170 protein-coding genes and 5 pseudogenes (2 of these 175 only partly in view) are annotated in these 230,686 nt (G+C 71.3%); 90 read left to right on the forward strand and 85 right to left on the reverse strand.

The window, feature by feature from the left end:
- The 4 genes in view from OG406_RS00185 to OG406_RS00200 are tightly spaced (at most 53 nt apart) and all read right to left on the reverse strand, a layout consistent with a single transcriptional unit that may run on beyond the window.
- A protein-coding gene (locus OG406_RS00185; RefSeq protein WP_329183061.1) for a type I polyketide synthase crosses the window boundary here: on the reverse strand, window positions 1–1,870 show its 5' portion. Its footprint begins 1,283 nt before the window's first position; 1,870 of the gene's 3,153 nt are visible here — the first part of the coding sequence; the start codon lies at window positions 1,868–1,870; the stop codon falls past the left edge of the window.
- Between the two features lie 53 nt (window positions 1,871–1,923).
- Window positions 1,924–2,673 (reverse strand): thioesterase II family protein, encoded by a 750-nt coding sequence (locus OG406_RS00190; RefSeq protein ID WP_266621092.1) that lies wholly within the window; start codon window positions 2,671–2,673, stop codon window positions 1,924–1,926.
- The gene (locus tag OG406_RS00195) at window positions 2,670–3,920 is read right to left on the reverse strand and encodes a cytochrome P450 (protein WP_329183063.1); all 1,251 of its coding nucleotides are present in this window, start codon (window positions 3,918–3,920) and stop codon (window positions 2,670–2,672) included. Before OG406_RS00195 ends, OG406_RS00190 begins: the two co-directional genes overlap by 4 nt.
- Window positions 3,917–4,231, reverse strand: coding sequence for a phosphopantetheine-binding protein (locus OG406_RS00200; RefSeq protein WP_164370958.1), 315 nt, complete (start codon window positions 4,229–4,231; stop codon window positions 3,917–3,919). The genes OG406_RS00195 and OG406_RS00200 overlap by 4 nt, the downstream gene beginning before the upstream one ends.
- Before the next feature lie 434 nt (window positions 4,232–4,665).
- Here OG406_RS00200 and OG406_RS00205 point away from each other — a divergent pair, with 434 nt between their 5' ends.
- Window positions 4,666–6,183, forward strand: coding sequence for an FAD-dependent monooxygenase (locus OG406_RS00205; RefSeq protein WP_329183066.1), 1,518 nt, complete (start codon window positions 4,666–4,668; stop codon window positions 6,181–6,183).
- Between the two features lie 304 nt (window positions 6,184–6,487).
- Here OG406_RS00205 and OG406_RS00210 read toward each other — a convergent pair whose 3' ends face one another.
- Window positions 6,488–7,234: a thioesterase II family protein gene (locus OG406_RS00210; protein WP_329183067.1), complete on the reverse strand. Its 747-nt coding sequence runs from the start codon at window positions 7,232–7,234 to the stop codon at window positions 6,488–6,490.
- A gap of 70 nt (window positions 7,235–7,304) precedes the next feature.
- The gene (locus tag OG406_RS00215; protein WP_329183069.1) at window positions 7,305–11,195 is read right to left on the reverse strand and encodes a non-ribosomal peptide synthetase; all 3,891 of its coding nucleotides are present in this window, start codon (window positions 11,193–11,195) and stop codon (window positions 7,305–7,307) included.
- 152 nt (window positions 11,196–11,347) lie between these two features.
- Between OG406_RS00215 and OG406_RS00220 the strand changes: the two genes are divergently transcribed.
- Window positions 11,348–12,541: an RNA-guided endonuclease InsQ/TnpB family protein gene (locus OG406_RS00220; RefSeq protein WP_329183071.1), complete on the forward strand. Its 1,194-nt coding sequence runs from the start codon at window positions 11,348–11,350 to the stop codon at window positions 12,539–12,541.
- A gap of 36 nt (window positions 12,542–12,577) precedes the next feature.
- Here OG406_RS00220 and OG406_RS00225 read toward each other — a convergent pair whose 3' ends face one another.
- The 9 genes and pseudogenes from OG406_RS00225 to OG406_RS00265 all read right to left on the reverse strand — a co-directional run bounded on the left by OG406_RS00225 (window position 12,578) and on the right by OG406_RS00265 (window position 34,295).
- The gene (locus OG406_RS00225; protein WP_443067034.1) at window positions 12,578–19,024 is read right to left on the reverse strand and encodes an amino acid adenylation domain-containing protein; all 6,447 of its coding nucleotides are present in this window, start codon (window positions 19,022–19,024) and stop codon (window positions 12,578–12,580) included.
- Between the two features lie 74 nt (window positions 19,025–19,098).
- Window positions 19,099–20,331: pseudogene (locus OG406_RS00230) on the reverse strand (condensation domain-containing protein); the annotation flags it as partial.
- A 3-nt stretch (window positions 20,332–20,334) separates the two neighbouring features.
- Window positions 20,335–28,149: a non-ribosomal peptide synthetase gene (locus OG406_RS00235; RefSeq protein WP_329183075.1), complete on the reverse strand. Its 7,815-nt coding sequence runs from the start codon at window positions 28,147–28,149 to the stop codon at window positions 20,335–20,337.
- Between the two features lie 42 nt (window positions 28,150–28,191).
- Window positions 28,192–29,379: an NAD(P)/FAD-dependent oxidoreductase gene (locus tag OG406_RS00240; RefSeq protein WP_164370954.1), complete on the reverse strand. Its 1,188-nt coding sequence runs from the start codon at window positions 29,377–29,379 to the stop codon at window positions 28,192–28,194.
- A 288-nt stretch (window positions 29,380–29,667) separates the two neighbouring features.
- Window positions 29,668–29,922 carry an acyl carrier protein gene (locus OG406_RS00245; RefSeq protein WP_267052119.1) on the reverse strand — a complete coding sequence of 85 codons (255 nt, stop codon included), beginning with the start codon at window positions 29,920–29,922 and terminating at the stop codon, window positions 29,668–29,670.
- Window positions 29,923–29,936: 14 nt separating this feature from the next.
- Window positions 29,937–31,523, reverse strand: coding sequence for an amino acid adenylation domain-containing protein (locus OG406_RS00250; protein ID WP_329183080.1), 1,587 nt, complete (start codon window positions 31,521–31,523; stop codon window positions 29,937–29,939).
- A gap of 94 nt (window positions 31,524–31,617) precedes the next feature.
- Window positions 31,618–32,229, reverse strand: coding sequence for an LmbU family transcriptional regulator (locus OG406_RS00255; protein WP_329183082.1), 612 nt, complete (start codon window positions 32,227–32,229; stop codon window positions 31,618–31,620).
- A gap of 325 nt (window positions 32,230–32,554) precedes the next feature.
- A complete protein-coding gene (locus tag OG406_RS00260; RefSeq protein WP_081222070.1) occupies window positions 32,555–32,770 on the reverse strand; it encodes an MbtH family protein in 216 nt (71 codons plus the stop codon).
- 1,363 nt (window positions 32,771–34,133) lie between these two features.
- Window positions 34,134–34,295, reverse strand: a complete 162-nt coding sequence (locus OG406_RS00265) for a hypothetical protein (protein ID WP_164370950.1) — start codon at window positions 34,293–34,295, stop codon at window positions 34,134–34,136.
- An 855-nt stretch (window positions 34,296–35,150) separates the two neighbouring features.
- Between OG406_RS00265 and OG406_RS00270 the strand changes: the two genes are divergently transcribed.
- The 3 genes from OG406_RS00270 to OG406_RS00280 all read left to right on the forward strand — a co-directional run bounded on the left by OG406_RS00270 (window position 35,151) and on the right by OG406_RS00280 (window position 38,400).
- The gene (locus OG406_RS00270) at window positions 35,151–35,897 is read left to right on the forward strand and encodes a thioesterase II family protein (protein ID WP_267052116.1); all 747 of its coding nucleotides are present in this window, start codon (window positions 35,151–35,153) and stop codon (window positions 35,895–35,897) included.
- A 128-nt stretch (window positions 35,898–36,025) separates the two neighbouring features.
- Window positions 36,026–37,207: a serine hydrolase domain-containing protein gene (locus OG406_RS00275; protein WP_329183086.1), complete on the forward strand. Its 1,182-nt coding sequence runs from the start codon at window positions 36,026–36,028 to the stop codon at window positions 37,205–37,207.
- A gap of 245 nt (window positions 37,208–37,452) precedes the next feature.
- On the forward strand, window positions 37,453–38,400 hold the full coding sequence (locus tag OG406_RS00280; RefSeq protein ID WP_329183088.1) for an LmbU family transcriptional regulator: 948 nt from the start codon (window positions 37,453–37,455) through the stop codon (window positions 38,398–38,400).
- A 39-nt stretch (window positions 38,401–38,439) separates the two neighbouring features.
- Here the strand turns inward: OG406_RS00280 and OG406_RS00285 are convergent, their stop codons facing one another.
- Window positions 38,440–39,084 carry an FMN-binding negative transcriptional regulator gene (locus OG406_RS00285; RefSeq protein ID WP_081222077.1) on the reverse strand — a complete coding sequence of 215 codons (645 nt, stop codon included), beginning with the start codon at window positions 39,082–39,084 and terminating at the stop codon, window positions 38,440–38,442.
- A 344-nt stretch (window positions 39,085–39,428) separates the two neighbouring features.
- Between OG406_RS00285 and OG406_RS00290 the strand changes: the two genes are divergently transcribed.
- The 3 genes from OG406_RS00290 (at window position 39,429) to OG406_RS00300 (ending at window position 43,408) form a co-directional block, all read left to right on the forward strand.
- Complete coding sequence (locus tag OG406_RS00290) at window positions 39,429–40,781, forward strand: lysine N(6)-hydroxylase/L-ornithine N(5)-oxygenase family protein (RefSeq protein ID WP_267052111.1); 1,353 nt, start codon at window positions 39,429–39,431, stop codon at window positions 40,779–40,781.
- 828 nt (window positions 40,782–41,609) lie between these two features.
- Window positions 41,610–42,488 carry an acetylglutamate kinase gene (gene argB, locus OG406_RS00295; RefSeq protein ID WP_326843928.1) on the forward strand — a complete coding sequence of 293 codons (879 nt, stop codon included), beginning with the start codon at window positions 41,610–41,612 and terminating at the stop codon, window positions 42,486–42,488.
- A 107-nt stretch (window positions 42,489–42,595) separates the two neighbouring features.
- Window positions 42,596–43,408 carry a hypothetical protein gene (locus tag OG406_RS00300; protein WP_329183092.1) on the forward strand — a complete coding sequence of 271 codons (813 nt, stop codon included), beginning with the start codon at window positions 42,596–42,598 and terminating at the stop codon, window positions 43,406–43,408.
- A 188-nt stretch (window positions 43,409–43,596) separates the two neighbouring features.
- Here the strand turns inward: OG406_RS00300 and ddaH are convergent, their stop codons facing one another.
- From ddaH to OG406_RS00340, 8 genes are all read right to left on the reverse strand, one after another.
- On the reverse strand, window positions 43,597–44,445 hold the full coding sequence (gene ddaH / locus OG406_RS00305; RefSeq protein WP_329183094.1) for a dimethylargininase: 849 nt from the start codon (window positions 44,443–44,445) through the stop codon (window positions 43,597–43,599).
- Window positions 44,446–44,800: 355 nt separating this feature from the next.
- The gene (locus OG406_RS00310) at window positions 44,801–45,646 is read right to left on the reverse strand and encodes a 4'-phosphopantetheinyl transferase family protein (RefSeq protein WP_267052109.1); all 846 of its coding nucleotides are present in this window, start codon (window positions 45,644–45,646) and stop codon (window positions 44,801–44,803) included.
- Window positions 45,646–47,997 carry a polyketide synthase gene (locus tag OG406_RS00315; RefSeq protein WP_329183097.1) on the reverse strand — a complete coding sequence of 784 codons (2,352 nt, stop codon included), beginning with the start codon at window positions 47,995–47,997 and terminating at the stop codon, window positions 45,646–45,648. The genes OG406_RS00310 and OG406_RS00315 overlap by 1 nt, the downstream gene beginning before the upstream one ends.
- A gap of 12 nt (window positions 47,998–48,009) precedes the next feature.
- Window positions 48,010–48,759, reverse strand: coding sequence for an acyl carrier protein (locus tag OG406_RS00320; protein ID WP_164370942.1), 750 nt, complete (start codon window positions 48,757–48,759; stop codon window positions 48,010–48,012).
- 602 nt (window positions 48,760–49,361) lie between these two features.
- On the reverse strand, window positions 49,362–49,592 hold the full coding sequence (locus OG406_RS00325; RefSeq protein ID WP_329183099.1) for a helix-turn-helix domain-containing protein: 231 nt from the start codon (window positions 49,590–49,592) through the stop codon (window positions 49,362–49,364).
- Entirely contained in the window at window positions 49,579–50,169 is a 591-nt protein-coding gene (locus OG406_RS00330; RefSeq protein WP_329183101.1) for a Uma2 family endonuclease, read from the reverse strand. Before OG406_RS00330 ends, OG406_RS00325 begins: the two co-directional genes overlap by 14 nt.
- A 116-nt stretch (window positions 50,170–50,285) precedes the next feature.
- Window positions 50,286–52,868, reverse strand: coding sequence for a condensation domain-containing protein (locus OG406_RS00335; protein WP_329183103.1), 2,583 nt, complete (start codon window positions 52,866–52,868; stop codon window positions 50,286–50,288).
- 449 nt (window positions 52,869–53,317) lie between these two features.
- Window positions 53,318–53,824, reverse strand: coding sequence for a nuclear transport factor 2 family protein (locus tag OG406_RS00340; protein WP_329183105.1), 507 nt, complete (start codon window positions 53,822–53,824; stop codon window positions 53,318–53,320).
- Between the two features lie 172 nt (window positions 53,825–53,996).
- Between OG406_RS00340 and OG406_RS00345 the strand changes: the two genes are divergently transcribed.
- Entirely contained in the window at window positions 53,997–55,358 is a 1,362-nt protein-coding gene (locus OG406_RS00345) for an SRPBCC family protein (protein WP_329183106.1), read from the forward strand.
- 317 nt (window positions 55,359–55,675) lie between these two features.
- Here the strand turns inward: OG406_RS00345 and OG406_RS00350 are convergent, their stop codons facing one another.
- Together OG406_RS00350 and OG406_RS00355 are read right to left on the reverse strand one after the other, a co-directional pair.
- Window positions 55,676–56,557 (reverse strand): LLM class F420-dependent oxidoreductase, encoded by an 882-nt coding sequence (locus OG406_RS00350; RefSeq protein WP_329183108.1) that lies wholly within the window; start codon window positions 56,555–56,557, stop codon window positions 55,676–55,678.
- 287 nt (window positions 56,558–56,844) lie between these two features.
- Complete coding sequence (locus OG406_RS00355) at window positions 56,845–57,666, reverse strand: AfsR/SARP family transcriptional regulator (RefSeq protein WP_164369922.1); 822 nt, start codon at window positions 57,664–57,666, stop codon at window positions 56,845–56,847.
- A gap of 766 nt (window positions 57,667–58,432) precedes the next feature.
- Between OG406_RS00355 and OG406_RS00360 the strand changes: the two genes are divergently transcribed.
- On the forward strand, window positions 58,433–59,575 hold the full coding sequence (locus tag OG406_RS00360) for a thioesterase II family protein (protein WP_329183111.1): 1,143 nt from the start codon (window positions 58,433–58,435) through the stop codon (window positions 59,573–59,575).
- 428 nt (window positions 59,576–60,003) lie between these two features.
- The gene (locus OG406_RS00365; protein WP_329183113.1) at window positions 60,004–61,350 is read left to right on the forward strand and encodes an AfsR/SARP family transcriptional regulator; all 1,347 of its coding nucleotides are present in this window, start codon (window positions 60,004–60,006) and stop codon (window positions 61,348–61,350) included.
- Window positions 61,351–62,120: 770 nt separating this feature from the next.
- Here the strand turns inward: OG406_RS00365 and OG406_RS00370 are convergent.
- Complete coding sequence (locus tag OG406_RS00370; protein WP_329183115.1) at window positions 62,121–63,011, reverse strand: AfsR/SARP family transcriptional regulator; 891 nt, start codon at window positions 63,009–63,011, stop codon at window positions 62,121–62,123.
- Between the two features lie 1,485 nt (window positions 63,012–64,496).
- On the opposite strand from OG406_RS00370, the gene OG406_RS00375 reads away from it, so the two are divergent.
- A complete protein-coding gene (locus tag OG406_RS00375; RefSeq protein WP_329183117.1) occupies window positions 64,497–65,117 on the forward strand; it encodes a ScbR family autoregulator-binding transcription factor in 621 nt (206 codons plus the stop codon).
- An 864-nt stretch (window positions 65,118–65,981) separates the two neighbouring features.
- Here OG406_RS00375 and OG406_RS00380 read toward each other — a convergent pair.
- Complete coding sequence (locus tag OG406_RS00380) at window positions 65,982–66,908, reverse strand: TetR/AcrR family transcriptional regulator (RefSeq protein WP_329183119.1); 927 nt, start codon at window positions 66,906–66,908, stop codon at window positions 65,982–65,984.
- A gap of 490 nt (window positions 66,909–67,398) precedes the next feature.
- On the opposite strand from OG406_RS00380, the gene OG406_RS00385 reads away from it, so the two are divergent.
- Window positions 67,399–68,379 carry a ScbA/BarX family gamma-butyrolactone biosynthesis protein gene (locus OG406_RS00385; RefSeq protein WP_266621050.1) on the forward strand — a complete coding sequence of 327 codons (981 nt, stop codon included), beginning with the start codon at window positions 67,399–67,401 and terminating at the stop codon, window positions 68,377–68,379.
- 1,559 nt (window positions 68,380–69,938) lie between these two features.
- Complete coding sequence (locus OG406_RS00390) at window positions 69,939–70,685, forward strand: ScbR family autoregulator-binding transcription factor (RefSeq protein ID WP_329183123.1); 747 nt, start codon at window positions 69,939–69,941, stop codon at window positions 70,683–70,685.
- Between the two features lie 140 nt (window positions 70,686–70,825).
- Here OG406_RS00390 and OG406_RS00395 read toward each other — a convergent pair.
- The 3 genes and pseudogenes from OG406_RS00395 to OG406_RS00405 all read right to left on the reverse strand — a co-directional run bounded on the left by OG406_RS00395 (window position 70,826) and on the right by OG406_RS00405 (window position 75,171).
- A pseudogene (locus tag OG406_RS00395) lies at window positions 70,826–72,809 on the reverse strand (discoidin domain-containing protein).
- A gap of 391 nt (window positions 72,810–73,200) precedes the next feature.
- Window positions 73,201–73,575: a hypothetical protein gene (locus OG406_RS00400; protein WP_164369928.1), complete on the reverse strand. Its 375-nt coding sequence runs from the start codon at window positions 73,573–73,575 to the stop codon at window positions 73,201–73,203.
- Window positions 73,576–74,052: 477 nt separating this feature from the next.
- Window positions 74,053–75,171: an FAD-dependent oxidoreductase gene (locus OG406_RS00405; RefSeq protein ID WP_329183126.1), complete on the reverse strand. Its 1,119-nt coding sequence runs from the start codon at window positions 75,169–75,171 to the stop codon at window positions 74,053–74,055.
- Between the two features lie 900 nt (window positions 75,172–76,071).
- On the opposite strand from OG406_RS00405, the pseudogene OG406_RS00410 reads away from it, so the two are divergent.
- The 6 genes and pseudogenes from OG406_RS00410 to OG406_RS00435 all read left to right on the forward strand — a co-directional run.
- Window positions 76,072–76,656 (forward strand): annotated as a pseudogene (locus OG406_RS00410) (replication-relaxation family protein); the annotation flags it as partial.
- Window positions 76,657–76,683: 27 nt separating this feature from the next.
- Entirely contained in the window at window positions 76,684–77,298 is a 615-nt protein-coding gene (locus OG406_RS00415; protein ID WP_326841136.1) for a winged helix-turn-helix domain-containing protein, read from the forward strand.
- A 4-nt stretch (window positions 77,299–77,302) separates the two neighbouring features.
- The gene (locus OG406_RS00420) at window positions 77,303–78,739 is read left to right on the forward strand and encodes an MFS transporter (protein ID WP_329183130.1); all 1,437 of its coding nucleotides are present in this window, start codon (window positions 77,303–77,305) and stop codon (window positions 78,737–78,739) included.
- A 196-nt stretch (window positions 78,740–78,935) separates the two neighbouring features.
- Window positions 78,936–85,685: a non-ribosomal peptide synthetase gene (locus tag OG406_RS00425; RefSeq protein WP_329183132.1), complete on the forward strand. Its 6,750-nt coding sequence runs from the start codon at window positions 78,936–78,938 to the stop codon at window positions 85,683–85,685.
- Between the two features lie 51 nt (window positions 85,686–85,736).
- The gene (locus tag OG406_RS00430) at window positions 85,737–93,632 is read left to right on the forward strand and encodes a non-ribosomal peptide synthetase (RefSeq protein WP_329183134.1); all 7,896 of its coding nucleotides are present in this window, start codon (window positions 85,737–85,739) and stop codon (window positions 93,630–93,632) included.
- Entirely contained in the window at window positions 93,629–97,618 is a 3,990-nt protein-coding gene (locus OG406_RS00435; protein WP_329183135.1) for an amino acid adenylation domain-containing protein, read from the forward strand. Before OG406_RS00430 ends, OG406_RS00435 begins: the two co-directional genes overlap by 4 nt.
- Window positions 97,619–98,152: 534 nt before the next feature.
- On the opposite strand, the gene sbnB is transcribed toward OG406_RS00435, so the two are convergent.
- From sbnB to OG406_RS00465, 6 genes are all read right to left on the reverse strand, one after another.
- A complete protein-coding gene (gene sbnB / locus OG406_RS00440) occupies window positions 98,153–99,160 on the reverse strand; it encodes a 2,3-diaminopropionate biosynthesis protein SbnB (RefSeq protein WP_164374358.1) in 1,008 nt (335 codons plus the stop codon).
- A 42-nt stretch (window positions 99,161–99,202) separates the two neighbouring features.
- A complete protein-coding gene (gene sbnA / locus OG406_RS00445) occupies window positions 99,203–100,150 on the reverse strand; it encodes a 2,3-diaminopropionate biosynthesis protein SbnA (protein WP_164374359.1) in 948 nt (315 codons plus the stop codon).
- Window positions 100,147–101,370 carry a glutamate synthase-related protein gene (locus tag OG406_RS00450; RefSeq protein WP_164374360.1) on the reverse strand — a complete coding sequence of 408 codons (1,224 nt, stop codon included), beginning with the start codon at window positions 101,368–101,370 and terminating at the stop codon, window positions 100,147–100,149. Before OG406_RS00450 ends, sbnA begins: the two co-directional genes overlap by 4 nt.
- Window positions 101,367–102,383: an asparagine synthetase A gene (locus tag OG406_RS00455; protein WP_203661260.1), complete on the reverse strand. Its 1,017-nt coding sequence runs from the start codon at window positions 102,381–102,383 to the stop codon at window positions 101,367–101,369. The genes OG406_RS00450 and OG406_RS00455 overlap by 4 nt, the downstream gene beginning before the upstream one ends.
- Window positions 102,384–102,455: 72 nt before the next feature.
- A complete protein-coding gene (locus OG406_RS00460) occupies window positions 102,456–103,760 on the reverse strand; it encodes a methylaspartate mutase (protein ID WP_203661263.1) in 1,305 nt (434 codons plus the stop codon).
- Window positions 103,747–104,322, reverse strand: coding sequence for a cobalamin B12-binding domain-containing protein (locus OG406_RS00465; protein ID WP_266619710.1), 576 nt, complete (start codon window positions 104,320–104,322; stop codon window positions 103,747–103,749). The genes OG406_RS00460 and OG406_RS00465 overlap by 14 nt, the downstream gene beginning before the upstream one ends.
- A gap of 262 nt (window positions 104,323–104,584) precedes the next feature.
- Here OG406_RS00465 and OG406_RS00470 point away from each other — a divergent pair, with 262 nt between their 5' ends.
- A complete protein-coding gene (locus OG406_RS00470; RefSeq protein WP_329183144.1) occupies window positions 104,585–113,413 on the forward strand; it encodes a non-ribosomal peptide synthetase in 8,829 nt (2,942 codons plus the stop codon).
- 59 nt (window positions 113,414–113,472) lie between these two features.
- Here the strand turns inward: OG406_RS00470 and OG406_RS00475 are convergent, their stop codons facing one another.
- Window positions 113,473–114,468, reverse strand: coding sequence for a helix-turn-helix domain-containing protein (locus tag OG406_RS00475; protein WP_267049978.1), 996 nt, complete (start codon window positions 114,466–114,468; stop codon window positions 113,473–113,475).
- Between the two features lie 583 nt (window positions 114,469–115,051).
- Between OG406_RS00475 and OG406_RS00480 the strand changes: the two genes are divergently transcribed.
- The 5 genes from OG406_RS00480 to OG406_RS00500 all read left to right on the forward strand — a co-directional run bounded on the left by OG406_RS00480 (window position 115,052) and on the right by OG406_RS00500 (window position 123,560).
- Entirely contained in the window at window positions 115,052–118,162 is a 3,111-nt protein-coding gene (locus OG406_RS00480) for a type 2 lanthipeptide synthetase LanM family protein (RefSeq protein ID WP_329183149.1), read from the forward strand.
- 104 nt (window positions 118,163–118,266) lie between these two features.
- The gene (locus tag OG406_RS00485; protein ID WP_266619704.1) at window positions 118,267–118,488 is read left to right on the forward strand and encodes a hypothetical protein; all 222 of its coding nucleotides are present in this window, start codon (window positions 118,267–118,269) and stop codon (window positions 118,486–118,488) included.
- A gap of 117 nt (window positions 118,489–118,605) precedes the next feature.
- A complete protein-coding gene (locus OG406_RS00490) occupies window positions 118,606–121,518 on the forward strand; it encodes a helix-turn-helix transcriptional regulator (RefSeq protein WP_329183151.1) in 2,913 nt (970 codons plus the stop codon).
- Between the two features lie 336 nt (window positions 121,519–121,854).
- Window positions 121,855–122,373: a cupin domain-containing protein gene (locus OG406_RS00495; RefSeq protein ID WP_164374366.1), complete on the forward strand. Its 519-nt coding sequence runs from the start codon at window positions 121,855–121,857 to the stop codon at window positions 122,371–122,373.
- Window positions 122,374–122,468: 95 nt separating this feature from the next.
- Window positions 122,469–123,560 (forward strand): AI-2E family transporter, encoded by a 1,092-nt coding sequence (locus OG406_RS00500; protein WP_329183153.1) that lies wholly within the window; start codon window positions 122,469–122,471, stop codon window positions 123,558–123,560.
- 88 nt (window positions 123,561–123,648) lie between these two features.
- On the opposite strand, the gene OG406_RS00505 is transcribed toward OG406_RS00500, so the two are convergent.
- Both OG406_RS00505 and OG406_RS00510 read right to left on the reverse strand, forming a co-directional pair.
- On the reverse strand, window positions 123,649–124,719 hold the full coding sequence (locus OG406_RS00505; RefSeq protein WP_329183155.1) for a lipoate--protein ligase family protein: 1,071 nt from the start codon (window positions 124,717–124,719) through the stop codon (window positions 123,649–123,651).
- A 119-nt stretch (window positions 124,720–124,838) separates the two neighbouring features.
- Window positions 124,839–125,501 carry a lysophospholipid acyltransferase family protein gene (locus tag OG406_RS00510; protein WP_267050110.1) on the reverse strand — a complete coding sequence of 221 codons (663 nt, stop codon included), beginning with the start codon at window positions 125,499–125,501 and terminating at the stop codon, window positions 124,839–124,841.
- A 221-nt stretch (window positions 125,502–125,722) separates the two neighbouring features.
- Between OG406_RS00510 and OG406_RS00515 the strand changes: the two genes are divergently transcribed.
- Entirely contained in the window at window positions 125,723–125,941 is a 219-nt protein-coding gene (locus tag OG406_RS00515) for a hypothetical protein (RefSeq protein WP_267049974.1), read from the forward strand.
- Between the two features lie 171 nt (window positions 125,942–126,112).
- On the opposite strand, the gene OG406_RS00520 is transcribed toward OG406_RS00515, so the two are convergent.
- Entirely contained in the window at window positions 126,113–127,063 is a 951-nt protein-coding gene (locus tag OG406_RS00520) for a pyridoxamine 5'-phosphate oxidase family protein (protein WP_329183157.1), read from the reverse strand.
- 231 nt (window positions 127,064–127,294) lie between these two features.
- Here OG406_RS00520 and OG406_RS00525 point away from each other — a divergent pair, with 231 nt between their 5' ends.
- Window positions 127,295–127,915: a CGNR zinc finger domain-containing protein gene (locus OG406_RS00525; RefSeq protein WP_267049972.1), complete on the forward strand. Its 621-nt coding sequence runs from the start codon at window positions 127,295–127,297 to the stop codon at window positions 127,913–127,915.
- A 104-nt stretch (window positions 127,916–128,019) separates the two neighbouring features.
- Entirely contained in the window at window positions 128,020–128,649 is a 630-nt protein-coding gene (locus OG406_RS00530; RefSeq protein WP_267049971.1) for a TMEM175 family protein, read from the forward strand.
- 80 nt (window positions 128,650–128,729) lie between these two features.
- Here OG406_RS00530 and OG406_RS00535 read toward each other — a convergent pair whose 3' ends face one another.
- A complete protein-coding gene (locus tag OG406_RS00535; protein ID WP_164374373.1) occupies window positions 128,730–129,221 on the reverse strand; it encodes a hemerythrin domain-containing protein in 492 nt (163 codons plus the stop codon).
- 326 nt (window positions 129,222–129,547) lie between these two features.
- Window positions 129,548–130,369 (reverse strand): helix-turn-helix domain-containing protein, encoded by an 822-nt coding sequence (locus OG406_RS00540; RefSeq protein WP_267049970.1) that lies wholly within the window; start codon window positions 130,367–130,369, stop codon window positions 129,548–129,550.
- Between the two features lie 80 nt (window positions 130,370–130,449).
- Here OG406_RS00540 and OG406_RS00545 point away from each other — a divergent pair, with 80 nt between their 5' ends.
- Window positions 130,450–131,058: a TIGR03086 family metal-binding protein gene (locus tag OG406_RS00545; protein ID WP_203661266.1), complete on the forward strand. Its 609-nt coding sequence runs from the start codon at window positions 130,450–130,452 to the stop codon at window positions 131,056–131,058.
- 158 nt (window positions 131,059–131,216) lie between these two features.
- Window positions 131,217–131,627: a ribosomal maturation YjgA family protein gene (locus OG406_RS00550; protein ID WP_329183164.1), complete on the forward strand. Its 411-nt coding sequence runs from the start codon at window positions 131,217–131,219 to the stop codon at window positions 131,625–131,627.
- A 125-nt stretch (window positions 131,628–131,752) separates the two neighbouring features.
- Here the strand turns inward: OG406_RS00550 and OG406_RS00555 are convergent, their stop codons facing one another.
- Window positions 131,753–132,058, reverse strand: coding sequence for a putative quinol monooxygenase (locus OG406_RS00555; protein ID WP_267049967.1), 306 nt, complete (start codon window positions 132,056–132,058; stop codon window positions 131,753–131,755).
- A gap of 107 nt (window positions 132,059–132,165) precedes the next feature.
- On the opposite strand from OG406_RS00555, the gene OG406_RS00560 reads away from it, so the two are divergent.
- The 5 genes from OG406_RS00560 to OG406_RS00580 all read left to right on the forward strand — a co-directional run bounded on the left by OG406_RS00560 (window position 132,166) and on the right by OG406_RS00580 (window position 137,081).
- Window positions 132,166–132,696, forward strand: a complete 531-nt coding sequence (locus tag OG406_RS00560) for a winged helix-turn-helix transcriptional regulator (protein WP_267049966.1) — start codon at window positions 132,166–132,168, stop codon at window positions 132,694–132,696.
- A 527-nt stretch (window positions 132,697–133,223) separates the two neighbouring features.
- Window positions 133,224–134,324 (forward strand): LLM class flavin-dependent oxidoreductase, encoded by a 1,101-nt coding sequence (locus tag OG406_RS00565; protein WP_329183165.1) that lies wholly within the window; start codon window positions 133,224–133,226, stop codon window positions 134,322–134,324.
- The gene (locus OG406_RS00570; RefSeq protein ID WP_267049964.1) at window positions 134,321–135,721 is read left to right on the forward strand and encodes an NtaA/DmoA family FMN-dependent monooxygenase; all 1,401 of its coding nucleotides are present in this window, start codon (window positions 134,321–134,323) and stop codon (window positions 135,719–135,721) included. The genes OG406_RS00565 and OG406_RS00570 overlap by 4 nt, the downstream gene beginning before the upstream one ends.
- Before the next feature lie 195 nt (window positions 135,722–135,916).
- Window positions 135,917–136,594, forward strand: a complete 678-nt coding sequence (locus tag OG406_RS00575; protein WP_267049963.1) for an HAD family hydrolase — start codon at window positions 135,917–135,919, stop codon at window positions 136,592–136,594.
- Window positions 136,595–136,622: 28 nt separating this feature from the next.
- Window positions 136,623–137,081, forward strand: coding sequence for a PPOX class F420-dependent oxidoreductase (locus tag OG406_RS00580; RefSeq protein ID WP_329183168.1), 459 nt, complete (start codon window positions 136,623–136,625; stop codon window positions 137,079–137,081).
- 136 nt (window positions 137,082–137,217) lie between these two features.
- Here OG406_RS00580 and OG406_RS00585 read toward each other — a convergent pair whose 3' ends face one another.
- Complete coding sequence (locus OG406_RS00585) at window positions 137,218–138,036, reverse strand: SAM-dependent methyltransferase (protein ID WP_266849841.1); 819 nt, start codon at window positions 138,034–138,036, stop codon at window positions 137,218–137,220.
- A gap of 184 nt (window positions 138,037–138,220) precedes the next feature.
- Window positions 138,221–138,961 (reverse strand): metallophosphoesterase, encoded by a 741-nt coding sequence (locus tag OG406_RS00590; RefSeq protein WP_164374379.1) that lies wholly within the window; start codon window positions 138,959–138,961, stop codon window positions 138,221–138,223.
- Window positions 138,962–139,132: 171 nt separating this feature from the next.
- Here OG406_RS00590 and OG406_RS00595 point away from each other — a divergent pair, with 171 nt between their 5' ends.
- Entirely contained in the window at window positions 139,133–139,780 is a 648-nt protein-coding gene (locus OG406_RS00595; protein WP_329190589.1) for a CGNR zinc finger domain-containing protein, read from the forward strand.
- 100 nt (window positions 139,781–139,880) lie between these two features.
- Here the strand turns inward: OG406_RS00595 and OG406_RS00600 are convergent, their stop codons facing one another.
- From OG406_RS00600 to OG406_RS00615, 4 genes are all read right to left on the reverse strand, one after another.
- Window positions 139,881–141,095: a helix-turn-helix domain-containing protein gene (locus OG406_RS00600; RefSeq protein ID WP_327407531.1), complete on the reverse strand. Its 1,215-nt coding sequence runs from the start codon at window positions 141,093–141,095 to the stop codon at window positions 139,881–139,883.
- A 222-nt stretch (window positions 141,096–141,317) separates the two neighbouring features.
- On the reverse strand, window positions 141,318–142,268 hold the full coding sequence (locus OG406_RS00605; RefSeq protein WP_164374385.1) for a hypothetical protein: 951 nt from the start codon (window positions 142,266–142,268) through the stop codon (window positions 141,318–141,320).
- Between the two features lie 59 nt (window positions 142,269–142,327).
- Window positions 142,328–143,887, reverse strand: coding sequence for a DUF6801 domain-containing protein (locus tag OG406_RS00610; protein ID WP_329183178.1), 1,560 nt, complete (start codon window positions 143,885–143,887; stop codon window positions 142,328–142,330).
- A 115-nt stretch (window positions 143,888–144,002) separates the two neighbouring features.
- The gene (locus OG406_RS00615; protein WP_081224133.1) at window positions 144,003–144,635 is read right to left on the reverse strand and encodes a hypothetical protein; all 633 of its coding nucleotides are present in this window, start codon (window positions 144,633–144,635) and stop codon (window positions 144,003–144,005) included.
- A gap of 736 nt (window positions 144,636–145,371) precedes the next feature.
- On the opposite strand from OG406_RS00615, the gene OG406_RS00620 reads away from it, so the two are divergent.
- The 17 genes from OG406_RS00620 to OG406_RS00700 all read left to right on the forward strand — a co-directional run bounded on the left by OG406_RS00620 (window position 145,372) and on the right by OG406_RS00700 (window position 162,988).
- Window positions 145,372–146,382 (forward strand): ABC transporter ATP-binding protein, encoded by a 1,011-nt coding sequence (locus OG406_RS00620; RefSeq protein WP_164374387.1) that lies wholly within the window; start codon window positions 145,372–145,374, stop codon window positions 146,380–146,382.
- Window positions 146,383–146,408: 26 nt separating this feature from the next.
- Entirely contained in the window at window positions 146,409–147,140 is a 732-nt protein-coding gene (locus tag OG406_RS00625) for an MlaE family ABC transporter permease (protein WP_081224556.1), read from the forward strand.
- A 6-nt stretch (window positions 147,141–147,146) separates the two neighbouring features.
- The gene (locus tag OG406_RS00630; RefSeq protein ID WP_081224135.1) at window positions 147,147–147,953 is read left to right on the forward strand and encodes an MlaE family ABC transporter permease; all 807 of its coding nucleotides are present in this window, start codon (window positions 147,147–147,149) and stop codon (window positions 147,951–147,953) included.
- A 100-nt stretch (window positions 147,954–148,053) separates the two neighbouring features.
- Entirely contained in the window at window positions 148,054–149,262 is a 1,209-nt protein-coding gene (locus tag OG406_RS00635; RefSeq protein WP_266620479.1) for an MCE family protein, read from the forward strand.
- Complete coding sequence (locus tag OG406_RS00640; protein ID WP_164374389.1) at window positions 149,259–150,314, forward strand: MCE family protein; 1,056 nt, start codon at window positions 149,259–149,261, stop codon at window positions 150,312–150,314. Before OG406_RS00635 ends, OG406_RS00640 begins: the two co-directional genes overlap by 4 nt.
- Complete coding sequence (locus tag OG406_RS00645) at window positions 150,311–151,402, forward strand: MCE family protein (RefSeq protein ID WP_329183187.1); 1,092 nt, start codon at window positions 150,311–150,313, stop codon at window positions 151,400–151,402. Before OG406_RS00640 ends, OG406_RS00645 begins: the two co-directional genes overlap by 4 nt.
- A complete protein-coding gene (locus tag OG406_RS00650) occupies window positions 151,402–152,421 on the forward strand; it encodes an MCE family protein (RefSeq protein WP_329183189.1) in 1,020 nt (339 codons plus the stop codon). Before OG406_RS00645 ends, OG406_RS00650 begins: the two co-directional genes overlap by 1 nt.
- Window positions 152,421–153,671 carry an MCE family protein gene (locus OG406_RS00655; protein ID WP_267050108.1) on the forward strand — a complete coding sequence of 417 codons (1,251 nt, stop codon included), beginning with the start codon at window positions 152,421–152,423 and terminating at the stop codon, window positions 153,669–153,671. Before OG406_RS00650 ends, OG406_RS00655 begins: the two co-directional genes overlap by 1 nt.
- Complete coding sequence (locus OG406_RS00660) at window positions 153,668–154,966, forward strand: MCE family protein (RefSeq protein ID WP_267049955.1); 1,299 nt, start codon at window positions 153,668–153,670, stop codon at window positions 154,964–154,966. Before OG406_RS00655 ends, OG406_RS00660 begins: the two co-directional genes overlap by 4 nt.
- On the forward strand, window positions 154,963–155,502 hold the full coding sequence (locus tag OG406_RS00665) for a hypothetical protein (protein ID WP_267049954.1): 540 nt from the start codon (window positions 154,963–154,965) through the stop codon (window positions 155,500–155,502). The genes OG406_RS00660 and OG406_RS00665 overlap by 4 nt, the downstream gene beginning before the upstream one ends.
- Before the next feature lie 122 nt (window positions 155,503–155,624).
- Window positions 155,625–156,305 (forward strand): hypothetical protein, encoded by a 681-nt coding sequence (locus tag OG406_RS00670; RefSeq protein WP_443067136.1) that lies wholly within the window; start codon window positions 155,625–155,627, stop codon window positions 156,303–156,305.
- 26 nt (window positions 156,306–156,331) lie between these two features.
- Window positions 156,332–156,871: a hypothetical protein gene (locus tag OG406_RS00675; protein ID WP_266619660.1), complete on the forward strand. Its 540-nt coding sequence runs from the start codon at window positions 156,332–156,334 to the stop codon at window positions 156,869–156,871.
- Window positions 156,872–156,918: 47 nt separating this feature from the next.
- Window positions 156,919–157,722 (forward strand): hypothetical protein, encoded by an 804-nt coding sequence (locus OG406_RS00680; protein ID WP_327407537.1) that lies wholly within the window; start codon window positions 156,919–156,921, stop codon window positions 157,720–157,722.
- Window positions 157,723–157,765: 43 nt separating this feature from the next.
- On the forward strand, window positions 157,766–159,031 hold the full coding sequence (locus tag OG406_RS00685; RefSeq protein ID WP_327407538.1) for a lytic transglycosylase domain-containing protein: 1,266 nt from the start codon (window positions 157,766–157,768) through the stop codon (window positions 159,029–159,031).
- A 474-nt stretch (window positions 159,032–159,505) separates the two neighbouring features.
- Window positions 159,506–160,339: a PIG-L family deacetylase gene (locus OG406_RS00690; protein ID WP_164374398.1), complete on the forward strand. Its 834-nt coding sequence runs from the start codon at window positions 159,506–159,508 to the stop codon at window positions 160,337–160,339.
- A 219-nt stretch (window positions 160,340–160,558) separates the two neighbouring features.
- Window positions 160,559–161,173 (forward strand): PadR family transcriptional regulator, encoded by a 615-nt coding sequence (locus OG406_RS00695; protein WP_267049950.1) that lies wholly within the window; start codon window positions 160,559–160,561, stop codon window positions 161,171–161,173.
- A gap of 96 nt (window positions 161,174–161,269) precedes the next feature.
- Window positions 161,270–162,988 carry an acyl-CoA dehydrogenase family protein gene (locus tag OG406_RS00700; RefSeq protein WP_329183199.1) on the forward strand — a complete coding sequence of 573 codons (1,719 nt, stop codon included), beginning with the start codon at window positions 161,270–161,272 and terminating at the stop codon, window positions 162,986–162,988.
- 194 nt (window positions 162,989–163,182) lie between these two features.
- Here the strand turns inward: OG406_RS00700 and OG406_RS00705 are convergent, their stop codons facing one another.
- Complete coding sequence (locus tag OG406_RS00705) at window positions 163,183–163,503, reverse strand: Clp protease N-terminal domain-containing protein (protein ID WP_329183202.1); 321 nt, start codon at window positions 163,501–163,503, stop codon at window positions 163,183–163,185.
- Window positions 163,504–163,511: 8 nt separating this feature from the next.
- On the opposite strand from OG406_RS00705, the gene OG406_RS39370 reads away from it, so the two are divergent.
- Window positions 163,512–163,604 carry a hypothetical protein gene (locus OG406_RS39370; RefSeq protein WP_443067137.1) on the forward strand — a complete coding sequence of 31 codons (93 nt, stop codon included), beginning with the start codon at window positions 163,512–163,514 and terminating at the stop codon, window positions 163,602–163,604.
- A 76-nt stretch (window positions 163,605–163,680) separates the two neighbouring features.
- On the opposite strand, the gene OG406_RS00710 is transcribed toward OG406_RS39370, so the two are convergent.
- Window positions 163,681–164,688, reverse strand: a complete 1,008-nt coding sequence (locus tag OG406_RS00710) for a terpene synthase family protein (protein ID WP_329183204.1) — start codon at window positions 164,686–164,688, stop codon at window positions 163,681–163,683.
- A 210-nt stretch (window positions 164,689–164,898) separates the two neighbouring features.
- On the opposite strand from OG406_RS00710, the gene OG406_RS00715 reads away from it, so the two are divergent.
- Window positions 164,899–165,399 carry a GNAT family N-acetyltransferase gene (locus OG406_RS00715; protein WP_329183206.1) on the forward strand — a complete coding sequence of 167 codons (501 nt, stop codon included), beginning with the start codon at window positions 164,899–164,901 and terminating at the stop codon, window positions 165,397–165,399.
- A 202-nt stretch (window positions 165,400–165,601) separates the two neighbouring features.
- Here the strand turns inward: OG406_RS00715 and OG406_RS00720 are convergent, their stop codons facing one another.
- Window positions 165,602–166,069 carry a hypothetical protein gene (locus tag OG406_RS00720; protein WP_164374408.1) on the reverse strand — a complete coding sequence of 156 codons (468 nt, stop codon included), beginning with the start codon at window positions 166,067–166,069 and terminating at the stop codon, window positions 165,602–165,604.
- Between the two features lie 241 nt (window positions 166,070–166,310).
- Between OG406_RS00720 and OG406_RS00725 the strand changes: the two genes are divergently transcribed.
- Window positions 166,311–166,664 carry an antibiotic biosynthesis monooxygenase family protein gene (locus tag OG406_RS00725; protein WP_329183208.1) on the forward strand — a complete coding sequence of 118 codons (354 nt, stop codon included), beginning with the start codon at window positions 166,311–166,313 and terminating at the stop codon, window positions 166,662–166,664.
- A gap of 87 nt (window positions 166,665–166,751) precedes the next feature.
- Here OG406_RS00725 and OG406_RS00730 read toward each other — a convergent pair whose 3' ends face one another.
- Window positions 166,752–167,711 (reverse strand): DUF1152 domain-containing protein, encoded by a 960-nt coding sequence (locus tag OG406_RS00730; RefSeq protein WP_329183211.1) that lies wholly within the window; start codon window positions 167,709–167,711, stop codon window positions 166,752–166,754.
- Window positions 167,712–167,856: 145 nt separating this feature from the next.
- Here OG406_RS00730 and OG406_RS00735 point away from each other — a divergent pair, with 145 nt between their 5' ends.
- The 3 genes from OG406_RS00735 (at window position 167,857) to OG406_RS00745 (ending at window position 169,919) form a co-directional block, all read left to right on the forward strand.
- Window positions 167,857–168,666, forward strand: a complete 810-nt coding sequence (locus OG406_RS00735) for a class I SAM-dependent methyltransferase (protein WP_329183212.1) — start codon at window positions 167,857–167,859, stop codon at window positions 168,664–168,666.
- Between the two features lie 160 nt (window positions 168,667–168,826).
- The gene (locus OG406_RS00740) at window positions 168,827–169,144 is read left to right on the forward strand and encodes a hypothetical protein (protein WP_329183214.1); all 318 of its coding nucleotides are present in this window, start codon (window positions 168,827–168,829) and stop codon (window positions 169,142–169,144) included.
- Between the two features lie 196 nt (window positions 169,145–169,340).
- The gene (locus tag OG406_RS00745) at window positions 169,341–169,919 is read left to right on the forward strand and encodes a maltokinase N-terminal cap-like domain-containing protein (protein ID WP_329183215.1); all 579 of its coding nucleotides are present in this window, start codon (window positions 169,341–169,343) and stop codon (window positions 169,917–169,919) included.
- Between the two features lie 7 nt (window positions 169,920–169,926).
- Here the strand turns inward: OG406_RS00745 and OG406_RS00750 are convergent, their stop codons facing one another.
- The gene (locus tag OG406_RS00750) at window positions 169,927–172,059 is read right to left on the reverse strand and encodes a SpoIIE family protein phosphatase (RefSeq protein WP_329183216.1); all 2,133 of its coding nucleotides are present in this window, start codon (window positions 172,057–172,059) and stop codon (window positions 169,927–169,929) included.
- Window positions 172,060–172,372: 313 nt separating this feature from the next.
- On the opposite strand from OG406_RS00750, the gene OG406_RS00755 reads away from it, so the two are divergent.
- The 3 genes from OG406_RS00755 (at window position 172,373) to OG406_RS00765 (ending at window position 174,149) form a co-directional block, all read left to right on the forward strand.
- Window positions 172,373–172,777, forward strand: coding sequence for a nuclear transport factor 2 family protein (locus tag OG406_RS00755; RefSeq protein ID WP_329183217.1), 405 nt, complete (start codon window positions 172,373–172,375; stop codon window positions 172,775–172,777).
- Window positions 172,778–173,015: 238 nt separating this feature from the next.
- Window positions 173,016–173,594 carry a DUF2231 domain-containing protein gene (locus OG406_RS00760; RefSeq protein ID WP_329183218.1) on the forward strand — a complete coding sequence of 193 codons (579 nt, stop codon included), beginning with the start codon at window positions 173,016–173,018 and terminating at the stop codon, window positions 173,592–173,594.
- Window positions 173,595–173,711: 117 nt separating this feature from the next.
- Window positions 173,712–174,149 carry a BON domain-containing protein gene (locus OG406_RS00765; RefSeq protein ID WP_329183219.1) on the forward strand — a complete coding sequence of 146 codons (438 nt, stop codon included), beginning with the start codon at window positions 173,712–173,714 and terminating at the stop codon, window positions 174,147–174,149.
- Window positions 174,150–174,188: 39 nt separating this feature from the next.
- Here OG406_RS00765 and OG406_RS00770 read toward each other — a convergent pair.
- Both OG406_RS00770 and OG406_RS00775 read right to left on the reverse strand, forming a co-directional pair.
- Window positions 174,189–174,323 (reverse strand): annotated as a pseudogene (locus OG406_RS00770) (plasmid stabilization protein); the annotation flags it as partial.
- A gap of 126 nt (window positions 174,324–174,449) precedes the next feature.
- Window positions 174,450–175,268 (reverse strand): PRC and DUF2382 domain-containing protein, encoded by an 819-nt coding sequence (locus OG406_RS00775; protein ID WP_329183220.1) that lies wholly within the window; start codon window positions 175,266–175,268, stop codon window positions 174,450–174,452.
- An 859-nt stretch (window positions 175,269–176,127) separates the two neighbouring features.
- Here OG406_RS00775 and OG406_RS00780 point away from each other — a divergent pair.
- Entirely contained in the window at window positions 176,128–176,574 is a 447-nt protein-coding gene (locus OG406_RS00780; RefSeq protein WP_329183221.1) for an ATP-binding protein, read from the forward strand.
- Between the two features lie 104 nt (window positions 176,575–176,678).
- Here OG406_RS00780 and dacB read toward each other — a convergent pair whose 3' ends face one another.
- Window positions 176,679–178,244: a D-alanyl-D-alanine carboxypeptidase/D-alanyl-D-alanine endopeptidase gene (gene dacB, locus OG406_RS00785; protein ID WP_329183223.1), complete on the reverse strand. Its 1,566-nt coding sequence runs from the start codon at window positions 178,242–178,244 to the stop codon at window positions 176,679–176,681.
- A 389-nt stretch (window positions 178,245–178,633) separates the two neighbouring features.
- Here dacB and OG406_RS00790 point away from each other — a divergent pair, with 389 nt between their 5' ends.
- The gene (locus tag OG406_RS00790; RefSeq protein WP_326841176.1) at window positions 178,634–178,975 is read left to right on the forward strand and encodes an ANTAR domain-containing protein; all 342 of its coding nucleotides are present in this window, start codon (window positions 178,634–178,636) and stop codon (window positions 178,973–178,975) included.
- Between the two features lie 61 nt (window positions 178,976–179,036).
- On the opposite strand, the gene OG406_RS00795 is transcribed toward OG406_RS00790, so the two are convergent.
- Window positions 179,037–180,983: an amino acid transporter gene (locus OG406_RS00795; protein ID WP_329183226.1), complete on the reverse strand. Its 1,947-nt coding sequence runs from the start codon at window positions 180,981–180,983 to the stop codon at window positions 179,037–179,039.
- A gap of 558 nt (window positions 180,984–181,541) precedes the next feature.
- On the opposite strand from OG406_RS00795, the gene OG406_RS00800 reads away from it, so the two are divergent.
- Complete coding sequence (locus OG406_RS00800; RefSeq protein WP_329183227.1) at window positions 181,542–182,282, forward strand: alpha/beta hydrolase; 741 nt, start codon at window positions 181,542–181,544, stop codon at window positions 182,280–182,282.
- 189 nt (window positions 182,283–182,471) lie between these two features.
- On the opposite strand, the gene OG406_RS00805 is transcribed toward OG406_RS00800, so the two are convergent.
- Complete coding sequence (locus OG406_RS00805; RefSeq protein WP_266619637.1) at window positions 182,472–183,296, reverse strand: enoyl-CoA hydratase/isomerase family protein; 825 nt, start codon at window positions 183,294–183,296, stop codon at window positions 182,472–182,474.
- Window positions 183,297–183,450: 154 nt separating this feature from the next.
- Window positions 183,451–183,798: a DoxX family protein gene (locus tag OG406_RS00810; RefSeq protein WP_164374419.1), complete on the reverse strand. Its 348-nt coding sequence runs from the start codon at window positions 183,796–183,798 to the stop codon at window positions 183,451–183,453.
- 105 nt (window positions 183,799–183,903) lie between these two features.
- On the opposite strand from OG406_RS00810, the gene OG406_RS00815 reads away from it, so the two are divergent.
- Complete coding sequence (locus OG406_RS00815; protein WP_266849898.1) at window positions 183,904–184,377, forward strand: MarR family winged helix-turn-helix transcriptional regulator; 474 nt, start codon at window positions 183,904–183,906, stop codon at window positions 184,375–184,377.
- A gap of 137 nt (window positions 184,378–184,514) precedes the next feature.
- Window positions 184,515–184,949, forward strand: a complete 435-nt coding sequence (gene paaI / locus OG406_RS00820) for a hydroxyphenylacetyl-CoA thioesterase PaaI (RefSeq protein ID WP_329183234.1) — start codon at window positions 184,515–184,517, stop codon at window positions 184,947–184,949.
- 262 nt (window positions 184,950–185,211) lie between these two features.
- Here paaI and OG406_RS00825 read toward each other — a convergent pair whose 3' ends face one another.
- Entirely contained in the window at window positions 185,212–185,778 is a 567-nt protein-coding gene (locus OG406_RS00825; RefSeq protein ID WP_329183236.1) for a hypothetical protein, read from the reverse strand.
- A gap of 217 nt (window positions 185,779–185,995) precedes the next feature.
- Between OG406_RS00825 and OG406_RS00830 the strand changes: the two genes are divergently transcribed.
- On the forward strand, window positions 185,996–186,595 hold the full coding sequence (locus OG406_RS00830) for a TetR/AcrR family transcriptional regulator (RefSeq protein WP_329183237.1): 600 nt from the start codon (window positions 185,996–185,998) through the stop codon (window positions 186,593–186,595).
- Window positions 186,596–186,862: 267 nt separating this feature from the next.
- Here the strand turns inward: OG406_RS00830 and OG406_RS00835 are convergent, their stop codons facing one another.
- Window positions 186,863–187,435: a TetR/AcrR family transcriptional regulator gene (locus OG406_RS00835; protein WP_329183239.1), complete on the reverse strand. Its 573-nt coding sequence runs from the start codon at window positions 187,433–187,435 to the stop codon at window positions 186,863–186,865.
- 83 nt (window positions 187,436–187,518) lie between these two features.
- Between OG406_RS00835 and OG406_RS00840 the strand changes: the two genes are divergently transcribed.
- Window positions 187,519–188,400 carry an SDR family oxidoreductase gene (locus tag OG406_RS00840; RefSeq protein WP_329183240.1) on the forward strand — a complete coding sequence of 294 codons (882 nt, stop codon included), beginning with the start codon at window positions 187,519–187,521 and terminating at the stop codon, window positions 188,398–188,400.
- A gap of 347 nt (window positions 188,401–188,747) precedes the next feature.
- Window positions 188,748–189,791: a sodium:calcium antiporter gene (locus OG406_RS00845; protein WP_329183242.1), complete on the forward strand. Its 1,044-nt coding sequence runs from the start codon at window positions 188,748–188,750 to the stop codon at window positions 189,789–189,791.
- A 197-nt stretch (window positions 189,792–189,988) separates the two neighbouring features.
- Here the strand turns inward: OG406_RS00845 and OG406_RS00850 are convergent, their stop codons facing one another.
- Together OG406_RS00850 and OG406_RS00855 are read right to left on the reverse strand one after the other, a co-directional pair.
- Window positions 189,989–190,462 (reverse strand): hypothetical protein, encoded by a 474-nt coding sequence (locus tag OG406_RS00850; protein ID WP_329190594.1) that lies wholly within the window; start codon window positions 190,460–190,462, stop codon window positions 189,989–189,991.
- Between the two features lie 744 nt (window positions 190,463–191,206).
- Window positions 191,207–191,506, reverse strand: a complete 300-nt coding sequence (locus OG406_RS00855; RefSeq protein ID WP_329183243.1) for a hypothetical protein — start codon at window positions 191,504–191,506, stop codon at window positions 191,207–191,209.
- 234 nt (window positions 191,507–191,740) lie between these two features.
- Between OG406_RS00855 and OG406_RS00860 the strand changes: the two genes are divergently transcribed.
- The 3 genes from OG406_RS00860 to OG406_RS00870 all read left to right on the forward strand — a co-directional run bounded on the left by OG406_RS00860 (window position 191,741) and on the right by OG406_RS00870 (window position 193,283).
- Window positions 191,741–192,289 carry a pyridoxamine 5'-phosphate oxidase family protein gene (locus OG406_RS00860; RefSeq protein ID WP_267049930.1) on the forward strand — a complete coding sequence of 183 codons (549 nt, stop codon included), beginning with the start codon at window positions 191,741–191,743 and terminating at the stop codon, window positions 192,287–192,289.
- Window positions 192,290–192,411: 122 nt separating this feature from the next.
- Window positions 192,412–192,825 (forward strand): DUF3224 domain-containing protein, encoded by a 414-nt coding sequence (locus OG406_RS00865; protein WP_267049929.1) that lies wholly within the window; start codon window positions 192,412–192,414, stop codon window positions 192,823–192,825.
- Between the two features lie 110 nt (window positions 192,826–192,935).
- Complete coding sequence (locus OG406_RS00870) at window positions 192,936–193,283, forward strand: deoxyxylulose-5-phosphate synthase (protein ID WP_164374429.1); 348 nt, start codon at window positions 192,936–192,938, stop codon at window positions 193,281–193,283.
- 515 nt (window positions 193,284–193,798) lie between these two features.
- Here OG406_RS00870 and OG406_RS00880 read toward each other — a convergent pair.
- The gene (locus tag OG406_RS00880; protein ID WP_329183248.1) at window positions 193,799–194,350 is read right to left on the reverse strand and encodes a TetR/AcrR family transcriptional regulator; all 552 of its coding nucleotides are present in this window, start codon (window positions 194,348–194,350) and stop codon (window positions 193,799–193,801) included.
- A 303-nt stretch (window positions 194,351–194,653) separates the two neighbouring features.
- Between OG406_RS00880 and OG406_RS00885 the strand changes: the two genes are divergently transcribed.
- Window positions 194,654–195,517 carry an SGNH/GDSL hydrolase family protein gene (locus OG406_RS00885; protein ID WP_266849919.1) on the forward strand — a complete coding sequence of 288 codons (864 nt, stop codon included), beginning with the start codon at window positions 194,654–194,656 and terminating at the stop codon, window positions 195,515–195,517.
- Window positions 195,518–195,745: 228 nt separating this feature from the next.
- On the opposite strand, the gene OG406_RS00890 is transcribed toward OG406_RS00885, so the two are convergent.
- Window positions 195,746–196,852, reverse strand: a complete 1,107-nt coding sequence (locus OG406_RS00890; RefSeq protein WP_443067138.1) for a DUF6215 domain-containing protein — start codon at window positions 196,850–196,852, stop codon at window positions 195,746–195,748.
- A gap of 472 nt (window positions 196,853–197,324) precedes the next feature.
- Here OG406_RS00890 and OG406_RS00895 point away from each other — a divergent pair, with 472 nt between their 5' ends.
- Complete coding sequence (locus OG406_RS00895) at window positions 197,325–197,822, forward strand: hypothetical protein (protein ID WP_329183253.1); 498 nt, start codon at window positions 197,325–197,327, stop codon at window positions 197,820–197,822.
- Here the strand turns inward: OG406_RS00895 and OG406_RS00900 are convergent.
- On the reverse strand, window positions 197,812–198,036 hold the full coding sequence (locus OG406_RS00900) for a DUF7489 domain-containing protein (RefSeq protein ID WP_267049924.1): 225 nt from the start codon (window positions 198,034–198,036) through the stop codon (window positions 197,812–197,814). The two genes, OG406_RS00895 and OG406_RS00900, sit on opposite strands and share 11 nt — an antisense overlap.
- Before the next feature lie 280 nt (window positions 198,037–198,316).
- On the opposite strand from OG406_RS00900, the gene OG406_RS00905 reads away from it, so the two are divergent.
- Window positions 198,317–198,604 (forward strand): hypothetical protein, encoded by a 288-nt coding sequence (locus tag OG406_RS00905; RefSeq protein WP_267049923.1) that lies wholly within the window; start codon window positions 198,317–198,319, stop codon window positions 198,602–198,604.
- A gap of 222 nt (window positions 198,605–198,826) precedes the next feature.
- On the opposite strand, the gene OG406_RS00910 is transcribed toward OG406_RS00905, so the two are convergent.
- Window positions 198,827–199,330 carry an AAA family ATPase gene (locus OG406_RS00910; protein WP_329183256.1) on the reverse strand — a complete coding sequence of 168 codons (504 nt, stop codon included), beginning with the start codon at window positions 199,328–199,330 and terminating at the stop codon, window positions 198,827–198,829.
- Between the two features lie 259 nt (window positions 199,331–199,589).
- Between OG406_RS00910 and OG406_RS00915 the strand changes: the two genes are divergently transcribed.
- A complete protein-coding gene (locus OG406_RS00915) occupies window positions 199,590–200,273 on the forward strand; it encodes a DUF4328 domain-containing protein (protein WP_329183258.1) in 684 nt (227 codons plus the stop codon).
- 127 nt (window positions 200,274–200,400) lie between these two features.
- Here the strand turns inward: OG406_RS00915 and OG406_RS00920 are convergent, their stop codons facing one another.
- Both OG406_RS00920 and OG406_RS00925 read right to left on the reverse strand, forming a co-directional pair.
- A complete protein-coding gene (locus OG406_RS00920) occupies window positions 200,401–200,841 on the reverse strand; it encodes a DUF7878 domain-containing protein (protein ID WP_329183261.1) in 441 nt (146 codons plus the stop codon).
- Between the two features lie 262 nt (window positions 200,842–201,103).
- Window positions 201,104–202,003: a helix-turn-helix domain-containing protein gene (locus OG406_RS00925; RefSeq protein WP_329190598.1), complete on the reverse strand. Its 900-nt coding sequence runs from the start codon at window positions 202,001–202,003 to the stop codon at window positions 201,104–201,106.
- A gap of 117 nt (window positions 202,004–202,120) precedes the next feature.
- Here OG406_RS00925 and OG406_RS00930 point away from each other — a divergent pair, with 117 nt between their 5' ends.
- Entirely contained in the window at window positions 202,121–203,641 is a 1,521-nt protein-coding gene (locus OG406_RS00930) for an alpha/beta fold hydrolase (protein ID WP_329183263.1), read from the forward strand.
- A gap of 344 nt (window positions 203,642–203,985) precedes the next feature.
- On the opposite strand, the gene OG406_RS00935 is transcribed toward OG406_RS00930, so the two are convergent.
- Entirely contained in the window at window positions 203,986–204,237 is a 252-nt protein-coding gene (locus OG406_RS00935) for a hypothetical protein (RefSeq protein ID WP_266619603.1), read from the reverse strand.
- A 716-nt stretch (window positions 204,238–204,953) separates the two neighbouring features.
- On the opposite strand from OG406_RS00935, the gene OG406_RS00940 reads away from it, so the two are divergent.
- The 3 genes from OG406_RS00940 (at window position 204,954) to OG406_RS00950 (ending at window position 207,521) form a co-directional block, all read left to right on the forward strand.
- Window positions 204,954–205,550: a hypothetical protein gene (locus OG406_RS00940; RefSeq protein ID WP_267049918.1), complete on the forward strand. Its 597-nt coding sequence runs from the start codon at window positions 204,954–204,956 to the stop codon at window positions 205,548–205,550.
- A complete protein-coding gene (locus OG406_RS00945; RefSeq protein ID WP_267049917.1) occupies window positions 205,547–206,551 on the forward strand; it encodes a nucleotidyl transferase AbiEii/AbiGii toxin family protein in 1,005 nt (334 codons plus the stop codon). Before OG406_RS00940 ends, OG406_RS00945 begins: the two co-directional genes overlap by 4 nt.
- A 133-nt stretch (window positions 206,552–206,684) precedes the next feature.
- Window positions 206,685–207,521 (forward strand): class I SAM-dependent methyltransferase, encoded by an 837-nt coding sequence (locus OG406_RS00950; RefSeq protein WP_164374438.1) that lies wholly within the window; start codon window positions 206,685–206,687, stop codon window positions 207,519–207,521.
- 421 nt (window positions 207,522–207,942) lie between these two features.
- Here OG406_RS00950 and OG406_RS00960 read toward each other — a convergent pair whose 3' ends face one another.
- The 5 genes from OG406_RS00960 to OG406_RS00980 form a co-directional block, all read right to left on the reverse strand.
- A complete protein-coding gene (locus OG406_RS00960; RefSeq protein ID WP_329183268.1) occupies window positions 207,943–209,013 on the reverse strand; it encodes a peptidase C39 family protein in 1,071 nt (356 codons plus the stop codon).
- 281 nt (window positions 209,014–209,294) lie between these two features.
- The gene (locus tag OG406_RS00965) at window positions 209,295–211,397 is read right to left on the reverse strand and encodes an iron ABC transporter permease (RefSeq protein WP_329183269.1); all 2,103 of its coding nucleotides are present in this window, start codon (window positions 211,395–211,397) and stop codon (window positions 209,295–209,297) included.
- Between the two features lie 14 nt (window positions 211,398–211,411).
- Window positions 211,412–212,476 carry an iron-siderophore ABC transporter substrate-binding protein gene (locus OG406_RS00970; RefSeq protein WP_267049913.1) on the reverse strand — a complete coding sequence of 355 codons (1,065 nt, stop codon included), beginning with the start codon at window positions 212,474–212,476 and terminating at the stop codon, window positions 211,412–211,414.
- 289 nt (window positions 212,477–212,765) lie between these two features.
- On the reverse strand, window positions 212,766–213,629 hold the full coding sequence (locus OG406_RS00975) for an ABC transporter ATP-binding protein (RefSeq protein WP_267049912.1): 864 nt from the start codon (window positions 213,627–213,629) through the stop codon (window positions 212,766–212,768).
- A 154-nt stretch (window positions 213,630–213,783) separates the two neighbouring features.
- Entirely contained in the window at window positions 213,784–214,671 is an 888-nt protein-coding gene (locus OG406_RS00980) for a helix-turn-helix domain-containing protein (protein WP_443067035.1), read from the reverse strand.
- A 160-nt stretch (window positions 214,672–214,831) separates the two neighbouring features.
- Here OG406_RS00980 and OG406_RS00985 point away from each other — a divergent pair, with 160 nt between their 5' ends.
- On the forward strand, window positions 214,832–215,359 hold the full coding sequence (locus tag OG406_RS00985; protein ID WP_329183272.1) for a DUF6584 family protein: 528 nt from the start codon (window positions 214,832–214,834) through the stop codon (window positions 215,357–215,359).
- Window positions 215,360–215,490: 131 nt separating this feature from the next.
- On the opposite strand, the gene OG406_RS00990 is transcribed toward OG406_RS00985, so the two are convergent.
- Window positions 215,491–216,252, reverse strand: a complete 762-nt coding sequence (locus OG406_RS00990) for an isocitrate lyase/PEP mutase family protein (RefSeq protein ID WP_329183274.1) — start codon at window positions 216,250–216,252, stop codon at window positions 215,491–215,493.
- 275 nt (window positions 216,253–216,527) lie between these two features.
- Here OG406_RS00990 and OG406_RS00995 point away from each other — a divergent pair, with 275 nt between their 5' ends.
- Window positions 216,528–217,271, forward strand: a complete 744-nt coding sequence (locus OG406_RS00995) for a phosphotransferase family protein (protein ID WP_329183276.1) — start codon at window positions 216,528–216,530, stop codon at window positions 217,269–217,271.
- A gap of 276 nt (window positions 217,272–217,547) precedes the next feature.
- Here OG406_RS00995 and OG406_RS01000 read toward each other — a convergent pair whose 3' ends face one another.
- Entirely contained in the window at window positions 217,548–217,763 is a 216-nt protein-coding gene (locus OG406_RS01000; protein WP_164371247.1) for a DUF6243 family protein, read from the reverse strand.
- Between the two features lie 809 nt (window positions 217,764–218,572).
- On the opposite strand from OG406_RS01000, the gene OG406_RS01005 reads away from it, so the two are divergent.
- The gene (locus tag OG406_RS01005) at window positions 218,573–220,096 is read left to right on the forward strand and encodes a catalase (protein WP_267049910.1); all 1,524 of its coding nucleotides are present in this window, start codon (window positions 218,573–218,575) and stop codon (window positions 220,094–220,096) included.
- Between the two features lie 147 nt (window positions 220,097–220,243).
- Here OG406_RS01005 and OG406_RS01010 read toward each other — a convergent pair whose 3' ends face one another.
- On the reverse strand, window positions 220,244–220,666 hold the full coding sequence (locus OG406_RS01010) for a hypothetical protein (protein WP_267049909.1): 423 nt from the start codon (window positions 220,664–220,666) through the stop codon (window positions 220,244–220,246).
- 81 nt (window positions 220,667–220,747) lie between these two features.
- Window positions 220,748–221,833 (reverse strand): DUF5937 family protein, encoded by a 1,086-nt coding sequence (locus tag OG406_RS01015; protein ID WP_267049908.1) that lies wholly within the window; start codon window positions 221,831–221,833, stop codon window positions 220,748–220,750.
- Window positions 221,834–221,932: 99 nt separating this feature from the next.
- Between OG406_RS01015 and OG406_RS01020 the strand changes: the two are divergent.
- A pseudogene (locus OG406_RS01020) lies at window positions 221,933–223,138 on the forward strand (MFS transporter); the annotation flags it as partial.
- Window positions 223,139–223,146: 8 nt separating this feature from the next.
- Here OG406_RS01020 and OG406_RS01025 read toward each other — a convergent pair.
- Window positions 223,147–223,590, reverse strand: coding sequence for an SRPBCC family protein (locus OG406_RS01025; RefSeq protein WP_329183282.1), 444 nt, complete (start codon window positions 223,588–223,590; stop codon window positions 223,147–223,149).
- Between the two features lie 542 nt (window positions 223,591–224,132).
- Here OG406_RS01025 and OG406_RS01030 point away from each other — a divergent pair.
- The 3 genes from OG406_RS01030 to OG406_RS01040 all read left to right on the forward strand — a co-directional run bounded on the left by OG406_RS01030 (window position 224,133) and on the right by OG406_RS01040 (window position 226,745).
- Entirely contained in the window at window positions 224,133–224,876 is a 744-nt protein-coding gene (locus OG406_RS01030; protein ID WP_329183284.1) for an IPT/TIG domain-containing protein, read from the forward strand.
- Between the two features lie 163 nt (window positions 224,877–225,039).
- Window positions 225,040–226,044, forward strand: coding sequence for an IPT/TIG domain-containing protein (locus tag OG406_RS01035; RefSeq protein ID WP_267049905.1), 1,005 nt, complete (start codon window positions 225,040–225,042; stop codon window positions 226,042–226,044).
- 233 nt (window positions 226,045–226,277) lie between these two features.
- Complete coding sequence (locus OG406_RS01040) at window positions 226,278–226,745, forward strand: Ig-like domain-containing protein (RefSeq protein WP_164371253.1); 468 nt, start codon at window positions 226,278–226,280, stop codon at window positions 226,743–226,745.
- 148 nt (window positions 226,746–226,893) lie between these two features.
- Here the strand turns inward: OG406_RS01040 and OG406_RS01045 are convergent, their stop codons facing one another.
- Entirely contained in the window at window positions 226,894–228,633 is a 1,740-nt protein-coding gene (locus tag OG406_RS01045) for a serine/threonine-protein kinase (RefSeq protein WP_329183287.1), read from the reverse strand.
- Between the two features lie 162 nt (window positions 228,634–228,795).
- Here OG406_RS01045 and OG406_RS01050 point away from each other — a divergent pair, with 162 nt between their 5' ends.
- Window positions 228,796–229,326, forward strand: coding sequence for a DUF3761 domain-containing protein (locus tag OG406_RS01050; protein ID WP_329183289.1), 531 nt, complete (start codon window positions 228,796–228,798; stop codon window positions 229,324–229,326).
- A gap of 88 nt (window positions 229,327–229,414) precedes the next feature.
- Here the strand turns inward: OG406_RS01050 and OG406_RS01055 are convergent, their stop codons facing one another.
- The gene (locus tag OG406_RS01055) at window positions 229,415–230,419 is read right to left on the reverse strand and encodes a helix-turn-helix transcriptional regulator (RefSeq protein ID WP_164371255.1); all 1,005 of its coding nucleotides are present in this window, start codon (window positions 230,417–230,419) and stop codon (window positions 229,415–229,417) included.
- Window positions 230,420–230,530: 111 nt separating this feature from the next.
- Window positions 230,531–230,686, reverse strand: the 3' portion of a protein-coding gene (locus OG406_RS01060; RefSeq protein ID WP_329183291.1) for a S8 family peptidase. Its footprint extends 3,615 nt past the window's final position; only the last 156 of its 3,771 coding nucleotides appear in the window; the start codon falls outside the window, past its right edge; the stop codon is at window positions 230,531–230,533.

The raw sequence follows: 230,686 nt of genomic DNA on the forward strand, positions 1-230,686 counted from the left end.
CACCGAGGGAGCGCCACAGTTCGGCCAGCGACACCATCATCGCGAACAGGGCCGGCTGGACGACGTCCACCCGCTCCAGCGGGGCGGCCGACGGCGCGCCGGTCACGACGTCCACCAGCGACCAGTCCACGAACGGCTCAAGAGCCTTGGCGCAGGCGTCGATCGAGCGGGCGAAGACCTGTGACTGCGTGTAGAGCTGTCTGCCCATGGCGGGCCACTGGGATCCCTGGCCGGGGAAGACGAAGACGACCGGGCCCCTCGCGCCGCTCGCCGTGCCGCGGACCGTGCGGGCCGCGGCGGCGCCGGCGGCGAGCAGGGCCAGGCCCTCCAGTGCTTCCTGGCGGCTCTCGCCCAGGACCACGGCGCGGTGCTCGAACCGTGCCCGGGTGGCGAGCAGCGAGTGGCCCACGTCGGCGGCGCTGAGCGAGGGGTCGGCGGCCACGTGGTCGCGCAGGCGGGCCGCCTGTTCGGCGAGGGCCTGCGGCGTGCGGGCGGACAGCACCCACGGGAGTGTCCCCAAGCCGCCCGCCGGGCTCATGTCCTCCTCGTTGGCGGGGAGTTGGGGTGCGGGGGCCGGGGTGGGGGCCTGTTCGAGGATGACGTGGGCGTTGGTGCCGCCCATGCCGAACGCGGACACGCCGGCGCGGCGCGGCCGGCCGGGTGTGCCGGGCCAGGGCCGGGGGGCCGAGAGGACCTCGAAGTCGTCGAGGAAGTCGGGGATGGCGGGGTTGGGGGTGCGGAAGTTGAGGCTGGCCACCAGGTGGCCGCGCTCCACGCACAGTGCCGTCTTGACCAGGCCGGTGATGCCCGCGGCCGGCTCCAGGTGTCCGACGTTGGTCTTCACCGAGCCGACGACCAGGGGGCGGCTGCGGCCGCTGTGTTCGGACACCGCGCGCAGGCCGGCGATCTCGGCCGGGTCGCCGAGCCGGGTGCCGGTGCCGTGGGCCTCGACGTAGTCCACGCTGTCGAAGTCGATGTCCGCGCGCCGCAGGGCGGCGCGGATGGCGGCGGCCTGTCCTTCGGGGCTGGGGTCGGGCATCCGGGTCGAGGCTCCGCCGCTGCTCACGCCCCAGCCGCGGACCACGGCGTGGACGGGGTCGCCGTCGGCGACGGCGAGGTCGAGGCGTTTGAGGACGACGAACGCGCCGCCCTCGCCGCGGGCGAAGCCGCCGGCGCGTTCGTCGAAGGTGAAGCAGCGTCCCTCGGGTGACAGGGCGCCCAGGTTCGCCAGGCCGAGTCCCGCCTGCGGGTCGACGATCAGGTGCACGCCGCCGGCGATCGCCATGTCGACGGCGCCGGCGGCGATCCGGTCGCATGCCAGGGCCAGCGACACCAGGGAGGAGGACTGGCCGGAGTCCGCGCACACGCTCAGGCCGCGCACGTCGAACAGGGCGGAGATCCGGTTGGCGATCAGAGCACCGCTGGAGCCGAGCGCGGCGTAGTGGTCGTCACGGTCGGCGCCGGAGAGGGTGCGCAGCAGTTCGTAGCCGGAGGGTGCGCTGCCCACGACGACGTCGATGTCGCGGCCGGCGAGCGCGTGGGCGGGGATGCGGGCGTCCTCGACGGCCTCCCAGGCCAGTTCGAGTCCCAGCCGCTGGGCGGGGTCCATGGCCGCGGCCTCGGCCGCGCCGGTGGTGAAGAAGTCGGTGTCGAAGCCGTCGACGGCGTCGAAGAACGAGCCCGTGGTGAGGGTGTCGGCGTCCGGGTGGCCGGCAGGGAAGGGGCGGGCGTCGGCCGCCCGCTGCGGGGGGAACGTTCCCAGGGTCGACTCGCCCTCGGTCAGCAGGCGCCAGAAGGCGTCCAGGCCGTCGACGCCGGGGAAGCGGCACGACATCCCGATGACGGCGATGGCAGTGGCTGTGCCACTCATACGTATCCCTTCCGGTTGCCTCGGCGCACGGCCCGCGCCGGGCCGCGGCGCGTTCATCGTCCGCGGGCGAGTGTGGTGAGCAGGTCCTGCGGCGCGTCCATGAAGTCGTAGTGGCCGCCCTCGACGACCCGGATCTCGACCGAGTCGGCGTAGTGGCGCCAGCCCTGGAGGTCTTCGAGGCTGACGTCCTCGTCCTGGCTCCAGTGCAGGACGACGACGGGGCAGTCGACGCGGGCGGGTTCGGTGCGCCGGTAGGCGCCTGCGGCGGCGTGGTCGCGCAGCAGGACGAACATGCCCATGTCGATCATGTCGGGGCGGGGTTCGATGCCCCGGCCGCGCAGGAACGTCTCCAGTTCGGTGCGCAGTTCGTCGTCGGTCAGGGAGAGCATCCGGTCGCGGGCGGCCTCGTGGGGGGCGGGCTGGCCCGACACGAACAGGCACTGCGGGGTGGGCAGGCCGAGTTCGGCCAGCAGCAGGACGCTCTCGTAGGCGGGCAGGGCGCCCGCGCAGTGCCCGAAGAACGCGAACGGGGTGTCCAGCAGGGGGGTGAGGGCGTCGACGAGGGAGGCGGCGAGCTGCTCGTAGGTGCCGTAGTGGGGGTGGGCCAGGCGGTTCTCGCGGCCGGGGAACTGCACGGGGCAGACCTCGGCGTCGCCGACGGTGGCCGGCCAGGCGCTGAAGGCGGAGGCCCCGGAGCCGGAGAAGGGCAGGCAGAACAGGCGGGTGGCCGGCCCGCCGGGTACGGGGGGTGCGGGGGGCCGCACGAACCACGGTGAGGGGGCGGTGGCGGGGGCGGCGGTCATGGGGTGGGCCGTTTCTGGGCGGCGATGGGCAGGTGGGTCATGCCGGCGATGAAGTAGGAGCGCAGGTGTTCCGGTTCGCCGGCGAGGTCGAGGGAGGCGAACCGGTCGAGGAGTTCCTCGAAGAAGACGCGCAGGGTCAGGCGGGCCAGCGGTGCGCCGATGCAGAAGTGCGGGCCGAAGCCGAAGGCGACCTGGCGTTTGGCGTTGGGGCGGGTGATGTCGAAGGTGTGCGGGTCGGGGAACTGGGAGGCGTCCCGGTTGGCCGATCCGATCCAGGCGACGACCGCGGCGCCGGCGGGGATGATGCCGCCCGCTATGGGGACGTCGGTGACGGCGTAGCGCATGAAGTTGCAGGCGGCCGAGGTCCAGCGCAGCCCTTCCTCGACGAGGTTGGGGATCAGCGTCGGGTCGGCCTGGGCCTTGTCGAACTGTTCGGGCCGCTCGATGAGGGCCTGCACGGTGCCCGAGACGGTGTGCGGGGTCGTCACGTTGGCGCCCAGCAGGATGCTGTAGCCGTCGAGGGCGATCTCCTCGTCGCTCAGCGGTGCGCCGCCCGGGCGGACGCTCATCAGGTGGTGGAGCAGGCTGTCGTCCTGGTCGCCGGAGGCCCGGCGGCGTTTGACCCACTCGGTGACGTAGGTGACGAGTTCGTGGTGGGAGATGGCCAGGGTGGCGGCCTCGCTGCCCAGTTGGAAGTGCGGGTCCGAGGGGGCGGTGACCATCGCGGTCAGCTGGACGAGTTCGGCCCAGTCCTTGTCCGGGATGCCCAGCAGCGGTCCGGTGACGATCGCCGGGAGGAGCAGGGCGCGCTCGGCGAGGTCGAACACCTCGCCGTCCAGGGCCGGTTCGAGGAAGCGCACCACCGTCCGGCGGATGGAGTCCTCCCAGGAGCGGACGGCGCGGGCGGTGAGCTTGGAGCCCAGCGGCCTGCGGACCTCGGTGTGCCGGGGCGGGTCGGTGGAGGTCATCAGCACGCCGGCGGCGACGTCGTCCTGCCCGAGGTGGGTGGGGACGGTGCCGCGTTCGGAGGTGAACTCGCGGTGGTCGCCCAGGACACGGCACACGTCCTCGTAGCGGGTGACCGACCAGAACTCCCGTCCGTCGGGCAGCACCTGGTGGTGCAGGGGCGCCTTGGCGCGCATCAGGTCCCACACGGGGTGCGGGTCGCCGGACGTGTAGAGGTCCAGGTCGAACAGGTCGACGGCATCGAGGTCGATGTCGCGCGCGGGACCCGGCGTCAGTCTCATGTCCGGGCCCTTTCCCGCTCGATCAGTTCGGCGACGCGGGCCGGGGTCTGGGCCAGGTAGAAGTCGCGGACGGACAGCTGGACGCCGTAGTCCTGCGCCACCCGTTCGATGATCTTGATGCCGGTCAGTGAGTTGCCGCCGAGGGCGAAGAAGTCGTCGTCCCGCCCCACCTCGGGGCAGTTGAGGAGTTCCCCCCACAGCGCGGCGAGTTCGTCCACCAGCGGCACCGGGCCGCCCGAGGGCGCCTCCTGGCGTGGTGCGGTCTCGTCCTGTCCACCTCGCGGGTGGATCACCTGCGGCGCCGATTCCATGGCCGGTTCCTTCCTCCGCCGATCGAAAGTGCCCGCTCGCGTCCGGTGTTTACCTGTCGGGCCGTCACCGTCCGCGCGGCCACCGGGGTCGGGTGTGCTGTCCCGCCGGCGAGACACGTTCGCCGCATGGCCGACTGGAGTGTCACCCGCCGCCGGCCCCGCCCACACCGGGTCCGGCACCGCCCCGGTGGGGGCCGGCCGGTGGGGTTGAGGGTGGACGGGCCGGCCTGCACGCTGCCCGCCGCGCACCGTCCCCGGCCCCTTCCCCGCGCGGGATGCCGCGGGGCGGGGTGTCCCGCCGGCGGGACGGCGCAAGTGCGCCCTGCCGTGCCGCGTGCGGGCGCGGGACCGCGTTGACCGGCCGAGGGCGGGGGCGTGAACGTGAAGGCGACGCAACGACGTCGAAGGCCCAGCGGAATCGAAGGGGGAACGACGTGAGGGACACCGGCATGGACGCCGAGGTGGTGATCGCGGGTGCCGGGCCGACGGGCCTGATGCTCGCCTGCGAGCTGCGGCTGGCGGGCGTCGACGTGATGGTCCTCGAACGGCTCGCGGAGCGTACGGGCGAGTCACGGGCCGGCGGGATCCACTCGCGGACCCTGGAGGTGCTGGACCAGCGCGGTGTCCTGGACCGGTTCCTGGCGGCCGGTGAACTGCAGCCGGTGGGCCACTTCTCCGGCCTCTACCTGGACTTCGAGGAGTCGGAGTCCCGTCACCCCTATCCGCTGATGATCCTGCAGTCCACCATCGAGCGGCTGCTGGAGGAGTGGGCGGGCGAACTCGGCGTGCGGGTGCTGCGCTCCGCCGAGGTCGCCGGGATCCACCAGGACGGGAACGGCGTGAGCGTCCAGGTGGGTGCGGCCGGCCCCGGACAGCGGACGCTGCGCGCCCGCTACCTGGTGGGCTGCGACGGCGGACGCAGCACGGTGCGCAAAATGGCCGGCATCGGCTTCCCCGGCACCGAGGCGACGATGACGGCGCTGATCGGCGACGTCGAACTGCCCGGCCTGCCCGAGGACTACGTGTGGATCCGGCGCTGCGCGGGCGGCGACTTCTCGGCGATCGCCTTCGAGCCCGGCTGGTACCGGGTGATCACCTCCGAGTACGACCGGGTCGCCGACCGTGACGAGGCGCCCAGCTTCGAGCAGCTGCGGGACTCGCTGGTACGGCTCGCCGGCACCGACTACGGCATGCACAGCCCGCGCTGGATCTCCCGGTTCAACGACGCCGCCCGCCAGGCCGACCGCTACCGCCAGGGCCGGGTGCTGCTCGCCGGGGACGCCGCGCACATCCACTTCCCCGCCGGCGGCCAGGGTCTGAACATGGGCGTGCAGGACGCGGTCAACCTGGGGTGGAAGCTGGCCTCGGTGGTGCGCGGCCGGGCTCCGGAGAGCCTGCTGGACAGCTACCACGCCGAGCGTCATCCGGTCGCGGAGCGGGTGCTGAACAATACCCGGGCGCAGTCGGCGCTGGCCCGCCCCGGCCCGCAGTCGGACGCGCTGCGCGAGGTGTTCGGCTCGCTGATGGTCTTCGACGACGTCAACCGGCATCTGCGGCACATGCTCACCGCCCTGGACATCCGCTACCCGGCCGACGACGGGCACCTGCTGTCGGGCCGCCGGGTTCCCGACGCGGACCTCAAGACGGCGGGCGGCATCACCGGTGTCAGCGAACTGCTGCACGCGGGCCGGCCCGTGCTGCTCGATCTGGGCGCGGGCGCGGAGGTGACGGCGGCGGCCGCCGCCTGGGCCGATCGCGTCGACGTCGTCGAGGCGGTCAGCGAGGACGACCACTGGTTCGTGCCCGCCGCCGGTGAGATCCCCGCTCCCGCCGCCCTGCTGATCCGCCCCGACGGCCACGTCGCCTGGGCCACCACTGCGGGCGGCCCCGACCTCGCCGCCCTGCGCAGGGCGCTCACCACCTGGTTCGGGCCCGGCCTGCCGCCCTCCTGAGCGCCCCGCTCCCCCGTCGGGTGACGGCGGCCGTCACGACCCCGCTGAAGGGTCGTGACGGCCGCCGCCGTCGTCGTGCGCGGCCGGCGCGCCGGGGCGGGACCCGGCCCCGCCCCGGACCGACACTCCCCGCCCCCGGCCTCGCGGGCCTGCCGGCCTCCCCGGTCCCCCCGGCCCCGCGGGACTCCGGGTACGCAATCTCCCCTCCCCCCTTCACCTCCCCTCCCCTCCCCCGCTACCGACGACGCCCTCAACTGCCCTGTCTGGCAAGGGAGTTGAGGGCGTCACGGGGTACGGGGCGGGGCTAGTGGCCGTCCCGGGCGGACTGGGCGGACTGGGCGGTGATGGTGTCCAGGATGTCGCGGCCGTGGTCGACGAGGTACATGTGGTCGCCGGGGAACTCCGCGTAGGTGAAGCCGGCGGTGGTGGCGTCCTGCCACTGGCGGGCCTCGGCCGCGGTGACCAGCCCGTCCCAGGCGCCGCGCAGGGAGCAGACCGGCACCGCGAGGGGGGTGTCGGTGGAGGGGACGTAGTTCTCGTGCATCTCGCAGTCGGCCTGCAGGACCGGCAGGATCAGCTCCCGCATCTCCGGGTGGTCCAGGGCCTCGTGCCGAAAACCCGCGAACTCCTCGACGCGGGCGAGGAACTCCTCGTCGGGCAGGCCCGTCGCACGGCGTTCGCGCTGGGTCCAGGGGCCCGGTGAGCCGCTGACGACCAGGCGCTCGACGTGCACGCCGCGGTGGGTGAGCAGGTGGGCGAGTTCGTAGGCGAGGACCGCGCCCAGGCTGTGTCCGAACAGCACGGTGGAGGTGCCCTCGCCGAGGTCGGCGACGATGTCGTCGATGGAGCCCTTGGCCGCCTCGACGACGTTGCGGTACGGCGTGTCCAGGATCCGCCGCTCCCGGCCGGGCAGTTCGACCGAGGTGACGCGCCACCGGCCGGCGGACAGCTCCCGCCAGGGGTGGAAGAACGAGGGTCCTGCTCCCGCGAACGGCACGCACAGCAGCGTGGCCTGCTCCGGGTCTTCCTGCTGTGTCCGGGGTCCGCTCACCGCGGCCCACCCCCATCCGTTCGGTGTGATCGTGTGTCGGTCCGGTGCCGGGCACCGGGCGGCCGGCCGGTCATGCCAGCCGGTCGCGGGCGATCTCGAAGAACTCGGCGACCGGCGCCGGCATGTGCATCTCGTGGTGCGAGGCGTTCATGGTGTGCACGTCCAGGGCGCCCAGGACGTAGGGCCGCCACAGGTGGGCGTAGGAGGTGTCCTCCTGGGCCGCGTTGAAATACAGCACGTCGCCGCGGTAGGCGGGCGATTCGAAGTCCATCATCAGGGCGGCGTTGTTGGCGAGGACCTTCGCCATGGTGTCCAGGAAGCCCTGCCGGCCGCCCAGGCGGATGTACTGGCTGAAGTCGTCCTCGAGTTCGGCCCGGTAGTCGGCGGAGTCCTTGCCGGCGTGGACCTCGCGGAATCCGTGGCCGCCGGGCTGCGCGTCCAGGATCGCCACCAGGGCGACCTGGTGTCCGAGCCGGTCCAGGGCGTCGGCGACGGCCTGGACGACGGTGCCGCCGTAGGACCAGCCGATGAGGTTGTAGGGGCCCTCGGGCTGGGTGCGCAGGATCTGGGTGACGTAGTCGTCGATCATCTCCTTCGCACTGGAGGCGAGGGTGTCCGCGCCGTCGGAGCCGCGGGACTGCAGGGCGTAGGCGGGCCGGTCCTGCAGGTGCGTGACGAAGCTGTAGTAGGCCCAGCCCAGGCCGCCGCCGCCGTGGAAGAACCACACCGGCTTCTTCCCGGTGCCGGGGTCGCTGTTCAGGGGCAGTACGACCGCGAAGGAGTCGGCGTCGTCGGCGGGGACACCGCCGGCGAGCATCAGCGCGGCCAGTTCGGCGACCGTGGGGTACTTGATGATCGTCCTGATGGGGATGTCGATGCCGAACTCGCCGCGGACGCGGACGCTGAGGCGGGTGGCCAGCAGCGAGTGGCCGCCGAGCGCGAAGAACCCGTCGTCGACCCCGACCTGCTCCACGCCCAGCAGCTCGCCGAACAGGGCGCACAGCCGTTCCTCGTAGGAGTTGCGCGGTCCGCTGCCGGTCGCGGCGGCGGCCGTGTCCTCGGCGGGCAGGGCGCGCCGGTCGAGTTTGCCGTTGGAGGTGAGCGGGATGTGCTCCAGGGTGATCAGGGTGGCGGGGACCATGTAGTCGGGCAGGCGTTCGCGCAGGTGGGCGGTGAGCGCGGCGGTGTCCGGTGCGGTGCCGGGTTCGGGGACGACGTAGCCGATCAGGCGTTTGTCGCCGTCGCCGTTCTCGCGGACCAGGACGGCCGCCTCGGCGACGGCGGGGTGGCCGGCCAGGGCGTGTTCGATCTCGCCGAGCTCGATGCGGAAGCCGCGGATCTTCACCTGGGAGTCGGCGCGGCCGACGTACTCCAGCTGTCCGTGCCGGCTGAGGCGGACGAGGTCGCCGCTGCGGTACATGCGCTCGCCGGGCGCGCCGAAGGGGCAGGCGACGAAGCGGGAGGCGGTCAGGCCGGGGCGGCCGTGGTAGCCGCGGGCCAGGCCGTAGCCGGCGACGTACAGTTCGCCGGTCACGCCGGCGGGTACCGGCTTGAGGCCGGCGTCCAGGACGTGGGCGGCGAGGCCGGGGATCGCCGGGCCGATGACGCTGGCGCGGTAGCGGGCGGCGGCGTGCTCGTCGAGGTCGATGCGGGTGACGTGCACGGTGGTCTCGGTGATGCCGTACATGTTCACCAGGAGGGGCGCGTCGTCCGCGTGGCGTTCGTACCAGTCGCCGAGCCGGTTCAGGTCCAGGGCCTCGCCGCCGAACACCACGTAGCGCAGGGCCAGTTCGCGGCCCGGGTGCTGGGCGTCGGCCTGGATGAGCTGGTAGAAGGCGGAGGGGGTCTGGTTGAGGACGGTGACCTGTTCGCGGGCCAGGAGCTGCAGGAAGTCCTCCGGGGAGCGGGAGACGTCGTAGGGGACGACGACCAGGCGGCCGCCGTGCAGCAGCGGGCCCCACAGTTCCCACACGGAGAAGTCGAAGGCGTAGGAGTGGAAGAGGGTCCACACGTCGTCGGCGCCGAAGGCGAAGTCCTGGGCGGCGGTGAGGAGTCCGACGACGTTGCGGTGCGGGACGAGGACGCCCTTGGGGCGGCCGGTCGACCCGGAGGTGTAGATCACGTACGCGGGGTGGTCGGGGCGCAGCGGGCTGCGGCGTTCGGCGTCGGTGAGGTCACCGGCGTCGGCGGTTTCGGTGGGGGCGTCGGGTGTGTCGAGGTGCAGGCGCGGCAGGTGGGGGGCGAGGTCGCGGGCGGCGTGGGTGGTGCTGGTGGTGAGGAGGAGGACGGGGTCGGCGTCCTGGATCAGGTAGGCGATGCGGTCGGCCGGGGAGTCGGGGTCGATGGGCAGGTAGGCGCCGCCGGCCTTGAGGACGGCGAGGATCGCGACGACGAGGTCGGCGGAGCGTTCCAGGCAGATGCCGACCAGGGACTCGGGGCCCACGCCCCGGGTGACGAGGTGGCGGGCGAGGCGGTTGGCGCGGGCGTTGGCCTCGCCGTAGGTGAGGGTGGTGTCCTCGCAGACCACCGCGACGCTGTCGCCGTGCGCGGCCGCCTGGCGTTCGAAGAGGGCGGCCAGGGTGGTGTCCTCGATCGGGGCGCCCGCGGTGGTGGCGTCGGTGAGGCGCTGGTGTTCGCGGGCGTTGAGGACGTCGATGTCGCTGACGCGCAGGGAGGGGTCGGCGGCGAACTGTTCCAGGACGCGGGTGAGGCGGGCGGAGATCTCCTGGGCGGTCTCGCGGTCGAAGAGGTCGGTGGCGTACTGCAGGTCGCCGCGGAGTGCTCCGGCCTCGTCCGTGGTGAGGAAGAAGGTGAGGTCGACCATGGCGGTCTCGGGGATGGCCTGCTCGAAGCGGACGTCGAGGCCGTCGAGTTCGAAGCCGGGCTTCTCGTAGCTCTGCCAGGAGAAGATCACCTGGAAGAGCGGCTGGTAGGCGGCGGAGCGTTCGGGGTTGATGGCCTCGACGATCGCGTCGAAGGGCACGTCCTGGTGCTCGTAGGCGGCCAGCGCCTTGTCGCGTACCTGGGCCAGCAGGCTGGTGAAGGCGGGGTTGTCGGCCAGGTCGGCGCGCAGGACCTGGGTGTTGACGAAGCAGCCGATCAGGTCGGCCAGGGCTTCGTCGGTGCGGCCGGCGATCGGGGAGCCGATCGTCACGTCGTCGCCGCCGCCGAGTTTGCCGAGCAGGACGGCCAGGGCGGCCTGCAGGAGCATCGACATGCTGGTGCCGTGTTCCTTGGCGAGCCGGTGCAGGACGGTGGTCGTGGCGGTGTCGACGTGCAGGGGGACGGTGTCGCCGTGCGAGCCGGCCTCGGCGGGCCGGGGCCGGTCCAGCGGGAGGTTCAGCGGTTGCGGGACGCCGGCGAGTTCCTTGCGCCAGTACTCGACCTGGGCGGCGGCGAGGCTGCCCGCGTCCCTGGGGTCGCCCAGGACCTCGCGCTGCCACAGCGCGTAGTCCTTGTACTGCACGGGCAGCGGCTCCCAGTCGGGTGTGCCGCCCCGGGTGCGGGCGGTGTAGGCGGTGAACAGGTCGCGCATCATCGGGGCGCTGGAGCTGCCGTCGGAGGCGATGTGGTGGATGACCAGGACCAGGACGTGTTCGTTCGGGGAGCAGCGCAGGATGTCGGCGCGCCACGGGAGTTCGGCGGTCAGCTCGAAGCGGTGCGCGACGGCCTCGTCGATGAGGGCGGGCACGTCCGCGGGCGGCACGTCACGCACCCGGACCTGCTGTGCGGTGTCCGTCGCGGCGAGGAGCCGTGAGCAGGGTTCGCCGGCGTCGTCGAGGGCGTACAGGGTGCGCAGGATCTCGTGCCGTTCGGCCACGTCGCGCAGGGCGGCGGTGAGGGCGTCCTGGTCGAGGGGGCCGGTCAGCCGGAACGCCGCCGAGATGTTGTAGGTCGCCGCTCCGCCCTCCAGTTGGTGCAGGAGCCACATGCGGCGTTGGGCGTATGACAGCGGGATCATCGGAACTCCTCCATGGGCAGCCCGGCCATCAGACCGGGAAAAGAGCGGTCTCCTGCGGAGCAGGGTGTGGGCTGATGTGACGTCGAGGCGGAGTACAGCGCTCTGACCAGCGCGTCGGCTTTCCTACAAACGGTGGCGCTAGTTTGTGAGTTGTGACCACTGTCGTGAAGCGGGCGTTCAAGTACCGCTTCTGTCCCACTGATGCGCAGGCAGCCGAGCTGTCGCGCACGTTCGGGTGTGTGCGGAAGGTCTACAACCTGGCGCTGGCCGCGCGGACGCAGGCGTGGACGCGGCAGGAGCGGGTGAACTACAACCAGACCTCGGCGATGTTGACGGCCTGGAAGAGGACCGAGGAACTGGCCTACCTGAACGAGGTGTCGTCGGTTCCGCTGCAGCAGGCCCTGCGGCACCTGCAGGTGGCGTTCACCAACTTCTTCGCCCGCCGGGCGAAGTATCCGAGGTTCAAGTCCCGGAAGAGGTCGCGGAAGTCCGCCGAGTACACGACCAGCGCGTTCCGTTTCCGGGACGGCCGGCTGACGCTCGCGAAGATGCGTGAACCGCTGGACATCGTCTGGTCCAGGCCGCTGCCCGCCGGCGTGTCCCCTTCGACGGTGACGGTCTCCCAGGACTCGGCCGGACGCTGGTTCGTCTCGATGCTGTGCGACGATCCGTCCGTACAGCCCCTGCCCGCAACGGACACGGCCGTGGGTATCGATGTCGGCCTGAACCACCTGCTGACTCTGTCGACCGGCGAAAAGATCACCAATCCGAGGCACGAGCGCCGCGACCGCGCTGCCCTGGCCAGGGCACAGCGCCGACTGGCGAAGAAGGCCTCCGGTGGCGGCGCGAACCGGGCCAAAGCCCGCCGCAGAGTCGCGAAGATCCACGCCCGCATCACCGACCGCCGCCGTGACACCCTGCACAAGCTGACCACTCGACTCGTACGTGAGAACCAAACGCTCGTGATCGAGGACCTGACCGTACGCAACATGGTCAAAAACCGGAACCTGGCCCGAGCCATCTCGGACGCGGGATGGGCAGACTTCCGGAGCCTGCTGGAGTACAAAGCCCGGTGGTACGGGCGCGAGGTGATCGCCGTCGACCGGTGGTTCCCCTCCTCCAAACTGTGCTCCCGCTGCGGCACCCTCAAGAAGCAGATGCCGTTGCATGTCCGTACCTGGACCTGCGACTGCGGCGCGACCCACGACCGGGACGTGAACGCGGCGAAGAACCTGCTGGCCGCCGGACTGGCGGTGACAGCCTGTGGAGCTGGTGTAAGACCTCAACGGAGCACTCCGGGCGGGCAGTCGGCGACGAAGCAGGAAACCCCACGGCGCGAGCCATAGGAATCCCCCTCTTCTATGAGGGGGAGAAGTCAACGTTCACTCCTTTGCGAACATCTGGCGCAGGCTGGGGCGGCGGGGGGCGGCCGATTCCTGGGACCATGTGGCGAGTTCGGCCACGGTGGGCAGGTCGAAGATCGTGCGGATGGGTATTTCGATGCCCATGTCCGCGCGGGCGCGGGCGATGAGGCGGGTGGCGAGCAGGGAGTGTCCGCCGCGTTCGAAGAAGCCGTCGTCGATGCCGACCCGGTCCAGGCCGAGGACTTCGGCGAACAGGGCGGCCAGGGTTTCCTCGCGGGGGGTGCGCGGGGCGCGGTAGGGGGCGCCGGTGTACTCGGGTTCGGGCAGGGCGGCCCGGTCGAGTTTGCCGTTGGGCATCAGCGGCAGCCGCTCCAGCAGGACGACGGCGGAGGGCACCATGTAGTCGGGCAGGTGCTCGGCGGCGAAGCGGCGGATCTCCTGGGCGGTGGTCTCCCGGGCGGGTACGGCGTAGCCGATCAGGCGGGTGGCGGTGCCGGTGCCGCGGGTGATGACGGCGGCCTGGGCGAGGTGCGGGTGGGTGGTGAGGACGGCCTCGATCTCGCCGGGTTCGACGCGGAAGCCGCGCACCTTGACCTGGGCGTCGGAGCGGCCCGCGTACTCCAGCAGGCCCTCGGCGGTGAAGCGGGCGAGGTCGCCGGTGCGGTACATGCGGGCGCCGGGCGCGCCGTGGGGGTCGGGGACGAAGCGGGCGGCGGTCAGGGCGGGGCGGTCGTGGTAGCCGCGGCCGATGGCCCCGCCGACGTACAGTTCGCCGACCGCGCCGGGCGGGACCGGGGTGAGGCCGGGGCCCAGGACGTAGGCGCGCATGTTGGCGAGCGGGGTGCCCAGCGGGATGCTGCCGCCCGCCCCGGTGTCCTGGGGGGTGTCGGTGGCGGTGTGGGTGGTGGCGTAGAACGTCTCGCTCTGGCCGTAGGCGTTGAGGACGCGTATGCCGGGGAAGGCCTGGCGGGTGCGGTCGACGAGGGTGGTGGGCAGGGCTTCGCCGGCGAAGACGACGCTGTCCACCTGGGTGCGGCCGCTGATCCGGTCGAGGAGTTCGGCGAAGGCGGAGGGCACGGTGGAGATGACGCTGCCGCTCCAGTGCTCGCGCTCGGCCAGGACCAGGACGTCGCGGACCAGTTCGACGGTGCCGCCGGTGGCGAGAGTGGTGAAGATCTCGAACGCCGAGACGTCGAAGTTGACCGATGCTCCCGCGAGGAGCCGCTTGCCCGGTCCGAGGCCCAGCCGGTCGGCGAGGTGCAGTACGCCGTTGACGACGCCCGCGTGGGTGATGGCGACGCCCTTGGGCCGGCCGGTGGAGCCGGAGGTGTACATCACGTACGCCAACTGCTGAGTGTGCACGGCCTGTCGGGGTGCGGTGGCGGGCGGGTCGGGCAGGTCGAGGGTGTCGATCAGGACGGTGGGGGCCTCGTGGTCGGGCAGGAGGGCGGAGGTGGCGGTGTCGGTGAGGACGAGGGCGGGCCGGGCGTCGCTGAGGATGGCGGCGAGGCGCTGTCCGGGGTACTTGGGGTCGAGCGGCAGGTAGGCGCCGCCCGCCTTGAGGACGGCGATCAGGGCGATGACCAGGTCCGCGGTGCGGGGCAGCGACAGTGCGACGAGTGACTCCGCTCCCACGCCGTGCTCGGCCAGGTGGTGGGCGAGGCGGTCGGCCCGGCGGTTCAGTTCCTGGTAGGTGAGCGTGGTGTCGTCGGCGACGAGGGCACTCTGGTGGGGGGTGCGGGCCGCCTGCTGTTCGATCAGCGCACTGATGGTGGTGTCGGGGGTGGGGGCGGCGGTGTCGTTGAAGTCGAGAAGGAGCCGCTCGCGTTCGCCGTCGGTGAGGGTGTCGAGGCGGGCGGCGGGCAGGTCGGGGTTGTCCGCGAGCCGGGCCAGGACGCGCACCAGGCGGGCCGCGTAGTCCTCGACGGTGTCGCGGTCGAAGACGGAGCGCGCGTACTGCAGGGTGAGCGCGAGGCGGGGTTCGACCAGTGCCGTCAGGGTGAGCGGGTAGTTGGTGCCGGTGGCGTGGCGCAGGCCGGTGACGGTGAGGCCGCCGGTGGCGTCGCCGGCTGCTTGCAGGCCCTTCTGGTCGACGGGGTAGGACTCGAAGACGACGAGGGTGTCGAAGAGGGCGGGCAGGCCGGTGGGCTGCTGGATGTCGGTGAGGCCCACGTGGTGGTGGTCGGACAGGGCCGCCTGGCGGCTCTGCAGGCCGCTCAGGAGGCCGGCGAGGGTCTCGCCGGGGGCGGGCGCGACGCGGACCGGCAGGGTGTTGATGAACATGCCGACGATCGACTCGACGCCGGTGACCTGGGCCGGGCGGCCCGAGACGGTGGCGCCGAACACCACGTCCCGGCGTCCGGTGAGTTGGCCGATGAGCAGCGCCCAGGCGCCTTGGAGCAGGGTGTTGGCGGTGACGCCCAGGCGGGTGGCGCAGCGGCCCAGTTCGCTCGCCAGCTCGGGCGGGAGGGGGACGTCGACCTCGTCGAGGCCTTCGTCTCCCGTGTCGCCGGCGCCGGGGGCCAGCAGGGTGGGTTCGCTCAGGCCGTCGAGTTCGGCGGCCCAGGCGCGTGCCGAGTCCTGTTCGTCCCTGCGGGCGCGCCAGGTCAGGAAGTCGCCGAAGTCGCGGGGGGCGGGCAGGGCGGCCGCGTCGCCGTCGGACGCGTACAGGAGCAGGAGGTCCTGCAGGAGCAGGGGGGTGGACCAGCCGTCGAAGAGGGCGTGGTGGGCGGTCAGTACCAGTTCGGTGCGGCCGGGTTCCAGGTGGACGAGGGCGATCCGCAGCAGGGGCGGGGTGGTGATGTCGAAGGGGGCGGCCCGGTCCTGGCGGAGGAAGTCCTCGAACGCCGCGGTGCGTTCGGGCAGGGGGTGGGCGGTGAGGTCGAGGTGCTGCCAGGGAAGGGGCACCGTCGTGGGGATCACCTGGAGGGGTTCGCCGTCGGCGCGGTCGAGGAACGCGGCGCGCAGGCCCCTGTGGCGGTCCAGGAGGGCTTGTGCGGCCCGGCGCATGCGCCGGGGGTCGACGGTGCCGCTGAGGTGGAACACCAGTTGCATGCGGTAGGCGTCGAAGGTGGACGTCGCGGCGAGCAGGGTGTGGAAGAGCATTCCGGACTGGGCGGGGGTCACCGGCCACACCTGGTCCAGGGGGCCCAGGCGCTGCTCCCAGGTGTCGATCTGGGGCTGGGACACCTCGGCCAGGGGCACGTCGCTGGGGGTGAGGCCGCCGGCGCCGTCGGTGGTGGTGTGGTGGGCCAGGGCGGTCAGGGCCTTGACCCACAGGTCGGCGAGTTCGGCGACCTGCGGGCGGGTCAGGACGCCGGTGGCGAAGCCGAAGTAGGCGCTCAGTTCGTCGCCTTCGTCGGTGGGTGCGGCGACCGCGTTGATCTCCAGGGCGGACAGGACGGGCATGTCCGGGTCGTCGGCGGCGATCAGGTCCTGGTGGCCGGTGTCGGGGGTGAAGCCGGCGCCCCGCAGGTGTTCGGGCAGGTCGGCGGTGGAGGCGCGGCCCAGGTAGTTGAAGCCGATCTGCGGCTGGGGCAGGGCGGCGAGCACGGGGGCGGTGCGGGGGTTGAGGTGGCGCAGCAGGCCGTGGCCCAGGCCGTTGTCGGGGACTGCCCGCAGGTGTTCCTTGACGGCCTTGAGTGCTGCTCCGGCGGCGGGGCCGCCGGCGAAGGCGTCCGCGAGGTCGAGGCCCGCGAGGTCCAGGCGGACCGGGTACATGGCGGTGAACCAGCCGATGGTGGCGGTCAGGTCGGCGCCGGGGACGAGGTGTTCCTCGCGGCCGTGGCCCTCCAGGCGGACCAGTGTCGCGGGGGCGGGGGTGTCGTGGCGGGCGCGCCAGCGGGCGAGGGCGAGGGCGAGGCCGGTGAGCAGGGCGTCGTCGGCGCCGCCGCGGTACAGGGCGGGCAGGGTGGTCAGCAGGGTGTGGGTGGTGTCGGCGGGGATGCGGACGCGGACGGTGTCGGTGGTGGCGGCGGTGTCCTGGGCGGGGTCGGTGCGGCGGCTTCCCAGGGGTGGTTCGCCGTCGCGGAGGATCTCCTGCCAGTGGGGCAGTTCCGCTTCCCGCTGGGGGGTGTTGGCCGTCTCGGCCAGGGCGTGGGCCCAGCGGCGCAGGGAGGTGGAGGCGGGGGCGGGTGGGGGTTCGAGGCCGTCGCGGACGTGCTGCCAGGCGTCGGCCAGGTCGGGCAGCAGGATCCGCCAGGACACGCCGTCGACGACGAGGTGGTGCAGTACGAGGAGGAGCCGGCCGGGTCCGGTGTCGTCGGTGAGGTGGACGAACTGGGCCATCACGCCGGTGTCGGGGTCCAGTCGGGAGGCGGCGGCGTCGAGTTCGCCCTGCACGGTTGCCGGGTCGTAGGGCCTGCGGTGGAGCAGGGTGGCGGCGTCGACGGTGCCGGGGGGCTCCATGCGCAGGCCGGGCTGGAGGCGGACGAGGCGGGAGCGCAGCACGTCGTGCCGGTCCAGGAGGGTTTGCAGGGTGGCGGTGAGCTGTGCGGGGGTGATGCCGTCGGGCAGGGTCAGCAGGGCGGACATGGAGAACCGGCCGGTGCCCGCGCCGAGGGCCAGGACGTGGGCGGCGGTCGGGGTCAGCGGGGCCCAGCCGACGCCGGCGCCGGGCAGTTCGGCCAGGACCGGTTGCTGCTCGGCGCCGCGGGCCTCGGTCAGTTCGGCGAGCCGGGCGATGGTGCGGTGCTCGAAGATGTCGCGGGTGCTGATCCGCACGCCGCGTGCCGTGGCCCGGGCGACGACCTGGATGGAGCGGATGCTGTCGCCGCCGCTGGTGAAGAAGTCGTCGTCGATGCCGACCCGGGAGGCGGCCAGGACGTCGGCGTACACCTCGGCCAGGATCTGTTCGGTGGCCGTGCGCGGCGGGCGGTGTCCGGCGCTGGTGAACACCGGGGCGGGCAGCGCGGCCCGGTCGATTTTGCCGCTCGCGGTCAGCGGGAGGCGTTCCAGGGTGAGGAGGGCGGCGGGCACCATGTAGTCGGGCAGGTGCCGGGCGGCGAAGCGCCGCACGTCGCTCTCGTCGATGCCGGCCGGCGCGGCGGCCTCCTCGGCGGTGGCCGGGGGCGCCAGGTGGGCGACCAGGCGGGGTCCTGCGGCGGGGTCCTGGTGGACGGTGACGACGGCCTGGCCGACGGCGGGGTGGCGGGCCAGGACGGTCTCGATCTCGGTGGGTTCGATGCGGATGCCGTTGACCTTGACCTGGGTGTCGGCGCGTCCCGCGTAGACGAGGTGGCCGTCCGTGTCCCAGCGGGCCAGGTCGCCGGTGCGGTACATGCGTTCGCCGGGCGCGCCGAAGGGGTCGGGCAGGAAGCGCTGGGCGGTCGCGGCCGGGTTGTCGTGGTAGCCGCGGGCGAGGATTCCGGCGACGTGGAGTTCGCCGATCACGCCGGGCGGGACGGGGGTGAGGTCGGGGCCCAGGACGTGGGTGCGCAGGTTGGCCAGGGGCCTGCCGATGGGCAGCGCCCCGGTGGGGGCGGGCCCGGCCGGCAGGGTGTGGGTGGTGGCGTAGAAGCTTTCGGTCTGTCCGTAGGCGTTGACGATGCGTACGCCGGGCAGCACGGTGCGGGCCTTGTCCACCAGGTCGGCCGTCAGGGCCTCGCCGGCGAGGATCAGGGTGTCCACGGTCAGGCGCAGGCTGCCGGGATGCTGGGTGATGTGGTCCAGGAGGGCGGAGAACACGGCGGGTACGGCGCTGATGGTGGTGCCCGACCAGGCGTCGCGTTCGGCGAGTTCGAGGACGTCGCGGACGATCTCGACGCTCGCTCCGGTGGTGAGGGCGGTGAAGATCTCGAACACGGAGACGTCGAAGTTCACCGAGGTCGCGGCGAGCATCCGCTCCCCCGGTCCGGCGTGGACGGTGCGGCGCAGGTCCGTGATGCCGTTGACGACGCCGGCGTGGGTGACGGCGACGCCCTTGGGGGTGCCGGTCGAGCCGGAGGTGAACATCACGTAGGCGAGGTCGTCCGGCCGTACCCGCACCGCGGGCAGGTGGGGGGCGGGGCCCGTGAGATCGAGGTCGTCGAGGTGCAGGAGGGGCGCCGCGTCCGCGTCGAGGCCCGCTTGGGGGGCGGTGGCGCGGTCGGTGAGCAGCAGGGCGGGCCGGGCGGTGGTGAGCAGGAGGCGGGTGCGGGCGGCCGGGTGCCGGGGGTCGACGGGCAGGTAGGCGGCGCCGGCCTTGAGGACGGCCAGGAGGGCGACGACGAGGTCGGCGGTGCGGGGCAGGGCGACGGCGACCAGCACGTCGGGGCCGGCCCCGTGGGCGCGCAGGTGGGCGGCGAGGCGGCCGGCGCGCTCGTCGAGCTGCCGGTAGGTCAGGGTGGTGGCGGCGTGGATGACGGCGGGGGCGTCGGGGGTGCGGGTGCTCTGCGCGGCGAGGAGTTCGGGCAGCGTCGTGGCGGCGTGGGGGGTGGCGGTGTCGTTGCGGCGGGCCTGGTCCTCGCGTTCGGCGTCGGTGCGCACGTCGAGGGCGGTGAGGGGGCGTCGGGGGCGGTGACCACGTGGCGCAGGACGCGTACGAAGCGGTCGGCGATGGCGGCGGCCGTGCTCTGGTCGAAGAGTTCGCCGGCGTACTCCAGGCGTCCGTAGGCGCCGCCGTCGGCGTCGGGGACGATGTTGAAGAACAGGTCGAACTTCGCGGAGCGGGTGTCGGCGGCGAGCGGGGTGGCGTTCAGGCCCGGCAGGTGGATCTGCGGCCACACGAACTGCCAGGCCAGCATGGTCTGGAACAGCGGCTGGTAGGAGGTGGCGCGGTCCTGGCCGAGGAGTTCCACCAGGCGTTCGAAGGGCAGGTCCTGGTTGTCGTAGGCGGCGAGTGCCTTCTCCCGTACCTGTTCGAGGAGGTCGGCGAAGGTGGGGGCGGTGGCGAGGTCGGCGCGCAGGACCCAGGTGTTGACGAAGAAGCCGATGAGGTCGTCGAGCTGTTCGTCGGCGCGGCCCTCGATGGGGCTGCCGATCGTCACGTCGTGGCCGCCGCCGAGTTTGTGCAGGAGCAGGGCGAGGGCGGCCTGGGCGGCCATGGGGGCGGTGGCGCCGTGGTCGGCGGCCAGTTTCCCGATGCCGGTGAGGAGTTCGGGTTCCAGGGTGAAGGAGACGTGGCCGCCGTGGTGGCCGGGCAGGGTGGGGCGGGGCCGGTCCAGCGGTAGCTGGACCGGCTGCGGCACGCCGTCGAGTTCGGTGCGCCAGTAGTCGATCTGTGCGGCGGCGACCGACTCGGGGTCGTCCTCGTCGCCCAGGAGCTGGCGCTGCCACAGGGTGTAGTCCTTGTACTGGACGGGCAGCGGCGTCCAGTGCGGGGGCCGGCCCTGGCGGCGGGCGGTGTAGGCGGTGACCAGGTCGGTGAGGAAGGGGGCCATGGAGGCGCCGTCGACGGCGATGTGGTGGAAGACGAACGCGACGACGTGTTCCTGCGGGGCGAGCCGGAAGACGGTGGTGCGCAGCGGGAGTTGCGACTCCAGGTGGAAGCCGGCGCGCAGGACCGTGTCCAGGGCGGCGTCCAGTTCGCCGGGGGTGGTGTCGGTGACGGTGAAGGGCAGGACGGCTTCGTCGGGGGGCAGGATCTGCTGGCCCGGTGTGCCGTCGGCGTCCTCCACGATCAGGGTGCGCAGGGTTTCGTGGCGGGTGGCGACGTCGGTGACGGCGGCGGCCAGTGCGGCGGTGTCGAGGGGGCCCTCCAGGCGGAGCGCGAAGGGGATGTTGTAGGTCGCGGAGGGGCCCTCCAGGCGGTGGAGGAACCACAGCCGGCGTTGGGCGAACGACAGCGGGATCATCGGCTACTCCTGCACAGTCATCTGGCGCAGCTGGGGGCGGTTCGCCCGGCGGGGGCGGTTCTGGTCGGGGGCGGTCAGCTCCGCGATGCGCAGGGCCAGTTGGGCGACGGTCGGGTTGCGGAAGACCATCGTGACCTTGGAGTCGATGCCGAATTCCTTGCGGATGCGGCCGCTGAGGCGGGTGGCGAGCAGGGAGTGTCCGCCGCTGGCGAAGAAGTCGTCGTCGACGCCGATCTGTTCACGGCCCAGCAGGTCGGCGAAGAGCCGGCACAGGGTTTCCTCGCGTTCGTTGGCGGGTGCCCGTCCGCTCGCCGCTTCGCCGTGGTCGGGGGCGGGCAGGGCGGCGCGGTCGAGTTTTCCGCTCGGTGAGGTGGGCAGGGCGGCGAGCGGCACGATCGCGGCGGGGACCATGTACTCGGGCAGGCGTTCGCGCAGCAGAGCCATCAGGGCCGGGACGTCCAGGGTGGTGGGGTCGCTCTTGCCGGCGGGCACCGCGTAGGCGACGAGGCGCTGGTCGCCTACGCGGTCCTCACGGACGATCGCGACGGCCTGGGCGACGGCGGGGTGTTCGGCCAGGACGTGCTCGATCTCGCCGAGTTCGATGCGGAAGCCGCGGATCTTGACCTGGAAGTCGGTGCGGCCGATGTACTGCAGGCGGCCGTCCTCGCCCCAGCGGACGAGGTCGCCGGTGCGGTACATGCGCTCGCCGGGCGCACCGAAGGGGCAGGCCACGAAGCGGGAGGCGGTCAGGTCGGGGCGGCCCTGGTAGCCGCGGGCCAGGCCGTCGCCGGCGATGTACAGCTCGCCCTGCACGCCGCGCGGGGCGGCCTCCAGGCGTGCGGTCAGGACGTAGAGGCGGGTGTTGCCGATGGGGGTTCCGATGGGCGGGACGCCGGTGTCGGGGCCGATGTGGGTGCTGGTCGACCAGATCGTGGTCTCGGTGGGGCCGTAGACGTTGGCGACGTCGGCGGCCTGGGCGGCCAGGGTGCGGGCGAGTTGGGGCGGCAGGGCTTCGCCGCCGACCAGGATGCGCAGGCCGCGGGCGGCGTCGGGTTCCTCCATGAGGAGGATCTGCCAGAAGGCGGGGGTGGCCTGGACGACGGTGACGTGGTGCTCGCGCATCGTCTTCAGGACGGCGGCGGGCTGGGCGATCGTGTCCTTGTCCGCGAGGACGATTCCCGCGCCGCACAGGAGCGGGAGGTACAGCTCGAGGCCGGCGATGTCGAAGGAGACGGTGGTCACGGCGAGGAGCCGGTCGGCGGGGGTGAGCGGGAAGCGGCGGGCCATGGTGGCCAGGAAGTTCGCGAGTCCGCGGTGGGTGACGGTGACGCCCTTGGGCTTTCCGGTCGAGCCGGAGGTGTAGATGACGTAGGCGGCCTGGTCGGGGTGGACGACGGTGGCGAGGGGCGTCGCCGGCTGGGCGGTGAGGTCGTCGGCGGCCGCGGTGAGGGTGTCGGCGTCCAGGACGAGGGCGGGGCGGGAGTCGTCGAGGATGTGGGCGATGCGTGAGGCCGGGTGGTCGGGGTCGACGGGCACGTAGGTGGCGCCGGTCTTCAGGACGGCCAGCAGGGCGATGACGAGGCCGGCGGTGCGGGGCAGGCGGACGGCGACGAGGGATTCGGGTCCCACCCCGCGGCCGGTGAGCCAGTGGGCGAGGCGGTTGGTGTCCTCGTCGAGTTCGCGGTAGGTCAGCGACCGGTCCTCGGCGGTGACGGCGAGCGCGTCGGGGGTGGCCTTCGCGTGCCGGGCCAGGGTGTCCACCAGGCCGGTTTCCAGGGTGGGTTCGGCGGTGTCGTTGACCGTCTCGAGCAGCCAGTCGCGTTCGGTCTCGGCCAGGACGTCGACGGCGCCGAGGCGGGTGTGCGGGTCGGCCAGGAGCTGGTCCAGGACGCGGACGAGGCGGGCGGCGATCTCCTCGGCCGCGGGCCGGTCGTAGAGGTTGTTCTGGTAGTCCAGGGAGAGCCGCAGGTAGGGGTCGGCGGAGTTGAGGGTGAGCGGGTAGTGGGAGCCGGCGAACGGGCGGATCCTGTCGATGGTGAAGCCCGCGGAGGTGTTCGCGTCGACGATGCCCTCACGGTCGATGGGGTAGTTCTCGAAGACGATGAGGGTGTCGAACAGGGCGGGCAGGGCGATGTCGCGCTGGATGTCGGCGAGCCCGTAGTGGTGGTGGTCCAGCAGGGCGGTCTGGCGGTCCTGGAGGTCGGTGATGGCCTCGCCCATGCTGCGCTCGGGCAGGCAGCGCACCCGGGTGGGCAGGGTGTTGATGAACAGGCCGACCATCTCGTCGGAGCCGGGCAGGTCGGCGGGGCGGCCGTTGACGGCGGCGCCGAACACCACGTCCTGCTGTCCGGTCAGCTGGGAGAGCAGGATCGCCCACGCGCCCTGCAGGAGGGTGTTGAGGGTGACGCCGAGCTGGGCGGCGCGGCGGGCCAGTTCGCGTCCCTTGTCGATCGACAGGGGTACCTCGACGCGGCCCAGGGCCGAGGACGTGCCCTTGAGGGCGGCGTTGGGGGCGACCAGGGTCGGCTGGTCGAAGCCCTCCAGTTCGCTCTTCCAGCGTGCGGCGGAGGCCTGCTGGTCCTGCGCGGACAGCCAGGCCAGGTAGTCGCCGTAGCTGCGGGCCGCGGGGAGGTCCTCGGTGCTGGAGTACAGGCGGACCAGGTCGGTGATCACCATCGGTGAGGACCAGCCGTCGAAGAGGGTGTGGTGTGCGGTGACGATGAGTTTCGCCTGCCGGCCTCCGCAGGTGAGCAGGGCGAGGCGGATCAGTGGGGGCCGGGTGGGGTCGAGCTGGTCGGCGCGGTCGGCGGCCAGTGCCTGGTCCAGAGCGGTGTCCTGTGCGGCGGGGTCCTGTCCGCTCAGGTCGTGGTGGTGCCAGGGCAGGGTGACGTGGTCGGCGACGACCTGGACGGGCTCGCCGTTGTCGGTGGCCAGGAACGCGGAGCGCAGGTTGGGGTGGCGGTCCAGGAGGGCCTGGCCGGCGGCCCGCATGCGGGCCGGGTCGACGTGTCCGCTCAGGTGCAGCACGAACTGCATGTGGTAGACGTCGAAGGAGCCGTCGGCGAGGGCCGCCTGGTACTGGATGCCGGACTGTCCCGGGGCCTGCGGCCATACCTCGCTGAGCGGTCCGTAGGTCTGCTCCCAGGCCTCGATCTCGTCCTGGCGGACCGTGACGAGGGGGGCGTCGGAGGGGGTCAGTCCGCCGGCGTCGGGGCGTTGTGCGTGTGCGGCCATGCCGTGCAGCACCTGTACCCACAGGTTCGCGAGGTCGGTGGTCCGCTCGCGGGTGAGGAGTCCGGTGGGGAACATGAACGCGGCCTGCAGCCGGGTCCCCTGGGGGGTGTCGGTGACCAGGGAGTTGACTTCCAGGGCGGACAGGGCGGGCAGGTCCGGGTCGGGCTGCGGGATCAGGTCGGCGGACCAGGAGGCGGGGCCCCATCCGTCGGCGCGCAGGTGTTCGGGCACGTCGGAGGCGGAGATCCGGCCGAGGTAGTTGAACCCGATCTGCGGGGCCCGGTGTTCGGCGAGCTGGCCGGCGGTCTCCGGGTTGAGGTGGCGCAGCAGGCCGTAGCCCAGGCCCTTGTCGGGGACGGTGCGCAGTTGTTCCTTGACCCGCTTGATCGCCTGTCCGGCGGCCGGTCCGCCGGTCAGGGCGTCGGTGACGTCGAGGCCGGACACGTCGACGCGGGCCGGGTACATGCTGGTGAACCAGCCGATGGTGCGGGACAGGTCGGCGCCGGGCACGACGTGGTCCTCGCGGCCGTGGCCCTCCATGCGGACCAGGGTGGGGTGGCCGGTGCCGTTCCAGTGGCCGACGGCCAGGGCGAGGGCGGCGAGCAGGACGTCGGTGCCGGTGGAGTTGAACGCGGCGGGCAGGGTCGTCAGGACGGCTTCGGTGACGTCGGCGGGCAGGTCGATGCGGACGGTGTCCAGGGTGGACATGACGTCGAGGGCCGGGTCGAAGGGGCGGCTGCCCAGCGGGGGGTTGGGTGCTTCGAGCAGGTCGCGCCAGTAGTCGAGTTCGGCTTCGCGCCGCGGTGAGAGGGCCTCGTCCTGGAGGGCGGCGGCCCAGCGGCGGGCGGAGGTGCCCACGGCGGGCAGGTCGGGGGTGCTGCCGGAGCGGACCTGCTGCCAGGCCTCGGCGAGGTCGGACATGAGGATGCGCCAGGAGACGCCGTCGACGACCAGGTGGTGCAGGACCACCAGGAGACGGCCGGTGGTGCCGGGGGTGGGGGCGAACCACACGAAGTCGGCCATGCGGCCGGCCCGCGGGTTCAGGCGGCCGACGGCGTCGTGCAGTTCCTGCTGGGCCGCCTCGAGGAGGGCGGGCTCCTCCCAGCGGCCGTCGCAGTCGACGCGGTGGATCAGGTCGTGGGCGTGGACGCTGCCGGGCGGCGGCACGAGCAGGACCGGTTCGCCGGCGCCGGTGTCGGGCACGAGGCGGGCGCGCAGCAGGTCGTGGCGGTCCAGGACGGCGTCCAGGGTGGCGGCCAGGGTGTCCGCGTCGATGGTGTCGGGCAGGTCCAGGGCCATCGCCATGGCGAAGCGGTCGGTGCCGCCGCCGTGTTCGAAGACGTGCCGGGCGACCGGGGGCAGTGGGAGCTCCCCGACGCCGCCGCCGTCGAGTTCGGCCAGGACGGGTGCCTGATCGCGGTGGGCGCCGGCCGCTTCGGCGAGGCGGGCCGCGGTGCGGCACTCGAAGATCTCGCGGGTGGTCAGGTTCAGGCCGCGGGCGCGGGCGCGGGCCACCACCTGGATGGAGCGCAGGCTGTCGCCGCCGATGGCGAAGAAGTCGTCGTCGATGCCGACGCGTTCGACGCCCAGGACGTCGGCGTAGGCGGCGGCGATGACGGTTTCGGCCTCGGTGCGCGGCCGACGGTAGGTCTCGCCCTGGAACTCGGGTTCGGGCAGCGCGGCGCGGTCGAGTTTGCCGGTCGGTCCCAGCGGCAGGCGGCCCAGCGCGACGAACGCGGAGGGCACCATGTAGTCGGGCAGGCGGGCGGCGACGAACTTGCGCAGTTCGGCGGCCGAGGCGCCGGACTGCACGTCGACGTCGCCGATGCCGCCGGCGCCGTCGTCGCCGACGGCGCCTTCGCCGGTGTGCACCACGTAGGCGACGAGCCGGCGGCCCCCGGAGGGCACGGTGCGGCTGATGACGACAGCCTCACTGATGCCGGGGTGCTGGGTGATGGCGGCTTCGACCTCGGCGGTCTCGATGCGGAAGCCGCGTACCTTGACCTGGCCGTCGCCGCGGCCCACGCACTCCAGGTGGCCGTCGGTGTTCCAGCGGGCCAGGTCGCCGGTGCGGTACATGCGTTCGCCGGCGGGCCCGTAGGGGTCGGCGACATAGCGGTCGGCGGTCAGTGCGGGCCGGCCGTGGTAGCCGCGGCCCAGGCAGCTCCCGGCGACGTACAGCTCGCCGACCACTCCGTGCGGTACGGGGGCGAGGCCGGGGCCCAGGACGTAGGCGCGCATGGCGGGCAGCGGGCTGCCGATGGGGGTGACGTCGCCGTCGGGGAGGTCCTCGGTGGCGGTGAGGGTGAACGTGGTGGCGTAGAAACTCTCGCTCTGCCCGTAGGAGTTGACGATGTTCACGCCGGGCAGTGCCTCGCGGACCTGGCGGACCAGGCGGGCGGGCAGGACGTCGCCGGCGAGGACGACGGTGTCCACGTCGGGGGCCTTGTCGAGGTGGCCGACGAGTTCGCCCAGGACGGAGGGGACGGCGCTGATGATGTGGCCGTCCCAGTGGTCGCGTTCGGCCAGCGCCAGCGCGTTGGGGACGAGTTCGGCGGTGCCGCCGGTGCTCAGGGCGCTGAGGAGTTCGAAGACGGACACGTCGAAGTTGACGGAGGTGCCGGCGAGGATGCGCCGGCCGGGTCCGGCGCCGACGGTGCGGGCCAGGGCGCGGATGCCGTCGACGACGCCCCGGTGGGTGATCGCGGCGCCCTTGGGCGTGCCGGTGGAGCCGGAGGTGTACATGACGTAGGCGAGGTTGCCGGGGGCGGGCGCCGTGCCGTGGGCGGCCCGTTCCTGCGCCGTGCCGGGGGCGCTCCACAGGGCCCGGTCGTCGAGGTGGAGGGCCTCGACGGTGTTGGGCGGCATGTCCTGCCAGGTGGCGGTGTCGGTGACGGCGAAGCGCGGGGCTGCTTCGTCGAGGATGGTGCGGGCGCGGGCGCTGAGGTACTGCGGGTCCATCGGTACGTAGCCGGCGCCGGACTTGAGGATGCCGAGGAGGCCGGCGACGAGGTCCTCGGTGCGGGGCAGGGCGAGCAGGACGAGGTCCTCGGGGCCGGCGCCGCGGCGGGTGAGCTCGCGGGCGATGCGGGTGGCGCGTTCGTCGAGCGCGCGGTAGGTCAGGGTGCGGCCCTGGCACACGAGCGCGGGGGCGTCGGGGGTGCGCCGTACCTGGGCCTCGAACAGGTCGGGGACCGTCTGTCCGCTGCCGTGCGGTGCGGCGGTGGGGGTGGTGAAGGTCAGGAGCTGGTCGCGTTCGCTGTCGTCGAGGACGTCGATGCTGCTGACGCCGCGTGCGGTGTCGGCGGTGAGCCGTGCCAGGACGCGTACGAAGCGGGCGGCGAGGGCGCGGACGGTGTCCTGGTCGAAGAGGTCGGTGGCGTACTCCAGGCGTACCCCGGCGCCGCCGGAGCTGTCCGGGATCATGTTGAAGAACAGGTCGAACTTGGCGGTGCCGGTCTCCAGGGTCTGCGAGGTGACGTCCAGGCCGGCGAAGTGGAGTTCGCCCAGCGGCTCCTGCCAGGCGAGCATCACCTGGAAGAAGGGGTGGTAGGCGGTGGAGCGGTCGGGGTTGAGGCGCTCCACGAGCCGTTCGAAGGGCATGTCCTGGTTGTCGTAGGCGGCCAGTGCCCGTTCGCGGACGCGGTGCAGCAGCTGGAGGAAGGTGGGGTTGCCGGAGAGGTCGACGCGCAGCACCCAGGTGTTGACGAAGAAGCCGACGAGGTCGCGCAGGTCCTCGTCGGTGCGGCCGGCGATCGGTGCGCCCAGGGGGATGTCGTCGCCGCAGCCGAGGTGGTGCAGGAGGACGGCGAGGGCGGACTGCATGACCATGGAGACGGTGGTGTCCTGCTCGGCGGCGAGTTTCTCCACGGCGCGCAGCAGGCCGGGTTCGAGGGGGAACTCGACGAGGTCGCCGCGTGAGCTGACCGTCCGGCGGCGGGGGTGGTCGGTGGGCAGGGCCAGCGGCTGTGCGAGGTCGGCCAGCGCCTGGCGCCAGTAGTCGAGTTGGCGGGCGGCGAGGCTGTCGGGGTCGGACTCCTGGCCCAGCACGTCCTGCTGCCACAGGGTGTAGTCGGCGTACTGCACCGGCAGTGGCTGCCAGCGCGGGGCGTGGTGGTCGCGGCGGGCGGTGTAGGCGGTGGTGAGGTCGCGCAGCAGGGGGCCCAGCGACTCGCCGTCCAGGGCGATGTGGTGGACGACCAGGACCAGGGTGTGGTCGCGGGGTGCGCAGCGCAGCAGGACGGCCCGGATGGGGACGTCGGTGGCCAGGTCGAAGGTCTGCTTGGCCGCCCGGTCGACGGCCGCGTCCCGTGTGCGGGGGGTGACCTCGCTCAGGGGCAGGGTGACCTGCTCGTGTCCGTGGGCCAGGACCTGCTGGTGGGGGACGCCGTCGTCGTCCTCGACGATGACCGTGCGCAGCACCTCGTGCCGGTCGACGACGTCGTGGAGCGCCGCCCGCAGTGCGTCGACGTCCAGTTCGCCGGTCAGCCGCAGGGCGAACGCGCCGTTGTAGGTCGGCGAGGGGCCTTCGAAGCGGTCCACGAACCACAGCCGGCGCTGCGCGAACGACAACGGGATCATCATGTCTCCAAATTCGGCGTTACCAGGGAGCGGGTCGGCAGGTCGTCAGCTCTGGTCGAGCAGGGTCAGCAGTTCGTCGTTGTAGAAGTCGTCGATGGAGCACGCGCCCGACAGGGTGGAGAAGTAGCGGTCGATGTGCTGCTGGTGGCCGACCAGTTTGCGCAGCATGTCGGTGCGGCCCTCGGGCTTGAGTTCGGCGACGTTCAGGGCGCCCTGGTAGTGGTTGAGGGCCTCGTCGCCCAGGCTGTTCTCGTAGCGGCGCAGGGCCGGTTTGAGGGCGGTGTCCTCGTGGAGGTTCTGGCCGATGGCGTCGGTGAGGGTCTGGGCCTGGACGAAGGCTTCGGTGATGCCGCGGGCGGTGATGGAGTCCTTGTGGTTGACGGCGTCGCCGACCAGGACCCAGCCGGGGCCGTAGGCCTTGCGGAAGTAGTTGTCCTGGTGGCCGGTTCCGTAGAGCTGCTCGACGCGCTCGCCGGCCTGCATGCGTTCGTACAGTTCGGGGGCGGTGGTGCGGAAGGCGTCGAGGTAGGCGGGTTCGACGGCTTTGCGGACCTGGCCGAAGTCCTCCTGCGGGAAGTACGCCATGAGCAGGGTGAGGTCGTCGTTGGTGGGCAGGACGCCGATCCAGCGGCCGGTGCGCTCGTAGAGTTCGAAGTCGGAGGGGACGCCTGACCAGTAGCTGTAGTAGGTGCAGGTCATCCGCGGGTGTTCGATGACGTTGGGGGCGCCGGTCTTGCGGGCGACCAGGGAGCGCATGCCGTCCGCGCCGACGACCAGGCGGGCCTGTTCGGTGGTGACGGTGCCGGCGGGGGTGGTGTAGCGCACGCCGGTGACGCGGTCGCCGTCGAAGAGCAGGTCGTTGACCGCGCAGCCCTGCTGGAAGTCCACGCCGGCCGCGACGGCGCCGTCGGCGAGGATCGGGTCGAGGACGTAGCGGCGGGGCGCGTAGGTGGTGCGCAGGCCGTCGATGGGCAGGGAGAAGCCCTCGATGCGTACGCCGGGGCCTTCGTAGCGCTGGTGGGTGATCGGCTGGGCGCCCGAGTCGCGGATCCTGTCCAGCAGGCCCCACCGGTTGAGCAGGGCGATGCCCTGCTGGTGGATGTAGTGCGAGGAGAGGGTGTCCTGGGGGAAGCGCGCTTTCTCCAGGAGCAGGACGCGATAGCCCTGCTGTGCGAAAAGCATGGCCGTCGGCGAACCCGCACAACGGGCACCTATGACTATCACGTCGTACATGGCGCCTCTCTTACCGGATTGTTTTTGGGCACGGTTCGGCCGCGGCCGAACCGTGCCGGGGTGAAAGGGGTGCGCTGTTCGCTGCGGCCGGCCGCAAAAAGAAAAAGAAGGGGGCGGTGGCCGTGGACGCATTCGAGGCTATCCGGCCCGGGCGGGCGGGATGAAGAGATCCTGCGGGCCGTGAAAGGGCTTGGGCGGAGGGAGTTGAAAAGGGTGCGGGCATGCCGCGGGTGTCCCGCCGGCGGGACGGCCCCCCGTGTCTGCCCGGGGCGGGCGAGGGGGTGGTGGTTACGGGGCGAGGGCGGCCTGGGAGTCGATGTAGGCGGCGATCGACGCCACGGTCGGGTTGAGGAACATCTGGTCCATGGGGACCTCGGCGCCCAGTTCCTCGATGAATGCGCCCTGAATGCTGACCATGATCAGGGACTGGCCGCCCAGGGCGAAGAAGTCGTCGTCCGGCGTGATGTCGTCGCGCTGGAGTTCCCGGCACCAGATGGCGCGGACGCGGTCGGCGGTCATCGCGTTCCTCTCGGTTGTCGTCACGGCCAAGGGCCCTTTCATGCAATGGAGTTGCTGCCGGCGTACGGGGTGCGGCAGACGTCCGCCAGGGCGGCGCGGTCCACTTTTCCGTGCGGGCTCAGCGGAAGGCGCAGGATGTTCGTGAACCGGGACGGCACCATGTTCCGCGGCAGGGTCCACAGCAGGCGGGTGCGCAGATCGTCCTCGGCGAGGTCGTTGCCCAAGGGGACGACGAACGCGTTCAGTTCGGCTTCGCCGCCGTCGTTGTAGGTGACCACCACGGCCGCCTCGCGGACGCCGGTCAGCCGGCCCAGGGCGCGTTCGACGTCGGTGGGGTCGATGCGCATGCCCCGTACCTTGACCTGGGCGTCCATCCGTCCGGCGACGACGAGTTGGCCGCGGTCGTCGATGAGGCCACGGTCCCCCGTGCGGTACAGGCGCAGCGGTGTCCCCTCGACGTCGACGGTCGTGAACTTGGCGTTCTCGGGGCCGCTGCCGCCCAGGTAGCCCGCGCCGACGCCGGCTCCGGAGATGCAGATCTCGCCGTACTGGCCTGCCTGGACCTCGCGCAGGTCGGCGTCCAGGAGGTGGATGACGGTGTTGTGGGCGGGCCGGCCGACCGGGGCGATGTCGTGCTCGCCGGGCCGGTAGTGGGCCAGGTCGTAGGAGGTGGCGACATCGGTGCACTCGGCGACGCCGTACTGGTGCAGCAGGGTGACGGTGGTGCCGGGGCGGCGCGCGAAGCGGGTGAGGCGTTCGCTCTTGAGGGGTTCCCCGCCGAACAGGACGTAGTCGAGGCGGGCGAGTGCGTCGCCGCCACGCGCGTTCTCCCAGTCGACCAGCAGGTACAGGGTGCTGGAGGCGCAGTGCACGACGCGGATGTCGTACTGGGTGAGCATGCGGTGGGCGAGCATGGCGTCGAAGTTGCGGCTGGCCATCAGGTGCTGGGTGGCGCCGCAGAACAGGGGGGTCATCAGGGCGCGCTGGGAGAGATCGAAGCCGAAGGCGGAGACGACCAGGTTGTGGGAGCCGCGGTGCAGGCCGTATTCGAGCTGGAGCCAGTTCATCAGGTTGAACCAGCCCTCGTGGCGGACCGCGGCCAGCTTGGGGGTGCCGGTCGAGCCGGAGGTGAACACCGCGTAGCAGAGGTCGTCGCCGGTGACGTGGACGTCGGGGCCGGTCGCCGGGAGGGTCGCGAGGTGGCCGGCGAGCTGTTCGAGGTCGATGACCTCGGCGCCCGCGGACTCGACCATGGCGGCCGTGGCCGGGGAGGCCACGATCAGGGCGAGGTCGGGTACCTGGCCGAGCAGCAGGTGCAGGCGGGCCGCGGGGTAGGCGGGGTCGAAGGGCACGTAGGCCGCGCCGGCCTTCAGGGTGCCGAGGATGGCGACGATCATGTCGATCGAGTAGTCGAGGCAGATGCCGACCTTCGCGCCGCGGCCGTGGCCGTGTGCGGTGAGAAAGTGCGCGAACCGGTTGGCCCGGGCGTCGAGTTCCGCGTACGTCACCTGCCGGCCGGACCACACGACGGCGAGGGCGTCGGGGGTGGCCCTGGCGTGCTCCTCGAACCGCCGGTGGACGACGGGCGAGGGCGGCAGGGCCACCCGCTTTCCCTGAAGGATCATCAACTGACTCCGATGTGTGCGGTGTCCGGTCGGGCGGTGCGCCCGCGGCACCTGGGCAGGGGGTTCGCCCCGGGCACGCCGGGGCGGTGCGCTCTCAGGCGCTCTGGCGTTCGGCGCTCGCCAGCATCCGGGCCACCCACTTGTCGACGGGCAGTCCGTGGGCGGCGGCGGCCTTGGAGCAGTACTCCAGCTGGCCGACGGACAGCTCGATGGTCAGCGTGGTGACCTTGCTCCCGCCCTGCCCGGCCGTCCGCGGCGACCCGGTGGTGGCGTCCTGCCCGCCGTCGCCGGCGGACTCGGGGAGCTCGGCGTGCTCTCCGCTCTGCACGGCGAGGCTGGCGCGCACCGCGCGGCGCAGTTCGTTGCGCGACCACTTCTGCTGTTCCGCCTTGCGCAGCCAGTAGTCCTGCTCGGGCGGGGAGAGCCGGGTCACCTCGGCGTGGTGGGCGAAGCTGAGGCTGTCGCGCCGCCGGTCGTGCTCGAAACGGCGGGCCACCCAGGCGTAGTTGCGCAGGGTCTGGTAGTCGAGCCCGGTCCGCTCCACGGCCTCCTTGTAGCGCCGCCACCCGTAGGTGGCCTCTCCGTAGATCAGCCAGTCGGCGAGCCACCAGGCCGAGGAGTTCACCAGTTCCCGCAGGTTGGCCCCGATCTGTTCCCAGGACCGTTCGGAGAGATTCTGCGGGAAGACCATTCCCGACTTCTGCACCGTGGCGTGCGTCCCCACGAAGGACAGGACCACATCGCGCTGGGCCGGCTCTCCCGTGGTGTGCGGCCTCGGCTTGTACCTGCTCGCAGTTCTCGCAGCGCCCGTCACAACTTCATCTCCCAACTCGCAGTGTTCGCGCGGTCGTTGACCGCTCCCCCGGCCGTGCCGGGTGCCGGTCGCCGCCGTCGGTCCGGGTCGGCTCGCTCGGTTGCTCGCGTGGGCCGGGACGCGGCAGGCGCGCACCGGCGCCCCCGGGCACCGCGGGGCCCGTCGGCCGGGCCCCGCAATCTGACGCAGTGTCAGCCCAGTTCGGTGGGTGCGGTGTTCAGTCCGCGGCCATGGCTTCGCGCAGGCTCCGCGGGCGCAGGTCGGTCCAGTTCGACTCGACGTACTCCAGGCACTCGGCGCGGGCCGCCTCGCCGAAGACCACACGCCAGCCGGCGGGCACCTCGGCGAACGCCGGCCACAGGGAGTGCTGCTCCTCGTCGTTGACCACAACGTGGAAGCGGCCGTCCTCGTCATCGAAGGGGTTCGTGCTCAACTGGCACCGTCCTTAACCGTCATGAAGGTGACTCGGGATGGGCTGTCGCCGGGCCGGGTGCGAGAGCGCACCGGGCGGCTTCACCGGCCGGTGTTGTCCGGTCGACGGGACACCCGGGCGTCCGGTCGACAGGACACCCGGCGTCGGTGCGACCCCGGCGTTGCCACGACCGTAAGGAGCGGGCCGCCGGCACGACAAGGGCCGCCGCCACGCCGCCCGCCCCGCCCGGGAAAGGGCCCGCACCCGGCCGGGATCCTCTGTACCGGGCCGGGTTCCTGTGCCACGATGCGCGGCCGCCCGCACCCGGGGACGGGTGACCGGAGCGCGGCTGGAGGCCGGGTTCAGAGCGGCTTGACGCCGGGACCGGCATGACGTGGGCCGCGGGGAGTTCGGCAGCGCCGGCCATGGGTGTCCCAGGGGTTCCGGGGCCGCTGTCCCGGGTGTGTTCCATACGGGGGCCGAGGCGCGCGCGGGCGGGGTGCCGGAGGCCGGGAGGGTGCTGCGCGCCAGACGCGGGGCCGGGCGCGGGGCGGGACGCGCGGGAGCGCCGCGTCGCGCGGGAGCGCCGGGCCGGGCAGCGGTGTGGGACCACGGGGCGGGCTCCGGCTCCAGCTCCGGCTCTGGCTCCGGCTCCGGCTCTGGCTCTGGCTCCCGAGCCGGTTCGTCCGCGGGGAAGGTGACGTGCGCGGACGCAGCTGGGCTGAGCCCCTCCCCTGCCGGTGTGGCGCCGGTGCGCTCGGGCCGTGGGCGTCCCACAGGCACGCGGTGCGCCGGCTCGGGCGTGCCGTAAAAGGGTCTCGGCGCAGGGGAGTTCGGCGGGCCTGAGCCGCTCGCGGCCGACCGGGGGCGCGCCGTGCCCGCGCGTCTGCGGGGTGTCTGCCCACGCCGATCCGGGGGGTGTCGCGCCGGGCGGAGCCACGTCGTGGCCGCGGGCCCGGGCGGGGGGGTGCTCGGGGCGGCCGACGCATGTGCCACTGCGGGCCAGGCGGGGGGTTCTGGGGTGCGGCCGGCGCGTGTGCCGCTGCGGGCCGGGCGCGCTCGGGGTCCGCGCTGCGGGGGCCCGTCACGTCGTGTCGGCGGGGTGTCCCCCCACCGTGCGGGTGCTCCCCGCGCCGTGCGGGCGCTGCCCGGAGCACCGGCCCCGGCGGCAGGGACGTACGGCTCCCGACCGTACGAGGGGGTGCGGGGCGCGTTCGGCGCACGGCACCGCGGGCCGGGTGGCGGGCGGGGCCGTGACGCGGAGACCACCGGTGACGGCGCTCGCGGTGCCGCTCCGGGCAAGGACCTCGCACACCGCGCCACGAGAAGGAGGGGCGCAGGGAGGCAGGGGGGCAGGCCCGGTGGACGGGGAGCCCGGGCAGGGTCAGTCGATGCCGCGGACTATGTGCGGTTCGGCGGAGACCGCCGCCTCGTCGTCCGCGCCGGCGAGCCGCAGCGGCGGGGCACCGGCCTGTGCCGTGCCGACGTAGCTGTGGGTGTGGGCGTGGCGCAGTGGCTGGTCGAGTTCTTGCCAGTCGTCGTTCACCGGTTCGTCCCTTCGCCGGACTTCGCTGTCCTGGGCGCAGATTGGCCGATCGGACACCACGGCGTCGAAGGGCGCTCGCGTTCCCTCGGGAGCTGCCCGGGACCGGGACGGTGCAGCCGGTCCATGACGTACGGATGCGAGATCGTCTGCCTCGCGGTACTGGAGCTGGGCGGGAGCGTACGGCAGCCAGGCCCGTGTGGCGTCCGCTCCGGTTCGAGCGGTGGTGGGGACCCCTGGCCTTGTGGGCGGATCCGCAGGTGTCGTACGGGCCTGGCCGGCCGCGTCGCTGGTGCCAACGTCCATCAACCTAGCGATGGTTCGCGCGGCGCCGGTCGAGTCCTGGTCGAGACCCGGGGCGGGTCCTGCCCGGTCTGCGACGCCGGCGGCAGGCGGGCGCGGTGTGCCGGAGCCGGTCGGCTGCGGGGTGGGCGCGGTGTGCCGGAGCCGGTCGGCTGCGGACGCGGCTGCGGGGTGGGTGGGCGCGGTGTGGGTGTGGGTGGCGGAAAGAGGGGCGGGCGCACGGTTCGCGGGGACGGCGAGGCCGGCCGGAGTGCGGGGCCGGTGGCGGGGCGGCCGGGTTGCGGCGCGCCGGGGGCGGGGCGGCCGGTTCGGGGATGCCGGGGTGTCGGTCCGGAGTGGGGGCTGCCCGTCGGCGCCGGTGGCGGCCGAGGGCCAAGGGGGCGAGGGGCTGGTGTGCGGTGGAGGCGGGCGGTCCGGGGGCGGGGGGCGCGGTGTTGTGCCTGAGGCCCGCTCGAGAGCCGCCACAGCCGCGGCACAGGGCGCGCGGTGGCCGGAACACGACGGGCGGGCGCCGTTCTATGGTCCCCGGAACGCGGCCCGATCCGAGGGAGAGCGATGAACAGCACACGACCTGCCCTGCGCCTGTTCGTCCTGCACCATGCGGGCGGCTCGCACCTGCTCTACCGCACCTGGCCCGCCGCTCTGCCCCCGTCGTGGGATGTGCGGCTGCTCGACGCCCCGGGCCACGGGCTGCTCCTGGACAGGGCGCAGATCACCGACGCCGGCCGGCTCGCGGACCATCTGCTGGACGGTATCGAGGCGGAACTGGACGGCCCCTACGCCCTGTTCGGGCACAGCATGGGCGCCCTGCTGACGTACGAGATCACCCGGCGGGCTCTCGCGCGGGGCCTGCCGCTGCCGGTGTGGGCGGGGCTCTCGGCACGGACGGCACCGCAGCCGGGCGGACAGGGTCAGCGCTACCACCAGTTGTCCGACGCCGACCTGCGGGAGCGTCTGAAGCTGCTCGGCGGCACACCCGGTGACGTCTTCGAGGACCCTGATCTGTGGGCCCTGTTCGAGCCGGTCATCCGCGCAGACCTGCGGCTGGTGGAGACCTGGCGGCCCGATCCGGACGCCGTCGTACTGCCGGTGGCGCTGTCCGCGTACGCGGGGGGCGCGGACCGCTCCGCCCCGCCCGCCTCGATGACCGGCTGGGCCCGCCACTTCGAGCGCTTCCTGGGCCTGCGGGTCTTCGACGGCGGCCACTTCTACTTCGCCGGCGATCCCTCGCCGCTGCTGCGCCAGATCCGGCGGGACGCGACCGCCGCGCTCGACGCCGCGACCACGGCCCGCCCCCGCTGACCCCACCCCCCCCCGGCGGGCACAGCACGTGCCCCCGCACTGCGCAGGAACACGTACCCGCACGTCGTACGTCGCACGGACCCCCTGCGCCAGACACGTACCGACAGATGAATGTCAGGAGCCAGAACATGAGGACAGGCAAGAGATCCCGGGCCGGTGCGGTCGGTGTGGCGGCGCTCGCGCTGACGGCGGGTGTGTTCACCGCCCCGGCCCAGGCGGCGCACGACACCGCCCCCGCCCCGGCCGCCCACCAGGCGACCCGGCGGGCACTCGAGGCGGCCGTCGCGGCCGGTGTCCCCGGTGTCACCGCCGCGGCGCGCGACGCCGGCGGGGTGTGGAAGACCGCCGCGGGCGTGGGCAACCTGGCCACGGGTGCCGCGCGCGGCACCGACGACCGGTTCCGCACCGGGAACATCACCGACACCTTCGTCGCGACGGTCCTGCTCCAGATGGAGGCGGAGAAGAAGCTGCGCCTGGACGACAGCGTGGACCGCTACCTGCCGGGCCTGGTCAGCGGCAACGGCAACGACGGCCGTGCGATCACCGTGCGTCAGCTCCTCAACCACACCAGCGGCCTGTTCGACTACGTCTCGGACCCGGCGTACGGGCAGACGTATCTGGCGGGCGAGGGGTACCTGCGCCACCGCTACGACACGCTGACGCCCCTGCTGCGGGTGAAGGTGGCCCTCGCGCACCCGCCGGCGTTCGGACCGGGTGTGCGGCACTGGTTCTCCAACACCAACGATGTCCTGGCCGCCCTCGTGGTGGAGAAGGTCGCCGGCCGCTCCTACGAGGACGAGGTGCGCCGGCGGATCATCGAGCCGCTCCGGCTCACGGCGACGTCGAATCCCGGCGAGCGCACCGGCCTGCCCCGGCCCAGCAGCCGCGGCTACTCCCGGCTGTTCGCCGCGCAGCCGGACCGGGTCGACGACGTGACCGCGGTCAACGGCTCGCAGAACTGGGGCAACGGCGACATCATCTCCAGCGCCGCGGACCTGAACCGCTTCTTCGGGGCGCTGCTGGGCGGAAAGCTGCTGCCGGCGCAGCAGCTGAAGGAACTCAAGACGACCGTCGACAACCCCGACTTCCCCATCTCGTCCTACGGGCTGGGCATCGAGCGGCTCACGCTGGGCTGCGGCATCACCCTCTGGTATCACGACGGCGGCGCAGTGGGGTGGCTGTCGCTGTCCGCCCTGACCGAGGACGGCAGCCACCAGCTGACGTTCAACTACAACAGCAACTGGGGTGCGGAAACGGTCCTGCCCGTCCTGGACGCCGAGTTCTGCCCGGCGCCGTCCGCCGCGCACTGACCCGCCCGGCCGGCCGTGGGTGACGCCATGTCGTCCGGCGGCGGTGCATCGCCCCGCCGGCCGGTCCCGTCGGCGGGGCGATGCACCTCTCCCCCACTTCCCTGGAAGGGCGGGGCAGGGCCGGGGCGACGTCGTAGAGGTGTTCGCCGTGCGGTAGTTCGAGTTCGGCTCCGGTTCCGCTCCAGCCCGCGCTGGAAGAGTCCTCGCCGGTCGTGTGCCACAACCCCCGTTCTCTCACTGGAGGCATGATGGAGCATCAGGCCGGTCGGACCGCGGGGTCGCACGGCGGCCCGGCCACCGCTCTCGCACAGGGCGCGCCGCAGCAGCCGCGCACGGTGGCGACCGGGGCGCGCCGGGGTCAGGTGCTGACGACCCGGGTGGGTCTGCAGATGCCGGAGCTGATGGCGTACGACGAGTGGGAGCGGGCCGGGCGTCAGCTCGCCGATGTCCTCGACTCCTCGTCGTGGTGGCTGGGCGACTGGCTGGTCTACGGCAAGGACCACTACACCGACCGCTACCAGCGCGGGATACGCGCGGTGGGGCTCTCCTACCAGACGCTGCGCAACTACGCCTGGGTGTCGCGGCGTTTTCCGCTCGCGCGGCGCCGGGCCGGCCTGAGTTTCCAGCACCATGCCGAGCTGGCGTCGATGCCGGCCGAGGAGCAGGACCGGTGGCTGGAGCGGGCCGAGCGGCAGCGGTGGACGACCAAGCAGCTGCGCAGTGCGCTGCGTGCCGCGCGCCGCAGCGAGCAGCAGCAGCCGCCGGCCGCGGCGGCGGAGGAGGAGGAGGCCGCTCAGCGTCTGGATCTGCCCGGCAGCCGTCTGCAGTGGTGGCACCGGGCGGCGGAGCAGCTGGGTGTCGATTTCGAGCAGTGGGTGACGGCGACGCTGGACAGCGCGGCCGCGACCGCGCTGCGGGACCCGGACGCACCCGGCGACCACGCAGAGCACCCGCAGCACGGCCAGGACGCCCAGGACGCGCAGCACGCGCAGGACCCGCAGGACGCGTCGGAAGGACAGGACGGGCTTGTGGGGGGCCGGGAGGCGGTGGCCGGGGTCCGGGGTGTCGCGGCACGCGGCCCGGCGGCCGTCTCACCGGCTGTGGCGCCGGGTGGGGGCAGGGGTGAGGGCCGGGAGGGTGCGGCCGGTGGCGGCAGGGCGGTGCGGGTGCGGGCGGTGGCCGTCAGCGCCTGACATCCGGCGCCGCGGCCCCCGGCCGCCTCCTGGTGTTGTTCAGGGAAGCCTGCTCATCAGGCCGGCCGTCTCGCGCTTGTAGGTGCAGGCGCTCTGCCCGAACGACTCCCGGACCCGCTCGCGGACTTCGCCGGGCTGCTCCTGGCTGAGTTTGAACATGCCCTCGGCGCCGGTCACGGTGAAGCGGAACGCTCCCACGGCAGGCGCGATCTTGCGGAAGTAGCCGAGGGAGGCGGTCATGTCCCAGCCGTCGCCGAACCGTCCCTCGAAGGCGCGGACGGTGGACTCCACGACGCCCAGGGTCTCCTGCACCGAGTCGATCTTCTCCACCACGCCCCGCACGTGGACGGCGGTGAAGTTCCACGTCGGGGCGGCCGGGGTCACCTCGTAGACGGTGGGTGAGACGTAGGAGTGCGGGCCGGTGAACGTCAGCAGCAGGACGCTGCCCGACTCCAGTGCCGCCCAGTGCGGGTTCGCCCGGTTCATGTGTCCCAGGAGGGTGGCGCCGGGCAGTTCGCCCGTCCACTCCCCCGAGGTGTCGGGGTCGAAGATGACCGGCAGGTGGGTGGCGAACGGGCCGTCCTCGGGGCGGCCGTTGGCGGCCGCGAGGGCCAGGGGATTGGCGCGGATCAGGTCCACCATCCACGAACTGTCCGGTTCACGGTAGGAGCTGGGCACGAACATGCGGATTCACCCTTTCGGAAAATGGCTCGGAGCATGACGGTGGATCGAAGAGCGGTTTCGGTTCGGGGCGTGGCCGATCGGCGGATCGGATCGCACGCGGGTCCGGTATTGCTCCGGGCATCTCGCCGTCGGCGGTGCCGCGCGGAGTTCTGGAAATGTGCGCCGACCATATCGCCGTCCCGCCGGCAGGACAACGCTTTCCGGATGCCGGGCACTTCGAGAACTTCTCGAACGGTCTTCATGCCATCTTCAAGTTGCCTTTGAGAGGCTCTCCACAGCAACACTGCAGAACGGTCTCTCGGGCCACCGGCCGAGTTTTCCAGACGCAAGCGGGAGAGTTTTCTATGGGCATAACGGGCAGGCGCAGCCAGGAGATCTACGACGTGGTCGGTATCGGGTTCGGCCCGTCCAACCTGTCGCTCGCGATCGCCTTGGAGGAGCACGGGGCGAGCGCTCCGGAGCATCCGGTCACGTCCCATTTCTTCGAGCGGCAGCCTTCGTTCGGCTGGCACCGGAACATGCTGCTGCCGTCGACGACCATGCAGATCTCCTTCCTCAAGGACCTGGCGACCTTCAGGAATCCGATGTCCCGGTTCAGTTTCGTCTCGTATCTGCACGCGGCGAACCGGCTGGTGCAGTTCGTGAACAACCAGGACTTCTTCCCGACCCGCCAGGAGTTCCACCAGTACCTGGAGTGGGCGGCCGCGAGCCTGGGCGACCGGGTCACCTACGGTGCCGAGGTCACCGCGATCCGGCCCGGCACCGAGGGCGGGGTGGCCCGTCCCGACCTCGTCGAGGTCGAGGTCCGCGCGGGTGACGGCACCCTCAGCCGGGTGACCGCCCGCAACGTGGCCATCTCCACGGGCCTGGTGCCGCGGCTGCCGGAGGGGGTGAACGCGGACGAACGGGTGTGGCACAGCTCGCAGTTCCTGGGCCGCTTCCACGAACAGGACCCGGCCGGCCTGAAGAGCGTGGCGGTGGTCGGCGCCGGGCAGAGCGCGGCGGAGATCACCCGGTTCCTCCACGACACGCTGCCGGACGCCCAGGTCAGCGCGGTCATCCCCTCCTACGGCTACTCCGTCGCCGACGACACCCCCTTCGCCAACCAGGTCTTCGACCCCGGCGCGGTCGACGAGTACTACTTCGGCAACGAACAGGCCCAGGACGCGTTCTGGCGCTACCACCGCAACACCAACTACTCGGTGGTCGACGCCGACGTCATCCAGTCCCTCTTCCAGCGGCTGTACGACGAGCAGGTGCGCGGCAGCCGGCGGCTGCATTTCCGCAACCTGACCCGGGTCGCGGAGGTCAAGCGGGCCGGGAACGAGACGCGGGTGCTGTTGCGGTCGCTGCTGGACGACTCGACGGAGGAACTGGCCGTCGACGCCCTGGTGTTCGCCACCGGCTACGACGGCCTGGACCCGGCCCGGCTGCTCGGCGACTTCGACCGGCACTTCCAGCGGGACGCGGCGGGCCGCCACCGGGTGGAGCGCGACTACCGCCTGGTGCCCGCGTCGGATCTGACCTGCGGTGTCTATCTGCAGGGCGGCACCGAGCACAGTCACGGCCTGTCGTCGGCGCTGCTGTCGAACATCGCCGTGCGCAGCGGTGAGATCGCCGACTCGATCGTGCTGGGGCGCACCGAGCGGGAGTTGGAGCACGGCTGCCCGGTGCAGGCCGAACCCTCCACCGTCTGATCCGCGCCCTCCCCCGGGCGGGTGACGCCCGGTCCCCCGGTGCCGCATGCCCGGCACCGGGGACCACGAGCGGAACGCGAGCGGGCCACGAGCGGGCCGCTCGCGGTGTTCGGCTTGTGGTGTTCGGGCACGCCGGTTCGCCGTGCACGGCATCCGCGACCTCGCCGGAACGCCCGCGCGCTCGAACCGTTTCCCGAGCGAAAAAGCGAGCGAAAGACGAGCGAAAGGCGAGAGGAATTCAAGCGGAACGCGAGCGGCCCGCTAGGGACATGCGAGCGGGATCCGTTCCTCCGGTTCACACGACCGAAAAAGGGTGGGGAGAGTGCCCGCAGGAGGATCGGCGGCAGGTGGGGGAACGGCGGATCCGGTTGGCCGGGCGGCATGTCCGGTCACGGAATCGGCGCGGTCCTCGCCGTCCGTTGCGATGCTGCGGGAATTGTTCCGCCCGCGCTCGCGGCGGATACCGGATGCTGTCCTGTCGGCAGGACGTGAGCGCCCTGGGCGGCGGCATGCGGAAAAGAACGAAGAAGCCGCCCGTGTGCGTGTGCCGGCGGGAATCGGCTTCCGCCGGTCCGTGTGCGGCGCGATGATGGCGGCGCGTTCGGCGGGCGGGGCCTTTAGGTGTTCACCTTCCCAACGGGGCGCCGCACGGCCAAGTCCTTTCGTGCCGTCTTCAAGCGCATGTCCACCGGTCTGCGGGGCCCGCCCCCGCGGGCCGGGGCCCTTTACCGAAGGAGTCGTGCCTATGCGTGCCAACCGCCCCGCCGGCGGCCCCGCCTCCCGGCGTGCGAGGTTCTCGTGACCGTCAGCGTGCACCCCGCCCAGGCGATGGCCTCGGCGGTCGGGGAGGCCCTGCCGTGGCTGGCCCGCCACCAGGGCCGCACGATCGTCATCAAACTCGGCGGCCATGCCATGGTCGACGCCGGCCTCACGGCGGCCTTCGCCCGCGACGTCGTCTTCCTGCGCTATGCCGGGCTGCGGCCCGTGGTGGTGCACGGCGGAGGCCCCCAGATCGACGCCGAGCTCGCGCGGCGCGGCCTGCAGCGCGAGTTCAGGGCCGGTCTGCGGGTCACCTCGCCGCCCGCGATGGAGGTGGTGCGGATGGTCCTGGCCGGTCAGGTGCAGCGCGAACTGGTCGGTCTGATCAACCGGTTCGGGCCGCTGGCCGTCGGCATGACCGGCGAGGACGGCGACACCCTCACCTCGGTGCGGCACGTGCCGTGGATCGAGGGGGAACCGGTGGACATCGGCCGGGTCGGTGACATCACGGGGGTGAACACCGGCGTCGTCGAGGGCCTGTTGGCGGACGGCCGGATCCCGGTCGTCTCACCGCTGGCCCGCAGCACCGAGGACGGCCTGGTCCACAACGTCAACGCCGACACCGTCGCCGCCGCCCTGGCGCGGGCGCTTCGGGCGCACGCGCTCGTCATGCTGACGGACGTCGCGGGCCTGTACGCGGGCTGGCCGCACAGCGACGAGGTGATCGAGCAGCTGACGGCCGGCGAGCTGGAGAAGCTCCTGCCCGAACTGAGCGAGGGCATGGTGCCCAAGATGACCGGCTGTCTGCACGCCGTGCGCGGCGGGGTGGGCGCGGCCCGGGTGATCGACGGGCGGGTCCCGCATGCGGTGCTCCTGCAGATGTTCGCCGGACACCGGGCGGGCACGCTCATCGTGGCGGACCCGCACGAGAGTGAGCCCCGTCCGTGAACCACCGACCACGTGAGCCACACCAACAGCAGCGGTGCGGGCGGGTCGCCCGGGCCAGTGGGCCCGTCGGCGGCGCGGACGACACCACGCGAGCGAAGGCGAGGGCCGTGCCCGTGACCGACACCCCCTGGGCTCCCGGCCCGGCCGGCACTCCCCTGCACGCCCTGCCCTCCCCCGGGCCCGTATCCCGCCCGCCCGGCCTCCCGGCCCAGAGCCAGGAGTTGGGGCCGGGGCCGTCGGCGGATCTCACGCCGCAGGGGGCGGCCGAGCTGGCCGTCGCCGCCGAGACCGGCGGCGGCCAGGCCCGCGAACTGTCCCGCCGCCTGGCCCGCTCCCTGTCCCCCGAGGCCCGCCGGATCCTGCTGGACGCCCTGACCGAGGCCGCCCCCGACGACGGGTTCTCCGACGACGGGAACGACGCCGGGGACGGGGACCTGTACGACGCCGGCCGGTACGAGGACGACGAGCTCGGGATCGGGGACGAGGAGGGGGGCGGGGAGGCGTACGCGTACGGCGTGGGGGTGTACGGCAGCGGGGACGGGCTCCTTGGCGGGGTGCCGGGTGCGGCTGCCGTCCGTCGGGCCGGGCTGAGTCTCGTGCCGGGGCGTCCCGAGCCCGGGCCGGGCGCGGTGAGGGTCCGCGCCGGGTCCGGGCGGGGAGCGCCGCCGGGGGTGGTGCGGCTGCGGTTCGCCGACGAGGCGGCGCTCGAGCGTGCGGGGGCCGCCTTCGGCGCGGGCCCGGGCGGGGGTGCGTTCAGTGATCCCGAGACGCTGACCCTGCAGATTCCCGGGGAGGCGGGCACGGAGTCGCTGCGGGCGGTGCTCGGCGTGCTGGACGCGGCGGCGGTCACGGCCGAGTCGCTGACCGTGCACTCGCACGAACTCGACGACGTCTTCTCCGCGTTGACCGGCCTGTCCTGACCACCACGGCCGACTGCACCCCCGCCCCCGCCCCGTCCCGGCTGCCCTGTCCGGGGCGTGGGTGGGAGTGGGCGGGGGCGGGGTGTGCCGCTTCAGGACGGTGCCGCTTCAGGACGGTGCCGGTTCAGGGTGGTGCCGGTTCAGGGTGGTGCCGGTTCAGGGTGGTGCGGGCTCGGGGTGGTGCGGGGTCAGGAGAGGTCGAGGGTGCAGCACTTGACGCTGCCGCCGGCTTTGAGGAGCTCGCCGAGGCTGACGCCGATCGGGTTGAAGCCGCGTTCCTTGAGCCGGCCGATGAGGCCGGTGGCCGCCTGGGGCAGCAGGACGTTGAGGCCGTCGCTGAAGGCGTTGAGGCCGAAGACGGCGGCGTCCTGCGCGTCGGCGAGGACGGCGTCGGGGAACATTGCCCTGAGCACGGCCCGGCTGCCGGGGCTGAAGGCCTGCGGGTAGTACATGATCTCGTCCGCGGAGAGCACCGCGAGCGCGGTGTCCAGGTGGTAGAAGGCGGGGTCGACCAGGGTCAGGCCCGTCACGGGGAGGCCGAAGAACTCCTGGGCCTCGGCGTGGGAGCGGGCGTCGGTGCGAAAGCCGGTGCCGGCCAGCATCCGGCGTCCCACGCGCAGGTAGTCGCCCTCGCCCTCGTTGATGTGCTCGGGCCACAAAAGCTCGCGGTAGCCGTTGCGGGCGAACCAGTCGAGGTAGGCGGGGCCTTCCGCGGTGCGCTCACGGTGGCGGAAGCGGGCGCCGAGGACCTTGCCGTCCACCACGGTGGCGCCGTTGGCGGCGAACACCATGTCCGGGAGCCCGTCGACGGGCTCGACGACCTCGACGGTGTGTCCCAAGGACACGTACAGCTCGCGCAGTTGCTCCCACTGGAGCAGGGCGGTGGCGGTGTCGGTCGGCTTGTCGGGGTTCATCCACGGGTTGATGCTGTAGGTCACGCCGAAGTACTGCGGGCGGCACATGAGCAGACGGTGCGGGGTCGCGGTGCGCTGGGTGCGGGGTGTCTGTTCCTGGAGTGCGGTGCCGGTCGACGGCATGACGGGTCCTCCTGTGTTCTTCGTGGGAGAAGGGTGCGGGCGCGGCGTCGCGGGGTGTGCGGCGCCGGCCCGGCGTGGCCCGGTGGCGGGCCTTCGTACGAGGAAGGTGCGAGGCGGGTGCGGGGCCCGGCCGGTTCCCGGGGTGACCGGGGGGCTCGGGCCGGGGTGGCCGCGTGGCGCACCCGGCGGCCCGGCCGGCCGGTCGGGGACCCCGCCGGACACGGTCGGCGGACTTCGTCAACTCCCCTTCATACAGGGGTTGTTGATGTGCTTGTTCAGGCTAGCGGGGTGGGGCCGGCGGGGGCGCTGCGCTCGATCGGTGTTCAAGCGTTCCCCGGGTGGGGCGGGTCGGGTGTCAGGGCAGGATCGGTGCCGGGTCGGGCAGGGCGATCAGCTGGGGCACGCTGCGGCTCCAGGGGAAGCCGTGGTGGAGCTGGAGCACGGCGGGCGAGCCGGGGTCGACGATCACCGCGACGGCGGCCAGCACGTCGGGGGCCGGTTCCAGTTCCAGGAACCGCCAGCGCGGGGCGCCTTCGCTGTCGTCGTGGGGAGGGGTGAAGCCCAGGACGCCGTTGTCCTCGGCCAGTTCGAAGGCGAACGAGTCGAAGGGCAGGCCAAGGCCCAGGCCGCGGGCCTTGGAGTAGGCCTCCTTGAGTGTCCACAGGCGCAGCACGCGGCGGTCCTGGGGCCGGCCGGGGGGCGCCTTGGCCACCCACTGCTGTTCCGTGGGCGCGAAGGTGTCGACGACGGCGCTCAGGCCGCGGTCGCCGCGGTCCAGACGTTCGACGTCCACACCGATGCGGTGGCGGCGCACCATGCCGAGCAGGTTGTGCCCGTGGGTGTGGGAGAGGTTGAAGTCGAGTTTGCGGCCGCCGCGCAGCAGCCCTTCGGGGGGTTTGCGGAAGAAGGGGCGGCCGCGGGGCGAACGCCAGATCACGGCCTCCGACTCGGGCACGCCCGTCTCCAGGGCCAGCACGCGGCGCACCAGGACGTGCGCGATGAGGTACTGGTGACGGTCGCGTTCGAACAGGAAGCGTTCGGCGAGTTCGCGTTCGGGTGCGTCCAGCCAGGCCCCTGCCAGGATCTGGGCGAACTCGGCGGCGAGTTCCTCGTTGGTGCAGAACCAGAGTTTGACCGGCGGGGCCCGGTCGGGTTCCGCGGGTCCGGCCGGATGGCCGCGGTGCAGGGCGGTGGGCTGCATCAGCTCGACTCCCCCGCTGCACCGGCCCGACCGGCCTCGTCCGCCGGGGCGGCGGTGGGGTGGGTGTCGCCCAGCCACAGCGGACGGCGCAGGAGAGGCGACGGGGGCAGGGGCACCACCATGGCGCCGGCACCGGCGCGCCGCTCCAGGGCGGCCCAGTCGACGGGCAGGCCGGACAGCCACAGCCGCCTCAGCTGCTCCAGCCGCCCGGCGTGCCACAGCGCGGCCAGGTAGTCGCCGGTCTCGGGCACACCGGCGAGGGCGTAGGGGTCGTGCGGGGCCGAGCGCAGGTCGGCGCTGACGATCCCCTCACCCTGCACGTCCTGCACACTCTGCGTGCTGTGCGGTTGGGCCGCGAACCGGGTCAGTGCCGTGTGGAGTCGGGGCAGGTCGCGGACGGTCAGGGCGAGCCGGCAGGGCAGTGCGGCACGGCCCGTGCGCAGGGTCCGGGCCAGCGCGCCGAGTGAGGCCGGCGCGCCCACAGCGGGTGCGGGGGCCGGCTTCGGGCCGGGGGCGGATGCCGGGGTGGCGGGCGCGCCCCCGTCGGGGGTGGTGTCCGGGGCGGTGGGTGGGGTGGTGCGGTCGGCGGGTTCCGTGCCGGCCGGGGCGATCGGCTCGGCGGGTGGGGTGGTGGCGGGGGCGATCCAGTCGGCGAGGCGGGCGGCCAGCGCCGCGAGGTGGGCCGGGGTGGGCGCGGACAGCAGCACGAGTTCCTCACCTGCCGCCGCCTGCTCCGGACCGGACCCCGGCACCCGTGCCGGTACGTGTGCAGGTGTCGGTGCCTGTGCGGGTGCCGGCTGGGTGGTGGGGCCGGTCGGCGGGGGCGGGAACTCCTCGAGGAGGGCTGTGACGCGGGGGCCGTGGGCGGGGGCGAGTTCGACGAGGGCGGTGCGCGGCAGTTCCTGTCCGTGCGGGGTGCGCGGGCGGGGCCAGGCCTTGGCGGCGGGGCGGCCCGGTGCGGGTGCGAGGGTGGCGGTGCGCAGCTGGAGGACGGCGGAGGTCAGGGCCGCGATCCCGGTGGCCGCGCCGGCGTCGCCGATGCGGCGCGCGGTCGTCGCTTCGCTCTCGCGGACGCCGGGGCCGGGGGCGGGCGGGCCGGACTGCCGGGAGGGTGCGGGGGGTCGGGGGCTTGGGCAGGTGGTGTCGCTGAGTACGGCGTGGATGTGGTCGCCGTCGGCGAGGGCCCGGGCGAGGGGCTTGAGGACGAGGGCGCCGGCTCCCTCGCCGGCCGTGTCGCGGGCGCGTGAGGGGTGCAGCAGCAGTTCGACGCCGCCGGCGACGGCCGCGGCGCATTCTCCGCGCCGCAGGGCGCCGACGGCGAGGTGCACGGCGGCGAGTGCGGAGGTGGTGGCGCTGTCGACGGCGTGGGCGGGGCCGCTGAGTCGGAGGCGGGCGGCGAGGCCGGCGGCGAGGTCGCCGTGGCCGGCGGCGGGCATGGGCCGGCCACGGCTCCAGTCCTGGGCGGCGAGCAGGGCGTAGTCGGCGGAGCTCACGCCGGCGAACACGCCCACGGCGCGGGGGCTGCCGTCGGGTCCGGTCAGCCGGTCCAGGCGGGAGCCGGTGCAGCCGGCGTCCTCCAGGGCCTCCCAGACGATCTCCTGGAACAGGCGTGCCTGGGGGTCCATCAGGGCGGCTTCGGCGGGGTCCAGTCCGAAGAACTCCGCGTCGAACTCGGCTGCCCCGGCCAGGAAGTGGCCGCGCAGGCCGGGTTCGAGCAGGGGTCCGCCGGGCCGGTCCAGCGGCCCGGCGCAGGAGGTGTCCCGCCCCTCGCGCAGGTTGTGCCAGTGCAGGTGCAGGTCGGCCGCGCCGGGGTAGCGTCCGGCGATCCCCACCACCGCGTACCGGTCCAGGTCCGCTTCGGGTCCGTCGGCGCCGACGGCACCTGTTTCCCGGATGCGGGCCTCCCCCGCCGGCCGGCCCACCGGGTCGCAGGTGTCCTGTGCCATCGGGGTGGAGGGGTCCTGTGCCGGCCGTGCCGGGGCGGACGGCGTGGTGGGGGCGGGCGCGGGTGTGGTCCGTGCGGGCGCGTGCGGGGGCCGGGCCGGTGCGGCCGGGGCCGGGTGGTTCACCGGGGCAGGCGTCGCCGACCGCGCCTGCCCCGGCGTCGCCTCCCCCGCCGGTGCCGCGTTGCGGGCGAGGCCGGCCGGCGGGGACTGCGTGATGCCGGCCCCGGATCCGGTCGGCCGGTGTGCACCGTGGGCGGGCAACGGCTGCTGCGGGCCCGGGTGCCGGGCGGTGCCGGTGGACATCAGGGCCGTGAGGATGCGGACGGCCTGTGCCCGTTCCAGACGTCCCGCCTTGAAGCGGGTGAGGACTTCGCGTTCGTCCATGAGATCCGCTGTGACGTCCATGGGTTGGCTTCTTCAGTCCCGGTGCGAGAGCTGGCCCAGCGCGTCGTCGATGGACAGCCATCCGGCGCGCACCGCGTCCAGCAGGGCGCCGATGCCCAGCGGGGCGGCTCCCGGCACCGTCACGCCCAGCAGGGCGGGCAGGATCTCGGGGACCTGGTGCGGCGGAGCGGCCGCGACGATGTGCACCGCGAGGCTCACGAGGTCGGGGTGGTCGTAGAGGGTGCCGGCGGGTTCCTGCAGCCCGTAGATCCGGTTGACGGCGGCGACGAACTCCGAGGCGATGACGGAGTCGACACCGAGCAGGGCGAAGGCGGCCTCGGTGTGGATGTCCCAGGGGTCGCAGCACAGGATGCGGGCGAGTTCCTCGCGCAGCGTCTCCAGCACCGGCCCGACCGCGTCGTCGTGCGTCTCCGCCGGCAGGGCGGTGGACGCCATGGGGCGGGCGGGCACGGGATGTCCGCCCGCGGCGGCCGCGGCGTGCGGGAGCACGGTGCGCGCCAGGTGACGGGCCAGAGCGGCGGGCGTGGGGTGGTCGAGCAGGACGTCGGCGCGCACGTCGGTGCCGTAGTGGCCGTTGAGCGCGGCGACGAACTGGACGGACAGCAGCGAGCCGAGGCCCAGCAGCCGGAAGGTCTCCTCCGGGTCGATCCGCTCCGGCGTGATCCGCAGGACGTCGGCGAGGACCACGACGAGTGAGCCGAGCAGCTGCTCGTGCGCCCCATCGGAGGCAGCCGGGCGGGGGAACTGGCTTTCATCGTGCATGACTTGGCTCCAAGGGTTCCGTCCTGCAGGCCGATGGCGGGAACAGCAGCGGTACGTCCCCTCCGCGGACGCCCGCCCGGCCGGGACGGCCGGCCACACCGGCTCCGGATCAACGGTGCGAACCGGTAGTGCCGTCGGGCTTCCTCAAGACCAAACCATACCCGCTGTTTTGGAAGAGTTCCAGGGCTCACCTTGAGACCACCTCAAGGGATCCACCCCCGCAGGTCCGTCTCCAAGTCGCTTCAAATAGGCTTCAATTGGGGCAGCGCGCGTTCAAAAACCAGCAGACCGCGCGCCCTGTTTATGTCTCGCGGCGGGCGGCCGGTCCAGGCGTAACTCCCCGGGTGCCGGATCGAGCCTTACGGGAGGGGCGGTAAACAGGCATGGCGGTCTGTATTGGGATCGGGGGGCGGCCCGGAGGGAAGCCCGGTCGGGGACCCGTCGGGGTGAAGGGGGCCCGGGCCGGGCCTGCCTGAGCCCGCGTCACACCGGCCACGGCCCCGCGCACATCCCGCGCGGTCCCGGCGCACACGGATGCGCCCGCCCCGGTCGGCGGACGACGGGGACGGGCGCGGTGCGCGTCGGCGGAACGATCGCGCGCGTCAGCCGGGTGCGGGCGCCTCGATATCGAGCTCGACCCTGTTCCCGCCGAAATCGGCGATCAGGCGCAGGTCGGCGTTGACGGCCCCGAGGTAGCGCTGAATGGTGGCCAGTTCCAGTTGATGGACCGGGGACCGTTCGATCCGGGAGACGTTCGACTGCTGGATCTTCATCAGGTCCGCCACCTGGACCTGAGTGAGCCCCTGGGACCGGCGCAGTTCAGCGAGAGTCACGGCCCCTCCCGCTGTCGCCGTAGCGGGTGAACCGGCTGGTGTCGATGTGCCACGGGCCGATCTCGACGCTTTTGCCGAACGGGTATTGCCTGTGCGTGGCATAGCTGGGGCCTTCAGGGGCGGCGTAGGGCTCGGTGTGGGCATGGACAGTCCCTGTGCGAGGGTCGACGATCAGATAGTGCGGGATCCCCATGGCCGGGTAGTCGCGGAGCTTTCCCGCGTAGTCGTTCTCCGGGTTCGCCCGCGAGACGACCTCGCAGACCATGAGAACGTCGCCCGGCCGGGCCGGTTCGTCTCGCTCGAGAAGGTCCTCGTGGAACACCATCAGATCGGGGACCCGCCTCACACCCAGCGAAACGTCCTCCAGGTCGGTGTCGCCGTCGGCGAGATACCCCGGGTTCGTCCCGGGAAGCTGGGCCTCCAACTGCACACGCAGGGACCGTACGAGGCCCAGGTGCCGGCCGACGGGGCTCATCATCATGACGATCTGGTCGCCGCTGATCTCAAGCTTCCAGGGTTCACTCTGGGACGCGGCGAGCAGCTGGTCGGCGTACTCACGCATCCGCTGATAGTCCATGCATGAAATATATCCCGAACGGATACGGGGCAGCTCTACGGGCCGCAGCAGAACGGCACCGGTTCTCAGGAGTGTTCTCTCATGCCGGAGGGTCCGAGGCCGGGCTCCGTGGGATGTCAGACGGCATTGCCCGGGGTGCGCCTCTCGCGCGGGTGCTGCTGGGCGGCGTAGACCGCGACGAAGGCGGCCAGGGCGCGCGGGTCGCCGTGCGGGCCCAGCGCGGTGAGCGGCACGCCGGGGCCCGGTCCGCGGGTCAGTGTGCGGTGTGCCTGCAAGGCGGCGGCCATCAGTTCGCTGCGGGGGCGGCGGGCGTGGTCGGGGTGCGTACAGGCCATCGCCAGTGCCTCGGCCCAGGCCCGGGAGGCGTTCTCGTCCCTGCGTGTACGCGCGGCCGGGGCCGGGGCAACGGTCGGGACGGGGGTGGTGGTGGGGGGGTGGGGTCCGGCATGGCTGCCTCCTCGGCGTCCGGCTGCTCTCGGCCGGGCCGACTGCCCGGTGCCGTGCGGTGTGCGGTGCGCGGTGAAGTGCAGTGGTGCGGTGGTGCAGTGGTGCGGTGAAGTGCGGCGGCCCGGTGGGGTGCGGGTGTTGGGGAGTGTGGGCCGGGGTGGGGGGTGGTCAGGGGTGGGGGCGGGTGGTTGCGGCGAGGCGGTGGGCGAGGTCGTCGGGGTCGGTGGCGGTGGTGTCGAGGACGACGGCGCGGGGCTGGTGTCCGTCGGCGGCGGCGAGGCGGGCGAGGGTGCAGGCGGCGACGCCGTCTCCGCAGAAGGCGGCCAGGACCGGGCGGCCGGTGCCGGGGCGCAGGTGGGGGGCGAGTGCGTCGTAGGCGGCGCGGGCGGCCGTGGCGGCGTGGGCGCCGCCGGCGGGCAGGGGGCGAGCAGGAGGAGGTTCTCGGGGCCGGGGTAGGCGCGGGCGATCCGGTCGTAGAAGGCCCGGGTCCTGCCGGGTGCCTGGAGCAGGGCGAGGGTGGCGGCGCGGGGGTGGGCGGGCGGGCGCAGCACGGCGGGCGGGGGTGCGCTCTCCTGCTCCGTGGCGGGGACCGGGCCGGGGGCGGGGTCGGTGCCCAGGTGGGTGAGGAGGGCCAGGACGTCGCCGAGGGTGGTGTCCGGGCCGGCGCCGCGGGGGAGCTCGCGCAGCAGCAGGGCGGCGTGGGCGAGGAGTTCGGTGATCTCGCAGAAGCGTGCCTGGTCGTAGGAGGCGGTCAGCACGAGGCGGTCGCCGCTGTCGTGGTGGGCGGTCAGGGTCAGCGGGTAGGCGGTGTGGGCGCCGAGGGTCTGGGGCGGCTCCACCTCGATGCCGTGGGCGGCGAGTTCGGCGTCCAGTTCGCTCAGGGCGTGCGGCAGGGTCTCGAAGGTGAGCAGGGTGTCGGCGGGCGGGGCGGGGCGGCGTGTCCAGGCGTGGATCTGGCCGGCGGTCACCCATTCGTAGGCGGCCTGGTCCAGGCAGTGGTCGCGCAGGTGGGTCATCAGCTGGGGCACGGTGGCGTGCGGGTCGACCAGGACGGACTGCGGCAGGGGGCCGGCCAGCGCGCCGGGGGTGCGTTCGATGCCCTCGAAGAGGATGCCGCGGCCGGCGGTGGTGGTGGCGAAGCGGACGTGGCAGGGGCCCTCGGCGCGGCCGGCACGGTAGAGGAGCAGGGACCAGACGGCCTGCAGGGCGGTGGACTCGCCGCCGCCCCAGTGGGCGGCCCAGTCGGCGAGGCGGGCGGTCTCCTCCTGGGTCAGGCGCAGCCGGGAGCGGCCCTCGATGCGGTGGGCGGTGTCGGTGAACAGCGGTGGCACGCGCACCGCGTCGGTGTCGTCCGCGCCGGCGTCGGTGTGGGTGAAGAAGTCCTGGGCCGCGGTGGTGTCCTGGGTGGCGAGCCAGGCGGTGTAGTCGCTCATGTCGGGGCGGCGCTGTCCGCCGGGCAGTTCGCCGCCGGCGAGGTAGGCGCGGTAGAACTCGCGGACCAGCAGGCGTACCGACCAGCTGTCGAGCAGGGCGTGGTGGTAGGTGAGCAGGACGCGGGCGGGGCCGGTGCGGGCGAGGTCGGCGGCCTCGTCGCTCTCGCCGCCCAGGAGGGTGACGCGCAGCGGGGCGGGGCGGCGGGGGTCGATGCCGCGGCGCCGGTCGGAGGCGACGAGGGTGTGCCATTCGGCGCTGTCGTGCGGCAGGTGGACGACCTGCGGGTCGGGCCGGTCGTGGACGATCAGGGCGCCTTCGCTCTGGTCGTCGAAGGCGGTGCGCAGCACTGATTCGCGGGCGAACACGGAGTGCCAGGCGGTGGTGAAGCGCGGCACGTCCAGGGGGCCGTGCCAGTCGAAGGAGGCCTGTTCGACCTGGCGGCCGGGTCCGGGGTGGGCGTCGGCGGCGGCCAGGAGTTCGCGTTGCAGCAGGGTCGCGTTCTGGTGGCGGGTGGTGAAGGCGCCGCGGCCGGCGCGGGTGAGGAGGTCGGCCAGGGCGCCGAGGGGGAAGTCGGTCCGCTCGGGGCCGTCCGTGGTGGAGAACCGCACGGTGTGCCGGCCGGGTCCGGGCCGGTCCAGGTCGGTCTTCCAGGCGCGGGCGTCGGGGTGGCGGGCGGTGATGGTGTCGAGGGCGGCCTCGATGCGGGTGGCGGGCAGGGGGCCGCACAGTTCCAGGACGGGGGCGGCGCCGGGTCCCAGGTCCACGACGACGGTGATCGGCTCGCGCTGCGGCAGCCGGGCGAAACGGTTCGTGGTCATCGGCAGTCCGGAGGCACGCGCCGATGAAGCCCCCTCCCCCTCTCCTCACGAGGCGCTGCCCAAGCATGCGGCAGCCCCCCGACAAACCTCTGACACCGCCCTGACATCCCACTCGACCCGGCCCACGCACGATGCGCCCGGCCCACCGAGGGGAAAGCGGAAGGGTGTTGGGGCCCGGTACCGGGGGGCGTGGGCGTAGGGCGTGGGGGCTGGGCGTGGGGCCGGCCTGTACCGGGGCGTGGGCGTGGGGCCCGCCCGGGGGCTGGGGCGTGGGCGCGGGGCCGGATCGCGGGCGGCGCGGTGGGGGTGGCGGTCGCTGCGGTGCCGGCCGAGGTGCGGCGCGGGCGATGCGCTGCCCGCCGGGCCGGGTGCGGGGCCGGACGGTTGGCCGCCGCACGGGGCGGGCGGGTCGCCGGACGGGGCGGGGCAGGTCGCCGGGTGGGGTGGGGTCAGGCGAGGTCGTCGCGGGTGATCCGGCGGTGGGCGGTGCGCCAGGTGCCGTGGGTGCGGACCAGCACGTCCTCCATGACGCACACGTACAGGACCTTGGAGGTCGCGCCGGGGGGTGTGGCGTGGGCGAGGGCGGAGCAGCGGGTGTGCAGGGTGCCGTCGGGCCGGGGCCGGACGTCGAGCATGCCGACCCAGTGGTGCAGGCGGCTGCCGGCCCGTCGCCGGCGATCCGCGGCGGCGCGGGCGTAGTGGGTGAGGCCGGCGCGGGCCCGTAGCGGGGCGGGCAGCAGGGGGAGTTCGACGACGGCGTCCTCGGTGAAGGTGGCCGCCCAGCGTGCTTCGCCGCCGTCGGCGTCGGCGTCGGCGTCGGCGTCGGCGTCGGCGTCGGCGTCGGCGTCGAGGATGCGCATCTGGCGCGCGTAGAACTGCTGCACCTGTGCGTACAGGGCGGCGAACTCTTCTCTGTGCGGGGCGTGTTCGGCGGTCGCCATCAGTTCGACGGTCATGGTCCTCGGTCTCCTTCTGTCCGGTCCTGGACAGTCTTTGAGGCACGGCTCGAGCATCCTTCGAATACTCCTCGAGTGAGGGAGCCGACGGTGGGAGTCACCAGGGGGTGGTGGCGAGCGCTCCCTGCTTCTCGGGTGTGAAGAGCGGGACATGAGGGTGGAGGTGTCTTTGATGTCTGGTGAGCGTGTGCGGCGCCTGCGGCATTCGGCGGAGGTGGCCGCGCCGGCCGAGGTGGTCTACGCCCTGCTCGCGGACGCCGTGCGCAGGCCGCTGTACAGCGCGGGTGTCGTGCATGTGGAGCGCATGGACGCCGAGGGAGACCGGGAGCGGCTGCGGGTGTGGGAGCACGCGGGCGGCCGTGTGCGCTGCTCGCTGTGGGCGCGGGTGGCCCACCCGGGCGAGCGGCGCATCGAGTTCTGGCGGTTGCGCGGCGAGGCGCCGATCGCGTCGTTGGCCGGGCAGTGGAGCGTCTCGGAGGCGGCGGGCGGGCACGGGTGTGTGGTGAGCGTGGTGCACGAGTTCACCGTCGCCGCCGGTTCCCACGGGGCGGAGGCGGTCCGGGCCGCTCTGGCCGCCGGGGACAACGCCCGCAGCGCGCTGCGCAGTGTGCGCAGGATCGCGGAGGGCCGCGGCGGTTCGCGGCAACGGGTGCTGAGGTTCCAGGAGTCGTTGCGCATCGAGGGGCCGGGCGAGGTCGTCTACGACTTCCTCTACCGGGCCGGCGACTGGGCCGGCCGCGTACCGCAGGTGCGGCACGTCGAGCTGAGCGAGGTCTCCCCCGGGATCCAAGCCGTCGACTACCGTCTGCGGCTGCCGGACCACACGGTGCGCGCCACGCGTTCGCTGCGGCTGTGTTTCCCGCACGCCGGGCGCATCGTCTACAAGACGACCACGCCCTGGGCGCCCGTCGCCGCACACACCGGGGAGTGGTCGGTCCTGCCCGACGAACACGGGGTGCGTGTGATCGCCGAACACACGGTGCTCCTCGACGAACACGCCGCCCCGCCGGACGACGCATACGCGATCGACGGCCAGGAGAGCACGGAACCGCCCGGCACCGACACGGCACCGCCCCAGGAGAGCCCGTATGCGCCGCCCGGCCGCAGTGCGACGCATGTCCTCGCCGGGGTGGCGGACTTGAGCGGGCGTCAGGAGCCGGCGCCGGGGCTGATGCCGGGGTCAGGTCTGGGGTCGGGGTCAGATCTGGGGTCGGAGACGGGCCGGGGACAGGGGCGCAGCGCGGACTCGCCTGCTGGGCCGAGGTCGATGCCGAGGCCGGCGCCCAAGGACGGCCGGGGACGGACCGTGCGCGGATCTGCGGGGCAGGGGCAGGGGCCGGTGCCGGAGGGCGGCGGGGTGCGCGGCCCGGAGGACGGCGGGGTGGGCGGCCTGGAGGACGGCAGGTTGGGCGGCCTGGAGGACGGCGGGTTGGGCGAGCGGGTGCGGGATGCCATCGGGCAGACGTCTCGCGCGATCCTCGAACAGGCCGCCCGGCACGCCGAGTCGGCGGTGCAGGCACTGCCACGACGGTAGCGGGGACAGGCCTGTTGAGGCCTTCGGCTCGCGTGCGGCCGGTGTGTGGCGCCCTCCCGGGTGGCGGGTGTGCGGCGCCGTCCCGGGTGGCGGATGCGTGACCGTCCCGGGTGGCGGGTGCGCGCGGCGCCCTCCCGGGTGGCGGATGCGTGACCGTCCCGGGTGGCGGGTGTGCGGCGCCGTCCCGGGTGGCGGGTGCGTGACCGTCCCGGGTGGCGGGTGTGCGGCGCCGTTCCGGGTGGCGGGTGTGCGGCGCCGTTCCGGGTGGCGGGTGCGCGGCCGTCCGGGGGGCCGGTTTCGGCCGGTCCCGGGGTGGGTCAGGTGCCGGTGAGTTCTTCGATCACGGGGGCGAAGGTGTCCATGGCGTTGTCGAGGACCACGATGTAGGACAGGCCGAAGCGTTCGCGTTGTTCGCGCAGTTGCTCGGCGATCTGTTTGACGGTGCCGAAGAGCATCACCGGCAGGGTCAGGCGGTCTTCCTGCGACACCTCGGGGTGGATCTTGGGGAGCCGGTCCGCGGCAGCCCGCCGGTCGTCGGTGACCTCGACGTGGTGGATCAGCACGTTCCGTTCGGCGGGAACGGCGCGGTGGGCGGCGAAGCGTTCGTAGGCGGTGATGCGTTCGTCGAGCTGGGCGGGGGTCAGGGCGTTGAGGATGCCTTTGTCGTAGCCGGCGGTCGCGGTGAAGGCGGCGATGTCGGCGTGCTCGGCCATCAGGCGCAGCAGTCGGTCGCCGTTGCCGCCGATGAGCAGCGGGGGGCGGGGCTGCTGGACGGCGGGCGGGGTGTGTGCGGGATCGCTCAGCAGCCGGTCGAGTTCGCGGACGGTGTGCCGCAGGGCGTCGATGCGGCCGCCGGGCGATAGGAACGCGAGGCGGGCGCGTTCGTGTTCGGCCTGCGCGTAGCCGGCGCCGAGGCCGATCTCGAGCCGGCCGCCGGTCAGGGCGTCGGTGGTGGCCACGTCCCGGGCCAGCAGCGCGGGGTTCCAGAAGCCGGCGTTCAGGACGAAGGTGCCGATCCGGGGGCGTTCGGTGGCGTCCGCCGCGGCCGTCATGGCCGGGAACGGGGAGACCATGCCCAGATGGTCGGGGACCAGGATGACGTCGTAGCCGAGCAGTTCGGCGCGCCGGCACCGGTCCCGCCACTGCGCGCCCCCTGCCGGCTTCAACATGTTCACGCCGAAACGAAACGGCCTGGTCATGTCCCGCCCCCCAACTGTGTTGTTCCGCCTGCGTGTGCCTGGCGCCGGCCTGCTTGTGTGGCGGCTGTCCGCAGGCTTTTGGTGTGTCCGGCGGCGGGTGGCGTGTGCTGTGCCGGGTGCGCCGCCGCGGTGACCCTACCCCAGCGCCGGTGTCGTCAACGGGCCTTCCGGGAGGCTGCTTTGGCCTGTTCGCAGCGGTCGTGGAGGCGAGCCCCGCGCCGCTGAGGCTGATGCTGGTGCTGGTGCTGGTGCTGGTGCCGGTGCCGGTGCTGGTGCCGGTGGGGGTGTCAGGCGGCGTAGAGGTCGAAGGTGGAGGTGCGGCGCTCGCCTGCGGTCACGTCCAGGGCGGGGTCGACGGTGAGCATCATCTGGTGCAGGCGCTGCAGTTGCGGTGAGGGTTCCACACCGAGCTCGTCGATGAGCTGCTTGCGCAGTCTGCGGTACACGTCCAGGGCGGTGGCCTGGCGTCCGGAGCGGTAGAGGGCGACCATCGCCTGGGAGTGCAGGCCCTCGTGCTGGGGGTGACGGGCAATCAGGTCGGTGAGTTCGGCGATGAGTTCGCCGTGCCGGCCCAGGCGCAGGTCGGCGTCGATACGCCGCTCGATGGTGACCAGGCGGGACTCCTTGAGCCGCATGATCTCGATGGAGAGGATGGATCCGGCGCGCACATCGACCAGGGCGGGCCCGTCCCACATGTCCAGGGCGTCCCGCAGGAGGGCGGCGGCCTGGCCGTCCTCGCCCTGTTCGAAGGCGCGCTGTCCGCCGGCGACGAGCTGCTCGTAGCGGTGCAGGTCGACGGCGTCGGCGGGGATCTGCAGGACGTACCCGCCGTGCCGGGTGGCCAGGACCTCCTTGGCGTTGCCGGGGGCGTCGGGTCCCATGGCGGTGCCCAGGTGGCGGCGCAGCTGCAGGACGTAGGTCTGCAGGGTGGTCATGGCGCTCTGCGGCATGTCGGTGCCCCACAGCTCTTCCATGAGGGTGGCCACCGGCACGATCCGGCCGGGATAGAACGCGAACAGGGCAAGGAGCTGGCGCGGCTTGCTCGCGGTGGGCACGATCGAGACACCGTTGACGGTGGCGCTCAAGGGCCCCAGAACCTGGATCTCCACGGTTTCCTCCCCGTACTCCATCGAGTGGCGGCCGTGCCGGCACCCCGTCGTAGTCGCAGGGGGCGGCCTTGGCCTTCGGCACGCTAGACCCGTTTTCGGCCGCCGCCCGGATTGCTGGACCCGCCCTCAAGCAGCCCTCTACACACCCCGCAACCCGCCACCGCACCCACACGCCGCACAGGGACCGCAGGCCGGGTGCGGGCCGAGCCCAGGCCGAGTGCGGGCCGAGTGCGGGCCTGTATCCGGCAGGCCACGGACACGCCGGAGGCGCACCGTGGACGGGCACGGGCGAACCCTGTCGGTCGGGCAGCGGCAGAGCGCGGGCGGACCGTGGGCGACCGTGCGGGCGGACTGCGGGCGGACCGTGCGGGTGGGGGCGGCGGGTGGACCCGTGCGGGCAGAGCCCGGGTGGAGCCGTGCGGGGGGACGGTGGGTGGGTCAGGGGCCGGCCCGTGGGTGGATCAGGGGTCAGGCGCCGGCGGGTCAGGGGCCAAGCCCGGGCGGGTCGGGGGCAAGACGCCGGGGGCAAGGCGCGGGCGGGGCGGGGGCAGACCGCCCAGGTAGGGGCAAGGTGCGGGCGGGTCGGGGGACTTGAGAAGGCGTGCAGGCCGGTTCGAAAGCCGCTGGTGGTGGCGCCCGCCGTGGGCGGGGTGCGGCTATCGTCCGCATTCCCGGCCCGCCGCGACAGGGCACGGCCGGCGGGCGCCGGGGGCGGCTCCGGCCATCGGGCCGGGCCGTTGTGGAGTGACTCGTCGATGGAGTGGCCATGCACAGGACGCAGGAGCCGCGGCTGCGGCTGTTCGTGTTCCACCACGCCGGTGGCTCGCATCTGGCCTACCGCGACTGGCCGGCCCGTTTCCCGGCCGGCTGGCAGGTCCACCTCCCCGACGCGCCGGGCCGCGGCCCCCGGGACGAACGCCCCGCGCTGCACGACACGGACGCCCTCGTCGACCACTACCTGCACACCCTGGGCGACACGCTGACCGGGCCTTTCGCGTTCTTCGGACACAGTCTGGGCGCGGTCGTCGCCTACGAGCTGACCCGCCGCCTGGTCGACGAGGGCCGTACCCCGCCCCGGTGGCTCGGCCTCTCCGCCCGCGACCCCCTCCCCGCCCTCCCCCACCCCAACCCCCGTCCCCACCGAACGGCCAACCCGCCGAACGCCACCGCCACCGGTACCGGTACAACGGGCACAGCGCACCCGCCGTACACACCCGATGCACCCGCCGCGGCCGACACGCCCGACGCGGCCGATGCGACAGGCACGACGGCCTCCGCAGGCACGGCCGTCACGATCAACGCGACGGGGACGGCGTACGGGGCGGGGACGGCGTACGGGGCGGGGACGACGTACGCGACGTGCGCGGCGGGGGCGACGTTCGGGGCGGGCGCGGAGCCGATGCGGGACCCGCAGGGCGCCGCGAGCGCGGGCACCGTGCAGGGCTCCGAGGGCGCCGTGGGCATGGATGGCGTGGCGGGTGTGCCGGATGCCGTTGGTCCGGCGGGTGGGGGGCGGCATCTGCTGTCGGATGGGGAACTGCGCCGCGAGTTGGCGGCGATGGGCGGCACGCCGCCTGCGGTGCTGGATCATCCGCAGTTGTGGGAACTGTTCGCGCCGGTCATCCGCGCGGATCTGCGGATCAACGAGACCTGGCGCCCCCGGCCTGCCGCCGTCCCGCTGCCGGTGCCGCTGTCGGTGTTCGGCGGCCGCCACGACCAGGTCGCCCCGCCCCATCTGCTCGGCGGCTGGGCGCAGACCTGTGAACCCTTCCTGGGGATACGCCTGTTCGAGGGCGGCCACTTCTACTTCCAGGACCGCCTGCCCGAGGTCACCCGGCACATCCAGGAGGACGTACGGCGCGCCCTGCTGTACTCCCCCACCCCGTCCGCCTGTGCGGTGACGTCGTGAATGCCCCCGCCGGCCACGGCACCACCCTGGACACCCCGCCCGTACAGGGTGATCCGGCGGGCCCCCCGGCCGTGCACGGCGCCCCGGCAGACGGCCACGCGGAAACAGACCGCCACAGCCCCACAGGGACTCCGGCCGCTCACGGGCACACGTACGGCGGCCCTACCGGCCTCCCGGCCAGCCGTAGCGCCATGCCGGGCATCCAGGCCGGGCACAGCGCCATGCCGGGCCTCCCGGCCGGGCGCAGGACCGCGGCGGGCGTCCCGGCCGGGGGCAGGGACGCGCCGGGAGTCCGGGCCGGGGACGGCGGGGCGGCGGATGACCCGGCCGGGCCCGGTCACGGCATCCCGGCGGCGGGGCATGGCGTCCCGGCGGGGGTGCGGGCCGCCGGGCAGGGGGCCGGTCATGGGTATGGCGGACCAGGCCCGGTGGACGGTGGGGGCGGTGCGGGCGGGCGGCTCGTGGCGGGCGCCGGGCGGGTGACGGTGAGCGAGTTCCGGCTGCTGGGCCCGGTCACCGTGTGCGACACGGCGGGAGGGGTCATCGCGCCCAGCGGTCCCAAACAGCGGGCGCTGCTGGCCACGCTGGTCCTGCACGCGGGGCAACTGCTGTCCGTGGACCGCCTGGTGGAGGAGTTGTGGGGCAGTGCGCCGCCGGCGAACGCCTCCAACGCCCTGCAGGCCCACGTCGCCCGGCTGCGCCGTCTGCTGCCCGCGCCGGGACATGAGTGGATCAGTACCCTGCCCACCGGCTACCTGCTGGCCCCCGGCCGTGCCTCGACCGACGTGGCCCGCTTCACCCGCCTGTCCGGCCAGGGCCGCGCCGCCCTGCCCCACGACCCCGGCCAGGCGGCACAGCTCCTGCAGCGCGCCCTGTCACTGTGGCGGGGCCCGGCCCTGCAGGACAGCCGCCACGGCCCGCTGTGCACGGCGGAGGCCGACCGTCTCGAGGAACAGCGCCTGACCGCTCTGGAAGCCCTCTACGAGGCGAGCCTGCAGTGCGGGCGCTCCACCGGCATCACCGCCGGCCTGGAACGCCTGAGCGCGGATCATCCACTGCGCGAACGGTTCTACGACCTGCTCATGCTCGCCCTGTACCGGGGCGGCCGGCAGGCGGAGGCCCTGGGCGTCTACGAACGCGCGCGCCGCCACCTGATCACCACCCTGGGCATCGAGCCCGGCCCGGCTCTGCGCGCCCGCCTGGAAGCGATCCTCAACCACTGCCCCACCCTGACCCCACCCCCGCACCAGACCCCGCCCCCGTCCCCGTCCCTGCACCAACGCCCCTCCCCCACCGGCCGATCACACCCCTCAGGCCCTGGCCGTCCCCCGGGCCCGGCCAGGTCCAGGGGAGACCGGACGGACCCGATGGCGCTCCCGGCGCCGGCCTGCGCCGCGGATCCGCCGGCCCTGTCACCTCTGACGGGTCCTGCGGCTTCCGCAACTTCGGCGGGCATGACGGGTCCGGTGGCATCGGCGGGCCTGACGGGTCCGGGGGCTTCGGTAGGCGTTCCGGCGGGTTCTCCAGGCGGAGCCGGGCTGGTGGCGCCGGCGGCGGGAGCGGGTTGCTCGGACGTGACGGGCTCCGCGGGCCCGACGGGCTCTGTGGATCTGACGGACCTGGGAGGTTCGGCCGGGTTCGCAGATCCGGCCGGTGTAGCGGGTTCTGCCGATCTGGCGGGCGAGTTGGCGCACCTGCGGGCCCGGATCGAGGAACTGGCGCGCGATCAGCAGGACTTGCTCCGCAGGATCCAGCGGGAGCAGGCCGTCCACTAACCCGACGGCCGGTCACCACCCGGCCACGACAGGCCCGGTCGGACAGACGGCGCGCGCCTACGAGCGGCCCCGGCACCCGCACGGCGCACAGGGGACGGGCGCTCGACGGACCGTCAGGGGAATACCGGCGGGAGCGTGATGGGCTCGCCCCGGCCCCGGCCCCAGCCCCAGCCCTGGCCCCGGACAGGCGGAGCCGTTGCGCCGCAAGCACAGGACAGGACAGGACAGGACAGACAACAGAAGAGACAGGCGGCGGGCACCGGCAGGCCCCGACGGACATGCGCTCTGCACACACATCAGGGCTGAGGCCGGATCAGACGGGCAACGGGGTCTGCCGGTCCCCCGGGCCTGCCGGTTGGGGACCTGCGGAACGTGCCGGTCTGCAGGTCCGCGGGAGCTGCAGGTCTGCGGGAGATACAGGTCTGCGGGAGCTGCAGGCCTGCGGAGGCTGTTGGTCCGCCGGACCTACCGGTCCGCAAGTCAGTGGTCAGGGCCTGCTGGTCTGCTGGTCTGCTGGTCTGCGAGGGGCTGGCGGTCTGCCGGGTCTGCTGAACCTGCCTATCTGTGGGGGCTGTTGGTCTGGGGCTGGGCGGCTGGGCGGCTGGGCGGCTGGGCGCAGCGCGGCGCCCCGCCTGTCCGGGGCCGGTCTGCGGCGCCTGGGGAGGGGGCGGGGCGAGGGCTGTAGGCAGTGGTGGGGAGAGGTGGGGGCGGGTGGGCCGGATGGCCGGAGCCGGTGCACGGGCGGAGAAGCTGTCGGGGCGGCGGGTTTGTCAGTCGACGCGTACGAGGCGGTCGCGGGAGGCGCCGGCCAGGGCTTCGGGCCGCAGGACGCGGGCGGCGGGGGCGGGTGCCTCGGAGGTCTCCAGGATGGCCCGCTGCAGCCGGCGCAGTCCCGCGGAGGGCTCCAGGCCCAGATCGCGGACCAGTGCCTGACGCAGCCGCTGATACACGCTCAACGCCTCGCCGCGGCGCCCGGAACGGTGCAGGGCCAGCATGAACTGGCCGTGCAGGTTCTCGTGCGTGCGATAGCGGCTCACCAGCACCGTCAGCTCGCCCAGCAGTTCACGGTGGCGGCCCAGCCGAAGGTCCGCCTCGATGCGCTGGTACAGGGCGCACAGCCGGGTCTCCTCCAGGCGGCGGACCTCCATCTCCAGCTGTGCGCCGGTCTGCACGTCCGCGAGCGCCGATCCGCTCCACAGGGACAGTGCCTCACGCAGCAGCCGGGCCGCGCCCGCGAAGTCCTCCGCGTCCATGGCCCGATAGCCCATCCCCGCCAGGCGCTCGAACTTCTGCACGTCGCTCGAACCGCCGCCACCGCGCAGCAGATAGCCGCCCGGCGCCGTCACCAGCACATCCTTCGCCGACACCGACACCGACACCATGTCCTGCGAGGCGGGCTCGAGTTCCGCGGAACGGGCCGCGCCCGCCTGGAGAGCCGCTCCGATCAGTTCCCGCAACTGCAGAATGTAGGTCTGCAGCGTGGTCCGCGCCGAACGCGGCGGCCGCTGGCCCCACAACTCCTCGATCAACAGGTCGACCGGCAGCACCCGGTCCACATGCAAGGCCAGCAACGCGAGCACTTTGCGCGGCTTGGGCGCCGTCGGCATCACCGCGACCCCGTTCACCCGCACACCCAACGGACCCAGAACATCGATATCCACGCCGTATCCCCCTGCTCGTGTGTGGCCTGCATCTCCAGGCAACCCCAGTAAAAAACCAGCACTCCGGTTTGTCAATACCAGACCGGCCATGCTGTTTCTTTACCCTCCCATCCATTCCTCGAGCACCCCTAAAGCCGCAGGGGATCGACCCCCAAGCGCCACAAACCCCCTCACCACCAGCACGATTACCGCCATACGCGACGAAAGCCCCGCCGTCGTATGGCAGTTCTCGAGGGAACCCGGATCTCCAGGGCCTCAATAAACAGCCAACGCGGTCTGTTAGGGGGTCGGGCTCGACCTCACCCCCACACCCCATCGCACCAGCCCCCGGCCGACCGGAACGCGCCAATCCGCCCCCACCACCTGGCAGTCCGCCCTCCCCACGCCCCCGGCGCGCAGCCGCAACGCAGCACCGGCCGGCCCGCCAACCCGGCACGACCCACCACACACCGCCCCGACCGACCACCTGGCCGCCTGGCCGCCCGGCGCACGGTCCCCGGAGCCCAACGCCGCTCGCCGACGGCCTCTCGGCGGTTGCCGGTTGCCGGACAGGGGTCGCCGCGAACGGCGGTACGGGACACGGGAGACAGTGCCTGCCGGCGCCGTGTTCGCGTCTCACGCGCGGACACCCCTGCCGCCGAGCCGAACCGAACCGGACCGGCCCGGCGAGGACCACGGACAGGGAGCAAGCCACTCGCTCCCGTCGGCCGCCCCACCTTCCGCGCTTCGGGACCCGCCCCGCGCCCCGCGCCCGGACACGTCAACGCCGGACCCGGCGGGAGCGGGGCGAGGCAGACCGACCGGGCACCACCCGTTCCCCGCGCCGCTCTTGGCCAGTCGCCGCCCATCCTCACGGTGCAGTCGACGCTCAGGCCCGAACCGCCGCACCCGGGGCCCTCTGATCCGACCCGAGCACGCAGCCGCCGCAGTCAGGCTGTGGCGGCGGCCGCAGGGCAGGGCGCCACAGCTGCCAGTGGACGCGCCAGGCGGACGCGGCAGCGGACTGCGCGAGTGCGGCAGCGGGCTGCGTGGGTGCGGGGCTGCAAAGTACATGCTGCGCTTTTGCCGTAACTCGGGCGCGAAACCGGAGAGTTGGTCTTGACGCGTTCTTAACGGCGCCTCGGTGCGGTGGAGATGACGCCACAGCCGACCCGAGGACGCGGACAAGGGTGGCGGCCCCGGCGGGACCGGTTGCGCAGGGGGCGGCCGGGCGCCGGACGGTGTCCGCCCTTCGGCAGGAAAAGGGGAGGCCGCCCGGGCCGGCTCCCCGGCCGGCGGACCTCTCTTGCGGGGCCGTGCCACCCGCGCCGGTTCGGACTGCCGGGAGGTCTGGGATCATGGCCGGGCAGCACATTGGGGGATGTGGCTCCTGCGGGGGCGGTCCGGTGCGAACCGGCCGTCCTCTTCCCTTCCAGCAAAGAAACCGCCACGCTGGTTTTATAGTTACCTGCACCGTGCAGCAGCCTTCCCCGAGGAGTCCCCCGCATGAAGCAGCAACGTGCCGTCCGCACCCGTGACGCGCTCATCCGCTCCGCGGCCGAGACGTTCGAGAGCCGCGGCTACGTCCAGGCGAAGCTCGCGGAGATCAGCTCCCGTGCCGGGGTGAGCGCGGGCGCCCTGCACTTCCACTTCCCGAACAAGGCAGCGGTGGCCGCCACCGTCGAGTCCACCGCGGCCGCCACCCTGCGCCGCGCGGCCCGGGCGGCGCAGTTGCCGGGCATGAACCCCCTGCAGCGCCTCACCGCCGCCTCCCACGCGCTGGCCGCGGTCCTGCAGGCCGACGTCGTGGCGCGGGCGGGTTTCCATCTCAGCTGCCAGAGACGGCACCGCACGGGAACGGACCTGCGCGCCGAATGGCACACCTGGGTCGGCCGGCAACTGGCCGAGGCCGAATCACAGGGACTGCTCGCCGAGCACGTGCGGGCCCACGATGTCGCGGTCGCGGTCACCGCGGCGACCACCGGCATCGAAGCCATGGCCGGCAGCGACCCGCAATGGCTCTCCCCCGCCGCACTGAGCCGGTTCTGGCACTTCCTCCTGCCCTGCCTCACCCGGCCCGAAGCACTGGCCACACTCCACAACGATCCACAAACACGCACCGCCTGACACCCCACCACCCGGCACCCGGCACCCGGCACCCGGCACCTGGCACCTGGCACCTGGCACAACCCAGACTCGACGCGGCCCCCGCGCCACGGGTCGGCGGGTCGGCCGGTCGGCCGGTCGGCGGGTCGGCCGGTCGGCGGGTCGGCGGGTCGGCGGGTCGGCGGGTCGGCGGGTCGGCGGGGCAGGATCGGAGCGCCGGGCCGGCACGCTTTCGCCCACATCCCTTCGCGTGGCAGAGGCACACGCACCACCGCAGCAGACGGCCCCCGGGCGGCGTGTCCCTTGCCCCCGAACGCCTGGGGCAAGGCAGGGGAAGAGGCAGGAGCCGGGGCGGCACCCCGCCGCTGCCCTCACCGGGGGGAGCAGCGCACCGCCACCGGGCCGCCCCGGCGAGAGAGCGGTTGTCGGCGCGCACCATCACCGCCCGGCCCCGCGGGGGCCCGGCCCACCGCCACCGCCACGCCACCGCCACGCTGCGGCTGCCGCTGCCGCTGCCGGTGAGTCTCGGGGCGGTCGGCGTCACCGCCGCCGAACTGGCCCCGGTACAGGGATGGCCGGCGCGCGCCATGACGGCCCGGCTCCGCCGGGGGCAGAGTCCGGGCCGCTGCCGCACCAGCGGCCCGGCCCGGGGGACGGGGGGCAGCCCACCGCCGCCACTGCTCGTCCGGGACAGCCCACGGCCACCACCGCCCGCTCGCGGGAGGGGGCGGAAGCGTGTGACCGTGCAACCGCGCCCTCGGGGGCGGGAGTTGCCAGGCGCGGGCCCGCCTTCCGGCCGGTCCCGTCCCGGGGTGAGCGGGAGCGGGGCAGGCGGGCGCCACCGGTGTCACCGCCCACCCCTCGAACTCGCGCCGGGGGTGGGGGTCAGTGCGCTGCCGGTGATCCGTCCGGGTGCAGGGCTTCGCGGGCCGGGGGCGGGACGAGGGCGGGCAGGAGCAGTGTCCAGAAGCGGGTCAGGCGGTGCGGTGCCAGCCACAGCGGATCCTGCGCGCCCAGCACTTCGAAGCCGACCGTCGCCGCGACCACGACCGCCGCCGCATCTCCCGGCGACACCCCCGGCGCCAGGGCGCCCCGTGTCCCGGCCGCGGCCAGCGTCTCGTGCACCCAGCCGCTCCACACCCCCCGCAGACTCCCGCCCACTTCCGGCCACCGGCCCGGGCGTTCGCCCCCCGTGCCGCCTTTGCCGGCCACGCGCCCGGCCGGCCCTTCCCCCACAGGGCGTTCACGCGCCGGACGCTGCCCGCCCGCACGGTCCAGGGCGAATCCCGCGCGCAGCACCACATCGTCGGCAAGACCGCGGACGAGGACGTGCGTGGTGTCGATGAGCTGCTGCACTTCCCCCACCCGATCCCCCCGCGCCCCACCCGCCGCGGCGGCCGGGCCGCGGGCCGGGGGTGCGGCTGCGCGTTCGCCCCGCACGCCACGGGCCGCCTGCGTGCGCGCGTCCCCACCCCACCCGCTCCCGCCACCGCCCCCGTTCCGGCTCCCGTCGCCTCCCTCGTTCTCGTTTCCGCTCCCGCTCCCGTTCCCGGTCGCGTGTCCGTTCGTGTCGGCGGGGGTGGTCGCGGGTGCGCCGGTGATCTGCCGCAGCCGTGACAGGGCGGTGCGGGTGACGGCGTCCGCGAGGTCGGCTTTGGTGGCGAAGTGGAAGTAGAGGGCGCCGGCGCTGACCTGCGCCTTCGCGGTGACGGCCGCCAGGGATGTGACCTCCTGGCCGTCCCGGTCGAAGAGGTCCGCGGCCGCCTCGATGAGTGCCTCGCGGGTGCGCACGGCGCGTTCCTGTCGGGTCATCACGGCTCCGTCGATGCACTGGGAGGGGCCGCGCACACACGCGGTCCAAAGATCATCGGGCCTTGTCCTCGAGAACCGCTCGAGGCCGCCCGGCAACCCCCTACAGACCCCCTCCATCCCCCGCCCCGCACCGGCCGGGGCAGGAACCGGGCAAACACCCCCGCCCCCAGCCGGCCCGGACGACGCCGGCAGGCATCACCCGCAGCCCGCCCCGGCCGCCCCGGCCGGCCGGCGCGGACACGCCGGTCAGCAGGCAGCAGCCCATGAGACCGGAAAGGAACACGCGCCCGCCGCCCCGCCCGCGCTAGCGTGGAGCCCGCGCCCAGCACCCGTTCCGGCCCCACCGGCCGGAAGGACACGCTCCATTTCACGCCAGCCGGCAGTGCACCTTCAACGCTAGAAACTAAACCGGTTGGTCTGTATGTTGAGGCATCTGAGGCGCCCGGTCCGGTCCGGCGCATCATCTCGTTGCCACCCAGGGGGATCAGACATGTCCACGAACACGTTCCACCCCGCAACAGGCACCTCGCACCGCATAACCGCCGGCCGGCCGCCGGCCGACACCCGGGCCGCCGCACCCGCCCCGCAACGGCTGACCTGCACGGTGCCCAAGGAGTTCGTCCACCGGGCCGCCCTCGCCGAGGTCCTGCTCACCGGCCGCACCCGCCTCAGCGACAACCGCTTCCAGGTCACCGCCCAGTGGCCCCGCAGCCACAGCTTCTACACCCCCATCGACGGAACCCACCACGACCCCCTGCTCGCCGCAGAAACGATCAGGCAGGTCGGATTCCTCCTCCCCCACGCCGAGTTCGGCGTCCCCATCGGCCACCAGTTCGTCATGCGCACCTTCCACCTGCAGGTCGACCCCGCCCACCTGCACGTCGGCGCGACCCCCGCGGACCTCGACATCGACGTCACCTTCCACGACGTGCGCACCCGCGGCACCACCCACAGCGCCGCCCGCTACGAAGCCGTCATCCGCCGCGCCGGCCACATCGCCGCCACCGGCAGCTTCACCTACACCTGCATCACCCCCCAGGCCTACCGCCGCCTGCGCGGCAACCACGGCCACCTCCACACCCCCCTCACCGCCCCCCTGCCCCCGCAGAACGTGGGACGCCTCTCCCCCACCGACGTCGTCCTGTCCCCCACCACCACCCCCAACACCTGGCAACTACGCGTCGACACCCGCCACCCCGTCCTCTTCGACCACCCCGTCGACCACGCCCCCGGCATGCTCCTCGCCGAAGCCGCCCGCCAGGCAGCCATCGCCGCCACCGGCACCACCACCCCCCTCATCCCCACCGAAATCCACAGCACCTACGACCACTACGTCGAACTCGACACCCCCTGCCACATCCACGCCCGCCCCCTCCCCACCACCACCCCCCACCACCACGTCGACATCACCGCCACCCAGAACGGCAAAGAAATGTTCCACACCACCCTCACCACCACCCCCCTCCCCTAACCCCCACCCCAGGACCCGGCACACGCCCACACCCACGGCACCGCACGGCACCCCGCACCCTGCACCCCGCACCCGCCCACTCCGGCACCCCACCCGCACCCGCACCCAGCCCGGAACCCGGCCTCCCGAGCCCAGAGCCCGGAACGGGGCAACGCGAGGCAGGGCGAGGCAAGGCGAGGCGAGGCGAGGCAAGGCGGAACGGGGCGAGGCAGGGCGAGGCGAGGCGGAACGGGGCGAGGCAGGGCGGGGCGAGGCAGCGCGGGGTGACACAGCACACCAAGCCACCCCGAACACCCGGCACAACACCGCCGGCCCGCCCCACCCCGAAGACCACGAACCCGCAGCCACAAACCGCACCCCGCGCCCCGCGCAAGACCGCAGCACGACAGCCGGCACGAACACGCAGCCGGGGCCGGGGCCGGGGTCGGGGATCAGCACGGGCGCAGGCCAAGGGGCGGGCGCCGGTCCGGACACGAGCCGGGACGGGGACGGCAGTTCAACGCCGACACAAGGCCGAGGCAACCAGGGCAGGGCCCGAGGGCGAGGGCCGGGCACGGAGGGGGCCGGGGCCGGGGTCCGGGGCCGCAGTGCGGGCACGGGCCGGAGGGGGCAGGGGCCGGGGCCTGGGGCGCAGTGCGGGCACCGGACCGGCAGGCGGAGCCCCAGGGGGCGCCAAGAGGGGGGCGGCGGCCAGGCCCGACGCGAAGACGACGGCAGAGGCCAGCGCGCGCGGAGAAGCGAAGCCGCAGGCGGGGTCGAGACCCGGAGGTGAGCCACCGTGCGGACACAACACCAAAGACGGTGGCCAGGCCGGCCATAAAGCGGGGCAGGCACGGGGCCGGCGCGCGGACGTGAGACCGGAGGACCGAGCCAGGGCCGGGCGGGAGGCCGGAACTCCGGGAACACGGGCGGACAAGAAGACGACGCCCAGCACACAGGGAAAGCGACACCCCCTCGGACGCGAAGGCCAACGAACGGGCGCGCACGAACCAGAGCCGCCAAAAAAAGGGGCGGGGCCCAGAGGGCCGGGACGGACACGAAACCGCGGCCCGCCCCGCAACCCAGCACCAGCACCAGCACCAGCACCAGCAGCCGTGTTACCGCGTTGCGCCGCCATGCACACCGTGGGGCTGTCGTGCGGACGGCCGGGGTGGCCGCGGCGGGAGTCGCTCAGCCCGGGCCCGGCGGACGCCAGGCCCTTGGCACGGGAGTGAACTGCCCTTTCCCGTAACGGTGTTCAAGAACGGAGTCGCCCCGTCACACCAACAGACCCACCACCACAACAGGCGCCCCCACCCGGCCACGCCGAGAAGACGGGCGCCTTTTCCCCGTCAGGGTGATTCACGGACAGACCAACGTAGAACCGCCTATACCAACCCTGACACCCAACGAACAGACCCCCGAGCCCGCACCAACCGGCCCCACCCCCTACCCCGCACCACCCCGATCACACCCCCCGCGACCCCACGACACCCCCCACCGAAACCGCTAAGATACAAACCTGACGGTTTCTTTTAAGGGCGCCTCCCCAGGCACCACAACCCCGGAGGCGACACCCCATGGCCAAACAAGACCGCGCCATCCGCACCCGACACACCATCCTCGTCGCCGCAGCCTCCGTCTTCGAAGAACGCGGCTACCAAGCCGCCACCATCACCGACATCCTCACCACCGCCGGCGTCACCAAAGGCGCCCTCTACTTCCACTTCCAATCCAAAGAAGACCTCGCCTACGGCGTCATGGCCGCCCAAGGCCGCCACATGGGCACCGTCCCACCCCGCACCTGCAAAACCCAAGAAGTCGTCGACACCGTCCTCCTCCAAACCTACCGACTCCAAAAAGACCCCATGGTCCGCGCCGGCGTCCGCCTCGCCATGGACCAACAAGCAACCGAACTCGACCGCGGCACCAGCTTCCAAGAATGGAGCCACGGCATGACCACCCTCCTCACCCAAGCCAAACAACAAGGAGAACTCCTCCCCCACATCAACCCCACCGACACCGCCGACCTCCTCGTCGGCGCCTACGCCGGCATCCAAGCCATGTCCCAAGCCATCACCAACTACACCGACCTCGACCACCGCACCACCACCCTCCTCACCCACACCCTCCCCAACATCATCCACCCACCCATCCTCACCACCCTCAACCTCACACCCCAACGCGGAGCCACCACCTACCACGAAATCCAAAACAACCTGAACGAAAACAACAACAACAACGAAGGCAGCGCCGGCGAAGGCAGCAGGGGGAACGGCGTTGGCGACGGCAACGTTGGCGTTGGCCAACCCCAAACCGCCAACTGACCCACCCAGCACACCACCACAGCCGCCCACAAGCTCCCAGCAGCAGCACCTAAGCCCAGACGCACAGAACAGCCCCCGCCTCCGTGCGATCTCAACCCGACCGGCGCTCCCCCGCCACCACCTCGCCCACCACCAGGCAATCAGGCGGCCCCGAACACCCGGAACTCCGAAACCTGCCCCGCAGGCCACCCCGTATTCGCGGTGAAGACGAGCCGCACGTGACGCGTGGCCGTACCCGCAGGAAGAGAGTCAGAGCAGCCGTGTTCCCGGACAACGGGTCGAAGGCGCAGGCCACGGAACCGAGCAGTTGACCGAACGACGCACCGTCGCTACTCCCCTGCACGGACACCGTCCGAGAACGAGCGGCCCAAGCCACGGCCGGAGGCAACGTCAGGACAACACGCCCAACCCCCATCGCGGAACCCAGATCCACCTGCAACCACTGCGGAAACGCGCTGTTGGCACTCTCCCAATACGTGTTCGCGTTCCCGTCCACCGCGTTGCCCGGCACATACGACTGCGTATAACTGCTCGCCGTGACCGGCCGGTCCAGGGCAACGTTGACCGTCGAAGAGCCGCCGGCGCTGGTGGTCGTCGTGACCTGGCTGGACGGCATGGAGACACCACCGGCCGTATCCAAAGCCTGAACATCGAACGTGTAAGACGACGACGCAGCCAGACCCGTCACCGTAAAGGCGGCGACGTTCGCAGCCACGGCGCCGATCGGAGTAGCCGTGCCCCCCACGAATCGGCGAATACGATAACCCGCCACGCCGACGTTGTCCGTGGACGCGCCCCACGCCAGCGTCACGCTCGTATCACTCACCGCGGTGACACGCAGACTCCCCGGGGCGGCGGGAGGCACCGTATCGCCGCCGCCGATGACCGGAGCCGTCGGCCGAACCACAGTGACCGCGATCTGACCCTTGAGCAACCTGCCACCGTCACCCGTAAGCCTCAGGTAGTAGTCGGAGGAACACGCAGTTCCGTCCTCATCGAGGGCAAGGAGACCTGAACCGGTCGGCACCCACACCTGGGACTCGGCAGTCTTGGCGATCTGATTGCCCTCGTTGTACTCGTCGAACATCGAGATGTAGACGCTCGCCACACCGGCCCGACCCATGTTGTAGAACTGCCGCCACATGAAGTCCCGTGGACGCGCTGCCGATCACCCACACCACCAGGCAGAACACAGGGCTGATAATCAATCCCCCACGCCGCACATTCGGCAAGATCGGGCACCGTCGCGACGCTGTAGAAGTTGTCGGCGTCACCGACGCTACCGATCCGGCCCACCATCCACGGCGAGAGCATGTCGAACGCGTGATACACACCGGAAAACCCGGGCCGAGAATCACGATCACCAGTCCGCCACCAGGTCGGCACCCCACCGACCACGTAACAACCCTGCCGCTTGAACCAGTCGACCACATCCAGGCAGGCATCCGGAGTAAAGGGCCGCTGGCCATCGTTGAACCCGAACCCCCAGACACAGACGACCGGCATACCGTTCTGCCGCGCATACGCGAAAGAACCGGCATGCTGCCGCATCCTGTCCACCCAGTCGGCCTTGATCTCCGTCCCCATAGCCGCCCAATCGGAAACGTCATACATCACGTAGAACTTGACGCCCTGTGACTCGGCCGCGCTACGAACCTTGCCCGCCATCGCATCGCGCGTCGGACCTTCACCCCCAGTGGGGTTGAAACGCTGAAGCGCGGCCGTGTCGATGCCGTACCGCTTCATCCAGCGGAAGTGCACGTCGACGGTCGACTGGTCGTAGGACGAGAACAGTGCTGCCGGTTGCCCATTGCCGAGGTTCCCGAACGCGGTGCGGTAAGTGGTCGGATAGTCGCGGGAGTCCGGCCAGGCCACGATCGCCGAGTTCGACACCGACGGGGCCTGTCCCCAGTTCCGCGCCCAGTGCCACCAACCGTTGATCGGGGCGCCGTCACCGGCGCAGGCGAACCACCCCTGGTAGCCGACGGTCACCTTGCCCACCACGTCGCCCGGCGCGCTCGCCGCCGTGGCCGCCGCCGCGAGCGCCGTACGGCCGAGTCCGACGGAGCCGGCGACTCCAGTCACCGTTACGGCCTGCAGGACTGTTCGACGTGTGACACCCATCTGGATCGCCTCCGACTGGTCGTCAACTTCGCTGCCGATAGCACCGGTTGAGCCAGAGGCGGCAGCGCGGGCCTGTCGCGGGAGAGAGTATTGAAGCACACATGGGACTGCAAGAGATTGGCAGGATTACGCAAATCTCCAATTGCTAGCCGCAACAATCGGCCATCGCCGCCGGTTTCGCGCGGCAGGGACCACGGGGACGGTGCCAGGCGGTCTCGCAGGCGTCAGCCACGTCGGCTTCAACGTCGGGCGTGTCCTGTCCGGCAGGACCCGACCGCCCGGCCGTGCAGTGCGGCCGGGCGGTCCTCGGATCTGGGGAAATCGGCAACTGCCTTCACCGATCAACCCGCATCAACTCGCATCAACCGTCACACGCTGCGGGCGCGACGCATCAGCACTCGCCGCGCCACCTCACGGACTTGACGGTGATGTTGTTCCAGTGGTGTTCGTACTGGCCGCCACCCGGGGCGTAGTGGATGCAGATCGAGTAGCTGATGCCGCTCGCCTCGTAGCCGAGCTGGACGTGGTCGGCGCCAGGGTCGCGGTAGCCATTGTTGAAGGTGGACTGAACGTTGTAGATGGTGCCCGACCAGTTGCCCTGCGTCGCAAGGAGTACTCTGCCCGTCTCCCAGTCACCGGAGTACGCGCAGAAAGCACCCTTGGGACAGGTCCGATGGGCGACTTCGGCCGAAGCGGGCACGGATATCGCGACGGATGCGGCGAGCGCACCGGCGGCGGCAAGGATTCCGACACTACGACGAGACATGACTGTTCCCCCTGAGGCTGTGCCATGGCGGACGGAACACCGGGGCGAACGCGACCTTCGGTCCCTGACCGTTAACCCCGGCGGCCTCGCCCATCTTCGACGGTCGGTTCACCGAAACCCATCATTTCGATCCAGAGCGAAAGGCTGGCCAAGCGACCGCGCATGGCCAGGGCATCCCCAGCAAGGGATCCATCCCCCACGCCTGGGCTGGAGGTTCAAAGCACCGCAACCGGGAGAGGCGCACCACGCTGCGGAACGGGGGTGTCGGTCTATTGCTGGATGCGCTCTGGTCGGCGAGCTTCTCGATCGCGGAGGTCACCCGCGCTCCTCGGAACAGCACCGGGAGCCACAGGAGACGTGCCGGCAGCGGGATCGCGGCGTAGGTGGCCGTGCCCACACCCGAACCGAGTCCGAGGCAGGCCGCCGAGCCGATGCAGACGACTCCCCAGGAAACCTGCCGCAGCTGGTCTCCGCCGTTCAGGTACGGTCGAGTCTGAAACGGTCCAGGCCGGGGTGTCCGTGGGTGAGGTCGGCCGCCAACTCGCCGAGCACCGGGGCGAATTTGAAGGCGTGTCCCGAGCAGCCGCCCAGGACGGTGACGGGGCCCTGCCGGTCGGCGATGAAGTCGTGCTGCCTGGTGGTGGTGTAGAGGCATGTGAGGGGTTCGGGCGCAGTGTGCTCCACACCGGGCAACCAGCGTTCCGCGTAGGCGGCGAGGGCCCGCACCGTCTCGGGGTCGGGAGTACGGTCGCGGTGCTCGGGGTCGACGACCGGGCCGATGCCGTGGAATCCGGCCTTCACACCGTCGACGCTGCCGAGCCCGTAGACGCCGTCCACGGTCGGGCCGACGGCGGGCAGGGCGGCGCCGGGATGGTGGATGAAACTGGGCCAGGACAGCGGGTCGGCGGCGGGGAAGTGCGCGGGCTGCTCCTGAGTGACGCGCAGCGCCGGAAGGCTGCGGAGGGGGCCGTCGGACCCGTTGACCAGCAGATCGGCCGTCCAGCTCCCCACGGCCACGACCGCTGCGTCCGCACGGATGTCTTCCTGGCCCTCGACGCGTACCCGAACGCTGTCCCCCTGGACGGACACCCCACTGACGCGCACCCCGTGCCGGATGTCGGCGCCGTGATCGCGGGCCGCCTGCTGGAACGCGGCGACCGATTCGTCGGCGTGCAGCCGCCCCGCTTCGGGGTGGTAGAGGGCGCTGGTGTCGGCGCGCAGACCGGGCCAGCGCTCGGCGACCTGATCCGGGACGAGGCGTTCGGCCGGGCGTCCCACACGGGTCAGGCCTTCGTGCAACGCTTCGATGACGGCGGCCGGGCCGTGGTCGACGGCGCCGGTGAGCGTGAGGATCCGACGGCCGGTGGCCTCCTCCAGCCGCTGCCACAGTGGCAGCGCCCGCACGGTGAGGTCGACGTAGAAGGGATCGGCGTACGCGAGGCGGAAGATGCGCGAGGTGCCGTGGGAGCTGCCGCGGTCGTGACCGGGCCGGAAGCGCTCCAGCAAGGTCACGTCGTCGCCACGTGCGGCCAGCCGCCAGGCCGCCGCGGAGCCCATGGCGCCACCACCGACGACGACAACTCGACGAACAGACACAGCTGATGGCCTTTCGTAGTGGTTCCGCTCACCATCGGCAGTCAGCGTGCACGGGAGATGGGTCGCCTGGGCCGATTCTTGCAGGTGACGTCACCCTGGCTGCTCACCGGCCCGGTGACCTGGCACACGGGCGACAGGACGGGTGGGGGTGCCCGTCACGGCGCCCGTCATGCGCGTAACAGGAAGCGGCGGGAGGATGCCGGACGGAAGCATGGGTGCGTACGGTGAACCACATGGGCAGGGGTGGCGACATGAGTGATGCCGCCGGCGGTGGACGCGCAAGCGGATCCTCGAGCAGGCCGCCCGGCGCAAGCCCAGAAAGTAGGACCCGGCGGTGCGGCCCTGTCCCACCACCCCTTGAACGCGGCACCCGGTTACGGGTCGTTGACACCTTGCGGACCGGGTGCCGCAACGATGGCCGGCATGGCGTGGCTCGCCACCACGCCCCGCAGCAGCCACGGCTGCTGCGGACCGGCCATCGCCCTCGCCCCCATCTGCCAGGGTCTCCCCTCTCCGGCCGATCCGCTCTGAGGACACGTAGCCCCGCCGCCTCCCGGTGGTCGGGGCCGTGGTCGGAGTCCATCCCCGAGACCAGGGCCCGTTTCGCCTTCGTGACCGTGGTCGGGGGCCCATGGTCGGGAATCTGGTCGGGGATCACTGATTCCCTCGTCAGCACCTGGTCCCCACCCGTGGCTCACAGCCGGGCGGGACGTGCCTCAACAGGCCTCGGTAGCGCGCTCCCTCGCCGATTCCCTCCGCTGAGGCCGGAAGCGCCGGCAGTCCGGGAGCAAGACCCCGCGTCGAAGGGATGCTGCATGAACCGCCCCGAACAGAAAAGGCCCGCCCTGCGGACGAGTTCAGAGCCCTGCGCCGCCAGGCGCGGGCCCGCTCGCACAGCACCGCATCGCCACGTCCCACCACCTGCACCAGATGCTCTGCCCGCTGAGCACGCGTCAGGTCATGCCCCGGGTCCTGAGCAAGCTGCGCACCGACGGCTTCATCGACTGGACGACGCCGCCGAAGGCAGGCAGATCGCGTAACAAGGCCTGGTACCTCACCTCGCACGGTGCCCGCCTGACCCGCGACCTGCCCGTCCTCCGGGGCCGGCAGACCTACCCCATCACCTCGGACACCGCAGCCTCACTGAAGACCTCGCACACACGCGCCGTCGTACGCGCACACCTGGCCTTCGCCGCCGACGCCCGACAGCTGGGACACAAACACGGCCCGCCGCCAGACGGCCGACTCCCCCTCTCGGTGCCGATGCCGGCGCCCGTGCCGAGTGGCCGCCCCCTCCACCTCCACGTCAGGGGTGTGCACATCCCCTTCCCCGCGCGACCCTGGTGCCGAGCCCTGCTCAAGACCCGCCCGTCGGCGGCCCACAACGACGTCTCGGAGCGCAACTCCGGTCCGGGTCACGCGAGTTGCACTCCGACTTGCAAAGAAATTTTGCACGTACTTCTGTGCACGCACTCCTATGCATAGACTTCTGTGTGGTCTACCTTGAACCTCATGGAACAGCCGCAGCAGCCCTCCCAGGTACATCTGACCCCCCGTAACCTCCGCGGCATCGCTCACCCGCTGAGGGTGCAGATCCTCACCAGCCTGCGGACGGAGGGGCCGGCCACGGCCACCACGGTGGCCCGGCGGCTCAATCTGAACACCGGGGCGACCAGCTATCACCTGCGACAGCTCGCGGAATACGGCTTCATCACGGAGGCGCCGTCCCGTGGCGGACGGCGTGAGCGGTGGTGGCAGGCGGCGCACGCCAACACCGTCGTGCCCGACGACGAGGTGCTCGACGGCAGCGAGGGGCTCGGCAGCGCCTACCTCCAGGCGCTCGGCCAGGTCTGGTCCGGCGCCCTGGCGGCCGCGATCGAGGCGACCCCCGCGCTCACGCCCGAGTGGCGCGACGCGCAGGACTTCGGCGACTACGCGCTGACACTCACCCCGGCCGACGCCAAGGAGTTGACGGCGGAGATCCACGCCCTGCTCCGGCGGCGTACGTCCGCCGCGGCTGCCTCCGAAGCACAGCCGCCGGACGGCGCGGCGCGGGTCTCCTTCCAGTTCCAGTTGTTCCCGACCAGCGAGGACCGGCACGTCACCCAGCCCACGGACATGGAGTAGACCGATGGCCACTCAGCACACAGTCGCCAAGAAGGCGGCGGACGACGGCGCAAGGGCAGCGGCGCCGGACATGCATCCCAGGGTCCTGCGCGGTCTGGTCGGCATGCTGTCGGCCAACGCGGCCGCCCTGTCGGCCAACCGGGTGTTGTCCATCGCCCTGCCCTGGTTCGTCTTGACGACCACGGGCAGCGTCGGCAAGACCGGTCTGGTGGCCTTCTGCCAGATCGTCCCGTATGTGATCTCGCAGGCGCTGGCAGGCCCGATCATCGACCGTGTCGGACCCAAGCGGATCAGCGTGGCGGGCGACGTCCTGTCCACCGTCGCGATGGCCACCGCCCCACTGCTGTACCTGACCGGCGGTCTGCCCTTCGGCGTGCTGCTGGCGCTGCTCGCGGTCGTCGGAGCGGCCGACGGGCCGGCCAACGGCGCCAAGGGCCTCTTCGTACCGTCGGCCACCCGCGCCGCCCGCGTGCCCATCGAGCGGGGTACCGGTCTCTCCGCCGCCGTCGAGCGGACGGCCACCACCGTCGGGCCGGCCATCGCGGGCGTCGTCGTCACCGCGTTCGGCAGCCTGTACGCGCTGTGGATCACCGCCGCGCTGTTCGCGGTGTCGGCGCTGATCGTCTCGACCACCCTGACCGACCCGGTGCCCGAGCCGCACGAGATCCCGGTCGAGGACGGCGGCGGCTACTTCTCCCAGCTCCGCCAGGGTGCCGCCTTCCTGCGGGACGCGAAGCTGCTGCGATCCATCGTGGGCATGCTCGCGGTGACCAACCTCCTGGACCAGGCCTTCATGTCGGTGCTCCTGCCGGTGTGGGCGAAGGAGTCGGGGAACGGCGCGGAGGCCATCGGCCTCGTGGTGAGCGTCTTCGCCGCGACGTCGATCATCGCCGCTCTGGTCGCCGCCGGGGTGGCCGAGCGGCTGCCACGACGCACCGTCTACCTGATCGGCTTCTCCCTGGGCGGCCTGCCCCGGTTCGCCGCGATGGCGACGGGGGCACCGCTGTGGCTGGTGCTGACCGTGCTCGCGGTGGGCGGTCTGGGGTCCGGCTTCGTCAACCCGATCGTGGGCGCGGTGACCTACGAGCTGATCCCGACACCGCTGCTGGGCCGGGTCAAGACACTGGCGCAGGCGGTCACCTGGGCGGGCATCCCGTTCGGCGGTCTGCTGGGGGCGGGGCTGGTGACCCTGACCGGCACGTCGACGGCACTGTGGATCGTGGGCGGGCTGTACCTGGTGGCCATCGGCGTGCCGGCCATGAGCCGGGAGTGGTCCGGGATGCGCAAGCGGACGGTGTCCGAACACGCCGACGCGGACGCCGTGGACAGCGTGGCCGAGATGAGCGGGGCGGGTCCTGCGAGTGCTGCGGCCCAGACGCTGTCGCAGGAGAAACCCCCGGAGAAGTCGCAGGAGAAGTCCTCGGTTCCGGCCGCGGCCTGAGCCGGCCCGGGAACCGCGTGACACGCGTGCGGCGGCCGGGGCACCTGCCCCGGCCGCCGAGCGCACGGGCAGAAGTGTCCACGTCCCGCGGGCAGAAGTAACCAGTTATCTCGTCAAGATCGCTCTGCGAGCATCAATTCGGCTGAGCATCCGAGGGCCTTCCGTTACGGGTCGACGACGAGGAACTGGTGGACGCATGACTACGAATCCGATGGCGCCCCCGGCACCGGCACCCGGCCGGGAAGCAGGGCGTGAGCCGTTCTCACCGGCCGAGGGCCGAATAGCCGCCGTATGGGGGGCCGTTCTCGGCACCGAGGTGACGTCGGCGGATTCCGACTTCTTCGAACTGGGCGGCTCCGCCGAGCAGGCCGGGGAAATGGGCCGGCGGATCGCGGAGGAATTCGGCTCGGAATTCCGGTCCCCCTCCGCGCCGGGCCCGCTGACCGTTCGCACCGTCGCGTCGTTCCTCGCCGAGGAGGCCATGGAACGGGCCCGCCGTCTGTTCGAGGCCGTCGAGGAAGGCATGGACGACGGCTCCGACGCCCTGGCGGCGGCGTCCGCCTCCGACGACACCACCACGATCCCCCTCGCCGTCCGGGACGGGCGGCCGATGCCGCTGTCGTTCGCACAGCGGCGGCTCTGGTTCCTGGACCAGTTGGATCCCGGCCGCGCCGAATACCTGATCCCGATGGGGCTGCGCATCAGCGGTCCGCTGGACGTGGCGGCGCTCGAGGCGGCACTCACGGAACTGGTGGAGCGGCACGAGGTGCTGCGGACCCGTTTCGTCACCGACGAGGACGGCACGCCGGGCCAGATCGTCGACGAACCCCGGCCGCTGCCGTTGGCCCTGCACGACCTGCGGTACGTGACGGACGACGGCGCCCGTGAGAAGGCGGCCACCGCGCTCGTGGACACCGAGGGCTTCAAGCCGGTGGACCTCTCCACCGGGCCGATGGTCCGCGCCCTGCTGCTCCGGCTGGCCAACGAGGAGCACCTGCTGTCACTGACGGTTCATCACATCGCTTTCGACGGATGGTCGGTGGGCGTCCTCTCGCGCGAGCTCACCACGCTGTACACGGCGCGGGTGACGGGAGTCGCCGCCGGTCTGCCCGAACCACCGCTCCAGTACGCCGACTTCGCGGTCTGGCAGCGCTCGTGGTTCACCGGTGACGTGCTGTCGAACCAACTGGACTACTGGCGGGGGCGGCTGGCGGGTACCGAGGCACTGGAGCTGCCCACCGACCGCAGGCGTCCGGCACGGCGCAGCGGCAACGGAGCGATGCTCACCTTCGGTGTCCCCGCGGCGACCGCCGACGGCGCCCGCAGGCTGGCCCACGACACGGGCGCGAGCCTGTTCATGACGCTGCTCGCGGTGTTCCAGGCGGTGCTGTCCCGGTACAGCGGCCAGGAGGACATCGCGGTGGGCACCCCGATCGCGGGCCGCAACCGTGCCGAGATCGAGGACATGGTCGGCTTCTTCGTGAACACGCTGGTGATGCGGACCGACCTGTCCGGCGACCCGACGTTCACCGAACTCATCGACCGGGTGAAGGACACGGCCCTGGGCGCCTACGACCACCAGGACATGCCGTTCGAGCGGCTGGTGGAGGAGCTGGCACCGCAGCGGGACCTCTCCCGCAATCCGCTGTTCCAGACCATGTTCGTCCTGCAGAACACTCCCGACAGCCGTTCCTGGGAACTCCCCGGCCTCAGCGTCCGGCAGGTGGACGTGGCCGCGCAGGAGTCCAAGTTCGACTTCACGTTCTACGCCACGGAGGCCGCGCACGGCGGTCTGGACTGCACCATCGTCTACTCCACCGACCTCTTCGACGAGGCGACGATGGTTCGGCTCGGCGGGCACTTCGAGACCCTGCTCGGTGCGGCCGCCGACTCCCCCAGCGCCCCGCTCTCCGCCCTGGAGATGCTGACGGCGCGGGAGCGGCGGGAGATCCTCACCACGTGGAACGGGGCGGACACCGACGCCCCCGACTCCGTCACCGTTCACCGGCTGTTCGAGGACCGCGCGGCCGAGCGTCCGAACTCCCCCGCCGTCACGTGCGGCTCGGACCATCTGTCGTACCAGGAGCTGGACGCGCGGGCCGAGTGGATCGCCGCCCGGCTGCGCGAGCGTGGCGCCGGCCCCGGGACGCTGGTGGCCATCTGCCTGGACCGGGGCACCGACATGGTGAGCGCCCTGCTCGGCATCCTCAAGTCGGGTGCCGCGTATGTGCCGTTGGACCCGGCCTATCCGACGGACCGGCTCGCGTACATGATCGAGGACAGCGGGGCGCCGCTGATCGTCACCCGGCCCACGCACGTCGACCGGTTGCCCGCCGCGACGCCGCGCCTGCTGCTGGAGGACTGGCCCGAGGAGCTTCCCCCGCGTACCGGTGGCGCGTCCGCGCCGGCGGCAGGACCTGACGATCTGGCCTACGTGATCTACACGAGTGGATCGACGGGCCGTCCGAAGGGAGTGCAGATCACCCACGGCGCCCTGCGCGCACGGATGAGGGAGACGCGGCGGCAGCTCGACCTCACCTGCGAGGACCGGGTGTTGCAGTTCGCGTCGATCTCCTTCGACTCCTCGGTGGGGCAGTTGTTCGCGCCGCTCGTCTCGGGCGCGTCCCTCGTGCTGCGCGACGACGCCTGGGACCCGGGGATGCTGGCGGAGGCGCTGCGTACCAACGCGGTGACCGTGGCCTGGCTGACTCCTTCGGCGTTCGGCGCACTCGCCGCGCAGCTCGCCGGGCCGGACGACCTCGGTCCGGAACTGCGCCTGGTGCGGCTCGGCGGCGAGGCGCTCCAGCGGGAGCAGGTGCGCCAGTGGTTCCGCCACACCTCCGTTCCGTTGGTCAACGGCTACGGTCCGACGGAGGCGGCGCAGGAGGCGGCGACGGCGCGGATCACCGGCCCCGGCGACCACGTGCCGATCGGGCGCCCGGTCGCCAACGCGAAGGTGTTCCTGGTGGACCGGCACGGCCGGCCGGTTCCGGTGGGTGTCCCGGGCGAGATGTGGATCGGCTGCCCCGGTCTCGCGCGTGGATACCTGGGCAGGCCCGAGCTGACCGCCGAGAAGTTCACGGTCGTCACCGTGGACGGCGCTCCTCGGCGCGTGTACCGCACCGGCGACCTCGCGAAGTGGCACCCGGACGGGCACCTGGAGTTCGTGGGCCGGGGCGACAACCAGGTCAAGCTGCGCGGCTACCGCATCGAGCCCGGCGAGATCGAGGCGGCCCTGCTGACCCACCCCTCGGTCACCGGCGCCACCGTCCTGCTTCGTGAGGACGTGCCGGGCGACCCGCGGCTGGTGGCGTACGTCGTCGCCGACCCGCCCGTCGAGGCGGGAGTCCTGCGCGCCCACCTCCAGCGGGACCTGCCGGACTACATGGTGCCCGCCGCGTTCGTGGCCCTGGACCGCATCCCGCTCACTCCGAACGGCAAGACGGACCGGCGCGCGCTGCCCGCTCCCGCATCGGACCGCCCCGAGCTGGGCGCCGCCTACACGGCTCCGCGCACGGAGACCGAGCGGACGGTGGCAGCCGTCTGGGCAGAGGTGCTGGGCATCGACACCGTCGGCGCGGACGACGACTTCTTCGCCCTGGGCGGCCACTCGCTGCTGGCGACGCAGGTCGTCTCGCGACTGCGCCGTCGGCTGGGCGTCGACGTTCCCGTACGGGCCCTGTTCGGCGCGCCGACCCCGGCACTGCTGGCCGCCGCCGTGGAGGACCTCGATGAGGCGGGCATCTCGCGCATTCCCGCCGTACCTCGCGACGGCGGGCCGCTGCCGCTGAGCTTCGCCCAGCAACGCCTGTGGTTCCTCGATCAGTTGGAGCCGGGACGAGCCGAGTACCTGCTGCCCTTCGCCTTCCGCGTGCACGGCGTCGTCGACGTGGACGCGTTGAACAACGCCTTCACCGCGCTGGTGGAGCGTCACGAGATCCTGCGCACCCGGTTCGGCACGGACGAAGCGGGTTCGGCGGTCCAGTCGATCGCCCCGGCAGGCCCGGTGACGGTGCTGGTGCGGGACCTCCGGTCCTTCGCGGACACTCCGGCCCGCGAGGACGCCCTCGCGGCGGTCCTGGCCGGGGACGCCCTGCGCCCGGTGGACCTCGCCGCCGGTCCGATGCTGCGCGCGGTGCTGGTGCGGCTGGCCGACGAGGAAGCGGTCCTGGCGGTCACCGTGCACCACATCGCCTTCGACGGCTGGTCGATCGGGGTGCTGCTGCGCGAGCTGTCCGCCCTGTACGCGGTGGCCCTGGGGGCGGGGTCCGACGCGGTGCCGGCGCCGCTGCCGGTGCAGTACGCCGACTACGCGCTGTGGCAGCGCTCCTGGCTGACCGGCGAGGCGCTGGAGCGCCAGCTCGGCTACTGGCGGGGCCGCCTGGCGGGGCTGGAGCCCTTGGAGCTGCCGACGGACCACGCCCGGCCGGCGGAGCGTACCGGCACGGGCGAAGTGGTCAGGTTCTCGGTGCCCGCCGACGTCGCCGCGCGGGCCAGGGCGGTGTCCGCCGAGGGCGGCGCGAGTCTGTTCATGACGCTGCTGTCGGTGTTCCAGCTGCTGCTGGCCCGCTACAGCGGTCAGCGGGACGTCGCGGTAGGCACCCCCATCGCCGGCCGCAACCGGGCCGAGACGGAAGAGCTGATCGGCTTCTTCGTCAACACGCTCGTCCTGCGCACCGACCTCTCCGGCGACCCGGCGTTCAGCGAGCTGCTGGCCCGCGTCAAGGACACGGCTCTGGGGGCGTACGACCACCAGGACCTGCCCTTCGAGCGCCTGGTCGAGGAGCTGTCCCCCGACCGCGACCTGTCCCGCAACCCGCTGTTCCAGACCCTGTTCGCGCTGCAGAACACGCCCGGCACGGATGCCTGGAGCCTTCCGGGTCTGACGGCGGAGCCCGTCGAGTCCCCCGTCCGCGAAGCCAAGTTCGACCTGTCGATGTATCTGGCGGAGGCGTCCGACGGCACACTGGACGGCGCCGTCGTCTACGCGGCCGATCTGTTCACCGAGTCCACCGCGCGCCGGCTCGTGGACCACTTCACGATCCTCCTCGACGCGGCCACGGCCCAGCCGCAGAGCGCGCTGTCCGAGCTGGAGATGCTGGGCTCGGACGAACGGGACCGCATCGTGACCGAGTGGAACGCCACCTCGGCCCCCGTCCCGGCCGAGGCCACCCTGCACCAGCTGTTCGAGGAGCGCGCGGCGCTCACGCCGGACGCCGTCGCGGTCGTGTGCGACTCGGACGAGCTGACCTACCGCGAACTCGACGCGCGCGCCAACCAGTTGGCGCACCGCCTGCGTGCCGTACCGGGGATCGGTCCGGACGTGCCGGTGGGCGTCTGCCTGGAGCGCTCCCCCGCCCTGGTGTGGACGCTGCTCGGCATCCTCAAGGCGGGCGCGGCTTACGTCCCGCTCGACCCGGAGCATCCGGCGGAGCGGTTGGCGTATCTCGTGGAGGACTCCGGTGCGCCGCTGGTCGTCACCGACACCGCGCACGCCGGTCTGCTGCCCGAGGGCCTGGGCCTGCTGGCCGTCGACAGCGCGACCGACCTGCCGGACACCCTTCCGGTCACCGCTCCGGATCCCGTCGCGGTACCCGGCGACCTGTCCTATCTGATCTACACGAGCGGCTCCACGGGGCGGCCGAAGGGCGTCCGCATCGAGCACCGGGGTGTGGTGAACTACCTGGCCGGCATGCAGGACGCCTTCCCGATCACCCCGGGCGAGGGCTTCCTCCAGGCGACGCCACTGTCCTTCGACGTGTCCGCGTACGAGATCTTCTGGCCCCTGTGGCAGGGGGCGACGGTCGTGCTGGTGCCCGGCTCCGACCGGCTGGACATGACCGAGGTGTCACGGCTGATGCGGGACCACCGCGTGGTCGGTCTGCACTTCGTCCCGAGCCTGCTGGACCTGTTCGTCTCGCAGGCACGGCCCGAGGACTGCGCACACCTGCGCTACGCCTTCGCGAGCGGTGAGCCCCTCCAGCCGACCCTGGTGGCCCGCTTCCTCGACCGCTTCCCCGGCGACCTGATCAACCTGTACGGCGCGACGGAGGTCTCGGTCGACACCACGTACTGGCGGGCGTCACGCACCGATCCCGGCGGTCCGGTGCTCGCGGGACGGCCCATGGTGAACCAGACGGTGTACGTCCTCGACCCGGACCGCCGCCCCGTGCCTGCGGGGGTGTTGGGCGAGGTGTACCTCGGCGGCGACAGCGTGGGGCGCGGCTACCACGAGCGGCCCGAGCTCACCGCGCAGCGGTTCGTACCCGATCCGTTCACCGGCGGCCGTATGTACCGCACGGGCGATGTCGGCCGCTTCACCAGGGACGGCGAACTCGACCTGCTGGGCCGCATCGACCGGCAGGTGAAGCTGCGTGGCGTACGCGTCGAACTCGGCGAGATCGAGGCGGTGTTGCTCACCCATGACGCGGTCGGCGTGTGCGCGGTGGCCGTCCGCGAGGACGCCCCCGGCGACAAGCGGCTCGTCGCCTACTACGTACCCGCGCCGGGCGCCACCGCCGACACCGCGGAGCTGCGCGGGTGGGCGGCCGAGCGGCTGCCCCGGGACATGATGCCGTCCGCGTTCGTGGACCTGCCGGAACTGCCGCTCAACCGCAACGGCAAGGTCGACCACGCGGCGCTGCCGGCTCCCGGGGAAAGCGACATCGCGGCTGGATTCGTGGCGCCCCGGGACGAGATCGAGGCGGAGATCGCCGGGATCATGGCCGCGGTGCTCGGAATCGAAAAGGTCGGAATCCACGACGGTTTCTTCGACGTCGGCGGCCATTCCCTTCTCGCCATTCAGCTCGTCAACCGCGTCGAGGCGGTGACCGGAGTCCGTATCGGCCTGCGCCAGTTCTTCCAGGTCCCGACGGTCGCCGGTGTCAAGGAACAGCTCATCGAATTGTTCGACACGCAGGAAAACGAACAGGAACAGGCCTCCTGAATTCAGCGGCCCGCTGCCCACACGCAGAGACCCGTTGCCCACACGAAGAGAATGAGGACGGACATCATCATGGGCGAGAACTCGATCGAGGCGCGGCTGCTGTCCCGCATGCGACGGCGTGCGGACGCGGACCGGATCGTACGCGGAGCCGAGGAGGCCGCCGGACCGCTGTCGCTGTCGTTCGCACAGCAGCGGCTGTGGTTCCTGGACCGCCTGTCCCCCGGAAGCGCCGACTACCTGGTGCCGACGGCACTGCGTGTCCTGGGTCCGTTGAACGTCGCGGCCCTGGAGACGGCGCTGTCCGGCCTGGTGGCCCGGCACGAAGTCCTGCGGACGGCGTTCTCGGCGGACGACGACGGTACGCCGCAGCAGGTGATCACCGCGCCCTGGCCGGTCGAGGTCACCGTGCACGACCTGCGGGGCGACGCGCACGCCGAGGAACGCGGTCGCGAGGTGCTACGCACCGAGGCGACGCGCCCCTTCGACCTCACCTCGGGCCGGCCCCTGCGGGCGGACCTGGTACGCCTGACGGAGGACGACACCTTCCTGTCGCTCACGGTGCACCACATCGTGTCGGACGGCTGGTCCTCGGGCATCCTGGCGCGCGAACTGCGTGAGCTGTACGCGGCGGCCCTGACCGAGCGCGCGGCCTCGCTCCCGGAACTGCCCATCCGTTACGCGGACTTCGCCGCCTGGCAGCGTGACCAGCTCGCGGGGCCGGCCCTGGAGCGACAGCTCGGGTACTGGCGCGAGCGCCTCGCGCACTCCGCACCCCTGGAGCTGCCGACCGACCACCAGCGTCCGGCGCACACGAGTGGCACCGGCGACGTGGTGACCTTCGCGGTGCCGAGCGAGGTCACCGAGAGGCTGCGCGAGGCGGCCGGCCGGCAGGGCGCGAGCCTGTTCATGGCGCTCCTGTCACTGTTCCAGATCGTCCTGGCCCGCTACTCCCGCCAGGACGACATCGCCGTAGGCACCCCGATCGCGGGCCGCAACCGGGCCGAGATCGAGGACGTGGTCGGCTTCTTCGTGAACACGCTGGTGATGCGGACCGACCTATCCGGCGACCCGACGTTCACCGAGCTCGTCGAGCGGGTCAAGGACACCGCCCTGGGCGCCTACGACCATCAGGACCTGCCGTTCGAGCGGCTGGTCGAGGAAGTGGCGCCGGAGCGCGATCTCTCCCGCAACCCGCTGTTCCAGACCATGTTCGTCCTTCAGGCGCCGGGGAGCGCGGACGGCGAGGCCTGGCAGCTGGCCGGCACGGATGTCGAGCCGGTCGAGATCGAACGGGGTGTGGCCAAGTTCGACCTGACCCTGACGGCGGTCGAGTCGTCGAACGGGCTGCGCGCTGTTCTGGAGTATCGGACGGATCTGTTCGAGCGGGCGACGATCGAGCGGATGGCCGGCCACCTGACCACACTCGCTACCTCCGTCGCGGCCACCCCCGACGCCCGCCTGTCCGAGCTGAACATGCTCACGGAGCGGGAGCGCCAGGAAATCCTGGTCGACTGGAACGGCATCACCGGCCCCTACCCCGACACCGCGACCATCCACTCCCTCATCGAGGACCGCGTCGCCACCGACCCGGATGCCATCGCCATCACCCATGGGGATGAGCAGTGGACGTTCGCGCAGGTCAACGAGCGCGCCAATCAGCTCGCCCATCACCTGCGGGAAACGGGCATCACCCCGGACACCCTCATCGCGGTCTGCCTGGACCGCTCACCCGAACTGATCGCCACCCTGCTCGGCATCATGAAAGCCGGCGCCGCCTTCGTCCCCCTCGACCCCGACTACCCCACCGACCGCATCACCTACATGATCGACGACGCCCAGGCGCCCCTCATCATCACCAGCAGCAACCACACCGACCGACTCCCCGCAGACACCCCACGCCTCCTCGTCGACACCGAGTGGCCCAAGGGACCCGTCGAGAATCCCGCACCATTGGCCTCCCCGGACGACCTCGCCTACATCATCTACACCTCAGGCTCCACCGGCCGCCCCAAAGGCGTCGCCCTCGAACACCGCGGCGTCGTCAACTACCTGCACTGGTCCGATGAGAACTACCCGGTCACCGAAGCCGGCGGGATCGGAACGATCCTGTATTCCTCGGTCACCTTCGACCTCACCATCACCGCCCTGTTCCTGCCCCTCATCCAGGGCACCCAGCTCGCCATCCCCGAACTCCAGCCCGGCCAGAGCGCTTTCGACGCAGCCATCGACCTCATCCTCACCGACATCCCCATCAGCTTCCTCAAGGCCACCCCCTCCCACCTGGAGATCCTGGCCGCGCACCTCACCACCCGCCAGGCCACTCACCACATCACCACCATCGTCGCCGGCGGCGAAAACCTCACCCCCGCCCTCGTCTCACAGCTCCTCGACACCAGCACCACTACAACGACGATCTCCAACGAATACGGGGCCACCGAAGGCTCCGTCGCCAACGTCATGAGCCTCACCACCACCCCCGACCCCAACGGCAACACCACCACCCTCGGCCGACCCATCACCAACACCACCACCTACGTCCTCGACCACCACAACCAACCCGCCCCCATCGGCATCCCCGGACACGCCCTCCTCGGCGGCATCTGCCTCGCCCGCAACTACCACAACCGACCCGACCTCACCGAACAACGCTTCACCCCCAACCCCCTCCACACCCCCAACGACCCCCGCACCTACCACACCGGCGACCTCGTCACCTGGCGCCCCGACGGCACCCTCGAATTCATCGGCCGCATCGACAACCAGATCAAACTCCGCGGCTACCGCATCGAACTCGGCGAAATCGAAAACGCCCTCAACACCCACCCCCACATCCACACCACCACCATCACTCTCCGCGAAGACACCCCCGGCAACAAACAACTCACCGCATACGTCACCATCACGCCCGGGACCACCGCCCCCACCACGCACGAGCTGCGCTCCCACCTCCAGGAGCAGCTCCCGGACTACATGGTCCCGGCGACCTACGTGACCCTGGATCAGCTCCCCCTCACCCCCAACGGCAAGGTCGACACCAAGGCTCTCCCCGCACCCGACAGCCACCGCCCCGACCTCGACTCCTCCTTTGTCGCCCCGCGCACCACCGCCGAGCACATCGTCACCGCCGTCTGGTCAGAGATCCTCGGCATCGACACCATCGGCATCCACGACAACTTCTTCGAGCTGGGCGGGCATTCACTGCTTGCCACGCAGGTGACGTCCCGGCTGCGCCGGCAGCTCGGTGTCGACGTGCCGGTCCGCACCATCTTCACGTCGCCCACCCCGGCGACTCTGGCCGCGGCCCTGCGTGAACTGGCGACGGCCGATGAGGCACCGCTCGTACCGGTCGACCGAACCGAGGCCGCCCTTCCGTTGTCCTTCGCCCAGCAACGTCTCTGGTTCCTCGACAAGTTGACGCCGGGCAGCGCCGAGTATCTGGTGCCTTTCGCCCTGCGCATACGGGGCGAGCTGGACGCCGGCGCCTTGGGCGCGGCTTTCACGGGCCTGGTGGCGCGGCACGAGATCCTGCGGACCAGGTTCGTCACCGACGACTCCGGACGTCCTTCACAGATGGTGGACGCGCCGTGGTCGGTCACGCCGGTTGTGCACCATGTCCGGGCCGACGCCACCCTCGAAGACAGCGAGCGGGCCGTGCAGGAGATCCTGGAGGCGGAGGCGCGACGCCCGTTCGAGCTGGACGGCGGTCGACTGCTGCGCGTGGACCTGGTCCCTGTCGCGGAGGACGACCAGTATCTGCTGATCACGCTGCACCACATCGTGTCGGACGGGTGGTCCTCGGGCATCCTGGCGCGCGAACTGCGTGAGCTGTACGCGGCGGCCCTGGCCGAGCGCGAGGCTTCGCTCCCGGAACTCCCGGTCCAGTACGCGGACTTCGCCGTCTGGCAGCGGGAGCAGCTCACGGGCGACTTCCTGGAGACGCAGCTGGCGTACTGGCGTGAACGCCTGACCGGTGTGCCGGTGCTGGAACTGCCCACGGATCACGGACGCCCTGCCGAGCGCGAGGGCGCGGCAGGCGACACCGTGTACTTCACGCTGCCGGCCGAGGTCGCGGAACAGCTGAGGAAGACGGCTGGACGGCGAGGCGCGAGCCTGTTCATGACGCTGCTGTCGCTGTTCCAGATCGTGCTGGCCCGCTACGGCCGCCAGGACGACATCACCGTGGGCACCCCGATCGCCGGCCGCAACCGTGCCGAGACCGAGGCGCTGATCGGCTTCTTCGTGAACACGCTGGTGATGCGGACCGACCTGTCCGGCGACCCGACGTTCGCCGAGCTCGTCGACCGGGTCAAGGACACCACGCTGGGCGCCTACGACCACCAGGACCTGCCGTTCGAGCGACTCGTCGACGAGCTGGCCCCGAACCGCGACCTGTCGCGCAACCCGCTGTTCCAGACCCTGTTCGTCTTCCAGAACACTCCGGACGGGGATGCGTGGAGCCTGCCGGGACTCGACGTCGAGCCGGTCGGAGTGGGCGGTCAGGACGCGAAGTTCGACCTTCAGTTGACGGCTGCGGAGTCCGGCAGCGAGGTGCTGGCGGCGCTGGAGTATCGGACGGATCTGTTCGAGCGGGCGACGATCGAGCGGATGGCCGGCCACCTGACCACACTCGCTACCTCCGTCGCGGCCACCCCCGACGCCCGCCTGTCCGAGCTGAACATGCTCACGGAGCGGGAGCGGCAGGAGATCCTGGTCGACTGGAACGGCGTCACCGGCCCCTACCCCGACACCGCGACCATCCACTCCCTCATCGAGGACCGCGTCGCCACCGACCCGGATGCCATCGCCATCACCCATGGGGATGAGCAGTGGACGTTCGCGCAGGTCAACGAGCGCGCCAATCAGCTCGCCCATCACCTGCGGGAAACGGGCATCACCCCGGACACCCTCATCGCGGTCTGCCTGGACCGCTCACCCGAACTGATCGCCACCCTGCTCGGCATCATGAAAGCCGGCGCCGCCTTCGTCCCCCTCGACCCCGACTACCCCACCGACCGCATCACCTACATGGTCAACGACGCCCAGGCGCCCCTGATCATCACCAGCAGCAACCACAGCAACCGACTCCCCGCAGACACCCCACGCCTCCTCGTCGACACCGAATGGCCCCAGGGACCCGTCGAGAATCCCGCACCATTGGCCTCCCCGGACGACCTCGCCTACATCATCTACACCTCAGGCTCCACCGGCCGCCCCAAAGGCGTCGCCCTCGAACACCGCGGCGTCGTCAACTACCTCCACTGGTGCGACCAGAACTACCCCGTCACCGACCCCGACGGGATCGGGACAATCCTGTATTCCTCCGTCACCTTCGACCTCACCATCACCGCCCTCTTCCTGCCCCTCATCCAGGGCACCCAGCTCGCCATCCCCCAACTCCAGCCGGGACAGAGCGCTTTCGACGCGGCCATCGACCTGATCCTCACCGACGTGCCCATCAGCTTCCTCAAGGCCACCCCCTCCCACCTGGAAATCCTCGCCGCGCACCTCACCACCCGCCAGGCCACCCACCACATCACCACCATCGTCGCCGGCGGCGAAAACCTCACACCCGCCCTCGTCTCACAGCTCCTCGACACCAGCACCACCACGACGACAATCTCCAACGAATACGGCGCCACCGAAGGCTCCGTCGCCAACGTCATGAGCCTCACCACCACCCCCGACCCCAACGGCAACACCACCACCCTCGGCCGACCCATCACCAACACCACCACCTACGTCCTCGACCACCACAACCAACCCGCCCCCATCGGCATCCCCGGACACGCCCTCCTCGGCGGCATCTGCCTCGCCCGCAACTACCACAACCGACCCGACCTCACCGAACAACGCTTCACCCCCAACCCCCTCCCCATCACCCACGACCCCCGCACCTACCACACCGGCGACCTCGTCACCTGGCGACCCGACGGCACCCTCGAATTCATCGGCCGCATCGACAACCAGATCAAACTCCGCGGCTACCGCATCGAACTCGGCGAAATCGAAAACGCCCTCACCACCCACCCCCACATCCACACCACCACCATCACCCTCCGCGAAGACACCCCCGGCAACAAACAACTCACCGCATACATCGTCAACACCCCTGGAAACACCACGGACGTCAGCGAACTCCGAGCCCACCTCCAGGAGCAGCTCCCCGACTACATGATCCCGGCCACCTACGTGACCCTCGATCAGCTCCCCCTCACTCCCAACGGCAAGATCGACACCAAGGCCCTCCCCGCCCCGGGCCCCGAGCGCCCCGACCTCGCCACCAGCTACACCGCCCCGCGCACCGACACCGAACGCACGCTCGCCTCGGTCTGGGGCGACATCCTCGGCATCGACACCGTCGGCATCCACGACAACTTCTTCGAACTGGGCGGCGACTCGATCATCAGCATCCAGATGATCGCCAGGGCGAAGAAGTTCGGGCTCCATCTCACCCCGCGCATGATCTTCAAGCACCAGACGATCGCTGAGATCGCGGTCCACGCCGGCGCCACCACTCTGGTCGACGCGGAGCAGGGCCGCGTGGTGGGCGACGTACCGCTGACGCCGATCCAGCACTGGTTCTTCGAGAAGGAACTGCCTGCCTTCGACCACTTCAACCAGGCCGAACTACTGGCCACCGACGCCTTGGACCCCGACGTCCTGCGACTGGCGCTGACCGACCTGATCGAGCACCACGACGCTCTGCGCCTGCGCTGCGAGAACGGTGATGACGGCTGGCGTCAGTACCTGGACGAGTCGGTGGACACCGATGTCCTCGACGTCCACGACCTGTCCGATGTCGCCGCCGACGCCCTGAGCGCGGTGTCGTTCGGTATCGCGGAGGAGACCCAGAACGGGCTCGACCTGGCGAAGGGCCCCCTCATCCGGTGTGCCCTGCTGGAGCTGGGTGCGACGCGGGGACAGCGGTTGCTCATCGCCGTACACCATCTGGCGGTCGACGGAGTGTCCTGGCGGATCCTCCTGGAGGACCTGGGCAGTTGCTACGAGCAGCGCGCCGCCGGAAGGACGCCGCGGCTGCCCGCGAAGACGACGTCCTTCCGGGCTTGGGCGGAACGGCTGCGCGGGTTCGCGGAGTCGGACGCGGCCCGCGCCGAGTTCGCGTACTGGGCGGAGGCGAAACCCGGCGGGCAGGTTCCTCGTGACCGGGACGGGCACAACGACCTGGGCTCGGCGTCCACCGTCGCGGCGACGCTCACCCCGGACGAGACACGCGCCCTGCTCAGGGACGTGCCCCGTAACTTCAGCACGCAGATCAACGACGCGCTGCTCACCGCGCTCGCCCAGGCGCTGCGGGACTGGACGGGCGACGACGAGACGCTGATCGGTCTGGAGGGGCACGGCCGCGAAGACCTGTTCTCCGACGTCGACCTGTCGCGGACCGTCGGCTGGTTCACGTCCGTGTTCCCCGTCGCGCTGCGACTGGCGCCAGGTGCCGGCCCGGTCGAGTCGCTCGACTCCGTCAAGGAGCAACTGGGGCGGATCCCGAACAAGGGCGTCGGCTACGGCATCCTGCGTCATCTCGGTGCACCCGACGTGGCGTCCGTCCTGGGCCGGCAGCCGGTTCCTGAGGTCAACTTCAACTACCTGGGGCAGTTCAGCCGGGATCTCCCCGGCATCGGGCGGTACGCCCCCGCGGACGAGCCCAAGGGCCACTCGATCAGCCCCGACGGCATGCGCTGGAACGTCCTCGACGTGACCGCGGCCGTCGAGGGCGACACGTTCGGGGTGTACGTCGGCTACTCGACGGCGCTGCACGACCGGGAGACCGTCGAGCGGCTGGCCGACGGAGTGATCGGCCACCTGCGCGCGCTGATCGCCGGCAGTGCCGAAGGCGCCGCCGATTCCCGCCGGACCACCCCCGGCGTCCCCCTCACCGACATCGGTGACACCGACATGGCCGCGATCCTGAAGAGGTTCTCGATATGAGCACGCACAACGTGGAAGACGTCTACGGGCTCTCGCCCCTGCAGTTCGGGATGCTGTACCACTCGCTGGAGGACACGTCCGACACGCGTCCTTACATGGTGCAGATGACGGAGGAGGTCGAAGGCCCCTTCGAGGACGCGCTGTTCGGACAGGCCTGGCAGCAACTCGTCGACCGGCACTCGATCCTGCGCAGCGCGTTCGTCTGGGAGGGCGTGTCGGAACCGGTGCAGGTGGTTCAGCGCAAGGCCCCCGTGCCCTTCGCGGTACGGGACCTGCGCGGCCTGCCCGACCAGGAGCGGCGGCTGGAGGCCTTCCTCGCGGAGGACTGGGAGCGCGGCTTCGACCTGTCACGGGCGCCGCTGGTGCGGGTGACCGTGCTGCGGACGGCGGAGGCACGGCGTTACGTCGTCTGGTCGTTCCACCACATCCTGCTCGACGGGTGGAGTGTGCAGATCCTCCAGAAGGAGTTGTTCGCCCTTTACCGTGGTCTGCTCGACGGCACACCTGCCGCGCTGCCGCCGGCCGCCCCGTACCGCCGCTACATCGAGTGGCTCAACGCCCAACAGGGCGACGGATCAGCCGACTTCTGGAAGAAGTACCTGGCTGGAGTAACCGAGCCGACCGACCTGCATGTGGACCGCGAGACCGGGGACACGGGCGTCGGAGAATGCGAGGTGGTCGCCTCCTCCGAACTCTTCGCGCAGGCCCGCGACTACGCCCGGTCCCAGCGGATCACGATGAACACCCTGGTGCAGGGTCTGTGGTCGATTCTCCTCTCCCGCTACAGCCGCCGCGACGAGGTGCTGTTCGGTTCGACCATCTCGGGCCGCTCGATCGCACTGCCGGGTGTGGACTCGATGATGGGGCTGTTCATCAACACGCTTCCGGTACGCGGCCGGCTCACGGGCGACATGGGGGTCGCGGGCTGGCTGCGGGATCTCCAGGACGAGCAGTTGGAAATGCGGCAGTGGGAGTACTGCCACCTGGTCGACGTGCAGAAGCACAGCGGCATCGCACGCGGAGAGGCGCTGTTCCGGTCCATTCTGGTCTTCGAGAACTACCCCGTGGTGCAGAAGCCGTCGGACCTCCCCGAGGGTCTGACCCGGCGCCTGGTCAACTGCGTCGAGCGCACGGGATATCCGCTCACCCTGGTCGCGTCGGCGGGCCGCGCCCTGGAGTTCCGGTTCGTGTACGACCGGAGCCGGTTCGACGCGGCGACGATCGAACGGATGGCCGGCCACCTGCGCACCCTGCTGGAGTCCGTCGTGGCGGCTCCCGCGGCGCGCATCGCGGAGTTGAACATGCTCACGGAGCGGGAGCGGCAGGAGATCCTGGTCGACTGGAACGGCGTCACCGGCCCCTACCCCGACACCGCGACCATCCACTCCCTCATCGAGGACCGCGTCGCCACCGACCCGGACGCCATCGCCATCACCCACGGCGACCAGCAGTGGACGTTCGCACAGGTCAACGCCCGAGCCAATCAACTCGCCCACCACCTGCGGGGAACGGGCATCACCCCGGACACACTGATCGCGGTCTGCCTGGACCGCTCCCCCGAGCTGATCGCGACGCTGCTCGGCATCATGAAAGCCGGCGCCGCCTTCGTCCCCCTCGACCCCGACTACCCCACCGACCGCATCACCTACATGGTCAACGACGCCCAGGCGCCCCTCATCATCACCAGCAGCAACCACACCGACCGGCTCCCCGCAGACACCCCACGCCTCCTCGTCGACAGCGAATGGCCCCAGGGACCCGTCGAGAATCCCGCACCATTGGCCTCCCCGGACGACCTCGCCTACATCATCTACACCTCAGGCTCCACCGGCCGCCCCAAAGGCGTCGCCCTCGAACACCGCGGCGTCGTCAACTACCTCCACTGGTGCGACCAGAACTACCCCGTCACCGACCCCGACGGGATCGGGACAATCCTGTATTCCTCCGTCACCTTCGACCTCACCATCACCGCCCTGTTCCTCCCCCTCATCCAGGGCACCCAGCTCGCCATCCCCGAACTCCAGCCCGGCCAGAGCGCATTCGACGCAGCCATCGACCTCATCCTCACCGACGTCCCCATCAGCTTCCTCAAAGCCACCCCCTCCCACCTGGAAATCCTCGCCGCCCACCTCACCACCCGCCAGGCCACCCACCACATCACCACCATCGTCGCCGGCGGCGAAAACCTCACCCCCGCCCTCGTCTCACAACTCCTCGACACCAGCACCACGACCACAACCATCTCCAACGAATACGGCGCGACCGAAGGCTCCGTCGCCAACGTCATGAGCCTCACCACCACCCCCGACCCCAACGGCAACACCACCACCCTCGGCCGACCCATCACCAACACCACCACCTACGTCCTCGACCACCACAACCAACCCGCCCCCATCGGCATCCCCGGACACGCCCTCCTCGGCGGCATCTGCCTCGCCCGCAACTACCACAACCGACCCCAACTCACCGAACAACGCTTCACCCCCAACCCCCTCCCCATCACCCACGACCCCCGCACCTACCACACCGGCGACCTCGTCACCTGGCGACCCGACGGCACCCTCGAATTCACCGGCCGCATCGACAACCAGATCAAACTCCGCGGCTACCGCATCGAACTCGGCGAAATCGAAAACGCCCTCACCACCCACCCCCACATCCACACCACCACCATCACCCTCCGCGAAGACACCCCCGGCAACAAACAACTCACCGCATACATCGTCACGAACGAGCCGGTCGACAACGACGCCCTGCGCGCACACCTCCGGCAGCAGCTCCCGGACTACATGGTCCCGTCGACCTACGTGACACTCGATCAGCTGCCGCTCACCCCCAACGGCAAGGTCGACACCAAGGCCCTCCCCGCCCCCGGATCGGAACGCCCCGAACTCGGCAACGCCTACACCGCCCCCCGCACCGACACCGAGCGCATTCTGGCGGCCATCTGGGTGGACATCCTCGGCATCGAGACCGTCGGTGTCCACGACAACTTCTTCGCACTCGGCGGGCAGTCGATCAGCGCGGTGCGGATGGTGTCGCGGATCCGGGAGGCCGGGCTGCCCATCGCCCTCCAGCAGATCATGCGGCATCCGACGGTGGCCGGTCTGGCCGCCGCGCTGGACGCACCGGAGATGCGGGCCGAGACCGACGGCGGGCTGGTCGTCCTGCTCTCGTCCGAGGACGACCCCGCTCTGCCCCGGCTGTTCTGCGTGCATCCCGGAGGCGGCAGCACCCATCCGTACCGGGCGCTCGCGCAGCGCCTGGCCGGGGCGTTCACCGTGTACGGGGTCCAGGCGCCGGGGCTGAACGCGGGTGAGTCGCCGCTCGTCGGCTTCGAGGACATCGCGGACCGGTACTGGCGGGAGATCCGCCGGGTGCAGCCGGAGGGCCCGTGCACGATCCTCGGCTGGTCGACCGGCGCGGTGATCGCGCACGCGATGGGGGTGCGTGACCCGCGGGCGGTGGCCGCCCTGCTGCTGTTGGAGCCTGCGGTCACCGGGGCTGACCAGCAGGACCGGTTCCAGCGGCACGCCGAGGTGTACCGCCGGGTGCACGACCTGTGGCGGCTCGGTCAGGACCAGGCCGGCGTCCAACGTGCCGCCACGGAGCGGGAGATGAAGCGTCTGGCTCCGGAGATGAACATCGAGGAGTCGGCGATCACGCTCGACGAGTGGCTGCCCTACGCGGTCCTGGAGGCCGAGGTCCGCTCACTCGCCGCCTACCGTCCCGCGAGCTCGGCGGTTCCCGCGACACTGTTCGTCAGCGACACCGTGCGTGACGGCAGCGGCGACGAGGTGCCGCAGGCCCGGTATGTCGCCCACTGGAGCAGGCTCTACCCGCTGGGCCTGGACATCCGCCCGATGCCGGGTCGCCATATGGAGATGGTCAAGGGTGAGGAGCAGTTGTCCGTGGTGGCCGCGGCGGTACGAGCGGCCGTGACGGACGGCGCCGGCCGGGAGGCCGGGGTGCTGTTGCCGGCCTGACGGGTACCGCACGGCGAAGAGCCGCCCTCCGCTCACGCGGGGGGCGGCTCTTCGTTGTCGGGGGCCCGACGGCCGCCAGGGGTTGGGCTCGTGGTCCCGGCGGCCCTGTCAGGAGAGGGTTGGCGAGCAGGTGGATCTGTTCCACGGCACGGTGGTTGGAGGCCCGCCGGTGGGCGTCGCCGCTCCGGCCGGACTCTCTCTCGCGTGATGGCCGGGCCGCGCGGTCCCGGTTCGCGACCACCGGGCGCTCACCGTCCGCGGCGCCGCCCGAGGTGGACGAAGGATCGCCCACCCCAGCGTCGCGGGTCCGGTCCGAACGTGGAGGTGTCCGCCTCGTGCGCGTTCCGTGGTGCGCCCTGGCCTGCGGGGCAGTCGGCATCTCTCCCTCACGGGTGCCGACGGCGGCCTTGACCGCGGGCTCCGCCGTCCACCTCACGTGCGTACACGCCGGAACGCCCCGGTCCCGGGTCCCCTCCGATGGGAGCGGAGGGGACCCGGGACCGGGGCGAAGAGGGTCGACGCGCGGTGGTCAGTTCACCAGCGGGTCAACTCGGGGAAGAAGTTGGGCACTTCGGTGGTGCGGCCGGCGTCCAGGGCGGTGCGGTAGATGTGGCAGCCGACCGCCAGGTCCAGGACGCCGAGGCCGAACGGCGAGAAGACGGTGGGGCGGTCGCGGTCGAGGGTGACCGTGCCGCGCAGGACGTCGGCGAGGGTGCCGTCGATGAAGTCGCGGGTGCCGTACTCCGTCTCGGTGAGGTGGGGGGAGGTCTGGGCTTTGAGGCAGTGGTCGATGTCGTCCACGATGTTGTGGCACTTGACCATGACCGTGGGGTGGATGTCGCGCAGGGACAGGTTCAGGATGAGCTGGTCCGGCAGCAGGGTCTGGCCGTCCGCGAGCCAGGGCGCCGGCGCGGTGGTGGCGAGGACCACCAGGTCGGCGGTGGCCAGGGCGTCGTCGATCTCGGACACGGCTCTGGCCTGCCAACCGTGGGTGTCGGTCGCGTAGGCGGCGAACTTCTCGGCGTACGCCTCCACATGGTCGTGGACGAGGCACTCGCGGACGTTGAGTCCACGGGCGGCGAGGAAGTCGGAGACCGTGCGGCCGATGATGCCGGCGCCGACGAAGAGGACCGTGCGGGGCGCCTCGTCGGGGGCCAGCGTCTCCACGGCGAGCGCGGCGGAGGCGGCCGTGCGGGCGGCGCTGATGCGGGACGCTTCGAGGCAGGCGAACGGGTAGCCGGTCTCCGCGTCGTTGAGGAGCAGCACGGCGGAGGCGCGGGGAAGGTTCTGCCGCACGTTCTCCGGGTAGCTGGCGATCCACTTCAGGCCGGACACCGGTGCCTCGCCGCCCAGGTGGGCGGGGAGGGCGATGATGCGGGCGCCGGGGTTGTCGGGGAAGCGCAGGAAGTAGCTGTCCGGGTTCACGGTGGCGCCGCGGCTGTGCTGGAGATAGGTGTCCCGCACGATCTCCAGGATCTCCGACGGCGCGGAGGTGATGACGTCCTGGGCGACGGTGCCGTCGATCACGTGAAAAGTCGACATCGGTGGGTGCCTTTCGCGGATGGGAGGGGTGCGGGACGGTGATCAGGCGAGGACACCGAGGTGTTGTCCCACCCAGGCGTCGTTGTAGACCGTGCCGAGGTAGCGTTCGCCGAGGTCGGGTGAGATCGCGGCGATGCGTGAGCCGGGCGGGAACGCGTCGGCGTACTGCCGGATCGCGGCCAGGACGGATCCGGTGGAGCCGCCGACCAGGAGCCCGTGGGTGCGGGCGAGCAGCCGGCACTCGTGGACCGCGTCCTCCTCCGCGACGAGCACGACCTCGTCGGCGAGGCCGGGTTCGAACAGTTCCGGGACACGGCTGGCGCCGAGGCCGGGGATGCGGCGGGGTCCGGGCGGGGCGCCGAAGATGATGGAGCCCAGGGCGTCGACGGCGACGATCCGGGTGTCCGGGGAGTACTCGCGCAGGTAGCGGGAGCAGCCGACGAACGTGCCGGTGGAGCCCGCGCCGACGAACAGGTAGTCGATGTGCTGGAGTTCCTTGAGCAGGGTGCGCGCGGTCTGCTCGTAGTGGGCTCGGGGGTTGGCCGGGTTGGCGTACTGGTTGAGCCACACCATGGACGGGTCGGCCTCGACGCGCCGCCGGATGTGGGCGATGCGGGACTGGAGGAAGCCGCCGTTGGCGTCGACGGTGTCCACGACGACGACCTCGGCTCCGAGGGCGCGCATGTGGTCGATGCTGGTGGCGTTGGTGTTGGGGTCGACCACGCAGGTGAAGGGGTATCCCTTGGTGGCGCAGATGGAGCTGAGAGCGATGCCGAGGTTCCCGGAGGACGACTCGATGACGCGGGCACCGGGGGTGAGGACCTCACGGTGCTCGGCGTCCTCGACCAGGCTGAGGGCCGTCTTGAGCTTGACCGAGCCGGCCGGGTTGAGACCCTCGATCTTGAGGAAGACGTCGGCGCCCGGTACCACGCGGGTCAGACGGACGAAGAGGTCGTCGGTGACCAGCTCGTAGGTGTGTTCGTAGATCATGACTCGGGCCTCCACAGGTCCTCGGGCCCGGTCTCGTCCGCCGCGTATCTGCCGAGCGAGCTGACGGCCATGCGCATCTCCAGGGCCATGGCGTCCAGGAGACGTTCGAGCCCGTGGTCCGGATCCTCGTCGGCGGCGACCAGGGCGGCGCGGCCGAGGCCGACGGCGCGGGCGCCGAGGGCGAGCAGTTTGACGGCGCGGATGCCGTCCCAGACGCGTCCGCTGGCGAGCAGGGTGTGGTCGGCGGGATCCACCCGGCGCAGGCACTCGGCCAGCGGCAGTCCGACGTGGCCGAGGAAGCCGGTGGGGGCCCAGCCGGTTCCGCCCTCGGCTCCGTCGACGGTGACGGCGTGGGCGCCCGCCTCCCAGGCGATGGCGGCGGCACGGCCGACGTCCCGGCCGGGGAAGAGCTTCACCCAGCAGCGGGCGCGCGGGTAGTTGTTGCGCATGAGCTGGATCTGCCGGCGGAAGATCTCGTCGGTGAAGGTGCCGGGACTGGAGCAGCGCAGGACCGCTCCCCCGTCGGGGGCGAGGCGTTCGACGGCGTACTGCCCGTCGAGGTCTGCGGCGGCCGCCTCGCTGATCATGGTGAGGCCGCCGAGGCCGGGCTTGGCGCCCTGGCCGACCTTCATCTCGAAGCCGAGGCGGCCGGTGGTGAGGAGTCCGGAGACGGCGGGGTCGCTGTAGACCTGGTTCCAGACCTCGGAGTCGGCGTCCTCGGTGCTCTGCTGGACGCAGACGCCGCCGACGCCGTCGGGGAGTTCCTCGCAGTAGGCGAGGATGCGTTCGAGCAGGCCCTTGCGGTGGTCGTCACCGCTGCTGCGGAAGCCGTTCATCGGTGCGACGTTCTCGCCGATGACCATGGGGATGCCGAGGCGTCCTGCCTGGCGGCTGAGGGCGAGACTGGTGCCGGCGACGCGGGTGGAGCCGAGGGCCGACACGTACACGGGCACGGGGGCGTCGAAGCCGCCGAGGGCGGTGGTGAGGCGGACGTCGGAGTAGAGGGGTTCGCGGCCGAGGTCGATGAGTTTGGCGAGGCGGCCGGGCATGAAGACGGGCGGGGCCAGGCGCAGGGCGTCGATCTCGTCGCCCGGCTCGCGGGTTCCGCCGAAGACGGCGGTGCCGTAGCTGTCGGCCGGCGGGAAGACGGCGGCGGCTCCGTCACGGGCACGGGCGCGGATGGCGTCCTCGGGCAGGCCGGGTGCGGTCAGGTACGTCACGGGGACACGACCCCCGCGAGCTTCGGGAAGGCCGTGGCCTGCCAGACGGAGTCGAGGCCGGCGACCCAGCGGGTGAGGCGTTCCAGGCCGATGCCGAAGCCGGCGCTGCGGGGGATGCCGTGGCGGGCGACGTCGAGGTACCAGGCGTACTTGGAGGGGTTCTCGCCGGTTTCCCGCATCCGGGTGACCAGGGTGGCGTACTCGTTCTCGCGCTGGCTGCCGCTGCACAGTTCGCCGCAGGACTCGGGAGCGATCAGGTCGAAGTTGAGCAGGGTGCCGGGCTCGGCGGGGCTCTCCTTGTCGTAGAAGCCGCGGGAGCCCTTGGGGTAGCCGACGATGAAGAACGGGGCGTCGGCCTGGCGGGAGATGCGCTCCTCGGCCTCCCACTCGATCTCCGTGCCGGCGGCCTGCGGGTAGCCGTCGGCGCGCAGACGTTCGACGACCTCGCCGTGCGGGACGCGGGCGAAGGGTTCGGCGACGAAACGGCGCAGGGTGTCCGGGTCCCGGCCGAGGACGGCGAGTTCGGCGCCGCACTCGTCGGCGACGGTGGTGACGGCGTGGCGGACCAGGCCTTCGGCGATGTCCATGGCGTCGTCGCGGGTGGCACCGGCGTATTCGACGTCGATCTGCCGGAACTCGGAGAGGTGGCGGTGGGTCGAGCTCGTCTCGACGGGCTCCAGGCGGACGTTGGGCGCGACGAGGAAGATGCGGTCGTAGGCGAGCAGGGACGCCTGCTTGTAGAGGATGGCGCTGGTCATCAGCTTGTAGCGGTGGCCGTAGTAGTCGACGTCCACCTGCTTGGCACCGCGCGATCCGGGGTCGGTGACGGGGCCGATGATCGGGTGGGACATCTCCACCGCGTCGTCGGCACGGAGGTAGGCCCGGGCACCGGCGACCAGGGCCTGCTGGACGCGCAGGGCGGCCCTGGTGCGCGGGTCGCGCAGGTGTTCCAGGGGTGCGGGCAGAGCCGGCGCGGCGGCGAAGGCCAGGGGGTGCTCGATCTGGAGTGTCATGTCGTTCCTTGTCCGGTCGACGTACGGATCACCGGCCCGGGAAGGGCTGCGGAGAGGGAGGGTGACAAGCGGTCAGCTCGCCCGGGCGAGCGATGCGGCGGGCGCGTCGTAGCGGGTCTTGACGTGGTGCAGCGCGTACATCAGTCCCGACGAGGTCAGGCGCTGGGAGCTGTGCACGGTGGTGGGGCCGAGCGGCAGCGATCCGGTACGGGACCACTCCAGTCGGCCCTGCTCGGAGATGACGGTGCGGGTGCGGCCCGCGTTGTCGGGGTGCAGGCAGAAGGGGACGTCGAGGTAGCCGCGTGCGAAGGCCCGGACGAGGGCCTGCCCGAGGTCGTCGTGCAGGCCGAGGACGGCCTCCACGAGGGCCCGGGCCTCCTCCTCGACGCCGGTGGACGGCGGTGGCGCGGTGCGGCGCTCCGAGCGTGCGGCGGCCGTGGCCGTCTCCAGCGCCGTGACGTTCTCGGCGATCGAGGGAATGCGGGCGGCTTCGGCGGCCGTCTTGACGATGAGGCGCGCGGCCCCGGTCCGCACCGCGAGCCGGGCGGCGTCCGCGACGAGGGCCAGCGCGCCGGCCCTGGTCTCGGGATAGACGCCCATGTAGGCGTAGACGACCACGTGCCAGGAGGTGTCCGGGAGGTGGTCGGCGGCCAGGGCGCGCAGTGCGTGGACGGCTTCCTCGTCCTGCTCGGCGTTGGTCTGCTGGGCGTAGCTCAGGGAGATGCTGCGCAGCCCGTGCTGCCGGAAGAACATGCCTTCCAATACGGAGAGGGCGATGAGCAGCGAGGGTGGGCAGAGCTGGCCCAGCATGCAGCCGCCGAAGCTCTCCAGGTGCGGTTCGACGCCGGACTCGCGGAGCGCGGCGAGGGTGCGGCACGCGTCGCGCCAGGCCTGCACGGAGGTGGCGAGCGGGGTGCGGCCGTAGGGCAGGCAGTACGAGACGGGGCCGCCCTCGGTGGCGTCGAGCCCGGCGTCGATCAGCGCCTCGACGATGCGGCCGGGTTGTGCGGAGCCGTGCCGTACCTGGACGGGGAAGTCCTCGCCGCGGACGCCGTCGAGCATCTCGGTGGTGGTGGCGACGGGCATGCTCACGAGCGGGTAGCCGTTGAGCGGGTGCCCCTGGGCGGCGGCGCGGGCGGCGGCGGCGTAGTCACCGACGCGGGTGAAGCTGTCGATGGTGAGGGTGCCGACGGTGGTGGCGTCCGCGCCGTGGGTGGCGAGCAGTCCCTCGCGCATCCTCACGGGGTCGGCGAAGCCCATGCGGGGCTGCACGACCAGTGTGCCGGAGCGTGCGGCGTCGGCCATGAAGCGGTGGAAGGCGCCGCCGGTGCCGGTGAGCGGCGTCGCCGTGCCGGGGCCAGGGTCAGCGGAGGGCATCGGCGTAGGCCTTTCCGTGCCCGCGCTGGGAGAGGGAGTCGAGCAGGGCGAGCAGCCGCGGTACGGCGTTCGGGCCGATCAGCACGGCGTCGAAGCCGGCCTCGGTGAGCGCGGGATGGGCGTCGGGGTCGCTGGACCCCTCGGTGTCGAGCTTGCCTCCGATGACGAGCGGTACCCGGGCCAGGGCGGGTGCGGCGCGGACCGCGCGGGCCAGGGCGGGGGCCTCCTCGGCGCCGTGGCCGTTGACGGTGCTCACGACGATGAGGCCGGGGGGCCGTGCGGCGGACTCGGTGACCAGGGTGTGGACGGGGACGCAGGCACCGAGGTTGGTGACGTCCCATCCCTGTTCCTCCAGCGTGAGCTGGAGGAACAGGAGGTTCCAGGTGTGCGAGTCCGAGGGGATGGTGCTCAGGACCGCGTGGGGCGGGTTCTGCGGGGGCTGGTGGCGCGGGTACACGACCGGCTTTCCTCTCGACACCGTCGGGGCCGCGATCGCTGTGATCGGGCCGTGGTCCGGGACATGCCCCGCCGCGCCCGGCTCCCCGAAGTCCCTTCCGCCCATGGGGCGTCAGGCGTTCCTTCGGGGGGGGGTCGGGTCCGGGTGTCCGGGCTGTCGGCGGGTGACGTCGTCCATCGTGGCCAGCGGCCTTCCGTCGTGGCACTGGGCACTTGTGGCCAGCCGCCGGGGCGTCACTTGTGCCCACTGGGGGCGCCCGTGCACGCGTCCTAACGTGCTCACCGCGGACGTCCTTCCGGCGCCGAACCGCTTGCACCGCGCGTACCGCTTGTACCGCTGACAACGTGCTGACGATGGGGAGTGAACGGTGGCTGATCACCAGGTGGAAGAGTGGCGGCACGCGCTGGCAGGCCTGGAGCCGCTGGAGCTGCCGGCGGACCGGCGCCCGGCGCAGGAGGGGCCAGGCTCCTCGGACCGGGTCGGATTCGACGTTCCCGTCGTGACGGCCGAGGCGCTGTCCGCGCTGGCCCGCGAGCGGGGGACGGAGCTTTCGACGGTCCTGCTGACGGTGTTCCAGGTGCTGCTCGCCCGGCACACCGGCCGGGGCGATGTCCCGGTGGTGGTGCGGGGCGAGGACGGACGCGCTCGGGCCGTACGGAGCCCCGACGGCGACCCGCTGTTCGAGGACGCGCTGACCGCCGTCACGACCGCCCTGGGAGCGCGTGCCGGACTGCCGTACGCGGAACTCGCGGAGGCGGCCGGCGGTTCGCTGGACGCCGCCCCCTGGTTCGCGTGGCGCACGGCGGCCGACACGCCGGCCCCGCTCGCGCCCGGGGCGCAGATCACCCTGGAGCTCGCCGCCGACGGTGACGTGCTGCGGGGTGTCCTGGGCTACCGCACGGACCTGTTCGACCGGGCCACGGCGGAGCGTCTGGCAGACCACTTCGGGGTCCTTGCCGAGTCCGCCGCCGAGGCACCGGGGACGCGGCCGGCCGCGCTGGAGATGCTGACGGCGGCGGAGCGGACGCGGATCCTCACCGAGTGGAACGGCCCCCGGTCCGCGTTCCCCGACACGTCGACCGTTCACCGCCTGGTCGAGGAGCGGGCCGCACGGCAGCCTGACGCGGTCGCGCTGGAGCACGCCGGGCAGGTGCTGACCTACCGCGCTCTGGACGAGCGGGCGAACCGGCTCGCCCGCCACCTCGGCGAACGGGGTGTGGGACCGGGCGCACTGGTCGCGGTGTGCCTGGACCACGGCCCGGACCTGGTGTGCGCACTGCTCGGGGTGCTCAAGTCCGGTGCCGCGTATGTGCCGTTGGACCCGTCGTACCCGGCCGAGCGGCTGCGCTACATGGTCGGCGACAGTGCGGCGCCCGTGGTGATCACGCAGTCCGGGCACGCCGCCCTGTTCGCGCCGGGGTCCGAGCTGCTGCTCACCGACCGCGGCTGGCCGGACGGTGACGGCTCGGCCCAGGTCGTCGGGGCGAGCCCCGACGACCTGGCCTATGTCATCTACACCTCGGGCTCCACGGGCCGCCCCAAGGGCGTCCGGGTGGCGCACCGGGGTGTCGTCAACTACCTACACTGGTGCGACCGCAACTACCCGGCCGCGCCCGGCGCCGAGATCGGCTCACTGCTGTGCTCGTCGGCGGCGTTCGACCTGACGGTCACCGCTCTGTTCCTGCCGCTGGTGCAGGGGCTTCGCCTGGTGATACCGAACCCTGGTCCCGGGCAGACGGTGTTCGACGCGGCCGTGGATCTCGTGGCGGCCGGTGCGCGGGTCAGTTTCGTCAAGGCGACCCCCTCGCATCTGGAGCTGCTGGTCGCGCGGCTGGAGCGGGAAGGTCTGCGGCACGCCGTCGCCACGGTAATCGCGGGGGGCGAGGACCTCACGCCGGCGCTGACGCACCGGGTGCTGGCGAGCGGCGCGGACGACACGGCCGTCGTCAACGAGTACGGGCCGACCGAGGCGACCGTGGGCAACGTGGTCAGCCGGACGGTTTCGGTGGACCCGGCGGCGGACCACGTGCCGATGGGCCGCGCGATCGACAACACCGAGGTGTTCGTGCTCGGCGCGCACGGCGAGGTCCAACCGGTCGGCGTGCCGGGTGAGTTGTTGATCGGCGGCGTGAACGTGGCCCTCGGCTACCTGGGGCGGCCCGAACTGACGGCGGAGCGTTTCGTGCCCCACCCGTTCTCGACGGATCCGGACGCTCGGGTGTACCGCACCGGGGACCTGGTGAAGTGGCTGCCGGACGGGCAGCTGGTCTACCTGGGCCGGATCGACGACCAGGTCAAGGTGCGCGGCCACCGGGTGGAACTGGGCGAGATCGAGAACGCCCTGCTGGCCCGTCCCGGCGTGGCGGCGGCGACCGTCGTGGTCCGTGAGGACGTCCCGGGCGACAAGCGCCTGGTGGCGTACCTGGTGCCGGCGGGCGAAGCCCGTCCGACGGCGCCCGAACTGCGCCGAGCCCTGTCGCGGGATCTGCCCGAGCACATGGTGCCCGCCCGGTACGTGACGCTGGAGCGGCTTCCTCTGACACCGAACGGCAAGGTCGACCGCAAGGCGCTGCCGGCGCCCGAGAGCGGGCGTCCGGATCTGACCGTGGCGTACGCGGCGCCGGTCACCTCTACCCAGGAGGCCGTCGTCGGCATCTGGGCCGAGATGCTGGGCGTGGACCCCGTGGGCGTCGACGACGACTTCTTCGAGCTGGGCGGGCACTCTCTGCTGGCCGTCCGGATCGCTTCCCGACTGCGCCGGGACCTGGGCGTACACGTTTCCCACCGCACCCTGTTCGAGGCGCGGACGCCCGCGGCGCTGGCGACCGCCCTCGACGCGCTCGGCATCCTCCGTGAGGCGACGGCACCGAGGCCGGACCGGCCCGCGGGACCGCTGCCGCTGTCGTTCGCCCAGCAACGCCTCTGGTTCCTCGACCAGTTGGATCCCGGACGAACCGAGTACGTCGTCCCGGCCGGGCTGCGGGTCACGGGGCCCTTCGCACCGGACGCGTTCGGAGCCGCGCTCACGGCGCTGGTCGCCCGGCACGAGATCCTGCGGACCCGATTCGTGGCGGACGGTACGGGTCGTCCGGTCCAGATCGTCGAGCCGCCGCGCGACGTGGCCGTTGAGGTGCACGACGCGAGGGACCTCGGTGACGACGCGGCGCTCGGCATCCTGCGGGAGGCGGCGGGGCTGCCGTTCGACCTGGCGGCGGGACCGCTGCTGCGGGCCCTGGCGGTGCGGGTCGCCGAGGAGGAGTGGCTCCTGCTGGTGGCGCTGCACCACATCGTCTCCGACGGCTGGTCGGAAGGCGTCCTGGCCCGTGAACTGCGGGAGTTGTACGGGGCGGCGGTCACGGGCCGTGAGGCCGGGCTCGTCCCGCTGGAACTCCAGTACGCGGACTTCGCTGCCTGGCAGCGCGCGACCTTGGAAGGCCCCGAGCTGGACGGACAGGCGGAGTACTGGCGCGGGCGGCTCGCCGGGCTCCAGCCGCTGGAGCTGCCGACCGACAGGCGCCGGCCCGCCGAGCGGTCGGGCCGCGGTGACGAGGTCGCCTTCACCGTCCCCGCCGGCACGGTCGACGCCGCCCGCCGCATGGCGGCGGGGCAGGGCGCCAGCCTGTTCATGTCGCTGCTCGCGGTGTTCCAGCTGCTCATGGCGGAGTACAGCGGGCAGGACGACATCGCGGTCGGCAGTCCGATCGCCGGCCGCAACCGGTCGGAGACCGAGGACCTGATCGGCTTCTTCGTCAACACCCTCGTGATGCGCACCGACCTGTCCGGCGATCCGAGCTTCGGTGACCTGCTCGACCGGGTCAAGGACACCGCGCTCGGCGCGTACGACCACCAGGACCTTCCCTTCGAGCGCCTGGTGGAGGAACTCGCGCCGGAGCGGGATCTGTCCCGCACCCCGCTGTTCCAGACCATGTTCGTGCTCCAGAACACCCCGGACGGGAACGCGTGGGGGCTGCCGGGTCTCGACGTCGAGCCGTTCGCGGTGCGGACGGAGGAGGCCAAGTTCGACCTGACGCTGTTCCTCACCGAGCGGCCCGGCGGTTCACTCGACGGGAAGCTCGTCTTCGCCGCGGATCTGTTCGACCACGCGACGGCGGCCCGGCTGGCCGGTCACTTCACGACCCTGCTCGAAGCGGTCGTCTCGGACCGGGGTCGACGGCGGTCGGAACTGGAGGTGCTGACCGGGGCCGAGCGCGTCCGTGTGCTGAGCGAGTGGTCCGGCGCCGCGTCCCTCTCCCCGGACGCCGCCACGACGGCGCACCGCCTCGTCGAGGAGCGCGTCGCACAACTACCCGGTACGACGGCGGTGTTGTCGGAGACCGGGGAGCTGACGTACCGCGAGCTGAACGAGCGGGCCAACCGGCTCGCCCGGCACCTGCGGTCGCTCGGCGCCGGGGCCGGCCGGGTGGTCGCCGTATGCCTGGAGCGCGGGCCCGAGCAGATCGCCGCCCTGCTCGCGGCGCTGAAGTCGGGGGCCGCCTACCTGCCGTTGGACCCGGATCTTCCCGCCGACCGGCTCGCCTTCATGATCGAGGACTCCGGGGCGGCGCACGTGGTGACCGACGCCGCGCACGCGGCGCTGCTGCCCCGCACACCCCACCGCTTCCTCACCGACCGGGACTGGCCGCTGGTCCAGGATCTGGCGGCGCACGACCCGGAGCCCGCCGCGGCCCCGGACGACCTGGCCTATCTCATCTACACCAGCGGCTCGACCGGCCGCCCCAAGGGCGTCCAGATCGAGCACCGGAGCCTGGTCAACCTGATCCACTGGACGGTGGACAGCTTCGGCGCGGCGCCGGGCCGACGGGTCGCGCATCTCGCCGGTCTCGGCTTCGACGCCGCGGCATGGGAACTGTGGCCCGCGCTGGCGGCCGGTGCCACCGTGTGCGTCCCCGACGACACGGTGCGGCGCACTCCGGAACTGCTCCAGCGCTGGCTGTCCGGACGGCGGGTGCACGGCACGTTCCTCTCCACGCCCATGCTGGAGGCGCTGGCCACGCTGGACTGGTCGGAGCCGACCTCGCTGGCCTACGTCCTCACCGGCGGTGACGCGCTGCGCCTGCCGGCCGGGCTGCGGCTGCCGTTCCGCGTCGTCAACAACTACGGTCCGACCGAGTCGACGGTGGTCACGACATCGGCCGAGGTGGAGCCGGGGGTACCGGTCCCGCCGATCGGCCGGCCAATTCGCAACACCGTCGTCCACGTCGTCGACCGCCACGACCGGCCCGTCCCGATCGGCGTCGCGGGCGAACTCCTGGTCGGCGGTGCCGGACTGGCGCGTGGCTACCAGGGGCTGCCGGACCAGACCGCGGAACGGTTCGTCACCGTGGACGTCGACGGCACACCCCGGCGCGTCTACCGGACCGGCGACCGGGTGCGGTGGCTGGCCGACGGGCAACTGGAGTTCCTGGGGCGGCTCGACGACCAGGTGAAGCTGCGTGGTCACCGCATCGAGCCGGGCGAGATCGCGTCGGTGCTGCTGGCCGGGGACGACGTCGCGACGGCGACCGTGATCCTGCGTGAGGACGTCCCGGGTGACAAGCGCCTGGTGGCGTACGTCGTACCGGACGGGCAGGCGCCGACCGCCGAGGGCCTGCGGGCCCGGCTGCGCCGTGACCTGCCCGACTACATGGTGCCGTCCGCGTTCGTCGTGCTGGACCGGCTGCCGCTCACCCCGAACGGCAAGGTGGACCGGCGTGCCCTGCCCGCGCCGGACCCCCGCTCGGCCGAGAGCGGTGTCGCGCCGCGCACACCGGCCGAACGCGCGGTGGCCGAGGCCTGGTCGCTGGTACTGGGGACGGACGTCACCGGTGTCGACGACAACTTCTTCGAACTGGGCGGGCACTCGCTGCTGGCCACCCAGGTCACCTCGCGGCTGCGGGCCGCACTGGGCGTGGAGGTGCCGGTACGGGCCCTGTTCACGGCGCCCACGGTCGCCGGCCTGGCGGCCCTGGTGGCCGAGCTCGACACGGGCGACGCGGAGCGGATCATGCCCGTCGCGCGGACCGGCGGTGCGCTGCCGCTGAGTTCCGCACAGCAGAGGCTGTGGTTCCTGGATCAGCTGGAGCCGGGGCGCGCCGAGTACGTCGTACCGTTCGCGCTGCACGTCCGTGGCGTCCTCGACGTACCTGCCCTGGACGCGGCGCTCACCTCGATGGTGGCGCGGCACGAGGTCCTGCGGACCCGGTTCGTCCCCGAGGACGGTGAGCCGGGGCAGGTCGTCGATCCCCCGGCACCGGTGGGAGCGGCCGTCCACGATCTGCGCCACGTCGTCGATCCGGGGGAACGGTTCGCGGCGGCACGGCGGTTCGCGGAGGCCGAGGCGGGTCGCTCGTTCGATCTGGCGACGGGTCCGCTGCTGCGGGCGCACCTGGTGCGGCTCGCCGACGACGAGGCGTTCCTCCTGCTGTCGGTGCACCACATCGCGGCCGACGGATGGTCGGAGGGAATCCTGGCGCGGGAGCTGCGTGAGGGGTACCGCGCGGCGGTGGCCGGGGCGGAGCCGACCGGTCTGCCCGAACTGCCCCTGCAGTACGCGGACTTCTCCGTGTGGCAGCGCGAGCGGCTGGCCGGTGACGTGCTGGCGGACCAACTGGCCTACTGGCGCGACCGGCTCGCCGGGGTGGAGCCGCTGGAGCTCCCGAGCGACCACCGACGGCCCGCGGGACCGCCCGAGGGCGGCTCCACCGTGGCGTTCGACGTGCCGGCCGAGGTCGCCGCGCGCCTGCGCGCGGTGGCGGCGGAGAACGGCGCCAGCATGTACATGGTGCTCCTGGCGGTGTTCCAGGTGCTGCTGGCGAAGTACAGCATGCAGGACGACATCACGGTCGGCAGTCCCATCGCGGGCCGCAACCGGGCCGAGACCGAGGACCTGATCGGCTTCTTCGTCAACACCCTCGTGATGCGCACCGACCTGTCCGGCGATCCGAGCTTCGGTGACCTGCTCGACCGGGTCAGGGACACCGCGCTCGGCGCGTACGACCACCAGGACCTTCCCTTCGAGCGCCTGGTGGAGGAACTGGCTCCCGACCGCGACCCGTCGCGCAACCCGCTGTTCCAGACCATGTTCGCGCTGCAGAACACCCCGGACGGCCGCACCTGGAGCCTGCCGGGTCTTGAGGTGGAGCCGTTCGCGGTGACGCCGCCCGACGCCAAGTTCGACCTGAGTCTGATCATGTCCGAGGGTCCGGCCGGCGGTCTGCGCGGGACTCTGGAGTACCGCACCGATCTCTTCCGGCAGGACACCGTCGACCGGCTGGCCGGCCACCTGGGCACGCTGCTGGACGCGGTCGCCGGCGCTCCCGGGTCCCGGCTGTCGCAGTTGTGCGTGCTCACGCCGGCCGAGCGGCACACGACGCTCGTCGAGTGGAACGACACCGTCACCGCCTCTCCGGACGGGGCCACGGTGCACGGCCTCTTCGAGGAGCGGGCCGCCCTGCGGCCGGACACCGTGGCCGTCGAATCACCGGGGGCCACCCTCACCTACGGCGAACTGAACGCGCGCGCCAACCGGATCGCCCACCACCTGCGGACCCGGTACGGGGTACGGCCGGACATGCCGGTGACGGTGTGCCTGGGCCGTGGCGCCGACCTGGTGACGGCGGAGCTCGCGGTGCTGAAGGCCGGGGCGGCGTACGTGCCCCTGGACCCGGAGTACCCCGTCGAGCGGCTGGCGTACATGGTGCGCGACACGCGGACCCCGGTCGTCCTCACCGACACCGCGCGGGCGGACCGGCTCCCGTCGGGGGTGCCCCTGTTGCTCCTCGACGCGTGCGACGCCGAAGGGGGACCGCTGGACGGCGCGCCGGACACCGACCCGGAGCCCACCGCCGGCCCGCGCAACCTGGCCTATCTCATCTACACCAGCGGCTCGACCGGCCGTCCCAAGGGGGTCCAGGTCGAGCACCGCAGTCTGGTCAACCTGGTCCACTGGACCGCCGCCGAGTACGGACTGGAGCCGGGGCAGCGGATCGGGCTGCTCGCCGGGGTCGGGTTCGACGCGGCGGCGTGGGAACTGTGGCTCGGCCTCACCCGGGGTGCGACCTGCTGCGTCACCAGCGAACGGGTCCGGCTCGCCCCGCATCTGCTGCGGGACTGGCTGACCGAGCAGCGCATCCACGCCACGTTCCTGTCGACACCGATGCTGGAGTCGCTGGCGGCGCTCGACTGGGACCCGGACACCACCCTCGACTACGTCCTGACCGGCGGCGACCGGCTTCGGATGCCTCCGCTCACCCGGTTGCCTTTCCGGGTGGTCAACAACTACGGCCCGACGGAGACCACGGTCATCGCCACGTCCACCGTGTGCGTCCCCGGGGACGCCGTCCCGCCGATCGGCCGGCCGATCGGCAACGCCCGGTGCTTCGTGGTGGACCAGCACGGCGCTCCGCAGCCCGTCGGCGTCCCGGGGGAGCTCCTGGTCGGTGGCGTCCAGGTGGCGCGCGGTTACCTGGGGCGGCCCGATCTGACCGCGGAGCGGTTCGTGCCGTTCGAGGCCGAGGAGGTGGGCGGCCGGGTGTACCGCACCGGTGACCTCGTGCGGTGGCGGCCGGACGGACAGCTGGAGTTCCTGCGCAGGATCGACCACCAGGTCAAGATCCGCGGCAACCGCATCGAACTGGGCGAGGTGGAGGCCAACTTGATCACCCACCCCGGTGTCGGCGAGGTGTCGGTGATCGTCCGTGAGGACGTGCCCGGCGACAAGCGGCTGGTGGCCTACCTGGTGGCTGCCGGGCCCGACGCCCCGAGCATCGCCGAGCTGCACGCGCATCTCGGACGCCACCTGCCCGACTACATGATCCCGGCCGGCTTCGTGCTGCTGGAGCGACTGCCGCTGACCGCCAACGGCAAGGTGGACCGGGCGGCACTGCCGGTACCGGACGGCAGGCGGCCGGACCTCGGGACGTCGTACACGGCGCCGCGCAACACGGTCGAGCGGCACATCACGGCCGTCTGGACGGAGCTCCTGGGCATCGAACGCGTCGGCGTCCACGACAACTTCTTCCAGCTGGGCGGCCATTCGCTGCTCGCCACCCAGGTCGCGTCGAGGCTGCGGAAGGCTCTGCGGGTCGACGTGCCGGTACGGGCGGTGTTCGACCACCCGACCCCCGCCGAACTGGCGCAGAACATCGCGGATCTGATGATGGCCGCGATCAACGCGCAGTTCGCACCTGCCGGATGACGGAGTACGCCCCCACCGTCGTGACGACGGTGGGGGCGTACGGTCGGGCGCGGATCGCGTCAGGCCGTGTCCTCGGCCTGGATGCCGCCCTGGGCGATGGCCAGGGCGCCGAGCTGGAAGCGGCTCTGCGCACCGAAGCGATCGGTCAGCTTCTCGGAGAGCCGGCGGACCGTGCGCAGCGAGACATCCATCCTGCGGGCGGCGGCCGCGTCGGTGAGGCCCTGCGCCCACAGCCGCAGCACGTGCTGCTCCTGGAGGGAGAGACCGCCGCGGGTACGGGGGCGTGCCTCGGTCAGCGGAAGCGCCTCCTTCCACAGCCGGGTGAACAGGGCGGCGAACGCCTCGGTGACGGACTCGACGCCGCACACCATGGCGCCGACGACGGACCGGGCGGTGGCGACCGGGACCACGACGTGGGTTCGGTCGCAGAGGATCATCCACGCGGGCAGCGAAGGCAGCGTACGGACGGATCCGATGCTGTCCTCCCTCCCTCGCACCCGGTCCATCACCTCGGGATCGTTGCGAACGCTCTCCAGGACGATGGTGCGGGAGGCCGCGCCGCGCCGGCGCAGGATCTCGTCGACGGGCCGGGCGAACTCGGTGACGGACACGGCGAGCCGTTCGGTGGGACCGACGGTCAGCCACTCCTGCTCGCACCCTTCGGCCAGTTCCGTGACCCGCCGCCACACGGCGTCGGCGCCGGCCAGCCACTCGACGCCGGGCATGCCGTCCCGACCGTTGCGGGCGTGCTCGGACAACAGCCGGGTCACCTCCAGCCGGTTGTCCTCCACCTGGAGCCGGTGGCGGGCGAGTTCGTCCTGCTCCCGGGCGAGCATCGCGGCCAGGCCCACCTCCGGGGCGACCGGCCGCCAGCCGGAGGCCGTGTCCCCGGGGACCACGAGCAGGAGGGCCGACAACCGCTCCAGCCGCTCCCGGACCGTCTCCTCGTCCTCCTTCAGCCGCTCCGCCAACTCGGAGACTCCGGCGCCGGGCAGGTCGACCATGGCGAGATAGACGCTGCGTGCGAGGGGGTCGATACCCAGAGAGGTCCGCATTCCTTCACTCCTGTTGTCTCGGCTGTACGGCACCTGGTGGTCGCGAATCGCGTCGGACGACGTTCGAGGGGCCACGGCACGTTGCCGTGTCGCTGCCTGGTCATCGACCGGACATCAGTAGACGGGAGGCCCGGGCCGTGCGGGATGCGGGGCGACCACCCAAGTTGTGGGGGTGTTCCGTACCGGGCGCGGCTCCCCGTGCGACGGCACCCGTCCCGGGCGGGCCGTCACGCGGTCCGCGGACAGCGGCCGCTCTCGTGATGCCGCGCGCGGGTGACGGAGTGGGTGAGGAAGGCCCGGAGCCACGCCTTCCGCCGTCCGCCCGGACACCGGTTCGGTCCGCGTGAGCGGCCCCGCAACGGCGGGGACGTACCTCCGGAGCGAGCTGTCACGGGGTGCCGCGCGCGGCACGAACGTATCTGGGTACCTGCCCTGACCTGCGGAGTCGACCTTCTGCGCCGGGAGCACGGCCTTCTGTGCCCGGGGGCGGCGCGACGGTCACCCACCTCCGGTGGGGTCCGCCGGAGAATATGGGGGATGCTCCCCCATGTGGGGACCGCGCGGTATCTGGGACCTTCTTCCCGTGACCGAATCAGCCGCACCCACGACGCCCCGAAGCGCGCACCTGCCGCTCGCCTGGTGGGCCCCCGCGCTCACCCTCAGCGAGCGCGTCGCCGCCCCCGGACGTCCCGCGGCGTCAGCCACGACCACCACGTCCGGCCGCGCTCCGTGGGCCGCCGGCGACACGGCGGGTTTCGCGGCTCGGCTCGCCCACCTGGGTCTCGACGAACTCGCCGTCTGGGCGCTCGTCGCCGAGGCACCGGAACACCTGGCGGAGCGCGCCGGCACTCCGCGCTGGGCCGGTTACGTCGAAGAGGCCCTGGACCGCGCCGACACCGCCGCACGGCCGGCGCCCGGCGCCGACGCAACCGGGCCGGAGCTGTTCGCACCGGTCGTCGCGCCGCTCGTGGTGCCCGCCTCGGCCGCCCTCGACCGGCGCCTGGCGCCGCTTCCCGTGGTGGAACGGACCATGCTGCGCGCCTCGTTCGAGCAGTGGCTGCTGAGCCGGCTGGCGCGGCAGGCGGCCCGGACACTCGTCCGCGAACTCGATGGCGCCCGGCGCGCCGGACGGCTTGCCGGGGCCACATCGCGCGACCGCTTCGCCTCCTTCCTCGCCGCCGGCGGCAGCGCGGACGGCCTGCGGGCCCTGTTCGCCTCCTATCCGGTGCTGGCGCGGATGCTGGGCCAGACGGCACTGGACGCGGTCGACGCCGTCGCCGAACTCGGTCTGCGGCTGCACACCGACCGGGAGCAGCTTGTGACCGTCCTGCTCGACGGCCGCGACCCCGGTCCGCTCACCCGCGTCGACCTGGGCCGCGGCGACGCCCACCGGGGCGGGCGCTCCGTGGCGGTGCTGGAGTTCGCGGACGGCTCACGGACGGTCTACAAGCCGCGTCCCCTCGGACAGCACGCTCTGCTGGACGACCTGGCGCACTGGCTCACCGGGCGGGTCGACGGCCTGGAACTGCGTACTCCGCGCACGGTACGGCGACAGGAACACGGCTGGCTCGAGTACATCGAGCACCGCTGGTGCGGATCGATGTCCGAGGCGGACGCCTTCTACCGGCGCCAGGGCGCACTGCTGGCCCTGCTGTACGCGGTGGACGGCGCCGACATGCACTACGAGAACCTCATCGCCGCCGGTGACCAGCCGGTGCTGGTGGACGCGGAGACCCTGCTGCACACCGGGCTTCCGCAGGCCGCCACGGCCGGAGCGGATCCGGCCGCCGACGCCCTCCAGGCCTCCGTGCACCGGACGTGTCTGCTGCCCCACCTGCTGATCGGTGAGCACGGCGCGCTGGACATCTCCGCGCTCGGCCGCTCCGAGCAGGGCACGTACCCGAGCGAGGGGCTGTGCTGGAAGGACAGCGGACTGGACACCATGCGGGTCGTGCGGGGCCCGGTGGTCAGTCCCGCCGCGCAGAACCAGCCACTGCCCGCCGGGCAGCGTCTCCAGGGCGCCGACCACCGCGCCGCGCTGCTGGACGGCTTCCGCACCACCTACGCCGCGATCCACGCGCACGGCGACGAACTGACCGCCCCGGACGGCCTGTTGACCCGGCACGCGGAGAGCCCCGCACGGCTGATCGTCCGCTCCACAAGGCTGTACTCCACGCTGCTGGAGGAGTCCACGCACCCGGCGCTGCTCGGCGACGCGCTCGCCCGGGACGCCGCGTTCGCGGTGCTGTGGACCGAGTCGGCGCACGACCCGGCACGCGGCCGGCTCGTGGAGCACGAGACCGAGGACCTGTGGCGCGGGGACGTCCCCCTGTTCGTCCACCGGCCGTCCGGAACGGAAGTGCGGGCAGCGGGTGGGACCTGGCTGCCGAACCTGCTGCCGACGGCGAGCGTCGATGCGGTTCGCGCCAAGATCGCCCGGATGGACGAGGTCGACTGCCGGAACCAGGAGTGGATCGTCGCGGCCGCGCTGGCGGCACGCGAGGCGGGTTCCCCGCTGGTCCGGCCACGCTCCGAGCTGGTGCCCGCTCCCCTGCCGGCCGTGGTGCCCGAGCCGTCACGGCTGCTCGCCGCGGCCTGCGGGATCGCCGACGAGATCGCCGCCCGCGCCGTGCGGTCCGGCGGCCGGGCCAACTGGCTGGGCCTGGAACGCCTGCCGGGCGGTCACTGGTCGGTCCTCCCGATGGGGGCCGGACTCGGCCAGGGATACACCGGGGTCGCGCTCTTCCTCGCGCAGGCCGGACTCCTCGCGGGAGCGGACCGCTACACGGCGCTCGCCCACGAGGCGGTGCAGCCGCTGCCGACCCTGCTGAAGATGCTGGCCGCCGACCCCGAACTGTGCGCCGCGGTAGGACCTGGAGCGTATGACGGGATCGGCGGCGTCCTGTACGGCCTGATCCGGTTGTCGGCCCTGCTCGACGCGGACCTCGCGGACTCGCTGCCCGACGCGCTCACGGCACTGGAACACTCCGTGGCGGCCTGCCCGGACCGAGGGTTCGCGGACGGAGCCGCCGGGGCCCTGGCGGCGGCGGTCGCCGCTCACGAGGCCACGGGCGCGCACCGCGCCCTGGAACTGGCCGACGCGCTGGCGGACGCCTTGACGGACGCCGATGCCGAGAGCGGGGGCACCGCGGGATTCGCCGACGGAGCCGCGGGCATCGGCTGGGCGCTGTGGCGCCACGCGGACCATCGGACGGACGGGCGACGCCGGGAGGCGGCGGCCGGGCTGCTGCGCTCGGCCGCTGCCGCGACCGGAACAGCCGACCACGATCCGTCGTGGACCACCGGCCTGCCCGGCATCGCCGCCGCGGCCGTCCACCTGCCGCGGTACGAGGACGGCCTCGCCACCCGGCTGTCCGTACGCGGCGACGGCCCCGATCTGAGCGCCGGCCACGGCGCCTTCGGCGCCCTCGAGGCCCTGTCGGTCCTGGCCGGCCGCGGCGACGCCACGGCCGCCACCGCTCTGACCCGCACCAGCGGCCGGTTGCTCGCCGCGATCGAAGGTCAGCAGCACCGCTGCGCCACCCCTGACCAAGTGCCCTCTCCCGGCATGCTGACCGGCCTCGCCGGCATCGGGTACGGACTGCTCCGCCTCTGCTCCCCCGACCGTGTCCCGTCCGCGCTCCTGCTGGAGCACTCCCGTCCGCCGACCCCGGCCACCGCACCCACCTGTTGAGGCCGAGCCCCCGCGGCCGGCCGCACCGCATCCTCTCCCCGTCTTCTGCTCCTCTCCGTTCCCTCTCGCTCACTCGGCACATTCCCCACGAAGGAGTTCCCTCCATGGACCAGCGGAACCTGCACTCCGACCTCGCCGCCTCCGTCTCCGCCGAGACCGACGTCACCCCGACCGCCGTAGACGAGCAGGACGCTGCGGGCGGCATCACCCTCTCGGGCCGCAACCGCGCCTGCGCCCGCGCCCGCATCCTGGCCGGGATGGTCCTCACCAGCGGAATCGTCATCACGCTGAGCTCGATCGACACCTCGGTGTCCGCGCCCCACTGACCTCCCCCGGCCGCCCGGCGGGCAGGCGGGCCTGCCGGGCGGAACAGCGGGGCGGACCGGAACGGAAGGCCGATCGCCACACCACGATTCCGGATAATCTGATTATGCTTGGAGGTCATGCGCCTCCAAGCATCTTCTCTTGTCGGCCGGGATGCCCAACTGGGGCTGCTCGGACGCGCCTTGTCCGAAGCTCAGCAGGGGCGCGGCGGTGTGGTGTTCCTGGTGGGCGAAGCCGGGGTCGGCAAGTCCCGGCTGGCGGCCGAGGTCGTGGGCAGCGCGGTCGGGGCCGGGATGGGTGTGCTGCGGGGACGCAGCAGCACCACCGGCCCGGCGGTTCCGTTCCGGCCGCTGACCGAGGCGCTGATGGCGCTGTTCCGCACCGGTGAATCGCTGGACGACCTGCCCCTGGGGCCGTACAGACCGGTGCTCGGACGACTGATACCCGACTGGAACACCGGCGCGGGCGACAGCAGTTCCATGGTGATCCTGGGTGAGGCCGTCCTGCGCCTGCTCATGGCCACCGACCACGGCCGGGGCCGGCTCCTGGTGCTGGAGGATCTGCACGACGCCGACCCCGAGACGCTGGGCGTCCTCGAATATCTCGTGGACAACCTGGAGTACAGCCCGGTCCTGCTGCTCGCCACGGTCCGCACCGACTTCAGCGACGCCCTGGACCTCGCCCAGTCGGCCCGCCGGCGCGGCACGGCCTCGGTCCTCGAACTGTCGCCGCTGACCCGCCCCCAGGTCCTCGACCTGGTGGCGGGCCAGTTGGGCACCTCCCCGGAGGACGTGCCGGCCGCGGTGCTCGAGCGGTTATGGGAGGGCAGCGCGGGCAGCCCGTACCTTGTCGAGGAGTTACTTCAGTCGATGATCGGTGCCGGCACCCTGGTGCAGGGACCGGACGGCTGGCGAACGGTCGGTGATCCGCGGGGCGACGTCTCCTCCGCACTCGCGCGGGGAATCCTGCGCCGCATCGACCGGTTGGGCACGGAGGGCCTGACGCTGCTGTCCGCGGCGGCCGTGCTGGGCAGGCGGTTCCCGCTGACCGTGCTCCAGCAGATGACGGGAGTCGACGACAGAGCGCTGCTCAGCCATCTCCAGGCCGGCGTCGCCGCTCGCCTGGTGGTCCCGGACGAGCCCGCCCCGGACTGGTACGCCTTTCGCCATTCCCCCACCGTGGAGGCGCTCTTCACCCAGCTGACGCCCAGCCAGCGGGCGGAACTGGCCCGTCAGGGCGCGGAGGCGGTGGAGAAACTTCACCCGCAACTGCCCGGCGAGTGGTGCGCGCTCGCCGCCGGCCTGCGGTCCGAGGCCGGCGAGGACGCGGCGGCCGGAAGACTGTTCGCGGAGGCGGGGCGGCGGGCCCTGGCGGCCGGCGCCCTCGGTTCGGCGGTCACCCTGCTCAGCCGGGCCGAAACCCTGCTGGCGCGGGCCGGTGACCCGCAGGAGAGAGCGAGCGCGCTGGAACCACTGCTGCCCGCGCTGGCCGAGTCCGGCGACTTCGACCGGGCCTTCGACCTGGTCGAGCACCTGCACGCCCTGGACAGCGCCGGGCTGGGAGCGTCGCGTCTGGCGATCCTGCACACCCGGCTGGCCAAGGTGGCCCACACGGCGGGACGCTGGAACGACGGGAACCAGCAGATCGACCGGGCCCGCGAGGTGCTCGGAACGTGCCCGGACGGCGCGGCGGCGGCGTCCGTCGACGTCACCGCCGCCTACCTCGCGCTGGACACCCCCGGCACCGACCGCACCCAGCAGGCGGAGAGACTCGCGCGCTCGGCGGCCGACGCCGCCGAGCGCTACGCGCTGCCCGCGGTCGCCTGCCAGGCCTGGGAACTGCTGGCGACCGTGGCCCGTGAGCGGGACCCGCAGGAGTCCCGGGCCATGCTCCACAAGGCCCTGTCCACGGCCGAGCGGCACCAGCTCCCGCTGCGGCGGATGTACGCCGCGACCCGTATCGGCGGCAACGACTGGCTGGCGGAGGGCGACACCGCCGGCCTGTTGTCCGCCCGCGAGGAGGCACTGCGGCTGGGCTCGATCAACATCGTGCACACCGTGGACGGCATTCTCGTCCTGGACGGGGTGATGCGGGGCGCGCGCGAGGGGACGCGGGAGGCCGCCGTCGAGTGCCTGGCGATCGTCCGCAGACTCAGACTCGCCCCGGCCGTCCGGTATCTCCTGATGTCACTGGCGTCGCTGGAGGCGCACCGCGGCGACAGGCGGGCGATGGAGGAGGCCCTCGACTCGTTCGCGGAATGGGAGGGGGCGGGTTCGCAGGAGGAGCCCCTCACGCTGGGCATGGCCCGCGCGTTCTGCGCACTGATGGAGGAGGACCGGGATCTGGCCCGGGAGGAGCTGGGGACGGTGTCGGCGTTGGAACGCCACAATCCGAGCACCTACCACCTCAGCGGCACGCACGGGGTGGGGGTGCTGCTGGACGTGCTGGCCGGGGACGCGGACCGCGCCCGGCACGAGGAGGTCGCCACCACGGCGGTCGGACAGATGCGGTGGAACCGCCAGTTCGTCACGCTCGCGGATGCCGTGCTGCTCGGCCGGGAGGGGCAGGGAGAGCGGGCGAGTGAGCGCATCGACACGGCGCTGCGTGACGCCGCCGCGTATCCGGCCGCCCTGCACCTGGGCCTGCGGCTGGTCGCGGACGCGGCGCACGAGGACGGGTGGGGCGAGCCGGTCGCCTGGCTCCGGCGGGCCGAACACCACTTCCACGAGCAGGGGGTCCCGGCCGTCACGAACGCCTGCCGGGCCGCCCTGCGGCGGATCGGCGCCCCTGTGCATCAGCACCGCAGCGGCACGGACGGCATCCCCGAACAACTGCGGGCCCTCGGCGTCACCGTGCGCGAGTACGAGGCGTTCCGGCTCCTCGCCGACCGGCTGAGCAACAAGGACATCGCCGAGCGCCTGTTCATCTCACCCCGCACGGTCGAGAAACACATCGCCAGTCTGATGAACAAGACGGGTGCGGCCAGCCGCGCGGACCTGTGCGCGCAGTCGACTCGACTGCCGGAGCAGTGACGCGGTCCCTCGCCTTCTCTCTCCTAGGATTTCGTCGCCGTGGTGCCGCCCGGCGCCACGGGTCACGCCGGGCACAGGTCGTCCAGCCGGGACCTCCACGTGGTCGTGCGCTTCGCGATCGCGGCGGCCAGTTCCTTCGCCTTCCGCGAGTGGCCTTGGCGCACGGCGCGGAGCCCTCTCCTCAGGAAGCCCGTCAGGGAGGCCGCTCCACTCCGGCCGCGGACAGGCGGCCCAGAGCCGTCACGGCGCCCGTCATGCGCGTGACGGGAAGCGGCGGGACGATGGCGGGGGGAAGCATGCGTACGTACGGCGAACCACATGGGCAGGGGTGGCGACGTGAGTGATCCGATGGTGATCGCGGCGGGACAGGGCCGGCTGTTCCGCGGTCCGACCGGTGCTCCGATGGCCGTGAAGATCGACGGTACGGCGACGGGCGGCGCCTACTCGCTCATCGAGTACGCGCATGCCGCGGGAGCGCCGGGGCCGCCACCGCACGTTCACCGAGAGCACGAGGAGGCCTTCCGTGTCCTCGACGGCGAACTGACCCTGGATGTCGGAGACCGGACTCTCACGCTGGGTCCCGGCGACTACGCGGTGGTACCTCGGGGGATGGAGCATCGGCCGTACAACGTCAGTGACGCCGAGGTCCGGTTCCTGTTCATCACCTCCCCCGCGCTGGACGGCTTCTTTGCCGAGATGGCGGATCTGAACGCGGCGACGGGCGGCAGTCCGCCGGCCGAGGCGCTGAAGGAGCTGGGCGACCGCTGGGACTGCGTGTTCACCGACTTGCCCGCGGGCCACAGGACGACGCGGATGGTCAACGAGTCGGTCGAGGAACCGTCCGAGACCGACTGAATCCGGGCAGGCCGCTCCCGGGACGGCAGGCTCCCCCGTTCCCCTCCGGAGGACGGGCTGACGGACCATGGCCGGTGCGCCCATAGGGTGATGCCATGACTGCCCCATTGAGCTCCACGAGAACCCGTGCCGCCTTGCGGACGTCCGCACGTCTTTCGGTCGAACTGCTGCTGATCCTCGTGATGGTTTGGGTGGCTCTGTGGGTCGTGGGGCAAATGTGGTCCGTGGTCTGGCCGTTGATCGTGGCCTTGTTCCTGACCACGCTGACGTGGCCCTTCGCTCGGTTCCTGCGTCGGCGCGGTTGGCCGCCCGCGTTGGCCGCCTCGGCCGTGACCGTGATGTTCCTGGTCGTCGCTCTGGGGGTCGTGGCGCTGATCGCGGTGCCGGTGGCGTCTCAGACGGGAGAGCTGACCGACGGGGTGGTGCAGGGCATCCACAAGGTGCGGGAGTGGGCTTCAGGTCCGCCGCTGAACATCGGTGACGACCAGATCTCGAAGGCCTCGGATGCCACGGTCACCCGGATCCAGAACAGCGTGGGCAGCGTCGTCACCGCTCTGGTCACGGGGGTGAGCACGGTTCTGAACGGTCTGGTGACTGCCGTTCTGGCCCTCTTCCTGATGTTCTTCTTCCTCAAGGACGGGCCGCGGTTCCTTCCCTGGCTGACCCGTCAGCTTCCCGGGCGCCTGGCCACGGACATTCCGACGGTCGCGGAGCGCGGCTGGGACACGCTGAGCTCGTTCGTTCGCTCCCAGGCGCTCGTCGGCCTGCTGGACGCCGTACTCATCGGCGCCGGCCTGTGGATTCTGGGGGTGCCGCTGGTGCTTCCCTTGGCCGTGCTGACTTTCGTGACCGCGTTCGTCCCGATCGTGGGCGCGGTGTTCGCCGGTTTCGTCGCGGTCCTCATCGCCCTGGTGTCGAACGGCCTGACCGACGCCCTGATCGTGCTGGCGATCATCCTCGTGGTGCAGCAGTTGGAGGGGAACGTCTTCCAGCCGATGATCCAGAGCCGCGGACTGGGTCTGCACGCCGCCGTCGTGTTGTTGGCGGTGACCCTCGGCGGAGCCCTGGCCGGTGTGGTGGGCAGCCTGCTCGCCGTACCTGCGGCGGCACTCGTCGCGGTGATCTGGAACTACCTGCGCGAACAACTCGCTGAGGTGGCGCCCCTTCCGGAGCCGGAGGAGGTCTGACCCGCGAGCAAGAAGGGGCCTGACCGGCGAGCGCGAGGGCTTCGGAGGGGAAACTCCGCGGCACCATGGCCACGGCCACAGCCCTTCGTCAGGGCACGCGCGCGGTCCAGTCCGGCGAGGTGAACTTCGTACGCGCCAGTTCCTGCGCGCGGGCCAGTTCCTCGTCGGTCACCTTTCCGTCGGCGAGTCCGTACCGGAGGCGGAAGGAGTCGATCATCCGCTCGATGACGGCCTCGCGTGCGAGGCCGGTCTGCCGGCGAAGGGGGTCGACACGCTTCTTCGCGCTTCTCGTGCCTTTGTCGGACAGCTTCTCCCGACCGATGCGCAGCACATCGAGCATCTTGTCGGCGTCGATGTCGTAGGCCATGGTCACGTGGTGCAGTACGGCGCCGGGGCCGCCGTCCGGTCCTACGATCCGTTTCTGTGCGGCTCCCGCGATCTTTCCCTGGTCGGTGGCGATGTCGTTGAGCGGCTGATACCAGGCGGTGATGCCCATGTCGCCGAGCGCACCGAGGACCCAGTCGTCGAGATAGGCGTAGCTGTCCTGGAAGGACAGTCCCTGAACCAGCGCCTCGGGTACCGAGAGCGAGTAGGTGATCGTGTTGCCCGGCTCCACGAACATCGCCCCGCCCCCCGAGATCCGGCGCACCACGTCGATGCCATGTCGTTGGGCGCCCTCGGGGTCGACCTCGTTGCGCAGGGACTGGAAGCTGCCGATGATCACCGCCGGGTCCGCCCACTCCCACACCCTGAGGGTCGGCGGCCGGCGCCCCGCGGCGACCTCGGCGGTCAGGACCTCGTCCAGGGCCATGTGCAGGGCGGGGGCCTGGGGTCCCTCGTGGATCAGCTGCCATGCGTAGTCGGTCCAGTCGGTGGCGTGCGCCAGCGCGCGCCGCACCGCGACGGCGATGCCCTCCGCAGTGAGCCCGTACATCACGGTGCCCTCGGGAAGGGACGCTTCGATCCTCGTGGTCAGGCCGGCGGCGTCGGTGTCGACGGGCGCCCCGTCCAGGGCGTGGTTCACCGCGTCGAGCGCCTCGTCCGGCTCGAGGAAGAAGTCTCCGGCCACCCGCGTGTTCCGCAGGACGCCACCGGGCTCGTCGACATCCACATCCACGACGACCAGCTTGCCGCCGGGAACCTTGTACTCACCGTGCACGATCTCCGCCTTCCTCCGCTGATGGAATCAGCACCGTGGGCGGCATCGATGTTCCCGACGCCCCCGTCGGTGCGACGGGAGACGCCGCTCATCCGCGAACACGCTCGGTTCGGCCCGATCTATGCGGCGAGCGCGGCGGGGTCACCGACGTGTGCCGCCGCCGTCCTCCACGCGCTGGTGACCGCCGCGCGAGCCCGAGCGGTACGGACGGTGCTGTCCCCGGACAGAACGATGGGGGCACCCACGTGGACGTGCAGGTCGGGGCGGCGCAGGGGCGCTGTGGCAAGGCCTGCGATCTGCTTGATCATGCTGCCGGAGGTGACCCGGCGGGCACCGGCCTGGCCCACGGGCACGACGGGGGCTCCGGTGAGCTCGGCGAGACGGGCCAGGCCGCTACGGAACTGTCCGGGCGCGGCATCCGCGGCGTCCTTACGGCGAGGCAGGCGGCCTTCGGCGTAGATGAGGACGAGTCGCCCCTGCCGCAGCGCCTCTGCCGCGAGGTCGAGCGCATCAGCGGCTCGCCGGTCGCGCCGGTGCACGGGGATGTGCCCCTCGCGGGTGAGGGCTCGGCCGAGCAGTGGGATGCGCCAGAGCCCCGCGGTGGCCATGACGACCGGCGAGACGCCGAGCCGGTGCAGAGCGGCGATCACGATGGCGGGGTCGGCGAGGGAGCTGTGGTTCGCGGCGATGATGCTGCCCGGCCTGAACTCCGCGCCGGGGGCGCAGGTCACGGACAGCCGTCCGACGGCGGGGATCAGGGCATGGGCGGCACGGCTGAGCACGAGCAGGCTCCCGGTCTCGACGATGGAGAGCTTCATCGTCGGCGCTCGTCACGGCCGGGGCATGAGCTGCCGTACTCATCTTCCGGACCGCGCGGTACCCACATGGGCCCCCTGTCGTGCGTTCACGATCTCCTGCGAAGGCACTGGTAGGTGCGAGCGGCCGCCGGGAATGGGAACAGCACGAGGGGGCAGATGTCGGAAGCAATGGTGGGAGACGACGAGTGAGTGAGCAGCAGGCGCGCGACTGGACGCGGATGACCCCGGACGAGTTCGACCGGGACGCGCCGCTGCGCCAGGGCGACCCCGGTCCGGCCGTCGTCCCGGCCGTGCCCGACGAGTGCGGTACGGCACCGCTGTTCGGTGACGAGAGGCCCGCCCCGCACGCTCGTGCGACCGAGCGTCGTCGAGCCCAGGTCGTCGAGCAGCCGGAGTTGTTCTGACCACCTGCGTGCCGATGCGGTGTCCAAGGCCGTGACGCGTCTGAAGCTGCGGGAGGCACGCGATTCGGCCCCGGCTCAGGACACGGTCACGCCACTTCAGCCCCGGTTCAAGGCACGATCACGCCCGCCGGGACTCCCGTACCGGCGACCTGCCCAGCGCTCACTCGCCGTTCATCGCAGCGGTGCCACCCGGCCGGACAGCGGCGGATTGTCGGGGGCCGCGGCGACGGAGTCGGCGCGCACCGGGAGGAGGCGTCCGGCGACCACGTGCTGCGGGCTGAACCGCACGCGGCGGCCGGTGTGGTCGTCGTCGCCGGGGGCACCTGGGTCGGTCCATTCCACGCAGGCCCGGCCGGACAGATGCAGGGTGCGGCCGGTGGTGAAGTCGCAGAAGAGCAAGGCGGTTTCGGGGTTGGCTTCGATGTTGCCGAGCGTGTTGAACATGTTGTTGCCCGAGTAGTCGGGCCACCACAGCTGCCCGTCCTGGACGCGCACGAATCCTGGGTCCCCGCCGCGGTGCGAGGCGTCGTTGCCGCGCGTGGGATGCGTCGTGCCGACCAGGAGGGTGTCGGACCGACCGATGAGGTCGGCATCGTCCGGGGCCAGAGCGTCGGCGTGCCGGACCGGTTCCGTACCGGCGGTCGGGAGGTCGGCGGCATGGAGGTGCCTGCGCTGGATGTACTGGGGACAGTTGCCGTACGCCTGCTCCACGTCGATGCGCAGGCCGTTGCTGCCCTTGCCGGACATCTCACCGTTGATGCGCAGGCGCCGACGGGTGGCGAACTCGACCACGATCACGCCGACCGGCTGTCCCGCGGGGAGGTGTCTCAGCGGATCGCCCTCGACGGGCAGGGCCCGCACGTCCAGAGTGGTCGGCGACGTGACGTCGAGGAACCCGGCCGAACCCGTGAGCGGAGAGATCCACAGCGTGCCGTGCTCGTCGCGTGCGGTGATCGCGGCGAAGGTCCGGTCCTCCAGGAACCGGGCGATTCCGCCGCCGAGTCGTGCGGGGGCCAGCATGCCCGAGAGTCGGGACGCGTCCCTCGTCACGCCCGCCCGATGCTGCACGGCCAGTTCGCCTTCGTGGAAGCCTGCCGCGGGCTTGTCCGCCGGGACGGTCATCGTTCTTCCCTTCCGCATACGGGCGCCGGTCTACGGGTGTCCGGTGGAACGACCACGCATGCCCGCCGGTCGGGAGCCATCAGCCCGCCAGGACCTGCGCGCCCGCGTTCGCCGATCGCTTCTGACGCTTAGATACACCTTCAACCATTAGAACAACCATGACACGCGACCTCCCCCATGTCAACGGATGATGCCTCCCTCAACCGTTAGAATCGCGATACTCTCGATCCCATGGACACCAGCGCACCCCTCCTGGGCGAGCCGCTCCCCGTGGAACTGATGAACACGATCTGGGCCGATCGGGACGGGGTGCACGACGCGCTGATCGACGCCGTCGGTACCAGGGCGTGGCTGCAGGCCGTCGCTCCGCGAACGGAACTGCTGACGCCGGACGAGGTCGCCGCACTCCCTTCGTCCGCCCTTGAACAGCTCGGCGGCCGACTGAGCGATCTTCGTGACGCTCTGCGTCGCCTGGCCGCGGAGGCCACCGAGGACGCGCGTACGACGGCCGGCACAGGGCCCGGCGAGCTGCAGGAAGCTGTCGCCCGCCTCAACCGGGCCGCCGGTGACACGCCTCACTGGTCCGCACTGTCCTGGACCCCGGGCCAGGAGCCCTCCCGGCACCTCCGGGCCGAGGGCGAGGGCGCGGCGGCAGCCGTCTCCGCCCTCGCCGACGAGGCCGTCGCACTCTTCGGCCAGGACACCCGTCACCAACTGCGTGCCTGTCCGGGCCCAGGATGCGTCCTGTACTTCATGAAGAACCACCCCCGCAGGGAATGGTGCTCGGCGGGCTGCGGCAACCGCGCGCGCTCCGCCCGTCACTACCAGCGCCACCGCCGCACCACCGTCTGACAGCTACGGACGCGGCGACGGCGCAGAGCTGCCGACCGCCCACCTGCTCGGCCTTCCGGGAGCGGCGCGGCAGCCATGATCCGTCCTGGTCGTACCGTGAGCCCATGACGGATGCGAGCGCTGCCGAGGCAACGTCCCGGGCCGACACGGAACGGCTGGTGACGCTGTCCGACGGCATCTATGCCATCGCCATGACCCTGCTCGTCCTGGATCTGCGTATCCCGCCGCACCTCACGGGCGCGGCTTTCCAGGAGGCGCTGCGGTCGTCATGGCCCAACCTGGGTGCCGCCGCTCTGAGCTTCGCCGTGCTGGCCGGGTTCTGGCGTGACCAGCGACGCATTCTCGCCCCGCTGCCGACCGTGTCTCCTCTGGTCACGCGGCTCACCCTCCTCGGGCTCGGGCTGGCCGCGGTACTGCCCTACCCGACCACGCTGCTCGCCGAGTACGCGTCACACCCGCAGACCATCGCACTCTACGCCGGCACCATCGCGGCCGTGGAGGCCGTGCACGTCACGGTGCTGCTGCTCACCCGGCGTCAGGCACATGTGTCATCGGAGGCACCCGCGTCCGCCGCGCGTCGCGTGTTCACGGCGCAGCTCGTGTCGAGCATGATCGTCTTCGCGGTGTCGATCGCGGTGGCCTTCTACGACACCGACGTCGCGATGCTGACGTGGATCGCGGTCGTTCCGGCCCACCACCTCATCGCCCATCGCAGCCGGACCGGAAGGCGCTGAACACCGAGGATCCCCACCGGCGCGGCTGCGGGCTGGGCCGTCGGCGTGCGGGGGCCGACGGCCCGGCGGATCCGGGTCGGTCAGCCCTTCACGATGGCACGTACGGAGTCGACGCTGCCGCAGTCCGCCGCCAACTGCTTCTCGCGCTCCTGGAGAAAGGCCGTGCCGAGCTCCGCCCGACGCTCGTCGGGGACGTTCTCCCGGGCGCCGTTGAGGATGGTCCGCTCCTCCTCGTCGAGGTGGTGCGAAACCGCCTTCGCCAGCGCTTCGAGGCGGGTGTCCCAGGTGTCGGAGCCGACCTCGGACACCTCCAGGAGCGCCAGCAGTGCCGCGTTCCCCTCGTGATGTTCCTCGGCGCCGTGCTCGACCTCTTCGTCGTCGACCTCCTTGAACCGCTTGAGTGCGCCGTACACCTGGGACTCCTCGGCCTCCCCGTGGGCGATGAGCAGGGCCGAGAACTGTTCGAGCGCCTTGGCGCGGTCCGCTTCCACGCTCCGCATCCGACGGAGGAGGTCTTCCATGCGGCGGTGGTCCTTGAGGATCATCTCGACGACGTCGTGCTCGGCGGTCATGCTGTTCTCCCTGCTCGGTACGGCTGTTGCGGGCGAGTGGCCGGCTGCGGGGCCCACGGGCGAGCCTGCAGCAAGTGCATCGTGCGTGCGCGGCGGACTCGCCGGGCCTGGTGGCCACCGTCCGGTGGAACAGCGGCCTCCCGACCGAGTTGCGCGATGCATCCGGCCAGACCCGCGTACCCCTGATCGGCCGGAGCAAGGGGGACGGAGCGGTGCGCGATGTCGCCGACCGCAGTCGGGGGGACAGCGGCGGCGGACCTGCGCCCGCGCCCCGCTTCGACCATGAGGTGCCGAAGTCGCACGCCCGTCATCGATGACAGCGCCCCCTAGCCGCTGGGGTACGCCGTCGGCGGGACGCCGACCGTCGCGTGGAAGTCCCGTACGAGATGGGCCTGGTCGGAGTAGCCCAGTTCGGCGGCGAGAGCGGGCCAGTCGACGTCGTCCTGACGGCCGGCCGTCTCCACGGCCTCGTGGATGCGGTAGCGCAGTACGCACCACTTGGGGCTGACGCCGACGTACTCGGCGAACAGGCGTTGCAGCGAGCGCACGGACAAGCCCTCTTCGCGGGCGAGGTCGGCGACCCGGCGGACGCCGTCGCGGGGGTCGCGGATGCGGGCGACGAGCCGGCGGGCCAGTTCGGCCTGAGGATCGGGAGCGGCCGGGGCGAGCGCGAGGAGACAGGCGTCCAGTGCGGCGACGCGGTCGCGGTCGTCGGCGTGGTCGAGGATGGCGGCCGGGTCCGGGGCCTGCGGGAACACGTCCTCGTACGGCGACACCTTGCCCGTCCATGCGGCGACCGGCACGTCCGGGGCGAAGGGGCGGAAGGCACCCGGCCAGAACTTCACCCCGCAGACCCGGCCGCGCCCGTGCAGCTTGCGGGTGTAGAGGCCAGGGGCGCTGACCCCGGTCAGCTCCCCGTAGGGCGGCCCCTCGTCCTCCTCCCACTGGAAGGTGAGATTCACGGAAGGGTGCGGGAGGACGTGCGAGGCATACGGCGCGGGCAGGTCCCAGTCGATGAACCAGTACGTCTCCACGTACGGACGCAGGGGCGCGGCGGGTTCGTACCGGCGGAACCGTACGCGGGTGAGCAGCGCGGAGGGATCGACGATTCCCCGGGTGTCCCGAGGCTGCTCGTCATGGGCGGACATGCCGGGATCGTACGGGGGCCAGGTGACGGCTGGCGCGTTTGTTCAAGACGGCCCTGGCGTGTCGTCCGTACGGTCGGAGCATGGACGAGAACAAGAATGTGGACAGTCTTGGTGAGCTCCTGGACATCTCGGTGTCTCGGGCCGTGCCGGTGGTCGTCGCCCTGTCGGACGCCGACCTCGACCGTCCCACCCCGTGTCCGGAGTACGACGTGAAGGGGCTGCTCAACCATCTGCTCCACGTCATGGTGGAGTTCCGGAAGCTGGCCGCGAAGGGCGAGTCGGACTTCACCAAGACGCCGGACCGGGTGGGCTCGGGGCCCGACTGGCGGGAGCTGTTCGCGACCGAGGCCCACGCGTTGGCCGCGGCGTGGGCGCAACCGGGCGCAGAGGACGGCCTGACCGGTGGGATGAACATGCCGGCCCGGCTCGTCGGGTCGATGGCGTTGCTCGATGTGACGGTCCACGCCTGGGACTTGGCCCGGGCGACCGGACAGCAGTACCCGGACGACGCCGGGCTCGCGCCTGTCGTTTCCGAACTGGACGCCTCGGTCGTCGAATTGGGCGACACGGCCCGTTCCATGGGGATGTTCGACAGCGTGGTCGACGTACCCGAAGACGCCCCTCCCCTGGCCCGCCTCCTCGCGGCAACGGGTCGCGACCCGTACGCGACGGTCCGGCACGCGACGTGATCATGGACGCCCGGCGAACTCCTGCACCCGTCAACGTCCGCGCCTGCTCCTGCACTTGGGCCGACAGGTTCCGGTGATCGAGGGACTCGACGACGGGCACCGGATCGTCACCCGGTTCCGTTAGGTTGGCGGACTCGGGGCGAATCGTGGAGGTGCAGGTGACGAGCAGGCGATGGCGGGCTGTCGGAGTGGCGGTGGTGACCGTCGCGGCAGGCCTCGGCATCAGGTCGCAGACGGGCGGTGCGTTCGCGAAGTACGCGGGAGACGCGCTCTACACGGTGCTGGTGTGTGCCGTCGTGGTCCTGGCGGCGCCCCGGCTGCAACCGGCCGTCGCGGCCGGGGCGGCGCTGGGCTTCAGCTGGGCCGTGGAGCTGTGGCAGATCGCGGGGATCCCGACCGCCCTGCACCCTCTCCTCGGAGCGACGTTCAACCCGCCGGACCTGTTCTGGTACGTCGTGGGCGCCCTCCTCGGCTGGTGTCTCACCTCGGGAGGCCGACGTGCGGCGCGCGAGCGCCCGGCCGGTCCTGGCCCCGCAACCGAAGGGACTCCCTCGGTCCGGTCACGATGAGTCCCGACCGGACGCCTCCGGACAAGAGTGCAGCCGCACCGAGGGTGGGCCACGCCGGATCGTACGGCCGTCGGCCGCGACCACCCGAGTCGCGGCGGGGTGCGCGCGTCGACCGCCGAAGGAGTTCAGGCTGCGACGGGATCACCGACGACGGTGCCCTTCATGAGCCACGTCGGCCCCTCGGCATAGGTCCGGGCCTCAGCGAAGAAGGCGGCGAAGTAGGGGCCGGTGGCGTGGGCGTTGAACGCGTCCACGTCGGAGTAGACCTCGTTCAGGTAGAAGACGTCCGGGCTCTGCTCGTCGGCGATGACCTCGAACCGCTGGGACCCGGGTTCATGGGCGAGGGAGTCGCGCGCTGTCTTCTTCGCCACGCGGACGAAGTCGTCACGGTGTTCCGGCCGAACGGTGAAGGAGACGAGGAACTGGTACATGAGATGCCCTTCCGTGGCAGTCGCTTCCCTGGCAGTTCATTCACTGAACTAGCCCACCGTAACACCAGATAGTTCAGTGAGTGAACTGCTGGAGGTAGAATCTCCGCATGACGCTCCCCAGCACCTACCCGGACCGCAATTGCTCGCTGGCGCGCTCCCTGGAGGTGATCGGCGAACGATGGACGCTCCTCGTCCTCCGTGACGCCTTCTACGGGGTTCGGCGGTTCGGCGATTTCGCGACCCAGCTCGGGCTGCCGCGGGCCGTGCTGACCAGCCGGCTGAAACTCCTGGTCAGGGAGGGCGTGCTGGTGCGGGACGACGACGGCTCCGGAACCGTCGAATACCGGCTGACGCCCAAGGGCATCGAGCTGTGGCCGGTCGTGCGCTCCCTGATGGCCTGGGGGGACACGTTCTACTCCCCCGCGGGAGTGAAGCGCGCCCTCCGTCACGACCAGGACGGCGGCCTCCTTGACGGGGAGGGGCGGTGCGAGGAGTGCGGTGCCACCGTCCCGGTCCCCGAGACACGCATCGAACCCGGCCCCGGCTTCGAACCGGAGCGCGACACGACCGATCCGGTGTCCGCCGTACTCAACACGCCGCGACGACTCCTCGACCCCCTGCCGTCCGCGCGCAGCTAGCGACGCCAACCCGCGTCGGCGACCAGCACCTGCGTCAATTCGCCGGCGCCGCACACCAAGCCACAACACGGTCCCGCGTGCGGACCTCCGCCAGACCCTGGCCTGAGCGCCCGCCGACCGGGGTGATAGCCCCGCAAGGGGCGTTCCGCCACGCGCGGGCCCTGTCGCCACCAGGTGCGGCAGCGTCCGGAGGCAGATCCCGCCGGGCTCGGCTCACCCCAGGGCCACGGCGACGGCCCGTTCGCTGCGCTACGGATGCCCCGGGCCCCCACCGGCGCTCTTGACATCCGTATCAGCGCACGACGTACGGTGAGCTCGCACGTTCCGAACGGGTGGAGGCCCTCGATGCACGTACCTTGCGCGGCGCCCCACGGTGCCTGCACGGGTACGCGGCTGATCACCCGACGGCACGTCGACTACTGCCGCACCTCCTCCGCAGTCTGTCCTTCCGTACACGTCTGATTGCCCTCCGCCGCCTCGCCCTGCCCGGGCGGCCGCCTGCTCACGTGTACTCGGAAGGATCACCCATGTCCGGCTCCGCCCTGCACCTCGCCGTCGAACTCGACGGCGACGGCGCCCATCCCGCGGCCTGGCGCCGCGCCGCCCACTCCCCCGACCAACTCCTCACCCCACGCCGCCTGGCCGGCACCGCCACCGTGGCCGAGAACGCCGGGTTCACCCTGGTCACCCTGGACGACGGCCCGCTGCCGCCCGGTGCCTCACCGAACCCGGTGGGCCGGATCGGCGCCGTGGAGCGGGCCGCGTTCGTCGCGGCGTCCACGACCACGATCGGCATCGCACCCGTGGTCGCTGTCACCTACGCCGAACCCTTCCACGTGTCCAGCCAGTTGGCGTCTCTGGACCACATCTCCGAGGGCCGGGCCGGCTGGGTAGTGGCAGAAGAGGACCGCCCCGAGGCGGCCCGGACCTGGGGGCGGCCGGAGGTGTCCGGTCCGGCCGCGCGCGCCCGGGAATCCCGTGACGGAGTGCGGGTCGCCCGCGCCCTGTGGGACTCGTGGGAGGACGACGCGGTCATCCGGTCCGTGGCCACCAGCCGCTACCTCGACCGCGAGCGGCTCCACTACATCGACTTCACCGGGGAGTCGTACGCGGTGAAGGGGCCGGCCATCGTGCCGCGCCCGCCCCAGGGGCAACTCGTCGTCCTCGGCCGGCCCGACTCGGTTCCCGCCGCACAACTCGACGTCGCTCTCGTGACCGGCCGCGACCTCGCGACGGTCGCCGGCGCCGCCGCTTCCGCCGGGACCCCCCTTGTCCTCGCCGAGGTCGAGGTGGCGCTGGACACACCGGACGCCACCGGCGCGGAGCGCGTCGCCGACCTGGAGCGCTACGCGTCGTGGACGGATCACGGACGACTGCGGCTCACCGGCTCGGCCGAACAACTGGTGCTTCTGCTGGCCGAGTTGAGCACCGTCGTCGATGGCGTGCGTCTGCACCCCCTGGTGATCGACGAGGACCTCCCCGTCCTCTCGCAACGCGTCCTGCCCGCACTCAGCGACCGGCACCTCGTCACCCGGCGCCTGCCGGGTACGTCCCTGCGCACGACCCTGGGTCTGGAACGTCCCGCCAACCGCTTCGCCGCCGCGGCCGTCCAGGAAGAAGCCCGATGACCCGCACCGATCCGCTCGACGTCCCCCGCCCGGACGCACAACTCCACTTCGGGGTCTTCTTCCAGGGCGTCAACCACTGGACGATCTGGTCGGCGCCCGACAGCGGCTCGCAGATCGACCCCGCCTCCTTCCGCCGCGTCGCCCGGACCGCCGAACGGGGCCTGTTCGACGCGTTCTTCCTCGGCGAGGGACTGCGGCTGCGTGAGGTCGACGGCCGCATCCACGACCTCGACGTGGCCGGACGGCCTGACGCGATCACCCAACTTGCCGCCCTCGCCGCCGTGACCCGGCACATCGGCCTAGTGAGCACCTCCAACTCCACCTTCAACGAACCCGCCGATCTCGCCCGCCGCCTGTCCGGACTCGACCTGCTCTCCGAAGGCCGCGCCGGCTGGAACGTGGTGACCACGGACAACGCCTGGACCGGCGCCAACTTCCGGCGCGGCGGCTACCTCGACCACGCCGACCGGTACCGGCGCGCCGAGGAGTTCCTCACCGTGGCCCGCGCGCTCTGGGACGGCTGGCAGGACGGGGCGATCGCCGGGTCCACCGGTGCGCCCGCCTGGTCGGCGCCGTCCGCCGTGCACCGGGTACGCCACCAGGGTGCGCAGTTCGACGTCGATCTGGCGCCGACCCTGCCGCGCAGCGTTCAGGGGCACCCCGTCATCTTCCAGGCCGGCGACTCGGGCGAGGGGCGCGATTTCGCCGCTCGCAACGCCGACGTCATCTTCTCCGCCCACGGCACCGACTTCGACGACGCGCTGGCCTTCGCCGAGGACATCCGCCGCCGGCTGCGAGCCGTGGGGCGGCCCGACGACGACGTACGCATCCTGCCCGGCACCGAGATCATCATCGGTGCCACCGAAGCGGAGGCGCTGGAGAAGAAGCGCTGGATCCGACTGCAACAGGTCACTCCGACCACGGCGTTGGGCATTGCCGGGGCGCTCTGGGGTTTCGACCTGTCCGACCGTGACGCCGACGGACCGCTTCCCAAGGAGGACCCGGTCGTCAGCGAGAACGACGGCTCCTTCGGCTCCCGTCGGATCGCCGATCCGCGGTCGGTCGTGTCCGAGTGGCGGGCCAAGGCCGAGGCCCAGGGGTGGTCGCTGCGCGAGGCCGTCATCCATCTCGGGCCGCAGCGTGGCCACGTCGGCACACCGTCCGGCCTCGCCGACAGGTTCACCCGCTTCGTCCGGAACGGCGCCGTCGACGGCTTCAACGTCACCCCGTACCTGATCCCGGACGGCCTCGACGACATCGTCGACCTTCTCGTCCCGGAGCTTCAGGAACGCGGCGTCTACCGCACCGAGTACACCGGTACGACCCTCCGCGAGCACCTCGGCCTGCGCGAACCTCTCACTCGACGCCCGGCGAGCGAACAGCGGCAGGCGGGCTGACCATCGGGTAAGTGAGCAGGGGCTCCCGACGTCGAGTCGGTGAGCTCCTGCTTCTCTGTCCGCCCACGACGGTGGGGAGCCGCAGGCAGACCCACTCCAGCGACGCGGGGTGGTCAGGGGTCGGCGGGTTCATTGACCGTCGCCCCCTCCCGGCGGGCGGACGACATCGGAAGGTACGCGTGGCATCCTTGGCCCGTGCTCTCATCCGATCACGTGGGCGTCGCGTTCTTCGACGTCGATGGCACCCTCGTCCCCGGCACGAGCTCGTCGGTCTTTCTGGCTGGATTCCTGGGCCATCGGGACGACCTGGTCGCGGCCGAGGAGTCCTACGCATCGGGTGAACTGGACAATCGACAAGTCTCCGAACGGGACGCCAAGGGCTGGGCGGGTGTGCCCGAGCAGTACGTCTCCCGCCGGCTCGACGACCTTCCCCTGGTCTCGGGCATCGCGGAGACAGTGGGCTGGTGCCGGCGGAACGGACTGGTGCCCGTGCTGGCAACGCTCGCCTGGTTGCCTGTCGGCGCCCATCTCGCCGAGCGGTTCGGCTTCCACGCGTTCAGCGGACCTCGGCTGGAGACCATCGGCAATCGGTTCACGGGCCGCGTCGCCAGCCACTTCGACGAGCACGACAAGCGGGATTTCGCCCTCGCACAGGCCCGGGAGCTGGGGTTGACCGCGCGCTCGTGCGGGGCAGTCGGGGACAGCCGCTCCGATCTGCCGCTGTTCGCGTCGGTGGCCGTGAGCGTGGCGTTCAACGCGTCGGCAGGAGCACGGGCGGCGGCGACCATCGCGGTGGACGGCGGCGACCTGCGTGGCGTCGTCCCCGCCTTGAGCCGGTTGGTGCCAGGGACTCGGCTGAGGGGCGTGGAATGACCACGCCGGCAAGCAAGTTGAGCACGTCATGACTCAAAGCCCAGCACCTCGGTCCCTGTCGGACGACGCGCTCTCCCGACTGCTGAGCAGTCAGCGGTTCGGCACGCTCGCCACCAACAAGAGCAATGGCCATCCTCATCTGACCACCATGGTCTACAGCTGGGACGCCGTGGAGCGAATCGTCCGTTTCTCCACCACTGCCGACCGCGTCAAGGTCAAGCAACTCCGGCGTGACCCGCGCGCGGCCCTGCATGTTCCGGGCGGCGACGTGTGGTCGTTCGCCGTGGCGGAGGGCGAGGCCGAGGTCTCCGAGATCACGGCGGCCCCGGGGGACGCGATCGGGCGTGAGCTGCTCGCGATGATTCCGGAGGGCGCGAGGCCACAGGATGAGGGGACGTTCCTGGAGCAGTTGGTCGCCGAGCGCCGGGTGGTCATCCGGCTGAAGGTGTCGCGGCTGTACGGAACAGCGCTGGACCTCGACGACTGAAGACTGATCACAGCTGGTCGTCGCCGACTCCCTGCCGAACGTGCCTGCCGACGACGCGGACAAGGAGCCCGGCGAGGGCCGCGGCCGGGGACGCGGCCGGCCCCGATGCGCGGGACCAGAGCAGCCCGTTGTGCTGTCAGGCCTTGCGAGCCATCCCCGCGGCGATGAGCTGTTCCCACACGGTGAGTTCTCTTTCGCCGCTGTCGTTCCACGCCTTGCCTGCGGTTTGCGGGCGCCACAGGGAGGCGGGGACGACTCCAGGGTCGAGGATCTCCAGCCCGTCCAGCAGGTGCGCGATCTGCGCGTCGGTCCGCCAGCGGCCACGGCCGAACGTCTTCTGCAGCACCTTCTCCGCCTCGGCCGTCTCCGGGTTGTCTCCGGAACGGAAGTGGCTGACGAAGAAGTAGCTTCCGGAGGGCACGCGGTCCCGCCAATAGCGAACGATCCCAGCAGGGTCCTCCTCGTCGTTGACGTGGTGGAGGACGGCGCTGAACATGACGGCCACGGGGCGTTCGAAGTCGATCAGCGCCCGGGTCTCGGGATGGTCGTAGACGGCTCCGGGGTCCCGTACGTCAGCCTCGATGACCCTGGTCCGGTCGTTCTCCTCCAACAGGGCGCGCCCGTGGACGAGTACTTGAGGGTCTATGTCGACGTACACGACGCGGGATTCCGGAACGTGCCGTTGCGCCACCTGGTGAACGTTGTCGGCGGTCGGCAGGCCACTGCCCAGGTCGATGAACTGGGTGATGTCCGTGGTCGTCGCGATCTCCGCGACCGCCCGGGTCAGGGCCGCACGATTGGCGAAGGCGATCGCCACCGATCCGGGGAGGTCGCGTTTGAACACATCGCCGATCTCCCGGTCCACGGCATAGTTGTCCTTGCCGCCCAGCAGGTAGTCGTACACCCGCGCGATGCTGGGCTTGGTGGCATCGATCGAGGTGCCTTCGCTCGTCATGGTGAACATCCTCCCTTGTGAAGGAACCCGCTGCCCATGCTTTTGGACCATCAAACGGACTGCGCAGCATGGAGAGTTGACCTCCTGGTCGGCCACCTCTCCGCGCAGCACGACACCCGGCTCCTGGCTGACTCGTTCGGCGACGGTACGGACCGCGACGCCTCCGTGGCGCGCGAGCGGAAGATCAGAGCACGACGCGGTAGTGGGTGGTGAGGCGCCGGTCGTCGTCGAGGATGTGGAACGCGAGGCCGGGCGGCTGGTCACGGTCCGCGGCCTGGTCGCCCTCCCAGGGCATGCGCAGGGTCCAGGTGATGGCCGGTCCGACGATCAGTGGACGGGCGGCGAAGGTCGAGGCCGCCGCGGTGTGGGCGTGGCCCGTGAGGACCGCGACGACCCGCGGGTGCGCGTCGAGCAAGTCCGCCAGGCGGTCGGGCTCTTGGAGCATGCCGGAGTCGGGCAGCGGGTGGTGGAGTTCGACCGGCGGCTGATGGAAGGCGATCAGCGCCGGGGTGTCCTGCGGCAGAGCGGTGAGCGTGGTGTCGATCCAGGCGAGTGTCTGGGCGTCGAGGCGTCCCTCGTCGCGGCCCGGGATGGTGGAGTCGCACATCAGGACGGCGGTGCCGCCGATGTGGTGGACCTGATTGATCGGACCCTGGTCGGGCACCTCTCCGAGCAGGCCCTTGCGGTAGGCCGGTCGCGCGTCGTGGTTCCCGGGACAGGTGAGCACGGGGAAGGGGCCGGTCAGGAGCTGAGCGGCTTCCTCGTACTCGGCCTCCTCGCCGTGATCGGCGATGTCCCCGGTGACCAGCAGCGCGTCGACCGGACGGGGCAGCGCTCGCAGGTAGTCCATGACGCGAGTGGCACGTCGAGTCGCCCTCTCGCTGCCGTCCAGGTGCAGGTCGCTGATGTGCGCGAGCAGCGTCATGCGCAGTCTCCCCCAGTGGCGGGTTCAGCCGCCGTCCTGTGCCGGTTCGGGCGTCTCGACCCGCTCCGATCTCTAACGGAAGTTTTCAGTTTTCCGTTAGGAACCATAGAGTGCGCCTCGGGACACGTTCAAGTGGTCGACCACCTGGCACCGACGTGGAAGGGCTATCTCGTGGAGCGTTGGCTGGCACTGGAACTGGCGAGCACGATCCGCCACGACGGAGACGGCGGCGTCGTCGACGACCTCGCCACGTTCCAGGGAACGACGCACTGGATCCAGGAGCAGGGAGATCTGCTGGCCGGCCACATCGCGGCAGGGCAACTCACGGCCGATGAAGACCTCAGGCGTGGAATCGTCGAGCTGCGGCAGGCAGTCCGGGCCCTCTTCGCCCGTGTGGTGAGCCCCGCTCCCCCCAGCCCGGCGGACGCGCATCGCCTGATGAGTCCCGACCGGGCAAAGGCCCACCTCAACGCGGTTGCCGCGCGGGAACCGGTCGCCCCGCAGCTGGAGTGGCCCGACGAAGGAGCGCCTGGCGCGCGGGTGTTGTCGGCGGAGAACGATCCGCGTGTTCGGCTTCTCGCAGCCCTGGCCCGAGCCGCCATCGACTTTCTCACCGGTCCGCAGCGCACCCAGTTGCGATCCTGCACAGCGCCCCGCTGCGTGCGCTATTTCGTCAAGAGCCACGGACGGCAGGAGTGGTGCAAGCCCTCCTGCGGAAACCGCGCTCGCGCGGCTCGCCACTACAGGCGCCAACGCACGGTGGCCGATGACGGTTCTACGGCATCTGCTGCCACCTGTGCCGGGCCGAACTCTGTTTGACGCCGTCGGCGTCGATCTGCAGTTCCTTGCTTCCGGTTACCGGGCGGTCGGTGCGCGGCGAATCAGCAGTCGCCGCCGCGACATCCCGGCGCGGAGACGGTCACGACCCCGTCCCCGTGTCGTCCTGCAGATGCAGTGAGCGCAGGGCCGCTTCGAGTGCGAAGCGGTGGTCCGGGTCGGTGAGGCGGTCGCCGAGGCGTGCGTCGAGGCCGCGCAGACGGTAGCGGACCGTCTGGGCGTGGACCCCGAGCATGTCGCCGACCTGTTCGGCCGGCGCGCGGGTGGAGATGTGCACCCGGAGCGTCTCCACCAGCCGTTCACGCCGGCTGGCGGGCAGGCCCGCCAGGGGCGCCAGTTCGCGGGCGGCCACCTGCCGGACCAGGGGCGGGTCCGACAGGAGCCACAGGGTCGTGAGGTGGTCCTCGCAGCGGACGACGGGGGCGTCGGGCACGATTCCGTCGTCGATGAGCTGCAGGACGCGCCGGGACCAGCGCAGCGAGTCGGCCGCCTGCGCCGTCGGCAGCGTCAGACCGATGACGGCGCGGGTGCCGTCGAGTGCCCGGCCGAGCATGCTCTGCCGTTCGGGGGTCAGCGGCCCCGGAACCAGGAGGTGGGGGTGGGGAGCGTCGAGTTCGGTGAGTACGTCGTCGGCGAGGCCCGCCTCGATGCCGTCGGGTACGGCTGAGCGGAGGGCGATCAGGGTGCACTCGGCGGGCAGGGGCCACGCAGCGGCCTCGCAGAGGTCCGTGATCGTCGGCTGGGGCAGTGGGGGTGCGCCCAGTATGAGGTGCAGCAACTGCCTGCGCAGCATGGCTACTTCGGAGGTACCGCGGGCCTGCACCTCGCTGTAGCCCTCGCGGGAGACCTCGGCCAGCTCCTCCACGTAGGCGAACAGGGCGTCGGCGAAGGCGAGGATGAGGGTGGGCGAGAGGCTGTACTGGCGGCCCACCGACTGCGCGCGCCGCAGAGCGATGCGGGCTCCCAGCCGGTAGGCACCCTGGAGGGACTCCAGGTCGCGCCCTTCGTACGCCTCCACGCGACCGAACCGGCGCAGCAGTGTGTCGCGGAGCGTAGAGGGCTTGTCGGGCTCGGCGACGCGGTCGACGAAGGCGGTGATGGCCTGTTCGACGCCTTGCCGGATGGTGTCCGCGTCCGGTCCGTCGAGGAGGCGGCCGTATACGGGATAGGCACGGGTGACCTCGGCCCGGATCTCCCTGACGAGACTGGGTAACTCCGGTCTCATCAAAGCGGCGAACCCGATGGGCAGTGGATCGAGCGGCTCACCGACTTCCGGTGTACGCGCGGGTGAAGGCATCCGTGATCCCTCGCTCTTCTTGTGCCCAGGGGAGGTCGCCGGCACGGACACCGAGGTGCCGAACGAGCGGGCTCGGCGTCCGGGCCGGACGTCGGACGCAGGACGTCCTTGGCACCTGAAAGTAATTCAACTTCTCCAGCGCGTACACACTTTGGGCACAGATAGGTCTGCCGAGGCGACTGTGCGTTGCCGGGGTGGCTGAGAACAGTCGCCTCGCGGCCTCTACTTGACGGCGCTGTGCCAGTTCTTGGAGAGCTCCTTGCCCGCGTCCGGTGCGGCGGTGCCCGGGGCGCCGAGACCGGCCAGGGACGTGGAGGCGCTGTTGAGGGTCAGGCTGTTGTTGCCGGCGGCGGAGGGCAGGCCCGTCTTCAGGTTCACGGCGGCGTCGATCAGGCCGAACAGGCCGAGTCCGCAGCCGCTGGCGCCCGGAACCGCGAAGGTGCTGTCCTTCTGTGTGGCACCCGTGAGGTTGACGCGGCTCATGGTGCCCTCGTCGTTCAGGTTGCCGGCTCCGTCGAAGAAGGTGAGTCCGAAGTCGGGGTAGTTGACGTTGCTCGGGCGGAGCACCACCGGCTTGGACGCGGACCCGATGTAGCACTTGCTGCCCAGGAGGGGATTCTCCAGGTGGATACGGACCGGAATGGAGACGATGGGCAGGTCGGTGAGGGCGCCGGCGCTCTGGTCGAAGTTCGAGGGGGTGCCGACGGATTCCACGGTTGCCGTGATCTTGTTGAGGCTCGCGTTGGTGATCTGGTTGCAGATCGCGGTGACCGCGGGCACGTTGCTCGGGCACATCAGGCCGATCAGGCCGCCCGGCACGGTGGCGGAGTCGGCGATGAGGGCGCCTCCGGACGGGGCCACCACGGTGCTGCTGCCGTCGGAGTTCTGGATGACGCCTATCTGCAGGTCGGTGCGGCCCGTGGTCACCGTGGTGTTGCCCAGCTTGATCGAACCGCTGGCGGAGGAGGACGCCACGCACTGCGGGGTCCGCTCCAGGCCGTCGGCGGCGACCATGGCCGGGGCGTCGACGGGACACCTGGTGAACGGGGCCCACTCGCCGTTCAGCTGTGCGGTGGCCGCGGTGGCCGTGCCCATCGAGGCGAAGGCGCCGACGGCGGTGGTCAGTGCGGTGGCGACGGTGGCGGATCTGGCCGAAAAGCGCAGGCGGGTCATGAGGTGCCTTTCGTGACGGAAGGGGAGGTGTGGCGGCTGTCGAACGGTTCGGGTGCGTTTCAGCGTTCGGGTACGGGAACCTTGAGAGGCTGGCGGTCCTCGGTGCATTCGTCGGGGTTGGGCACCTCGGCGGCGGCGAAGCAGGTCTGGCCCTGCATCTGTTTGATGTAGTTGCCGGTTCCGGACACGGCCGCGGTGAAGAGGCGGTCCAGGTTCTCGCCCGCGTTGTTGCAGCCGTGGAAGGCGGGGATGGTGACCTCGCCGGTCAGGGGTCCGCCGGAGAGCAGTTGGTAGCCGGTCGCCGGCTCGCCGGAGTTCTGTTCTCCCCGCCCGTGCAGGACGAGGTGGTCTCCGGGGAACTTGGCGCTGTCGGGCTCGGGCGACTTCAGCGAGCCGCTGGTGCGGCAGGCGGGGCCGACGTTCAGCGGTGTGCCGTCGACCTCCAGTTTGGTCACCCGCAGGACGAGCGGCACCCGGATGTAGGTGTCGGTGCTGGTGAACACGAAGTCGGTGGCGCCGAGCGAGTCGACGGTCAGGGGTCCGGCCTGCTCCAGCACCATGGTCGCCTTGGCGGGCATGAAGCGGAAGGTCAGCAAGGTCGCCGTGAACGGCATGCTCTCCTTGCGGCCGTTGTTGTAGAGGTCGCCGGTGGAGTGCTGGCGGATGACGCCACCGCTCCAGTCCGGGTACGGCTCGAACTCGGGCGATCCTTGTTCGAGCATGGTGCAGAACGGCGGGATGAGGGCAGCGGCGTCCTGCTTGCGCACGTTGGAGTACCCGGCGACGTAGCTGTTCAGGGACATCGGACCGAGTGGGTAGCCGGCGTCGTACTTGCACGGTGGTGCCGCCGGACGGGCGTCGGCCTGAACGGACGGCCGGCCCGCGACCTTCGGGGCGCGCTTGTCCTGGCCGCCACCCGGCGTCCCGTCCTCCTGGCCCGGCGTGCCGGACGGGGAGGCGGAGGGCGAGGCGGTCGGTGAGTCGTCCGGGCTGCCCGTGCCGGCGCCGACGGTGACGGTGCCCAGCTGCGCGGTGGCGTCCTTGCCGGGCGTGCAGTCCAGGGTGAGTGACGTGGGGTCGGTCTCGGGCGTCGCCGCGGCCGGCGCCAGGTCCACGCTGAGAGCCCCGGCGGTGAAGGTCAGGTCACCGTCGTCCTGTCCGGTGACGGTGGGGACGTCCCCGGTGGTGTTGAGCGTCAACGGTCCTGTCGACGGGACAGGTTGTGCGGTCGCGGAGCCGCGCCAGAGTGCTTGTGCGGTGGAGTCGCCCTGCGCCACGTCGATCGTGAGCCGGGTGCCGGCCGTGACGGTGGTCGCCTCCTTGTCGATGAGCTTGTGCACCGCTTCCTCGGACAGTTCGACGGAGGTCTCCACGTCGGAGGCCTGGATGGCCTGTCCCACGTCGACCCGGTCGGGCAACGACGCGGAGACGCGCACGGTCGCGTCCACCGCTCCGGACGGCAGGGTGCACGTGTAGGGCAGTGTGACGTCGACCGTCTGGTCGGCGGCGACGACGGCTCCGGCGGGCACCATGGCGGCGAGGACGACGAACGCGGCGATCGTGGCGTTGCGGCCACGGGTGCTCTGCCGGGTGGCGCCCACCGTCAGGTGCAGTCTCATCAACTAGCTCCGCTCGTTCGGATCAGGGAGGTGCGGTGGTACGGGCTCGGGCGCGCAGGCGACCCGGATGCGCCCGGCCGGTGGTCCGGCCGGGCGCATCCGAGCACGGGACCACCTACGGGTTGGAACCCTTGATGGTCGGGATGGTGGTCGTGTTCTTGACCTTCACCGCGTAGTTGCCCTTGAAGGTGGGCTTCGTCGAGGTGGTGACGACCGTGCCGCAGCCGGTCGCCGTCGTGACCGTCAGCTCGCCGGAGACACTGGCGACCGCGAGGATGCCGGTCGAGTTGGTGTAGGTGGCGGACGCCTTGCCGACGACCTTGAACACGCAGGCGCCGACGGTGATGGTCGCGTTCACGTTGCCGATGTAGCCCTTGGTCACGCCGGTCGCGGCGGTGTAGTCCTGGGCGACGACGGTCCACGGGGTGGTGGCCACGGTCGTCACGTTGCCGAGGACGCTGGTGCAGGGCGCACCGCTGGTGCCGAAGTTGATGGCGGAGATGCTGGCGACCGTCGCGGGGTTGCCGGTGGCGCTCGCCATCGTGCCGGAGGCGGAGGACGTCGTACACGTCATCGGGATGTTGGCCGTCAGCACGATGTTGCCGCTGTTGGTGGCAGTGAAGCTGGACGGTGTCGGGTTGACGGTCCAGACGGTGGACGGCACGGCCGACGACGGACCGATCGCCAGACCGAAGGCAGCAGCAGCCGCACCCGCGATGACTGCGGTTCTCTTGAGGGACTTCTTCATAACTCTCGGACGCTCCTTGTGGATTGACCGGCAGAGGGTGCACATCGCCCGCCGGTAATTTACGGGCTTCTGGCTCCCGCGGCTCTGGATTCCTCGACCGCGCTCCGACGTTACTTGCGAGAAACATGGCTGAACAATGGCGCAGACCATGATTCTTTTGGCTCTTTTCTGGACTGTTTCCCAGGTGAGCGGTCCACTGTCGCCGTTAGTCATCCGATGCCAAATCCCGGTGGCAGGGCAATCGTTGGCCGAACAGCCACGCAGCACACCGCCACACGGCCCTCCAAGCGCGCCGGAAACGGTGGATTGCGCACCCGGTGACAAGGTTTCGGGCGGCCTTTGTCTCCTGGCACACACATCGGGTTTGGCCGAAGCCTGTCGCTCTAAAAACTCGGCAACTGGTATTGCCCGGCCAGGTTACTGGGCCGTAATGTTCCGGTGCGCAGCTGCGGTCCAGGTCGGCGCCCCTGCCGGCCGGACTCACGACGGGCGGTTTCGGCCTCACCCTCCTTCGAGGCCGGATCCCCCGTCAGCAGGGCCTCGTACAGCCGACCCCCCGGAGGTACGAGGCCCTGCTATCTCCACGGAGACAAGATCCGATCGGGCTTTTGTCTCCGCGGTGACAAAGTCGGGGAGCGCCCCCGAGAGCGGGTTCCCTACCCATTGTCAACGAACGACAGAACCACCTAGCGTGCGCCACACGGTGCACACGCGAACCGCGCCTGCTGGAGGTGAAATGGGCATCGAAGTCGTGGTCGAGGGACTGACCAAGTCTTTCGGCCGGCAGAACATCTGGCAGGACGTGACGCTGACTTTGCCGGCTGGAGAAGTGAGTGTCATGCTCGGTCCGTCCGGCACCGGAAAGACCGTTTTCCTGAAGTCGCTCATAGGGCTGCTCAAACCCGATAGGGGACGTGTCCTCATCGACGGAGTGGACATGGCGAACAGTCGGGAACACGAGATTTACGAGACCCGTAAAATGTTCGGGCTCATGTTCCAGGACGGCGCCCTGTTCGGCTCCATGTCGTTGTTCGACAACATTGCCTTTCCGCTGCGCGAGCACACGCGGAAGAAGGAGTCCGAGATCCGCCGCATCGTCATGGAGCGGATCGAGGTGGTCGGCCTGCTGGGCGCCGAGGGCAAGCTGCCCGGCGAGATCAGCGGCGGCATGCGCAAGCGGGCGGGGCTCGCCCGAGCGCTGGTGCTCGACCCGCAGATCATCCTGTGCGACGAGCCGGACTCCGGCCTCGACCCGGTCCGCACCGCCTATCTGTCGCAGCTGCTCATCGACCTGAACGCGCAGATCGACGCGACGATGCTGATCGTCACCCACAATCTCGACATCGCCGCGACCGTGCCCGACAACATGGGCATGCTCTTCCGGCGCGAGCTGGTCACGTTCGGCCCCCGCGAGGTGTTGCTGACCAGCGAGGAACCGGTGGTGGCGCAGTTCCTGCGGGGGCGCCGCGAGGGCCCCATCGGCATGTCCGAGGAGAAGGACGCCGCGACGCTGGCCGCCGAGGCCGCCGCGACCCGTCACCCGGAGCAACCCCGTGAGATCGTGCCCCAGTTGGAGCCCTCGCCCGGTCTCCCCCAACGCCGTGCCGTCGCGCGACGGCGCGAGCGGGTGCTCGGCATGATGGACCGGCTGCCGCCGGCCGCCCGGGCCGCCATCGAGCGCACCTACGCGACGAACGGCTCCAACGCCCCGACCGTGCCGATCCCCGTCTCCGGGAGCGGCGCGTGAACGCTGCACTGCGCCAGACCGGACTCATGTTCGCGCTGGCCGCCGAAGTGTGCCGGGCCGCGTTCCGACGCCCCTTCCAGTTCCGGGAGTTCGTCGAGCAGTTCTGGTTCGTCGCGAGCGTCACCATCCTTCCCTCCGCGCTCGTCGCCATCCCGTTCGGCGCCGTGATCGCCCTCCAGGTCGGGTCGCTGACCGAGCAGCTCGGCGCCCAGTCCTTCACCGGCGGCGCCAGTGTGCTGGCCGTCGTCCAGCAGGCCAGCCCGCTGATCGTCGCCCTGCTCATCGCCGGCGCGGGCGGCTCCGCGATCTGCGCCGACCTGGGATCGCGCAAGATCCGCGAGGAGCTCGACGCGATGGAGGTGATGGGTGTCTCGCCCGTCCAGCGCCTGGTCGTCCCGCGCGTCCTCGCCACCATGGGCGTCGCCGTGCTGCTCAACGGGCTGGTCTCGGTGGTCGGCACGCTCGGCGGCTACTTCTTCAACATCGTCCTGCAGGACGGCACGCCCGGTGCCTACCTCTCCAGCTTCTCCGCGCTGGCCCAGCTGCCGGACCTGTACATCAGCGAACTCAAGGCCCTCATCTTCGGGTTCATCGCCGGCATCGTCGCCGCCCAGCGCGGCCTGAACCCGCGCGGCGGACCGAAGGGTGTCGGCGACGCCGTGAACCAGTCGGTGGTCATCACCTTCATGCTGCTCTTCTTCGTGAACATGGTGCTGACGGGCCTGTACCTGCAGATCGTCCCCCCGAAGGGAGGCTGAGCGCCCGTGGCCTCCCCGCTCGTCTGGCTCGACCGCTCCGGCGACCAACTCATCTTCTACGCGAAGACCTTGCTGTGGATCCCGCGGACCCTGCGCCGGTATCTCAAGGAGGTGCTCCGGCTGCTCGCCGAGGTCGCCTTCGGCTCCGGCGGACTCGGTGTCATCGGCGGCACCGTCGGTGTGATGGTCGCGATGACCGCGTTCACCGGCACCGTCGTCGGCCTCCAGGGCTACGCCGCCCTGGACCAGATCGGCACCGCCGCGTTCACCGGGTTCGTCTCCGCGTACTTCAACACCCGTGAGATCGCACCGCTGGTGGCGGGACTCGCCCTGTCCGCCACGGTCGGCGCCGGCTTCACGGCGCAGCTCGGCGCGATGCGCATCAACGAGGAGGTCGACGCGCTGGAGGGCATGGGCATCCGCTCCAAGCCTTACCTGGTCAGCACCCGTGTCATCGCCGGCGTGATCGCGATCATCCCGCTGTACGCCGTCGGGCTGCTCACCTCCTATCTGGCATCCCGGTACGTCACCGTGCTCTTCAACGGACAGTCCCGGGGCACGTACGACCACTACTTCAACCTGTTCCTCTCCCCCACGGACGTCCTGCTGTCGGTGCTGAAGGTGCTGCTGTTCAGCGTGATGGTGATCCTCGCGCACTGCTACTACGGCTACCGGGCCGCGGGCGGTCCCGCGGGCGTCGGCGTCGCCGTCGGCCGGTCGGTGCGCCATGCCATCGTGCTGATCAGCGTGACCGACTTCTTCCTGTCGCTGGCGCTGTGGGGCGCCACCACGACCGTGAAGGTGGCGGGCTGAGATGAGCGCCGTCCTGCTCCCCGAGGAGCGACGCCAGACCCCGCCGCCGCCCAAACGGCGCCGCGGAAGTTCCTCCACCGCGGTACGGCGGTCGGCCGGCCTGGCCTTCCCTCTGGTGACCGCCCTGCTGATCTACGGGACGATCGCCGTCTACGACAAGAAGTTCGTGGACTCCGACCCGATCACGGTGGAGACGGGCAGCGTCGGCAACGAGATGCACCGGGGCGCCGAGGTGAAGCTGCGCGGCGTGGTCGTGGGCGAGGTCCGCGAGATCAGCTCCGCCGGGAACGGCGCCCGGCTCAGCATCGCCCTGCGGCCCGGCGTCCTGCACGAGATCCCGGCGGACGTGCGCGCGCAGATGCTGCCGACCACCCTGTTCGGCGAGCGTTACGTCGCCCTCGTCCCGCCGGCCGCGCCCTCCGCGACGTCGCTGGCCAAGGGCGCCGTCATCCGCCAGGACCACTCGTCCAACGCCGTCGAGCTCCAGCAGGTGCTCGACGACGTCCTGCCGATGCTCACCGCGGTACGGCCCGCCGAGCTGTCGCAGACCCTCTCGGCCGTCTCCCAGGCATTGGAGGGGCGCGGCGAGAAGCTCGGCGCCACGCTGAGCAAGCTCGACCGGCACCTGGCCCGCTTCAATCCTCAACTCCCCGCCCTCAACGAGGATCTCAAGGAACTCGTGAAAGTGAGCCACGTGTACGCCGACGCGGCGCCCGACATCCTCACGGCGCTCACCGACTTCACCACGACCAGCGGGACGATCGCCGAGAAGGAGGGCGACCTGTCGCGGACCTTCGGCGCGACGACGCGCACGGCCGAGGACGTGACCAGCTTCCTGCGCCAGAACAAGGACAACATCATCCGGCTCTCCGCGACGTCCCGGCCCACCCTGCGGCTGCTGGCCGAGTACTCCTCCGAGTTCCCCTGCACGCTGCGCACGCTCGCCGAGTTCGTCCCCGCGATGGACAAGGCGCTCGGCAAGGGCACCGACCGGCCGGGGCTGCACGTGGATGTGACCAGCGAGACGAGCCGCGGCGCGTACACCGCGGGCCACGACACCCCGGTCTACGACTCCGGCGGCGGTCCCAAGTGCTACCCGGTGCCGTACCTGGGCACGGGTGCCCGGCCGGCGACCACGGTGTCCGCCGACGCCGAGCAGGATCTCGGCCCGGCCAACTCCCCGCAGGAGAACGCGCTGGTGAACGAGCTGATCGCGCCGGCCGCCGGTCGGCGGGCCGACGATCTGCCCGACTGGAGCAGCCTGCTGGTCGGTCCTGCGCTGCGCGGGACGGATGTGACGCTCAAGTGACCCCCTCCGACGCGCACATCCGGCGCCGGCCCCTCACCGGGCCGCTGCTGAAGTCGCTGATCTTCATCGTGGTCACCGCGCTGGCCACCACGATCCTCGGGTACAGCGTCGCCGGTACCGGCGTGGGCTCCTCGGGCCGTACGTACCGGGCGCTGTTCAGCGACGTCACCGGGCTCGTCGACGGCGACAGCGTCCGCATCTCCGGCGTCAAGGTCGGCGAGGTCACCGGCGTCCGTGTCGTCGACCGCCGCACCGCGCAGGTCACGTTCACGGTGCGCGAGGACCGGACGCTGCCCCGTTCGACGACCGCGGCGGTGAAGTACCTCAACATGGTCGGCCAGCGGTACCTGTCGCTCGACCGCGGCACGGGCGGCCTGTCGGGGACCCTCGCGGCGAACTCGACGATCCCGCTGGACCGCACCACGCCCGCACTCGACCTGACGCTGCTCTTCAACGGGTTCAAGCCGCTGTTCGAGGGGCTGTCCCCGAAGGACGTCAACGAACTGGCCGGCTCCATCGTCCAGGTGCTCCAGGGCGAGGGCGGCACCGTCGACAGCCTGATGCGGCACATCGGCTCCCTGAGCACCACCGTCGCCGCCAAGGACAAGGTCATCGGCGCGGTCGTCACCAACCTGAACACCGTCCTGAAGACCCTCAACGACCGCGAGGACTCCTTCGACAACCTCGTCGTGACCCTCAAGGAACTGGTCTCCGGCTTCAACGACGACCGCAAACCACTGGGCCGGGCCGTCACCGCCGTGGGCTCGCTGACCACGGTCACCGCCGACCTGCTGCAGGACGGGCGGGCACCGCTCAAGCAGGACATCAAGCAACTGGGCCGGCTCTCCGACAACCTCGGCGACGGCACCCCGCAGATCGAGAACTTCCTCGACCGCACCCCGGCCAAGCTGACCACGCTGTCCCGGCTGGCGTCGTACGGGTCCTGGTTCAACCTCTATCTGTGCGAGGCGAAGGTGACCGGCGTGGGGACCTCCGACGGCTCGAAGCCGCCCACCGGGATCTCCGTCACGGAATCGAGGTGCGGGGCATGACGGCGTCCGTGCAAGGCCGTCGGCCCGCGCGACGCGCGCCACGGTTCAAGCCCGTGAAGGAACGCAACCCGGTGGCCGTGGCTCTCGTCGGCCTCTCCGCCCTGACCGTCGTCGGTCTCCTGGCCTACAACGTGCAGGCACTGCCGTTCATCGGTTCCGGCACCACGTACAGCGCGGACTTCAGCGAGGCGGCCGGCCTCAAGGACGGTGACGAGGTGCGCATCGCCGGGGTGAAGGTCGGCGAGGTCACCGGCGTCTCGCTCGACGGCGCGAAGGTGAAGGTGACCTTCGCGGTGAAGGACGCCTGGATCGGGGACCGCACGACCGCCGCCATCGCCATCAAGACGCTGCTGGGCGACAAGTACGTGGCCCTGGACCCGCTCGGCGGCGCCCGCCAGAGCCCCGGTGCACGGATCCCGCTGTCCCGCACCACGTCCCCGTACGACGTCACCCAGGCGTTCCAGGATCTCGGCGGAACCATCGACGACATCGACACGAAGCAGTTGGCGGCGAGTTTCGAGACGATCTCGGAGACGTTCGCCGACTCCCCCGCGCACGTCCGCACGGCCGCGACCGGTCTCTCCGCGCTGTCGAAGACGGTGTCCAAGCGGGACCAGAAGCTGGCGGATCTGCTCAAGGGGAGCAACAAGTTCACGAAGACGCTCGAGGACCAGAAGTCGAGCTTCGAGACGCTCATCGACGACGGCGGCCCGCTGCTGGGCGAACTGACCGACCGGCGCGACGCCATCAAGGCGCTGCTCACCGGCAGCCGCAAGCTCGGCAAGGAGCTGAGCGGTCTCGTCGAGGACAACGACAAGCAGCTCGGTCCCACCCTCAAGGCCCTGAGCCGGGTGACGGGGGTGCTGGAGGCCAACAACGACCAGCTCGACAAGACACTGGCGCTCGTCGGTCCGTACTACCGGCTCGTCGGCAACACGCTGGGCAGCGGGCACTGGTTCGACAGCTATCTGTGCGGGGTCGTCCCGCCGGAGTACCTGCCCGAGGCGTCCCGGCTGAAGTCGGGCTGCGTGCCGCCCCGGATGACGGGCGCCGGGCAGTCGGCCGCGGCCACGGAAGGCGGCCGGTGATGAGCAGACGCAGAACACTCCTCGCGGCCGGAGCGGCCCTGGTGGTGCTGGCCGGCGGTATCACCGCCACCGCGCTGGCCGACGACTCGGACGGCATCCGGCTGACCGCCTATTTCGACCGGGCCGTCGGCGTGTACGCCGGGTCCGACCTGCGCATCCTGGGAGTCCGCGTCGGTGAGGTCGAGTCCGTGCGCCCGGAGGGCACCAAGGTGCGGGTGCGGCTCGCGCTCGACGAGGGCATCCATCTGCCGGTGGACGCGCGCGCCGTCGTCGTCGCGCCCAGTGTCGTCGCCGACCGGTACATCCAACTGACCCCGGCCTACAGCTCCGGGCCCCGTCTCGGTGACGGCGCGGTGCTCAGCGCCGCCCGCAACCGCACGCCGATGGAGATCGACCAGCTCTACGACCAGATCACCGAGCTGAGCAAGACACTCGGTCCGGACGGCGTGAACTCGGAGGGGGCGCTGAACAAGCTGCTCGCCACCGGCGCCGCCAACCTGGACGGGAACGGCGCCGCGATCGGCGACACCGTCGAACAGTTCGGCAAGGCGGCCAAGACCCTGGACGGCAGCAGCGACGACCTGTTCACCACGCTCAGCCAGCTCCAGTCCTTCACGTCCATGCTCAAGAAGAAGGACAGCGGGGTGCGCACCGCCCAGGAGCGCCTGGACGAGATCGTCGGCTTCTTCGCCGACAACAAGGACGACCTGGCCGGGGCGCTGAAGGAACTCGGTGTCGCGCTCAGCCAGGTCAAGACGTTCATCGAGGACAACCGGGGCGAGCTGAAGAAGAACGTGGACAAGCTCGTGCCCATCACCCAGACGCTCGTCAAGCAGCGGGCTTCCCTGGCGGAGGCCCTGGACGTCGCGCCGCTGGCCGCGGACAACCTGGTGGGCGCCTACGACCCGGACACGCGCCGGCTCAACGGGCGCGCCGACCTCAACGAGATCAGCGTCCTGCCGCTGCCGGTCGCCGGTGACAGCGCGGCATCGACCTCGGAAGGGGGAGCGGGCCGATGATGCGCAGAAAAGAGCGGGAGATCTCGGCGGAGGTCAGCCGCGGCGCGAGCAGCACGGGTGTCGCCATCGGTTCCAGCCTGCGCGGCCTCATCGCCGTCGGCATCGGCCTCGTCCTGACCGTGGGGGCCGCGGTGGTGGTGCTGCCCGGCTTCGACGGCATCGAGGACGTGCCGCTGCCCGGTGGCGCCGACCTGGGATCGCATCCGTATCGGGTCACCGCGAACCTGGACGACGTACTGAGCCTGGTCCCGCAGGCCGCGGTGAAGGTCAACGACGTCGCCGTCGGCCGCGTGACGCGGATCCAGCTGAACGAGAACTGGTCGGCGCGCGTCACGCTGGAGATCAACGGGTCGGTGCGACTGCCGGCGGACGCCGGTGCCCGGCTGGAGCAGTCCAGCCTGCTCGGCGAGAAGTACATCCAGCTCGTGGCGCCGTCGAAGTCCAGTAGTACGGGACGGCTCGCCGACGGCAGTGTCATCCCCGTCTCCCGGACCAACCGCAACACCGAGGTCGAGGAGGTGTTCGGTGCGCTGTCCCTGCTGCTCAACGGCGGCGGTATCAACCAGCTGAAGACGATCACCACCGAGCTGAACTCCGCCCTCGGTGGCCGTGAGCCGCAGATCCGCTCGACGCTGAAGCGGGTCGACACGCTGGTCACCGACCTCGACGAGCACCGCGGCGACATCACCGACGCGCTCGACGGCGTCAACCGGCTGGCGTCGACCCTGGCCACGCGCAAGAAGGATGTCAGCACCGTCCTGACCGACCTCTCACCCGGCCTCAAGACGCTGGAGGACCAGCGCGGCTCCCTGCTGACCATGCTGCGCTCGCTCGACACGCTGTCCGACACCGCCGTCTCCACCGTCAACGCGAGCAAGGACGACATGATCGCCGATCTCAAGGCCATCGCCCCCAGCCTCAAGGCACTGGCCGACGCGGGGACCGACCTGCCCGACTCGCTCCAGGTCCTGCTGACGTACCCGTTCACCGACGAAGTGCTCAGCGGCGTGAAGGGCGACTACCTGAACGTCTACCTGACGATGGCCGCGCCCCGGGGCACGACGATCATCCCGCCGCTGATCCCCGCGCAGTCGTCGCCCTCGCCGACGCCCTCCCCCACGGCGGACCCGCCCGACGCGTCGTCCGAGCGTTCCGCGCGCAAGGGCTCGTCGTTGCCACTGCCGTCGGTCGACACCGTGCAGTCGGGCGCCGCCGGACCGACGGCGGCCACCGGAGGTGAGGACCGGTGATCACTCGGGCCGTCTGGCTCAAGAACGTCGCCTTTCTCGCGCTGTCGGTCACCGTGCTGGGGTTCCTCGCTGTCCGGTACGCCGACCTCGGCCGCTACGTCGGGGCCGCCGACTACTACACGGTCGACGTCGAACTCCCGGCGACAGGGGGCCTGTTCACGCACTCGGACGTCACCTACCGGGGTGTGTCCGTGGGCAGGGTCGGGCCGCTGAAGCTGACCGACGACGGCGTGGTGGCGCAGCTGCGCATCAAGAAGTCCGCACCCCGGATCCCCTCCGACACCAAGGCCGTGGTGGCGAGTCTGTCGGCGGTCGGGGAGCAGTACATCGATCTGCGGCCGGCCAGTGACGACGGCCCCTATCTCGCGGACGGCTCCCACGTGGACCGCGCGGACACCCAGGTTCCGGCGCCGGTCACCGACGTCCTCACCAGCGTCGACGGCCTCGTCAGGTCCGTTCCGCTGGACGATCTGAAGACGGTGGTGGACGAGTTCGGCACGGCGTTCGAGGGGCGGGGCGACGATCTGCAGGTGCTGCTGGACAGCAGTTCCTCCTTCGTCGACGCCGCCGACGACGCGCTACCCGCGACGACGCGGCTGATCACGGACTCGGAGACGGTCCTGCGGACGCAGGCCGAAGAGGGCGACGCGATCCGGGACTTCGGGTCGGGTGCGGTCGAGCTGGCCCGCGCCCTGAAGGGTTCGGACAGCGACCTGCGTCGGCTCGTGGCGACCGCTCCGGATGCCACGGCCCAGGTCAGCGGACTGTTGCGGGACGTCGATCCGAGTCTCGGCGTGGTCCTGGCGAACCTCCTGACCACCTCGGAGGTCGCCGTCACCCGCCAGCGCGGTGTCGAGGAACTCCTGGTGAAGTATCCGGCGGCCGTCTCGGCCGGCGCCACCGCCGTCGACGGGGGGAAGGTCAACCTCGGTCTGGCGCTGACCTTCTTCAAGCCGCTGCCCTGCACCGAGGGCTACGGCGCCACCCGCTACCGCAACGGGCTCGATCTGGGGACGGCCCCGGCGCTGAACACCGATGCGTCCTGCACCGCGTCCGCGTCGAGTGGCGTCAACGTCCGTGGCTCGGCGAACGCTCCGAGCGGAGGCGGCGTCCCGACACCGGCGCGCCCCGGTTCGTTGCCGTCGGGGTCCTCGTCGAGTTCGGGACCGGCGGAAGGCACGTCGCGGAAGACCTCCGAGGCTCTGCCCGGCGCACTGGCACTGCCCGACGCGGGCGGCACCTCACCGACCGGTATGGCGGGGCTGCTGGGTCTCGACGCGGGGGGCGATCGATGAGGCTCGTGAACGTGCTGACCGGCACGGGGCTCGCCCTGGCCCTCGGTTTCTGCGCCACGGGCGCCTGGACGTACGCGCAGGCCCGGGGCGACGACTCGCTCGCCTACGGGCAGGCCCGGGACGCGGCACTCGACGACGGGCGGCATGCCCTGGCCGTGCTCAACACGTTGGACGCCTCGTCGCAGAAGCGTGCCGAGGTCGGCGTGCGGGCTTGGCGGACCGTTTCCACGGGGCCGCTGCGCGACGAGCTGGGCAGCACCCGCCCTCAGACCGGGCCTTCGGCGCGCGGCGCCGTCACGGACGCCGCCGTCACGGCGCTCGACACCCGGGCGGGCACGGCGAAGCTGATCGCGACGGTACGGGTCGACGTCACGCCCGTCGGGTCGAGGACGGCCACCCCGGAGCGCAAGCGGCTGGAGGCGGTCCTGGCGCGTGACGGGGACGGGCAGTGGCGCGTGCGCGCCCTCAGCGCGGTCCCGCAGGCGGACGGCGGAACGAGCGCGTCTCCTTCGCCGAGCAAGGGAGCCACCTCGTGAACCGGCTGTGGGGCGCGACGCGGACCGCGTCGCGGGAGAAGACCGAGGATGCGGCGGACGTCCTCACGGACGACCCCTCGACCGGGACGGAACGCGAACCAGCGGTCTCGCCCGAGGACAAGATCGAGGACGACTCTCAAGCTAAACCTCACCTTGAGACTCAGCCGGAGTCCCTGTCCGCAACGGACACCGAACGGCCCGCGTCCGACACCGCCGCAGGCGGGCTCGACGACCAGGACGACGGACCCGAGGCGACGGACGCCGCGTCCAAGGCGGCGGGCGCCGCGTCCGGACGGACGAGTCGGGCGGTCGGGTGGCGGCGTATCGCTCTCGTCGCGCTCGCCGTCGTCCTGCTGGCCGCAGGCGTCGCATTCCTGTACGAGGCGCACCAGACCCGGTCCACGCCGTCCGCCGAGAACCACGCCCTCACCGACACCGAGGCGACCAACCGCGTCGCCGGTGACGTCGACAACGCCTTGGCGCGGATGTTCTCGTACACCCCGAACGGCACCGACGCGACCGAGAAGTCGGCCCGTTCGGTGCTCACGGGGCGGGCCGCCCGGCAGTACGGCGAGCTCTTCGACCGGGTCCGGTCGGATCTGGCCGAGCAGAAGGTCAGCCTGACCACGGTCGCGGTGCGCACCGGCGTGGTCGAACTGCACGACGGAACGGCGAAGCTGCTCGTCTTCCTCGACCAGACCTCGCGGCGCGACGCGAAGGAGACCTACGCGGCCGCCCAACTGTCCGTCACGGCCCGGTTCGAGAACGACCGCTGGCGCATCGCCGACATCCAGACCCGCTGACCATCAGCGCGAGACGGGAGCACCTGATGAAGAACCCGGCACGGGCCCTGACGGGACTGCGCGCCGTATCGGCCGCGGCCCTCGCCCTCGCTCTGGCGGCCGCGGGAACCGCCGCGTGGGCCGGCACCGACTGGTACCGGGCCGCGCACGAGGACTCCGCCGCCTACGCGGTCCAGCGCGACCAGGCACTGACGGCGGGCGAACAGGCCGTACAGAATCTGAACACCCTCGACCACACGAAGGTGGACGACGGCCTGGACCTGTGGGAGTCCTCGACCACGGGGGACCTGCACAAGCAGCTCGTCGACGGACGCGCCGCGTTCAGCAAGCAGGTGAAGGCGGCCGGGACGGTCACCACGGCCCGCGTCCTGTCCGGCGCCGTCACCGAGCTCGACGAACGGGCGGGCCGGGCCCGTGTCCTGGTGGCGCTGCGTATCACCGTCCGGGCCTCGAAGGGCAGCACGGACAAGGACAGCCGCATGCTCGGTGAGCTCACCCGTACGGGCGGCCGGTGGAAGCTCAGCGACCTCGGCCAGGCCCCTGTGGGCTCGGCGTTGAGCGACTGAACCCCGTCCGCCCCGTCACCCGGCCGCACCGAGAGGACCCGCGCACCATGTCGAGCACCCGGCACCACATCAACCATCAGCGGCGCCGCCAGGCCCGCGCCGACCGGCCGGGCGCGCCCGCCGATACGGGCACCCTGGCCACCGTCGCGGTGGGCCCCGTCACCGAGGCGGAGCCGAGCCCGAGGGACGAGGGGGCACGCCGTGTCGTCCGGGTGCCGTTCCGCTCCCCCGCGCCGCCGGACACCGCACGCGGCGAGGACCGTGCGCCGGACGCGGATGCCGCCGCGGAGAAGCCCACGGCGGGGGCCGGGCGTCCGCGTCGCACCCTCAATGTCGTCGGGGCGCTGTGCGCCCTGACGCTGCTGCTCGGCGGCTTCGCCGGGTGGGCGCACGCCCGGGCCGACACGCTGCGGGACCAGCCCGCGCGGCAGAACACGGCGCTCACGGACGTCTCGGCCACGAGCGAGATCAAGGGCCAGACCGCGCGGGCGGTGGCCGCTCTCTTCTCGTACGACCACGCCCGCCCGGAGGCTTTCGACCAGGCCGCCCGCAAGCTGCTCACCGGCAAGGCGGTCGCACAGCACCGCGACCTCTTCGCGGCGGTGCGCGACCGTGCCGATCAGCAGAAGGCCGTGATCACGACGACGGTCACCGACAGCGGCGTGGAGCGGATCGACGGCGACCGCGCCCGGGTCCTCGTCTACGCCGACCAGAGCAGCGTCAGCACCGCGGCGGCCAAGAAGGACAAGGCCGACGACCAGGGCACGTACGCGGGGGCGATGTTCGCCGTGGACGTGGTCCGCCGTGACGGACGGTGGCTGGTCTCCGGCATCGACACCTTCGGCCGCTGACAGCGCCCACCGGTCCGCCCTCCCTCATCGACAGGAGTTCGACATGTCCGCACCGCGTCTCCGACGTCCGTCCGCCCGGACCCGCCAGGGCCTGCGGACGACCGCGATCGCCGTCGCGGCGCTGGCGGTCCTCACCGCTTCCCGCGCGCCCGAGGCGGTGAGCGGCGGCGCGAAGCACCGCACGGCACCCGCCGCCGACCAGGACGGCCCCGTCTGGACGAATCCCGCGGCGCCCGAGGCCGGTGGCTCGGGCGACGACTCGTACCACACGGAACTCCCGCCGCTGGTCAGTCCGGACCTGCCCGCGGCGGCCCCGGTGCCCGCCGTGTTCCGGGCCCAGTCGGGTATCCCCGCGACGGTCCTGCGGGCGTACCGGGCGGCCGAGACCTCGGTGTCCCGGACGGACCCCGGTTGCCGTCTGCCGTGGCAACTTCTCGCCGCGATCGGCAAGGTGGAGTCGGGGCACGCCGGGGGCGGTGCCGTCACCGCCGACGGGACCACGCGCGGGCGGATCGCCGGTCCGGCTCTCAACGGCGTCGGGTTCGCGCTGATCCGCGACAGCGACGGCGGTTCCCTGGACGGGGACGCGGTCTTCGACCGGGCGGTGGGTCCGATGCAGTTCCTTCCGTCGACCTGGCGGCGCTGGGGTGCCGACGGCAACAAGGACGGCGTCAGCGACCCGAACAACGTGTTCGACGCTGCGCTGGCCGCCGGCCACTACCTGTGCGCCGGAAGCCGCGACCTCGCGCGCCCCGGCGACCTCGACGCCGCGGTGCTGAGCTACAACTACTCCGACGCGTATCTGCGGACGGTGCGGCAGTGGTTCACCTTCTACCGCACCGGCGTGCACACGGTGCCCGACGGCAAGGGCGTCGTGCCGCGCAGCCCGGGCGCGGGCGGCAAGACGCCCGCGACCAAGCCGGTCGGCGACGACGACTCCGACGGCGGGGGCGGCATCGTCGTCGGCCCGGATCCGTCCGGGTCCGCAAGCCCGACGGCCACGCCGGGACCGTCCCACACACCGTCACCGTCACCGTCCGGGAGCGGGACGACGCCAACCCCGTCAACGACACCGACGACACCGACCGATTCCCCCTCCCCCACACCCGACCCGACGGACACGGGCACCCCCACCGCACCCGGGGAAACGACCCCTCCGACGGACTGCCCGACGGACACGACGAGCCCGACCCCGGATCCCTCGACGGATCCGGAACCCGACCCGACCTGCCCGAGCCCCACGCCGTCACCCGGCGAGTCGGCATCGCAGAGCGCGACGGCGTCGACGGAGGCCGCAGCCACGCACTGACTCCCTTGGTGACCTCCGCCGTTCGCGCGCCGCGCTCTCATCGGGTGCCGTCCGCCGGGCGGCACCACGGGTCGTGAGTTCCTCGTGCCGACAGGGGCGGGAAGCGCCTTCCGCGCTTCCCGCCCCTGTGCATCGCGGCCGAAGGCTCCCCGCAGTACAGGTCCCGCACCGGCAGGACGATCTCGACGACGTCCCGTCCTTCCGGATCGTCTCGGTCTTCCGCGCGAAAGGCGGGGGCAGCCGAGCTGATCGCGTGCGCCGCGGGAACAGCCGGTCCGGTCAGGGGGTTGGCAGCGCTGAGGGATCGGGTGGTGCGCGGGAGGCGAGGAACGGTGAGCCCGGGAATGCCGTCTGCCACGACGTGATCCCCGTACCCGTGTCCGCGGTACGTCCGGTCTCCGATCTCGGGGACGATCGTCTACGCGCCTGCCACGGACGCGGGCCATAGCTCATTTCGCACAGGAGGACAGTTTGATGAACGACGCGCCCTTGACGCTGATGGCGGTGCACGCCCATCCCGACGACGAGGCGACGGGAACGGGTGGTGTTCTCGCACGGTATGCGGCGGAGGGCATGCGCACGGTCCTCGTGACGTGTACCGACGGCGGGTGCGGTGACGGGCCCGGGGGCGTGAAGCCGGGCGATCCCGGGCACGATCCGGCGGCCGTCGCGGCGATGCGGCGGGAGGAACTCGAGGCGAGCTGTGAGGTCCTGAAGATCAGCCACCTGGAGATGCTGGACTACGCGGACTCCGGAATGATGGGGTGGCCGACCAATGACGCCCCCAACTCCTTCTGGCAGACCCCCGTCGAGGAGGGCGCTGCCCGGCTCGCGGAACTCATCCGCCGGTACCGGCCCGACGTGGTCGTGACCTATGACGAGAACGGCTTCTACGGCCACCCCGACCACATCCAGGCCCATCGCATCACGATGGCGGCCCTGGCGATGACGTCGCCGACGCCGAAGGTGTACTGGACGACGGCTCCCCGCTCGATGATGCAGCGGTTCGGCGAGGTCATGCGCGAGTTCGACGCGGACTGGCAGGAGCCGAGCCCCGAGGAGGCGGCCGCGATGGCCCAGATCGGGCTTCCCGAGGAGGAGATCACCACCTGGGTGGACACCTCGGCGTTCGGTGCTCAGAAGTTCGACGCCCTGGCCGCGCACGCCAGCCAGGGCGAGAACATCTTCTTCCTCAAGATGGGCCAGAAGAGGTTCACGGAGTTGATGGGCGTGGAGACCTTCGTCCGCGTGCAGGACACCACCGGCGCGGCCCTGCCGGAGGACGACCTCTTCGCCGGCCTGCGCTGATCCTTCGCTCCTCGAACGGCGTTTGGGGAAGCAGGACACCGGACGACGGCTGTCGCAGCGGGCGGCAGGTGGTGGCGGACACGATCCGCCACCGCCTGCCGCTCCCGGGCAGCACCTGTCCGAAGCCGCTCGGCGCGCCCGCCTCGCCAAGGGTGAGCCGTGTCTCACCGGGGCGGCACCCCTTGCCTATGCAACAAGTTGCATAGAAGGCTGTCCGCCATGGCGCTCGAACACGCGATCCTCGTCTCCCTGCTGGAAAAACCCGGCTCCGGCTATGAGCTGGCCCGGCGGTTCGAGCGCTCCATCGGCTACTTCTGGACCGCCACGCACCAGCAGATCTACCGCGTCCTCAAGCGCATGGAGCACGAAGATCTTCTCGCCGTCCGCGAGGTTCCCCAGCAGGGGCGGCCGGACAAGAACGAGTACTCCGTCACCGGCCCAGGACGCACGGCCCTCGCCCACTGGCTGCACGAGCCGATCGAACCGGAGAGCCTCCGCCACGACCTCGCGGTGAAGATCCGGGGCGCCGCCTACGACGACCCTGCGGCGCTCATCGACGAGGTCGAGCGACACCACCGGGCCCACAACGACCGGCTCGCGCGCTACCTCGCGGGAGAACTGCGGGACTTCACCGGACCCGAGGCGCCCGCACCGCTGGACGCCGGTCAGGAACTGCAGCATGTCGTGCTGCGCGGTGGCATCGCCTACGAGCGGATGACGATCGCGTGGCTCGACGACGTCCTCGCCACCCTCCACAGCCTCAGCCGTTCCTCCAGTGTCACGGACGGTGTCACGGACGAAGTCCCGCACGACGGCCCGCAGCCGTCCGCCTGAACCGCGCGCCCGCTTCGTCCGCACGGCCCCCACATCCACGCACCTGTACGCACCTGTACGCATCCTCGACCCCCGTCCTCCGGAAGGCGACCCTCGATGGCCACCCCCTTGCTGTTCAACCCGCGCACCTACGACCCGACGCACTTCGACGCCGAGACGCGCAGGCTGCTGCGCGCCACCGTCGACTGGTTCGAGGACCGCGGCAAGCGCCGTCTGATCGAGGACTACCGCACGCGGGCCTGGCTCGGTGACTTCCTCGCCTTCGCCGCCAAGGAGCGCCTGTTCGCCACGTTCCTCACCCCGGCTTCCGCCGGCGAAGGGGCGGAGCAGCGCTGGGACACCGCCCGGATCGCCGCCCTGAACGAGATCCTCGGGTTCTACGGCCTCGACTACTGGTACGCCTGGCAGGTGACCATCCTCGGCCTCGGTCCGGTCTGGCAGAGTGAGAACGACGCCGCACGCAGCCGGGCCGCGGACCTGCTGTCCCAGGGCGAGGTCTTCGCCTTCGGCCTGTCCGAGAAGAGCCACGGCGCCGACATCTACTCCACCGACATGCTGCTGGAGCCCGACGGCGACGGCGGCTTCCGGGCCGGCGGGTCCAAGTACTACATCGGCAACGGCAACGCGGCCGGTCTCGTCTCCGTGTTCGGCCGCCGCACCGACGTCGAGGGCCCGGACGGATACGTCTTCTTCGCCGCCGACAGCCGCCACCCGGCGTACCACCTGGTGAAGAACGTCGTCGACTCCTCCAAGTACGTCAGCGAGTTCCGCCTGGAGGACTACCCGGTCGCCCCAGAGGACGTGCTGCACACCGGGCGGGCCGCCTTCGACGCGGCCCTCAACACGGTCAACGTCGGCAAGTTCAACCTCTGCACCGCCTCGATCGGCATCTGCGAGCACGCGATGTACGAGGCCGTCACCCACGCCCAGAACCGGATCCTCTACGGCCGCCCGGTCACCGCGTTCCCGCACGTGCGGCGGGAGTTGACCGACGCCTACGTCCGGCTCGTCGGCATGAAGCTGTTCAGCGACCGTGCCGTCGACTACTTCCGTTCGGCCGGTCCCGAGGACCGCCGCTATCTGCTCTTCAACCCGATGACCAAGATGAAGGTGACCACGGAGGGCGAGAAGGTCATCGACCTGATGTGGGACGTCATCGCGGCGAAGGGGTTCGAGAAGGACAACTACTTCTCCCAGGCCGCCGTCGAGATCCGTGGCCTGCCCAAGCTCGAGGGCACGGTCCACGTGAACCTCGCGCTGATCCTCAAGTTCATGCGCAACCACCTGCTGGACCCGGTCGAGCACGCGGTCGTACCGACGCGCCTCGACGCGGCCGACGACGACTTCCTCTTCCGCCAGGGGCCGGCTCGCGGCCTGGGGTCCGTACGTTTCCACGACTGGCGCCCCGCCTACGACGCGTACGCCGAGGTTCCCAACGTCGCCCGCTTCCGCGAACAGGCCGACGCCCTCTGCGAGTTCGTCACCAGCGTCGCCCCCGACGAGAAGCAGAGCCGCGACCTCGACTTCCTCCTCTCCGTGGGACAGCTGTTCGCGCTGGTGGTACACGGGCAGCTGATTCTGGAGCAGGCACGCCTGACGGACCTGGACGAGTCCGTCCTCGACGAGCTGTTCTCCGTGCTGGTCCGGGACTTCTCCGGCCACTGCGTCGAACTGCACGGCAAGGACTCCGCGACCGAGCGGCAGCAGGCCTGGGCACTTGCCGCCGTCCGACGTCCCGTCGTGGACGAAGCGCGTTCGGCGCGGGTCTGGCAGCGCGTCGAGGAACTGTCCGGGGCATACGAGATGGCCGAGTAGCACCGAGCCACGAGACCGTGGGCAACAGCCGCCCCTACGGGGGCTGTTGCCCACGGTTCACTCCCGGACCGGAGCGACATCGCGCACGGACCATAGGGTCGGGCCATGAGGGTCGGGCCATGAGGTCGGGCCGTGAGGCATGGGGCGTGAGGCATGGGGCGCCTGCACGCCCAGCCGTCGGACCGGAGCCGATGTCAGTGCAGGTCGCCCGCAGCGGACCGTTCGGCGACCTCCGCCTCGACCGTCGCACGCAGCTCGTCCGGCGTGAAGCCGAGGGAGCGCAGGATGCACGCGGCTGGACTGTCCTCGGTACGGATGAGGCCCAGCAGCGAATGTTCCGTGCCGACCCGGCCGTGGCCGAGGTCGGCCGACGCGCGGCGCGCCTCGTCGATGGCCTCTTTGCTCTCCGGCCGGAACGCGATGTGACCCCGGGGCGCCTTCTCGCCGACCGGCGGCATCACTTCGGCGACGGCATCGCGGACACGTTGCTCCGATCCGGTCTTCGCGATGAGCATCCACCACCATCAGCCGACTGCGCCGCAAGCTGCGCGACCCATCGCTCATCTCGACGACATCGGGAGTGGGATATCGCATCGCCGACACTTCGACCGCCTGAGTGAGCGACATCCCGGCCGGCTGGGTCAGACTGCCGCTCTCCCCTCCAGGGGCCGGTGGGAGGCCGGGCCTTGTCGCTACGAGGGGAGGATCGCGTCGAAATAGCCTGGCCCCGAACTGGGGAGGACGCCGGGTGCGGCGGTGTAGCGGCGGGTCTGGGTCTGCCAGGCGTGGTAGCCGCTCATCCACAGAGCCATCACGTCGACGTAGGCCCGGACGTCATTCAACTCGGTTTTCTTCAGGTGTAGTTGTCGGCCCATGGAGAGCACGTGCGCCTCGAGTTCCTTGAACCGCCCGGTGCGACGTGCGACTTCCTCGCGGGCGGTGGAGACGGCCTCCTCGCGGGTGCAGCGTTCGGCGTGCTGGATGACGAGGACGAGGTTGTCGATGTCGCCGCGCTCTTCCTCCTTCTCCAGGGAGTACACGTCGTTGCACATCATGGTGACGTCGACCGCGATGTCCCTCATCAGGCGCAACTGCGGGCTGTGGAACACGGACGGAGGGATGTCGAGTCCGGCGGCGCGCTCGCCGAGGGACAGGGGCAGCGCGGTGCCCGCGATGCCGCGGCGGACCTGCAGGTAGGTCTCCATGTCCCCGGGTGTGCCGCGGATCCGGCCGATGGCCTCGTGAGCCTGGGTGGCGAGGTAGTACTCCCACTCGTGTGCGGTCCGGGCGATCCAGCCGGGGTGGGCGCCGGCGCAGCTTCGGGTCCAGAGGTCCGCGAAAGCTCGCGAACAGGGGTCCGCGCCGGAACCGGCCGGCGCTCCGTGGACGATGTCGATCAGCTTCTGGCAGACGCCGGCGGCGCGGGCCGGGTCCCGACCGAGGGGTCCGTCGAACTGGTCGTCGAAGACGAAGAAGAACGCCATCGCGTCCGCGCACAGGTCGAGGCCCGCGGCCCGCGCGTAGGGCATGCCGTGAGCGGCCAGGCCCGGCATGTCCCACGAGGCGTACCACCGAAGCGACGGCCCTGGCCTCACCAGTCCAAGGCGCTCCACCCATTCCAGGTTCCTTCGGCGGGCGCCCTCCAGGTCGGGGCTCAGGACGACGGGGAAGGGCAGGTCGAAGGTGATGTCCTGCGGCACGTGAGTCTCCGTGAGACAGCCGGTCCGGCGGTGTGCCGGACCACGCATCCTGTGGTGGAGTTCCACGATCTCGCGGTTCGCGGATCTGCCCGAGGCGTCGGCCGGTCACTTCGCGGCCGATATGCGTCCTGAGGAGGGTCGGCCAAGGACTCGCTCGCTACGTCCTGGGGCCGATGCGGGGGCTCTCTGGTGTCGTGTGATGCTGGCGTGATGACGGAACAAGGCGGGATCGTTGTCGTCCCCTGGCCGGGGCGGAGACTCTCCGCGCAGGGGGAGCTGGCCGGTCTGTTGGCCGCGTACCACCTGGCGACGGAGGCCGAGAAGGGCGAGGCTGTCTCCGACGTGGACGAGTTGCCGGACCGCTATCGGGCGGAGATCTCGGACCCGGGGACGGCGTTCGCCGAGGATGCCGTGCTGCTGGCCCTCGTCGGCGACACGGCCGTGGGCTGCCTGGTGATGACCGCCCCCGCCGACGGGCGGTCGGAGGTCAAGCGCCTTTGGACGGACCCGTCCGTCCGGGGCCGGGGCATCGCCTCCGCCCTTCTCTGCGCCGCGTTCGAGCAGGCCGCGGAGAGCGGTGTGAAGACCGTGCGGCTGTCGGTGTGGAACTGGCGGACCGGGGCCATCGCCCTGTACGGGCGGCTCGGCTTCGCCGTTGTCGCATCATGGGACGCACGGGATCGACTGGTGTGCATGCAGCGCGCCGTGTGAGTGGCGGCCGGCCATGCGGCGAGGGCGCCCCGAGCGGGGGTGCGCCTCGCGGCAGCCGTAACGTCCTGACCGGCGTCGGTCCGTTCCTCGGTGAGGCGCGTCCTCAGCCGCGCCGCCGGTTCAGGAGCCACCACGCGGTCACCAGGTCTTCGGCAGGCCCTGCTCAAGGAACCCAGCGAGCCCCGGTCTGCCGGCCTCCGGATCAGTTGAGGATCGCGAAAGAGTGGTCGGCGGGATCGACCAGCGCACGCAGGTGAGCGCCGACGTGCAGGTCGGTGCCACCCGCACGGCTCTGGGTCACCTCGAACGGGACGAGGCCGCTGCCACTGAGCCTCATGACGACCTCGTAGACGTGGCCCTCGTCCGAGGAGACGAGGGTGAGGGCGATGATTTCCGCCGTCGCCCGGATTCCGACCGTTTCGAGGCGTCGGGTCGCCGCGCGGTTGCGGCCCGCCAGACGCCACACCGCGACGCCGGCCGGGATGCCCACGGCCGTGGCGAGGGCACCGACCAGCAGAGCGACCCAGGAGTGCGTGAGGGACGAGGCCGCGATGGCCAGGACGACTGGTCCGCAGAGGAGTATCAGAGCGGCCAGGCCCTTGATCAGCGCGGCACCGACCCCGTTGAGGGTCGACACCTGGATCGGTTCTGCGCGTCTGCTGGTGACCATCTTCGTAAATTAGCCGTCGGGCCTGGTCGGAGGCCACCGCACAAAGGCAGCCGGGGAAACCGCCGATCGGCTGCGCCCCCTTCTGGACGGCAGCCGGGCGGGACGACGACGTCGCCGAAACGGACGCGGGGAGCCACGAGCGGCTGGTCTCGGCGGGCTTCGGTAAAGAGCGTGATCCCTTATGGATCCCGTTCGGGAAAGACGCCGGATCGTCCCACGCGTCCCGCCCTACGGTTACGTCATGAGCGATCCATCGCAAGCGCCTGTCACGCCCGTCGAGGCATACGAACCCCCCTACTACGTGGCTGTCTTCACCACGGTTCGAACGCAGGACCAGAGCGGCTACAGCGAGACGAACGCCCGCATGGAAGAGCTGGTGAAGGAGATCCCTGGGTACCTGGGGATGGACCACGCGCAGACTCCGGGCGGCCTGGGCATCACCGTCGGGTATTTCCGTGACGCGGAAGCTCTCACGGAATGGCGATCCCACGCCGAGCACCGCGCCGCCCAACAGCGTGGACGAGCCGAGTGGTACGAGAACTACACCCTGCATGTGGCGAAGGTGGAGCGGAGCCACGGGTTCTCACGACCGTAGGTCTCGCCGACCGACTCCGTCGCCGGGTGCCGGCGGTTCACCCGGGCTCCCTGACGGCACTCTCACGACGGCCTGGACGAAAGCCTTTCAGTGCGGGAAGACACGGGGTGGCCGCGTCACCACGGAATCACGGAACTCGGCGATCCGCGAGTGGACTTGGCGCATCAGATGGGTGTCCTCGATCCGGTCCAGGTACAGGCAGCGTGCCGCCAGGCCCGGGAGGGCGAAGGCGAAGTACAGGGACATCAGGGGGTTCACGAACAACTCGCTGCCCCGGGTGCGATCGGTGAACCGGACGTCACCGAACGAGCCGCGCACGGCCGCCGCGATGGATCCGTTGACGATGCTGGGGTGGTCCGGGGTGTGCTGCTGAGCGTGCGTCACCGCGTCGAGGTAGAGCGCGCCCTCGCGAGTCGCGCGGGGTATCGAGAACGCACCGAGGTACGCGCCGTCGCGTTCCAGCGCGGCGATGTTCTCCAACACCTGCGCGTGGTTGACGCCGTGGTACGCATCGACGCCGAATCCGACCGACACGACGAGGCGGGTGGCCACGTCGTCCAGGGCGGCCAGCGCGGCCACGCTGGCCAGGTCCTCCTCCGGCGTACCGAGCCCGGCTTCGTCGCCGCGCATCAGTATGTCCGTGCCACCGTCGACCAGGACCACGGCATCGACACCGTGCAGTTCGATCAGTGCTTCATAGGCCGCGCGCAGCGGACGGACCCCGGTCTGGGGGAAGGCGTACACGGTGGAGGGATAGCCGTGCTGATGCAGCCATTGGGCAAGGGTCCTCTCGGGGAAGTAGGTCTGATGCAACGATGACGTCGGTCCCACCGCTGCCACGTCGGGTGCGGCCCAGTCGTCGACGGGGAGCCCCTCCAGCGCGCTGAAGGAGAGGTTGGCGAGGTACACCTGCTTGCCCTGGTGCATGAGGGAGAGCGCCAGCGGCAGGCCGGAGTAGATGTCGAAGCCGCCACCCGCACCCGCGACGAGGATCCGTTCGGCATCGGCGAGGCGGGCGAAGAGCGGGTTGCAGTGGAGTGCCGTCATGCCGATCATTCTCCCGGGGCCGATGGTGCCGAACACGCCCGGAGGGACGACCTGCAGCGTCCCTGCACGTCGGCCCGCGAATCGGTCGGTCGGATAAGGTCGCGACAAGATCGACTTTGCTCAGACCGGGAGGGATTCCGTGTCGATGACGACGTTCGACGAGAGCGAGCGGCTGAAGTGGGCCGGCCAGGGTGCCGCCTACGCCGGAGGCTTCGCCAAGCTGTGCGCCTACGCCGTACCGCACCTGCTCGATGCCGCCGAGGTCGGACCCGGCACGCGGATGCTGGATGTGGGGACGGGGCCGGGTACGGTGGCCGCCGCCGCGTGCGCAAGAGGCGCGACGGTCACTGCCGTGGACGCGGAGCCGACCATGGTCGAGCTGGCCGAGCAGTCCGCGCCGCCGGCTGACGTGCGCGTGGCCACGCTTCCCGAACTGCCCTTTTCCGAGGCGGAGTTCGACGTCGTCGTCGCCAACTTCGTACTGAACCACGTGGGTCGGCCCAAGATGGCCTTGGCGGAACTCCGTCGCGTCGTGAAACCCGGCGGCTTGATCGCGTTGACGGTTTGGGCGATGCCGCCCGCTCCCGGCCAGGCCTTGATCGGTCGTGCGATCCGGGCCGCGGGTGCTGTACGTCCGCCCGGCCTGCCTGCGGGGCTGGCACCGGAGGACGAGTTCACCCGGGACGAGAACGGCCTGGCGGAGCTGCTGGATTCGGCGGGACTCCGCGAGGCGACGTGCGAGACGCTGCGCTGGAATCACCGCGCGAGCGTCGATGAGTGGTGGAGCGGGCCCGCGAGCGGTGTCGCGTCCGCCGGTCTGATGGTGACGAGCCAGACCTCACGGGTCCGGGCCGAGATCAAGCGCCACTTCGACCTGTTCAGCGCGGAACTCGCGGATTCCGACGGCGTGTTGTCGCTGCCGCACGCGGCGTTGCTCGCTCGGGCCCGCCGCTGACCGGTCGTCCGGGCCCTGGGTCGGCCGGCTGCGTGCCGGTCACACAAGGCGATGAGCCGCCGATGACGCCACCTGTGTGATGTGCGGTCCCTGCCGCAACCGAACCGGCTCCAGGAGTGGTCTGCAACGGTAGTCCGCAACGCACAGTGAGGAGAGCATCATGGCTCATTGGAGCAACGAGGCCCTGGGTTCCTGCGCCTTCGGTGCACACGAGGCCGCGCTGCCGGTGGAGAACTGCTGGCCGGGCGCTGTCCAGCCCGGCCACGACGCCGACGTCTTCCTGCCCCCGCCCAATCCCGCGCACCGGCTCCGCTACACCCTCGACCCGCAGGACCAGCGGCGACTGGCCCTGCACGCGGCACTCACCGCGGCGGGTATCCCGCCCATGCCCGAGGACCGTGCCGCCATCGATCAGATCAGCGCCCTGCCCCCGGCCGTCAACACCGTCCTGCAACGCTGGCTGCATCACGCCCTGTAGGCGGCCCGGCCAGTCCTCCGCGATGAAGGCGCACGGCTTGCCACGGTCGGCAGGCGTTGCGTCCGGCGGGTCGGATTGGGCTCGATGACCGGTCCCAGCAGGCCACTCACACCATCTGGAGTCACGGCTGCCTCCGATAGGTTCGATGCCGGTCCCGTTGGAGGACGGGTCCCGTACCTACGCGTGAGGGAATCGCATGGCCACCATTCACCGCACCACCTTGTCGCCCACCAAGCTGGAGCTTCTCACCGGCTGGCTTCCGAAGCAGAGCTGGTATCGGGGAAGCGGGGCCTCGCCGGAACTGGTCAAGGCCGGCGGGTTCCGTCTGGACGATCCGGACGGCGCGGTCGGGATCGAGTTCATGGTCGTGGTGGATGCCGCACCGCAGGACCCGGTGGCGTACCTGGTGCCGCTGAGCTACCGCGGTGAGCCCTTGGAGGGCGCTCCCGGAGAGGCACTGATCGGCACCTCCGAGCATGGGGTGCTCGGTACCCGGTGGGTCTACGACGGTGTCCACGACCCGGTGGTGACAGCGCAGTTGCGTGCGCTGCTGCGCGGCAAGGCGGTGCCGCAGCAACAGAGTGAGAGCGACACCCCCGACCCGACCGTCACCGTGTACGCGTCCGGCGCCGGCGACGAACTGGACGTCCACGTCAACCGTGTCCTGCAGCCGATGCGGGCTGCGCAGACGCCGCCCAGGGGCGCTGTCGCCGGGTGGACCTGGTCGGACGGAACGTCGGCGCGAGGCGTTTTCGTGGACGTGGCGTCGTCATGAACGTCGGTCAGAGGACGGGGGGTTGGCCGGTGCGCAGCAGGAGCATGGCGATGTCGTCGGTGTAGTGGGCGTGGGGCCGGGCGTGGTGGAGGAGCATGTCGATGAGCCGGTCGAGGCTGTGCCCGCTGTGTCGGCCGAGGTGGCGGGCGAGGCCCTGGGCGGTCTGGTCGGCGTCGATGCCGGGAACTTCGATGAGGCCGTCGGTGTAGAGGGCGAGAGTGGTGCCCGGTGGGAGCGGTTGGGAGGTGAGGGGGTAGGCGAGGTCGGGGTCGATGCCGAGCAGGGGGCCGGGGTCGAGTTCCATCACGCAGGGTGAGGTAGCTGGATGATGGAGGAGCGGTGGTGGGTGGCCCGCGCTGGCCAGGACGGCTTCTTGGCGTGCGAGGTCGATGTGCACGTACAGGCAGGAGACGAGCAGTTCGGTCTCCAGGTCGGCCAGGACCCGGTTCGTGCGGGCCAGTACTTGGTCGGGTGGGGCGCCTGCGGCCGCGTGGATCGCGGTGCGGACCTGGCCCATGAGGGCGGCAGCTGACACGTTGTGGCCTTGGACGTCGCCGATGACGGCTGCGGCCGTGGTGGCGTCGATGCGGATGACGTCGTAGAAGTCTCCCCCGATGTCCATGCCGCGGCTGGCGGGCAGGTAACGCGCGGCGCTCTCGAGGCCCGGCAGGCTCGGCAGGCTGCGCGGCAGAAGGGCTTGCTGGAGGGTGCCGGCGAGGTCGCGGGTCGCGTCGTAGAGCCTGGCACGGTCCAGGGCTTGGGCGATCAGTCCGGCCAGAGATGTCAGCACGGCGCGCTCGTCCGCGCCGAAGTCGTGAGGGCTGTCGTAGGAGAGGATGCAGCACCCCACGGGTTGGCCGGAGACGACCAGCGGCAGAAAGGCCCATGCCTGCTTGCCGCTGATCCTTGGCGCCCGGGGATAGCGGCGGGCCATCTCAGGGGGGCTGGCGAAGAAAGAGGGAATCCCGTCCGCGAGGACCTGCCCGGCAGGGGTGAGATCGGTGTCGAGCGGCAGGCCGTCGAGTCCTTCGATCGTATGCCGGTCGTAGCCGTGGTGTCCTGTGATCTTCAGCCGGCCGGCGTCGTTGGCCGAGAGCACCAGGCCGTCCGCGCCGAAGGCTGGCAGGACTTGGTCGGCGATCAGTTCGACGACGTCCCGCACGGCGACCGTCTCGGTGAGCGCGGCTGCCAGATGTACCAGTTGGTACAGGCGTCCGACCTGCGGAGGGCTCGGTGTGGCGGCGCCGACGGATCGTGATGGCGCGGGTGTCGGGATCTGGTCCTGCTCGGGTGCCGTGGCGGGCGTGATGCGGACACTGATGCCGCTGGCGTCCGGGTAGAGCTGGAATCGCAGCCAGGTGTCGGGGGGTCGTAGAGCCGTGAAGGTGACGGGATCTCGGCTGATGACGGCGGTGCGGTAGTGGTCTTCGATGTGGGTTTTGTCCAGCCAGGGCAGGGATTGCCAGGGGCGGGTGCCGAGCAGCCGTCCGGCATCGACGCCGAGCAGCGACTCCGTCGCGGCGGCCAGGAAGGTGATCCGCCCCTGAAGGTCCAGGCCCAGTGCTGTTTCGGGCAAACGCTCGATGTAGTCCGCAGCCGCCTGCGGAGACTGGCTCCCCTGCGGGCGGACGACCGCGCCGACAGGAACGATACGAGGATGCTCCGGCACGGCGGTCGGTACGGGGGCCTCATCCAGGAGGCGGGCGATGCGCCGTCCCGCGGAAGCGATATTGCCGCGTTCGCGTGCGGTGGCGCCGGGAGGGTGGCTGGCGGGCCACAGCAGCATGAGAGCGCCCCGGCATCGGCCGCTGTCCCGCAGCGGGGTCGCGGCGAGCGCGAACCGGTAGGGCAGGCTCGCGGCCGCGCGGGGATAGGCGCGGGCCATGTGGTCCTGCGATCCCACCCAGACCAGCCGGTCCTCGCGGATGGCGTCACCGACCGGTACGGGCGCGTTCAGGGGCACGCGCCGCCACGGCCAGGCCACATCCGCGGGGATGCCGCAGATCACGACGAGGCTCAGGATCGCTTCTGTCTCGTCGAGCAGGTAGATACCACCCGCGGAGGCACCGGTGCGGCGCACCGTGTCCGCCAGGGCATCATCCAGCGTCCAGAAGCCGGGCTGCTGAGTGCGGCCAGACACCACACGCCCCCATCCAGTGGGGCAGACAGTGCGGGAGGAGCGTCACGCGCTGCACGTACCGCCCACCCGTCTCTTATTGCGACAATACGCCCATACGTTACGCGATTGAGGAGTCGCGGGCAGCCGAAGGGGGGCGCCTGAGAACGCCGGCAACCTCACCCACCCGCCGCCTTCCGGCAGGGGGAACTCAGGAGTGCACGCCGGGCGCATGACGATCTCTCCCACGTCGTTCCGAGCAGCATGGGAGCGGCGCCGCAGCCGATTTCTTGGCTCCGACCCCGCGCCGCGCACCGGACCGTTAACGTCGCTACGCATGACAGCAGAATCACCGGCACAGACCGTGCAACGCCTGTTCCCGCTGCTCGCCGAGGGAAAGAACGCGGAGGCGTCGGCTCTCTTCGCTGACGTCGTGTCCTTCTCCGTCCCGCACCCGCCAGGCATCCCGTGGGTGCCTGAGGTCGACTCCGCGGAGGGCATGAGAACGTTCTTCGACCTGCTGCAGACCCATGTACAGGCCAAGGAGTTCGAGCTCCGTCAGGTCATCGCCGCCGACGACGATGTCGTTCTCATCGGGCGCATGGTCTCCGAGGTCAAGAAGACGGGCCGCGAGATCGCCACCGCCTTCGCCCTGCACACCACGGTCCGGGATGGGCGAATCACCCGCTACCACCTGTACGAGGACACCTACGCCGTCGCTCAGGCCTACTTCGGCGACTGATCACACCGCGTGTCCGATCACTGCCCGAACGCCATCAGCCGGGGCCGGTCGACCGCCGACTGGGTACTCAGCAAGGGCACAGAAGCGCTCGGCCGGGCTCGCCACGGCCGGGCGAGAGGGTGAGTCGGCCAACCTCGATGCGAACTCCGGGTCCAGGCACCCACACAGAACCTGAGTCCATCCGGGTGCAGGCCGGGCAACCGTGAAACGACGGCGCAATGCCGGGTACCCCTTGTGCATGAGCACTCATGCCGACGCTTCCACATCCAGTACGGCGCATCGAGCCCTCGATACCGCATCGTCCGGGTGGCTGACCGCCCTGGACCGTATCGAACGGTCAGAAGTTGCCGATCCGGTGATCAACATGCTTCAACAGGGGATCCGTTCGCTGCCCTTGGGAAGCGCACGGGATCTGCTGCGCGGCAGGCAGCTGGGTCATCCCGTGCATCCCGTACTGGTGCACGTGCCCATCGGTTGCTGGTTGTCCGCAGCCGTCCTGGACGTCGTGCCGTCGGGCAGGCAGTCACCTGCGATCCTCACGGCGGTGGGCCTGGCCGGCGTCGCCCCGGCGGCGGTCGCGGGCTGGGTCGACTGGGCGGACCTGCCGCCCCGCCAGTCCCGGGTCGGCCTGCTGCACGCGATCTCGAACGTGGCTGCCGTCGGCTTCTACACCGCGTCCTTGTCCGCAAGGCTCCGCGGTCGCTCGGCGAAGGGCAGGCTGTGGGCGCTCGGCGGGCTGACGGCCGTCGCGGTGAGCGGCGCGCTGGGCGGCCACGTCGCCTACCGCAAGGACGCCGAAGCCCGGCCCGCGCCATAGCGTCCGGCACACATCAGGGTCGGCCAACGCGTTGGGCACGGCAACCGGCGAAGACGGCGTGAGACCGCCAACTGACAGAGGAAGCTGGTCAGGTGTCCGCACAGAAAGGAAGAACGGATGACGAAGTACGCGTTCACACAAGAGGCGGGCCACCGGCTTGACGTTCCGCTGGCGAGCGAGCCCGACGAGGCGGCAGCCCAGCTCAAAACCCGACTCGAGGATCTGGAGCTGACGCACGACCACTTCCGTGTACAGGTCGAGGGATCCAGGGTGATTGTCGCCGGAGACGGCGCCGTCCAGGAACAGAAGGAGAGGATCCTGCTCGCGCTGGGCAACGTCGCCGGTGTCGCTGAGGTCGACGACCGGGTGTCGGTCGGGCAGGAAGACATCCCGCCACGCTTCATCACCGTCCGCGAGGGCGAGACACTCCGCGACGTCGCCGATCGCGCCTACAACAGCCCCGACGCCGTCGGGCGCCTCCTGGCCGCCAATCGCCCCACGCTGAAGGGCGAAGACGGACTACATCCTGGACTGGTCCTTCGCGCCCCGGCGTAGTAGTGAGGGTGCGTTCACACCTGCACGGCGGGCGCTGCGGGAACGCTCGCCGTCGCGCCGGGATGCGGACTTCAGGTCCTTCATGGAGGCCCTGCTCGCCCCCTTCGACTCGCCCGAGCGCGCGCGTTCCTTGTTCACCGTGCGGGCGGCGATCGCCTTGGCCCGGCCGTCTGTCACATCGACTTCAGGGACCGGTGCAGCAGGCATTGTTGAGTGGGCCAGGCGCACGCAGCTGCTGCGCAATGCACGAGGCATTGCGCAGCAGCGAGCGCGGATGCGTGACCCTGAGGGGCCCCGGCCTCAGCTCCGGCGGTCCTCCGCGTCGTACTCCGCTTCTATGCGTTCCTTGCGCACCGTGCCGGTGACGGTCTCTTCCTCGGTGACCTCGTCGGTCTCCAGCCGTACGCGCTCGACCGGTTCGACCCTGGTCTCCACGACGGGACGCTCGGCGTGCAGGGTGACCTCGCGCTCCGCCTCCGTGATCTCCGGGCCGGACAGGGCGTCGTCGAGGTCCACGTCCGTGATGGGCTCACGCACCACGCGTACCTCTTCGTGGCGCACCGGGACGGTCTGTTGCTGTTCCTCGGTGACGACGTACTTCCGCAGCCGGGCTCTGCCGGTGACCTGACGCTCGGTGCCGACGTGCATCTCTTCTTCGGAGCGCGTCATGGCGTCGTCGCCGGATCGCTCGGCGTCCATCGCTCCGGCCGCTCCCCCGGCGACGGCGGTGTGACCTGCCGCCTCGGGCCCGGTGGCGGCCCAGCCCGCCTGGGGGTCGTTGGCCTGCTGCCAGGCCTCGTCCCACTGGATGCCGTAGTGCTCGTACAGGCGGTGCTCCTCGTCCTCGGAGAGGTGGCCACCGCCGTCGACGTCGACGTTCGGTGCATTCTTGATGCGATCCTTCGCGACGGACACTTCGAGATGGTCTTCGACCATGTGCGCGTCACGGATGGGGACGAACGATTCGTTGGTGCCGAACAGGCCCGTCTTGACGGTGACCCACTCGGGGCGTCCGGTGGCGTCGTCATAGAAGACGTTCTTGGCGTCGCCGACCTTGCTGCCGTCCGCGTCGTAGACCGGGTGATCCAGCACCGCGGGGATCTGCTCTCGGGTGATCATCGTTACCCTCCTGCTCCTGGGTGGAGTCGCATGCGGGTTCTCGAACCGAGTAACCCGACATTCACCGTAATAACCCACAATCTTTCTCATTCGTGCAAAATCCGGCAAAGACCAGCTCAGACCTCTTCGCAGCCGTTCACCGCCGCGAGGAGGGTCAGCGCACGCATCCCACCTGGCGCCTTTGGTGCATACGTGGGGACGCCATCGGGAGCGGATGCCGCGCGCCCCAGAGGGATCCACGCGGCGCGCACGGTTGCGTCAGCCTCCATGCAGGACATCAACCTGCCTGTCCGATGGGGAGGTTGGACCCTTACGAGAGTCTGACGCGACGCCCGACAGACTCCGCCGTCACCGCGGCTGCGGCCATTCTGTTCACGCGTACCGTCGAAGGCAGGGAACCGCGGGCCGGGCTGCCTGCCTCCGCCGGTACCGCCTGAAGGGCATCGTCGCGGTGTAAGAAAGCGGCCGCCGCGGCGAGGCGCGTCCCGGACATGCACACCGCGTGTCCGGGACGCGGCGTCCACCTGTGTTCGCCGCTGTCACATTGTGTGGCCTTCGCCGCCCCCGCCCGGAGAGCAGCCTGTCCCCGTCCGAGAACCGCCGCCCGGACCTCGTCCACCTGGTGAAGGGCTCCAGCTCAGGCATCACCACGACCGGCTCGCAGTCGTACTCCGTGACCTCACTGAAGCTGTCGTACACGCGCCTGGGCGGCCCCTCCGGGCGCTGAGTCCACCGGCCTTTCAAGGTCGACAGTCCTGCCGGCGACGGGCCCGGGTGGCCTCCTGCCGGGCTAAGACCACGGACTGAGGTGTCGGGGTGTCCAGCGGGGTACCCGGAGGGCGACACGAAGGGGCACACGATGTATCGATCACCCGAGGAGACCGGTGGCGCCTGGGCGCGGCCGTCGGTGATGGAGGCCTCGCTCGCGCTGGACGGTGACGGCGCACGCATCGCACAGGGACGCCACCTCGCGGCGGTCTTCCTGGCCGGGGTGCGCGACATGCGCGGTGTTCCGGTCGTGACGGCCACGGTGGAGATCGTCCAGCTCATCGTGAGCGAACTGGTCACCAACGCCCGCAAATACGCCCCTGGGCCTGCCCTGCTGAACTTGCGGATCGCCGACAGCGTCCTCCAGGTCGAGCTTTGCGACACCAACCCATCTGTGCCGTCCGCCGAGGAACCGGACCCGGCCCGTATCGGTCGGCACGGTCTGGAGATCGTGAGCGCTCTCGCCCAGTCCGTCACCGTCGAAGCGACCTCGACCGGCAAGAGCATCACCGCCGTCGTCTCTCTCGGCGAGATCTAGCCACGGAGTCGCCGCGGAAGGGTGCCCACCCCGGCAGGACGCAGGGGGTGGTTCGAAGAAGGGCCCCGGCCGCGGATGCGGTCGGGGCCCTTGATCTGGAGCGATCAGCGGGAGTGACCGGCGGCCTGCTCCTGCAGCAGACCCGCGATGCGGGCCAGGTCGTCGCCGATGTCGAGGACGCCCTGGATGTCGGGCGTCGATGCCCCGTTCACCGCGAGGTAGAAGGTGTGCAGGCGTCCGTGGCCGGCGTCGAGGTATCCGCCGATGGTCTCCGCCCCCACTCCCAGCCGATCGTTGAGGGCGTCAAGATCGGTGACCGTGCCGGTTTTCGCCCACACCTTGCCCTTGCCGGGGCAGGTGGGCTGCCCGTCGCAGACGAAGGCCAGCAGGCCGTCGACTCCGAGAATGGGCTGGGCCTCACGGAAACGGTCCGCGTCCGGAGTCCCCTGCCAGTAGTGCAGCAGCTCGTTCTCCGCCCTGGGCGTCACCCGGTCGACGGGATTGCCGCCCCGCCCGTCCAGGAGCTGCACCTGTGTCGGGTCGACCCCCGCCTTGCGCAGGAAGCGGTTCAGGACGGGGAAGCCGTCGATGCACTGGTGGCTTCCCGCTGTGACGGCCATCAGACAGATCGCGAGGTTCGCGCCGAGGTTGTGGCTGACCTTGAAGATGAGCTTCGCGTACTGGGCGTAGACCGGCGAGACGTACGCGGCGACGCGTTGCGTACCCGCGTAGGACCCCGGGACGAGGGAGGCCGGGTTGGGACCTGTCGACCGAGCGGTCACCTTGACGCCGGCCCGGGCCAACGCCTCGATCAGGGCGGTGCGCCCGAAGGCCGCCGGGTCCTGGATGTCGGAGATGCGCAGCGCCGGCTGCGCGTCGGCGGCGATGGTGCCCGACAGCTTGATCCGTGTGCCGTCGGGGGAGGCGGTCACCTGGATGTCCGTGGTTCCGCCCGCGGCGACGGTGCGGACGGTGGAGGTCACCTGGTAGGGCGCGACCTGCGGACGCCAGCTGAGCTGAGCGGGTCGGCCCGGACGGGTCGGGGTGGTCAGCAGGTCGATGACGTTGTCGTTGATGATCAACGGCGTCGGCGTCGGATCGAGTGCCGCGTAGGAGGTGAACAGCCGGGTGTCGACGGCCAGGTTGCCGCGTACTTCGGTGATGCCGGAGCGGCGCACCTGACGGGCGATCCGATCGAGCCCGGCGAGGGGGTTCTCGGGGGTGAGGGTCGCGCCGGGTACGTCGTTGGCGTAGGTGTGGTCGATCGTCGTGTACGACACCGAGCCGTCGGGCGCGGTCCGGCCGCCCATGGTCAGATCGCCCTTCCCGACCAGTACGAGGTTGCCGTGCTGCACCGAGCCGTCGCGGTGGCCGGTGGCCTGGACGGGGGTGGTGAACCGGTGGTCGCCGCCCAGGGCGTCCCAGGCACCGGAGACGCTGACCAGTTTGGCCGTCGACCCGGGGATGAAGAACTGGTCCGGGTACTGCGAGTGGATGACACGGCCGGTTGTGTTGTCCACCTCCAGCAGCCCCCATTGGGCGTGCTTGTAGGCGGACTTGTTCATGATGGCGGTGATGTCGGGGCTGAGGTTGTCGCCGCGCGGGCCGATCGGTGCCGCGGCGCCCATGGTCAGGGCACCGGTGACCACGGCCGCGACAGCGCTGACCAACCCGCGCCGAACACTGCGGGCCGACCTGCCGGTTCGAGCCGAGGGGGCCCGCTGATCCTGCTGCTGTTTGAGGAGCACGGGCGCACATATACCGCCTGTGCCTTCCGTTCCCTCCCGCGCCGTCCCGCGCCTTCACTCGGCCGGCGGCGTTCCCGGCCGCTTCCGGCCCAGTCGAGCGCACCCGCCCGGAATTCGCCTCGCGATCAACGGACCCCGAGCCGTACCCCTGCCCCGTCGCCGTCGCCCCGCGGCTGAAGAGGCAGCGCCGGCATCTCCAGTAGACGGCCGGAAGCTTTTCCGTACGAGGTGCATCCGACGTGTCCGGGGCACGGAACTGTGGATGAGGCAGTCGCACCGAGCGAGTGGCTCACGGTTCCGTGGAGGCGTACGTGAAGGACCGAGTTGCGGAACGGGTGCGGGACGCGGCGCCCGAGGGGGCGCGTGCCCGCGTGGAGGTGCTGCAGGGCGAGAACGCGCAGCTTCAGCACGCCGTGCGCTCGCACGCCGTGGTCGACCAGGCGATCGGGGTTCTTCTCGCCGTCGGGCGGCTGACGCCCGACGAGGGATGGAACGTGCTGCGGGAAGTGTCCCAGCGGAAGAACATCAAGCTCCACCACCTCGCCGAGCTGATCATCGGCTGGGCCCGGACCAGAAGCCTCTGCGACGAGGTCCGGGCCGAACTCGACCGGCAGTTGGCGCTGCACGGCCGTCCGCTGGACACCGACGCCTGAGCGGTCGCTGCCACGGATCACGGGGCGCTCGCCCGCTCCCCGCAAGCCGTGGGATCCAGGGTCAGCCGCCGACGTGGATGCCGGGACGGCGCTCGGGGTCCGGCTCGTTGCTGCGGATGATCTCGCGGGTGACGGGGGCGGTGTCTCCGCGGCCCAGGAGGAAGTAGCGGAACATGTGCCGCAGGGGACTTCCCTCGGCCCACGCGAAGTAGCAGTGCGGCTGCACGCCCGTGGCGTTGCGCAGGGCGAGCAGGATCGCGGCGATGGCGTTCGGAGCGGCCGGGGCCTCGGCGCGCAGGATGCGGTAGCCCTCGACATCGGCGCCATGGACGGAGAGGGTCTCGCTGAAGTCGGACGGATCGACGACGTCGATCTCCAGGAACAGCACGTCGGCGGGTCCGGGCACCGGGTTGTTGCCGCGCTGTTCGCGCTCCTTGTGGGCGTATTCGGCGCCGTCGCCGGTCTCGCGTCGGTTGGCGATGATGTTGATGGCGTTGTCGTGGGCGAGGGTGTCGGTGATGAACTGACGTGCCGTGGTGTCGAACACGATCCGGTCGACGCGCAGTTCGGTCGTACGAGAGACCCGCGAGATCAGCGACACGGCGACGATGCCGGCGATGAACATGCCGGAGATGGCGATGCCGTCGGGCTTGTCGACGATGTTGGCGACCAGTGCGTAGAGGAGGACGGCGGTGAGCAGCGCGAATCCCGCTCCGGCCACACGCCGGTGGCTGCGGACGACGGACACCGTGACGGCGAACGCTCCGGAGACCATCATGGCGAGGATGCCGGTGGCGTAGGCGCCGGCCTGGGCGTTGACGTCGGCGCCGAACGCGATGGTGATGACGATGCAGAGTCCGGTGTAGACGATCACGACGGGGCGTACCGCGCGTCCCCATTCGGGGGCCATGCCGTAGTCGGGCAGGTAGCGGGGCACGATGTTGATCAGCCCGGCCATCGCCGACGCGCCCGCGAACCAGAGGATCAGGATGGTGCTGATGTCGTAGGCGGTGCCGAACACCTCGCCGAGCTTCTCGTGCGCCAGCCAGGCCAGCGCGCGGCCGTTCGCCTGTCCCCCGGGCTCGAACTCCTTGTGCGGGATGAGGACGGTCGTCACGAAGCTCGCGGCCAGCAGGTAGACGCTCATGACGAGCGCGGCGGTGGTGAGGAGCCGTCGGGTGTTGCGGATCCGCGACTGCTTCTGCTCTTCGGGGTCGCTGCCCTTGGCGGCGATGAGGGGCATCATGCTCACGCCGGTCTCGAAACCGGAAAGTCCCAGCACCAGCAGGGGAAAGGCCAACAGCGCGGGTTCGGCCAGGCTGCCGAATCCGCCTCCGCCGTCGCCGAGGGCGTCCGTCCAGGCCGAGAGGGCGCCGGACGTGGTGAAGACGTCGACGAGGCCGACGACGATGACGGCCGCGTTGAGTGCGAGGAAGGCGACGACCAGAGGGATGGCCACCTTCACGGCTTCGCTGAATCCGAGCAGGAACACCCCTCCGAGCACGACGAGCAGCGCCACGGTGAGGGCGACCTCGTGACCGTGCAGGGCGTGGGGGAAGTAGGAGTTCTCCACCACATGCACGGACGCGTCCGCGGTGGACAGCGTGATCGTGATGATCCAGGAGGTCGCGACGAAGCCGAGGAGGACCAGGACGAACAGCTTGCCCCACCAGAACGGCAGCAGGTCCTCCAGCATGGCCACCGAACCGGCCCCGTCGGAGCTCTCGCGGGTGACCCGGCGATACATCGGCAGCATGCCCACCAGGGTCAGGGCCACGATCACCATCGTCGCGAGCGGCGAGACCGCTCCGGCCGCGAGTGCGGCGATCGCCGGGACGTACGCCAGGCTGGAGAAGTAGTCGACGCCCGTGAGGCACATGACCTTCCACCAGGCGTGCTGCTCCGCGTGGCCCTCGCTCGCGGCCGGGCCGGCGGGCTGCACCCGGTGGTGCAGCAGCCATCGCGCGAGACTCCCGGTCGGCTGGGTCCGCTGAGCGGGACTCTCCATCTCTGCCGGTATGACCGGTTCGTTCGCGACCTTCATGTCCCCCACTAGCCCTTTCCGTTCCGGCTCTCCGTGCATCACCCGCGCCCGTCGGCGGACGGCGTGAGCAGGCGAGCCCTGATTATGCGGCGTGACGGAGACGCCGCGATCATCGGGACGGCCTTCGGCGCCCCGACGTCGTCGCCCTCCTTCCCCGTGCTCCCGCTCCGTACTCGACCGGTCCGTCCTAGACCGGCAGGAGTGAAAGCGGCACGGAGGCCGGGGGGGTTGGCCCCGACCGAGAGCATGGTCGGGCCGGAGTGGGCGCCCGGCCGCGCGAGGACGGGAAGTCCGAGGGGTGCTGCGGACTGTCTCCCTCGAATCCGGCCACGGAGTCTCCCGGGAAACCCGGTTGGCCGGCCGCAGCGGCAGCTGCTAGGTTTCCGGAGGCCGTGCGAGAGATCGAGGAGGTGGTACCCGTGAACGCAGTATCGACATGGGTGCTCCTCTCCGGGGTCATGGTCGGGCGATAGACAGGTCGTCCGGGAGCGCCGTTCCAGTGCACTCCCGAAAGGCACGACCATGCGTTTCACTTCCGAGCAGCGCCTCGACGACGGCGTCCTCGAACGCGAATTCACCCTTGGCGACATCCCCGGCGTCCTGTGGACGCCCGCTGCGGCGTCAGCGTCCGAACCGGTGCCGCTGATCCTCCTCGGCCATCCTCCCCTCGGGCTGCGCAGGATGTACCCGCGGTTGGTGGGCCGGGCCCTTCACGCCGCGGCGGACGGTTTCGCCGCGGCCACCATCGAGCTTCCCGGCAGCGGCGACAGGCCCCGTTGGCCCGCCGTCGATCAGGCCCGCGCAGACCTGCGACGGGCGATGGAGGCCGGTGAGCCGGTCGGCGACGAGATCGTCGACGCCCTCGTCCTCCCACTGGTCGACAAGGCGGTCCCGGAATGGCAGGCCGCCCTGGCCGCACTCCTCTCGCTGCCCGAGGTCGGCGGTCCGGTCGGATACTCGGGGGGAGTGATCTCCATCGCCGTCCGGCTGGCGGTGGTCGAGCCGCGGATCTCGGCCGCTGTTCTGTTCGCCGGGAGTCTCGTACCTCGTGCCATGTTCGGGGAGGCCCGACGGGTCACCGTTCCCCTGCACGTCCTGCTGCAGTGGGACGACGAGGGGAACGACCGGCAGGCGGCCCTGGACCTGTTCGACGCCTTCGGTTCCAAGGACAAGTCCCTGCACGCCCATCTCGGTGGGCACACCGGCGTCCCGCAGTTCGCGGGGGACGCCGCGGCCCAGTTCTTCACCCGGCATCTGCGGTGAGGGCGGGCGGTCGCACCGGCAGCAGTCGGTAGGCGACATGGGCCGGCCCACCGCTCGTCGAAGCGGGAACCCGGCTCCGTAGCCCCTGCACCGCGGGCCCCTGCCGAACTCTCGGCAGGGGCCCGTCCCGCTGGACGGCACGAACCGCGGCAGGGTACGCGGCCGCACCCCGTCCGGCCTCCCAAGCCGTTACGTCGACTCGGCGATCTGTCGACCCAGGTCCAGTTCGACGCCGTCCGGACGCTGAAGCCCGAGATCGAACAGCCGGCGCACCCGGTCGGCGTTCTCGGGGCGGCCCGAAGTCCGGAAGAAGGCCGCGAGGCTGGCGGCGGACTCCTCGTCGGGGATCGGCACAGAGGCATCGACGAGCGCCTTGATCCCAGCCACCGCCACCTTGTCGAAGCCGGCGACACGGCGGGCGAACGTGTCGACGAAGCCCTCCAGTTCACCGGCCGGCAGGACCCGGTTGACGTAGCCGTACGCCGCCGCCAGGTCGGCGGGGAAGTCGTCGCCGCCCAGAAGGATCTCCATGGCCCGGCCACGACCCACGAGCCGGGCCAGCCGTCCCATCGGGTTGCCGCCGGGTACGGACCCCAGCCCCACCTCGAACTGTCCCAGTACGGCCTGCGGGCCGGCGAAGCGCATGTCGGTGGCCAGCACGAACTCGCTGCCCGCGCCTCGGGCCCGCCCGTTGATCGCGGCGATCGTCACGGCGGGTACCCGGCTGAGGCGAGCCAGGTTGTCCGCGTAGGGGTGCAGTCCTGTCGGACCGGGTTGCATGCCGGCCACTCGGGCCTGGTCCGACAGCATGTCCCAGTGGGCCATGAAGAAGTCGGGATGGGCGCTTCGGAAGACCACCACCGTGAGTTCGGTGGCCTGCTCGATGCGGGTCAACAGATCCGCGAGCTGTTCGACGCTGTCGGCGTCGTAGAGATTGAGGTCGCCGTTGGCGAACGTCACCTGCCAATAGGAGGCCGACACCTCGGTCACCTGGAACTGCGAGTCGTCACGCATGGCAGAACCGTACGAGGAGCAGCGCGGTCTCCCCCGTCTCCTCAGCGCGGTCCGCGTGGAGTTCGCTCCGATAGGGGACAGCCAGTGGCGTCGATCCCGTGCGGCGGGAGGCCACCACCACCCGTGCCTGTCCGGCATCCATGCGCGACAGCCGTCAGGCGGAGAGCACCCGGAGAATCAGCGCGGCCACGGCGATCGACGCCAGGACGATCGCCGGCGCCATCTCCTTGTCCTTCGCCCGGATGTGCGCGATGACCGCGCCGATGAAGTAGAGGACGATCCCGACTGCGGCCGCGGCACCGATCAGGGGGACCGCGAGGCCTATCAGCAGGCCGATCGCGCCCGCTGCCTTGAGGGCCGCCAGACGCGGGAGCCAGGAGTCGGGCACACCCACTCTGGTCATGTTCTCGGTGATTTTGGGGTTCTTGGTGAAGGTCAGGAAGGCCGATGCGGCCAGAACCAAGGCGAGCAGGATGCCGACGACGGCATACGCAAGGAACATGAGTCCTCCGGAGTTGATGCGATTGGACAATGGGAGCAGTGAGATCATTGAAGCACATCAACGATTGATGTCGAGCCATCATCGGCCCGCTGATACGATGACGAAATGGCAGCAAAGGACGCGGGGCCCCCGGACAGTTCGCCCGACCGACTCGGCTTCCTGCTCGCCTACCACGGCGGCATCACGGAGACGCTGATCCGTCGCGCCCTGGGGCTGGCCGGACTCACCCCCCGGCATGCGATGACGCTCATGCGGCTCGCCGACGGACCGGTGACCCAGAAGGCGCTCACCGAGGTTCTCCAGGTCGACCCGAGCGTCCTCGTATCCCTCCTCAACGATCTGGAGGGCGACGACCTCGCTCGCCGTCACCGCGACCCGGCGGACCGCCGCCGGCACATCGTGGAGATCACGCCCGAGGGGGCCGACCGCCTCAAGAAGGCGGACGCCGCCCTGGACACGGTGGAGGGCGAGCTCTTCGCCGACCTCTCCGAACGCGAGCGCGGCACCTTGCGCAAGGCTCTCGGCAAGCTGCGGACGTCACCGGACGACTTCACCTGCACGGGCGACGAAGGCGAGTAGAAAGCGAGCCCGCGGCACTGGACACCCTCAGGGTTCGCCGCCCCACCCTGCACCTCTTGACAGGCACCGGCCTTGTCGGCCTAGGTTGACGAGGTCGTACGGAGACCGAATGTTCGGTCGGTAGGCGAGGGGTGGAGATGACGACCCACGTGCCAGGCTCGGCACCAAGTCCGGTCGAGGCGATGTTCACCGCCGACGAGGCGTCACGAAGGCTCGGCATCGAGCTGGTGCAGCACGGCGAAGGAACGGCCGCGGTCCGGATGACCGTGTCCCCCGCCATGGTCAACGGCCACGGCACCGCCCACGGTGGATACCTGTTCCTCTTCGCCGACACCGCTTTCGCGTGCGCCTGCAACACCTACGGACCCGTGACGGTCGCCGCGGCCGCAGACATCGACTTCATCGCCCCCGCGCACGAGGGCGACGTCCTGATGGCCACGGCGTCGGAGCGCACCCGCTTCGGCCGCAGCGGCATCTACGACGTGACCATCCGTCGCAGCGACGAAGTCATCGCCGAATTCAGGGGACGCAGTCGCACCCTCCGCGGAACCCAAAGCGGAGAACCGCAGTGAGCAGCCGACTTCGCGACACCGCTATGAGGGACGGAGAGTGACGCGCCGCCGATCCGGACGGCGCCGAGCCCACGGAACCGCCACTTCACAGCGGCCGCACGAGACCGCAGGACGGGCGACCGGCCGACCCCCCACGCTCTGAAGTCAGCAACGCAGAAAGACTGTTGGCCCTGCCCGCTCAGGTCGGGCAGGGCCAGATCCTTGCCCTCGCCGCCAACCCGACGGCGAGGGCTCGGAGTTCGACAGGCTTCACCCGTTCCGCTCAGGCCTTCCGACCGGCGGCCTTGAGGCGGACGGCGGAGACGAGGAAGAAGATTCCGCCGAGGAGGGCATAGCCGGCGAGGTTGGTGAGCGTGGCACCGTCCTTGCCCGCCTGGGCGACGAAGGACGCGCCGGCGAGGGTGGAGATGCTGCCGCTCGCGATCATCGCCCCCTGCCCGCCCAGTCGGCGGCGGACGAGGCCCACGGCGACCTGGGTGACACCGGCGGTGATGGCCCAGACTCCCCAGACCCGCAGGACGGCCTCGATACCGGAAGTGGTGGCGATGGCGAGGCCGATACCGGTCAGAACACTGAGCGCAAGGTTCACGTACAACCTCCTCACCGCGCCCGTGTCGGCACGGGCCGACCGTAGGTCGGCGACTGCGCAGGCCGCGTCGAAGAGGGGGTAGAGCACCAGGAGCGCGACGCTGAGCGGGCCCAGACTGTCAGCCGCTGTGAACAACAGGCCCGCCCAGACGGCGGCGAAAGCGAAGCGCAGGAGGTACAGCCTGCGCAGGGCGACGGTGACGTCGGCGGGAGCGGCGTGGGTGTCGACGAGGGTGTCCATGGCGGGTCCGGTTTCTGTGAGTACTGGTCCTCGGGCGGGGCGCGGAACGGGCCCAGTTGATCGCGCGGCGCCGCCGCCCACAGGCGGGCAATACCGATCACGGCACGGCACCGCATCCCTTACGAGGGAGAACGTTCGGTCTCTTTCCATGGTTAGGAGAAACGCCGACCCTGTCAAGACCGAACGTTCTCCCTCACCATTGGGTACGCTGGGAGCCATGAGTCGGAGCACGAAAGCTGGCGGCACGTCCGAGGCCCGGTCGAGGCTGCTCGGTACGGCGATCAGGATCTTCTACACGGAGGGGATCCACTCCGTCGGCATCGACCGGATCATCGAGGAAGCGCACGTCACCCGGGCCACGCTGTACCGGCACTTCGCGGGCAAGGAGGACCTCGTCCTCGCCTATCTCGACCAGGCCGACCACGACATCCGGGCCCAGATTTCGGCTGCCGCGGAGAGCAGCCCGTCCGCGGACGACAAGGTGCGCGCGGTCAGCCGTTCCATTGCCGAAAGCATTCTGTCGGCCGGCTTCCGCGGCTGCGCCTTCCTCAACGCCGTGGCCGAGTATCCCGACCCCGCGCACCCGATCCACCAGGCCGTTCTCGCGCACCGGCAGTGGTTCCTCGACACCGTCACGGGCTTGCTGGCACAGGTCGGCGACACGCCCGCCGAGGCGGCGGGCCGGCACTTCGTCATGCTGCGAGACGGCGCCATGGCGGCCGGTTGCCTCTTCGACGCGGAGCTGATCGTGGAGACCTTCTTGCGCGGCGTGGAAGGCATTGTGCAGGCGCGTTCCGCGGTCGACCCGTCGCCCTGACGATCCGACCAACCGCCGCCCGCCACGCGGCCATTGACCGAGCCGGGCAGCGAGTCAGTCGGGCAGTCGGGCAGTCGGGCAGTCGGGCAGTCGGGCAGTCGGGCAGTCGGGCAGTCGACGGACGAACCCCAGCGTGGACTGCACGACACCGGACGTCCGCCCGGTTCCGCTGCGGAACCCATCACATAGCGTTCCGCGGACCCCCGGGCGTGGCACCCGACACGTTCCGCCCATGGACCAGAGGCAGAGTCAGGTCCAGAGGCAGAGTCAGCCGAGTTCGGCGAATGCGGCGCGGAGCCGGTCCAGCGCCGTACGGGACAGTTCGCCGAGTCCCTGCTCGTTGTCGGGGACGACCCACGCGGCGAACGCCTCCTTGAAGGCGAGCATGCCGACCTCGGCACCCAGGGCGGCCACCAGGTCCGGTACGCCCCGGGCCCGCAACGCGTCCGCCATGGCGGCGGCGACGCCGACCTGCTTGAGCTGGTCGCGCTCCTGGAGTTCGGCGCTGGTCGCGATGACGGCATGGAGCCGGGGAGCGAGCTCGCGGTTGAACGACGTCATCGCTCCGGCCGCCCGCTCCAGCCCCGAGGCGACCGCGGACAGCGGAGTGGCCTGAGGGGGTGCCGCGGCGATGCCTTCAGCGAGGAGTCGCGACAGCGTCTCCTGGCCTGCGGCAAGGACATCCCGCTTGTCCGGGAAGTGCCGGTGGAAGGTGCTCTTGGTGAGCCCGGCGCGCTGGGCGATCTCGACGACGGTCGTGTTGTCGTAGCCCTGCTCGGAGAAGAGCTGGAGTGCGGCAGTGACGAAGCGTTCGCGCGCGTCGGGTTCCCATCGAGGCATGTCGCGATCTTACCAATGGGACGTTGGTCGCATCACCCTGTACAGTGATGAGACCAACGTCCCATCAGATGTGGAGATCTCTCATGCGTGTCTTCCTCACCGGCGCCAGTGGCGGAATCGGCTCCGCGGTACTTCCCGAGCTTCTGTCCGGGGGCCACGAGGTGGTCGCCCTGGTCCGTTCCGACGCCTCGGCCGAGGCCGTCACGGCCGCCGGCGCCACCGCCCTGCGCGGCGACCTCACGGACCCCGACAGCCTGCGCGCCGGCGCCGAACAGGCCGACGGCGTCATCCACCTCGCCTTCAACAACGACTTCACGAACATCCAGAAGTCCATCGCCGAAGAGACCGTCGCCATCGAGACGTTCGGCTCCGCGCTCAAGGGCAGCGGCAAGCCGTTCGTCGTCGCGTCCGGCACCCCCTTCGTTCCCGGCCGCACCTCGACCGAGGACGACCCGATGGCCGTCGACGGCCCCATGGGCGGTCGCGGCCGTAACGCCCAGGCGGTGCTCGACCTGGCGCGGGAGGGTGTGCGCTCCGCGACCGTCCGCCTCCCCCGGTCCGTCCACGCGGCGGACGGCCGCTTCGGATTCGCGTCCTTCCTCGTCGCGACCGCCCAGCGAACCGGAGTGTCCGGCTTCGTCGGCGACGGCTCCCAGCGCTGGCCGGCGGTGCACCGCCTCGACGCGGCCCGGCTCTTCCGCCTGGTTCTGGAGAACGGTGCACCCGGCACGGTCGCTCACGCCGTCGCCGACGAGGGGGACACCATGCTCTCCCTGGCCGAGATCATCGGACGCCGCCTCGGCCTGCCCGTCGAGGCCGTACCGGCGGACAGCTTCGGATTCCTCGGCACCATCTTCGCCCTGGACCAGCCGTCCTCCAGCGTCGTCACCCGCGAGAAGTTCGACTGGCAGCCCACCCACCCGAGCCTTCTCGAAGACCTCACGAACGGGCAGTATCCCGCCTGAACGAACCGGTCCGAACGGGCCGCACGCCGCTGGATCGGCGTAAAACGTCCGTGACAGTGGACGCGCGGTGAGCGCGACAGCGGACGCGCGGTGAGCTGCGCACGGGGCTCACCCGGAGACTGACCCGACGGCTCCCGGACGAGTGGTGACCGGCACAGCCTCGGCGACACACGGACGGTTTTCGGTTCCCGTGGCCCGGGCTCGTGCCGGGTGAAGATACGGGCGTGCGAACTCCTCGGCCCTTCGTCGGCACCGTGCAAGCGTGCCGGCGGGGTCGAAGCAGCCGCCGTCCCTCTTCGCGGTGGTTCTCGGTACTCCCGCCGGCACGGGAAGGCTGAGCGAGACCTGTGATCCATTTCGTCCTGCTGATCGTCTGCGCGGTCGCGATCTACCTCTCCTGCGAGTGGTTCGTCAACGCCGTGGAGTGGCTGGGTGAACGGCTGAACGTCGGGAAGATGGCCGTCGGCACGATCCTCGCCGCCTTCGGGACCGCACTGCCGGAGTCCGTGGTCACTCTCGTCGCCGTGACGACCGGCGCGACCGACGAGGCCAAGGACATCGGCGTCGGCGCGGCGATGGGCGGCCCACTGGCACTGTCCACGATCGCCTACGGCGTGACCGGGGCGATGCTGATGCTCAAACGCCGCAGGGAGCGCATCGCCGCCGGTCCCGGCGCGACTCCCGCCGGGACGCGGAACGAGGAATCACTCGGCAGCGCCGAGGACATGAAGCGGCTGGCGAAGGACCAGAAGTGGTTCCTGCCGATCTTCGCCGTGAAGGTGGCTCTCGGGCTGGTCGCCTTCGCGTTCAAGCCGGTGTTGGGCCTGCTCTTCTTCGCGGCCTACGCCGTCTACTTCTGGCGGGAGATCCGCGGCGGTGACGACGACGAGGACGAGGGTCCGGACCTGGAGCCCCTGAAATTCCAGCCGAAGGCCGCTTCGCCGAGCACCTGGGCCGTGGCTGCGCAGACCGCCCTGACTCTGGTGGTCATCTTCTTCGCTTCGCAGCTGTTCGTGAAGCAACTGGACGCGATCGGACCGATGTTGGGGCTGTCCGCAGCCGTGACCGCGCTCCTGCTGTCTCCCGTCGCGACGGAGCTCCCGGAAATCATGAACGCGGTGATCTGGGTGCGCCAGGGCAAGACGCAGCTCGCGCTGGCGAACATCTCCGGCGCCATGATGATCCAGGCCACCGTTCCTTCCGGACTCGGTCTGCTGTTCACGCGCTGGGATTTCGACGCGGCGCTGCTGTGGTCCGGGCTGATCACCATGGCGGCGATCGTCTACCTCCTGATGACGATGCGAGGCCACAGGCTCACCCCCGCGCGCCTCACGGTCGCGGCCGGCTTCTACGTGGTCTTCGCACTGGGCCTCATCCCGATCCTCGCCTGACCCCCTCCCCTCCCTTCTGGCTGCACCTCCGCTTCGACGCTCTGCGCGCCGCCGGTGACGAACGCTCGCTCCACACCGTCCTCGTCCGCTCCTTCCCCGGCGTAGTCACGATGTACGGGTTCAGATCAGGAGCTGAGTGGAGCCCGCCGTTGGACGTTCGGCGAGCCCCACACAGTTCCCCTTCCTGAGTCGGCACGTCACTGCTCATCAACGGATGCCTGCCGGGCGAGGAACTCCTCGAACGCGGCCTTCTGCTTCGGATCCATGAATCCCTGCCGGACGTCGCGGGCGCCCTCTTGAAGCCGCCGCGCCTCGTCGGGGTCCAGCAACTCGGCGACCACCACGCCGGAGCGAGCGACCGCCGTGCGCCCACCTGCGCGGCGGCGAAAGAGCGTGAACGCGCCGAACTCCGCCGGATGGGCCAGTTCCGGCTCCTGCGCGGAAGCGCCGTTCTCGCCTGCGGCCCCGCGCGCCGGATGGGCGGTGGGGGCCCAGTGCTCCCAGAGCGCCAACGTGGCCGCGGGCACCAACACCACACGTTCCGCCTCTTCCCGCCCCTCCCACAGGAACGTGACGGTGACGGGCTCGCCGACCGCTTCGGCCAACCCGAGCACCTTCTCCACCTCATCGTCGGTCGGGTAGCCCACTACTACGTCAATCTCAAGGCCCATGACACGCGAGGCTACTGGTGGATGGTCAGGACGGTGGCGTCGCCGCCAAGGACGTCGGCGCGGTTCGGCCACGCGCATGCGAGCTGCACGATTCCGACTGGGTGGGACCGGGTCAGGCCCGTACCGGACGGTCCCGGCGGTGGTGGTGTCGCCGCCGAAGGAGAGGTCCGCTGCGCCGTCGCCGTCGAAGTGGCCGTTGATTCTGAGGTCGCCGGGGGCGCCGGCCAAGGTCTGTGCGGTGCTCAGACCGCGCGAGCCGCCCCACTGCACGGCAGGTTCACGCCCTGACGGCGCGTGGACAAGGTCGGTGTAGCCGTCGTGATCCAGGTCGGCGCGCAGCAGTTGGGTCTCTGGCATGTGCTCCTTACGGGACGGCAGTTGGGACACGGTGCGCAGTTGGGGGTCGAGGCCGTGTGCAGTGCCGTCGACCACCACCACGCGTCGCCCCTGCATGACGGCGGCGAAGTCGCCGTATCCGTCTCCGTTGAAGTCCCCGGTGCGCGGCGACGGGGTGGCTCTGCCTGCGGGCGGCAGTCGGGAGTCTCCCGCCCGCACGCTCTGCGCACTGGTGCACAGTGCTGCCAGCACGGTCGTCAGTGTCACCACCGCCATTGTTCCCGTCCCTGCATGCGCGCCCCCTCGCCGCAGAAACCCTATCCACGGGATGAGGCAAGGGGTACGGCTACTGTCGCGTGGTCGCCCGTACGGCGGCCGGAGACCGGCTCCCCGCTTACCGCTCCCGGCTTACCGATGTTGCTCGTGATACCGAGTCGACGCGCCTGAGCCATTGCGCGCCTCGAATTCCATCGCGCCGCGCCGGACACGCACGATGAGATACACGGCCACCGAGGTCGGTACAAGGCGTACGACCAGCCAGAGAAAGCGGTGCTCTATCTGCGCCCAGGTTGTCGCCGCCTGCCAACCATGGGGCAGCCCCATCAGGAGGACTGAAGCGGCCATACAGAGGACCGTCGCGGCCAGGACTCCGAAGGCCACGTACACGGCGAGTTCGATCCACCATGTCCTGCTGACGCGCTTCCTCACTCAGGCTCCCCCTGCCGTTGCGTGACCAGCTCAGCCGAGGTGTCAGGATCTCATTGCCAGGCACGGTGGCGATATGGAGTCGTGGGATCTGGAACGGGGGGACGCAGCTCCCGTCATGAAGGCTCGTGCGGCCGGGCGCCGGAAAAGTTCGGCGGGGATGTCGAGAACGACGCGACCGCTCCGTCCCAGGAGCAGAGGCGACCACCGTGGTCGCCCGACCCTCTGGAGCCCGGCATGACGAACGACAAGATCTCCGAGATCCTCGACCGCCCGCTGAGCCAGGAGATGCTGGCTCGCGACATCTGCCGTCTGGCCTACGTGGCGAAGGACGGGACACCGCGCAACATCCCGATCGCGTTCGCCTGGAACGGGAGGCAGGCCGTGATGTGCACGTCGAAGAACGCCCCGAAGCTGGCCTCGCTCCGTCAGAATCCGGCCGTGGCCATCACCATCGACACCGAGGTGCATCCGCCCACGATCCTGCTGGTCCGCGGCACCGTCGAACTCGACGAGGTCGACGGTATTCCAGAGGAATACCTGGAGATGAACGGTTCCTACGGGATGACGGCCGAGCAGCGCGTCGCGTGGGAGGCCGAGGTCCGCTCGCTCTACGACGGCATGGTCCGCATCGTGATGACGCCGACGTGGGCGAAGCTGATCGACTTCGACACGACCCTGCCGAGCGCGGTCGAGGAACTCGTCCAGCAGCGTGCGGAACGTCAGCAGAAGAGGGAGGACGACCCTGTGCGGTCGGGCGGGACGACGGGGTCATCGAGGTCTTGACCGTCCGGCGCATGCGGCAGGCGCGGCAGTCGTGAAGGCGAGAGTTCAGGTGACGGCGCGACCGCTTCGACCGGGTTCCGCTTCGAAGGCGCGGTGTCAGACCGGACCGATACGGTCGCGGCATGAGAGCTTCAGGAACCTTCACCGTCAAGGCGTTCGTCCCGACAGAGCTGCAACCGGACCCCCCTGTGTCCACTGCCCTTCCGGTGGGTGTCGCAACGATGGAGAAGCACTTCGAGGGCGAGGTCGCCGGTCGCTCCGCGACCCTGTTCACGGCCGCGTTCGACCAGGCGACCGGCGTGGGTACCTATGTGGCCATGGAGTCCTTCGAAGGCTCGCTGCTCGGCCGGAGCGGCACCTTCAACTTCGTGCACTCGGCGACCACGACGGGGAGCGACCGGACGGCGGAGTTCTTCACCGTCGTGCCCGCGAGCGGCACGGGAGAACTGGCCGGGGTCCGCGGTAGCGGAGGCATGGCCGTAGACGCCGACGGCACGCACCGGATCTGGTTCGACCATGAGCTGGAAGCGAACTGATGACGGACGGAGGGGGCCGGCGAACGGAGGCGTCCGGCGGGTCGAACTGCTGACGTTCGCCGTGCGGAAATCCCGTCGAGTTCCGCTTGGGCGGCGTCTACTCTGCCGACATGGCCCACGCGAAGACCTCGTACGTCTGTCTGCCCTGCCGGGCCTCCTACAAGCAGTCCTACGACAGGGACAGGCAGCGGAGCTGCCCGCGCTGCACGCGGCCGCTTGTCCACGTGGGTTCGGCGTTCGCCGCGCCCCGGCGTCGGGACACCGCTGCCTGGCGCACCCTGTCCGTGCTGCTGCACGCCGGCGTCCGTTTCCACAAGAGCTGCTGCGGCGGGCCCGGATATCGTCCCCGCATGCTGAGGGAGGTCCGCGAGCGCATGACGTACGCCCGGCGCAGCGGCGAGCCCTTCGCGAGATCGCTCGTCCGCCGCGAGGTGCCGTCGTCTTCGTCGCGCGGTTGAGACGGGCGCCGACCAGCCCCGTCGTACGGAGGCTGGTCTCCCGGGCCGGGCGTCGGATGACGCGCAGGATTCACTGCTCCCGCTCGGGCAGGTGCGGAGTCGCCCGGTTCACCGGTAGGCCCTCCGTCGCGTGGCCCCTGGTCCGCAGCTCCTGACGAGCCGCGGGGTCACGGCCGGGGCCGGACCAGTACGGGTGCCACCACAGGCGTGTCGACAACCTGATCAGGCGACGGCGTAGGGCGGTGTTCGCAGTGCTCGGGCAGGGCGCTGCGAGGGCGTCGTAGGTGCTGTTCCAGGCGGCTTGCAGGTGCACCAGGTCGTGGGGGAAGGTCGCGCTCTCCATCACTCCATTAGCGCACATGTTCGATTTCTTGTTCAAGTCGACGCCCTGCGCACGTCGCCGTCGGCGTCACCTCGCCGTCGGCGTCACCTCGCCGTCGCCGTCGCCGTCGCCGTCGCCGACAGCGCGCTCTCACCCGTCGCCGCAGCACGTCACGAGATGGCGAGCCGCGCGCCTACGCCGCCGGGGTCAGGACGTGCTGGACGAGTGCGCCGTAGCGGGCGACGAGGGTGGTGCGGTCGGTGGCGAGGAGGGTTTCGTCCCGGGCGATCCACAGCGAGTACAGGAGTCCCGCCGCCACGGAGGCGGCGAGGCGTGCGCGGATGTCGGCGTCGGGTCCGCTCAGGCGACGGCGCAGGGGTTCGATGAGGACGTTCTCGTGCGTGTCCGTCAGACGCTTGTGGATCTCGGGTTCATTGCTGCCGTGAACGAGGGCGAGGAAGACGCCGCGAGCGCCGCCGTCGATGCCGATGACGAGGTCGATGAGCCGTTCTCCCAGGTACTCCAGGGGCGCACCGAGCAGCGGTTCGTCGTCGATGGTCAGCTGCATCGTCTCCAGGAACAGCAGTTCCTTGCTCTTGAAGTGGCGGATGACCAGCGCCGGGTCCCTGCCGGCCGCGGCCGCGATCTGTCGGACGGTCGTCTTGGCGTACCCCTGCTGCCGGAACAGGGCGCTTCCTGCCTCACGGATGGCTTGCCGTGTACTCGTCGCGGGTTTGCCCTGCACTGAGTTCCTCCCGATGGCCGCCCGCACGCCCGGCCCGCTCAGGGCCGCCGTGAGGCAGCTGCCGGCCGTGGGTTGCCCGGCGGTTCAAAAATCTACTGTCAACTTTGTTGACCCCGGGGCGACGAGGCCTCACATTACCTATCGGTAGTACCAAGCGGTAACCCCGCTCGTGACCCCCTCCCGTCGGTGCGCACCGACGGGAGCCCCATCGCTGCCTGCTCGAGCCGCCTCATTTCTCGTGGAAGCCGACCGTATCTCTGCGGCCGGGACCCTCACCCGCACTCTGCTGAGAAGAGAGAGCACATGCCCACCCTTCGTAATGTCATGCTCGCGTCAATGACGGCCGGGTTGCTGGCCTCCGGCCTCACCGGCACAGCGGCACACGCCGCGGAACCTGTGGACTACGTCGCGCTCGGCGACAGCTACAGCGCCGGGTCGGGCGTCCTGCCCATCGACACCAGCAACCTGCTGTGCCTGCGGTCCACCGCGAACTACCCCCACGTCCTGGCCGCCCGGACCGGCGCACGACTCAAGGACGTGACGTGCGGAGCGGCTCAGACCAAGGACTTCACCGCGTCTCAGTACCCGGGGGTGGCACCGCAGTTGGACGCGCTGAGCGCCGGCACCGACCTGGTGACGTTCACGATGGGAGGCAACGACAACAACACGTTCATCAACGCCGTCACGGCCTGCGGCACCGCGGGCGTCCTGAGCGGCGGCAAGGGCAGCCCCTGCAAGGACAAGAACGGCAGTACCTTCGACGACCAGATCGAGGCGAACACCTACCCCGCGCTCAAGAAGGCCCTGCAGGACATCCGGGCCAAGGCACCGGGCGCCCGTGTCGCCGCCCTGGGCTATCCCTGGATCACCCCCGCCACCGCCGACGCGTCCTGCTTCTTGAAGCTTCCGATCGCCGCCGGCGACGTCCCCTACATGCGCTCCATTCAGGCGCACCTCAACTCGGCCATCCAGCGCGCGGCACAGGAGACCGGAGCCACCTACGTGGACTTCTCGGCGGCGTCCGAGGGACACGACGCGTGCAAGCCGGTCGGCACCCGGTGGATCGAGCCGCTGCTGTTCGGGCAGAACATCGTGCCGGTCCACCCCAACGCTCTCGGCGAGCAGCGCATGGCCGAGCGCACGATGAGCGTGCTCGGCCTGGGCTGACGCCGCAGGCCCGTCAGGGAGCGGGCGGTTCGGCCAGATCACCTCCGGCCAACCGCCCGCGACGCGTGCGGCGGCCGGGTCCGTCACCGTGCAGCCCGCTCACTGCTGCCCCGCCGGGACACACACCCCATTGGATCTCAGGAGAGCGGCGGCCACGGAGCGCCGCGCCCGCCGTTTCCTGGAGTTCGTCCCGGCCGACGCCGCCGCGATCACCGTGTCCAGCCCGCTTCAACGCGCAGTTCGTTCCGGGATCTTCGGGAGCACCTTCTCGGCGATGTCGACGAGGACGCTGTCGTTCGGGAGGGCTCCCGATGTGCTCCACACCGTGATGTCGCAGAAGCCGCCTCGGTCATGACGGTCCAGCGCCACGGACAACGTCCTTGCCAAAGGCCCCTGTTCGACCGGTCCACCGGTTCCGCCACTGCCCCCGAGGTTGATCTCGAACTTCATGGTGTAGTCCGAGGCGAGGACCGCGGGGCGTCCGAGCACCTTGAGTGTCCTGATGTTCTGCTCGTTGCCGAACTTCATCAACTTCACGTACTGGTCGGTCGACAGGTCGTCGTACGTGGCTGAGACCTGCACGGTGTACGTGTCGAACTTGACCTCGGCCTCCGGTTGGGCGACCTTCTCGTCCGTCAGAGGAGCGGTGTTGTTCGTGCCGGAGACTGTGGTCGCGGTCTCTCCAGGCGTTCCGAGAAGCGTGGCCAGGTCCGTCCGGTTGAGCACGTTGCACAGCTCTTCGCCGGTCACCGGCCGCGGTGAGCCCTTGTAAGCCTTGGGAAGCTTTTCGTCGGTCTCGTCCGAACACGACGGAGCCTGGGGCTTGTTGTTCTCGGACGGTACGAAACGCGGTGACAGCCAGAGGACGGCTCCGATGGCCCCGAACACGGCCACAGCCGCGAAGGCCTGCCCCCATGCGTTGTGCTTCTCCTCCGGAGCGCGTGGCCTGGCAGGTGGCCCACCGGCTCCCGTCTCGGGCTGAGGCTGGAGCGAGAGCGCGTGCTGCGGCTGGAGTGCGAGCGGGTGCTGCGGCTGAGGCTGGAGTTGAGGCTGGGGCTGGGCTTGGGCTTGGGCTTGGGCTTGGGCGGCAGCATCGCCGGCCGCCGCAGCACCGGGGGCCGCCTGGCCCGAGTGCCGACGTGCGCGCAGGGCCCGGATCACCACGTAGACACGTATGGCGGTGAACACGATGAACACCAGGCCGATACCGGCCGCGACCCGGTCGTGATCACTGAAGGCGAGATACATGATGCGCACGCCGAAAACCGACCCCACCGCGATGAGCAAGGGCTCGCGGACCCAGAACGGCAGGCGACGGATGAGAAGACCGAGCATCCGGCGATCACACCAGAACAAGATCACATCCGCCGTGATGGAAGCCACAATTCCGCGGGCGCAGGGGTCCGTCACAGCGCGAGATACAACGAGAGATACCGGGCCGAACGGCCTCGGGACGATGCGGGTGGTCTGAGGGTCTGCGCAGGTGAGATCCCACGGCTCGGACTCTCGCGCGCGCAGCGCCGCGTCGCCTATGTGCTGGCCTTACGTGCTGGCCTATGTGCTGGCCTATGTGCTGGGCCTGTCCAATGTGCCCCGCACGCGGAACAGCTCACGATGAGTTCTCGTGCAGTGACGCAGTGTGGACAAGCCGCAGCCTCGTCCGTCCCATTCCGTCAAACCGTGCGCGGCGTAAGCTGGACGTCAGGTCCCCAGTCCCTGGTCTGTCACGCAAACGGTCCGTGCCGCAGGATGCATTCCGTCCCGGACACGCACACCGCGCGCGATCGACGAGCGCCGGGAGGACACGATGGGACACAGTCTCCAGCAGACAACGCTGACAGAGGCCGATCACCGGCACGATCACGCCTCGGCGTCGGCAGCCGGGGCGAGCATCGCTCTGCGCTTCGAACTGCCCACCACTCCGGACAGCACGATCGCGATGGAACACATGCTCCGCGCGGCACTCTCCACCGTCGGAGCCCGCGCCCCGGTGGTGCACACCCTCATCATGGCAGCCCGTACCGCATCTCAATTCATCCAGTTGCACACGCCTGCGCCGTTCTACCAACTGATCCTCGACGCCGACGCGGACGGCGTCAGTCTGACCCTCACGGACTACGTGCCGCCGGTGTTCCCCGCACAGCCGGCCTGGCACCCCGCGTCGTCCCACATCTCCCCGCGCTCCGGCCCCGAGAATCCGAGCGCGGGCACCTTGCAGCTCCATCACAGCACCGACGGCTACACCCAGCTCACCGCCCACAGCGCCTGGAGGAACGCGAGCTCGGGGCTTGAGGCTACGCCTTGACCGGGCCGCGGCCCGGCTCCTTGACGATGCGGTCACCCACCGCGATCGACTTCCAGAGTCCACGGTCGATGCGTACCTTGACCAACTGTCCGTCGTCGGCACGTCGGATCTTGACGAAGTGGTACATGTTGGCGCCGTCGAGCATGCCTCGCGTCTTGCCTTCGACAATGCCTTCCCAGGCATCGCCTTCTGCTGGCCTGTGAGATTTGAACATGCCACGAGCGTACGGAGATCGGCCGGCCCGGTGCAGTGTCACGAGGCATGTCTACGGCAGTACGGGTGTCGCACGGTGGACCGGACAAATGTACTGAGCGGTGAGAACAGCACGGCGCTCAAGTGCCGGTTCCTGAGTTCCTCCCCCTGTCTCTCGCTACCTGTGCGCCAAGTGCGGCCGTCGGGACGCCTGTGCGTCCAGGACGAGCAAAGGGACTCACGGCAGGCCGAGTTGAACCGGTGACGGCCGCCTGCGGCTGCTCGCGTGAGATCATCCGTACATGAGCAGCGATCTGGAAATCAGCGCTCTGGCGATCAACGTCACGATCCCGGAAGCCCTTCGCTGGACGGACACGCGTCGCGGTGAGGCGTACACGCTGACGACGCTCAACGTGCGGCTCCTCCCCGACGGTCACCTCGCCGCGAAGGCCTATGGCCGACCGGTGGCCGGCGGTCGGGGCGCATACGTCTCGTTCCCGGTCCCCACCCAGCCCGAACTGGCGGAACTGATCGCCGACGCGGCCGGCCGCGCCGGAGCGTTGTGGGCCGCTCATCGCGGTCCGAACTGAACCCGGCCGAGAGGGTAGAGGTTTCCTTCGCAAGACAGCCCGCCGCCTCTCAGCCGGCCGACTTGATCCCGTGGTTCCACATCGCGTTGGCCGGGCCTGAAGCAGGTGCGATGCCAACTGGTGCTGCCCCGACGCATGATCTGCTCCAGCTTCCGCGCATCCGCGGTGAGAAGGGCATCCGGTGGGGGCGGCTGTCTCTCCCCTCCGAACAGCTTCAGGTCCTCAAGTCGAGGACTGCATGACGACCTGCTCGCCCTCTCCGGCCGGTTCCTCGAATTGGACCAGATAGCGGTTGAACAGCGTCGCATCCACGGTGACGGCGTTGGCGCCTTCCACAGCGCTCCGTGCTTCGAGTCGGCGCTCCAGCGTCGTCCGGTCGGCCTTGAGGTGGACCAGTTCCCAGCGGCAACCGTGGCTTTCGATCAGCGCCTTGTAGTCGTCGCGGGCGGCGCGACTCCAGAAGCTGTAGTCCACGACCGCGTCGCACCCGGCCAGCATCAGCTCGACCAGTTCCTGCCGCTGCTCGCGACGGACCTCTTCCTTGAGATGGTCGAACGCCTCAGGTCCCAGGACCAGGCCGGGGTCGCGCTGCCCGAGTCGTTGCCAGACCACCTCGTCGATCGACAGCCGGGCGAAACCACGTCGCACCAGTCCCATCGCGTAGGTGGTCTTGCCTGCTCCCGGAAGACCGCACATCAGCACCACCGTGCTCACTGGCTGCGTCACGGAGCCAGGTTAGACCGGCCGACCCGGCGAACCGATGCGGTCGGAGTACCGGCGCGCGACCACTCCCCTATGACGCGAACGCCTGCGTCCCCGCCGTAGGAAACGTGCTGGCCCTTCCCTCCGGCGGGGACGGCTCGCCGTCGTGCTCGTTGGTGCCCGTTCGTGAGGTGTTCCCCGCTGTGACCCCGGGTTCCCCGAGGGTTATGATCCGCTGCCGACCTGCGGAAACTCCGAACAGGCGGTTTTCAGGGGGCGTGCTGTGGGCGAATCGGTCGGATTGCCGCGGGGGCAGGCTCGGTTTGCCTCCGCCACGATCGCCGCGTTCGCGGTGGTGACGGTCGCCGCCGGTGTCGCAGCGTGGCACAAGCACGAGTTGCTTGCCGGACCGACGGTGGCAGGACCCTACGTCGACAACCCGCTGGTCGGGGCCGACACGTACTTCAGGAATCTGATGGGCTGGCGGACAGGCGTGTTCCTCGCCGCCCTGCTCCAGTTCAGCATCTGGCTCGCCAACATGCGCGACGTCGCCGATACGCTCTGGCCCGAGGGTCAGCGGCGGCGTCGGGCATGGCTCATTTTCGGCTGGGTCGTACCTGTGGCGCAGCTCTTCGTCCCCAAGATGTTCGTCAACGACCTGTGGGCCGCGAGCAGGCCGCAGGAAGATCGTCGTCGCGGGCATCCCCTGCTCACGGCATGGTGGCTGTCCGTGCTCGCCGCCGGTGGGAACACATATGGCGCTGGTCCCAAGGCGCTGAGGGACGCAGCGACCGCCGACGAGGCGCGCCAAGCGCTGCGCCAGATCATGATCGGCGACGCTGTCGACGTCTGCGCCGCCACCCTTTCGGTCGTCGTCATCTGGCAGCTCCTCCGAAGACTGGAGCAAGCCACAGCGACCGTGCTGGCGCACACAGACGCCCAGCCAGTAGCCCCAGCGGGAGCCTGACGGTTCCCTGTCGGAGGCGTCGTCCCGCAGGATGCGGTTGTGGAGGGGCGGGCCTGCCCGGCCGATGGAACTCCAGACCGTCAGGTGCATCGTCGCGTCGGGATGTCACACATCCGCGGGCGACGTCTCACAGCGCGGTAATCAGAGCGGGGTCGATCCCGATGTCCGCCACGTCCTGACGGACCGCTGACACGAACTGTCTGATCGTCGCCACAAGAGAGTCCCAGCCAACGGGCGCGGCCAATGTGTCCGGCAGAAACACCGAGCCGACGCACCATCCCCCGGCAGAGGCCTCAATCCACACCGCGCCGACCTCCGAGTAGGACATCGACTGGAACGCGAAGTCACCACGTTCGCCGTCGGGTTGACGCAGCCAGTCCGCCAGAGCACACGCCAACTCGGCCACGGGAAACTTCGTCTCGGACCACACGACGCAGTCACCGTCCCGAATGACCAGGTCGGCCTCGACGTCAGTGAGGAGTACGTCCAGGGAGGCGGTCGCAGGCCGCATACCGCGTCTGTACAGGTCCGGCGCACCCGCCTTCTGGTGGACGAACGTCACCGCCATCCGGCCCTCCCTGGAGTCTGTGGGGTCCGTCGATCGACGGACAGCCCAGGCCACATACGCTATCGCGCGGTCGCATGGGACTTGCACCAGGACAGATGGCGGAACGGCGCTTGACTGCAGACGGGTCTCGCAACGCCCGTCCGACATCGTCGCGGGCAGGCCTCGAATTCCTGGGCCGACAGGCACCGTACGAGATGCTCGCGGTCCTGGACGGCAGAGGCGGAGGCTGTTCGGCTCCCCCACTCGTCCTGCCCCACCCTCATCAACTCGACGCCTGGGTCGTCTGGTTGTCCAGTGCCGAGCAGAGCCAGTCGTGGGTGATGCCGGGGGTCGGTTCCGACGGGCCGGTGAGTTCGGCGGTGAGATTCCAGTAGTGATCGATCCGCGGGTCCGCGGCGAGCACCCCGCTCAGCCGGTGGCGGAAGGCGGGAGTGTCCCGCGTACCGCGTGAGCGTGCGTAGGCGGAGACGAAGCAGTCGAGGGCCTCACCCTCGTGGGGCGACCGCTGCGCCCGCACCTGCCGCGTGGCCAGGGCATAGGCCTCGCGGAGACCGTCGTAGAGCACCGCCGGGCGGCCTCCGTCGGGGCCGTGCGCGGCGGGCTGGCCCTGGCCGGTGCCCGAGCAGGGCGCCGTGACGAAGGCGTGCAGCCGGGTGAAGGCCAGTACCTGGGTGGGCGTCGGGCTTTCGGGGAGCTGGGGAACCGCCTGGTCGACGATGGCGGAGGCCAGCCAGGCCGGCAGCCGCGGTGGCAGCCAGCGTCGCCAGAAGCGCGCGAGGGGCGCTGTGTTCGGCGGTACGGCGACGGCGCCGATGAGCCTCAGTCGCTCTCCGCGTTCCTCGGGGGCGCAGTCCTGGAGCAGTTGGAGGGCGGCCTCCTGCCAGCGCAGCGCAGTCAGCCGCGAGCCGATCTCGCGCAGCTTGCCGGCGACGACGTCCTCGAGGGAGTCCTCCTCGTCCAGAATCCGGCTCACCTGGGGAACCGGCAGGTCGAGCGTGCGCAGGGAGCGGATCAGCCGCAGGCGGTCGAGCGCCTCGGGACCGTACCGCCGGTGGCCCCCGGTACTGCGGACCCCTTCGGGCAGCAGGCCGCGGTCCGAGTAGAAGCGAACGGTCTTGACGGTGACGCCCGCGCGCTCGGCGAGCTCTCCGATGCTCCACATGCTGCTGTCGGGCGACACGACTTGAACCTCCCTCAGGGGGAGTTCCTACGGTACCGGCGAGCGCGGAGCGGCGGTACGGCCCGCTCCGTGCGGACCGACGTGTGCGAGGAGACGATGATGACGGCATTCATCCTGGTGGCGGGCGCCCACACCGGCGGCTGGATCTGGCAGAAGGTGGCCGCTCGGCTGCGGGAGTCGGGGGCCGAGGTGTATCCGGTGACGCTCACCGGCATGGGTGAGCAGGTGTCCGCGGCGGGGCCCGACACGGACCTGGAGACCCATGTTCGCGATCTGCTGCGGCTGATCGACCAGGTGGACGTGGCCGAGGTGGTGATGGTCGGTCACTGCTACGGCATGTATCCGGTGTTCGGCGCCGCCGATCTGCGTCCGGAACGGATCGCGCGGATCGTCTCCCTGGACGCGGGCATGCCGCAGGACGGGGACCAGGCTCTTTCCCTGGTGCCTGAACCGGCCCTGCGTGAGCGACTGTTGGGCACGGCGGGCGCCGACGGCGACGAGTGGCGTGTCTCGCCTCCCCCGCTCGACGAGTGGCACCGCTGGGGCAGTGTCGAGGGGCTCTCACCGGTCGAGCTGAGTCGGCTGGCGGACAGGGCCGTCGCACAGCCGGCGCGCACGCTGACTCAGCCGCTCCGCCTGTCGGGAGCGGTCTTCGAGCTGCCGGTGACCGGTGTTCTCTGCACCGGCAACGGCTCCAGCATCGCCATGGTGGAAGGCTTGGTGGGTCTCGGAGATCCCCGCTTTCAGATGCTCAGCGATCCGCGGGTGAGCTTCTTCGAACTCGACACCGGGCACTGGCCGATGCTGTCCCGCGCCGACGACGTGGCGGAGGTACTGCTCCGGGCCGCCGCGGGAGAAGGGCGCCGGGTGGCCGCGGCCGGGAGCGAACAGCCGTCGCATCTTCGCCCGTTCCTGCTGGACGTGCCGGAGCGGCCCCGCGAACGGGTGGGCCGGGTCGATCTCCATCTTCCCGACGCTCTTCCCGCAGACGGCTCCAAGTGGCCGGCGGTGGTGTTCGTCCATGGCGGTCCGGTCCACCCCGCCGTGCGGCCGACGCCACGGGACTGGCCGGCCTTCGTCGGCTACGGCCGGGTCGTCGCGGGCAGGGGGGTGGTCGGCGTGACCCTGGACCACCGCCTCCACGATCTCGGCGACTTCGGGCAGGCCGCGGAGGACGTGAACGAGGCCATCGACCTCGTACGCGCCGACCCGCGCGTCGACGAGACCCGTGTGGCGATCTGGTTCTTCTCCGCGGGCGGCCTGCTCTCGGCGGACTGGCTCACCGCGCCCCCGCCGTGGCTGCGGTGCGTGGCGGCGACCTATCCGGTCCTCGCGCCGCCGCCGAACTGGGGGCGCGTGGACCCCCAGTTCCGGCCGGTGGACGCGGTGCGTGCCGCCGGGCGCCTGCCGATCGTGCTGACCCGGGCAGAACTGGACCGCGCGGAGATCGCGGTGACCGTCGAGGAGTTCTTGGCCGTCGCCAAGGAGTGCGACGCCGATGTCGAGGTCATCGACGTCCCGCTCGGCCGCCACGGTTTCGAGACGACCGACCACACGGAGCAGGCTGTGCGGGCCGTCGAACAGGCGGTGCGGGCTGTGGTGGAGCATGTGCGGGGCTGACCTGCCCCATCGCGGTTCCTGCGGGAGAGACCGTCCGATCCGGGGCTCGCAGGGCTTCCTACGGCGAGGGTGACTCGGCGTGATGGCGGCGAGCGACTCCCGGGGCGGGTGATGCCGTCGGTGACATCACCCGCCTCTCCGGACTCCCTCACCGGCATCTCCGCCCGCCGGAGCAACGTCCGCGATCGTCCCGCCGAGAGCCCGCGAGCCCGCGGCGCCTCGGCGGGCCCCGAGCTGAAGAAGTCCCCGCTCCTACTCCTACTGCTACCGCTTCCGCAGCCGGACAGCCGCAAGCCGGCGCTCATCTGCCTCCGGCTGCCCGCCAAAGCCTCCTCGCGGGTCCGTCAGGTGTAGGGGCTTGAGGACATGTAGAGGGTCTCCGGACTGTCCGGAACCACGGGATACGGCATGGTGGTGTGCCGGCGGTGACGGCCGGACTGGCTCACGTCGTACGCGGGGGCCTTGGGTGCCAGCCGCCCCTCCGCCGCGAGCCGCTGGGCGCGCAGGAGCAACTCCTTGGAACTGAGGCCGAGTTCTTCGGCGACGGTCTGGAGGTCAAGGCCGGATTCCCAGCTCCACAGCAGAACGGAGTCCATTCCCGCCGTCCAGACCACCTGCGCGCCCGTCGATGTCTGTTCAGTCAGAGGCGGACGGTTGGGTGGTGCCGATTCCGGGCGGGGGTGAGGCATCTGGGCCCGAGCCGTTTCCGGGGGGCGCTCATCGCTGGGGGCGGAGGCGGGGACGGGCACTGTGGGCTGCGCGGGCATCGCGGCCGGCGGCGGGACCGGAGCCGTCTCCGGGGGCTGAGGAGACGTTTCCGCAGGGGGGCTGAGCAGTTGGTCGGCGACGATTCGGGCGTCCTCCTTCCCGACCGTCCGCCGCGCGACCCGTACCTCACGCTCATTGAGTCCCATCAAATCCGCCACCGCCGCGTCGCTGCCGACGGTGATCGCAAACGCGGCGAGTGTCCTCGTCCGGCTGGCCACGGCTTCGTCCATCACCGCCTGCGCCTCGCGCACCCGGTCATCTCTACTGCAAAACGCCTCGGCAAGAAGGCTGTTGCGTTCCCAAAGTTCACGTGATTCCACGCCGGGACAACGTTTCTGCGCCGCGCACGACACCCGATCCGAAGTGGATCACCCGAAGGGGCCATCGCCGGGGATCACCAGCGTGCGTCTCCGGCGATACGAATGGCTCGGCGCACCGCGGGAGCTGGAGCTCGAGGCACTGTGCGGGCTGGGGCTCCGGACGGATGTGAGCGGCCGTGATCTGGCAGGATTCGCGGGTGTCCGCATCCCTGTACGAATCGCATGTGACAGTCCTCTGTGCCGACGCCACCGAGTGGGTACGGCTGCGGCGGTGGGCGGCGTCGGCCGGTCTGAAGCTGACGCACATCGTGCTGGCGCGCGGCCGGATGCGCGATCAGCCGATGCTCACCCTGTCCGGTTCCTCGTCGTACGTGGAGCAGTCCGAACGCGTGCGGGACGTCGTGGCGGGACTTCGCGCGGACGGTTTCGAGCCGGTACGGGTGAAGACCGAGTCCACCCCGTGGGCTGCGGAAGTACCGGCCCGGCTCGGCAGGGACGACGACCGCTACTTCGAGCATCACGTGAAGCTGCTGCTGAATGCGGACACGGACCTGTCCACGCTCGCCGACCGGGTGGTGCCCCACGGCGCTCACCTGTCGTGGAACGCCTTGCGGGTGCGGGCCGGCGCACGGCACGAGCGGTTCGTGACACAGAGGTGCCGTGGAGCGGGTGCCGACGGCGCGGGGCGAGCGCTGGAGCGGCTGCTGAGAGATCTGGACGGATTCATGGTGCTGGGCGTGGAGCGGGAGTTCGTGCTCCACGACAGCGACCTGAGTGTGGACGACGGTTGGCTGGCGGAGTCTGTGGAGGTACTGAGATGAGTGGAACGGCGTGGGACGGGTTCGGTTGGCAGGACGCCGAGATCCCCCGGGAACCGTTGGACGAGGCCACCCGCGTCGCGCAGCAGCTGCCCAGGACGCTGCAACCGGTGCCAGGGGAGGACGTGGTGCAGCGCCCTGTCTTCGACCCGTCGCTCAAGCACTTCCAGAACGCCTACCGCGCGACCGATCCGCGGTTCAGCGATCCGACGCGCGGCGTGTCGTGGCGTGCGGCCCGGCGCCGGGCCCTCCACCTGGTGCTGGACGCGATCGCCGCGTCGCAGTGGAGGGAGGCACTGGTGCTGCGGGGCAGCGTGCTGATGTCGATGTGGTTCCCGGACGAGGCTCGCGAGCCCGGTGACCTGGACTTCGTCGTGGTCCCCCACACCTGGAAGATCGACGAGGACCGTACCCACCAGATGCTGCACGGGATCGCCGCGGCAGCTCAGACGCTGGCCGAGGAGCGCGGATCCGAGGTCGAGATCTCGGCGTCGGGCGCGGTGATCGAGGGCATCTGGACCTACGACCGGGTACCGGGCAGCCGCATGGTGCTGCCGTGGGGTGCGCCGGGGCTGCCCGGCGGCCACGTCCAGCTCGACTTCGTGTTCAACGAACACCTGCCTGAAGCCGCCGAGCCGGTAGAACTGCCCGGCGGCACCGTCCTGCAGGCGGCCACCCCCGAACTGTCCCTCGCCTGGAAGTTGATGTGGCTGATCAACGACATGCACCCCCAGGGTAAGGATCTGTACGACGCCGTTCTGCTGGCCGAACGGCACGTGCTCGGCTACGACTTGCTGCACGAGGTGTTCAGGCTGTCGGGCGAGTGGCCCTCTCCGGGCAGCGAGCGGCGGATCCGGTCCGCGGACGTGACGGAGTCGGTCAAGCACGTGGAGTGGGACCACTTCGTCACCGAGTACCCGCGCTTCAGGGACGCCGAGCGGGAGTACGCGGAGCGGCTGGTACGGGCTGTGGCGACGACGTTCCAGGATGATGTCGACGGCTGATCGGCACTCGGTGTCCAGGCCGCGCGGGCTGTCCTCAGGGTGGAGTAGTACAGTCCGTTCCCTCCTCCGGAGTCGGGCTCGGCGCTCCCCGGAGCCGAGCCGGAATCCGCCTCTCGTCGGCGAGGAGAGAGTCATGACAGCGAAGCCCTCCGGGGTCTGGGCCACGGCCGTCGGGGTCGCTCGGGTCCGAGCCCGCGAGACCCGGCGCGAGAACCCCTTGTTCCTGGACCCGCTCGCGGAGGCATTCGCGGTCGCCGGTGGCCTGCCGGTGGACGGGGAACCGCTGCACGCGCCCGTGGACGAAGCGGCCCGTCGGCGCTGGGGCGCGGTCGGGCTCTCGATCGTGGTCCGCACCCGCTTCCTCGACGAGCTCCTGGGCGACGCGGCCGCAGCGGGCTGCCGCCAGGTGGTCCTGCTCGGCGCCGGCATGGACAGTCGGGCCTATCGACTCGACTGGCCTTCGGGGACCCGTCTGTTCGAGATCGACACGGCAGAACCGCTGGACTTCAAGGAGTCGGTGCTCCGGGCCGAGCGGGCCGAGCCCCACTGCGAGCGGATCACCGTCCCCGTCGACCTGCGTGACGACTGGCCCGGTGCCCTGTCCGCTTCCGGCCACGATCCGGCGCTGCCCACGGTGTGGATCGCTGAGGGCCTGCTGATCTACCTGCCCCAGGACGCGGTCGACCGCCTCCTCGGACAGGTGGGAGAGCTGTCCGCGAGCGGCAGCCGGATGGGCCTGACACTGGGACAGCCCGGGGTCCTCGAACGCTTCGCCCAGGACACCGGCACCCCGGCGTCGATGTGGCTCTCCGAGATGCCGTCGGACCCGGTGACCTGGCTGGACGGTCTCGGGTGGGACGCCCGCGCGTACACCCTGCGTGAACGCGCGGCGGCGTACGGACGACCGGTCGCGACGCCCGAGGAGCAGCCGCCGAGACACGGCGGCCTCATCTCCGCGGTACGCCGCTGAGCGCGACGCACGTCCGCGAGCCCGACCACACCCTGGTGCGCCCCTCCCGGAAGTCCGCTGGCAGAACACCGGCGTGGGAGTTCCTGGCCTTGGGCCACGGGCTTTCAGTTCGTCGCGTTCGCTCCGTCAACCACCTGACCGAGGCCGGGCTGGAGTCCGAACCCCTCCAGTACCCGGGCGATACCCGGGGCCCGAAGACATCGCGGCTCACTGACCTGGACGATGACCCGATCGAGTTGGTGGAGTGGCCGTCCGGGCATCCCGACGGCATCACCGCAGCGGACTTCGCCTGACGCGGTCGCGGTCGCGGTCTGTGAAGCTACGGGTCCGCCGCAGAGGTCCGCACACGTCCAGGGCGCAGAGGTCCGTACACGTCCAGGGGTCCACTCCCCTTTCGTCCGCCGACGGAGGCGCCGAAGTGCTACGCGTGCCCGATGATCACCGTGCCGTGGATGCGGTCCCCCGAGACGGTCGACATCGTGGCGAGCGAGGGGTCGGGCACCGGCAGCAGATGGGCGTCGACCCAGGTGTCGCCCGTCGCCGCGTTGGCCCACGGGTCCTCGATCACGACGGCGTCGGGCGTGACACCGTGGCAGAGCACCCAGTGCGGCACGTCGAACCCCTGCATGGCGGCGAGCGAGACCAGGAGCAGGACGCTCTCCTGTCGGCCGATCGCCTCCCGGATCGCTGTGATGGAAAGGGGGTTCGGGTCAATCGGCACGCCGATTCGTTCGGCCTCCGTACGGGATGCGCTCTGGAGGACCGCCCGCCATTCCTGTTCGCCTGCGGGGAGATGGTCGATCAGTACCGGGCGGTCCGTGTCCAGGTGGACGGTGACGGGGGACGCCGGCCACCGGCGGTGCACCGCGACGCCGAGGCCGACGGGTTCACACGCGAGGAAGTTGGTCGCCTCGCGCCACAGGGACAGTTCAGCCCGGCGGTCGAACTCCTCACTGGGCATCACACCCGCGTGCGCCTGCGCGACCAGGGCGGTGACGGCACCACAGGTGAAGTGCGTGGTCTGCCCGTAGTACGGGGGTTCGGTCACCACGCCGTCGTGCAGCCGGCGGATGTAGCCGGTGGCGGGCCCTGCCGCACCCTCCGACAGGGCGAGTGGAGGACGCAACGGGACGAAGCCCGCGGCAGCGGCCTCCTCGGGGTCCGCTGTCCAGCCTTCCCACGTGACCTGGGCGAGTTCCCTCCCGCGTGCGTGGTCGACCACGGCCTCAAGGGCTGCCGGTACGTCGCCGACGGCATCGACGATCTTCAGATAGGCCGTGTGCGGACGGGCCGTCACCAGGGCCGCGGCGACCCAGTCCTGACCATCGGCGGCCGCGACGGCGACGACGTGAGGGGTGTGGAGGGAACGGTCGACCGCCAGCCAGCGCTCCAGCACGTCCTGGCGCACCAGCCGCCTCAGCTGATCCGGCAACGCGTCGGGCACGAACGCGACGACGATGTTCTTCACGGGCGCTTCCTGTCGGGACGGCATTGCGGTGCTCCTGAACGGGTCGGACAAATCGGGGAGAGGATCGGGGCCGGGACGACTCCCTGGCGGGCGGCGACGGGGCCGGCCGACGGCCGACCACCGCCAACCGGCAACCGGCAACCGGCGGTGGACGACGGAAGTCGGTTCGCGCCCCCGGGGCACGTCCGGGAGCCGGTCGGGGGCCGGCCACTCGGACACGCCGGCGCGGTCCGCACGCGCATCACCGGCCGTGGTGCGCGCATGCCCGCGGGGCAGTGCGCCTGACGACCGCGCCACCACGGGCGTCACGCGCGGGACTTGCGGAGCACCCAGATGAAGTACGGCCCACCGACCAGCGCGATCATGAGCCCTGCGGGCACCTGGGCAGGTACGACGACGGTGCGGCCGAGGGCGTCGGCCACGCACACCAGCAGGGCGCCGAGCAGCATCGCGACCGGGATCGACCGGCCGTGCCGGGCGCCCACCAGCGACCGGGCGAGGTGCGGGGCGACGAGCCCGACGAAGCCGACGACCCCGACGGCGACCACGCTGAGCGCCGCGAGCACGGCGGCGATCGCGAGTGCTCCGAGCCGTGTGCGTTCCACGTTGACACCGACGATGCGCGGGGTGTCCTCGTCGACGGCGAGCAGATCGAGTCGGCTGCGCATGGCGAGCAGCACGGGCAGTGCGATCGTCAGGGCCACCGCGACCGGCAGGACGTCGGGCAGCGTGCGGCCGTAGGTCGTACCGGAGAGCCAGGTGAAGATCCGGGGCGTGTTGTACGGGTCGGCGCGCAGCAGCAGGAAGGTGGTGATGGAGCTGAGGCCGTACCCGCAGCCGATGCCGATCAGTACGAACCGGTCGGGCAGGAAGCCGCCGCGCCAGGCCAGCAGGGCGATCACAGTGAACGTGGCCAGGCCGGCCAGGACCGCGACGGCGATGAGCACCGTCCGTCCCCCCGACAGGTCGGAGGTGACGACGCCCGCCGCGCCCAGCCCGGCGCCCGCCGTGATGCCCAGAATGCCCGGCTCCGCCAGCGGGTTGCGTACCGCGCCCTGTACGACGCATCCGGCCAGTCCGAGTGCCGCGCCGGCGAGGACCGCCGCTGCCACGCGCGGGACCCGGTCGTCGAGAGCCTGGCCGATCAGGTCGGGGGCGGCGCCTCGTACCCAGAGCGCGATGTCGCCCGTCCGCAGCCAGAGGCTTCCTGCCAGGGTCGCCACGAGGATCGCCCCCGCAAGGAGGACCAGCGTGCCGAACACGACGAGGAGGAAGGCGCGTCGGGACCGTGCGGCGACCTTCGCGTGCGGAGGGTGCTGGAGCCGGCCGGTGTCCCGCAGTCGCAGAGCGAGGACCACGATCACGACGGAGCCCAGCAGTCCGGTCGGCACGCCGGTGGGGATGGAGGCGGCCCCGTCGGCGCCCTGTACGGCGCGCAGGGTGGCGTCCGCGAGGAGGATGAGCAGTGCTCCGAGCAGCCCGGCCGCGGGTACCAGGTAGAGATGCCGGCGCAGTGCCCCCACCCGCGCGGCGATCAGGCGGGCCAGGACGGGGGCGCCGAGGCCGACGAAGGAGATCGGACCGGCGAGCGTCACCGCGGTGCTGGTGAGGAGTACCGCGCAGAGAACAGCGGTCACGCGGGTGGTGCGGATCGGCACGCCGAGGGTGGACGCGGCGTCGTCGCCGAGGTTCATCACGTCCAGCCGTCGGGACAGAGCCAGGGCGACGCAGGAGACCACCGCCACGAGCGGCAGGGCTCGCATCGACGCGTCGATGTTGAGCTGGGCGAGCGAACCGCTCCCCCACGCGAAGAGACCGGTCGTGTTCTGGTCGAACAGGATCAGGAGCATCCCGGACGCAGCGTCCAGGGCCATCGCCATGGCGGATCCGGCGAGGATGAGACGGGTGCCCGCGGTGCCCGCGGCGCGTCCCGCGAGCAGCAGCACGAGTGCCGCGGCGACCAGGCCGCCCGCGAAGGCGACGGCTCCGGACGCCCACAGCGGGACCGCGAGGCCGAAGGCGGCGATGAGGGTGAGCGTGAAGTAGGACCCGGCTGTGACCGCGAGGGTGTCGGGTGAGGCGAGCGCGTTGTGGGTGACGGACTGGAGCAGCGTGCCGGCGCAGCCGAGGCCGAAGCCCACAGCCACCCCGGCGAGCAGACGCGGAACACGCGAGCCGGAGATGATCTCGGCGACCGGCGGTCCGCCGGCCTTCTCGCGTTCACCGGCGAGGTGGCGCAGCAGGTCCGCGACGCCGACACCCGACGTCCCCTGCGTCAGGTGCCACAGGCCCACGAGGGTGGTCACGAGGAGAAGCAGTCCGAGGACGGCCGCCCCGGCGGGGCCGCCGCCGCGCTCGGCACGCGGCGCCGCTCCTCCGCCGGCCGGCGACCCGGGAGGAGCGCTCACCGTCTGCGATGTGCTCACTTCTTGTCGAGGACGTCGACGTAGGCGTCGATCGCCTGCTCGCAGGAGCGCGGACCGCCGGCGCCCCAGACACGCGCCGGGAACGCGTGCGCGCGGCCCTCCTTGACGGCCGGGAGGGTCTTCCAGATCGGGTTCTTGGCCAGCGCCGCGACGTACCCGCCAGCTCCCTCGTCGTTGGCGTAGAAGATGTTGGCGTTACCCACGGCGGCGAGTCCCTCGACGTCGGTCTGTGCGAGGCCGTAGGCGGGGTCGACGCCGCCGTCGCCGTGCGCCTTGTTGACGTCGTTGGTCCACGCGGGCTTCATGCCGAGTTCCTTGCCTATCTCGGTGAACAGGGCGCCGTCGCTGTAGGGGCGGATGGTGAGGTTGCCGCCCTCGAGCCATCCGTCGAAGAACAGGAAGTCGTTCGTCGGCAGGTCGGCGTCGACGACCTGCTGCTTGGCCTTCGCCAGGTGCTGGTCGAACTCCTTGAGCACCTGGTCGGCGCGCTCGGTGCGTCCCGTGGCCTTGCCGATCATGCTGAACACGTCCCGCATGTTGCCGATCGGGTCGTCCGGGTTAGCGCCTCGGGTCGCCATCACGGGGACGCCCCGCTTCTCCAGCTTCGCGATGGTCTCGTCGTCGGCGTCGAACGCCTCCACGACGATGAGGTCGGGCTTGGCGGCGTAGAGCGTGTCGAGGTCGGGCTCCTCACGGGTGCCGATGTCGGTCACGCCCGCGGGCAGCTTCTCCGCGCTGACCCAGGTGCTGTACCCCTTGGCGTCGGAGACCGCGGTCGGGGTGACGCACAGGGTCAGGGCGTCTTCCACCTGCTGCCATTCGAGGACCGCGATCCGCTGGGCGGGGTGGTCGAGCTTCACCTGCCGGCCGACGCCGTCCTTGAAGGAGACCGGCCGCGTCGCGGTGGTCGTGGTGTCGTCGGCGCAGCTCTTCGAGGCAGGCGACGCGCTCGCGCTGTTGGCGGGCGCGGCCTTGTCGACGTCGGTGGTTCCGCAGGCCGTCGCGGCGAGGGCGACGAGACCTGCGGAGGCTGAAGCCGCCAGGAGACGGGCACGGTTCATTGAGGTTCCTCTTTCTTGCGAGCGCTGTGCGTTCTTCGTGCGATGCGCTGTTCGTTGCGACGGGTGACAGCGGCGGACGCGCCGTTGCGATCGGGCGTCGCCCGGGGGTTCATCGGTGCGAGGGCAGGCGGGGCGGGGCCCGCTGCGCGTCGTTCGGTACGGGGAGAAGGCATGGTGGACCTGCCCGCGTCGGCCGGGGAGCCGGCCGGTTGGGCGGGAAGGTGCGGCGAGGCGCTTCGGGCGGGTGCCGTCGGACGGACGAGTGCGGGGAGTTCCGGACGCGTCCGGTTCAGGCGGGGTACCGCCCGATGGGGTCGATGCGAAGGCGGCCCGTGCGGGGATCGACGGCGACTTCGACGCGGATGTCGTAGACCTCGCTGATGTTCTCGGCGGTGAGGACGTCGACGGGTTTGCCGGCCGCGTGCACGCGGCCGGAGCTCATCAGGATGAGGGTGTCCGCGACACGGGACGCCTGGTCGAGGTCGTGCAGCACGATCCCGACGGCGATGCCGTGCTCCTCGACGAGATCGCGCACCAGGTCGAGTGTCTCGATCTGGTAGCGCAGGTCGAGGTGGTTGGTCGGCTCGTCCAGCAGCACGACGCCGGTGTCCTGGGCCAGGCATGCCGCGAGCCAGACACGCTGCATCTCCCCGCCCGAGAGTTCCCCGACGAGCCGGCCGGCCATGTCCCGCACCCCGGTGACGCCCATGGCACGGTCGACGGCGCTGCGGTCCTCGACGCTCGGTCCGCCGAAGCCCCGCCGGTAGGGATGGCGTCCGAACGCCACGACCTCGGCCACCGTCAGTCCCTGGGGCGCGGGCCTCGACTGGGAGAAGAGCGTGACCTCGCGGGCGAACTGCCGGGAGCTGAGCAGGGCTGCGTCGCGTTCGGACGTCCCGTCGGCGGCGCCCAGGGTCACCCGTCCGTCCTCGATCCGGTGCAGTCGGGAGAGCGAGCGCAGCAGTGTGGACTTCCCGCTGCCGTTCGGCCCCACCAGTGCGGTGGCGCGACCGGGTTCGAGGGCGAGGGACACGCCGTGGACCACGGGCTTGGCGCCGTACCTCAGCACCAGGTCGTGCCCGTTGAGGGCGGCCGCCGGCGTGGCAGGGCCGGCCGCGGGGCGGTCGACGGGCCGGGGGGAGCTTGTGAGCATGGACGGATCCGGACGTTCGGAGGGGCAACGATCTCGGCACCCTCCGTCCCGCCGTCACCGGCCGGGCCGCAGACTCCTCCGCATACGGAAACCACCGTTCACGGCGAGCACCAACTAAGGGTCACCTAACTCCGAGAAGGCTATATTCCGCTCGCTACGCCGACAATCCGGAGTTCGGGACCCTCGATACGGGAATCCGGACACCTCCGCGGGCGTCGTCGGCCGTGCTGAAGTACGCACCCGGGGTCGTCCCCATGACCCGTCGGAACGCGGCGATGAAGGAACTGGGCTGCGCGTAGCCGAGCGTCTCCGAGATGGTCATCACGTCGAACCCCTCGGACAGCAACGTCAAGGCCCGGTGCACCCGCAGGACCTGCCGCCACTGCGCGAAGGAGAGACCGGTCGCGCGACGAAACGCCCGGGTGACCGTGCGGTCGCTGACGCCCAGCAGTCGCGCCCACTCCTCCAGCGACCGGCCGTCGGCGGGATCGTCCAGCAGGGCCTCGGCGATCGCGTCGATCCGGGAGTCGCCGGGAAGCTGCAGGGCGAACTGGTGCTCCGACGGCACGAGCACGTCGAACACGACCGCCTCGGCCCGGGTCCTCGCCGCCGCGTCGAGATCCGTGCGGGACAGGTGCGTCAGCAGTGACTCCAGCAGCGGAGTCATCGCGATCGCCTTCGGTTCCTCGAAGGCGATCGGCGTGCGGTCGGGGGCGAAGAAGGCGTCGTGGAACTCGGCGCCGGCCGTGGCCCGACCTCCGTGCACCACACCGGCGGGCATCCACAGCCCATGTCCCTCGGACACGGTGAAGACGCGGTCCCGCACCCGTGACGTGAGCGTCCCGCCCCGCACCCACACGAGTTCGTGCTGAGGATGCGAGTGCGGTGACCACTCCGTGGGAACGCGGGGGATGTGGAGCCCGGCGTTGATGACGAAGGGTTCCACGGTCCGCTCCGGCAGCGCGGCCGCCCGAAGCACGACAGTTCCGGCCTCGCGGCGCCACATCCCGGGGCTCGCCTCACCTCGGGAAGATCGAACCATGCGGACGAGTCTATCCGGGGGGCCTCGGGCGGGACCGCCGGCATCGGGCCTGCCGTCGTGCGCGGGCGGGACCGCGGACGCCAGACCTCCCTCGTACGCGGGCGGGCCGCTCGACAAAACCGGGTCGACACAGATCAGTTCCGTAATCGATCATCCGTTCATGCCCTTGACAGAGACCCTCGCCCGTATCGACGCGGACCTGGTCGCCGGGCGGATCCCCGTCGCGCGCCAGCGCCTGCGCGGTCTCCTCTCGTCCTTCCCGCACGACCTGACGCTCCGCCGTCGTCTGGCCGAGGTGTACCGCCTGTACGGCGACGCCGCCGAGGCCGGGCGCTGGATGTACCTCGAAGAGGACCGGAACCTCGACGAGACCGCCGCCTTCGAGGCCCGGTACCGGTCTCCCGCGCGGCGGATGAAGGCACTGGCCTGGCACGGCCCCGAGACGAAGGCAGGCAACGCCTTCGCGGAGTCACAGCTGGCGGCGGTGCGCGGCGCCTGCGCCGATAAGCTGGGCCGTCCCGTCGACTGGACCCGTCCCGCCTCCTACCAGGACGGCCTCAAGGATGAACACGAGCCGCCCTCCGAGCCGTTGACGCCAGGCGGCGTGCTGGCGGGCGTCGGCTGCGTGGTGGCGGTCCTCGGATTCCTGGCGATCTGGGTGAACGGACTCGTTGCCCTCTTCGACTGACGTCAGGTCACCGGGGCCGGCGAGGAACGGAACGCGGCTCAAGACCCGGCGAAGGATCCGCTGTTGCCGGAAGGGCCGGTTCCCGCGACGCGCGTCGCGGGAACCGGCCCTTGCGGCGTCTCCGTCCGTTCCTAGGGCGCCCAGGGACCGAGCATGTCCTTGATCGCGTCCGTCAGCGCGAACTGCAGCAGCGGGCCGTAGGTGATCCGGCCGACGCCGAGGCGGCGGAAGCGCTCGAGGTCGTGCTTGACGGGATGAGCCGTGGAGTTCACGGGAACGGTCACGGCGCCGGTCACCGCGGTCAGCAGTTCGTCGTTGTCCTGGATCCCCACCGGGTAGACGCTGTCGGCACCGGCCTGCTCCAGGGCCCGCAGTCGCTCGATCGCCTCGTCGAGGACGGCGGAGGGATCCTTCGCGTGCAGGAAGAGGTCGGTACGCCCGTTGACCCACACAGGGATCCCGGCGTCGTCGGCCGCCGCGCGCAGGCCGGCGATGTAGTTCGCGTGCTCCTGCGTGCTGCGCACCCGTCCGCCGTCCGAGTGGACGGTGTCCTCGACGTTGAGACCCACGCCTCCGACTTCGGTCAGGCCGGCGATGAGATCCGCGGGCTTCTGGCCGTACCCGGCCTCCAGGTCCACGGACACGGGGATGTCGACCGCTGCGACGATCGGCCTGACGGCGGCGAGTACCTCCTCGAAGGTCTGCCCCTCGTGGTCGTCGGCCCCGCGGGAGTCGGCGAGCGGATGGCTGCCGATCGTCAGCGCGTGGAACCCGGCGCCGGCGGCCGCCCGCGCGGACCAGACGTCCCAGACGGTCGGCAGCACGAGCGGCTTGTTCTCGGCGTGCAGCTGCTTGAGGCGTTGAGCGCGCTCAACGGTGGTGCGAAAGTCCATGCCGAGGACGCTACCCCCGGATCGCCACGAAGAACGTGCCGGCAGGGCCCCGTCCGGCATCCTTCGCGGACCCGGGTCGGCCACGGACTCCCGAGAGATGGGGTGGGCTCGACCCGGTCGAGCTCGGTGTCGTGCACAAGGCCGAAGGCCGACTGGCAGCGGGCAGCGGGCAGCGGGCAGCGGGCAGCGGGCAGCGGGCAGCGGGACACCGACCCGGGCGTCGCACGCGACAAACCCCACGACGCCGGCGGTCGGTCCCGGAAGACTGGTCGCCCATGGATGAGGTCGAAGTCGTCGTCGCCCATTCCGAGCGCGCGACCCTGCGCGTCGGCGACATGTTCCTGAAGGTGGACGCCGATCAGGCGCGCATCGACGCCGAGGTGGCGGCCATGGCCCTGGCGCCGGTCCCGACCCCTGAAGTGCTGTGGCGCAAGCCGCATGTGCTCGCGATGGCCGCACTCCCGGGAACGACGGTCGGACGCCTCGGCGGCCCGTCGACCGGTTCGCCGGGGGCCTGGGCCGCGGCGGGCGCCGCCATCCGGAAGCTGCATGACGCGCCCCTGCCTCCGTGGCCCGGCCGGGGGCGGGGCCTCGACGAGTTGAGGACGGAACTCGACGAGGAGTGCGAGGCGCTCGTGACGAACGGCGTCCTGCCCGCCGACCTGGTCACCCGCAACCGCCAGGTCGCCGAGGCCGCCCTGCGGCCGTGGACTCCGGCGTTCACACACGGCGACCTGCAGATCGCGCACGTCTTCGTCGAGGACGACGAGGTGACCGGCATCATCGACTGGTCCGAGGCGGGGCAGGGTGACGCCCTGTACGACCTCGCCACCTTCACCCTCGGACACGAGGAGCACCTCGACGACGTCATCGCCGGCTACGGCACCGACGTCGATCTGGCCGTGATCCACGCGTGGTGGGCGCTGCGAAGCCTGCTGGTGGTCCGCTGGCTGATCGAGCACGGCTTCGACCCGTTCACGGCAGGCTGCGAGGTCGACGTGCTGAGATCCCGCATGTGAGGCTGCGCAGACTGACTCTTGGGTGGCCCCTCGGGACAGCGGCGTTCCCGATCACGGGCGTCGCGGGTGAGGCGCTGACGTGGCAGGCCCAATCCCCCGACGGCCGCCCGGGGGCGATGGTCGCGGCCGTGCTCGCCGTCGTCGGAACGGCTGCCTATGTGAGTCGAGGCCCAAGGCTCCGAACGTCGTCGGAGAACGTCTGACGGGGCAGGGCCCGGACCGCTCTTCGCGGTCCGGGCCCTGCCCCGTGCGGTGCCGCCGTGCGGCGGCGGTGCGTCAGCTCTGTGCGGTGGCGTCGCCCGCCTGCCCGGCACCCTCGGCCGCGGCCGCCTTCTCGCGCATCTTGCGCACCAGCTCGGCCTTCTGGTCGGCGGCGCCCTGACGGTCGAGGTTGCGGTACGGCCCGTTGTTCTGTCGCTCGGCGCGGGACAGCTTCTTGCGCTGGCCACCGCCCTGGCCCACGGGGTTGTTGATGTTCTTGCTGACGGTCATGGGTTCTCCGGGTCATGAGGTGAAGTGATCTACGGATTCATCGGTGGGGACGGGCGGCGCCGTCGAAGGACGTCAGCGGGGGCCCCACGCCCTCACTCGTAAATCGCCGTCGGGAAGAACATGACAAAGACGTTACCCGGTTCCTCCACCCCCACAGACCACATTCCGCCCGCCCCGGCGTCTGCCGGGCTTCGACGGGCGCCCGGAACACGGCGCCGTCGAAAACGGCTGGGCTTCGGCTCCGGTCGAGGTCACTCCGACCTGATGGGAGACATAGTCAACGTCATCGTGGTCCGTGAGACCGGCACGTACGAGCTGTACCGGACCGGCAGGGCGGTCGGCATCGACCTCGATCTGCTGGACGGGCCGGCGGCGGTTCTCGCCATGCTCCCTGAGCTGCGCCGGGACGGCGGCCGGGCGGGCAGGGAGGCGGTGGCCGGGAACACGGTCGCGGCACGGCATCGGCATCCCGCGTCACTCGTATGGCGCCGTCAGGGTCGGGCTGTCGGATCGCCGCGGGCGCCGCCTCCGGGCTCGGCTCCCGCGTTTCCGGACGGAGCCTGCCCTGTGGGGGACGCCCGGCTGTCGCTGGCGGGGCACGACAGGACGGGCGATGTTGGGGGGTGGCGCTTTAGCCCGGTTCATGAGCGTTTTACGACGTCGATCGCGGGTTACTCGTGCCTCGCTGTCGGAGTAGGGGCGGCAGGTACCCGGCTACGGCCGGGAACGTGCAGCCCCCGGCCGTGATGTGCACGGCCGAGGTCAGTGTTCCGTGTACCCGCTCGCATCATCGAAGGGGAAGATCGAGAATGACCGACACCACACCCAAACCGACCACCACCGACGCAGGCATCCCGGTGGAGAGCGACGAACACTCGCTCACCGTCGGCCCGGGCGGACCCATTCTGCTGCAGGACTCGTACCTCATCGAGCAGATGGCACAGTTCAATCGTGAGCGCATCCCCGAGCGTCAGCCGCACGCGAAGGGCAGCGGCGCGTTCGGTCGTTTCGAAGTCACCGCGGATGTGAGCGCCTACACCAAGGCGGCGGTCTTCCAGCCCGGCACCACCACCGAGCTCGTCACCCGGTTCTCCACCGTCGCCGGTGAGCGGGGAAGCCCGGACACCTGGCGCGACCCGCGCGGCTTCGCGGTGAAGTTCTACACCAGCGAGGGCAACTACGACATGGTGGGCAACAACACCCCCGTGTTCTTCGTGAAGGACCCGATGAAGTTCCAGCACTTCATCCGGTCGCAGAAGCGCCGCGCGGACAACAACCTGCGTGATCACGACATGCAGTGGGACTTCTGGACCCTCTCCCCCGAGTCCGCCCACCAGGTCACCTGGCTGATGGGCGACCGCGGCATCCCGCGCAGCTGGCGGCACATGAACGGCTACACGTCGCACACCTACATGTGGATCAACGCGCAGGGCGAGCGCTTCTGGGTGAAGTACCACTTCAAGACCGACCAGGGCGTCGAGACGTTCACCCAGCACGAGGGTGACCAGATGGCGGCGGCGGACACCGACTACCACACCCGGGATCTCTTCGAGCACATTCGTGACGGCGAGTATCCGAGCTGGACACTGTACGTGCAGGTCATGCCGTACGAGGAAGCGGTCGACTACCGCTTCAACCCCTTCGACCTGACCAAGGTGTGGCCGCACGGCGACTATCCCCTGATCGAGGTCGGGCGGATGACCCTGGACCGCAACCCCACGGACAACCACGCGGAGATCGAGCAGGCCGCGTTTCAGCCGAACAACCTCGTCCCGGGCATCGGTCCGAGCCCCGACCGCATGCTCCTGGCGCGCCTGTTCTCGTACGCGGACGCGCACCGCTACCGGATCGGAGCCAACTACCAGCAGCTGCCGGTCAACGCTCCCGTCAACCCGGTGCACACGTACTCCAAGGACGGGGCGATGGCGTACCGCAAGACCAGCGACCCGGTCTACGCGCCGAACTCGAAGGGTGGCCCTGCCGCCGACACCGCCCGGTTCGGCACTCCCCCGAGCTGGCACGCCGACGGGGACATCACCCGCGCCGCGTACGTCTCGCATCCCGAGGACGACGACTGGGGTCAGGCCGGCACCATGGTGCGCGAGGTCCTGGACGACGCGGCGAGGGACCGGCTCGTGGACAACGTGGTGGGCCACTTGCTCAACGGCGTCTCCGAGCCGGTGCTGCAGCGCGCGTTCGAGTACTGGTCGAACATCGACAAGTCGATCGGTGAGCGCATCCAGCAGGGGGTGCGTGCCAAGGCCGACGAGAAGGACCCCAAGGCCTCCGAGCAGGGCAATCCCGCACGTCGAAGCATGCAGCACAAGGCCTGACCAGTCTTCTGAAGGCGCGGTCCAGAGGCGCGTGGTCCAGAACCGGGCCCGCCTTCCACGCTGTTGCTGCCGGCCCGTCTCGTGGCCGGCAGCAACGGCGTGTGCATGTTGAGCGCTCCCCCGCCTCTGCGACGGGCTGATGCCCGGTCAGACGGAGGCGAAGGTCTCCGCCGGGACGTCGTCGAGGACGAATCCGTTGTCGAGCCGGACGCGGACCGTGACGCGGAGCATCTGTCGCCGGTAGGCGTCCCAGTGCTCTTCCAAGGCTGCGACCTGCTCGTCCAGTTGCGTCCTGCTCGCCGACGGCATCTGGTGGCCGAAGTCGTCGAGGAGGGCCTTGAGACGCAGGTACTCACGCGCTTCGTGGCTCTGCTCCGGGTGGTGTTCGTCCACTCGCTCGACGGTGCCCTCGATGCCTGCCGCCAGGGCCAGAGAGGCGGTGAAAGCACTGGTCTCTTCCGAGGGCTCCCGGGCGGGGATCACCGACCCGGCCAGGCGGAGATCCGCCACCAGTCGTACGCGTTGGCCGGCGTTCAGCGTCATCGATCCTTCGTCTTCCTCGTCGGTCACCGGTGATCCGGTACACGGGGGGGCGTGAGTCAGCCTACGCAGCCGCTCGTGGCCAGGAGCACGCCCGGGCCGGCTATGCCGTCAGCGCAGAACGGCCGCCAGCAGGTCGCTGCCCAGTGCCGTCAGATCGGGCAGGTTGAGGGTGTGGTGGACGTAGCGGCCGTGCCGCCGGGCGGTGAGGAGGCCCGCGCGGCGCAGGACGGCGAGGTGGCGGGAGACTTCGGGCGACGTGAGGTCCCAGGCGTCGGCGAGCTCGCCGGTGGTGTGGGGGCCGCGGGCCAGGGTGCGCAGGAGTCGTATCCGCACGGGGTGGGCGAGTGCCTCCAACCGCAGTGTCACCGTCTCCAGTGCGACAGGCTCGGACGGAGTCTGCTCGGCCACCGGGTACTGCAGGACCGGCTGCCATCCGCGGGCGTAGACCGCCACCAGGTGCGGGCGGCCGAAGACACTGGGGATGAACGTGACGCCGCCGCCGTGGGCCGTGGTCGCCGCGTCCTGGAGTTTGTCCACGACGATGCTGTCGTCGTCCGGTGCCAGGGAGACGGCGCCGGAGACCGATGCGAGTGCCGGTCCGATGCCCTGGCGCTTCAGCAGGTCGTTCTTCAGACGCAGGTCGTTGGCGAGCTGCACGGCGACGCCCGCCCATGCGGCGTCGAAGAACGCCTCAGCGCACTGTTCGAGGGTGTACCGCACCCGCGCCCGCACGGTGGCCGGGTCGTCGAGCAGCCGCTCGGCGAAGGCCTCTTGTGTCGCACCGCGGGCCTGGGCACGGTCCAGGGCCCGCTCCCGCGCGGCGGCGTCGGTGAGCGGCGACGGCATGGCGTAGCGGCCCCGGTTGCTGCCGCAGGAACTGACGAGCGCCGCCCTCACATACGTCTCGTCGTCGATCCCGTCCACGTCGTCCAGCTCCTCGGCAAGCGTCTGCCGGGGCCGGGCGGGGACGAGGAAGTCGGCTCGTGCGGAACGCCAGAGGAACTCCGCCTCCCGCAACCGCTCGGCCATTTCCGGCCGCAGCCCGGCCCACACCTCGGCGGCCCAGCCGGCTCGCTGCGGATGGTGCTCGGGCTCGGCCAGCACGTGCAGCATCGCGGTCAGCTCGGCCAGCGGGGAGGCCGCGAAGCGCAGTCGCTCAGGAGGCAGGCCACTGATGTCGATCCTCAGCGTCATCCCGTCATCATCACCGAGTCGGCAGGCAAGGGCGGCGTCGGTTGACGATGTCCGTCAACCGACGTGGCCGCTGTGGCGGCCGAACCCACCGTTGACGCCATGGCAACCACCCTGAACATCCGGTCCCGCGGCCTGATCCGCGCCTTCGGAGGCCCCCGCTACGCCGTCGCCCTGGCGGTGGACGCGCTGGGCACCGGCCTGCTGCGGCCTTTTCTGCTCCTCTACGGAGTGCTGGTGCTGAGCCTGTCCGCACCGGCGGCCGGTATCGCCATGACGGGCGGGGTCGTCGTGGGTCTGGTGTGCATGCCCGCGGTGGGCCGGTGGCTGGACCGGGGTGCGCGCAGCACGGTCGTGGCAGCGTCGATGCTCGTACGGGTCCTGGGCGTGGGCCTGCTCCTGGCCACCCCGTCGGGACACGTCTGGCTGTTCTCGACGGCGGCGCTCTTCCTCGGCATCGGCAACCAGGCGTGGCCGGCCGCCCACGCCGCCCTCGTGGCCACGGTCACCGACGGCAGGGAACGTGACACCGCTCTCGCGGCGGGCCGTTCCCTGCGCAACGCAGGTATGGGGGCGGGCGCGCTCCTGGCCACCGTGTGCCTGGCGGGCGGGGCCGGCGCGTTGCAGGTGCTGGCCGTGGGCACCGGGCTCGCCTATCTCACGGCCGCGGTACTGGCGTGGTCGGTCCACCTGCGCGCACGCCCGGCCGCCGCTCCGGCCGAGGCCCGCGGCGATGCGCCCGCGCCCCGGATGCGCGCGCTCCTGGCCGCCAATGTGATCTACGTCTTCTGCCTCAACGTCCCCGAAATCGCGCTTCCCTTGGTACTGGTCACGCAGTTGCAGGCATCCCCGGTGTGGTCGGCGGTCATTTTCGTGACGAACACCGTCCTCGTCGTCGCCCTCCAAGTGCCCGTCACCGTCCTGCTGGCCCGCTTCCCGCGGCGGATCGTGCTGGCGTTCGCCGGCGTGGTGCTCGCCGTGTCCTACCTCGGGTTCCTCGCCGCCACCGCTCTGGGCGGGGGCTGGGGCGCTCCGGCCGTGGCCGCCGTGTCCGTGGTCTGCACTCTGGGGGAGATCGTCTACGCCGGCAGTTCCACGGCTCTCGTCACGGCCCTCGCCCCGGCGCACCTGCTGGGACGTACTCTCGCGCGCTTCCAGCTCTCCACGGGCTTCGGTCTCGCGGTGTCTCCGGCGGTCATCACCGCTCTCGCACCGCACGGGCCGGCCACTCTCTGGGGCAGCCTCGCCGCCGGTACGCTGCTGTCCGCGTCCGCCGTCGCCGCCGAGAAGGATCCGGAAAGCGCCCCGGTTCGCCGTCAGCTCCCCGTGCGAGGCTCCGCACCGGCTGACGCCGCGGACTCCATCAGTTCTCGGAGCCGGTTCAGGTCGCCCGTGACCAGGGCGGCGTCACGCTCGAAATCGGCGTCACTCATCTGCGGCTGCCGGCGAAGCGTGAACACGACCTCGCTTCCCTCGCCGTCGCCGATCACGCGGACGGGGTTGTAGACGGTCTCCCCGGAGGGAAGCGTGACGTGGTGGTCGATCACACCCAGCCCGTTGCGCGGCACGAAGGTCACCACGACCCTTCCCATCGGGGAGGATTCCGCGACCCACTGCCCATCGATCCTCTTGATGGAGCCACCCAGTCCGAGGGCCCACGCGGGGAGGTTCTCCGGGTCCGCCGCGTAGGCGTAGACCTCGTCGGCCGTGCGGTCGACATGGACACTGAGATGGCGTGATTCTCTGTCGGCGCTGTTCATGATGGCGAGGGTAGTAGGCCGGCGTGGCCGCGTTCTTGAACGAATCGGACGTGGCTGATCGGCCCGGCGGTCCCGGGCGCCGGCCCCGCACACACCGCCCGTGCCGGCGCACCGGCGCGGAGCGGCAAGCACGTCGAGGAGTCCTCCTTGCTCGTGCCCGGCCCGCAGCGATCGTGCCGTCCGAAGTGGTCGTGTCGGCCCCGGCTTGGCGTCGACGGCCGCCGCCGCAGGGCCGGGCACTACCTGAAACGCGCCGCCGCATGCCATACGCGCTCCGCCAAACGGCTGACACAGGGTCAGTCTTCTTGGCGTGCAACCACTCTGATGGGTTAATGAAGGTGTCTGCATCAACGGGCGCTGATCCATCGAGTCGCCGCAGGCAGGCCGCCCTCCCGGGACTGCACCCGTCCCGTCCGGACGGGCCTCCGCTCATCCCCGTACGCCGGCCACCGCACGTGTTGGCCGGGCCGGTTCGGGACGCCCGTGGATCGGGACTCCCAGTCGCTGCTCGGAGAAGACTTCCGAGTGAGGAGGAACCCCTCATGCCCATCAGTCCCAACCAAGGCCCCACCAGCGGCGGAACAACCGTCACCATCACCGGCGTGAACCTGGCCAGTGCCACCGCCGTCCACTTCGGCTCCCGGACGGCCACGATCACCGCGAACACCCCGACGTCGATCACCGTGGTCGACCCCGCGGGTTGCGGCGTCGTCGACGTCAATGTGACGACCGCAGGGGGGACGAGCAACTCCCTCTCGTTCTTCTACGTCAGCCCGCCGATCGCGGTGTCCCTCGCCCCTGACTCCGGTCCGACCGCGGGCGGCAACACGGTCACCGTCAACGGCTACGGTCTCTCCACAGCCACCGCCGTGTCCTTCGGCTCCAACAGTGCGACACCGACGGTCGTCTCGGACAGTCAGCTGTCCGTGGTCGCTCCGGCCGGCAGCTCCGGTGGCTCCGTCGACGTCACGGTCACCACCACCGGGGGCACGACGGCACCGCTCGGCTACGCCTACGTCGACGCGCCGACGCTGGTCTCGCTCACCCCCACCACGGGGTCGGCGTCCGGCGGTACCTCGGTGACCTTCAGCGGGACAGGACTGGCATCCACCACGGCCGTCACGTTCGGCGGCACCAGCGCGTCGTTCGCCGTGCTGAACAGCACCACGCTGGTGGCCCTCGCGCCACCCGGCGCCGTGGGTTCCGTGGACGTCGTCGTCACCACCGAGGGCGGTGGCGTCACCCTCACCGACGGCTTCACCTACGTGTCCGGTCCCGGCATCTGACGAGATCTCGGACGCGCCGCTGGACAGGCCCCAGGTCCGCTTCGGTCGGCCGGTGCCTGTCCAGCGGAACCGGTGCGGGCTCGCGAGCGCCGGCCCGCACCACCTCCGTGATACCGGCTCACGCCCGGCCAGGCCAGGCCGACCACACCCCCTTGGAGTCACCGTGGCCCCTCCCGTCCTCACCTCGGTCGTACCCAACTCGGGTCCGGCGGCGGGCACCAACCCCGTGACCCTGAACGGAAGCCAGTTCACCGGCGCCACCGCCGTCACGTTCGGATCCGCCGCCGCCCTGTCGTACACGGTCACTTCCCCGTCGACGATCACGGCGACGGTCCCGCCCGGAACCGGCACGGTGAACGTCACCGTGCGCACACCCGCCGGCCTCAGCAACACGGTCGCCTACACCTACGCGCCCGCCCCCTCCCTCACGACGATCGCGCCGAGCCAGGGTCCGACGTCCGGCGGGACCAGCGTGGTCCTCACGGGCACCGGCCTCACCGGAGCCACCGCCGTCACCTTCGGCAGCACCCCCGCGACCTCCTACACCGTCAACTCCGCCACCCAGATCACCGCGGTCGCCCCGTCCGGCACCGGCGCGGTGGCGGTCACCGCGACCACGGTCGGCGGCACCTCGGGGCCGGTGTTCTTCTACTACCTCAACGCACCCTCGCTGGTGTCCGTCTCGCCCACCCAAGGCCCGACGTCCGGTGGCACCAGCGTGGTCCTCACCGGCGCCGGCCTCACCGGAGCCACCGCCGTCACCTTCGGCAGCACCCCCGCGACCTCCTACACCGTCAACTCCGCCACCCAGATCACCGCGGTCACCCCGCCCGGCACCGGCTCCGTCGGGTGCACCGTCACCGGTCCCGGCGGCACCAGCAACGCCGTCATCTACGCCTACGTGGGGGCGCCCACGCTCACCGCGCTCTCGCCCGCGCAGGGGCCGACGGACGCCGGCGCCACCGTGACCCTGACAGGAACAGGTCTGACCACGACCTTCGCGGTCCGCTTCGGCACCGCGCCGGCGGCCTTCTCCGTGCTGTCGGACACGACCGCGACCGCGATCGCACCGGCCGGTCCGGCGGGCTCGGTGGCGGTGAGCGTCACGACGTCGGGCGGCACCAGCAACTCGCTGGCCTACCAGCGCGTCGCGCCTCCCGCGATCTAGCCGGTACCAAAAGCTCGGCCTCACGAAGCCGAGCCGACCGCGCGCGGCCGGACCGCTCCAGCCCATTCGAGCGAGTCGATGACTCGGGTGGGCCCACGGGCCCCGTGCCTCCCGCGCATGCCGTCGAAAGCGGCCTAAGGTCTCGCTCCGAACGGCGACGGCGAACCCCCGCCGGCCCGTCGGATCGAGGAGGCCCCTCAGTGAAAGCGCGCCGTACACGCACAGCCGGACTCATGGTCGCCGTAGCGGCGGTGGCCACCGTGCTGTCGCTCGCCCCGTCGGCAGCCGCCGCCGATCCGTCGTCGACCACGGTCCAGGCCACGCCCTCCTCGGCGACGGCCGGGCAACTGGTGACCCTGGACGCGACGGTGACGTGCAGCTCCGACCCGAGCGGCGGCCTCGGCGTGTCGTTCTTCGACGGCTCGGACCTCCTCGCGACCGCCCCCGTGGACGCCGACGGGCACTCCTCGCTGACCACCGGTTTCACGACCACCGGCACCCACACCATCACCGCCGCCTACAACGGCGACGACGGTTGTGGCGCTTCGAGCGACACGACCACCGTCACCGTGTCCCAGGCCCCGGCGCCCCCGGCCGACAACCCGGGCTGCCTGCTGTGCGGGCTGATCGACGTCCACTACGGGGACGTCCACAACGAGGTCAACGTCAACAGCAACAACGGGACGCGCAACCACAAGTGAGCCCGGCCCCTCGGCCGTTGGACCGGTGTGAGGGGGCGCCACGAGTCCGTGGCGCCCCCTCGACACGGCCGCCGAGGGGTCCAGGTCCGCACTCGAGACAGTCGCCTGCCCGCAACGGCTCCCCCACGCGCCGGAGTCGACGAGGCGGTCAGTCCTCGGCGGGGAAGACCCGCGTCACCTTGCCCTTCAGGTCCGCGGTCAGATATCCGGTGACGTGGTCGTCGACGCGGTAGACGGCCAGCCCCAACGGTGTGCCGAACGTGTCGTCGGCCGGACGCACCAGGACGTACCGCATGGTCGGCCGACTCACGTTCAGATCCTTCTGCGCGCGCTGGAGCAAGGCGGGAACGACATCCCAGTCGAAGGCGCCCAGGCTGAAGGGGCGTTCGCCGGCGGTGAGCGCGCCGCTGATGATGTCCTTCTCGACGCCCCGGTCAGGTCGGTAGGTGTAGCTGTCGCACTTCGTCTCGCTGCCCTTGACCATGATGTCCGCAGAAACGTGGTCCTCGTAGACGGCGAGGTCGCCGGCACGGTCCGCACCGGTTGCGGCCTTGATGGCTTCCACCGCCGTACGGATACCGGCCGGGGTCAGCAGGTCGGCCTTCGTGTCCGTCCGGGGAGCGGTGGCGGAGCGGGACGGCCTCGGCGGTGCGGAGGTCGGGCCCTTGGTCCGGGACGAGGACGTCTCCGGTGCATCGGCTGTGTCTCCCCGATCCGAGTGGGTTCCGTCCGGCAGCAGGGTCCACACCAGGACTCCGGCCAGCACCGTTCCGACGACGGACGACGCGATCGTGACCGACGTCCTCGCCCGGCCGCCCTGCCCGCGCACCGGCCGTGTCGGGCTCTCGGGACCGGCGGTCGGCGCAGCGAACGAGCCGGGCACGGCGTCGTGGGGAGTCGGAGGGCCGAAGCCGGTCGGCGTGCCGACGCCGGGAGCGGGTCCGCTGCCGCCGCCTGGCAGGTGGGTGGGGGGCGACGCCGACGGGGGTGCGAGCCGGTACGAGGTGCTGTCGGCGTCCGGGCCGGGAGCTCGCGACGTCGTGGCCCGCTCTCCGGACGCGTCCGCGAGCATCCGGTCCGCCGTCTCCGCGTCCGCCCGGGCCGCAGGATCCTTCACCAGGACGGCCTTCAGGAAGCCGGTCAGTGCACCGGCCTGGTGCGGCGGCGGGAGTTCCTCGCTGAGCAGGGCCGCCAGGGTGGCCAGGGTCGTTCCCCTGCGCAGCGGATGACGCCCTTCGACGGCGACGTAGAGCATCATCGCGAGCGACCACAGGTCGGAGGCCGGTCCGCCCTCGTCGCCGGCTATGCGTTCGGGCGCCATGTAGTCGGGCGTTCCGATGATGGACCCGGTCGCGGTCAGGACCGTCGACTCTCTGATGGCCGCGATGCCGAAGTCGGTGAGGACCGGACGATGATCGGGCCTCAGCAGGACGTTGGCGGGCTTCACGTCCCGATGCTGGATGCCGACGTCGTGCGCGGCCCGTAGCGCGGCCAGGACCTCGCGGCCGAGACGGGCGGCCGCGACAGGTGTGAGGGGTCCCTTCCCCAGTCGGTCCTGGAGTGATCCGCCGGTCACCAACTCCATGACGAGCCACGGGTAGGTGTGCTCGCCGCCATCCACCACGTGATGGATGGTGACCACGTTGGGGTGGTCGACACGGGCCAGCGCCCGCGCCTCCCGGAGCACCCGGGCCCGGAGCAGTGCCGCGCCCTGCGGATCGAACTCGGCAAGTCCCGGATCCGACGGCCGAACCTCTTTGAGCGCCACGGCCCGGTCGAGAACCACGTCGCGGGCTCTCCACACCGTGCCCATTCCGCCGCCGCCGAGCCGTGTTTCCAGCTCGAAGCGCCCATCGATGATCCGTCTGCCGGATTCTCCGTCGCTCATGGCCGGCAGCCTATGAGATGCCGGTGACACGGCCCCGACCAGGTGACGCGCATCCGTCCGTCCGTGATCGGCTACGACTGCGTCACCGTCACCACACTTCTCTCACGTGTCCTTCACATCTCCTGTTACGGTCACCCCACCACGAAACGCCTTGGGGGGACCATGTCGTACAACCAGCCGCCACCGCCCGGACATTGGCCCTCGGCCACGCCCGCCCCACAGCCGCTCAGACCGAAGTGGGGCCGCAAGCGGTACATGCTGCCCGCCATCGGCCTGGCCTTCATCATCGGCGTCGGCGCCGGCGGGAGCGGCCAGGACGACACCACCACGAAGACCGCAGCGACCAAGGCCCAGCCCGCCCCGACCGTCACCACCACGGCCACTGCCACTGCGACGGAGACGGCGAGTCCGGAACCCGCGCCGACCGTGACCGCGACGAAGACGGTCAAGGTGAGAGTGACCGTGACCGCGAAGGCCGCCGCCGTCAGTGGCTCCGGCGGCACATCCTCCGGAGGATCCGGCGGCACGTCGTCGGGAGGGTCCTCCGGAAGCGGCAGCTCAAGTTCCTCGGGCGGCTCCAGCGCCGCCGGAAACGGCGCCACCGCTCGCTGCAACGACGGCACCTACTCGTACGCCGCCCACCACCAAGGGGCTTGCTCGCACCACGGAGGCGTGGCCGTCTTCTACAAATAGGGCCGCGCGGTACGGGGGCCGATGAGCACAGTCGACTGAGCCTCACCGGCCAGGAGCGACCCGATCGGCTCCCGGCGCCACGCCGTCCTCACAGCCAGACGCGCCGAGCGGCCTGCCAGGCGAGTTGCATGCGCGTCTCCGCGTCGGCCAGTTCCATCATGCGCTGGATGTGCCGCTGTACGGTGCGCCGGCTCAGTCCGAGCTGCGAGGCGATCGCCTTGTCGGTCACGCCGGCCACCAGCAGTGACAGAAGTTTCCGGTCGACCGGAGTCAGCGGTGACAGAGCTTCCCTGTCCCCTGCGTCCGCCGCGAGACCGCTGTCGTCCACCCGCAGGGGGACCGCGTCCTGCCAGTAGCGCTCGAACAGGGCGATCAACGCACTCAGCAGGTTGCTGTCCCTCACCAGTGCGGTGGTGGGCTCCCCCGGGCTTCCCGAGGGGCCGCCCGGCACCAGCGGGAAGATGGCCACGGATCGGTCGGCGATGGCGAGACGCAGGGGCAGTTGAGGGGTCGACCGGGCTGTCTCTCCCGCGCGCACCCCCGCGACCACGTTGTCGACGGCGCCGTCGTCGTCGAAGAACGCCTTCTCGTAGAGGACTCGGTACCGTACGCCGCGCGCGAGCGCTTCGAACTCCTCGGTGTTGCTGCCGGAGGGCATGGCCACGTACTCGGCCTTGCAGAACCAGAGCATCTCGTCCCGCGCGCTGGTCTGGATCTGTCGCAACTGCTGACGCAGGGCCTCGGCACCCGTGATGACTTCGAGGAGCTGGCTCGCATCGTGGCGGCGCACCGTCTCCTGGTACGTCTGGATGAGCTGCGCCGCCTCGCTCCGAGCGAGATCCAGCGCTTCGGCGCTCTGCTTCAGGCGGGGCAGCAGGGCCACGTCCGGTGGAGCGGCCCTGAAGTGACGTGGTGTTCCGTCCGTGTGGCTGGCGAGCCCCGTGGCGGTCAGTGCGTCCAGGATCTCCGCCGCCTGTGCTTCGGCCAAGCCGGACCGGGCAGCGACGTCCCGGGCGCTGACACGCCCCGAGAGCACGAGCATGCGGTACACGGCTTCTTCTGCCGGAGAAATTCCGGCGGGTTCCAGAGACACTGCCGCCCTCCCCCTACGAGCGGCTGCGACAGTTGAAGACTGTACTACGAGGGTGGGTCGTCGGGGCGGGCGGCGACGTCGGACGCCGTCACCCGCCCCACGGCATCTCCGTCAGCGGCCCACCCCATAGGCGCGCCGCACGGTCTGCCGCACGCTGCTCCCGTCGTCGGCCGTGGCGGTGACGCGAAGCGACACGAACGCCTTGCCCCGCCCGGACGACGGGCGGCCCACGTGGGCGTCAAAGGAATTGCGTCCGTGGTCGCGCAC

Origin of the sequence: Streptomyces sp. NBC_01428 (assembly GCF_036231965.1) — a bacterium.
GTDB lineage: Bacteria > Actinomycetota > Actinomycetes > Streptomycetales > Streptomycetaceae > Streptomyces.

Coding starts and splice junctions, on each gene's coding strand:
- OG406_RS00740 (WP_329183214.1), top strand. CDS start 168,827: ATGGCTCATTGGAGCAACGAGGCCCTGGGTTCCTGCGCCTTCGGTGCA.
- argB (WP_326843928.1), top strand. CDS start 41,610: ATGGCCTCGGCGGTCGGGGAGGCCCTGCCGTGGCTGGCCCGCCACCAG.
- OG406_RS00350 (WP_329183108.1), bottom strand. CDS start 56,557: ATGACCAGGCCGTTTCGTTTCGGCGTGAACATGTTGAAGCCGGCAGGG.
- OG406_RS00540 (WP_267049970.1), bottom strand. CDS start 130,369: ATGTCCGCCCATGACGAGCAGCCTCGGGACACCCGGGGAATCGTCGAT.
- OG406_RS00755 (WP_329183217.1), top strand. CDS start 172,373: ATGACAGCAGAATCACCGGCACAGACCGTGCAACGCCTGTTCCCGCTG.
- OG406_RS00465 (WP_266619710.1), bottom strand. CDS start 104,322: ATGGGCGGAAGGGACTTCGGGGAGCCGGGCGCGGCGGGGCATGTCCCG.
- OG406_RS00580 (WP_329183168.1), top strand. CDS start 136,623: ATGACTCAAAGCCCAGCACCTCGGTCCCTGTCGGACGACGCGCTCTCC.
- OG406_RS00960 (WP_329183268.1), bottom strand. CDS start 209,013: ATGCCGTCCCGACAGGAAGCGCCCGTGAAGAACATCGTCGTCGCGTTC.
- OG406_RS00460 (WP_203661263.1), bottom strand. CDS start 103,760: ATGCCCTCCGCTGACCCTGGCCCCGGCACGGCGACGCCGCTCACCGGC.
- OG406_RS00375 (WP_329183117.1), top strand. CDS start 64,497: ATGAAGCAGCAACGTGCCGTCCGCACCCGTGACGCGCTCATCCGCTCC.
- OG406_RS00930 (WP_329183263.1), top strand. CDS start 202,121: ATGACGGCATTCATCCTGGTGGCGGGCGCCCACACCGGCGGCTGGATC.
- OG406_RS01005 (WP_267049910.1), top strand. CDS start 218,573: ATGACCGACACCACACCCAAACCGACCACCACCGACGCAGGCATCCCG.
- OG406_RS00360 (WP_329183111.1), top strand. CDS start 58,433: ATGCACAGGACGCAGGAGCCGCGGCTGCGGCTGTTCGTGTTCCACCAC.
- OG406_RS00250 (WP_329183080.1), bottom strand. CDS start 31,523: ATGATCCTTCAGGGAAAGCGGGTGGCCCTGCCGCCCTCGCCCGTCGTC.
- OG406_RS00870 (WP_164374429.1), top strand. CDS start 192,936: ATGGCCCACGCGAAGACCTCGTACGTCTGTCTGCCCTGCCGGGCCTCC.
- OG406_RS00735 (WP_329183212.1), top strand. CDS start 167,857: ATGACGACGTTCGACGAGAGCGAGCGGCTGAAGTGGGCCGGCCAGGGT.
- OG406_RS00850 (WP_329190594.1), bottom strand. CDS start 190,462: ATGGGCCTTGAGATTGACGTAGTAGTGGGCTACCCGACCGACGATGAG.
- paaI (WP_329183234.1), top strand. CDS start 184,515: ATGACGACCCACGTGCCAGGCTCGGCACCAAGTCCGGTCGAGGCGATG.
- OG406_RS00430 (WP_329183134.1), top strand. CDS start 85,737: ATGAGGACGGACATCATCATGGGCGAGAACTCGATCGAGGCGCGGCTG.
- OG406_RS00545 (WP_203661266.1), top strand. CDS start 130,450: ATGGACGAGAACAAGAATGTGGACAGTCTTGGTGAGCTCCTGGACATC.
- OG406_RS00475 (WP_267049978.1), bottom strand. CDS start 114,468: ATGCGGACCTCTCTGGGTATCGACCCCCTCGCACGCAGCGTCTATCTC.
- OG406_RS00200 (WP_164370958.1), bottom strand. CDS start 4,231: ATGGAATCGGCGCCGCAGGTGATCCACCCGCGAGGTGGACAGGACGAG.
- OG406_RS01030 (WP_329183284.1), top strand. CDS start 224,133: ATGCCCATCAGTCCCAACCAAGGCCCCACCAGCGGCGGAACAACCGTC.
- OG406_RS00815 (WP_266849898.1), top strand. CDS start 183,904: ATGGCAGCAAAGGACGCGGGGCCCCCGGACAGTTCGCCCGACCGACTC.
- OG406_RS00810 (WP_164374419.1), bottom strand. CDS start 183,798: ATGTTCCTTGCGTATGCCGTCGTCGGCATCCTGCTCGCCTTGGTTCTG.
- OG406_RS00985 (WP_329183272.1), top strand. CDS start 214,832: ATGCCCTTGACAGAGACCCTCGCCCGTATCGACGCGGACCTGGTCGCC.
- OG406_RS00795 (WP_329183226.1), bottom strand. CDS start 180,983: ATGGAGAGTCCCGCTCAGCGGACCCAGCCGACCGGGAGTCTCGCGCGA.
- OG406_RS00655 (WP_267050108.1), top strand. CDS start 152,421: ATGCGCAGAAAAGAGCGGGAGATCTCGGCGGAGGTCAGCCGCGGCGCG.
- OG406_RS00585 (WP_266849841.1), bottom strand. CDS start 138,036: ATGACGAGCGAAGGCACCTCGATCGATGCCACCAAGCCCAGCATCGCG.
- OG406_RS00455 (WP_203661260.1), bottom strand. CDS start 102,383: ATGACACTCCAGATCGAGCACCCCCTGGCCTTCGCCGCCGCGCCGGCT.
- OG406_RS00315 (WP_329183097.1), bottom strand. CDS start 47,997: ATGGACGTCACAGCGGATCTCATGGACGAACGCGAAGTCCTCACCCGC.
- OG406_RS00900 (WP_267049924.1), bottom strand. CDS start 198,036: ATGTTCAAATCTCACAGGCCAGCAGAAGGCGATGCCTGGGAAGGCATT.
- OG406_RS00835 (WP_329183239.1), bottom strand. CDS start 187,435: ATGCCTCGATGGGAACCCGACGCGCGCGAACGCTTCGTCACTGCCGCA.
- OG406_RS00885 (WP_266849919.1), top strand. CDS start 194,654: ATGCCCACCCTTCGTAATGTCATGCTCGCGTCAATGACGGCCGGGTTG.
- OG406_RS00690 (WP_164374398.1), top strand. CDS start 159,506: ATGAACGACGCGCCCTTGACGCTGATGGCGGTGCACGCCCATCCCGAC.
- OG406_RS00840 (WP_329183240.1), top strand. CDS start 187,519: ATGCGTGTCTTCCTCACCGGCGCCAGTGGCGGAATCGGCTCCGCGGTA.
- sbnA (WP_164374359.1), bottom strand. CDS start 100,150: ATGATCTACGAACACACCTACGAGCTGGTCACCGACGACCTCTTCGTC.
- OG406_RS00890 (WP_443067138.1), bottom strand. CDS start 196,852: ATGCTCGGTCTTCTCATCCGTCGCCTGCCGTTCTGGGTCCGCGAGCCC.
- OG406_RS00760 (WP_329183218.1), top strand. CDS start 173,016: ATGAGCACTCATGCCGACGCTTCCACATCCAGTACGGCGCATCGAGCC.
- OG406_RS00215 (WP_329183069.1), bottom strand. CDS start 11,195: ATGATCCCGCTGTCATACGCCCAACGCCGCATGTGGCTCCTGCACCAA.
- OG406_RS00825 (WP_329183236.1), bottom strand. CDS start 185,778: ATGGACACCCTCGTCGACACCCACGCCGCTCCCGCCGACGTCACCGTC.
- OG406_RS00615 (WP_081224133.1), bottom strand. CDS start 144,635: ATGAAGAAGTCCCTCAAGAGAACCGCAGTCATCGCGGGTGCGGCTGCT.
- OG406_RS00560 (WP_267049966.1), top strand. CDS start 132,166: ATGACGCTCCCCAGCACCTACCCGGACCGCAATTGCTCGCTGGCGCGC.
- OG406_RS00605 (WP_164374385.1), bottom strand. CDS start 142,268: ATGACCCGCCTGCGCTTTTCGGCCAGATCCGCCACCGTCGCCACCGCA.
- OG406_RS00380 (WP_329183119.1), bottom strand. CDS start 66,908: ATGACCCGACAGGAACGCGCCGTGCGCACCCGCGAGGCACTCATCGAG.
- OG406_RS00975 (WP_267049912.1), bottom strand. CDS start 213,629: ATGCTCACAAGCTCCCCCCGGCCCGTCGACCGCCCCGCGGCCGGCCCT.
- OG406_RS00490 (WP_329183151.1), top strand. CDS start 118,606: ATGCGCCTCCAAGCATCTTCTCTTGTCGGCCGGGATGCCCAACTGGGG.
- OG406_RS00435 (WP_329183135.1), top strand. CDS start 93,629: ATGAGCACGCACAACGTGGAAGACGTCTACGGGCTCTCGCCCCTGCAG.
- OG406_RS00275 (WP_329183086.1), top strand. CDS start 36,026: ATGAGGACAGGCAAGAGATCCCGGGCCGGTGCGGTCGGTGTGGCGGCG.
- OG406_RS00935 (WP_266619603.1), bottom strand. CDS start 204,237: ATGGACTCCGTTCTGCTGTGGAGCTGGGAATCCGGCCTTGACCTCCAG.
- OG406_RS00420 (WP_329183130.1), top strand. CDS start 77,303: ATGGCCACTCAGCACACAGTCGCCAAGAAGGCGGCGGACGACGGCGCA.
- OG406_RS00625 (WP_081224556.1), top strand. CDS start 146,409: ATGTTCGCGCTGGCCGCCGAAGTGTGCCGGGCCGCGTTCCGACGCCCC.
- OG406_RS00335 (WP_329183103.1), bottom strand. CDS start 52,868: ATGACCACGAACCGTTTCGCCCGGCTGCCGCAGCGCGAGCCGATCACC.
- OG406_RS00715 (WP_329183206.1), top strand. CDS start 164,899: ATGACGGAACAAGGCGGGATCGTTGTCGTCCCCTGGCCGGGGCGGAGA.
- OG406_RS00345 (WP_329183106.1), top strand. CDS start 53,997: ATGTCTGGTGAGCGTGTGCGGCGCCTGCGGCATTCGGCGGAGGTGGCC.
- OG406_RS00920 (WP_329183261.1), bottom strand. CDS start 200,841: ATGGCGGTGACGTTCGTCCACCAGAAGGCGGGTGCGCCGGACCTGTAC.
- OG406_RS00400 (WP_164369928.1), bottom strand. CDS start 73,575: ATGTCTCGTCGTAGTGTCGGAATCCTTGCCGCCGCCGGTGCGCTCGCC.
- OG406_RS00290 (WP_267052111.1), top strand. CDS start 39,429: ATGGGCATAACGGGCAGGCGCAGCCAGGAGATCTACGACGTGGTCGGT.
- OG406_RS00945 (WP_267049917.1), top strand. CDS start 205,547: ATGAGTGGAACGGCGTGGGACGGGTTCGGTTGGCAGGACGCCGAGATC.
- OG406_RS00590 (WP_164374379.1), bottom strand. CDS start 138,961: ATGACGCTGCTCGCGCACATCAGCGACCTGCACCTGGACGGCAGCGAG.
- OG406_RS00340 (WP_329183105.1), bottom strand. CDS start 53,824: ATGACCGTCGAACTGATGGCGACCGCCGAACACGCCCCGCACAGAGAA.
- OG406_RS00675 (WP_266619660.1), top strand. CDS start 156,332: ATGAAGAACCCGGCACGGGCCCTGACGGGACTGCGCGCCGTATCGGCC.
- OG406_RS00645 (WP_329183187.1), top strand. CDS start 150,311: ATGACGGCGTCCGTGCAAGGCCGTCGGCCCGCGCGACGCGCGCCACGG.
- OG406_RS00500 (WP_329183153.1), top strand. CDS start 122,469: ATGACTGCCCCATTGAGCTCCACGAGAACCCGTGCCGCCTTGCGGACG.
- OG406_RS01000 (WP_164371247.1), bottom strand. CDS start 217,763: ATGACCGTCAGCAAGAACATCAACAACCCCGTGGGCCAGGGCGGTGGC.
- OG406_RS00525 (WP_267049972.1), top strand. CDS start 127,295: ATGGACACCAGCGCACCCCTCCTGGGCGAGCCGCTCCCCGTGGAACTG.
- OG406_RS00600 (WP_327407531.1), bottom strand. CDS start 141,095: ATGCCTTCACCCGCGCGTACACCGGAAGTCGGTGAGCCGCTCGATCCA.
- OG406_RS00830 (WP_329183237.1), top strand. CDS start 185,996: ATGAGTCGGAGCACGAAAGCTGGCGGCACGTCCGAGGCCCGGTCGAGG.
- OG406_RS00745 (WP_329183215.1), top strand. CDS start 169,341: ATGGCCACCATTCACCGCACCACCTTGTCGCCCACCAAGCTGGAGCTT.
- OG406_RS00565 (WP_329183165.1), top strand. CDS start 133,224: ATGTCCGGCTCCGCCCTGCACCTCGCCGTCGAACTCGACGGCGACGGC.
- OG406_RS00730 (WP_329183211.1), bottom strand. CDS start 167,711: ATGACGGCACTCCACTGCAACCCGCTCTTCGCCCGCCTCGCCGATGCC.
- OG406_RS00280 (WP_329183088.1), top strand. CDS start 37,453: ATGATGGAGCATCAGGCCGGTCGGACCGCGGGGTCGCACGGCGGCCCG.
- OG406_RS00330 (WP_329183101.1), bottom strand. CDS start 50,169: ATGGACTATCAGCGGATGCGTGAGTACGCCGACCAGCTGCTCGCCGCG.
- OG406_RS00285 (WP_081222077.1), bottom strand. CDS start 39,084: ATGTTCGTGCCCAGCTCCTACCGTGAACCGGACAGTTCGTGGATGGTG.
- OG406_RS00520 (WP_329183157.1), bottom strand. CDS start 127,063: ATGACCGTCCCGGCGGACAAGCCCGCGGCAGGCTTCCACGAAGGCGAA.
- OG406_RS00775 (WP_329183220.1), bottom strand. CDS start 175,268: ATGATCACCCGAGAGCAGATCCCCGCGGTGCTGGATCACCCGGTCTAC.
- OG406_RS00860 (WP_267049930.1), top strand. CDS start 191,741: ATGACGAACGACAAGATCTCCGAGATCCTCGACCGCCCGCTGAGCCAG.
- OG406_RS00385 (WP_266621050.1), top strand. CDS start 67,399: ATGTCCACGAACACGTTCCACCCCGCAACAGGCACCTCGCACCGCATA.
- OG406_RS00425 (WP_329183132.1), top strand. CDS start 78,936: ATGACTACGAATCCGATGGCGCCCCCGGCACCGGCACCCGGCCGGGAA.
- OG406_RS00620 (WP_164374387.1), top strand. CDS start 145,372: ATGGGCATCGAAGTCGTGGTCGAGGGACTGACCAAGTCTTTCGGCCGG.
- OG406_RS00530 (WP_267049971.1), top strand. CDS start 128,020: ATGACGGATGCGAGCGCTGCCGAGGCAACGTCCCGGGCCGACACGGAA.
- OG406_RS00905 (WP_267049923.1), top strand. CDS start 198,317: ATGAGCAGCGATCTGGAAATCAGCGCTCTGGCGATCAACGTCACGATC.
- OG406_RS00805 (WP_266619637.1), bottom strand. CDS start 183,296: ATGCGTGACGACTCGCAGTTCCAGGTGACCGAGGTGTCGGCCTCCTAT.
- OG406_RS00570 (WP_267049964.1), top strand. CDS start 134,321: ATGACCCGCACCGATCCGCTCGACGTCCCCCGCCCGGACGCACAACTC.
- OG406_RS00725 (WP_329183208.1), top strand. CDS start 166,311: ATGAGCGATCCATCGCAAGCGCCTGTCACGCCCGTCGAGGCATACGAA.
- OG406_RS00990 (WP_329183274.1), bottom strand. CDS start 216,252: ATGGACTTTCGCACCACCGTTGAGCGCGCTCAACGCCTCAAGCAGCTG.
- OG406_RS00720 (WP_164374408.1), bottom strand. CDS start 166,069: ATGGTCACCAGCAGACGCGCAGAACCGATCCAGGTGTCGACCCTCAAC.
- sbnB (WP_164374358.1), bottom strand. CDS start 99,160: ATGTCGACTTTTCACGTGATCGACGGCACCGTCGCCCAGGACGTCATC.
- OG406_RS00970 (WP_267049913.1), bottom strand. CDS start 212,476: ATGAACCGTGCCCGTCTCCTGGCGGCTTCAGCCTCCGCAGGTCTCGTC.
- OG406_RS00995 (WP_329183276.1), top strand. CDS start 216,528: ATGGATGAGGTCGAAGTCGTCGTCGCCCATTCCGAGCGCGCGACCCTG.
- OG406_RS00610 (WP_329183178.1), bottom strand. CDS start 143,887: ATGAGACTGCACCTGACGGTGGGCGCCACCCGGCAGAGCACCCGTGGC.
- OG406_RS00310 (WP_267052109.1), bottom strand. CDS start 45,646: ATGCAGCCCACCGCCCTGCACCGCGGCCATCCGGCCGGACCCGCGGAA.
- OG406_RS00950 (WP_164374438.1), top strand. CDS start 206,685: ATGACAGCGAAGCCCTCCGGGGTCTGGGCCACGGCCGTCGGGGTCGCT.
- OG406_RS00485 (WP_266619704.1), top strand. CDS start 118,267: ATGGACCAGCGGAACCTGCACTCCGACCTCGCCGCCTCCGTCTCCGCC.
- OG406_RS00665 (WP_267049954.1), top strand. CDS start 154,963: ATGAGGCTCGTGAACGTGCTGACCGGCACGGGGCTCGCCCTGGCCCTC.
- OG406_RS00895 (WP_329183253.1), top strand. CDS start 197,325: ATGGGACACAGTCTCCAGCAGACAACGCTGACAGAGGCCGATCACCGG.
- OG406_RS00685 (WP_327407538.1), top strand. CDS start 157,766: ATGTCCGCACCGCGTCTCCGACGTCCGTCCGCCCGGACCCGCCAGGGC.
- OG406_RS00415 (WP_326841136.1), top strand. CDS start 76,684: ATGGAACAGCCGCAGCAGCCCTCCCAGGTACATCTGACCCCCCGTAAC.
- OG406_RS00650 (WP_329183189.1), top strand. CDS start 151,402: ATGAGCAGACGCAGAACACTCCTCGCGGCCGGAGCGGCCCTGGTGGTG.
- OG406_RS00680 (WP_327407537.1), top strand. CDS start 156,919: ATGTCGAGCACCCGGCACCACATCAACCATCAGCGGCGCCGCCAGGCC.
- OG406_RS00190 (WP_266621092.1), bottom strand. CDS start 2,673: ATGACCGCCGCCCCCGCCACCGCCCCCTCACCGTGGTTCGTGCGGCCC.
- OG406_RS00555 (WP_267049967.1), bottom strand. CDS start 132,058: ATGTACCAGTTCCTCGTCTCCTTCACCGTTCGGCCGGAACACCGTGAC.
- OG406_RS00765 (WP_329183219.1), top strand. CDS start 173,712: ATGACGAAGTACGCGTTCACACAAGAGGCGGGCCACCGGCTTGACGTT.
- OG406_RS00535 (WP_164374373.1), bottom strand. CDS start 129,221: ATGACCGCCGAGCACGACGTCGTCGAGATGATCCTCAAGGACCACCGC.
- OG406_RS00700 (WP_329183199.1), top strand. CDS start 161,270: ATGGCCACCCCCTTGCTGTTCAACCCGCGCACCTACGACCCGACGCAC.
- OG406_RS00865 (WP_267049929.1), top strand. CDS start 192,412: ATGAGAGCTTCAGGAACCTTCACCGTCAAGGCGTTCGTCCCGACAGAG.
- OG406_RS00695 (WP_267049950.1), top strand. CDS start 160,559: ATGGCGCTCGAACACGCGATCCTCGTCTCCCTGCTGGAAAAACCCGGC.
- OG406_RS01040 (WP_164371253.1), top strand. CDS start 226,278: ATGGTCGCCGTAGCGGCGGTGGCCACCGTGCTGTCGCTCGCCCCGTCG.
- OG406_RS00270 (WP_267052116.1), top strand. CDS start 35,151: ATGAACAGCACACGACCTGCCCTGCGCCTGTTCGTCCTGCACCATGCG.
- OG406_RS00390 (WP_329183123.1), top strand. CDS start 69,939: ATGGCCAAACAAGACCGCGCCATCCGCACCCGACACACCATCCTCGTC.
- OG406_RS01015 (WP_267049908.1), bottom strand. CDS start 221,833: ATGACGCTGAGGATCGACATCAGTGGCCTGCCTCCTGAGCGACTGCGC.
- OG406_RS00980 (WP_443067035.1), bottom strand. CDS start 214,671: ATGGTTCGATCTTCCCGAGGTGAGGCGAGCCCCGGGATGTGGCGCCGC.
- OG406_RS00925 (WP_329190598.1), bottom strand. CDS start 202,003: ATGTGGAGCATCGGAGAGCTCGCCGAGCGCGCGGGCGTCACCGTCAAG.
- OG406_RS00800 (WP_329183227.1), top strand. CDS start 181,542: ATGCGTTTCACTTCCGAGCAGCGCCTCGACGACGGCGTCCTCGAACGC.
- OG406_RS00705 (WP_329183202.1), bottom strand. CDS start 163,503: ATGCTCATCGCGAAGACCGGATCGGAGCAACGTGTCCGCGATGCCGTC.
- OG406_RS01025 (WP_329183282.1), bottom strand. CDS start 223,590: ATGAACAGCGCCGACAGAGAATCACGCCATCTCAGTGTCCATGTCGAC.
- OG406_RS00240 (WP_164370954.1), bottom strand. CDS start 29,379: ATGTACGACGTGATAGTCATAGGTGCCCGTTGTGCGGGTTCGCCGACG.
- OG406_RS00320 (WP_164370942.1), bottom strand. CDS start 48,759: ATGCACGATGAAAGCCAGTTCCCCCGCCCGGCTGCCTCCGATGGGGCG.
- OG406_RS00195 (WP_329183063.1), bottom strand. CDS start 3,920: ATGAGACTGACGCCGGGTCCCGCGCGCGACATCGACCTCGATGCCGTC.
- OG406_RS01045 (WP_329183287.1), bottom strand. CDS start 228,633: ATGAGCGACGGAGAATCCGGCAGACGGATCATCGATGGGCGCTTCGAG.
- OG406_RS00780 (WP_329183221.1), top strand. CDS start 176,128: ATGTATCGATCACCCGAGGAGACCGGTGGCGCCTGGGCGCGGCCGTCG.
- ddaH (WP_329183094.1), bottom strand. CDS start 44,445: ATGCCGTCGACCGGCACCGCACTCCAGGAACAGACACCCCGCACCCAG.
- OG406_RS00235 (WP_329183075.1), bottom strand. CDS start 28,149: ATGATGATCCCGTTGTCGTTCGCGCAGCGCCGGCTGTGGTTCGTGGAC.
- OG406_RS01050 (WP_329183289.1), top strand. CDS start 228,796: ATGTCGTACAACCAGCCGCCACCGCCCGGACATTGGCCCTCGGCCACG.